The sequence below is a fragment of the Clostridium swellfunianum genome (genome assembly GCF_023656515.1).
Classification (GTDB): Bacteria; Bacillota; Clostridia; order Clostridiales; family Clostridiaceae; genus Clostridium_AT; species Clostridium_AT swellfunianum.
In genome coordinates this window covers 3880172-4110857 of sequence record NZ_JAMOFV010000006.1, presented here as the reverse complement: position 1 = coordinate 4110857, position 230686 = coordinate 3880172, and the positions used below count along the sequence as shown (strand labels likewise).

The window sequence follows — 230686 nt, the reverse complement described above, 5'->3', positions numbered from 1 at the left end:
AATGGGGGAATATAGATGAAGAAGATAATAACTGCACCTAGAGGCACAGAATTAAGCTGTAAGGGATGGCAGCAGGAGGCTATTTTAAGAATGCTTATGAATAATTTAGATCCTGCAAATGCAGAGGATCCAGATAACCTTATAGTTTATGGGGGAACAGGCAGAGCAGCAAGAAATTGGGAATGCTACGAAGCATTGATTAGGACAATTAGAGAACTTGAAGATGATGAAACTATGCTTGTTCAATCCGGTAAGCCAGTAGGAGTGTTTAAGTCTCATAAGGATGCGCCAAGAGCCATTATTGCAAATTCTAATTTAGTTCCTCATTGGGCCAACTGGAAGAACTTTAGAGAGCTTGAGCAAAAAGGTCTTACTATGTATGGACAGATGACTGCAGGAAGCTGGATTTATATAGGAACCCAAGGAATTCTTCAAGGTACCTATGAAACCTTAGCTGCAATTGCACATAAAAAGTACAGCGATAGCTTAAAGGGCACTATAACGTTAACAGGCGGACTTGGAGGTATGAGTGGAGCTCAGCCATTGGCAGTTACCATGAATGAAGGTGTAGCAATTTGTGTAGAAGTAGATAGAAATAGAATACAAAGAAGATTAGAAACTAGGTATGTAGATATAATGGTTGAGGATATTGAAGAGGCAGTAAGACTTGCTGAAGAGGCAAAAAATCAGGGCAAGTCATTATCCATAGCACTTCTTGGAAACTGTTCAGAGGTTTATCCTAAGCTATTAAAAATGGGTTTTATGCCGGATATAGTTACAGATCAAACTTCAGCCCATGATACCTTGGGTGGTTATGTTCCAGGTGGAATGAGCTATGAAGATGCTTTAAAGCTAAGAGAAGAAAATCCTGAGGAGTATATAAAACAAGCTAGAAGAAGCATAGCCATACACGTAGAATGCATGCTTGAGTTTCAAAATGATGGTGCTGAGGTTTTTGACTACGGAAATAATATAAGACAAGTTGCTTTTGAAGAAGGAGTTGAAAATGCCTTTAACTTCAAAGGCTTTGTACCTGCATACATTAGACCTCTTTTCTGTGAAGGAAAGGGACCTTTTAGATGGGCTGCTCTTTCAGGAGATGCGGAAGATATATACTCTACAGATAGAAAGGTGCTTGAACTTTTCCCAGAGGATAAGCATCTAAACAGGTGGATTAACATGGCACAGCAAAAAATAGCATTTCAAGGCTTGCCATCAAGGATTTGCTGGCTAGGGTATGGCGAGAGAGCAAAATTTGGTCTAGCTATAAATGAGATGGTTAGAAACGGTGAAATTAAAGCTCCTATAGTTATAGGAAGAGATCACTTAGATTGCGGCTCAGTAGCTTCACCAAACAGAGAAACAGAAGGCATGAAGGATGGATCAGATGCCATCTCAGATTGGGCTCTTCTTAACTTCGCAATAAATGCTGTTGGTGGGGCAACATGGGTATCCTTCCATCATGGTGGAGGAGTAGGAATAGGTTACTCTCAGCATGCAGGGCAGGTTATAGTTTGCGATGGAAGCTACGAGGCGGATGAAAGAATTAAGAGAGTTCTTACCACTGATCCAGGTATGGGAGTATTAAGGCATGCGGATGCAGGATATGAAGAAGCTATTGAATTTGCAAAGATGCATGATGATATAAAAATTCCTATGACGAAATAAAATTATATAATGTAAAGGTGTGATTTTATGAAAAAAATTATAGAGTGTATCCCTAATTTTAGCGAAGGAAGGAATAAGGAAGTAATAGAAAGTATTTTAGACACTTTAAGAGGTAAAGAGGGTGTCAAGCTTTTAGACTACTCATCTGATTGTAATCATAACAGGACTGTAGTCACTTTCATTGGCGAACCAGAAGCGGTTGAGAATTCTATATTGGAAATGGCTTCAGCTGTATACAAAAGCATAGATATGACTATTCACAAAGGAGAACATCCAAGAATGGGGGCTCTTGATGTAGTTCCATTTGTTCCTGTAAGTGGTGTATCTATGGAGGAATGCATTGAGCTTGCAAACAGAGTTGGAAAGAAAATAGCAGATAATTTTAATGTTCCAGTATATCTGTATGAAGATGCTGCAAAGTGCATAGATAGACAAAATCTTGCTAATGTAAGAAAAGGACAATATGAAGGCTTTTTTGAAAAGATAAAAAAAGAAGAATGGAAACCAGATTATGGTCCTGCAGAAATTAATATAAAGTCAGGATGTACTGCCGTTAGCGCTAGAGTACCTTTAGTTGCCTTTAATGTAAATTTAGGCACCGACAATATAGATACAGCTAACAATATAGCTAAAGCTGTGAGACATATTGGTGGAGGATTAAGGTTTGTTAAAGCAATGGGTGTTAGGCTTGAAGATAGAAATATAGTACAAGTGTCTATGAATCTTGTTAATTACGAAAAAACATCAGTTTATAGGGCCTTCGAAATGGTGAAGATGGAAGCAAGAAGATATGGAGTTTCTGTGGTTGGCAGCGAAGTAATAGGTCTTGTTCCTATGGCAGCTCTTATTCAAAGTGCTGAGTATTACTTGCAAATAGAGAACTTTTCGTTGGATCAAGTACTAGAGAAGAGAATTTGGGAGTAATGAGCTAAACTATAATCAAACAGATATAATTTTATGTAAAAATATAAAAATATAAGAATATAAAATTATAAGAATATATATTTGCTAATAGTTTTGAAAATTATTAGTAAAAGGTGGTGAGAGAGCTGAATACAATAATTAAAAATATAGATTGCCTTGTTACTTGCAGAGGAAGCCATAAAAAAGTAAAAGAGCAAATGATGGATGCAGGTATAATAGAGAATGGTTATATAGTTGTAAAAGAAAATTTAATTAAGCATGTTGGATGCGGTGAAGGTTATAAAAACTTTTTAGAACAAGATAGCTTAATAATAGATGGAAGAGGCAAAACAGTCACTCCGGGACTTATTGACAGCCATACTCATGTTGTTTACAGCGGTTCGAGAGAGAATGAATTGTCTTTAAAGCTTAAGGGCGCAAATTATATAGATATATTAAAAGCTGGTGGAGGAATTTTAAGTACAGTAAAAAAAACTAGAGAAGCTTCTTTTGAGAAGCTACTTTTAGAGACCAGAAGAAGATTGGATTTAATGCTGCTGCATGGAACAACAACAGTAGAAAGTAAATCTGGGTATGGTCTTAATTTTGAGGATGAAATTAAAAGTCTTAAGGTTAACAAGGAACTTAATAAAATTCATCCGATAGATATTGTTTCAACTTATATGGGTGCTCATGCTGTTCCTGAAGAATATAAGGACTGCAGAACAGAATATATAGATTTTATTATTCATAAGGTAATACCATATATAAGCGAAAATTCCATGGCAGAATTTATTGACTGCTTCTGTGAAGAGGGTGTTTTCTCTATTGAGGAAAGCCGACAAATTTTAAGGGCTGGTATAAATAACGGCTTAAAGGTTAAGCTTCATGCTGATGAGATTAAACCCATAGGTGGCGCAGAACTGGCTGCTGAATTAAATGCAGTATCTGCAGAGCATTTGGTAGGAGCTTCAGAACAAGGAATGAAAGCTTTAGCTGAAAAGGGAGTAGTAGCAGTATTGCTTCCGGCAACCTCATTTTATTTAATGCTAAACAAATTTGCAAAAGCAAGATTAATGATAGATAGTGGAGTTCCTGTTGCCTTGGCAACAGATTGTAATCCTGGAACCTCGCCTACAGAGTCTTTACAAACACTTATGACCTTTGCTTGCTTTGGCATGAAGCTGCTGCCTGAGGAAATAATAAATGCTATGACAATTAATGCAGCTTGTGCAATCAATAGAGAAGAAGAAATAGGAAGTATTGAGGTTGGTAAAAAGGCTGATATAGCTATGTTTAACAGCATAAATTTAGACTATCTAGTTTATCATTTTGGAACAAATGCTATACACACCGTTATAAAAAATGGTAGAGTAGTAGTAGGTAATGGAATATTAGCGGAAGGATGTGCATTTTAATGCTTCAAGATTTAACAGTTAAGGCTTTTGCAGAAGAGCTAGCTTCAAATTCACCTGCACCAGGTGGAGGGAGCGCTGCTGCATTAGCTGCGGCTTTAGGAAGTTCACTTGGCTCAATGGTTTTTAATCTTACTGTAGGGAAAAAAGCATATAACGATTATGATGAACAAGTAAAAGTTTCAATACTACAAGCCTTAAACAATACTAATGAAGAAAAAACAAATTTTTTAAATTTAATGGAAAAAGATGCTGAAGAATTTTTAGAGCTTATGGCTGCTTTTAAGCTTCCTAAGAATACTGAGGAAGAAATATCTGTAAGAGCAAATAGAATTGAGCAGGGATATATTAAGGCTCTCCAGGTTCCTTTAAATGTAGCTGTAAAAGCTTTTGAAATGTATAAGCATATAGAACTTGCTGCGAATTATGGAAATAAAAATGCTGTATCCGATGCAGGTGTAGCTGCGTTGTTACTACAAACTGCTATTGAAAGTGCTGTGTTAAATGTTAAGATAAATCTATCAGGTATTAAGGATGAAACTTATAAATGCCAAGTACAGGATAGGTGCAATAAACTAATTGAAGCAGGACTAGAAAAACGAAATTTCATCATGGATATAGTAAATTCAAAACTATAAATATACAAATAAAAAATCTAAGGATCATACCTTAGATTTTTATTTATAGAAAATCCATATTTAAGGAAGTTCATTTAAAGTTCTAAATTCAAAGCCTCTATTCTTCCACTCTTTAATAATAGAGTCCATAATGTCAGTATTAGTTTTCGAAACAGCATGAAGAAGTATAATACCTCCATTGTGCGTTCTCTCCATTATTATTTTTTTAGCCGATTCATGAGAAGGCTGCTGCTCAGGGATCCAATCCTTATAAGCAAAGCTCCAAAATACTGTTTTATAGCCTAAATCCTGAGTGTACTTTAAAGAAAGTTCACTATATTTTCCCATAGGAGGTCTAAAAAACTTAGGCATTTTTTTCCCTATGACTTCTTCATAGGCTTTTTCGGTCAAAGTAAATTCTTCGTTAAATTTTTCTTGTCCTTTTAAGGCTGCTTTAGCCATAGATGGATGGGTATTAGAGTGGTTACAAACTAAATGACCTTCAGCTTCCATTCTCTTTATTAAATCCTTATTAGATTTTATATAATCTGATGTAACAAAAAAAGCAGCTTTAACATTATTAGCTTTTAATACATCTAATATTTTTGAAGAATAACCATTTTCATATCCCTCATCAAAGGTTAGGTATAATACTTTATTATTTGTATCACCTAAATAATATCCAGAATATTTTTTTAGAAGGGCTAATATTTCGGGAGGTTCTCCAGAAGGTGTACCATCTTTCTTAGGCTGAAAAAACCAATTTTTTTCCGCTGTACTGAGATTTGAACCATCTATATTAGTCTTAAACGAAGTGTCCTTTTTAGCTTCAGGCTGTTTAGGTTCAGCTGGCTTATAATTTTCATTGACTTCTGTCTTTTCGCCCATTTTAGTTTCAGGAGGGTCTTCAGGTACAGCTATTTTCTCATCAAATACAGGCTTTTTAATGCTTCCTGTATCTTTAGCTAAAAGAGTTACGTCTCTTGTAAGCACATCCACTGTCCTGCTGCAGCCAGAAAACACAATAGGAGCAATTAAAACAAGAGATAATATTTTTTTATTCATATTTCTCGCCTCCTTTTCTTATGGTATACTTTGTATGTCATTTATACTAATTATACGATGGAGATAAATAAGATGTCTAATATTTTTAAGGAAAAAATTGGAGAAATCTATAATGTAATTTTACAGCCTATAGATATTATGTACAAACTAACGGCAATTAATAATTGCAAGACTGCTTTAAATATTGGAAGACTTGAGAGTTTTGGAGAGCATTACTTTAATTTAGTACAAGATAAAAAACTGAAAGGCATTGTTTATACACCTATTCAAATTGCTGATTATATTGTAAAAAATACAATTTTAAAAGAAGATATAATTGAAAATCCATTTATAAAAATTGCTGATCCTGCTTGTGGAAGCGGAAACTTAATTATTCCTTGTTTTTTGTATTTGAAAAAACTTTACAATGAAAATTTAAAAGAAATTAATGAAAAAAACAGCATATATTTAAGCAATCAAGATATAGACAGGCATATAATTGAAAATAATTTATTTGGATTTGATATCGATGAATTTGCTTTAAAGATTTTAAGTATAGATTTATTTAGTTATAGTCATTACATAAAAAAAGATAATTTTAGAAAACGAGACTTTCTTTTTGAAACTAATGAAGAAAAATTTGATGTGTTTATAGGAAATCCACCCTATATAGGTCAAAAAAACATAGATAAAGATTATTCAAATAATATAAAGAAGCTTTATAAGGAACTTTATAAAGATAAAGGTGATTTATCCTACTGCTTTTTTGGTGCTGCTTTAAATAAGCTTAAATTAGGTGGTAAGCTTACCTTTATAACTTCTAGATATTTTCTTGAATCTCCAAGTGGGGAAATATTAAGAAAAACCTTGAAAGAGTTTTGTGATATTAATAGGATAATTGACTTTTACGGAATTAGGCCTTTTAAAAATATTGGAATAGATCCTGTTATAATTTTTTTAGAGCTGGGATATAAGGAAGCTGAAATTGATGTCATTAAGCCTGTAGTGTGTAAAGAAAAGGAATTTCTAAAAGGTTTGTATGAAAACATAAATTCAAGCATCAATTGCTTTAAAATAAATAAAAGTGTATTGAACGATAAAGGATGGATACTGAGAGATGAAAAAGAAAGAACAATAATAAACAAGATAGAAGAAAAATGCTTTACAAACCTCGCTAATATTTGCTTTAGCTACCAAGGCATAATCACTGGCTGTGATAAGGCTTTTGTTGTGGATGAAGCTGCGATTTCTTCTGAGAAACTGGAGTTAGACATAATAAAACCTTGGATAAAGAGCAGTTTTGTTGAAAAAGGCAGAGTAAAAAGGGAAAATAAATTTATAATATATTCAGATGCAATACAAGATGAAAGAGATTATCCAAACAGTATTATGCATATAAACCCCTATAAAGAGAGGTTAATGGAAAGAAGAGAGTGTAAAAGTGGTGTAAGGAATTGGTATGAACTGCAATGGGGAAGAGTTCAAAGCATTTTTGAAGGTGAAAAATTAGTATTCCCCTTCAAGTCAAATAAGAGTAGATTTGCAATAGATAAGGGAAGCTTCTTCAGTGCAGATGTCTACTGCCTTGTTTTAAAAGAGGCTGTCCCTTTTACTTATGATTACCTTTTAAAAATATTAAACAGCAAGGTATATGAGTACTATTTTAAAACCTTTGCCAAAAAGCTTGGAGAAGACCAATATGAATACTACCCAAACAATCTTATGAAGCTTTGTATACCTACAATGATAAATATATCTTCTGATACTGATAGCTTTCTTTACGACTTTTTTCAGCTTGACGAGCAAGAGAAAGCCATAGTAGAACAGTATATAAGCTGACGCTACATTAGTTTTTCAAAGGTACCAAACCTTACCGCATTACCATGCTGCACCAAGGTTTTTCCTTTACATAAAACATAATCTATAGTTAAGTCCTTGTTCATAATCAAAAGATCAGCCTGCTTAGAAGTTTCAATTGTACCTAAATTTGTTAGTTTCAATATGTAGGCAGGATTTTTTGTTAATGGGCGAAGGGCTTTTTCTATAGGAATATTATAAATTTGAACCATTTTTCTAAATTCTGATAAGTTGCTTTCTATGGAACCTACAGAGATACTTTTAAGTTTACCATTTTCATCAAAAATAGGCATGCTTCCATTACTGTCAGAGCTTATAGTTATATTATCTATACTACAGCCTCTATCAATAAGATACTTGAGGGCATATGATGCATCTACTGGAACAGGGTCAAACTCAGTCTGTGATATCCCAGAGGTTAAGTCCAAGTATCCTCCACTCTTTAGATACTTTACTCCTTGGAAAAGAAGTGGCATATTTCTATTTATATGTGTGGGAAGTAAATTTTGAGCTAGCAGAGGATTTTCCTTTATTATTTTTAAGAGTGGGTATATGCCTTCTTTATCATCTCCTAGGTGAATATGTAAAATACCGCACTTATTTGATAAAAGACCTGCAACCCTGCAGTCTAGTGCAAGTCTTTCCAAGTCATGCGTTAAAGGCTTACTGCCTCTATGATCTGAAACCGCTATTTCACCAACTCCTATAACTTTATCTATAAGAACTATATCATTTCTTGAGTTATCTGTTATAGTCCTTGTAGGAAATTGATAGCAGCCAGTCCAAATCAAAGCGTTAATGCCTTCCTCTTCTAATGCTCTAGCTTTTGCGAGCAGGCTACTTAGAGAACGGGTGGTACCATCAGTGCCAAGAAGGCCAACAACAGTTGTAACGCCAAAGGTAGTGATTTGAGATAACTGAATTTCAGGTGTTCTAGTAGTATAACCGCCTTCGCCGCCTCCTCCTGTAAGGTGTACATGCAGGTCTATAAAGCCTGGAACAACTATTTGATTGGCGGCATCAATAACTTCAACCTCATAAAAGTTTTTAGGAGGTAAAGGGATGTTTTTCTCTATTTTTGCTATTTTATCACCACAAATCAAAATATCTTTTTGCCCTATAAAGTCTGGGGTATAAATCAATGCATCTTTAATAAGCTTAAGCATGCTTTAATAGCCTCCTATAAGTTTTAAATATTAGTCTTATAGGTTTATTATTATACAATATTGAGATTTATAATCGCAAAAACAGCCTCCTTATAAAGGAGGCTGTTTGAAAAAGCTATTTTATTAAGTCCTCAACATGTTTTGGTAGAGTAAAGCAAGCTTTATGCAGCTTCTTAGTGTAGTACTTGGTTTGAAAATCAATTTTACTTGATAAATCTACGGTTTCAGGATCATGCTTCTTTGAACCCACCGTAAAACTCCAGTATCCGCTAGGATAAGTAGGTATAGCCGCCATAAAAAGCTTTGTCACAGGGAAAACCTCTTTTGCATCGTTAAACACCTTTTTAACTACTTCTGGAAGGTAGAAAGGTGTCTCTGTTTGCGCTATGAATATTCCGTCCTCAGTTAAGCATTTTGAAATTTCCTTATAAAAACTTCCGCCGAATAGGCCTTCAGCAGCGCCAAATGGGTCTGTTGAGTCCACAATTATTATATCAAACTCATTTTTATGTTCATGAACATACTTAATTCCATCACCGATAAAGATTTCACAACGAGGATCATCAAGAGCACAGCTTATTTCAGGAAGGTATTTCTTACATTCCTCAATAACACAGCCATCTATTTCGCAAAGTACAGCTTTTTCTACAGAAGGATGCTTAAGTATTTCTCTGATAGCTCCACCGTCTCCTCCACCAACAACAAGAACTTTTTTAGGGTTTGGATGAGTGTATAGTGGAATATGTGATATCATTTCATGATATACAAACTCATCATTTATTGTAGTTTGAACTATTCCATCAAGCACAAGCATTCTGCCAAAGGCTTCTGTATCAAGTATAGCTAGATCCTGAAATTCAGTTTTCTTTCTAACCAAAGTCTCCTTTATCTTATATGTCATAGCAGCATTGCCTATCTGCTCTTCCTTAAGCCACATGTCCATAGGTTAAACCTCCTTATAGTCTTAGTTTTTTATGGTAAACAATGATTATTATAGCAATAGTTTATTAAAGGGGCAAGGGTTTACAAGTTTAAAAATAAAAAGTGATAAAAGTGTTTAAAATAAAATTATATGGACAAAATATAAAAATATGTGTAAAATTTATAAATAAAGAAGGAAAAATATGTAATATATAGAATATAAATCTATATAGAATAACTTATTAGTATTATACATAAGCGTGGGGGGAAAAATGAATGTATTTAAAGTTTCAAAATGAAGATGAGAAACTCATAGTTTACATGATGGGAGAGCTTGACCATCATAGTGCTGAAGAAGTTAGAAGTAAAATTGATGATAGAATCGATAGAGACGATATTAACAAGCTTATTATGGATTTTACCAATGTAACCTTTATGGACAGCTCAGGTATAGGTGTAGTTATTGGAAGATATAAAAAGATATCTATGAAAAAAGGCGATGTTTGCATAGCAAATGTAAATAACTCAGTAAAGAGAGTTTTTGATTTATCTGGAATGTTTAAAATAATTAAGCTTTATGACAATGTAGAACAAGCATTAAAGAGCATTTAATGTGGGGGGATAAAAATGTACGATAACATTATAAAAATAGAATTCGCAAGCAAATCTCAAAACGAAGGCTTTGCAAGAGTAGCTGTAGCAGCCTTTGTTTCTCAACTTGATCCTACAATTGAAGAGATTACTGATGTTAAAACAGCTGTTTCTGAAGCCGTTACAAATTCTATAATTCACGGTTATGGTGGACAGGAAGGTGTTGTATCTATTGAGGCTATGATAAAGGGAAATGAGCTTACTATAATAGTTGGAGATAAAGGTATAGGAATAGACAATATTGAACTCGCAATGCAGCCTTTATACACTTCAAGACCAGATCTTGAAAGATCTGGTATGGGCTTTACAGTAATGGAAACTTTTATGGATAGCTTGGAAGTTAAATCTGAAAGTAATAATGGAACTTATATAATAATGAAAAAAGTTTTTAAGTCATTAAGTTAGGTGAGGATTATGGATGAAGAAATTCTAAAAAGAGATTATAATTACCAAGATAATCTTGAGCTCATAAGACGAGCCAGGGATGGAGATAAATATGCTCTAGATAAATTAATAGAGCTTAATCTTCCTCTCGTTTCCGCTGTCAGTAAAAAATTTTTAAACAGAGGCTATGAATATGAGGATATATTTCAAATTGGATCTATGGGGCTAGTGAAAGCTGTAAATAATTTTGATGCAAGCTTTAATGTGAAGTTTTCTACTTATGCGGTACCTATGATTATGGGAGAAATAAAAAGATTCATAAGAGATGATGGAATAATTAAGGTTAGCAGAAGCGTTAAAAATATTGCTAGAAAGCTTCATTATGATAAGGAAGCTTTAACTAAAAAGTTGGATAGAGACCCAACAATTGAAGAGCTTTCAGCATATTCAGGCATAAGCACTGAAGAAATAGTATTTGCGTTGGAATCAGCAAGTAGTCTTCAGTATTTGTACGATACAATACATCAGGATGATGGATCTCCTGTACTTTTAATAGACAAACTTAGTGAAAATGCTGAAGAAGACAATGAATTGGTAGACAAACTTGCTTTAAAAGAAGCTCTAAGCAATTTAGATAACAAATCAAGGCAGATTATAATGCTCAGATATTTCAAGGATAAAACTCAGGTTCAAGTAGCAAAAATGCTTGGTATTAGCCAGGTACAAGTGTCTAGAATAGAAAAAAAGGTTTTAAAATTAATGAAGGAAAGATTGAGTGGATAGGATGCATGTTAATGTGTCCTATCCTTTTGATTTTCTGGAAACTGAATAACAAATTATAATTTGCATAAAATAATTTTTGAAAATATAGTTTTATAAAATAAGGATGTGGCATAGATGAGCAATAAAGAAGAAAGAGTAAAACAGAAATTTAAGACTATATCCTCAGAAGCCAGACCTAAATCGCATCTTTTAAGAAATTGCATCAGAGCTTTCATAGTCGGAGGAATACTTTGCGATATAGGTCAATTTTTTAACAGTTCTTTAACAAGAATAGGACTTCCTAAAGAAGATGTTTCCAGCTGGGTTTCTATAATTATGGTTTTCTTAGGAGCTTTTCTTACAGGAATAGGATTATATGACAAAATAGCATCTTATGCAGGCGCAGGAAGCTTGGTTCCTATAACTGGTTTTGCAAATTCAATTGTATCCCCAGCTATGGAGTTTAAAAAAGAGGGGTTCATTTTTGGAGTAGGTGCTAAAATGTTTGTTATCGCAGGTCCGGTTTTAGTTTATGGAATTGGATCTTCTGTGGTTGTGGGAATAATATACTATCTATTTAAGTAGGTGATAATAATTGAACAAGAGGGTTGGTAAACAAACTGTTAGAACTGACAGCAGACCTAAAATAATCTCGACAGCTAGTATAGTTGGTCCAAAGGAAGGTCAGGGGCCTTTAAAAGACTATTTTGATATAATACTTGAGGATGATTTAAACGGAAAGGATACCTATGAAAAAGCTGAAAGCAGCATGATGTATCTAGCAATAAACGAGGGGATAAGAAAGGCAAATTTGACAGAAAAGGATATTGATTATCTTTTTGCAGGGGATCTTTTAAACCAGTTAACCTCATCTTGTTTTGCAGCAAAAGATATGGACATTCCATTTGTAGGAATGTATGGAGCTTGTTCCACTATGACAGAATCTTTAGCTATGGCTTCAATAATGATAGATGGAGGTTATGCAAATTATGCAGTAGCTGCAACATCATCACACTTTTCATCTGCAGAGAGGCAATTTAGAACACCACTTGAGTATGGAAACCAGAGAGTACCAACTGCTCAGTGGACAGTTACAGGTTCTGGGGCTATGATACTTGGAAAAGAGGGGAATTATCCATCAGTCACTTATGTTACCATGGGAAAAGTTAAAGACTATGGAGTAAATGATGTAAACAATATGGGAGAAGCTATGGCACCTGCAGCAGTGGATACTATAGCACAGCATTTAAAAGATACAGAAAGATCTGGTGATTATTATGATCTTATAGTCACAGGAGACCTTGGGACTGTTGGTAAAAAAATAACTACCGAGCTTTTAAAGGAATACGGCTATGATATTAGTAAAAACTATATAGACTGCGGCGATGAAATCTTCGATCATGAAAGACAAAAAACAAACGCAGGAGGCAGTGGTTGCGGGTGTTCAGCTGTTGTAGATTGCGGTTATATTTATAAGAATATGCTTAAGGGTAATTTAAAAAGAGTGCTTTTAGTTTCTACTGGTGCTCTTCTAAGTTCCACATCATGTTTTCAGGGGTTAACTATACCAGGAATTGCTCATGCAGTTGCAGTAGAAATGGTATAGAATTAACTTCTATACTTAAAAGAAGGGACAGATAAACTAATGGAATATGTAAATGCATTTATTGTTGGAGGTGCTATATGCGTGATAGCACAGATTTTAATAGATAAGACTAAGCTAACACCTGCTAGAATACTTGTTAGTTTTGTTACCTTAGGAACAGTTCTAGGGGCTTTAAAGGTCTATCAGCCATTAGTAGACTTTGGTAAGGCAGGAGCTACTGTTCCTCTTCCTGGCTTTGGTTATGCCTTGGCAAAGGGTGTCATTAAAGAAGTTGATAAAGTCGGGCTTCTTGGAGCATTTACTGGTGGTATTAAAGGTACAGCTGGAGGTATTACTGCAGCTATAATTTTTGGATACATCATGGCTGTGCTATTTAATCCCAAAACTAAGGAGTGATGCTTTTGAGGAGACGGGTGATTATAGTTACTGATGGAGATGATATAGCTAAAAAAGCTGTTGAAGAGGCGGCAAGAAACATAGGTGGCAGGTGTATATCTATGTCAGCTGGAAATCCTACAGTATTAAGCGGTGAAAAGATAATCGAACTCATTAAGATGGCTAAATATGACCCTGTTGTAGTAATGGTTGATGATAGAGGAGATATAGGGATGGGATGGGGAGAAAAGGCTATGTCTAAAATAATGAAGGACGAAGAGATAGAGGTACTAGGAATTATTGCTGTGGCTTCTAATACCGCAAGAGCTAAAGGAGTGACTGTTGACTGTTCCATTGATAAATATGGAACCAAAGTATATAAAGCTGTAGACAAGTACGGAAATGTTAAAAATAATCGTGTACTTAAAGGTGATACTGTGAATATGCTTTCAAATTCAGATGTTAAGTACATAGTTGGAATTGGGGATCCCGGAAAAATGGATGGTAAAGATAATATCATTATTGGCGCTCCAATTATTACAAAGGCCATGGAGCAAATATTAGAGAATTACAATAAAGAATTAACAGATTTCTCATGATAAATATAAAAGGAAGTGAAAGTCACTTCCTTTTATATTATAGTAAAGAATTTATTATTAAGTTTAATTTGATTTAGGTTTGGTAGTACTATCTGAATTGTTGTTAGCATCAGTTTTGTCGGTACCATTATTCTTGTTATTATCCTTATTGCCGCCACCAGTAGTATCCGGTGAGGAAGGATTAGTTCCTGGTGGAGGTGTAGTGCCAGTATTAGGCACAGTTGGCTGATTTGGGTCAGGTGTAGTATTTACAGGAGGAGGTGCTGCTTTAGTATCATCAACTTCAGTAGGAGCAACCTTGGATTCATCCTGTAGTTTAGCTGATGGCTTATAATCTCTTTTAATAAATACTCTTTTTTCTATTAAATCCTTAGGAGTATTTTCGGTTGCCAGTTTTCCATTTGCCTTATTTATTTCTACTTCCTCATGTACATCACATAAAGTTGTTGGCTGTGTACCTGCTATAAACATTTCAGTATAAACTTGACTTCCTTCAGAATCCTTAGAACAAAGGTCAGTAGGAAGCTTGCCAGATTCTCTGCAAACTGCTACTTGAACAATTCCTGAAGGCTTTTCTATATCCTTAACAGGCAGGTCCTTATGAGCTACTGCCATAATTTTACCCCATAGTGCTGCAGTGGTACCACTGCTTATGCCTCTTAGAACTGCTGGGGTATCAAACCCTATCCAAACTGAAGCTGAAAGATATGGAGTAAGACCGCTAAACCATACGTCCTTATTATCACCTGTAGTACCAGTTTTTCCGGCAGCCATAGGACTAAATCTTGCACGGCTTCCTGTTCCACCGTTAACTGGTTCCTTAAGCATGTCATACATTATATAAGCACTTTGAGGCGTTAATACTTTATTAGTTTCAACCTTGCTTTCAAGTATAGTTAATCCATTTCTATCCACAACTTTTGTATATAATCTTGGCTTGGTATACACTCCACTGTTACCAAAAGCTCCATATGCTGCAGCCATTGTAAGCGGGGAATTATAACCATAACTTTCACCAAGAGCTATAGCTGCTATAGCACTTTTATCATCAGTAGTAAAATTAACTCCAAATTTCTCACCATAGGATATACCGGTTTTTATATTCATATTAAATTCTTGTTTAACTGCAACTACGTTTATTGAGTGTTTAATAGCTTCCCTTAGTGTTACATAACCTCTATACACATTAGGCGAGTTTTTTGGATCATAGTCACCCCAAGACCAAGCCTTTTTTATCTGTGGGGTTATTGGTGAATCTTCAACAACAGTTGCAGCTGTAGCTTGTTTAGAATCAATAGCAGCAGCATATACTGTAAGCGGCTTGATTGTAGAGCCTAGTGGCCTTGGGAAAGCACTGCTTCCATTGCTTGCAGCTCTATTATAGGAACGTGCAGGCTGCTCACCTCTACCGCCAACGATAGCCTTAACTTCTCCTGTGTGATAATCCATTATAACTCCAGAAGCTTGAGCCTCCTTAACACCTATATTTTTGTCATCGTTTATTATTTTTTGAGTTTCATCCTGAAGTACTCTGTCCATTGTAGTATATATTTTAAGCCCACCATACATAAGCAGATTATTTATTTCTGATTCGCTATATTTATATTGAACTTGAAGGTCTTTTTTCACCTGTTGAATAGCAGGCAAAGAAAACCATTCATAATTTAATCTGTTGGTGGTGCTGCTAGCAGGCTTATCAAAGGCCAGCTTTTCAGGGACTACCTCGCTTAAAGCAGTATTATATTCTTCCTCTGTTATAGCTTTATTCTTATACATGGCATTTAATACCATCTTAGTTCTATTTAAGTATGGTGTAGGATTCTTCTTTGCAGACTCAAGATGAGCGTTATATATGCCTGGAGCTTGAGGTACACCAGCTAAATAGGCAGCTTGTGCTATAGTAAGTTCCTTTATAGGCTTGTTGAAATAATAAGTTGCTGCAGCCTGAACCCCATGCACAGTACTTCCAAAGGGAATAGTATTCATGTAGGCTTCAAGTATTTGATCTTTTTTTAGTTGTTTTTCCAACTCAGTAGCTAGATACATTTCTCTTATTTTTCTTGTAGCAGATTCTACAAAGTTTTTCTCTTTAGTTATATCAGTAAGCATAGTATTTCTCACAAGCTGTTGAGTAATGGTAGAAGCCCCCTGCATCCCTCTTTTTCCTTGAAGAACACTTTTTACATCTAGGTAAATCACACCAGCTATTCTTTTGATATCAATTCCATTATGAGATTCGAATCGTTCATCTTCGATGTTTACAAAAGCTTTAGGAAGATACGGTGGTAAATCCTTTATAGAAACTATATCTCTTTTTTCATCTGTGTTAACATCATCCATATATTTTTCATCTTTATCATATATAGTAGAAGGCTCATTTAGCGTCAAGATAGCTTTTACGTCTAGAGGCGGAGCGGTTTTTACAATAGCAAGAGCAACACCAAAGCCAGCTACTCCAGCTAAAACCATCAATCCTAAAATAGAAAGCATTACTATTCTAAATATTTTCCAGCCTTTTTTCTTTTTCTTTTTCTTTTTTTGTTTTTTATTTATACTCTTTTCATCTTCCATAGGTTAATCCTCCTTTAATGCCTCCTATAATATCTATATTATCAACAACCTTTTTAAATAAGTAAATCTTATGGGTTGTACAATAATTAGGTAGAAGGAGGTAGTAGAACTCTTAAGTAGTTTATAAAAACTTGTCCTATTTATAATTTTATCATATATTTATGCTTTAGATTATACAAATATTACTACATTACAAATATTTCCATAAAATAAAAAATTATTCATGCTTCGGTTTTAAAATAGCTGGATATACAATAAATTATACTAATGATTGCATCAGAAGGGAAGAGAAATCATGAAGAAAGGAGATGGATATTATTAAAGGTAAAACTAAATTTAAAATTGTTTTTTTTGTTACAGTACTTTTATTAATGTTTAATGTTTTTATTTACACATTAGATAAAGTAATAACTCCTACTGTAATAGCTGTTGCAAATGCAGAAATGAGAGCAAAATCTATGGAAATAATAAATACTGCTGTACTTAATGAGTATTCAAAGCAATTTAAGTATGAAGATGTGATAAACGTTGAAAAAGATAGAGAAGGAAACATAACTCTTCTTAAGGCAGATACCTTAAAAATGAATAAAATTGCAAATGATGTGGCTTTAAACTCTCAGAAGGAACTTAAAAAATTAGGCTCTCATGGAATAAAGGTTCCAATTGGATATATTCTTCAGAATAATATATTGGCTTCAATTGGGCCAAGCGTAGGGGTAAATATGGAGCCTATAGGGTACATAGAAACAAGATATCAGTCAGAGTTCGAAAGTGCTGGCATAAATCAAACTAGGCATAAGATTTACGTGCAGGTGTATGCCAAGCTGAGAATTATAATACCTATGAAAAACGATGATATAGAAGTAAAAAGCGAAGTTCCAATAGCAGAGACTATAATAATTGGAAAAGTACCAGATACATCTATCAATTTAGATTTGGATAAAGCTGGAACCAAGATAAATACTAGTGGTACTAATTAATAAAAATGGTATAAAATCTTCATATAACGCTAAAATAAATACGAAATAAAAAAATCTGCCTAAGTTTTGGCAGATTTTAATATTATAAGAATTAATCTTCCCAATTGAAAACGTAGGGAATGTTTCTGTAATGGTCTCCATAGTTTAAGCCGTAGCCTACAACGAAAACATCAGGTATTTCAAAGCAGCAGTAATCAGGAGTTATAGGAACTTTTCTTCTTTCAGGCTTATCTAAAAGAACACAAGATTTAACGCTTTTAGCACCCAAGTTTTTTACATGATCCATAACAAACTGCATTGTAATTCCTGTATCCACAATATCATCTACAACTAATACGTCGTAGCCTTCGATATTGTCAGGTATATCATTAACAACTTTAACAGAGCCTGAACTTTGCTCATTATGTCCATAGCTTGATGTTGTCATAAAACCTATTTTAGTTGGAACTTCTATGTGCCTAACTAAATCAGCAGCATATATAAAGCTGCCTCTTAAAAGTGAGAGAACATAAAGGTTTTTTCCTTCATAGTCCTTAGAAATTTGACAACCTAGTTCTATTATTCTATTTTCTATTTGTTCCTTAGTTATGAGTATATTTCTTTTTTTATTTTCCATTGTAAGCCTCCAAGCCGTAGATATTTACAATATTATTTAAATAGTATAAAATAATATGAAAGTTGTCAAGAGTTTTAATTTGAGTGGAAAGCATTACATTTATATAATAAACAAAATGGAGTTGATGTTATGATTTATGGTAATACAGAAGGAATTAGAAATAGCGTCCTTGATAAACTTGAGAGGTTATATGAATTAAATATTCCTAAACAAAGTGTTTTTATTGAGGAACTTTCAGCAGCGCTTTGTGAAGTTACAAATCAGATTGGAAGAGAAGTAAGTATAGCAATTGACAGAAAAGGTAGAGTAGTAAGCGTGGCTATTGGTGACAGTACTACTGTTGAAATACCTTTAATAGATATTAGAGAAAGAAAGCTTTCTGGTGTTAGAGTCATTCATACTCATCCTAATGGAACTTCAGCTCTTTCAGCATTAGACTTGTCAGCGCTTCTTAAGCTAAAGCTAGATTGTATAGTAGCTATTGCAGTGGACAATGGAAATGCAAAAGAGGTGACTTTAGGCTTTTGCACTATAGAAAAAGACTTATTAGTTTCTGAGAGCATCGGCCCCTTAAGCCTTAACAATGCTGTTAATTTTGACTTTTTGGATAGAGTAAATTATATAGAAAGTCATCTTAAGTTTAATGATATAATTGAAGACAATAGTGAAAAAGCCATTATTGTTGGGATAGAAAGCGAAGAAAGCCTTGATGAACTTGAAGAACTAGCAAAGGCTTGTGAAGTTAACGTTATACATAAGGTGCTTCAAAAGCGAAATAGAATAGACTCAGCCTTTTATATCGGTAAAGGAAAAGTTGAAGAACTTGCAATGCTAAGGCAGGCATTAAAAGCAAATGTCATTGTATTCGATGATGAATTGGAAGGCTCTCAGGTTAGAAATCTTGAAGAAGCTACAGGCGCTAAGGTAATCGATAGAACTACTCTGATATTGGAGATATTTGCAAGAAGAGCAAGAAGTAGAGAAGCGAAGATCCAAGTAGAACTTGCGCAATTAAAATATAGGCTTCTACGACTACTAGGTCTTGGAACAGTGCTTTCAAGAACCGGTGGAGGCATTGGTACAAGGGGACCAGGTGAAAAGAAACTGGAAACAGATAGAAGACATATAAAGGAAAGACTATACGACCTTTTAAGTGAACTTGAAAAAATTAAGAAACATAGAGAGACTCAGAGAGAGAAGCGGACAGATATTCCTAAAGTTTCACTTGTGGGATATACAAATGCGGGTAAGTCTACATTAAGAAATAAATTATGCGATATAGCTATGCCAAAGGATTCTGCAGTTAAAGAAAAGGTATTTGAAGCTGATATGCTTTTTGCAACTTTAGATATCACAACAAGAGCAATAGTGCTTCCAGACAACAGACTTATCACTTTAACAGACACAGTAGGTTTTGTTAGAAAACTTCCACATGATCTTGTGGAAGCCTTTAAGTCCACACTTGAGGAAGTGATATATTCAGATCTTCTGCTTCATGTGGTAGATGCCTCCTCAGATATAGTGCAAGAACAAATAGAAGCGGTAAATGCAGTATTAAAGGAGTTAGGTGCATCCGATAAACCTACAATACTTGTATTGAATAAAATAGATGTTGCTACTGAAGAGCAGCTACAGACACTTAAAGAAAACTTAAAGGATATTAAAGTCTTGGAGATATCTGCAAAGAATGCCACTAATTTAGATGGACTTTTAGAAGAAGTTTCTGTATCTTTACCTTATACTTTGAAAAAGGCAGAGTATATAATTCCTTACTCTGATCAGTCAGTTGCAGCTTTTCTTCATAGAAACGCAAAGGTTGAGAAAGAGGAATATAGAGAAGAAGGAACTTATATTGAAGCACAAGTGGATGAAGAAGTATATAATAAGTGTGAGAGATATTTAATTAAGGGCTAAAATAGACTAGGCTTCTAGTCTATTTTTTTTACATAAGGACAAAATAAAATTATCAATCTATCTAAGAAAGAGGCTGATAATATGGAAAAGGTTTGTCCAGCATGTAATAAGCTTACTTTACAAAACATTAAATGTTCAAGCTGTGGATTAAATATGGAGGATAAGGGGAGGGCGCAGGAAGTCTTTCAAGATGACTACACTGCAAATATGCCTATAATTGATGCGCCGACGTATTGTATACATATATTTAAGTGTGAGAGCTGTGGTATTAGTCAAAATATTCATGTTAATAAGATAGTTGTATGATTATGCAGGATTTAATGCAAAATTTCACAATTAAGTATTGAAAATATGTAGACTAGTATTATAATATAATAAATATAAGTTTGTATTGTTGGTGTAAGTTTGTTAGAAAATGCAATTATTGGATGATTGCGCTAAAAATGGAGGGGTGTGTTTTGGAGAGAACTATTTTACAGTATCAAAAGGCTTTTAACAGCATAATAGACAGATTAAAGTCAAATGAGGAAGTTCTTGCAGTTATGGTATTTGGAAGTATGGTTACTGGTGACCTTTGGGATGAATCAGATATTGATTTGTTCGTAATCCTAAATAAAAGGATGCAGGATATAAAAAATATCTATACTGAGGAGAAACATGTTCCAGTCCACATTAAACTTATGAGCAAAAATAAGTTTTTGCAGCTTTATGAAGAGGATTTAAGAGGAGGATTTATGCATCGGATGTTTGCTTCCTCTAGGCTTGTCTTCTCAAAGGACATGGAAATAACTATAAAGTATGATAGTGGAAGATATTATCCAGACCTAGACAGAGAAAGATGGAACATGGTATATCTAGGAAAGGTTTTAAAAAGCCTTGATGTATGTAAAAAATACCTTTCAAATGACGGCTTGTATACTGCTTACAGTGCCGCAGTTAGATCTGTTGAAAATTATTCAAGACTTTATGTTAATCAATCAGGATATATGATAAGCAAAGATACTATGACTATGGCGATGAATTTAAATGACCGTTTTAGGGAATGCGTAGATGCTTTGTTTTTCAACAAGCAGGATGGAGAGAAGGCTGTAATAAGCGCAATAGATTACATAGAGAACTCCATTGACCAGAATATAAGAAATACCGCTTCAATACTAATCAATTATATGAGACAAAAAGACTGCTTCCTAAGTACCGAGGATATAAAAAGCGATAAACTTTTTATTAGTTATGATATTGCTATGGAAGATATTCTAAATAAGCTTTGGGAAAGAAACATAATTAAGAAGGATAGCAGAGATTTTAAAGATGAAGAAGGAAAACTGCTTTTCAAAGAAAATGTATATTTTATCTAGAGCTTAGTAAAAGCTGCCAGTGTAAGCAATGCTGGTAGCTTTAATTATTTATATGCTTTATAATATATATTAATTTAAGTAGCGAGAGTGATGAAATTGGAAAAGTATAATATTAAACTATGCCAAGGGGATATTCCAAAATACATTCAGATAACAAGGTATATTAAAAAATTAATAGATTCAAATGCCATAGAAGATGGTGAAAAGCTTCCGCCTATAAGAGTTTTTTCAGATTTTCTAGGGGTGAATAATGACACTATTATAAATGCTTATAGAAGACTTCAGCATGAGGGATATGCAGTTCAAAAAATAGGAAGCGGTACTTATGCAAAAAAAAGAGAAATAAATAGAACTTTTAAGAAAGATTATTCGGATACCTTTAAAAAACTTTCAGGCGAAGCTATAAAAGATTACATAGACTTTACAGGGGAAAATGCATGCGGTGATTTTTTTCCAGTGACTACCTTTAAAAATGTGCTTAATGAGGTTTTAGACAGAGATGGGGCTGGGGCTTTAGCTTATCAGGAACTGCTTGGATATAAAGGCTTGAGAGAAAGCATAAATAAGTATTTCTGGGGAAATACATTAGATAGTGATAATATTCTCATAGTTTCAGGAGCACAGCAAGGCATTGATATAGCTTCAAAGGCCTTAATTAACATCAATGACAATGTGTTAGTGGAAAAGCCTACATATTCTGGTGCTTTATCTGTATTTAAAGGAAGAAGAGCCAATATTTTTGAAGCAGATATCAAAGAAGACGGCATTGATATAATGGACTTAAAGAATATCTTAAAGAAAAATAAGATTAAATGTTTCTACTTAATGAGCTACTTTCAAAATCCAACCGGCTGCAGCTACAGTATTGAAAAAAAACGGGAGATACTGAGGTTGGCTGAGGAATATGATTTTTACATAATAGAAGATGATTACCTTTCTGAACTTATATATGATCCGAATCTTGAATACAAAAGCTTTAAGGCTTTGGATACTCATGATAGAGTTATATACATTAAAAGTTTTTCAAAGATATTTTTGCCAGGTATAAGAATTGGATATTTAATTTGCCCAGACAGATTTAAGGAGCAGCTCCAAAACTCTAAGCTGGATACGGATATTGCTACCTCAAGTCTTATGCAGAGAGCTCTGCAGCTTTATATAGAGAAAGGTTTCTGGAGAGAATACATAAATCAACTGAATATTATCTACAACGAAAGATACAATCATATGCAAAGGCAATTGGAACAAGTGCTTGGAGAAAAGGTTGAATTTATAAAACCAGGTGGAGGACTTAATTTTTATATTAAACTTAAGGAAGCTGTCAAAACCAGCAGCATAAAATTATTTTATGACTGCAAAGAACAAAATGTATTAATAACCCCAGGAGTATTATTTTATAAAAACAGCAAGGATGGAGAAAGTTTTTTTAGACTTGGTTTCTCTAAGGCTGAGAAACATGAAATAGATAAAGGACTAAATGTTATAAATAATATATTAAAAGCGAGTGATAGGCTTGGATAAGGGACTTGTGAAATTAGATTGGAATGACATAGAAAACATAAGCGACAGTGATATAAGCTACTTTTTGGCATTAGAAGGTAAGTCTGTAGAAGCTATTTGCAAGATAAGAAAGCTTGAAAGAGAGGAAGTGCAAAAGCACATTATAGAAGGAAAGATAAAATATAGGCATTTGGTTAAAAGCAGAAGTGAAGAAGAGCTTTTTAAAACCTTATGTAATACTGCAAAGCAGGATAAGCTTGCAGTACTTTCCTCCTTAAATGAAGAAAGTAGAGAAAGGCTTGTAGGATACATAAAAAAAGGGTACTCCAATATGGAATCTAAAAGCAAGGAAACAGCACTTTGGATAATAGGTGAGCTAAAAAGCAAGGCGTTAATGGATATACTTATGAAATCTATTGTGCATAAGCATGTAAACATAAGAAGGATGGCAGCATCCGCACTTGGAAAGCTTGAAGATAAAGCAGGGGAAACCGCACTTTTAAGAGCTTTGGATGACGATAATGCTCAGGTTGTTCAATATGCAATAAAATCTCTTACTAAAATTAAAAGCCAGCGGGCTTTGGAAAAGGTTAGAAATATATATGTTTCAGCAGATAAGGATTATTTAAGAAAAGCAGCAGAAGAATATATAATTGGTTTCAACGATAAGTAAGTTTTCATGTTTTGGGAGGGCACCATGAGCTATTTAACAATAAAGGATGAAGTGAGTGTAGATTTTGAAGAAAAGAAGTCTATATTCATAGGTCATGTCAAGAGAGTTTATAACGAAGAAGAAGCTAGAGATTTTATAAATAAAATAAGAGGTCAGCATAAAGAAGCAACTCATAATGTATATGCCTATATTATTGGAGAAAACATGGGCATACAAAGATACAGTGACGATGGAGAACCTCAAGGAACTGCAGGAATACCAGTTTTAGAGGTGATTAAAAAAAACGGAGTTACTGATGTAGTTGTGGTAGTTACAAGATATTTTGGTGGTATAATGCTTGGAGCAGGTGGACTTGTTAGAGCTTACTCAAAGGGTGCTGTTCTAGCTGTTAAGGAAGGCGGAGTAGTTGAGAAGACAAAGGGATTAAGACTTGATATTGTAATAGATTACGATATGCTGGGAAAAGTTCAGTATATTTGCGCTCAAAACTCCTGGCACATTGAAAATACTGAGTATACAGACAAGGTAAAAGCTGCAATATATTGTGAATTAAATAAAGTAGATGAAATAAAAAATACAATCATAGAAGCTACCTCTGGAAAGGCAGTTTTTGAAACCAGCGAAAGCGGCTACTACTTTAAACTAGAAAGCAGATTGTTTAAGGAATGCTAGTTAATACTACTGTTGTATGGTTATTATTATTTGTGATATAATACTTGTGTTTTGATAATATATAAATTTATTACATATATAGAGTTTTGTTAGGAGGAGATTTTTTATGTCAGGACATTCCAAGTGGCATAATATACAAGCAAAGAAAGGCAAAGCAGACGCAAAAAGAGGAAAAATATTTACTAAGATAGGTAAAGAACTAATAATGGCTGCAAAAAACGGTGGTTCCAATCCAGACGTAAACGCTAAGCTTCGTGATGTTATAGCAAAGGCAAAGTCAAACAATATGCCTCAAGATACAATAACAAGAGCTATTAAAAAGGGAGCAGGAGAGTTAGCTGGAGTAAACTATGAAGAGATAGTTTATGAGGGATATGCTCCAGGCGGCGTTGCTATTATAGTAAATGTTGTAACAGACAATAAAAACCGTTCAGCGGGAAACGTAAGACACGCTTTCACTAAATACGGTGGAAACATGGGATCATCAGGCTGTGTATCCTTCATGTTCCAACAAAAGGGTGAAATGGTTATAGAAAAGACAGATGAGCTTGACGAAGATGAATTAATGATGATGGCATTAGATGCTGGTGCAGAAGATTTCGCTGCAGAAGATGAAGTTTACATTGTTACGACTGCTCCAGAAGAGTTTGGAACAGTGAGAGAAGCTTTAGAGACAAATGGAATAGAGTTTTTAGAAGCAGACCTAAAAATGATTCCAGATACCTATACTGAAGTTGATATGGAGTCAGCAGTGAAGATTCAAAAGATGCTTGATGCTCTTGAGGAAGACGATGACGTTCAAGACGTGTTCCACAATGCTGAGTTCCCAGAAGGATTTGAGGAATAAAAATATAACCATATAAAAAGTTAACTTTTTATATGGTTATATTTTTTCCATTTTTACGTTTTGCTAGTATATAAACTCCTTAATTGTAAATAATAACTATGTATAATATTTTGAAAGAAGGGTTTATTATGGAGGGAGTTTATACTGCCAAAAGAGAAGAAGTATCCATAATTAGAATTTTTGTTAAGAGCAGAACTCATAATGCCGAGGAAGATAGATACGGCTTCGCCCTTGATGTAGAATGCTATGATGTGTTTTTGACAGATGCTATAAAGGAAGAAGTTGAAAGACTAAGCGCGTTGGTATTAAGCTATGCTCCTGAACTTCAAGTATATAGACATATCAAAGATAAAGAGCCAATTATGGAGTTTAGAGCAAGTCAGGCTGTAGCAGGCTGCTATAAAGTTAGCGTTGCAACTGCTTTTGAAGAATATCTTAAAAAAGTTAAAAACTATAGCGATATCATAAGCCTTATTAGCAAAGGTATAATAGAGAGGATAAGTTTTCTGTTCGGTGCATATTCTCTAGATAGATACTAGTTTATATTTTAAAAATATTGAATTAAAATAAATAAATTGTTATAATGTTACTGGAGTCACGAGGATTCCTATGATTATCCAATTATTTAGTAAGTGTATACCACGAAGGTAGGGTTTTTTGCTCTACCTTTTTTTGTTTTTATTATATTGAAAGGGGGATTATTATGCACATTCCAGAGAATTTCTTAAGCCCATCAACCTGCGCTGTGCTTGGCGCATCAATGATTCCGGTTTGGCGAAATGCTTCACTGAAGGTGAAAAAAGAGCTTAGTAGAAAAAAACTGCCTATGCTTGGTATCTGCGCTGCATTTTCTTTTTTAATTATGATGTTCAACCTTCCTCTTCCGGGGGGAACAACAGGCCATGCTGTTGGGGCAGTTCTTGCGGCTATTCTTATTGGGCCCCATGCTGCTTCAATATCAATTACTATCGCTGTAGTTGTTCAAGCAGTATTTTTTGGAGATGGAGGTATACTTGCTATTGGTGCCAATTCTTTTACCTTAGCTTTTGTTATGCCCTACACCGGTTATTACTTGTACAAATTGATAAAAAGTAAGATTAAAAGTACTAGAGGCGATTATTTTGCTGCTTTTATTGCAGGATATACAGGTGTTGTTTTAGCCGCTTTTGCCACAGCCGTATTATTTGGTATACAACCTTTACTTTTTAAAGATGCTGCAGGTCTTCCAATTTATTGCCCTTATCCACTGAAGGTTGCTATACCGGCAATGGTTATACCGCATGTGCTTGTTGTAGGTATAGTTGAAGGAAGCGTAACAGCAGGGATTTATGCTTACATAAGAAAAGTTTCTCCAGAGGCGTTGTATAAGAACGAAAGTGCATCTTTTAAGCTAATTTACATTTTACTTACTGTACTTGCGGTACTTACTCCCATTGGGCTTATAGCTAGCGGAACAGCTTGGGGAGAGTGGGCAAATGAAGAGTTGAAAGAATTGGTTGGTTATGTACCAAGGGGTATGGAGGAAGGCTTTAATTTTAGTGCGATGATGCCTGACTATACATTTATTCATACATCTGAAATAATATCCTATATACTGTCAGCAGTAGTTGGGGTTGCTGTAATATTTATACTTTTTAAGCTAACAAGTAAAATGTCAAGAAACTGATTCTTGACATTTTTTTATTTCCGCAACTATTTCTTTTAGTATGTCTTTAAGTTCAAGATTAGTAGTTCCTGGAATATAAAATCCATGTTTTTTTAAAGGAATGATATATTTAGTGCATTCCTTATTAACTACAGAATGGGAGATTTTGTAGGTTACCTCGCCATTTATTCCACCAGAGCAAAGTACACCAATAGGTGCAACTATACAGTCTAAATTGGAATTTAATATGTGTTTTACAATAAGGCTTTCTCCATAAAAGCTTTGATTAGCGCCTGCTTTATGCATAGCCTTAGCGGCTCCTGGATTTGTTCCAAGAGCTATTATATTTGTATTTTCCATAAGCTCTGCTCTAAGCCTAGCTATAATAGCTTTTCCAAGCCCACCACCTTGACCATCTATAATTGCTATATTCATCTGTTTTACACCATCCAATAAGCATAATCAGTTTAATTATACCACAATAAAATAAAAATATTGTTGACTTTTGTAGAATTACCTGTTAGTATTTACCCATAATTAATCGAATAACTGATCCATATATTCCCCATAATATGGTTGGGGAGTTTCTACACGAAGGCCGTAAAACTTCGGACTATGGGTAAGTCTTTAGTAGCTTCGTATACTTTTGATGGTATATTTCCGCTGCTGGATTTGCACATAGTCCAGCAGCGGATTTCTTATTTGCTATTAAGGAGGACAAACTATGAACTATGCAAATTCAAAACAAGGAAAAAAATCATTATTAGAAAGTATATTTAAGCTTTCAGAAAATAAAACCAATGTTAAGACTGAAATTTTAGCAGGTATAACTACTTTTATAACAGTAGCATATATAATTTTTGTTAACCCTAATATCTTAAAGTTTGCTGGGATGAATGCTCAAGGAATTAAAGGTGATGGAGCAGCTGCTTTCTCAGCACTTAATGATCCTGTGGTTGCATCAGTTTTTGCTGCAACTTGTTTATCGGCAGCTATAGGAAGCTTAATAATGGCTTTCTACGCAAACTTGCCTTTCGTATTGGCACCTGGAATGGGGCTTAATGCTTTTTTTACTTTCAGCGTGTGTATAAATCTCGGATATAGCTGGCAGCAAGCCTTAGCTGCTGTATTTATATCAGGAATAGTTTTTGTAATAATAACTGTAACTTCCATCAGAGAAAAAATAGTTAGCGCTTTGCCACATAATTTGAAGCTCGCTATATCTGGTGGAATAGGTTTATTTATATCACTTATAGGACTTAAAAGTGGAGGAATAATAGTTTCAAACCCAGAAACATTAGTTTCTTTCGGACGTTTTACTACACCAAAAGTACTTTTAACTGTAATAGGAATAACTATAACAGCTATATTGATGTCTAGAAAAGTAAAAGGTTCAATGCTTATCGGAATAGTTTTAACAACCTTAATTGGAATTCCTTTTGGAGTAACAAATGTTTCCGGTGTCAAGATATTAAGTGCTCCTCCTTCAGTATTACCAACTTTACTGCATATGGATTTTAAAGGATTGCTTGGTTTTGGAGGAAGTGGAATAATTGGAGCTGTGAGCAGTGTGTTCATGGTTATTATCACCTTTAGTTTAGTAGATTTATTTGATACTATAGGCGCTTTAGTAGGTACAGCTCAAAAGGCGAACATGCTTGAACCAGACGGAAAAGTTAAGAATATGAATCAAGCCATGCTTGCAGATGCTTTAGCAACAGTATTTGGTGCAATGCTTGGAACAAGCACACTAGTGACCACAGTGGAGTCTACTGCAGGAATAGCAGAGGGAGGAAGAACAGGGCTTACTTCTTTTACAGTAAGTATACTGTTTATACTTTCATTGTTCTTTGGAGGAATAGTAGGAATTGTTCCAGCAGAAGCAACTGCACCAGCACTTGTATTAGTTGGAGTATTAATGCTTGGAGCTGTAAAAGAAATAGATTTTGATGATTTCACAGAGGCTCTTCCAGCCTTCTTTACAATGGCTGTTATGCCATTTAGCTACAGCATTGCAAACGGGGTTGCAGTAGGTATAATTTTTTATCCAATTGTAAAAGTAGCAACTGGAAAGTATAAGGAAGTACACCCTATAATTTATGTGCTGTCAGCACTATTCATATTTAGATTTATAATGCTTCCTCATTAGAATTTACGGCACAGGCTAAGCCTGTGCCTTATTTATTTGCATAAATAAATATTTAAATATATAATAAACTAAGTTAAATAGAGTATTAACCAGCAGGAGGAAATAAACTTGATTAAAGCAATATTATTTGATTTGGATGGAACACTGATTGATACTAATGACCTTATAATACAATCTTTTAAGCATACCTTTAAAAGACACCTCAATAAAGAGGTGCCTGAAAGTGAAATAGTAATGAACTTTGGGGAGCCACTTCTAGCAACTCTGCAAAAATATGATAATGAGAATGCTGATATATTGATTCAAACCTATAGATCATATAATGAAGCTATACATGATGAACTAACAAAGGAAATTGTGGGAGTTAAGGAAACTCTAAGAGAGTTAAAGACCCTTGGAATAAAGATTGGTGTTGTAACTTCTAAAAGAAGGGCTCTGGCCGAGAGAGGGCTTAAACTGTTCAATCTTTATGAGCTTATGGAAGTGATAATAACTCCAGAGGACACAGAAAAGCATAAACCAGATGCAGAGCCTATGTTAAAGGCTTGTGAGCTTCTGGGAGTTTTACCTGAAGAAGCTCTGATGGTAGGGGACAGTCATTATGATATACTTTGCGGTAAGAACGCAGGTTCAAAAGCTTGCCTTGTTAAGTATACTGCGCTGCCAGTGGATAAAATAATGGAGCACAAGCCACACTATGCAGTAGACGATATTAAAGAGGTATTACAAATAGTTAGAGAAGAAAACTTCAAGAAGGCTTAAAGTCTCCTCTGAAGTTTTCTTTTTAATATTTAAAAAATTCAGAATTATCTTGCAGGAAATTTTATGGAAGTATAGAATATAATTATATAGTTAAGTGCTATAAATTTATGAGAGGTTTTACTTAACAATTTATTTTAGGAGGATGGTTAGGTATGGACAAACTTTATTATTGTGGGAAATGTAAAAGGGTTTTAACAAGTGGTGAGAATTGCAGCTATTGCAGCAGCAGCTTAATTAATGAACTTATTGTTGGAGCACCTGTTAATGTTATTGGAACTAAATTAAAGGGTAAGGTATTAAAAATTAAGGAAAACACAGCTAGACTTCTTATAAGAGATGAAAGCAACAGCAAGTTTATTAGGGAATATGAAGGGGATAAGCTAAGAAAGGTTATATAAATAAAAAGCCTGCTTAATGAGTATAAGCAGGCTTTAAATATTTCTAAAATATCATTTGATAGAGCATTTTAATAGCAACTCCTAAGGACATTGCAATAAATATAGGCTTAATAAGTTTAGCACCTCTTTTAAGAGCCATTACAGTACCGATTCTTGCCCCGAAAATCATGCAAATAGCAACTGGAATTCCAAGCATATAGTTTATTTGGCCATTAAGTGCGAACATAACAAGGGAGGTTATGTTGCTTATAAAATTTAAGACCTTCCCGTTACCACTAGCTTTAACAAAATCAAAACCAAAAATGCTTATAAGGCCAAAAATTAAGAATGAGCCTGTACCAGGTCCGAAAAATCCATCATAAAAGCCTAGAGATAGTGCAAGTATCATTCCAAGAAATATGTTCTTCTTAGTAAGCCCTTTAAATTTATCTTCTAGCCCAATATTTTTAGAAAAAACAGTATACAAACCAACCGCTAGTATTAAAACTAATACTAGAGTAGACAAAAAAGCCTGGCTTATCTTAAGTACTGAAGTTACACCAAGAACTGCCCCTACAAGAGTTAGAGGAGCTATAAATTTCAATAGGTCGGAGCTTACTTTCCCTGAGCGAGCAAATTTTAATGAACTTGTAAAGGAAGCTGCGGTGGAAGAAAATTTATTTGTTCCTAAGGTTAAATGCGGTGGTACACCGGCCATCAAATATGCCGGAACGCTTATAAGACCTCCGCCACCTGCTATTGAGTCAACCATTGCAGCTAAAAATCCTGCAGGACATAATATAAGAAGCTTAATAAAAAAGTCTTGTCCAAGGGATATGCTTTCAAACAATAATAACACCTGCCTATTACGTAGATAAAATTATTGTAGCATATTTTTTAAGCAAACGTCCAATATAAAATAAGTGTGCAATATTTTATTTACATAATAGAAATACTAGGGCATAATAGATAAGGATAAATTACTAAAGGACGGTGCTTGATATACATGAGAAAAGGACAAGAACTTGAGTTAATAGTTGAAAAAACAGAATTTCCAGGCTATGGTGTAAGTACTGTAGGTGATAAAAAAGTATATATAAAGCATGCTCTGCCAGGACAGAAAATTTTAGGGAGAATATCTAAGAAAAAGAAATCTTATGCAGAGGCAAGTGTAATAGAAGTTTTAGAGGATGTAGATTATAAAATTCCAAATAGATGCGAACATTTTAAGGAGTGCGGAGGCTGCTCTCATCAAACAATTTCCTATGAAAAGCAGTTGGAGCTAAAAAGGCAGCAGGTGCTGGATTTACTAGAAGAAGGCGAAATAACAGGCTTTGAATTTTTAGGAATAGAAGGTAGCCCCGAGGAACTTGAATATAGAAATAAAATGGAGTTTACTTTTGGAGATTATGAAAAGGGTGGAGAGCTTTCTCTAGGCATGCACCTTAAAGGCAGAAGTTTTGGAATAGTTACAGTGAACGACTGCCAAATTGTAGACGAAGATTATAGAAAGCTTTTGACAACTGTTTTAGAGTACTTTAGAGGTAAAAAATTCCCTCATTATAGAGTTATGAGCCATGAGGGCTATCTTAGAAATCTAGTTATAAGAAAAGCTAAGAATACAGGAGAGATTCTAGTAAACATAGTAACTACCTCTCAAGTAGATTTTGATTTTACAGAGTTTACAGAACTTTTAAGAAGTTTGCCTTATAAGGGAATTTTAACTGGAATAATACATACAACAAATGACTCCTTATCTGATGTTGTTGTTGCAGACAAGATAGATGTTCTTTATGGTAGAGACTATATAATAGAAAAATTGCTTGGTTTAAAATTTAAGATAACACCATTTTCTTTCTTTCAGACAAATTCAAAGGGAGCAGAAAAGCTGTATACCATAGTTCGGGATTTCATGGGAAGCTCTGAAGACAAGGTAGTTTTCGACCTTTATTGTGGAACAGGTACAATAGGTCAGATTGTTGCACCTAAAGCAAAGCAGGTTATTGGTATTGAATTGATTGAGGAAGCCGTTGAAGCAGCTAATGAGAATGCAAAGCTAAACGGGCTTACCAATTGTACCTTTATAGCTGGTGATGTAGCTAAGGTTATTAAGGAAGTAAAGAATAAGCCAGATATAATAATCTTAGATCCTCCAAGAGCAGGGGTACATCCGGTGGCTTTAAAGTATGTCATGGATTTTAATGCAAAAGATATAATATATGTTTCCTGTAATCCTAAGAGTCTTGTAGTTGACTTAAAGACTTTAATAGATGGCGGATATAAAATAGAAAAGGTCATATGTAAGGATATGTTTCCTATGACTCCTCACATTGAAACTGTTGTTAAATTAAAAAGATAGATATAATTAGGCTATGTTTACTAGAATAAAATAAGCAAAGCTTTGGCATGTAGAACAATAGAAAAAGGTGGACAAATTAAATGGAGCAGGTAAAAGTTAAGTGCTTTGGTATGGATGAAGAAGGAAAGGGACTTATAAAAGTAAGAGGCAGGCTAGTTCATGTATCTAATTTACTAGAAGGTGAGACTGCTGTAGTTGAAGTAATCCAAAGGAAAGATTTTATAAAGGCTAAGGTTATCAAAATTGTGGAAAAATCAAAGGATAGAGTTTCCTCTAAATGTCCGTATTTCATTCAGTGCGGAGGGTGTCAGCTTCAACATATGTCCTATGAAAGTCAGGCAGAATTTAAGCAGCAAAAAATAGAAAAGCTTATGAAGCCTTATGGTAAAGTTAATAAAATTTTGACTATGCAGGAGCCATATTACTATCGAAACAAGATACATTCAACTTTAGCACAAGGCAAAAATGGAAAAGTTATATCAGGAATTTACGAGGAAAATACTCATAATGTAATTCCTATTGAGAGTTGTTTGATTCAAGATAAGCGTGCAGATGAAATAGTTGCCTCGGTTAAGGAAATAATGAAGAGCTTTAAACTGAGACCCTATGATGAAGACTCAGGCCAAGGTTTTCTTAGGCATGTTCTAATTAAAACAGGGTTTGCTAGCAATGAAATAATGGTAGTCCTTATCGTGTCCTCTCAAGTATTTCCTGGAAAGAATAACTTTATAAAATTGCTGCTGCAAAAACATCCTGAAATTACTACAATTGTTATGAATATAAATAATCGTAAAACCAGCGTAGTACTTGGGGAAGTGGAGAAAGTTCTATACGGTAAAGGTTATATTGAAGATACTCTATGTGATTGTGTATTTCAAATATCTCCTAAGTCTTTCTATCAAGTTAATCCTATACAGACTGAAATACTGTATGAAAAAGCAATAAATATGGCTAAGCTCACAGGCAAAGAGACAGTGCTTGATGCCTACTGTGGAATTGGAACTATTTCACTTATAGCAAGCAGAAAAGCCAAAAGCGTTATAGGGGTTGAACTAAATAAGGATGCTGTTAGAGATGCTGTAAAGAATGCAAAGCGAAATAAAATAAGCAACGTTATGTTCTACAACGATGATGCAGGGGACTTTATGGTGAATTTATCAAAGGAAAAGCAGAATATTGATACTGTTTTTATGGACCCGCCTAGAAGTGGAAGCGATGAAAAATTTCTATCGTCAATAGTGAAGCTGAAGCCCAGACAGATCATATATATATCCTGTAATGCAGTTACTCAAGAGAGAGACCTTAATTATTTAACTAAAAATGGATATAAGGTTGAAAAAATTCAGCCTGTAGATATGTTTCCGCATACTAGCCACGTTGAGACGGTTTGTCTGCTGGAGAGAAAATAAGAATAAAAACCCTTGAAAGTCGCCTATATACGGTGATTTCTGGGGTCTTTTTTATTTTAGAGGTTTTGCAATAGGTTGTTTTTGGTGTGTTTTAAGGAAAATGTCGATTACCATGTAGATGAGCAGCAGAAAAATGGAACGAAGCTTAGCTAAAAGGTTTTAATATTTTGCAAAAGAGAGAACCTTATTGCAAAATATTAAATTAAAAAGTAACTGTTAACCTGTAACAATAAAGTGATATAAAATTCGAAAATTGTGTTTATTAAATTTTAATAATTTTCCCATCAATCTTTTATTTATTTATATGCAGCACTTTATTTTTATCATGGATACTGTAATAGAGCTAAAGAAATATCTCAAGAAATTAGAAAGGAAGATAGTTTATGATTTCAAATACGTTACTTCAAACGCACAATCTCACCAAATCGTTTGGCGGAAGAAAAATTATCGATAATTTAAACTTACATGTTATGAAAGGCGATATATATGGTTTTCTTGGACGTAACGGTCAAGGAAAGACAACCACAATACGCCTCATAACCGGTCTTATTTTTCCAGATGCCGGAGATATAATGATTGACGGACATAGTCTTGGAGATGATTTCAAGAAAGCTATTTCAAATGTTGGGGCAATTGTGGAATCACCGTCTTTTTATGGGTATCTTTCTGGTTACGACAACCTCAAACTAATGGCGAAGCTCATACCCGGCATAAGAAAAGATAGGATCGATGAGGTACTAGAAATCGTCAGATTAAGCTCACGGGCAAAAGATAAGGTTAAGACATATTCGTTGGGGATGAAGCAACGTCTGGGAATTGCAAACGCACTCCTGAGCAGTCCGAAGCTGATTATCCTTGATGAGCCTACCAACGGGCTTGACCCTCAGGGCATGAAGGAAGTCGAAGAAATGATCGTTCAACTTGCTTCCGAGAGGAATATAACCTTTTTTATTTCCAGCCATCTGCTGCATGAGGTGGAGCAAATCTGCAACCGGGTAGGGATTATCGAAAATGGTAAGCTACTGAGTGAAGCAAGTGTGGTCGAGTTGACACAAAAAGCACCGGGGAAATCCCTAGAAGATATCTATTTTGAGATTACCGGAAATGGCGGTGAGCTCGCTTGAAGCTTTTGCAAAACGAGCTCTTGAAGCTTTTTAAAGCTAGAAGGCTGTATGTATTTTTCTTGCTTCTTACGGCTACGACAGTTATTACGGTGTATTATTACATCAACTCAGATGCAGGTATGCAAACGGTTATAGAGACAGCAAATGCACAGTCGCTCCCGATTGTACTGAAATATTCGACAGCACAATTTTTCAGCATCTTTATGGCTATCTATATCGCAGATATTATAACGGATGAATATAAGACTGGCTCGCTAAAACTGTCTATGCTTCGGCCAATTAGTCGAGCAACGCTTCTGAAATCCAAGGTTTCTGCGATATTTGCCTTTACAGTTATTTTGACGCTTTTTTTCATTTTATCCACCTATGCCATAGGAATTGTGTCCTTCGGATGGGGAAATAGTACTGTATATAATGGAATAACTTATTCAACAATAGATGGGGTTTTGTTGACTGTAAAAGTATTCGCGGTATCAATTCTTCCTCTTATAGCTTTTGGAATGATAACCGCCTTCATTGCCGTTAGCTCGAATAGTATGACCACCACAATTGCGATTTCCATCGGTATAACGATGCTCGGGCAGTATCTAAATGCTCTGCCATCTATTAAGGTTTTTTCAGTAGTGAATCAAATGCTATTTTTCAGTGACTACTTTGTTAAGATAAATAATCCCGGTGAGATGATGCTTAGTGTAATTGTCAACCTGGTGTATATCGTAGTCTTTTATCTGCTGGCAGTAACTAAATTTAAAAAGAAAGACATTTTATGTTGACGGAGGTGAAACATATGAATAAACTAATAAATAATGAACTTTACAAAGCGTTTCGGCTCAAAAAAATTTATATAATAATGCTCGTTGCATTGGCCGTTGAAATTTCAGTTGTGCTTCAAAGCAAATTTAATGGAGCAACTTCGGGGGTATCCATAAATGGACAGAAATTTCCTTTATTACTTCTTGATAAATTTCCATATTTGTTTGTTATATTTGTTGCCGTGTTTATTGCGGATAGCTGGGTTGACGAATACAGAACCGGTACGCTCAAACTTTCACTGCTTCGTCCTGTGAATCGAATCGCATTTTTAAGCGCAAAGGTAGTGTCCCTTCTTTTCTGTTTAGGAGTTATTATAGGATTTGTGCTCACGTCCGCATATGCTATTGGTACGTTGAGCTTTGGATGGGGTGAAAACGCTGGGATTGACCTTGTATTATTGACTCTGAAGTCTGGTGCAGTGACACTACTTCCCGTATTGGGTTTTGGGCTTCTTATATCGTTTATAGCGATCCTTACTGACAACATGGGCGTGACCATCGGTGGAGCATTGGGAATTATGATTTTTTCGCAGATGCTTGAAGCTTCAGAAGCTCTTCGGGATTACTCCATAATTTACCTGATGAGGTCGTTCTACAAAAATCTCTTTGTCCAATATACTCAGGAAGCGGTTATAATGAATATAGTAGTGATTACCGTCTATATTATGATGTTTTATGTTGGGTGCGTTTTGGCGTTTTATAAAAAGGATGTGATAGCCTAATGCACCTGGAAGGGGTGATATTTCGTGCAAAATATAAAGATCATGGTAGTCGATGATGAATTGGAGCTTGCTGAGCTTATAAAAGACTATCTGGAAGAAGAAAAATACAGCGTTGTCATAAGCACTGATGGCAAGGAGGCAATCGAGCTGTTTCGATTGCATCAACCTCAATTGGTGGTATTGGACATCATGCTGCCCGGACTTGATGGCATGGAAGTCTGTCGGATGCTTCGTTCTGAATCCAATGTACCGATCATTATGCTGAGCGCAAAAAAAGCTGAGGTTGATAAAATTTTAGGATTAGGGCTTGGCGCTGACGATTATGTTGTCAAGCCTTTCAGCCCCAGAGAGGTTGTCGCGAGAGTAAAAGCCCAGCTTCGACGATTTAATATGCTCTCACCTTCGGATCATAAAGAACTTCGAAGATTCGGCGAATTGGAAATCGACATGAAAGGTTACACGGTCAAGATCAATGGAATTCAGATTGAGTTTTCGGCGAAAGAGTTTGAGGTGCTTCGCTTTTTGACCCTTCATGCCGGTCAGGTACTTACAAGAGAGCAGGTCTTTGAAAATGTGTGGGGGTATAACGATTTTGGCTACTTGAACACAGTGACGGTTCACATCAAGAAAATCCGTGAGAAAATTGAAAGCGACCTGTCGAATCCCCAATATATAAAAACAGTTTGGGGTGTCGGTTATCGGTTTGATGGAGGTAAAAATGAAGCTTGGCATTCGTAAAAAACTCATCATCGCCTTTGCTTTTATGATCTCGGTACCTGTACTCGTAGTTTTTGCCGTTGGAAGTAACATGGACACGGGCATAGGGAACGCCATCATCATAATATTCGCACAGAGCATAGCGTTTATTGTTTGTGCTTCTATCATTTCGGGCATTATTGCCCACAGTGTTCTTACACCCTTGAATGAGCTTCATAAAGCCACGAAGAGAATAATGGCTGGTGATTTGGATTTTGAAATCAAGTATAAAAAGGATAATGAGATGGGCAGGTATTGTCTGGCCTTTGACCAATTGCGTATGCAGCTGAAAGAATCACTTGAAAAACAAGATGCCCTCGAAAAGTCACGGAAAGAACTAATCGCAAGTATATCTCACGACCTGCGTACCCCGATTTCATCTATTCGCGGTTATGTCGAAGGCCTAGAGGATGGTATAGTCCACGATCGGGAGAGGTTTAATCGTTATATATCTGTAATTAAAAACAAAACCGAAAGCCTTGATAAACAGATTGAAAGTCTTTTCCAGTATTCCCAACTTGAGCTGAGCGGCGGTGCACAGGATTTGTGCAAACGAAACTCGGAAGAATTGTTCGAAGCAATACTTGAGCCATATGAATTGGAATTTGCCGACTGCAATATTCAACTTGAAATTGTGCGTCCATTCCCAAAGGTTGATATACTTGCAAATGAAAACGGTATATTACATGTGTTTGACAACCTGATTTCAAATGCAAAACGTTATGTTGGGGAAAATGGCATCATTACCATCCAAGCAAACCTCGATGACAGGTGTCTGACAATTTCGGTGTCGGATAACGGTTCTGGCATAGCACCGGAGGACTTGCCACGTGTCTTTGATCATTTTTATCGTGCCGAAAAATCACGCTCACGCAATTATGGCGGTGCGGGACTTGGGCTTGCCATATGCAAAAGAGTTATCGAAGATCATGGAGGCGAGATATGGGTTAGAAGCATTTCCAATACTATAACAACATTCAGTTTTACTATACCGATTGTTCAATAAGAAATACAATGCAAATGTTGTCATTAGGTAGGAGGATGAGAGGCTCTGTTTTGCTTTTAAAGAAGTATAGCCTCTTTTTTATAGCCTAGTACAGCGCAAAGAAAAAGGAGGGAAATGAAATCAATAATTAAAACTGAAAACAAAAAACTTGGATAAGCGTTTTCATTTTGATAACAGTAGGTCCACATTATTTTGTGTGACTAGACTGTCTGATACTTTATCTATGACACCCCGTGGGGTAAGTTTCACCAAATAGTACATAAACCCAGAATGTTTTGTTAAATTGTATAAGAGTAATGTGATACCGCATGTGGAGACGATTGTTAGGATAGTAAAAAAATAGGATGATAGCAAAGGCCTTGAAGGTTTATTAATGTAAATTAAAGTGTATTTTATGCTCCCTCAGACTGATTTAAATGTACCCTTTGCCAAGGACAATTTTGAAAGTCCCTATGAAACTTCAATAAGATGATTTCTGTATTATATATATAGAAGTCATCTTTATTAAGTTTCATTGATATATAAAATTATTACAGCAGATTATATATTGCTTTATTTCATTTCTAAATCTTCTAGAGTGCTACATTGTATGATGTGTGCAGGCCATTGCTTATGGGTAGAATAGGTGTAATCTCTCTTGAAACCCTTCTGAAACTTCTTCTGGCATTTCTCTGACCTTGATATTATCACCCAGGAAAAGTAACCAATTCGTCATTTCGGTCAATTCTTCGTAACTTTTAACATTGATATAAGTCTTTAGAATGGCCGTGGTTTGGTAAGGATTCGTATATGAAATTGAAACTTTTAATGGATGGTATTTTTTGAACTGGGCGATCGCTTTTTGACCAAGTTCAAGAACAAGGTTGATTTCTTCTTTCTGCTTATTTAGTTTTTCTAAAATCTTATTCCTACTTAATCTCTCTTTATCCTCGCAGGGTTTGACATCGCAGAGATGATCCACAGGAAAAATCTGCTTCTTTTCTTCCTTAAAGTCAAAGGCGTCAATTAACCAAAGGCCATTTTCATGGTAAAGGTGCAGGAGATAAATTGAATAAGACTTTACTACCTCTGCTTCTTCGATGGAAATCGATAAATATCTATCCAAAAGAAGAATTTGAATGAGTTTTTCCAATATGGGATGAGGAAGATCAGAAAGATTAAGTATATCAGGATTATAGGGATTGGTCCCTTCAAAAAGCAAGACTTGATTAAGAAGAACCAGGTCATCTTGCTGGTTTTCAGAGATGAGTCCCAATAATTTTTCAGCTAAAGACTGACGACTCTTTAGGTAAGGAAGTTGTTGATTTCTTGTGGCCATAAAGGCAATAAAAAGAGCTTTGACCTCATTATCGGTAAAGCGAACAACGGGCAGGACAGAGTTTTGCATGACAAAATACCCCCCATCTCTTCCAGCTTCAGCCACAAGCGGCATACCCATTGCTTCAATATCTCTGATATCTCTGATAGCCGTTGAACGAGAGATATTAAATTCCTGCATGAGTTCAGAAATTGTAAAGTGGGCTCGATTGTTGATATATCTCATGATTGTATTAATTCGCTCAACTTTTTTCATAGGGCCTCCTAAATAGTATCATTATTTGACATGATTTATGGGTATTATAAACCTATCAAGTGAAAACGACAAGTCATTTGAATAATTTTATAAAAGGAAGGTATTAGATATGACTAATTACACTATAGAAGAAAAAGACAATTTCACCGTTATAGGTTTTGGTACTGAGCTTAAGAGCCATTACACAGACTCTGCTGGCATAAATAAGGAAAAATCAGACTTTTGGCAGGCTGTAAACCAAGATGGAAGACTTGATGCTTTGAAAGCCTTAGCAGCAAATGATTATATTTTTACCGTGAACGAAGCGGTAAATAATAAGATGATGCATTATGCTGGCGTCATATCAGAGGAATCAGCACCAGAAGAAACCAGGGTTATCCAATTTCCTAAGGGAAAATATCTAGTTGTTAGGGGGGAAGGGAAAACTGCTGAGGAATTGAATACTAAGCTTACCCGAATGGCCTTTGGTCAGGCGTTGAATGAAGAAAATAATTATGCCTATGTTGGTGGGCCAAATGCAGCGGTTCAGATGGAGCAGCGAAATGGCTTAGTTTTCGGTGAAATGTGGATTCCTGTTGTTAAGATATAGAGAAACAAGAGAGGGGTGTTCATAAATGATCAATAAAAAAGAGTTGTCACCAGAACAATATGAAGAACTAATTAAAATATTGAAAGACCGTTTTAAGAAAAATACAAGCCGCCATGAAGGACTTGAATGGGAAAAAGTAAATGCAAAACTAGAAGCTAATACTGAAAAACTTTGGTCACTCAATGAAATGGAAGTAACTGGAGGTGAGCCGGATGTCGTTGGTTATGATGAAACGACGGGTGAATACATTTTTTATGATTGTTCAGCAGAAAGCCCTAAAGGCCGCAGAAGTATTTGTTACGACCATGAAGCGCTGGAGTCAAGGAAACAACATAAACCGGAAAATAGCGCCATTAATATGGCAGGGGTCATGGGTATTGAAATTCTAACAGAAGAACAATACCGGGAGCTGCAGAAACTTGGGAAGTTCGATACCAAGACATCGAGCTGGCTGAAAACAACTGCTAATATTAGAAAACTCGGTGGAGCCATCTTTGGGGATTGCCGCTACGACACTGTCTTTGTGTATCACAATGGTGCAGACTCCTACTATTCTGCCAGGGGATTCCGTGGTTCACTAAGGGTCTAAATTTTGCACGAACAACGAAGTGAGGTTCACTAATTTTCCGAAAATTGTTAAAATAGAACTCAAAATGGGGGCTTTCAATAGCCTCCTTCTTTTATGTCCTAGACTGAATATTATTATTAAATTTCAAGGATAAAGAAGTTACATTTTTATTTTACATCAAGGATAAAGAATGAAGTTGACATTTACGTAATGGCATAGGATATACTGATAGTTGATTAATTTTACTAAAGGAGGTTGGTAATATTAATAAATGGAAAGAGCAGATAAGAAATGAACTGAGACTTTTAGAGATAATAAACTGATGAAGAAAGAAGAATATTAGTATTCATGATTATCAGATAAGGAGGAGTATAAGAGATGGATAATGAAAAATGTGACTTGATTCATCCTAACGGTGTTAAAGAAAAGAAATTAGAAGTGGTTGATGGGTACACAATTAAATACCATGCGAATGGAGCAACCATTTGGTCTAAAGGCAAGATGGTAAATGGGCAGCCCGAAGGTTATTGGGAATGGTATCGACCAGATGGCACGATTAAACGTTCAGGATATTTTGAAAAGGGAGAGCCAATAGGTGAGTGGATTACATACGACGACAAAGGAACAAAGCATAAGGCAACTAAACGGGGGAAAAAAGAACTGTAGAGAGAATAAGCTCAAATAAATGACAGAAATAAACAGTAGATATGTTTTAAGATAAAATTGGAAAATTCTCTATCTCCCAATTACTGCGGGGATAGGGGATTTTTATATTTGATAGGATTTCTAATGGAAAGTATATAAAAAACAGTTTAGAAACGAAACAATATATACAGGTGATATGTGTTAAACAAATTTCTAAACAATTATATTTAATAAAAAATCATATTGACACTATCACTACTACGTGTTACTATATAGTGGTAGTAAGTAATACAGAATATCGGTAATACTATATAGCAGAGAGGTAATTAAATTGGAAAACATAACAGAAATGTTAAAGGGTGTACTGGAAGGCTGTGTCCTTGAAATCATCAGCCACGAGGAAATCTACGGTTACGAGATCACAAGACGGCTGAATGCCCTCGGATTTTCGGACGTTGTAGATGGCACAGTTTATACCATTTTGGTGAGACTTGAGAAAAACAAGCTGGTGGAAATTACGAAAAAGCCATCCGACATGGGACCTCCGCGAAAGTTTTTTACGCTCAATGACATGGGGCGTGAGGAGCTCAGGAGGTTCTGGGAAAGATGGGAATTCGTATCATCAAAAATTAGTGAGTTAAAGGAGAAGAAATAATGAATTTTTGGGAAAAAATCACTGGAAGCGACATGACTAAAGAATATAAAACTTTTCAATCGCGCGCCAAAAAGCTGCCGGCTGATTATCAAGAGGCATGGGAAAAAATCAAAGAAAATCTTTGGCCGCACTCAGATTTAACCGGCCGCAACCTAATGCCAATTCTTGACGGTGTGCTTGGCTTACTTGAAGAAACGTCGGCTGACGGTCAGGATATCCAAGAGGTTCTAGGTGATGATATCAAAGGCTTCTGCTTAGCACTGTTGGGTGAAGAAGGCGCAAATTCTTATCGCGACAAGTGGCGCAAACAGCTAAACAATAGTATCGCTAAGAAATTAGGTAAATAGGAACATGAGGATTGCAAGGAGGATAATATGAGAATACAAGATATAATAGAAGGCAAAAAAGAGTGGCGAGCGCACATGGCCCGTGTCAAAGGGCTTCCGAAAGATTATCAGATTGTTTATAAAGAGATTCAAAAATATCTCTATAAGGTTGGCCCTGTTGAGCTAACAGACGGGATAGATCTACTCTCAGGAATTATAGATCTTTTTGAAGAGGGCGCGGCCTTAGGAAAAGGAGTACTAGAAGTGACAGGCGCTGACGTAGCAGATTTTTGCGACGATTTAATCAAAGATTCAAAAACTTACGCTGACATCTATCAAGAATCTGTTAACCAAGAAGTTAACAAGGCTATGAAAAAGGCTACAGATAAAACTAAGTAAAAATGATAGTGGTCAACAAAAACATGAAGTAAGGGGGTGGCAGAGTGTGTAACTACGAATGGATATTATGTCCGGTCTGCAGAGGAAGAACAAAGGTCAAGATAGGTGGTGATACGGTACTTGAAAACTTCCCGCTATTTTGTCCCAGGTGTAAACAGGAAACTATAATCAATGCAAAACAAATGAATATATCAGTTATCAAAGAGCCAGACGCTATGACGCAGAGCCGATAACCGTGAGTGAAATCACAGTTGTCGGCTCTTTTTTTATGAAACTTAATTATAATTATAGGAGGAAAAGAAAATGAAAAGAAATATCATACAAGTAAAAGGGATAAAGAAAGCCTACAGAAATGTAGAAGTGCTCAAAGGAGTAGATTTTGAAGTAGAGCAGGGAGGTATCTTTGCATTACTAGGTTCCAATGGGGCAGGAAAAACAACGATGATTAAAATCATGGTCACTTTACTTAAAGCAGATGCTGGAAATGTTGAGATCAATGGTTTTGATATTGAAAAAAATCCAAGGGACATTAGAGGCTCTATTAGTCTTACTGGTCAATTTGCTGCTATTGATGAAATTTTGACTGGACGTGAAAATCTTCAAATGATTGCAAAACTTAGACATCTTAAAAATCCAAATCAAGTGGCAGATGAATTAATTAATCGTTTTGGCATGTCAGAGGCTGCAAACCGCAGAGTAGGTACTTACTCTGGAGGTATGAAAAGAAGAATTGATATAGCAATGAGTTTAGTTGGAAACCCAAAGATTATCTTCCTGGATGAGCCAACAACAGGTCTAGATCCGGAAGCACGCTTAGAAGTTTGGAAAATAGTAAAAGAGTTATCAGCTTCAGGAACTACAGTATTCTTAACTACACAATATTTAGAAGAAGCAGAACAACTTGCAGATAAAATTGCTATTCTTAATGGTGGAAAAATCATTGCCATTGATACACTGGAAGGATTGAAAAAGTTATTTCCGCCTGCAAAAGTTGAATATGTTGAAAAACAACCTACATTAGAAGAGATATTCCTAACAATCATTGGGAAAAAGGAGGTTAAAGGCCTAAATGACCTTTAACGAGTAATTATCGAGCGGAAGCGAGAGTCTTTAATTGCTCAGTGTTTCCGACTAAAAGGAGGAAAAATTAGATGGAATCTACAAATAAATATTTTTTAAAAGATATGGGTGTTATGTTTGGACGTTCTATGCGTCATATTTCTAGAAGTATGGATACAATTATTACAGTTTGTATTACACCAATTGCCATGATGTTATTATTTGTTTATGTATTTGGCGGTGCAATTGAAACAGGTGCGGGAAGTTATGTTAATTACCTATTGCCAGGTATAATGTTAATGGCTATTGGCAGCGGGATTGCATATGTAGCTTACCGTTTGTTTATAGATAAATCACGTGGTATCTTTGAGCGTTTTCACTCAATGCCTATCGCTCGTTCTTCAGTATTATGGGGACATGTATTAACCTCATTAATTTCAAATGGAATTTCTGTAGTAGTGATTATACTCGTTGCATTGTTAATGGGCTTCCGTTCTTCAGCAGGAATCCTTGAGTGGCTCGCGGTATTTGGAATTCTCGGAATCTTTACACTTGCTTTAACTTGGATTGCGGTAATTGCGGGACTTGCTGCTAAAACACCAGATGGCGCAGGGGCATTCTCTTATCCAATAATCTTTTTACCATTTATAAGTTCTGCCTTTGTACCAACAGCTACTATGCCAAAAGCAGTACGTGCCTTTGCAGAAAATCAGCCTGTAACCCCTATTGTAGAAGCTATTCGAAATTTATTAGCAAATCAACCAGTAGGAAATGAAATATGGGTTGCTATTGTTTGGTGTATAGCAATAACATTTGTTGCTTATATCTTTGCAATGAGGAACTATAAAAAAATATAACTATCCTTACTCAAAGCATAGATACTCAATCATAGGGATAGACTTAATTAAAATGCTACTATATCAATAAAATTAAGTATACTTTTTTGCTAAATGCTGTTATAATATAAATAAGAAGTATTTGGTGCAAGTGCCATCAGATACTTCTTTTGCTTTTTGTCTTTAGAATTAACTTTATTTACCGAAAAAGTGCTAATCTTTACGAGATAGAGCATTTTTTTTTTTACTTTAAATTTGTATTTGATATATTTTAAGACTTAGGAGGAGATAAAAATGTTATTAATCAAAAATGGAACAATTCTTACTATGGCTGGTGAATCAATTGAATATGGACAAGTACTGGTTAATGAAGGAAAAATCATTGCAGTAGGCAGGGATATTTCAATTCCTGATAATTGTGAGATTATTGATGTTAATGGTGGGTTTGTCATGCCTGGTATTATTGATGCTCATTGTCATATAGGCATGTGTGAGGATGGTGTTGGTTTTGAAGGAGATGATATTAATGAAGGCACTGATCCAGCAACTCCCCATCTTAGAGCTATCGATGCAATTAATCCAATGGACAGAGCCTTTATTGAAGCATATGAAAATGGTGTTACATGTGTGTGTACAGGTCCCGGGAGTTCAAATGTTATAGCTGGGCAATTTGCTACTATTAAAACTAAAGGGAAAAGAATAGATAATATGATCATTCAGAAGACTGCTGCTATGAAGGTTGCCTTTGGTGAGAATCCGAAAAAGCGATATAGTGCAAAAAATCAATCGCCTTCAACTAGAATGGCCACCGCTGCTATATTAAGAGAGTATCTTCTTAAAACAAAAGCTTATATGGAGAACAAAGGAAAAAGCTCAAGTTTTGATATGAAGCTTGAAAGCTTGGTACCAGTTGTTAAGGGTGAACTAAATGTAAAAGCTCATGTTCATAGAGCTGATGATATTTTTACTGCTATTCGTATCGCTAAGGAGTTTGGACTTAAGATGACCTTAGAGCACTGTACAGAGGGCCATTTAATTGCAGATGAACTTGTAAAAGAAGGGTTTTATGCAATAGTAGGACCATCTATTGGGCCAAGGGGTAAGGTTGAGCTAAAAGAGCTCAATTTTGAAACTCCAGCTGCATTGCATAAAGCCGGCATAAAAATAGCATTAATGACAGACCACCCGGTAGTACCAGTGCATTATCTTCCAATGTGTGCTGCACTAGCTGTAAGGTCAGGTTTAGATGAAGAAACTGCACTTAAGGCGATAACTATAAATCCTGCAGAAATACTTGGAATTTCTGATAAGGTAGGTTCGCTGCAGGTAGATAAAGATGCAGACATTGTAGTATTTGACAAGCATCCTTTTGATATTCAAGCTAAAACCACTCTTGTACTAATTGATGGAGAAATTGTTTTTGAAAGGTCATAACATTAGCGAATGAAGCTGAAATTATATAGATTCATTAGCTATTAACTTTATTGAATTAAATTTGCAGAAAATATATTATTGAAAATGTTTTATTAAATTTCATTTTTATATTTTCTGAGTCTAGTTGCTTGAGGAAATTGTAGATATAAAATAAGATTAGGGCTTTCAAAGTTATTAAAAAGCTAAGACTACTATACTTAAAATATGTATCCTAGTCTTAGCTTTAAAAACTTACTTCTCAATATAACAAACTTATAACTATTTGAATTAGCTTCAATTGAAATAGTTATTTATAAACCGTTACAGACATCGTTTTAAAAATAACGTATAGTTCAGTCCCTTTTGAGATATCCATTTCTATTAAAGATTTCATAGTTATTAGTGCTTTGATGGTAATTCCAATATCAACTGATACAAGCACTCTAGAGTCCTCATTGATAGTGTCAATAACTTTCCCTTTATGAATATTTCTAGCGCTGCTTATAAATGTTCCCTTGCTCAATATTATATTTTCAGGGCGAATAGAAATTTTCACCTTTCCTTCTAGAGGGGTATCAACATAAATCTTTACTGGTCCAATATTTGCAAAGGTTTCAGCATTTTCTTGAACCAAGGTTGCTTCATAAATATTAGTATACCCTTTTGTCTGTAAAAGATAAATTTCAAACTGAGCTTGAGATATCCGTATATGTCTTCCAATTCGGTGAGCCTCAAGCTCTCCTCTTTTAATCATTTCATATACAGTTCCTTTTGTTATCCTAAGTTTTTGTGCAATCTCTTCTGGTGTAGATAATATATCTTCGGTCAATAGATTCACCTACTTTGGTATTTAATTTCTTATATTATAATATTTTACCACAAAATACTATGTAGCTTAAAGACATGAATTTACATTATAAATTTAAGGTGATATAATATGTTTAATTAGTTTGAGTTGTGTTTAGTTTGGTTTAATTAGTTTTAGAATTTGAATTTATGCTGTATTTATACTGAAAGGGATAAAAAATGAAGAAAGTAATCGCTATGGTAATGACCAGCTTTTGGTTAACATTTTTTTTAATAGGTTGTAGCAATAACAAGGAAACAGAAGAATCTACAATAACTTTTGCTGCAGCAGCAAGCTTGAAAAATTGTATGGATGATAAATTGATTCCAATGTTTAAACAACAATACTCTGATATTAAGATTCAAACAACCTACGATAGTTCAGGAAAATTACAAACACAAATTGAAGAAGGTGCACCTATAGATATTTTTATGTCGGCAGCTATGAAGCAAATGACAGCATTAGATGAGAAAGGCTTAATTGTTAAGGATTCTATAGTTCAGCTTTTAGAAAATAAAATTGTACTTATTGTTTCACAAAAAAACACCAAAGGCATAAGTGCTTTTGAAGATATTTTAAAGGCTGATAAAATTGCTATTGGAGATCCTTCAAGTGTACCAGTTGGACAGTATGCCAAAGAAACATTAACTAATATAAAGATTTGGAACGAAGTAATTGCAAAGGCAAGCCTTGGAACAAATGTTACGGAAGTGCTAAATTGGGTCGCAGAAGGCAGCGCTGATGCGGGTATTGTATATTCAACTGACGCTGTTTCAAATAAAAAGGTGAAAACCGTGGCAGAAGCCCCAGAGGGAAGTGTCTCTAAAGTGATTTATCCATTAGGCATTGTTAAAGCAACTAGGAACGAAGTTGCAGCAAAGAAATTTGTAGAATTTTTGAAAACTGATGAAGCTAATAAGGTGTTTGAATCATATGGATTTAAGAAAAATAAATAGGAGATTATAATATGCAGATGTCGCCAATAATAATATCAATTAAAACAGCATCTGCAGCTATAGCCTTAACATTTTTGTTAGGGCTTTTTGCTGCAAGATGGATTGTGAAAATGAAATCAGAAAAAATAAAGATGATTTTAGATGGAATATTAACTTTACCTTTAGTTTTACCTCCAACAGTTATGGGGTTTCTACTTCTTATTGTCTTTGGAGTAAATAGACCTATTGGCAAGTTATTGCTGAAATTTTTGGGTGTAAAAATAGTTTTTTCCTGGACAGCCACTGTAATAGCTGCTGTAGTAATTTCATTTCCTCTTATGTATCGCTCCGCAAGAAGTGCATTTGAACAAATAGACCAAAATTTAATTATGGCAGCAAGGACACTTGGAATGTCAGAGAGAACAATTTTCTGGAAAGTAATAATGCCGCTTGCTTTGCCAGGTGTTGCTGGAGGGGGTATATTGGCATTTGCCAGGGGACTTGGTGAGTTTGGTGCCACAGCCATGATTGCAGGAAATATAGAAAATAAGACAAGGACACTTCCGTTGGCAATTTATGCAGAAGTTGCTGCAGGTAATATGAAGAGTGCTTCTTACTATGTAATAATTGTTTTGTTAATATCTTTTGTGGTTGTTGTTCTTACAAACTATTTTTCTTTGAAAGAAAGAAAATACTTTAAATAAGGGAGAAATTTATGAGTTTAGTAGTTGATATAAAGAAAAAACTGAAAGGTTTTTCTCTTGAAGTTGCTTTTGAAACAGATGAAGACTATGTTGGTATTTTAGGTGCTTCAGGTAGTGGAAAAAGCATGACGCTAAAATGTATAGCCGGAATTGAGACCCCTGATGAAGGGCGCATAATCCTTAATGGAAAAGTTTTATTTGATTCTGAGAAAAAAATAAATCTTAAACCACAAGACAGGAATGCTGGCTATTTATTTCAAAACTATGCACTGTTCCCACATATGACAGTGCAGGAAAATATTGGAATTGGCTTGAAGCTTTCAAAAAAAGAAAAAGAACAAAAAATTAATAAACTATTAGAAATATTTCATTTACAAGGACTAGAAAAGAAATATCCAAATCAAATTTCAGGTGGTCAGCAGCAGAGAGTAGCATTAGCAAGGTGCATGGTATATAAGCCAGACATATTAATGCTGGATGAACCATTTTCAGCATTGGATTCACATTTAAAAGAGCAACTTCAAAGTGGAGTTCTTGAATTATTGAAATTATATCATGGAGAAGTTTTGATGGTTTCACACAGCATGGATGAGATATACAGGTTCTGCAAAAAAATTATTATTGTTGATAAAGGAAGATCTGTTTTATTTGGGAACACTAAAGAAATTTTTGAACAGCCCCAATTGCATACTGCAGCAAGATTGACCGGATGCAAGAATATTTCAAGATGTAAGGTTTTGTCTTCACATCATGTTCATGCTGTTGACTGGAATATTACTTTAGAAACAGAAAAAACAGTATTAGAAAAGATTAAATATATTGGCATCAGGGAATATGATTTTCAAATTATTAATTCTGCTAAGGCAAAAGAACAAAAAAATGTAATTGAATGCAGAATTAATAAGAAAGTTGAAGATGTGGTTGAATATAATGTTTTCTTTGAGAACAACGAAAGTAAAAAAGAAAATGGAAATGCAAGTATATTGTATAAAATTAATAAAGATAAATGGGATAATAGAGAAGAAAAAGAAATACTGTATTTAAAAGTTCCTCAAGATGCCATTTTATTATTAGAATAATCTTTAGAATCAGCCTTAGTATTGTTTTAATACTAAGGCAATCCTATAGGCATATTAACTTAGCTCTAATAGAGAAGCAGCTTATTTGATATTATGGACATTGCAGTTCTAACTTTCGTCTGAGTCATCAGCATCAGAATTTTGTTTATTGTCGGAATCATCAGCATCAGAATTTTGCTTTTCTTTAGAATCATCAGTATCAGGGTTTTGGTTATCGTCGGAATCATTATCGTCAGAACTCTTGCTATCATCAGAGTCGTCAATATCAGCATTCAAATTATCATCAGAGGCATCATTGTCATCTTGGTTGTAAATTCTATCCCGTTTTTCCTCTAGTACTTCACGTACGTTTTCATCTGTCATCAAATCAGGTCGTTTTTTAAGAAGATCCAGTATCTGTTTCAAGTCCATCTCGTCCAAAACATCTTCAAGCTCATTGTTTAAGATTTCCATACTGGCAAGATAGAGGCCAATGCTCATTTGACGCTGGTTAGACACGATGATATCATTCAGAACTCCTTTAACATAAATGGCCTTTTCATGTGGAAATACATTATCTAAATAATCTTTGATATATTCCTCAGTAACAGAATGGGAATTCTGCTGCAGGGCATAGCCTATAAGTAAAGGCTCGCTGTCTTTTCCAAATAAGGATATAAGCTCAGGCTTAATATCTATCAGCTTTTGTCCAATCATTTTTTTTAGTTCTTTTTCAGGTACAGTGTTACCATAGGAAACTGCGCTAATAACTTTATAATCCTTGTTAAGTTTTAATTGTATATCAGAAGCAGCATCAATAGAAATAGCAGCACAAGCCTTTGTGTTTAATTGCGGAAATGCCAGTATAATTGAAAAACACAGAATAATAGCAACCGCAATACTACTCGCTTTAAGGAAGGTTTTTCGCCTTACCGTTGGAAATGGAATAATAATGCTAGCTTTGTTTTCATTGTGATAAAGGTCTTCATCCAAGATATAGATTCTGTCGCCAACTTTGACATTGTCTTTTTTCATAATCCTAATGATGACACCTTCGTCAGTCATAGCAAGACAATATTTAGATTTAATTTCCAGAACTATTACTTTACTATACATGAAAACACCTCGATCCTTTAATCCAATAGATTAAATTAGTGAATCGTTTTACAAATATAATCATTACGGACAGAATAAACCATTTACTGCGTTTAACTATCTTTTCTGTAAGATTGTTCAGGAGAGCAACTTCTCGAACTGGAAGTCTTCTCTTTTGGTAGGTTCTATCTACGATTAGAGTATTTTCACTGGCCTTTTCTGCTGCTTTAATTGCGGTATTACGTGTATCTTTATGTTTAGGTGCATCGTCAGCAAGGGATTCAAAGGTTAAACCGAATAATTCAAGCTCTTTGCTGAATAAACTTATCTCCTGAGGCAGGTCATCCCACTCATTTTGATGTTCTGAGCATGGATCAGGTATATCGTGTCCAGCTGATATAAGCTCTTCCAGAGAAATTTCATTTTTTATCTTATTTTTATGCTCTAGAAATGTCTTAACTCTACTTTCAATTACAAGTGCTGCAAAAGAAAGGAAATTACCACGTCCTTTGTCGTACCGTTCTACTGACTCTGCAAATGCACATAATGCGATACTGAATTCATCATCATTTTCTATAGACACATATCTTCCTGTTAAATTGGTTACTGTGCGTATAATAAATGCAATATGCTGCTTAATCAATTGTTCTAAATTATCTACATGAATTTTTTCATCTGAAATCAATAATATCACCTTCTTTTTACCTTCATATAGAGAGCCGTCAGATAGATGTTATAATTATATCAGGGGGAATTAAAGGCAACAAGTGGAAGATAATTACCCATTTGCTGCTAATAGATTTACACTATCAATTCCACCTAATTCAAAAAGCTCACCTATCATATTGTTACTTTCTCTCTCGGGCAGATGCATCTCATATACTAGTTCGAAGGAATCGGCTAGAATATTTTTGGCTTTTACAGTATTGTTTCCAGGAACTTGATTCACCACATGTTGAATTTTATTGATATTTGTATTGCTGCCTCTAATAACAAGCATCATAACTGCGGTATTTATACTTTTTTTTCTAGTAACCAGCATGAATATAGCCAAAATGATACTACCAATGGCCCCTATTAAATAACTGTTGGTTCCAGCAGCAATACCAATACACATACTCCAAAAGATAAATCCAATATCACGAGGATCTTTAATGTTGGTACGAAATCGAACAATAGAAAGAGATCCAAGCATTCCAAGGGAAAGTGCCAGGTTCGATTGTATGAGATCCATAAACACTGTGGAGATAAAGGCCAGCATTACAAGAGTAATGGCAAATTTCGGCTGATAAGTATTTTTAGTATTGGCAAAACGATAGGTGCCCCATAATACTGCCGAGAGTAGGAGCGCAGTTGCCAGAGTTATCATGATTGTGGTTATATTCGATTTAGTGGTAGCGAGGTTTAACAGGGTATACATCTTTTCTTCAAATAGATTCATAAATATTTCCTCCATCTTAATTGGAATTTTTATTTATACTAATTTTTGTACCTTCTTAAGCAACTTTAGTTTGGGGTGCCAAAACATTTACACTGTTTATGCCGTGCATGTTGTTCAATGCAAGAAGAAGCTTTTCTCCTTCATGAGGTGGAAGTTTTAATTTATATACTAACTCAAAGGAATCAGTAAACAGGTTTTTTGCTTGAATAGAGCTATTAGGTATTTGGTAGAAAATTTTCTGCACATTTGTAACCTGATCTTTACTTCCACGTACAACCATAGTAAGAACATCTTTTCTTTTAATGCTTTTGCTAAAGATTACCATAAGCATACTAAGAATCAGTGTGCTCATTAATCCTACGGCAAACTCCCCTACAGCAGAGGAAATTCCTATAGAAAGGGACCAGAAAACAAAACCGATATCTCTTGGATCTTTTGTGTTTGCACGTACTCGACAGATAGAAAGTGAGCCAAATACACCTAGAGAAAGTAATGGATAGTTCTGTACAAGTGATAACAGAACAGTGGATATAAATGATAACATCATTAAGGTGATGTTGAATTTTCTGTTATATGATAAGGGGTCTTGGCTAAGTTTATAGGTTATAAGCATAATAGATACTAGAATAATTGTAAATATCAGGCTAATTAGCAGATTAACTTGAGTTTTAATAAATGGTTCTCCGAGATTAATATTATTAAATAGATTGATTAAATTGCTCATATTAATATCCTCACTTATATTAGTAGTAATATTGTTCTAAAATACTGCGAGAGGTTCCAAATTTGCTAGGTGGAGATTGGAACAGGTCACAGTTTGCCAGTACGTCCTGGATTTGCTTAAATAGAAAGCGGTCGTACTTGATTTCAAGAATAGTTTGATCTTTTGGCATAGCAGTTTTAAAATTTAGATTTTTACTAAACAGGTCATAACAAAAATCACAGTATCGTAAATTGTTATCCATAGTTATACGAGTATTAAAATGTGGATGGGTGTAAGCTCTGCGGTCATATTCAACTAATGAAACCGGACGATAGAGACGCGTTGTCATCAGATCATAGGCATACCGAGCAGTGTGATTGTCATAAGCTAAAAGTACGCTATAATTTTTTTTAAGTAGCTGCTGGGCATCGCTCCTAGATATGACTAAGCTTTCTTTTATTTCTCTGCCAAAGCTTTTTAGTTTTAGTTCAAATTTAGCTTTCTCATCGTTTGGGTGATACACGCGTACACGAATCCGTTTCTTTTCATCTGCGTGTTCCTTCTTATCGTGATAGTCGTCATTAGTAATACTGTCAAAGTACACACTGCGAACTGTATAACCGTTATAGCCGCCGTAAGCATCCGGTGTTAAAATTTGATTCAATGCGTCGAGAAGATAAATTCTATCAGGCAAGGAAATTAAGTATTTTAATTCCTTTCTCGCTACAGCTAATTTCGTGATTGTTTTTGTCTGTAATGTCATAGTTTTCCTCCTCCTTCCTTAATATTAATACAAACAAAAATTCATATTTGGGTACCTTTTTACAAATATCTGAAATATTTTTTTCTCAATATCGGAGCATAGTTTAGTAAAAAGAAAAATTTATGAAAGATTGAATTAGCCTCAGGAAATGGTGAGAAACCAAAATATATTCAACTGAGAGTACGTTGCAGACTTTATTCAAAAACGATAGATAGAACTTGTAGTTAAGACCGTATGCCGCATAAACACTACATATTCTTATATTTAATTAATAACTAATAGGGCTTTTGATGAGTACTTTAATGAAATCTGGGAACAAATATCCCCTATTAACAGAGAAAAAAATGATGTTATTACATGGATAGAAAGACAGATAAATATTCTTGAAAATAGGCTGCAATAAAATTAATCAATTAAACATATTTTTCGCACGCATAGTTAACTATTAGTTTTACTTGTGAAAAAATGCTTCTTGTAAACAAAACAGAGTTATGATAATATTATTCGTTGTTTTAGAAAGGGTGAGAAAAATATATGTTGAAGAAAATTTTATCAAATACAGCTCTGTTTGGGATAATTATAATATTTGTAAAAGTGTTTGAAGTTATATTTGGATCAAAAAACAGCTTAGTTGGAGTTACAATAATAATAGCCACATTAGTTTTGATGCAAGAAGATCTAACTGAAAAATTAATTGAAAATTTCATAAAGATAATCTCAATAAATTTAGTTTTAGGAATATTTGCTCATATCTCTAGTTACAACATGTGGGAAGGATTAATACTTAATTTTGTTGCTTTAGCAGCAATTGGGTACTTATTGAGTTTAAACTTGAATAAAGTGATGATAGTACCTTTTGGACTACAATATTTATTTATGCTTTATACTCCGGTTACTGGAGGTGATTTTGCTAAAAGGCTATTAGGTTTAAGCTTTGGTGCATTATTAATTATGGTTGTTCAACTTTTTATTCATAAAAAAAATAATAATATAAGAGTTGAAGAAAGTAATTTGATTGAATGCGATAAAAGACAAGTTATATATAGATGTGCAGAACTGTTTAAAAAAGATATAATTAATACTGTAAGAGGAGCATACGCTTTTAGAATAGGACTGATAACAGCATTAGCAGCCTTTACAGTAGAGTTTTTTCACTTACAGCAAGGAAGATGGATAGTATACACAATCTTCTCATTAACTGAGTTATATTCTGAGAATTGCAAACGAAGGTCTAAACAAAGATTACAGGGAACAATAATTGGTGTATTTATTATAATAGCTTTATTTATGTTTATTAAAAACAATACAATTAGAAGTTTAATAGTTCTAATTGGAGGCTATTTAGATAGCTATACTACTAATTATAGAGATAAAATGATTTGTGTTACAATGTCCGTTGTTGCGTCAGTTTCATTAATCAATGGTACTTTTATAACAGCTTTTGAGAGAGTTGGCTATGTATTTATAGGAATATTATTTGCTGTAATAGCAGATAAATTAATTTTCACGAAGAAATTAGCAGAGTTTGATCTAGCTGCATAGCTTATAAAACAAAATATTATTTTAACAATTTTAATGAAATTGAAAAGCAGCCAGTCAAGGAGTATTTTAAAAAGATTGTTCCTTGGTTGGCTGTTATAATATAAAGAATAAGATTATATTTCTTTTAATAGTACTTCATCAATGCTTAATCTTGGTCTTTGTGCTGGAGCTTGATCGGGATACCCAACAGGTAATAGTGCAACCACATCATATCTTTCGTCTAGATTTATCAGTTCTTTTACCTTGGACTTGTCAAACATCATTACCCAACAGCTTCCAAGTCCCAAATCTACAGCCCTTAAAGTAATATGATCTATGGCTATGGCAGCATTTAAACTTAAGTATGCTTTTAAAGCACCTTCATCCATAGCTTTTTTTCTATTGTTATAGGCTTCTGAGTCAGCAGCATTACTATTATTTAACGGAGTATCAACAAAAGCATTTGCTTCTCGTAATTCTCTTGTTCTGACTTCTGCTGTAGCCACAACACCATTATCTACACAAACTGCAATTACAGCAGGTGCTTGTGCCACGAAAGGCAGTGGTGAACATTCTTTTAATTTTGCTCTTGCTTCTTCAGATTTAATTACTACATAGCGTGTAGGTTGAAGATTAGAGCCAGAAGGCGCTATTCTTCCTGCTTCAATTAGTTTATCAATATAGCTTTCTGGTATTGGCTCTGATTTAAACTTTCTGATACTTCTTCTTGATTTAATTGCTTCTAGTAATTCCATATAAAACATCTCCTTTTATTACAAATAGTTGTTTAGGTAGCTATTTAATAAGCTGCAGCAACTTTATTTATTTTACATACTGATTATAAATCTATATAATTAGATTTAGTAGTATGCACTTTTATGTAAGATACTATACAAAAGGAGAGTAATGTTAAATTGGAGAATATGAATAAGGAAAAGTATAAATGTCCTCTTGAATATACACAAAAAGTTGTAGGCGGCAAGTGGAAACCAGTTATACTTTGGTATTTATCAACTGAAGGAACCAAAAGATATGGGGAACTTAAAAGGTATTTAACGAACATATCACACAAAATGTTATCCCAGCAGCTAAAAGAACTAGAAATGGATAAGTTGATTCATAGGAAGGAATATCAGCAGATTCCGCCGAAGGTAGAGTATTCAATATCTGAGAGGGGGAAAACACTACTTCCAATATTAAAGATGATGCACGATTGGGGAGTAGAAAATACGAATATTTAAAAAATAGCATATGAAAAGGGTGCAGATATTTATCTTAACACCCTTTTTATATGCTTAATTATTACTGTTTTTCTTCCAAGAGTCCTTTAGAGCAACAATTCTGTTAAAGACTAACTTGTCATTAGTAGTATATTTACTGTCCACACAGAAGTAGCCATTTCTTATGAACTGATATTTGCTTTCTACAGGTGCCGCCTTTAAGCTTGGTTCAATATAGCAGTCCTTTAAAATGATAAGAGAATTTGGGTTAAGTTTGTCCTCCCAAGTTTTGGTTTCATTCTTTAAAAGAGCTTCATCACTAATAAGCTTATCGTAAAGATGAACCTCAGCATTAATTGCAGTAGCAGCATTTATCCAGTGAATTGTTCCTTTAACTTTTCTGCCTTCAAAGCCTGAACCACTTTTAGTTTCAGCATCGTAAGTACAGTGAAGTTCAATAATTTCCCCAGTTAAAGAATCTTTAATCACTTCTTCACATTTTACAAAGTAAGCTCCTTTAAATCTAACCTCTTTTCCTGGAGATAATCTGTGAAAGCCTTTAATTGGCTCTTCCATAAAGTCGTCCTTTTCGATGTAAAGTGTTCTCGAGAATTCAACTTTTCTTGTTCCAAGCTCTGGATTTTGAGGATTGTTTTCGATATCAAGCATTTCGCTTTCGTTTTCTGGATAATTTGTTATAACAACCTTAAGCGGATTTAATACAGCCATAACACAAGGAACTTTAGCTTTTAAATCTTCTCTTAAGCTGTGTTCGAGCATGGATATATCAATTGTGGTTTCAACCTTTGCAATTCCTATGGCTTCAACAAAATGGGCTATACTCTCAGGTGTAAAGCCTCTTCTTCTTAGCCCCTTTAGGGTTACCATTCTTGGATCATCCCAGCCATCTACATATTTTCCGAATACAAGCTCTCTTAGATATCTCTTGCTTGTTAGAACTCCTGTTAGATTTAATCTTCCAAATTCCCTTTGCTTTGGTGGTTCTTTAATATCAAGCTCATTAAGTACCCATTCATATAGTGGCCTATGATCCTTGAATTCAATGGAACATAGTGAGTGAGTTACTCCTTCTATATAGTCCTGAAGAGGATGTGCAAAGTCATACATAGGGTATATGCACCACTCATTTCCAGTTCTATAATGCTCAGCATGGATTATTCTATAGATAACAGGGTCTCTCATATTCATGTTTGGAGAAGCCATGTCTATTTTAGCTCTTAAAACTTTAGCTCCATTTGGAAACTCTCCATTTTTCATTTGAGCAAATATAGTGAGATTTTCTTCAATACTTCTGTTCCTATAAGGACTATCTTTGCCTGGCTCTGTTAACGTTCCTCTATATTCCCTTATTTCATCTGCAGAAAGATCATCAACATATGCTTTACCTTTTTTTATAAGCTGTACTGCATAGTCGTATATTTGCCTGGAATAATCTGAGCCGTAAAAAATTCTATCCTTAGGGTCGAAGTCAGCCCATTTCATATCCGCAACAATGGCATTAACAAATTCTATATCTTCCTTAAGCGGATTGGTATCATCAAAACGAAGATTAAATTTTCCACCGTATTTCTTTGCGATTCCATAGCTTATGTTTATTGCATAAGCACTTCCTATATGAAGATATCCATTTGGCTCAGGTGGAAATCTGGTACAAATATCTCTTGAATAGTATTTGTTTTCTAAGTCTACTTCAACTACCTTTTGAAGAAAATTTATATTATTATCTTCAGTATTATTTAATTTATTATTTTCCATTTTTAGCCCTCCTGCCTAAACTTATATTTAAATATCCATTATTTATTAAGCAAAATAAAAAACTCTCACCCCCAAGACTAATTCTAGCCTTGGGGACGAGAGTTATATTCACGTGGTGCCACCCCAGTTCGTCAATATGTTGCCATACTGACCTCTTCGGGTACGGCAACAATAAATGCTTATACCCTAGCTCTATATCAGGAGCTCCTGCTGCAGCCTCACCTAATAGGATTGGTGCAGGGCTCAGAGGCTTGCTTCAATAAACCATTTTTACTCCTTTTCAGCTTACGGAGCTCTCTGTAAAAAACGAACTTATTTACTCTTCTCTTCATAGCCACACTAACTATAGGATTTTAACTATGAAACTAAACTTATATATGTCATAAAACAGGCAGCTTTAAGCCTTTTTAGGACATGTATAAGTTAACAGTTGAATTTAAAAACCTATAACTATATTTTTATTATAATATATGCTATTTAATATATTATGTCAATAGTATATGATTAGCATATATTTTATGTTTTTTGGCAACAAATATTTTATTAAAAGCTTAGAATAACTTTTTCAGAAAATAAATATAATTTAGTAGGACAAAGCTTTGAAGCAAAAGGATATAAGGACTGATAAGCTTTATGTGCTAATAGGGGATGTAGGGAGGCTTAATATGGACAAGTTTGTAACCTTAGACTACCTTGGAACGTTTGCAGGGATGGTAGCTGCAGTTGTGTTAATAACTCAATTTACAAAAGAATTAATAGACAAGTTTGCAAAAAACTTGCCTACAAAGTATGTAGTATTTGTATACTCTCTAATAATTTTAATCGCCTATCAACTTATGACAAATACATTTGAGTTTTCAAGACTGCTGCTGACTATAATTAATGCCATACTTCTAACTATGACAGCTCAAGGCGGCTATGAATGGACTTTCAAACCTATAGAACAGAAGAATAAGTAAATAGAAAACACCTTGAAGTGTGAGGCTTCAAGGTGTTTTTGCTAATAATTATCTTAACATAATTACTCCATGTAGAATATTATGGTAAAAAGTAAGTTTCTTTGAATAACTTATGGTCGGCAAGTTTTCCATGGGGGGATAAGCATGAATACTTTCAGACGTATAACTCAGGTTTTTAATAAAGCAGAGATAATACCTTTTGACGATAACTCAAAATTTGTTCTAATGAGTGATTGCCATAGGGGGAATGGAAGCTCTGCTGATGATTTTGTAAAAAATAAGCTTCTTAATTTAACAGCTTTAAAGCATTACTACAATAATAAATACACTTACATTGAAATTGGTGATGGAGATGAACTTTGGAAGAATAAAAAAATGTCTGATATTGTTGAGGTACACAGAGATGTATTTTGGTTTTTATCCAAGCTTTACAAAGAGGGTAGACTTTACTTTATCTACGGCAACCATGATTTGGCTAAGCAAGATGAAAAATATGTTAAGAATAATTTATATTCATATTATGATCCACGAGAAAAAAGAAGTATACCTCTATTTAAGAATATTAAGATTCATGAGGGACTTGTGCTAGAGCATAAACAATTAGGGTATAAAATACTTCTAGTCCACGGACATCAGGGAGATTTTATTAATGATAGGTTTTGGAAGCTTGGTAGATTTTTAGTAAGATATTTGTGGGGACCTCTGTCTTCCATAGGGATAAATGATCCAACAAGTGTTTCAAAGGATTATTATAAAAAGGAAGCTGTAGAGAGGAAGCTTATTGAATGGGTTCAAAAAAATAAGCACATGCTTATAGCAGGACACACTCACAGGTCTATGTTTCCTGATGCAGGAGAGATACCATATTTCAATGATGGAAGTTCTGTTCACCCACGTTGTATTACAGCCATTGAGATATCAAAAGGCAGTATAGAGCTGGTTAAATGGAATGTTCAAACTAAAGATGATGGTTCAGTATTTGTTGGAAGAGAAGTATTGGCAGGGCCCAAAAGTTTAAAGGATTATTTTGATGAAGCTTATAGAACTTTGAACGAAAAATAGCAAAAGTGTGGAGATTTAAAAGTCTCCACACTTTAATTAGCTTTGAAGTAGCGAAGTTTTAACTTTTGAAAATGCATAGTCTACTGCAGATTCCAAATTATTTATGGATTTTCCTCCTCCTTGAGCAGAGAAGCTGCTTCCGCCGCCTTTTCCATCTATCAAGGTTATTGCATCCTTCAGAAGATTATTCATATTAATTGTCTTTAAATCTTTAGAGCACATGAATATGAGGTTAGCAGATGCATCTGTCTTTAAGCCATAAAGAACTACTACATTTTCTAAAGAAGTAAGCTTGGAAGCTAATAAATTTACATACTTCATGTCTCTATTAGTAAATACATTCTTTACTATACGGACATTTGCAGCTGTTTCTGAGCTGTTAATAATATTTTGAACTTCATAATCTGCCACCTGTGATTTTAATGCTTTATTTTCCGCCGAGATGCAGCTGTATTCTGAAGTCATGTTATTTATTTTTATAAGAACTTCTTCCTCATTACAGTTAAAGCTCCTGCAAAGTTTGCTTGAGAATTTATAGGTTTTTAATGCATCTGCAGCAGCTCGTTTTCCGCAAATATACTGTATTCTTAAATTCCCCTTAGCTTTTTCCTTGCCCTTAATTTTTAAGAGCTGTACTTCTATAGTGGATTTAGGATGAAGACCGCAGCAGGCGGTAGTATCCGTATCCATAACTCGCACAACCCTCAATTCCTCTTCTTTTATATCTGGGACTCTTCTTAAGGAAAGCTTTTTTAGTTCTGATTTACTAGGGGTTAAAAATTCCACTGGCCTCATGTCAAAAATATATCGGTTCACAAGTTCTTCAGCTTTTTCTAATTCCTCATCACTTAAGTGTTTATCTATATCTGTTGTGCATATATCTTTTCCTAGATGAAAACTAACAGTATTAGCACCAAATAATTCTAAGAAGGCGGCGGACAATAGGTGCTGCCCCAAATGCTGCTGCATACCGTCAAATCTAAAATCCCAATCTATTTTACATTTTGCTTTATGAATTTTTATAGGCTTTTTATTTGAAACATGATATATGGTACCGGCTGCTTCGTATACGTAAGATACTTTACTGTCTTCAATAAATCCTATATCGCAAGGTTGACCACCGCCTCCAGGGAAGAAGGCCGTTTTATTTAACTCAATGTGAAATAAGCCCTCCTTTTCAATAACGTTTAATATTTCTGCTGTAAATTCTCTTATATATTGATCTTCATAATAAAGCTTTTGCGTCATGATAAAAGTCTCCTTACGTCCTTTGTTTGCTAAGTTATAATTATAGCACAATATAAAAAAAGTGCCAGCCAAAGAAAGATTAAATTGGCTGGCAGAGTGATATATTTATTATGGGAAAATTAGTGCTAAATTCTAAAAAAGTTAACAATATAAGAAGATATAAATATAAGAACATAAGAATTTAATATCCTTAGCAAGCTTATTAGAGATCTCGACTTGAATAAAATCAGGATCTTCGCTTTTAGAAGCAACTGCTGGTGAGTAACTAGAAATAATACAATGTATACAGTTGTTAGGATAGAAACGGCTTAATGTTAGGAATTAAGGTTATTTTGTTACTTTAATATAATACTACTTTAAATGAGTGGTATATGTCAAAATATTTCATATTTCTAATTACTTTACATTAAAACAAATTTTATTGTTTATTTTATTAATGAGTATACTGATGTCAAATTATAGTTTACATAACACCTAAAATAGCATGGCTGCAATAAAAGTGGCTAAATACAATTTAATGAATATTAAAACTGGGTCAACAAAAAAATATTGGTTACTACAGATAATTGAATGAAAACTATGATAAAATATCAATATCAAATAGAAAATAGAGGAGAAACTTTTGTGAATAAAATAATAGGAAAAATTCAATATAATGCACCTGTAATTCTAAACTTTACCTTACTTTCTTTTATAAGCTATATATTAGGTCAATTTACAAAAAACTTTACCACTACACTAATCTTTTCAAATTATAAAACTTCCTTTGCAGATCCAATGCAGTACGTGAGGTTGTTCAGCCATATACTTGGTCATGCAAATTGGGCACATTTTGCCGGCAACTTTATTATCATACTTATTATTGGTCCAATGCTTGAAGAAAAGTATGGATCAAAAACCTTAGTACAGATGATACTAATTACTGCTTTAGTTACTGGACTGATTCACACCTTGTTTTCTAATACTATTCTCTTAGGTGCTAGTGGAGTAGTGTACATGTTTATTATCTTAAGTTCCTTTGCAAATACGGAAGCAGGAAAGATTCCTCTTACATTAATAATCGTTTTTATTATATTTGTAGGTAGAGAAATATTTAGCGGAGTAACAGCACAAGATAACATATCTCAAGTCTCTCATATTATTGGTGGAATCTGCGGTGTCTTTTTTGCTTTTAGAAAATCACGAAGAGATTCTTAAGTTTAGAATTATAAAACAATTGACAGTCTCTTAACATTTAAATCAGAGGCTTGTCAATTTTTTTTATGCAATTTTATTAAGCAAAAGCTTATATTTCTGTTAAAGTATCAATAAAACAAACAAGAATTTAAATTAAAAAGAATATTATTATATATTGCAATATTTAAAATATTAATATAATATAGTAATGTGACAATAATTTAACAATATTTATGGGGGATAAAAGATGAATAATTCATTTGACTTTAGCAAGCTGGATGAAATTTTAAAAAAACACCAATTTAAAAGCAGCAATATAATTGCAATACTTCAAGATACCCAGGAGGCGTACAGATACCTTCCTAAGGAAGTATTCAGCTACCTTTCTGAAAAATTAGGTATTAGCAGAGCAAAGATATATAGCGTTGCTACTTTTTATGAAAACTTTTCCTTGGAGCCTAAAGGCCAATATGTAATTAAGATTTGTGATGGAACAGCCTGCCATGTTAGAAAGTCCATTCCTATATTAGACAAACTTAGAAAAGAATTAGGGCTTTCAGATTCCAAGCATACAACTGACGATCTAATGTTTACTGTGGAGACAGTTTCTTGTCTTGGAGCCTGTGGATTAGCACCTGTTTTAACAGTTAATGATAAGGTTTACCCAGCCATGACAACAGATAAGGCGGGAGAATTATTAAAAACTCTTAGGAAAGGGGAGAATTAGCATGCTTCTAAATAGAGAAGAATTTAAAAATGCAGTAGACTTGTACAAGGCTAGCTTAAAAAAACAGCACAAAAAAATTCTTATATGCGCTGGTACGGGCTGTGTTGCCGGTGGCGCTTTAAAAATTTATGATGAGTTCATAAGAATTATGGGGGAAAAAGGTATAGATTGCTCCATAAGTCTTGAGAAGGAACCCCATGATAATTCTGTTGGAATTAAGAAAAGCGGCTGTCATGGATTTTGCGAGATGGGACCATTAGTTAGAATTGAGCCTTGGGGCTATTTATATATAAAGGTTAAACCTGAAGACTGTGAAGAAATTATAGAAAAAACTATAGTTAATGATGAGTGTGTTGAAAGACTTGCCTATACTAAGGATGGAAGTATCTATAGGAAGCAGGAAGAAATCCCTTTCTATAAGAAGCAAACTAGGCTTGCACTTGAGCACTGCGGGCATATAGACTCTACTTCGATAGAGGAGTATTTGGCAGTTGGCGGATATGAGGCTTTTGAAAAAACTCTATTTGACATGACCTCTGATGAAATAATAAAGCAGATTGAGGAATCGGCTTTAAGGGGGCGCGGTGGAGGCGGCTTCTCAACTGGTAGAAAGTGGTCTCAGGTTAAGCGCCAGCAGGAGCCTATGAAATATATTGTATGTAATGGTGACGAAGGAGACCCAGGTGCTTTTATGGATAGAAGCGTTATGGAAGGAGATCCTCATAGAGTTCTCGAAGGCATGATGATTGCAGCTGTTGCTTGTGGAGCTCAGGAAGGCTATATATATGTACGTGCGGAGTATCCTTTAGCTGTAAGCAGACTTAACAATGCTATTGAGGAAGCAAGACGTTGGGGGTTATTAGGAAAAAATGTTTTAGGAACAAACTTCAGCTTTGATATAAAAATAAATAAAGGAGCAGGTGCCTTCGTTTGTGGTGAGGGAAGTGCTCTTACAGCATCTATTGAAGGAAAAAGGGGGATGCCTAGGGTTAAGCCTCCTAGAACTGTTGAACAGGGATTGTTTGGAAAACCAACAGTGCTTAATAATGTTGAAACCTTTGCCAATGTTCCATCAATAATAAGTAAGGGATCTGAGTGGTACAAGTCTATTGGACCTGAAAAGAGTCCTGGAACCAAAGCTTTTGCTTTAACAGGGAACATCGAAAATACAGGACTTATTGAGGTTCCTATGGGAACACCTTTAAGAGAGGTAATATTTGATATTGGCGGAGGCATGAGAGATGGAAAAGGCTTTAAGGCTGTCCAGATAGGAGGTCCTTCTGGAGGCTGCTTGACAAAAGAACATCTTGATTTACCTCTAGACTTTGACTCGCTTAAGAAAGCTGGGGCTATGATAGGATCTGGCGGTTTAGTAGTTATGGATGAAGATACCTGTATGGTTGAAGTGGCAAGATTTTTTATGAATTTTACACAAAATGAATCCTGTGGAAAGTGCGTGCCTTGTCGTGAAGGTACCAAGAGAATGCTTGAAATACTTGAAAGAATTGTTGCTGGTAAGGGTGAGCTTGAGGATATAGATATGCTGTTAGAGCTTGCAGACACAATATCTTCAACAGCACTTTGCGGCTTAGGAAAAACTGCAGCATTCCCTGTAGTTAGTACAATAAAGAATTTTAGAGATGAGTATGTAACTCATATAGTAGATAAGAAATGCCCATCAAAAACCTGCAGCAAGCTAAAGACTATTTTTATCGAGGAAGAGACTTGTAAAGGATGCTCCAAGTGCTCGAGGATTTGCCCAGTGGGTGCTATATCAGGTAAAGTTAAGTCGCCTTACAAAATAGATAAAGATAAGTGTATTAAGTGCGGCGCTTGTATTGAGTCTTGTGCTTTCAAGGCTATAAAGGAGGATTAAGGGAATGAGTGGACAGTTTATGCTTATAGATGATATTCCTGTTGAAATAAATGGAGAAAAAAACATACTTGAACTTGTTAGAAAGGCTGGGATTGATCTTCCTACCTTCTGCTATTACTCTGAGTTATCAGTATACGGAGCATGCCGTATGTGCATGGTGGAAAACAAGTGGGGCGAAATTGAAGCTGCTTGCTCAACTCCCCCTAAGGCTGGAATGGAAGTAAAAACAAATACTCCAAGGCTTAGAAAATATAGAAAGATGATACTTGAGCTTCTTTTATCAAATCACTGCAGAGACTGTACTACCTGTGAGAAGAATGGTCATTGCAAGCTGCAGGATTTAGCACAGCGTTTTGGTATTAAGGAAATACGATTTGACAACACCTCAGAAAATAGAATGTTAGACAAATCATCAGTTTCAATAGTAAGAGATAAGAGCAAGTGCATATTATGCGGTGACTGCGTAAGAATGTGTGATGAAGTGCAAAATGTTGGAGCAATCGACTTTGTTAAGAGGGGTTCAAAGATGACTGTAAGTACAGCTTTTGATGAACCTATAGCTGAATCTAATTGCGTAGGCTGCGGGCAATGTGCTGCAGTTTGTCCAACAGGAGCTATTGTTATAAAAAATGATACATCAAAGCTTTGGAAGGAATTAAGCGACAAAGATACTAAGGTTATAGTACAAATTGCGCCTGCTGTCAGAGTTGGAGTAGGGGAGGAACTTGGATTTACGGATGGAGTCAATGTAATGGGGAAGCTTGTAGCTTCATTAAGAAGAATGGGTTTTGACGAAGTTTTTGATACTTCTACAGGAGCAGATCTAACAGTTTTAGAAGAAACAGGAGAGTTTTTAAAGAGGCTGGAAAGTGATGAAAAACTTCCACTATTTACATCCTGCTGTCCTGCTTGGGTTAGCTATGTTGAAAAGAACTACCCTGAACTTATTCAAAATGTTTCTACATGCCGCTCTCCAATGCAGATGTTTTCAGCTGTACTTAAGGAACATTACAAACATTCAAATAGAAGAATAGTAACTGTGGCAGTTATGCCTTGCACAGCAAAGAAATTTGAAGCGCAAAGGGATGAATTCAAAAAGGATGATATTCCTTGTACAGATTATGTTATTACTACTCAAGAACTCATTCAAATGATAAAGGAATCTGGTATTGTCTTTTCAGAAATAGAGCCTGAAGCTGTAGATATGCCTTTTGGAGCTAGTAGTGGAGCAGGGGTTATCTTCGGAGTGACAGGAGGAGTTACAGAAGCTGTTATAAGAAGAGTTTTAGATGATAAATCCACAACTACACTTCGTACAGTAGCTTTTAATGGTGTAAGGGGTATGAAGGGCCTTAAGGAAACTAAGGTTACAGTTGGTGATCGTGAATTAAAAATAGCAATTGTGAGCGGCTTAAAAAATGCAGATGATGTTGTAAAGAAAATAAAAGCTGGTGAAGTGCAGTACGATTTTATAGAAGTAATGGCTTGCCCGGGAGGATGCATAAGCGGTGCTGGTCAGCCTTTTGCAAAAGCCGAAGGAAAAATAAAGAGAGGGGCAGGCTTATACGAAGCTGATAGAATGAGTAGTATAAAGCGTTCAGAAGAGAATCCTGTTATGATGAGCTTGTACTCAGGGCTTTTAAAGGGAAAGGTTCACGAGCTTCTTCATGTTCATTATAAGGGAAGGGAGTAGTTGATATGGTAACTATAAGTGTTTGTGTAGGCAGTGCCTGTCACATTAAAGGCTCCTATAATGTTCTTAACGTTTTTCAGCAGATGATTGAAGAATATAATATATCTGATAGGGTGGAACTGAAAGCAGTATTTTGTTTGGGACACTGCACTGAAAGTGTATCGGTGATGGTAGATGATGATAAGATTTTCAGTGTTTCAGGAACTACGGCTAGAAGTTTTTTTCAGAATGAGATAATTCCTAAAATATAGTAAAAAAGAACAATTAACAGCTTTCAATTAGCTGTTAATTGTTCTTTTTTATATGGAATAAATTATTTAAATAAAATCCTATCTGTAACTTCAGCCACTGAATTACAGCCAGTTAGTATCATAGCAGATCTTAAATCATCAGCTATAGTGTCGATATATATTTTAACCCCCTCGGATTGACCTCCAAAGGAAGCAGAAACAAAAGGTCTTCCAATTAGAACTGCATCAGCCCCAAGAGCAAGCATTTTAAGCACATCAACACCATTTCTTACACCGCCATCGGCAAGTATAGTTATCTTTCCCTTAACTTTAGCTGATATTTCAGGTAGTACATCTGCAACTCCTGGTGTTTGATCCAGAACTCTGCCACCATGATTTGATACAACTATTGCTGCTACACCAGCTTCAACGGCTAATTCAGCTTCGTCAGGAGTCATAATTCCTTTTAATATGAAAGGCAGTTTTGTGCTTTGAACTATTTCCTTTATATCCTGTACAGTTTTTGGTCCCACTGGCTTACCGTGAAGGGCCAGAGTTATAAGACCAGCAGCATCTATATCCATACCAACAGCATAAGCACCTGCTTCTTCAGCAAGGCGTATTTTACTAATGACTTCAGAGTTTTTCCAAGGCTTTATAAATGCAACTCCATCTCCGCCTGCCTTTTTGAGTTCTTCCAGGTTTGTAATTAAGAAAGAATCTACAGCTGTATCGCCAACCATTGGGTAAAGCCCAGCTTTAAGGCAGCCATCGATTACCCAGGATATGTATTCCTGCTCAGTAAACTTTCCGCCCATATTAAGGGTTGTACCAGATACAGGAGCAGCAAACACAGGTATTCTCATTTTCCTTCCAAATAACTCTATTGAAGTGTCAGGATTGCTTGCATTGTGAAGAACTCTCATGTTGAGCTTATGCTTTCTAAGAGCATCAATATTAATAGTAAAGGCTTCTCCAGTTCCTTTCCCACCCATGCCAGGAATTTCTCCAGAGCAAACCTTTCCATTACATACAGGACAAACTCTGCAGCTACCATTTAAATTTGACTTTGCTGTTTTTAATACTTCTTTGTAATTCATAGTCATCCACCCCTAAATAATTTTAAATTTAAAGCTACAAATTGATTTTAGCACAATGAAGTACTTTAAGTCTAATATAAAACCTTTATAATAATTAAAGCTGCGGTTTACATAGAAGCTGTACCGCAGCTTTTAATTACTATGCGCTCACTTTAGATGACTGAGCTTGTGTTTTCTTATTTGCAGCTGTTAAAAATACTGCAAGAGCTCCTATTGCAACTGCTATACCGATTGGGTAAGCTATTGTGCTTGAAAGCTTGAAGCCTTCTGGAGCAACAAGAATGTAAGTTATTGAAACTGCAGTCATAAAGGTTGCAGGTACCGTAGCTATCCAGTGAATTTGCTTTCTTAAAGCTAGATACATAGCGGATGCCCAAAGCACTATCATAGCTAAAGTTTGATTAGACCATGCAAAATATCTCCAAAGAATATTAAAATCTATTCTAGTTAAAATAAAGCCTATAACAAATAGTGGAACAGTTATCATAAGTCTGTTTTTCATTGGTCCTTGCTTGTAATTAAGGAAATCTGCAATTGTAAGTCTAGCACTTCTAAAGGCAGTGTCGCCAGAAGTAACAGGACAGGCAACAACACCTAGTATTGCAAGCGCTCCCCCAAATTTGCCTAAAAGAGTGTTAGATATTGTACTTACTACCCAACCTTGTCCTCCATTGGCATTCATTTGAGCACTAAGTTCACCTGTACTGCCAAAGAAAGCTATAGCAGCTGCTGCCCATATTAAAGCAACAATGCCTTCAGCTATCATAGCTCCGTAGAATATTGCTCTACCTTGCTTTTCAGAAGTTATACATCTAGCCATAAGCGGGGATTGAGTCGAGTGGAAACCTGATATAGCTCCGCAAGCTATTGAAATAAACATAAGAGGCCAAATTGGAAGATTTTTAGGGTGTAAATTGGTTAAGGTAATTTCAGGTATTTTATACCCTCCAAATATTATACCGCCTGATACTCCTAAAGCCATTATCAGAAGACAAACACCAAATATGGGATAAATCTTCCCTATAAGCTTGTCTATTGGAACTAATGTAGCTAGTATATAATAAGCAAATATAACATATACCCAAAACTTTGCATCTAAAGCTGCAGGTGTTAATGAAGCTAAAAGATTTGCAGGAGTGGTTATGAAAACAACACCCACAAGAATTAGAACAACAACAGAGAAGCCTCTCATGAAGTTTTTAAAACCTGGTCCAAGATACTTTCCAACAACCTCAGGAATACTTGCTCCATCGTGCCTTACTGAAAGCATACCCGAAAGATAGTCGTGAACACCACCAGCAAATATTGAACCTAATACAATCCATAGGAAAGCAGCAGGACCCCATAATGCACCTGCTATAGCACCGAAGATTGGGCCAGTACCAGCAATATTTAAGAATTGGATTAAGAAAATTTTCCAAGCGGGCATTTTAACAAAGTCAACACCATCTTCAAGTCTAACAGCTGGAGTTTGGACACTATCGTCTGCACCGAAAGCTTTTTCCACGACTTTGCTGTAAATAAAATAGCCTATAAGCAAGGCAGCAATAGATAAAAAGAATGATACCATAAAAATAACCTCCTACAAAATTTATTTTACAAGTTAATTATAAAATAAATGTATATGTTTACATTGAATATTTCGTTAAATAACAAAATGGGCACATGAAATGCATTCATATGCCCATTAAGTGTTTAAATCGTGTAATATTGTGCCTGCTTACTGGAACTTCGGCTACTATTCCTTGAAGTTTTAGCATGTAGGTATTATTAAACCAAGGTATAATTTCTGTTATTTTATCCAAATTTACTATATAAGATCTATGGCATTTAAAAAAGATTTCTTGTGGCAGTTTTTTATACAGCTCCCCTATGCTTGAAGTGATTTTAAATTCTTCAGACTTTGTATATATGAAAACATCGTGCTCATTAGCTCTGCAATAGTAAATATCAGTTAAATTTAGAACGAAAAGTTTTTCGTTCTTCCATATTGTAAGCTTGTTGTTGCTGCATTTGCCAACAGAGCAGCCTTCAAGCCTTTTTAGAGTATCTGCTATTCTGTTTTCTGAATAAGGTTTAAGTATATAATCGAAGGCGGCTACTTCAAAGGCCTCTACAGCATAATCTCTATAAGCAGTAATAAAAACTAATAGAGGTTTTGACTTTTGAGTATTTATCACTCTGCTGAAAGCAAGACCATCAAGCTTTGGCATATTAATATCAAGAAAAATTATATCAACTAAATTATTTTGAATATATTCAAGTGCTTTTATACTGTCGTCAAACTTCTCGGTAATTTTTATTGAGCTGAAATTAGAAATAAAATAGCTTAGTTCCTGTATAGCAGGAAGTTCGTCATCAACTATAATACAATTCATAAATTTAGTCTCCTTTCTTTAGCTTATGAAGGATAAAACTTATTTTAGTTCCTTTAGAAAGACGTTCTATTTTAAGACTAGAGCCGTATATATGGAGAAGTCTATTATAAACATTTGAAAGTCCAATCTTATTTTCAGGAAGATTGCCTTCATAAATGCTTTCGATTATTTCCTGCGGTATTCCTATGCCATCATCCTCAACAGATATAAGCGTTTCATCTAAGTTGTGTTTTTTTACTTGAATTTTAACATTGCCAGAGCCAGAGCCTTTCAAAATGCCATGCTTTATAGAGTTTTCAACTAACGGCTGAATTATAAGCGAAGGGATCTGCATATGCAGCGTTTCATCTATATCATAAAGTACATGAAGTTTGTCTCCAAAGCGGGCTTTCTCAATCTCAACGTAGGCTTTTACTTGTTCAAGCTCCTTGCTTATGTCAACAAAAGTACTGTTTTCTTCTATATTATGCCTTAAATAGGTTGATAAATTAATTATTAACTCACGAGCTCCATTTGGATTAAATCTCATAAAAGATACTATAGTATTTAAGGCATTAAAGAGAAAATGAGGATTTATTTGTGCCTGAAGAGCTTTTATCTCTGCTTTTGCTGCCATATCTCTTAACTTTCCAACCTTGCTTATCTCAAGTTGAGTAGATATAAGCTGAGAAAGGCCAAGAGCAAGCTTTTCGTTAGTAAAGGAAATACCATTCTCCTTAGCATAATAAAGCTTCAGTGTGCCTATAACTTCATCTCCTTCTTTAAGTGGGGCTACAACGGCAGACTTTAGCGAGCAGTGCCTGCAGAAGCATTGTATTTCTTTTGGAGAATTTAAGATGCGCATAATTCCATCATCAATAACCTTTAAGGTTGCATTAGTTTGAATTGGCTGCCCGCATATATGATGATCCGCGCCAAGCCCTTCATGAGCTAAAATTGTAGTTTTGTCTGTTATAGCAACAGCTGCGGCTCCAGTAGAATCTTTTATTATTGAACATATTTTCTTAAAAGAATCATTGTTTATATCCCTGAAATAAGGTAGGGTTTTATTTGCAATTTCTAGTGCTAGCTGGGCCTGTTTTGCTGCTATCTGTTCTTTTTCCTTAAATAACTTTTCAATAATAATAATAAGTATTGATATTCCAAAGGCGTTTGTAAAACTCATTGGTAAGTATATGCTTTTTACTATAGACAAAGCTGCCGGGAAGGGCTTAGATATTATGAGTATGAGAAACATTTCAATACTCTCCATAACAAATCCGCCTAAAAACCCATAGAACCACTTTCCGTATTTTGTTCCTTTTTTATATATTAATGCAGAAGCAAATCCTGCTAATATGGTACTTATAGCACAAGGTATAGAAGTTATTCCGCCAACATCATAGGTAAATCTATGAAGACCCGCGACTACTCCGGAAACGATGCCTACAAAAGGTCCGCACAATATGCCGCCAGCCATTATTCCTATAATCCTTGTATTAGCTATTGCGCCATATACGTCTGTTCCTGAATAAGTTCCTAGTATTCCAAATACAGAAAAAATTGCAGATAATATAATAAGTTCTACCTTTCCGAATTCGTTCTTTTGTATAATTTTTTTAAATACAGATAAGTTTGAGATTATAAAAGCTATAATTATTATATAGCTTAGATTATTAACAAGGCCTTTTAATAAATTAATCATGTTATACCTCAACAAGTTAGTTATAATAATAGATGAAAATACGAAACGCTTACTACTATTGTAACTATTAGATTTTTGCAGTTCAAGGAAAAAGAATAATGTAAAGTTAAAAAATATGAGTTATAATTATTTATAAGAAATTTTTAAAATAAAATGTAGAAAATAACAATCTTTATGAGCTTCTAACAATTACAGGAGGGGTAGAAATGTTGAAAGATAAGATAGTTTTTATTAGTGGCGCCAGCAGTGGATTAGGAGAAGCTATGGCTAAAAAGTTCGCAAAGGAAGGTGCAGTACTGCTGCTTTGTGCTAGAAATTTTAAAAAGCTTAACTTGTTAAAGGCTGAGCTTGAGAGCAAGTATGGGAATATGGTTTATACATATGAACTGGATATTAGGGACAGAAAAGCAGTAGATAAGGTATTTGATAGCATTCCATCAGAATTGAGAAATATAAACATATTGATAAATAACGCAGGACTTGCTTTGGGACTTGAAAAGGTTCAGGAAGGAAGCCTTGATGATTTTGATGAAATGATTGATACAAACGTAAAAGGACTTTTATATTTAACTAGGAAAGTAGTTCCAAGCATGGTTGAAAACCAGAGAGGGCACGTAATAAACATAGGTTCAATAGCAGGAGTTCAAGCTTATCCTAATGGCGCTGTGTATTGTGCTACTAAAGCTGCAGTTAAATTTATTAGTGATGGCTTGAGAATGGATTTAGTTCATACCCCAATTAAGGTAACAAATATACAACCTGGAATGGTAGAGACTAATTTCAGCGTAGTTAGATTCCATGGGGACGAGGAAAGAGCCACAAAAGTATATGATGGAATCAAGGCTCTTAGTGCTGAAGATATTGCGGATGTAGCGCTTTATGCTGCCACTGTACCAGAACATGTTCAAATCTGTGAAATTACAGTTACTCCAACTCATCAAGCTAGCGGTACGGTGATCTACAAAAAATAAAGAGATATACTGAGTTAATTTAATATTAATAATGATAAAAAAGAGATATGTTTTAGCAAGAAGAACATATCTCTTTTTTAATTTTGATGATTATTAATAGGAAGAATGGTTGGGAAGTTTTTGAAAAATGAATTATACAAAATTAAATAATTCAATACTTAAATAAAATTATTGAAAGTACACCTTTAATATGCTAAAATAATATCACAAAATGCAATTATAAAAATAAAATAATTCATAGGGGGCTGCTTTGAATGAAAAAAATATCTTTGACGCATCAAATTCTTTTTGCACTAATATTCGGTATTATCTTTGGGGTTATTGCTAATGCGTTTTTCCCCTTACCCTTTAATAATGAGGTAAGCAAGTGGGTGTTGGTACCGCTTGGCAAAATGTTTATAAATGGAATAAAAATGCTTGTGGTACCTCTTGTACTTTGTTCTTTAATTTGTGGTGCGGCTAGTATAGGGGACATAAGAAAACTCGGCAGGGTAGGAGGTAAAATATTTGTTTTTTACCTTGCTACAACTGCTGCTGCAGTATCTTTAGCTCTAATTTTAGCTAATCTAATAGATCCAGGAATAGGCACTAGCCTTGCTGCTATGGGCAAGGAGTTTAAAGCTGTGCAAGCTCCATTTGTTATGGATATTTTTACAAACATGATACCAACAAATCCTATTGAATCTCTAGTTAAAGGAGATATGCTGCAAATAATATTTTTTGCCATAATATTTGGAATTGCAATGACTATGCTTGGAGAAAAAACAAAGCCATTATTTAATACTATAAATCAAATTAATGAAGTACTATTAAAAATTATAGGATTAATAATGGTAACAGCTCCAATAGGTGTTTTTGCTCTAATCTCAAATGTTATTATGTTTCAAGGTATAGCAGTACTGCTTCCACTAATAAAATACGCTTTAACTATTGTACTTGGATTGATAGTACAAGTTGTGTTTGTATATGGTATTTTTCTTAGGGTGCTTGGAAAGGTTAATCCTATTTATTTCTTCAAAAAGTTCTGGCCAGTAATGACAGTAGCCTTTTCAACTTCCAGCAGTAATGCAACGATACCAATAAACCTGGAGGTGTGCGAGAAAAAGCTTGGTGTTCCAAAGCCCATTGCAAGTTTTACAATCCCTTTTGGTGCAACTGTTAACATGGACGGTACAGCAATAATGCAGGGAGTTGCAACTATATTTTTAGCTCAACTCTACGGAGTTAATCTTAATTTTCAATCTATGCTTATGATTATCCTTACTGCAACTTTAGCTTCAATAGGTACAGCAGGTGTTCCGGGAGCAGGAATGGTTATGCTTTCAATGGTGCTTCTTCAGGTTGGAATACCAGTTGAAGGTATTCCGATAATATTGAGTATTGATAGAATCCTTGACATGATGAGAACAGTAGTAAATGTAACTGGAGATGCTGTAGGTACTGTGATTGTAGCTAATTCAGAAAAAGAACTTAATTTAATAGCATATAATAATGAAATAGAATCTGAAGCAGCAATGTAGAAAAAAAGACTTGTATCATAATTTTGAGATGCAAGTCTTTTTGTTTTTAATTATTTGCTACCCCCCTATTTTAAAAAATATAGACGTATAAAACTATTAGACGAGTTGTATAAATTCCATATATTATAAAAGTAGAAGTAGGTGTAGCTATGGAGAAAGAAGATTTAGAAAGTGTATATATAAGACTTATAGAAAAAATTCGTATGGATTTAAATGAAATTGAAGTATATTGTGCAGATTACTTTATTAAAGAAAAAATACATAAAATAATAGAATATATTGACCAGGACACTAAAAACAATAGGACTGTTCTAGCGGATCTAATAAAGGAAAAGATGAATGAAACAAAAACCATGAATTCAGATTTAAATACAGATTTTTATTTTCTATATAGAAAATTTCTGGATGGTAAGATAAATATACAGGATGCACAGCAAATGTATGATATGTATTCAAAAGAATTAAAAACACCTTAACTTATAAGGGCAATCAGTGCTAAAGCATTGATTGCCTATTGCTTTATATTATATAATACTATACAATAGAACACATGTTCTTTAGGTTTTGCTTTACATTTTCGTAAAATCATATTAAATTTATAACAGGGAAATAATATGGGATGGTATATGATTATTTTCTTGTACATACAGTTTTAAAGGAGAAAATAGCATGGAAGATAATAGTAAGGTTAAAGGTTCCTATGATGTCACAGACTTAACTTCCTTAGAGAAGCTTGAACCCGTGCGAGTGAGACCGGGAATGTATATAGGCTCTACTGGATCCAAGGGACTTCATCATTGTCTTTGGGAGATTTTAGACAACGCTATTGATGAGATATCAAATGGCTATGGAGATAAAGTAACGATTAAATTAAATAAAGATAAGAGCGCAACGGTTATAGATAATGGAAGAGGGATTCCAACTGGAATACATCCTGTTAAAAAGAAATCAGGAGTGGAAATGGTTTTTACTGAACTTCACACAGGTGGAAAGTTCGATAATAAGAATTATAAGACTTCTGGAGGACTTCACGGAGTTGGTGCAGCAGTTGTAAATGCTTTATCTGAGTGGCTCGAAGTTGAGGTTTATCAGAATGGACAAGTACACAGACAGAGATTTGAGTATGCTTATGATAAGCAATTAAAAAGGAATATGCCTGGAACAGCAGTAACGCAACTTGAGGTGATAGGAAAAACTAAAGAAACAGGTACCAGGGTAACTTTTAAGGCAGAAAAAGATGTCTTTTCTACTATCGAGTTTAAGTTTGAAATTATAGATGAAAGACTTCAAGAGCTTGCTTTTCAAAATAAAGGTATAACTCTTGTTTTAATAGATGATAGAGGCGAAGAACAATTAATTAAAGAATATCATTCAGAAAATGGATTACTGGATTTTATAAAATATATAAATGAGAGTAAAACAGTTATTCACGAAATTCCAATAATATTTGAGGGTGAAAGAGAAATAAATGGACTCAACCTTTATGGGGAAGTGTGCATGCAGTTTACCGATTCAACAAGTGAATATATTTTAAGCTATGTTAATAACATACCTACCCGTGATGCTGGAACTCATGAAAGCGGATTTAAGACAGGCATGACGAGAGCTTTTAAGGAATGGGCTAAAAAGCTTAATCTTCTCAAAGAAAAGGATAAGGAATTTGAAGGTGATGATCTAAGAGAAGGTTTAACTGCTATTATCAGAGTTAAAATAAGCAATCCAATTTTTGAAGGGCAGACAAAAAATAAGCTTGGAAACAATGAAGCTTATACTATGATGAATGACTTAGCCTATACAAAATTTTCAGAGTGGATTGAAGATAATAAAGACACGGCGGCGATGTTTATAAATAATGCCCTGGAAGCTGCTGCAAGAAGAGAAAAAATCAAGAAGATAAATGAGGCTGAAAAGAAAAAAGTAGGGAGAGGAACAGCACCTCTTGCTGGTAAAATAGCAGTATGTACTTTAAGAGATCAATCCCTTTGTGAATTTATAGTAGTTGAGGGAGATTCAGCTGGCGGAAGTGCGAAACAGGCTAGAGACAGACGGTTTCAGACTATAATGCCTTCTAAAGGTAAAATTATGAATACAGAAAAGCAAAAGCTTGAGAATGTTCTAAGCAGCGAAGAACTTAAAATATTCAACACGGCTGTTGGTACTGGAATCTTGGATAACTATAGGGAAGAAGAATTAAAGTACGACAAAATAATAATAATGAGTGATGCAGACGTGGACGGGTACCATATTAGAACTCTGTGGATGACTTATTTATACAGATACATGAGACCACTTATAGAAAAAGGTCATTTATATTTGGCTTCACCTCCACTATATAAGGTATACAAGACTGAAAAAAAAGGTGAAGTTGCTAAGTATGCTTATAGTGATGACGAGCTTGAAGCAGTGAAAAAGCAAATAGGAAAAGGTGCTCTTATACAAAGGTATAAGGGGCTTGGAGAAATGAATGCAGACCAGCTTTGGGATACAACCTTAAATCCCGAAACCAGAACTCTTCAGCAGGTTACTATAGAAGATGCTGCAAAGGCTGAGAAGATGGTGTCACTGTTAATGGGTGATGTAGTTGAGCCTAGGAAAAATTATATGTACAAGTATGCTGAATTTTAAAGGAGGATTAAAGGATGGCTAAAAAGATAGATATCCCAAAGGACGGTAATATAGTCAAGGTTCCGATAGAAGAGGCTATGCCTGAGAATTATCTTCCTTATGCTGTAGAGGTTGCAAAAGACAGAGCCCTTCCAGATGCAAGAGATGGCTTAAAGCCTGTACACAGAAGAATTATATATGGAGCATATATGCTTAAGGCTTTTCCAGATAAGCCTTATTATAAGTCAGCGAGAATTGTTGGAGATATACTAGGTAAATTTCACCCCCATGGGGACTCTTCGGTCTATGAAGCCATGGTCATACTTGCTCAGGACTTCTCTACAAGAAAACCTCTTATAGACGGACATGGAAACTGGGGAAGTCAAGATGGAGACAGTGCTGCTGCAATGCGTTATACCGAGGCAAGGTTAACTAAGTTAGCTATGGAAATGATCAGGGATATGGATAAAGATGTAGTTGATATGATGGAAAACTACTCAGGTACTGAACTTGAACCAAAGGTGCTTCCGAGTAGATATCCAAACCTTTTGGTTAATGGTGCTTTTGGCATAGCTGTTGGACTAGCTACAAACATACCTCCTCATAATTTAAACGAAGTCATAGATGGAGCTTTAGCTTATATTGACAATAATAATATAACAACAAATGATCTGCTTCAATATATAAAGGGTCCGGATCTACCTACAGGCGGAATAATCATAGGGAAAAATTCCTTGCTTTCTGCCTATGAAACTGGAGAAGGAAAGGTTACTTTAAGAGCTAAGGCTTATATAGAAAAGCTGGAAAATGGAAGACTAGGAATAGTAATCACAGAATTCCCTTATAGAAAGTCTAAAGCAAAGCTTTTACAGACTATATCAGAAATGACAGACGATAAAAGGCATGCTAAAGCCTTAGAAGCAATAACAGATATAAGAGACGAATCTGACAGAAATGGTATAAGAGCTGTTATTGAACTAAAAAAAGTAGTAGATATGGAAGGCGCAGAAAAGCTTCTTAAATATCTATACAAAAAGACAGATTTGCAGTCTAATGTAAGCTTTAACATGGTTGCGCTTGCAAATGGAAAGCCTGCAACTATGGGGCTTAAAACAATGCTTATGCATTATGTGAACCACCAAAGAGAGGTAGTAACAAGAAGAACTCAAAGAGAACTTCAAATTGCCGAAAAGAGATTTCATATTGTTGAAGGCTTTATTAAGGCTATTGATATTTTAGATGAAATTATAGCTGTTATCAGGGCTTCAAAGTCTAAGAAGGACTCGGAACTCAATTTGATGAACACTTTTGGATTTACTGAAGTCCAAGCTCAAGCCATAGTAGAACTTATGCTTTATAGACTTACAGGGCTTGAGATAAAGGCCTTTGAAAAGGAGCATAGGGAGCTTGAAAAGGAAATAAAGAGATTAAGAAAAATTCTTGAAAGCGAAAAGGAACTTTTAAAGGTTATAAGAGCTGAGCTTACTGAGGTTAAAGAAAAGTATGGCGATGCTAGACGGACTGAGGTTATTGAAAATGATGAAGAGGCAAAGATTGATATCGAAGAGCTTATAATAGTTGAAGATACTGTAGTGACTCTTTCTAATGAAGGATATATAAAAAGGGTTCCCTTAAAATCCTATAATAGGTCCAACAGCAATGTTGAAGATATAGATTTTAGAGAAGGAGATTTCAACAAATTCTTGTTTGAATCCAACACAAAGCATACTGTCTTATTTTTCACTGATAAGGGAAATATGTATCAGCTTAAGGGAACGGCTATTCCGGAGTTTAGGTGGAAGGAAAAAGGTGAAAGACTGGATGCTATAATAAGAGGACTAGATTTGAGCTTAGAAAAAATAATTTCAGTTTATTCTGTTGAAGATTTATCAATTCCTAAGGATTTTATCTTTATAACCAGCAAAGGAAACATGAAGAAGACTTCCGTTGATAAATTTATTTCTGCATATACAAAGCTTGTTGCTTTGAGAGTGAAGGAAGATGAGACTCTAATCAAGGTCAACTTTGTTGAGAAAGAAAGAGAAGAAAAATTTATAAAGCTTACCACCAAACAAGGGCTTTACTTTACAGTATTGGAGCCAAATATTGAGTCTGCTGACAGAAATATAGCTTCAACATCCTTAGTTCAGCTTCCAACAAAAGAAGAAATTATTGATGCTGAATTTGTATCTTCATATGAATATAAGGAATTTTTCCTGGCAATTAATGAAGATGGTATTGTAAGACAAGTTGCTAGCAGAAGAAATATAACTAAGAAAGAAAAAGGAGTATTTACAAATACTAACGAAAAGCTTTTAATATTCTTAGATAACGGAAGTGTAATAAATATTTCCGCAAATATATTTAGCAGCCTAAAGGAAGAAGGGCTTAATTTAATTGGTCTTCTTAATAATGACTCAAATATTAAGGTGTTGAATGTACTAGGAGTTAAAGATTTTACTAATTCTGTTGAAGTATTGTTTATTTCTAAGAAAGGTCTAGTTAAAAAGACAAAGCTTGAAGAGTTTAGCGGTGATTATTTGAATACACAGGCTTATAAGTTAAAAACTGAAGAGGATGAGCTTATTGCGGTAGATTATACTTTGCAGGAAGATAACAAGGACATAATTATTGTCACTAGAAAAGCACTATGCATCCGCTTTAAATCAAGTGATATTCCAGCTATGGGAAAAGTAGCTTCAGGTGTAATAGGTATAAGTCTTAAAGAAGAAGATGAAGCTGTTTTTGCTGCTTTAGTAACACCTGGTGATGTAAATGCAACTCCTGGATTAGATGAGATAGCTCTAGCTTCTTCTGAGGAAAAGGAACTAGTTCTTGTAACAAGCAAGAAAAATAAGCTTTCTGTTAAGCTTGGACAAATTAAACAACAAAATAGAGCTGGTAAAGGTACTAATCTTACTATACTTGTTTTTGATGAAATTATAAAAGAAGGTAAAATAAATTAAATAGTTTTTTAAAAATTACAATATGAAACGTTAACAATTGCTCCTTTTTAAAAGAAAGGAGCAATTTCTTTATTAGTTGTAAAAACGTAATCGAAGAGGGTACATAAAGCGAGATTTTTAACATAAAACAAACTAAATGTAAACTTTTTATTAATAATTAGACTTTAGAAGCGTTATTTAGGCTAAAAGGATTAAAAACAAACTTTGTCCCAAGACAAGCCGTGATATATAATTGAGAAATATTGCGCGCAGTGAAAATTTTTATCAGGAGTGTAAATTATGTTCTCAAAATTAAGAAGACTATTAATTGGTGAAACGTTAAGTTCAGAACAATTAAGTCATGAAAAGTTCAGTGTACTATGGGGATTGCCTGTACTGTCAAGTGATGCTATTTCGTCAGTAGCCTATGCTGGTGAAGAAATACTATGGGTACTAATTCCTGTACTAGGTCTGGCATCGTATAAGTATATGTTTTACGCTGCACTCTGTATAGTTTTTTTGCTGTTTCTCTTGATTTTCTCTTACAGACAAACTATAGATAATTATCCTCAAGGCGGAGGTTCATATATAGTTTCTAAGGATAATTTAGGTACAATACCATCTTTAACAGCTGCGGCAGCTCTGTCTATAGATTATATACTAACTGTAGCTGTGAGTACCAGTGCAGGAACTGCTGCGATAACTTCGGCTATACCAGCACTTCTTGAACATAAGGTAATCATAACCATATTTATAATTTTAATTTTAACTATAGGTAATTTAAGAGGACTTAAGGATTCCTCAAAAATATTCGGTGTACCAACTTATTTGTTTATATTAGTTGTTGGAATAATGATTATAACTGGAATTATAAAGTATTATTTTCTTGGATATACTCCAAGCCGGCAGGTTATTATTGAAAACCAACAGACTTTAGGAAACATAACAATGTTCTTATTTATAAGAGCCTTTGCATCTGGATGTACTGCACTAACCGGAGTGGAAGCTGTAAGTGATGGAATTCCTAATTTTAAAGCACCAGCGCAAAAGAATGCAAAGATAGTTTTAGGCTTGCTTGCTGGAATAGTGTTGTTCATATTTGGAGGGTTATCCTATTTATCAACCTTGTACCATGCTGTCCCAAGTGAACAAATAACAGTTCTTGCACAAATAGGAACTCAGGTTTTTGGTAGTGGTTTTATGTTTTATGCTTTACAAATTACTACAGCTTTAATATTAATCATGGCAGCGAATACAGCTTTTGCAGATTTTCCACTGCTGCTTTCATTTATTTCTAGAGATGGTTACGCTCCTAGACAGTTTTCCAAAAGAGGAAAGAGATTAAGCTTCTCGAATGGAATAATACTTTTATGTATTGCAGCAAGTGCTTTAATTGTATTGTTTGGAGGAAAAACTCATGCCTTAATGCCATTATACGCTGTAGGTGTATTTATATCCTTTACCTTGTCTCAATCAGGAATGTTTGCAAAATGGATAAAAGAAAAGACTCCTGGTTGGAGACATAAAGCAGTTATTAATGGTTTGGGAGCGCTAGTAACTTTTATCACAGTAATCATCATTGGAGCCACAAAGTTTGTCCATGGTGCATGGGTTGTATGTATAATGATACCTGTATTAGTTACAGTAATGCTTAAAATTAAGGAACACTATAATAGAGTAGCCGAGCAGCTTAAGCTTACTGAAGAATTAAGGCCAAAGTTAGCGGTTGATTTAGAGGACAAATGTAAGGTAATAATTTTGGTTGACAGTTTAAATAAGTCTTTTGTTAAATCCTTAAATTATGCTAGAAGTATATCAGGGAATATAACGGCTTTCCACGTGTCTATTGATAATGAAGAAACTGAGAAACTTAAAAGACGATGGAAAGAATATGATGCTGGTATTCCTCTTGTCATAAAACATTCTCATTATCGAGATATTTATGATCCGCTTATAACATATATTGAGTCAGAGGAATATGAAACAAAACCTGGAGAGACAATTACGGTTGTTCTAACTCAATTTGTAATAACCAGGTGGTGGCATAATGTTCTTCACAATCAGACTGCTCTATTCATAAAGAATATGCTTTATAAGCGAAGAAATATTGCCGTAGTTACAGTACCATATATAATAGAAGAATAACTTTTGTTTACTGATAATATAAACTCCTAGATGGACAATCTAGGAGTTTTTTATTATTATTGTGTTAGAAAAGGTGTTGAAAGGATATTGCTATGATTAAACATATTTTTAATAATAAATTAAAACTAATATATGAATACAGGCCTGGAAATTTAACTTCCTTCTGTATTGGCTTTGAAGCAGGAGCATTGATGGAAAATGGTTATAAGGCAGGAACAGCCCACGCTGTGGAACACATGCTTTTTAAGGGGACAAAAACTAGAAACGAATTTGAAATTAATAAGCTTAGCGATGAATTATTCGGGTTTAACAATGCTATGACTAATTACCCGTACTGTATTTATTATGGAACAACCCTAAGTGAGGATTTTTATAAGGGGGTTGAGCTTTACTCTGATATAATTTTAAATCCAAGTTTTCCATTTGAAGGCTTTAAGGAAGAAATATCTGTTATTAGCGAGGAATTAAAAGAATGGAAAGACGACATAATACAGTATTGTGAAGACGAACTTTTGCATAATTCCTTTAAGAAAAGAAGAATTAAAGATTTAATTATAGGTACCGAGGAAAGTGTAAAAGCTATAACCTTAGAGGAAATTACACAGTTTTATAATGAGTTTTATTCTCCGGAAAACTGTGTAATATCTGTTGTTTCATCATTGAGATTGGAAGAAGTTCTAGAATTGGTTGGTAATAATTTTGGAAGTTGGAACAAAAAGTATACAAAAAAAAATTTGAATTTGTATGAAGAGAATATTAGTGAAACTTTTAAAACATATAGGAAAGGTATCAATGGAGCAAAACTTCAATATATTTATCCTATACATGATTTAAATAGAGAGGAACTTAAAGTTTTAACGTTATTTAATTTAAGTTTTGGAGAAGGCACCAGCAGCTTACTGTATGATGAAGTAAGAACTAAGAGAGGTCTTGTTTATGACATAAGCAGTACAGTAAAATATGAAAAAGGTATAAAACTATTTTCAATAAACCTTGGGACTTCCTACGAAAATATTGATAAGGCAACTGTGCTGATAGACAATATAATAAGTAGAGTAAAAAAGGAGAAAAACTATTTCAATGCAAATAGAATTTCAAATATGTCAAGAATAATAAAACTAAAGAGAGAACTGAAGCTTGAAAGAGCTATAGTTCTTTGTAAGGAGTTAGCTACCTATGAGCTAATGTTTGGAGATGCAAATGTTTTTTACAATGAAATAGAGAATTTGGATAAAATAACTGAGGAACAAATATTAAGTACTGTAAATAAAGTACTCACCAATCCGTCAATTCAAATAATAACACCTGATTTATAAGATGCATAGGTAACAGGAAAGGGGTAAATATGAATAACATTTTGGTTATAGAAGATGAGGTTAATGTATCGGAAGTAATTAAAGCTTATTTAGAGAAGGAAGGATATAGGGTTTATTTAAGTAATAATGGACTTAAAGGTTTAGAATTGTTTAATACAATAGACTTTAAGCTTGTTATTCTTGATTTAATGCTGCCTGGCATTTCTGGAGAAGAAGTATGTAGAGCTATTAGAGAAAAATCACAGGTTCATATATTTATGCTTACGGCAAAAGGTGCTTTAGAGGACAAGATAGAGGGTCTTAATATTGGAGCAGATGAATATTTAGTAAAGCCCTTTAGTCCTAGGGAGTTGACTGCAAGAGTTAATGCTCTTTTTAGAAGGATAAATACAGCTGAAGTTCCGGAACTTATTTTTGATGAAGGTAGGCTTATTATTGACAGTGATAAGAGAGAAGTAAAGCTTGAAGGTGAAGATATTTCTTTAACTCCTAATGAATTTGATATACTTCATGTACTAGCATCCAATAGAGGGAAGGTATTCACAAGAGAACAGCTAATAGAGAAAACTATGGGCTATGACTTTGAGGGTTTTGATAGAACTATAGATGTACATGTTAAAAATTTAAGGAAGAAGCTCAAGGAAGATAGAAAACAGCCTAAGTATATAATTACTGTGTTTGGAATTGGATATAAGTTTGGAACAGATTAATGAGTAACAATATTTCCCAGGAAATTAAACTGAGAAAGTTAATGTTTGTGGAGATGAGGTGGCAGGTTGAAGAAAAAGTGGCTTATAAGAAAGACTAGTGCGCCTGTTTTAGAACTTTCTAAAACTACAGGACTTAGCGATACAATCGTTACTATACTAGCCAACAGAGGAATAAAAGAAGCTTCAGAAATTGATAAATTCGTAAAAGCATCCATAAAGGATTTGTACAATCCTTTGCTGATGAAGGATATGGACAGGGGCACTGAAATTATTAAAGAGGCAATTATTAATAATAAGAATATTGTTATTTATGGAGATTATGATGTTGATGGCGTAACAAGTACAGTCGTATTGTACAAGGCTTTAAAATATTGTAGAGCTAATGTAAAATATTACATACCAGATAGAGAGCACGAGGGTTATGGAATCAACAGTGAAAGAATCAGGATGCTTAAGGCAGAAGGAGCTGAAGTAATATTAACTTGCGATAATGGTATCTCAGCAATAGAACAAACTCAAGTTGCAAAAGATTTGGGACTTACTGTGGTTATAACTGATCATCATGAGGTACCTTTTGTTGAAGATAATAAGGGAATTAGAAGCTATGTAATACCAAATGCAGATGCGGTTATAAATCCAAAGCAACAAGATTGCAGCTACCCATTTAAACTTTTATGCGGAGCGGGCATAGCTTATAAGTTTTCAACTGCTTTGTTTAAAAAGGTTGGAGCGGATTTGAATTATCTAGATGAACTAATAGAGTTTGCTGGAATAGGTACAATATGCGATGTAGTAGATTTAATAGGAGAAAATAGAATTATTGCAAAAAATGCTTTATTTAAGTTAACAAGTACAAAAAATATTGGACTAGATGCTTTAATGGATGTACTCGGTATTAAGGGAAAAAAAATTAGTGCTGGAACAATAGGTTTTCAGATTGGACCATGCATCAATGCTACGGGAAGACTTGAAACTGCTGCACTTTCAGTGGAGCTTTTGCTCTGTGAGGATAAAGAAAGAGCAATGGAATTGGCATTATTACTAAGTGATTTAAATAAGAAAAGGCAGTTTATGACTACTAAAAATGTTGAAGAAATAATCCAACTTATTGAAAACTCGGATCTAAAAAATGACAAGGTTTTAGTTGTATTTAAGGAAGATGTTCATGAAAGTATAGCTGGGATTGTAGCCGGAAAAATCAAGGAGCGCTTCAATGTACCTACTATAGTTATAACTGGCGGTAAAGAAATGCCTAAAGGTTCTGGGAGATCTATCGAAGAGTATAATCTATTTGAAGAACTTTTAAAGTGCAAGAATCTCATTGAAAAGTTTGGAGGACATCCGATGGCTGCAGGGCTTTCTATAAAAAAAGACAATATAGCTCTTTTGAGAAGACAGCTTAATGATAATTGCAGCTTAAACAGCGAAGATTTACTGCCAAAGATAAGAATTGATAGAAGAATACCCTTAAACATAATTTCCTTAAGTTTGATCCAACAGCTTGAGATCCTAGAACCATTTGGAAAAGGAAATGAAACACCAGTCTTTGCTGAAAAAGATGTTTTGATCGATAAATTTTATATTTTTGGCAAAGAAGCAAATGTTCTTAAATTTAATCTCATCATGGAGGGCACAGGAAGAAGAATTGATGCTGTATATTATGATGGAGTAGAGGAATTTAAAGAACTTTTAAGAGAACGATATGGCGAAGAATACATTAATCTGTTAAGTGATTATAATTATTCGAAGGATAAAATAAAGATAGATATTATATTTTACCCTTATATAAATCATTATAATGGCATTGATTATCTTCAGCTTAGAATTTCAACATTTAGATTATCCAAACCTTAGTATTTTACATAAGTTTCTGCACATAATAATACTGAACTAAAGCATAGAAATGGAGGGATCAGTATGAATGAAGAGGCTAGAAAGCATGTTGAGCACGCTATTACAAGCTTAAAGGATGTTCAAAATTGCTTAGGAAAAGCATCAAATAACGCAGAAAATGGAACTATGAGAGAAAGAATAGAAAGTCAGATAAGAAGTATAGAGAATTGCTTAGAAGAATGCGACGGCATTTCTTCAGGTCTTTCAAATTTAGCAAAAGAATAACTATATATTTTACTTGAGGCTGTTTTTCAAACTCAGCCTCTTATTTTGTTTAAAATTCGCTTGTAGATAATTACAAATTTATATAGAATATAATTAACGTAGAGAAATACAATTTTTAAGGTATTTTAATTTTATGTGGAGGTTCTAGAATGCAGCAGGAATATGAACGTATTCCGTTTGGGGTAATAGTTTTAAAGGGAAATCCCCTTACCATAGAATACTTAAATTATAGAGTCAAAACAATGCTCGATTTAAATGATGAGTTCATAAATAGCTATATAGATAAATTCTCTGTCCTGAATCAGTATATATCAACTATTTTAGAATGTTTTAAAAAGGGACAGGAAAAAAAGCTAAGCGAGATTGAGCTTGTTAAAAATCGATATTTTACTATTATTATTTTGGGGAAGACAAGCTGTGTAGAGCTTTATATCTTTGAAACTACCGATGAAGTTCTTCAAAATAGAAAAAAATTTGAGTATAATCAAACAAATCTTGTTGAAGAAAGAGAAAAGTTTTTAAATATATCTACTGAGCTTAAAACAAAATGCGATATAATTGAAATTTTAAGAAACAGAGAAAAAGAGCATCTTATGCACCTTAAGGATGTTATAAACAATATTTCGGAAGGCATTATTGTAATCGATAATAAAGGCAAGTTTAATCTTTGCAATAGAGCAGCTTATAGTATTACTGAACTAAATATAGGTGAACTTTTAAATACTTCCGCATTATTTAAAAAATACAATATAGTGAGTGTAGATAATAACAAGGAAATAATTGATATATATGAATATGTATATAAAAACCATATACCAATAAAAAACTATGTAGTAAAGATGATCGAAAAAAACACTAATGCAGAAAAATACCTAGAGATTAATTCGAATCCAATATTTAACATAAAGAAGGAACTAGTCTATACAATTGTAACTTTAAAGGATGTAACTGAAGCTAAAATTCATGAACTTATAGCAGAAGAAAGAGCTAGATTTATCAAGGATGTGGTGAATAATCTTGATGTACCTATTGCTGTTGTAGATTACCCGGAGCTTACATATAAGCTTATAAATAAAAAACATAAGGATATGTCAAAGCATCTTAGGGAAAGTAATTTAGGTGTAGAGGAGTTTATTGGGCGGACTGCCCATCAGGTTTTAGAAGAACATTTAAGCCAGGATTTTTTTAGTATCATGAAGCGTGTTGGAGAAAAAGGAAAAGAATTTTCTGTTTCTCCTTATACCATTATCGATAGGAATGGAAGTGAAAGATACTATAAATTTAAGTTTTCACCTTACAAAGATGCTCTAGGAAATGTAAATAGAATTCATATTCATGGTTTAGATATAACAGATGAACTAAATCATAGCAGAGAACTTGAGAAAGTTACCAGGCTTAAGGATGAATTCTTTACTGTTATTTCTCATGAACTTAGAACACCGTTAACAATTATATATTCCTCTCTGCAGCTTGCAAATGATATTTATAAAGATGAGATTACTCCTAATGTAGAGAAAACTTTAAATAGAATAAGTCAAAACTGCAGCAGACTTTTAAAATTGATAAACAACATCTTGGATGTGTCCAAGGCTGAAGCAGGATTTTTGACATTGAATAATAGCTGTTTTGATGTGGTAAGTGTAACCGAAAATATAGTAGGGTCGGTAAATTTATACGCTAAGAGCAAGGGAATAGACCTTGTATTTGACACCAATGAAGAAGAGTGTCTAGTATACATGGATAGGGATAAGTATGAGAAGGTGCTTTTAAATCTATTATCAAATTCTATTAAATTTACACCAGAAAATAAGCAGATTATGGTGGTGTTGGATATACAGAAAGAAAGCTTTTCTTTAAGGGTTGCGGACGAAGGCATTGGAATACCTCAAGGCAAGATTAACTATATATTTGACAGATTTGCACAGGTAAACACTTCTCTTTCACGAAGAGCTGAAGGAACGGGTATTGGACTATCTCTTGTTAAAAAATTAGTTGAATACATGGAGGGTAATATATCGGTTTTTAGCACCGAAGGTAAAGGTAGTGAATTTATAGTTACTTATAAAAAAACTAATATGCAATCTGAACCTTATAGAGAGGTTGCGACTATTGATACCACAATAAATTATAAAATTGATATAGAGTTTTCAGATATAAATTAAAGAAAGCACAGGTCAATTGTCCTGTGCTTCCCCTATAATAAGTACTATAGGTTCTTTTCGTAAGCTTCAACCATTCTTTTAACCATTTGGCCGCCTACTGATCCATTTTCTCTTGAAGTAAGGTCTCCATTGTAACCTTCTTTAAGATTAACTCCTACTTCTTGAGCAGCTTCCATCTTAAATCTGTCTAATCCTGCCTTAGCTTGAGGAACTAATACTCTATTGTTTCTGTTTGACATATCATTCACCTCCTTTTTCCTTGTTGATTATAGCTTATCCAATGTGACTTTTTATATAATAGAAGGTTACAGGAAGTGCAGGAAAAAGAATACAACTATTAGTAGCAATATATAAACATAAGAATATAACAATAAAAGAATAAAAGAATATATGAAGCTTATGCTTTTTTATAAACTAAAAATAACTGACCAGCCAGAGCCAGTCAGTCATGCTATATTATTATCTTTCATCTAACTACTTAAGTCCTTGTTCATAAGCCTCAACCATTTTTTTAACCATTTGACCGACTACAGAACCATTTTCTCTTGCTGTTAAATCGCCGTTGTAACCTTCACTTAGGTTAACACCAACTTCTCTTGCAGCTTCCATTTTAAATCTATCTAAACCAGCTCTAGCTTGTGGAACTAATGCTTTGTTTCTTCTTGACATTTTTTTATTCCTCCTTTTAGTCGGAACACAGACCGATTAAATCCATTCGCTCCGCTCATTAATTATCCGCTAAAGTTCATTTAGGACTTTAGCCTTCTTTTTTCTGTTTGTGTTATTATGTTGTCCAAATGCGATAGAATTATATTAGTGTACTATAGTCAAGGAAGATAAATTAATCATTTAAATACTTTATATTTTAATTTTGGTATATTATAAAAAAAATTTGTTCAGGTTATATACAAAAAAGCTATTTTATTAGTATATTAATATTAGCGAATTTATTGTAAAGGAAGATGTTAAATTGGAAAATAAAAAAATAATAATGACCGGAGGCGGTTCAGCAGGTCATGTTACTCCCAATCTTGCGCTTATTCCAAGGCTTAAGGAATTAGGCTATGATATAGAATATATTGGTACAGAAGAAGGTATTGAAAGAAAGATTATCGAAGAAAACAAAATAAAATACCATGCAATAGCAAGCGGTAAGCTTAGAAGATATTTTGATGTTAAAAATTTTACTGATCCTTTTAAGGTTGTAAAAGGAATTTGGCAGGCTTATGACATTATTAAAAAGCAAAAACCAAATGTTGTTTTTTCAAAGGGAGGTTTTGTAGCTGTGCCTGTAGTTATTGGTGCTTATTTTAATAGGGTTCCAGTAATAGCTCATGAGTCAGATATTACTCCTGGACTTGCAAATAAGCTTTCTGTTCCATACTGCACAAAGGTATGTGTAACTTTCCCCGAAGCATTAAAAAAACTAAATAAGAACAAAGCAGTTTTAACAGGCACTCCAATTAGAAAGGAACTTTTAGAAGGCAGCCAGATAAAAGGGTTAAGTATCTGCGGCTTTAATCAGGCTAAGCCAGTACTTTATATTATGGGTGGAAGTTTAGGTTCTAAAGCTATCAATGAAAGTATAAGAAAGAATCTAGATAAGCTTTTGCTAAGCTTTAATATAATTCACATTTGTGGAAAAGGAAACATAGATGATAATTTAAATAGCGAGAAAGGCTACAAGCAGTTTGAGTATGTAAATGAAGAACTCCCTCACTTAATGGCTGCTGCTGATATAATCGTTTCAAGAGCTGGTGCAAATTCTATATTTGAATTTTTAGCCTTAAAAAAACCAAATCTTTTAATACCTTTATCAGCAAAGTCAAGCAGAGGAGATCAGATTCTTAATGCTGCATCCTTTGAAAAGTGTGGCTACAGTATGGTTTTACTAGAAGAGGAAGTAAATGAAACAAGTCTTCTAAATAAAATTAAAGAACTTTACGATAGCAAAGAAATTTTTATAAAAAGGATGGAAAAAAATAATTTAGGTGATGGAGTAGAGGCGATAGTTAAGCTCATAGAGAAAGTAAAGAAAAATAATAGTTAGTTGTTAATTCAAAAGGCAGCACTCTCTTAATATAATGTATTATAAGGCATTAAGCCGAAGCTTTATTAAGGAGGATGTTATGAAGATACAATTCTATGGTGCAGCTGGATGTGTTACAGGCTCCTGTCATCTTTTAAAAGTTAATAATAAGAGAATACTATTAGACTGTGGTCTTTATCAAGGTAAGGATGAAAAGGAAAGAGGAAATGAAGAATTTGACTTTAATCCTAAGGAAATAGATTATGTATTGCTATCGCATGCTCATATTGACCACAGCGGCAGAATACCGCTTTTATATAAGAGAGGCTTTAAAGGAGAAGTAATTTGTACTGATGCTACTAGGGATCTATGCAGTGTTATGCTTCCTGACAGTGGGCATATTATGGAGATGGAAACTGAATGGAAGAATAGGAAGAGAGTAAGACAGGGCTTAGATCCAATAGAACCTTTATATACTGCAAAGCTGGCTGGTGTTGCCATATACCTATTTAGAAGCTGTCAGTATAATAAATGGATAGAATTATTTGAAGGATTTAAAGTAAGGTTTAAAGATGCAGGTCATCTGTTAGGGGCTTCTATTATTGAAATGAAAATTAAAGAAAAGGATAAAGGAGAAGTTAAGCTGGTTTACAGCGGTGATTTAGGAAATAAAAATCTTCCTATAATCAAAGATCCTTCTAAAATTGACAATGCCGATTATGTAATTATGGAAACAACTTATGGTGACAGAGTACATCAAAATATAGATAATGAATTCGAGGAACTTATAAAAATAATTAAAACTACCTTCAAAAGAGGAGGAAATGTAATAATTCCATCCTTTGCAGTAGGAAGAACTCAAGAAGTCCTTTATGCGCTTAATCATTATGTAAATAATGATAAGCTTAAAAATGTAACAGTATACGTGGATAGCCCTTTAGCTTCGCAATCTACTAGAATTTTTGAAAAATACACTGATATTTACGATGAGGAAGCAAAAAAACTTATAGAGTCAGGAGATAACCCATTAGATTTTGATGGCTTGGTTTTTAGCGAAACACCAGAGGATTCTGCAAGAATAAATAAAATTCAAAGCGGTGCTTTGGTTATATCTGCAAGCGGCATGTGTGAAGCGGGAAGAATAAAACATCATTTAAAGCATAATCTTTGGAGAAAAGAGTGTTCTATCGTATTTGTAGGATATCAGGCTGAAGGAACTCTAGGAAGAGCTATTTTAGACGGATCGAAAAAAGTAAAAATATTCGGTGAAGAAATTGCAGTAAACGCAGAAATATATGCACTCCAAGGTCTGTCTGGCCATGCGGACAAAGATGGACTTTTGGATTGGGTGAAAGGCTTTAAGAAACCTCCTAAGGAAATTCTTTTGGTGCATGGAGATGAAGAGGCGCGAAACAGCTTTATGAGAGTTTTAGCTGATGAGGGCTACAAAGCTAGAGTGATGAAAACCGGAGAAAAATTTATAATTAATGATTATAAAACTAAAGTTACTATAGATTACAAAGATAAAATAATTAAACTTTTGAGTTCAATTGATGATATGGATGAAATAGATAAAACTATTCTTTTGGATCACATTAAAAATATATTGGATCAATAAAAATTTAAGGAAGATTCTGCAGGATGTATTCTTGTAGGGTCTTTTTTTGTTTTATTTACCAGAGTTAGAAATTGTTCTCTAAGTAACCATTAGAATTTGAAATAAATTAAAAAAGAATTAACAAAATATATAATGAGGTGATAAACAATGAAGAAATTAGGTGTATTTTTATTTAGTGTGTTTGTTTTAATTTGTGCAAAAACGTCTGTACACGCACAACCTATAACTTACACAGTTAGGTCTGGAGACAGCATGTGGAAGATAGCAGTAAGATATCAGATTGGTGTATCTGAAATCATAAGTGCAAATCGCCAAATAACAAATCCTAATATGATATATCCAGGTCAGAGACTTACAGTTCCTAACATAGATGATGTTAAGGCGTTAGAAAATGAGGTAATTAGATTAGTTAATATTGAAAGAAGCAAACATGGTCTTGCACCTTTAAAAGCAAACTGGGAGCTTTCAAGAGTTGCAAGAATAAAGTCTCAGGATATGAAGAATAAAGGATACTTTTCCCACTATTCTCCAACCTATGGATCTCCATTTGATATGATGAAGAAGTTTGGTTTTAGTTTCTACAGTGCAGGCGAGAATATTGCCATGGGACAAAGAACTCCACAAGAAGTTATGACAGCTTGGATGAATTCTCCAGGACACAGAGCCAATATACTAAAGGCAGATTTTAAAGAAATAGGTGTTGGTCTTGCTAGGGATGGTTCATTGTATTGGACACAAATGTTCATGACTAGATAATATATAAAAAATTCTCTCTGATAAAATAGAGAGAATTTTTTATTCAAAAAAGTTTTTATAATTGTCAAATAATTAACATGCCTAAAGGTTGAATTATTAAAATTATAGTATATAATAGTAATTGGGCCTGTACTATTATTTGGTACTCAAATGATAACAATGGACAAGTAGGTAATTTATATTGCTGGCTTTGTTTGATTTATAATCTATTTGTTGTTTCATTGTTTATTCGTACCTGTATCAATAAATAAAAATTTATTATATAGAAAGAAGGTAGCCAAATGAGAAAGATGAAAACTATGGACGGTAATACCGCTGCCGCTCACGTAGCCTATGCCTTTACAGACGTAGCTGCAATTTTCCCTATAACTCCATCATCACCAATGGCTGAGCATGTTGACGAATGGAGCTCACAAGGAAGAAAAAATATTTTTGGACAAGAAGTTAAAGTTGTTGAAATGCAATCTGAAGCTGGAGCAGCAGGAGCTGTACACGGATCACTTCAAGCAGGAGCTTTTACAACAACATTTACAGCATCACAAGGTCTTCTTTTAATGCTTCCAAATATGTACAAGATAGCTGGAGAACTATTACCAGCAGTATTCCACGTAAGTGCTAGAGCTATAGCTGCTCATGCTCTTTCAATATTCGGAGATCACCAAGACGTAATGGCAGCTAGACAAACTGGATTTGCACTTCTTGCAGCAAGCAGCGTTCAAGAAGTTATGGATTTATCTGCAGTAGCTCACTTATCAACATTGAAGGGAAGAGTACCTTTCTTAAACTTCTTTGATGGTTTTAGAACTTCACACGAAGTACAAAAAATCGAAGTTTTAGAATATGATGAATTAAAGGCTCTTGTAGATGAAGAAGATATTAAGGCTTTCAGAAAGAGATCCTTAAATCCAGAGAGACCAGTTACAAGAGGAACTGCTCAAAATCCAGACATTTACTTCCAAGGAAGAGAAGCATCTAATAGATTCTATCAAGCCATACCTGAATTAGTAGAAAACTACATGGCTGAGATAAACAAGCTAACAGGAAGAGACTATCACTTATTCAACTACTATGGAGCAGCAGATGCTGAAAACATAATAGTTGCCATGGGATCAGTTTGTGAAGTTATTCAAGAAACAGTAGATTATTTAAATGCTAGAGGAGAAAAAGTAGGTCTTTTAAATATTCACTTATTTAGACCATTCTCTATTGAGCACTTTATGAAATACATACCAAAGACAGTTAAGAAGATAGCTGTACTTGATAGAACAAAGGAACCAGGATCAGCTGGTGAACCACTATATCTTGATGTAAAGAACGCTTTCTATGACAGTGAAATAAGACCTTTAATAGTTGGTGGAAGATACGGCTTAGGTTCAAAGGATACTACACCTGGACAAATAGTTGCTGTATTTGACAACTTAAAGCAAGACAAGCCTAAGAACGGCTTTACTGTTGGTATAAATGATGATGTAACTTTTACTTCACTTCCAGAGGGAGAAGAAATAGATGTTGCAGATCCATCAACAAAGGCTTGCAAGTTCTGGGGACTTGGTTCAGACGGAACTGTAGGAGCTAACAAGAGTGCTGTTAAGATTATAGGAGACCATACAGACCTTTATGCACAAGCATACTTTGCTTATGACTCAAAGAAGTCTGGCGGAATTACTATTTCTCACTTAAGATTTGGTAAAAACCAAATTAAGTCTCCATATTTAATAAACAAGGCAGACTTTGTTGCTTGCCATAATCAATCATATGTTAACAAATATGATGTTTTATCAGGACTTAAGAAAAATGGAGTATTCCTACTAAATTCTATTTGGGATTCTGAAGGACTTGAAAAACATCTTCCAGCAACTATGAAGAGATTCATAGCCGAAAACGACATTAAATTCTATACATTAAATGCTGTTAAGATAGCTCAAGAAATCGGTCTTGGCGGAAGAATAAACATGATAATGCAATCTGCCTTCTTTAAGCTTGCTAACATAATTCCAATAGAGGATGCTGTTAAGTATCTTAAGGATGCTGTTGTTGCTTCCTATGGCTTAAAGGGAGAAAAGATTGTTAACATGAACTTCGCTGCTATCGATAAAGCTCTTGAAGCTTTAGTACAAGTTGAAGTTCCAGAAAGCTGGAAAGATGCTTATGAAGAAGCAGCTGCTACTGTAGCGGTACCAGACTTTATAAAGAATGTTCTTGAACCAATGAACAGACAAGAAGGAGATAAACTTCCTGTAAGTACATTCATGGGAATAGAAGATGGTACTTTCCCACAAGGAACAGCAGCTTATGAAAAGAGAGGAATAGCTATCAATGTTCCAGAATGGAATATAGATAAGTGCATACAATGTAATCAATGTTCATATGTATGTCCTCATGCTGCTATAAGACCATTCTTAGCGAATGAAGAAGAAGTTAACAATGCACCAGAAAGCTTCATTACAAAGAAAGCTCAAGGTGGAAAGACTTTTGAAGGCTTAAACTACAGAATTACTGTAGACGTACTAGATTGTACTGGCTGCGGAAACTGTGCGGATATCTGCCCAGCTCCAGGAAAAGCTCTTACAATGATGCCTGTTGAAACTCAATTAAATGAGCAAAACAACTGGGAGTATGCAGTAAGCCTTTCACATAAAGAAAACCCAATGAACAAAGAAACAGTAAAGGGAAGCCAATTTGAGCAGCCATTACTTGAGTTCTCAGGCGCTTGCGCAGGTTGTGGAGAAACTCCATACGCTAGACTTGTTACTCAATTATTTGGTGACAGAATGATGATTTCCAATGCTACTGGATGTTCATCAATTTGGGGTGCAAGTGCTCCTGCTACACCATACACAACTAACCACAATGGACATGGTCCAGCTTGGGCTAACTCATTATTTGAAGACAATGCTGAGTTTGGCTTTGGTATGTTCCAAGGTGTAAGACAAATAAGAGAAAGATTAGCTTTAGTAGCTTCAGAAGCATTAACTCAAGAGATAAGCGAAGAGTTAAAGGGTGCACTTCAAGCTTGGCTTGACAGCTTTAAAGATGGAGAAGGTTCAAAGAAGGCAACTCTTAAGATGCTTTCACTTCTTGAAGCTGAGAAAGATAAGAGTGCAGCTATTGCTGACCTTTATGAAAATAGAGAATACTTAATTAAGAAGTCACAATGGATTTTCGGTGGAGACGGATGGGCTTATGACATCGGATACGGTGGATTAGATCACGTGCTTGCTTCAGGAGAAGATGTAAATGTTCTTGTATTCGATACAGAAATTTATTCAAATACTGGAGGACAATCTTCAAAGGCAACTCCAACTGCTGCAATAGCTAAGTTTGCTGCTTCAGGAAAGAGAACTAAGAAGAAAGACCTTGGTATGATGGCTATGAGCTATGGTTATGTATACGTAGCACAAATAGCTATGGGTGCTGACAAGAATCAAACTATAAAGGCAATATCTGAAGCTGAAAAATATGACGGACCATCCTTAATAATAGCTTATGCTCCATGTATAAGCCAAGGTATTAAGTCTGGAATGGGTAAGAGTCAAGCTGAAGAGAAGAAGGCTGTTGATGCTGGATACTGGCATATGTACAGATTCAACCCAACATTAAAAGATGCTGGAAAGAATCCATTTACACTTGACTCCAAGGAGCCAACTGCTTCCTTCAGAGAGTTCTTATTAGGTGAAGTTAGATATGCTTCCTTATTAAAGGCATTCCCAGAGCATGCAGAGGCATTGTTCGAGAAGACTGAAAAGGACGCTAAAGAAAGACTTGATTCCTATAAGAGACTTGCTGCTAACCTATAATTTTTAAAAGATTGGACTGCGTGAGATACCGCAGTCTGATTTTTTTAAAAGAAAATTTATAAAAACACTTTTAATATTAGTAAATTAAGGGTACAATGTTAACATAACTCGTAATTCAAGGAGGATTTTTTAATGAGCGATGAAAAACTACACAACTGCGGTTGTGACGACAATAGCTGTGGCTGTGGAAATGACCATGACCACGATCACGGACATGAAGGTTGTGGCTGCGGACATGACCATGATCATGACCACGGACCTATGATAGTAGATTTAGAAGATGAAAACGGAAATGTAGTTTCCTGCGAAGCTATAGACGGTTTTACTTACAAGGAAAATGACTATATATTAGTTCAAAATCCTGATGATGGTTCAGTTTACCTATTCAAGATAGTAGGTGAAGAGGGAGAACTTGTAGTTCCTGATGAAGAGGAATTCGAGGAAGTATCCAAATACTATGAGCAAAGTCTAGAAGACGAAGAATAATAATTAAGGCCGCTACGTTGTTAGCGGTCTTTAGTTTTAGTATTGGACAAAATTCTTATATTTATATATTTACATATTGAAAGGAGATAGATGATTATGGAGAAGTTAGCAATTTTTGATGTAGATTTCACACTTACGAAGAGAGAAACTTTGCTTGAGTTTTATAGCTTTATGATTAAAAAGAACCCTAAACACATATTGCATTTGCCAAAAATCTTTGCATATTCAGCACTTTATGTTTTGAAGATTATTCCACTAAGAAAAGCTAAGGAAGCTTTTATAAGCTTTGTTGATGGAATTAAAGAAAAAGAGATGCAGAATCATGTAAAGGACTTTTATGAAAAAAGGTTAAGTAAAATTTTATACAAAGATGCCATAGATATGATGAGAAAGCTTAAGGCAGAAGGGTATAAGGTATATCTTATATCTGCATCAGCTGAGTTTTATTTAAATGAACTATACAATATAAAGGAGGTAGATAAGGTTATAGGAACTAGATTTATATGCGAGAACGGGATTTATAAAGGTGTTATGCATGGGGAGAACTGCAAAGGCAAGGAAAAGGTAAAAAGACTTATGGAAGAACTTAAAAAAGATAATATAGAAGTAGACTTTAAGAATTCTTATATGTTTTCAGATTCCTTAGCAGACTTGCCTTTGTTTAAATTAGTTGGAAAGCCGTATTTGATAAATTACAAAAAAGGACATGAAAGTATTGAAATTTTAAGATGGAAATAATAAAAGCAACTTTAAATTTAAGGAGCTTTTAATTTTAAATAAATAATAGATATGGAGGCAGAAATACCATGAGCGAATGTTATAGACAACTGTTTATCAAGAATTCTGAGGTAACAAGCAGGGAGAATTTTTCAGACAGTATGATTACAGAGGGGACATCACTTTATGAGGTTGTAAGAGTAATTGAAGGAGTTCCTCTGTTTTTAGAAAAGCATTTAGAAAGACTTAAAAATTCTGCGGCTATTGTTAAGCTTGAGCTTTGGATGAACATTGGAGAAATCAAAGGCAAGATGCTTGAGTTAATGAAAATAAACAATGTATATGAGGGTAATATTAAGCTTGTATTTAACTATAGTGAGAAAAAAGAGGAGAATACGTTTCTTACCTATTTTTTAAAACACCATTATCCAAGTAAAGAACAATACAAAGAAGGTGTTCCGACAATAACTTGCTTTATGGAAAGATCAAATCCTAATGCAAAGGTTATAAATTCAAACCTTAAAAGTACAACTGATGAGATGATGAAGAAGACAGGGGCCTATGAAGCCATATTAATAGATAAAAATAATAAGATAACAGAAGGGAGCAGATCTAATATTTTTATGGTGGAAAAAGATACTGTAGTAACCTCACCAGTTGAAGATGTACTTCCTGGTATAACTAGAGAATTTATAATCGAGGCATGCAGAAGAGAAAACATTAGATTCCTGGAGGAGAGAGTAGACCATAGGGATATAGATAAGTTGGATGCTTTGTTTATAACAGGAACTTCACCCAAAGTTCTACCAATAAATAAAGTAAACGACAATGTTTTCTATTCCTCAACAAATATTGTTGTGCAAAATATAATGAGTGCTTATAATAGAATTATTGAAGAATATATAAGAAACAATAAAGAAAATATAAAATTAGACGAAAATTAGATTAAGAGGTTATGTCGTTATTTCTGAGTTTGGGGGGATAACTGTGAAAGAAAACAATGAAAAACCTATCAGGCACCTAAATGTTAAGTATTCTGACAATAAATTAGAGGCTTATATAAGCATAAACTATTTACCGGATTTTGAAGGCACCTATCCTCCTTATTTTACTCCAAGCGAAATTAAAAGTGAACTTTCAAAGTTAAATATTATTTATGGCCTTATGGAGGAAGTTATTGAGGATTGTTCAAATCAGAAAGATGTTTATGAGGTTTTAATTGCTAAGGGGGATTCGCCTGTAAATGGCGAAGACGATATGCTGCTATTAAAATTTGAAGTTGATAAGGATATTAAAAAACTAAATGAAGATAGTAATGGTCGAGTAGATTTCAAAAGTATAGGAGCTATAAACGCGGTGCATCAGGGGGAGGTTATTGCAGTACGTATACCTGGCAAGGAAGGTATTGCTGGAATGGATGTAACTGGCAAGCAGATAAGCCCAAAGTCTAGAAAGGTAATAAAGCTTAAGGCGTCACAGGGCTGTGAGCAAACAGATGAAAACACAATTGTCTCATCTATTAACGGTAAGCCATCCATGAAAAATAATGTATTTTATGTTTATAAATCACATCAAATTGCCAAGGATGTAGATTTAGGAACAGGCAACATCGCTTTTTTAGGTGATGTTATTGTACAAGGCAATGTTAGAGAGGGTATGAAGGTATATTCGGGAAACTGTATTACTATCATGCAGAATGTGGAGAAAGCTGAAATAAAGGGAATAGGGGAAATTATAGTTAAGGGGAATGTTATTAATTCTAACGTTGTTGGTGGGGGCGAAGATGCGACAAAGCTTAAAACAATAGAAAATCTTAGTGAATTTCAAGGATCTCTTAAAGAAATGGTTGAGGCCATCGAGGAAATTAAAAAATTTAATCTTTTAGGTTACGATACAACAGATGGACAAATTATTAAACTACTTCTGGAAAATAAATTTAGAATTATCCCAAAACTGTGCATGCTGGTAATTTCTGAAGACATTAAAGATAAACAAAAGGGTGATCTTGAGCTTTGCGAAATTTCAAGTTTTGTAAAAGCTAAACTTATAGGCTTAGCGCCCCATAACATAAAGCACTATAGTGAACTCTTTTTCCTTATGGATCTAATAAAGGAGAAGATTAAAGTTCTGCAGTCATCATTATCAATACCTGTAAATGTTAAACTAGCTTATTGCCAGGATTCACAAATAAGCAGTTCAGGAGACATTATCGTTTCAGGAAGAGGGGCATATGTATCCCATCTTACCGCCCATCATGATGTGTACTTTACTCAGCCTGGAAGCGTCTGTAGGGGAGGTGCAGTAAAGGCTGGCAATTACATAAAGTGCAAACAAGTTGGGAGTACAGGCGGTGTTGTTACAAGACTTAATGTTTTAGATAAAGGGCAGATTTGGGTTGATGCAGCTTATGAAAACACAATTCTAACTATTGGCTGTAGAGAGTTTGTTGTAGATTATCCTAGTAAAGAGGTACATGCCTACCTAGATGAAGACAGGGAAATTGTAGTTGAAAGACTAAGATTGTAAGGAATACAGGAGGCGTAACAATTGATAATTGCTACGCACAGAATAAGGAATACAGGAGGGTCAATATGGAGAATAAAAATATAAAAGTTTTGATATTCAGCATTAATGGAGAATATTATGCCACTGACATAATGGAAGTGGAAAGGATAATAAGCTATGAAGAAACAACAAAGCTTCCAGATTCACCAAGCTTTGTTGAAGGAGTAATAACCTACGAAGGAAATGTGCTTCCTGTTATTTCACTAGCCAAGAAATTTGGTCTTGGATATGGTGAAAAAAGCAGCGACTCAAAAATAATAGTGGCTAAACAGGATAATACAAAAATAGGTATAATTGTTGATGTAGTTTCTGAAGTTAAAGATGTTAGTACAAATAATATAGAAAATCCACCAGAAATAGTAGCTGGAATCTCAAAACGATATATTAGAGGACTTATAAAGATTGATAAAAAGATAATAATCTTTTTAAACCTTGGGACAATTTTATCGGATGAAGAAAAGACTTTTTTATAATTAGGTGAAGTTATGGAAGTAAGAGAAATCAAAGTCGGAATTGCAGATCTTAATGCTGGTTCAGCTCCAGATAAATTAATTACTGTGGGACTGGGCTCATGTATCGGGATTGCGCTATATGATAAGGTACTTGGCATAGGTGGGTTAGCACACATAATGCTCCCAGACAGCACACTATTCAACACTGTAAATAATCCTATTAAATTTGCGGATTTGGCTATTCCGATGCTGCTCTCAAGAATGGAAAAGCTTGGAGCGACAAAGAAAAACTTAAGAGCTAAGATTGCTGGAGGCGCCTCCATGTTTAATTTTTCTGACAAAAGTATGATTATGGATGTTGGAAATAGGAATAGTCAAGCGGTTAAAGCTGTGCTTGAAAAGCTATCCATACCAATTCTAGGTGAAGATGTTGGAGGGAACAAAGGTAGAACAATGATTTTTGATACCAAAACTGGAATTGTACAAATAAGGACTGTTGGTTTAGGTATAAAAGAACTATAATGGAGTGATGTTTCTTGAGAAAAGTCAAAGTTTTAGTTGTAGATGATTCTGCTTTAATGAGAAAAATAATATCAGATATGATAAATTCGGAAGAGGATATGCAGGCTGTAGATATTGCAAGAAATGGACAAGATATGTTTGATAAGATTTCAAAACATAATCCAGATGTAGTGACTTTAGATGTGGAAATGCCTGTAATGGACGGAATATCTGCGTTAAGAGAAATTAAAAAAAGGAATCTTAACACACAGGTTATCATGTTAAGCAGCGTATCTGTAAAAGGAACAGCACTAACAATGGAATGCCTTGAAGCTGGGGCTTTTGATTTTGTGTCAAAGCCGTCAGGAGCAATATCCTTAGATATAAATAAAGTTAAAGACGAGTTAATTGAGAAAATAAGACTAGCTTATAATAAAGACAATTTGGCGTCGGTTGAAATAGAAAGAGTAAAACCTGTTAGAAAAAGCTTAACTAATAAAATAGAAGCTGTAGTGATAGGTGCATCTACAGGTGGGCCTAAAGCGCTCTATTCAGTTATTACAGCACTTCCAGAAAAGCTAGGAGTTCCTGTATTTATTGTACAGCATATGCCAGTGGGATTTACTAAAGCTTTTGCTGACAGACTGAATTCAAATAGTAAAATAAAAGTAGTTGAGGCTTCTGAGGGTGATTTTGTAGAGAAGGATGTAGTCTACATAGCCCCAGGCGGCTATCATATGGAAGTTCAGAGCGATAAAAAAATACATTTAAATACTGAGCCAGCAATATGGGGAGTTAGACCAGCTGTGGATAAGCTTTTTATATCAGCTTCCAAGGTCTATGGTTCTCACCTTTTAAGTATTGTACTAACTGGTATGGGCAAAGATGGAGCACAGGGTACAGTTGAGATAAAGAAAAATGGTGGAATTACAATTTCAGAGGATAAATCAACTTGTACAATATATGGTATGCCTAAGGCAGCTTACGAAACAGGAATGATAGATTTGATAGTACCAATACATGAGGTCTCTGCACAGATAATAAGATTAGTTGGGGGAAGATAATTTTGCCTATGGATTTAGCATACTTTGAGCAATGGGTATTAAAAGAATTTAATATAAATTTGTCAGCTTATAAATCTAATCAGCTTCATAGAAGAATACTAAGTTTAATGTCAAGAGTTGGAGCCAACACAATAGAAGATTATATTGCCCTTCTTAAAAAAGATCCAGCTCAAAGGCAAAAGTTTTTGGACTTTATAACTATTAATGTAACTGAATTCTTTCGAAATCCTGAAATATTTGAAGAGCTTAAAGATAAGCTGAAGAATGAATTGCTGCCTAAAAGCAACAGCTTGAAGGTATGGAGTGCTGCTTGTTCAATTGGAGCTGAACCATACTCTTTAGCCATGATACTGGATAGTTTAAATTCTTCAGGAAGACATAAGATTGTTGCAACAGATATAGATGCAACAATTCTTAACAAAGCTAGAGCTGGAGAATATGTTTATTCAGAAGTGAAGAATGTGAGGAAGGAACTATTAGATAAATACTTTAAAATATCAGGAGACAAATATATAATAGATTCTAGGATTAGAAGCATGGTAACTTTTAAAAAACATGACCTCATTCTTGAAAATTATGAAAAAGATTTTGATTTAATAGTATGCAGAAATGTTGTAATATATTTTAATCAAGATGTAAAAGATGAAATATACAGGAAATTCAGCGCATCTTTAAAAAAAGGTGGTCTGCTATTTGTAGGGGCTACGGAAAGCATATACAACTATAGGGATTATGGTTTTGATAAAGCATCTACGTTTATATATAGAAAGCTATAGTAAATAGAGGAGGAAGTTTATGGATACATCTCAATATCTCTCAATGTTCCTTGAGGAATCAATGGACAATCTTCAAAGCTTGAACGAGTGTCTACTTAATCTTGAACAAGAGCCAGGTAATGTGGACAAGTTAAATGAAATATTTAGAATAGCACATACTATAAAAGGTATGGCGGCTACAATGGGATTTAGTGTTATGGCGGAACTTACACATAAAATGGAGGACGTTTTAACAAAATTCCGAGAAGGGGAGCTAAAGGTTACTCAAAGAGTAGTGACTGTACTGTTTCAGTGTTTGGATACTCTTGAAGTTATGGTAAATAATATTTCTGAGGGAAACGATGGAATTGTTTCAATTGAAGAAATAATAAATAGCCTTGAAGCTATAGCAACTGGTGTGGAAGAAGATACAGTTCAAAAAACAGAGGTCAAGGAAGCTAATTCGCAGATAAACTTAAACGAATATGATTTAAATATAGTAAAACAAGCAGCTTATAAGGGATTCAGTGCTTATGAAATAAAGATAAGCTTAAGTGAAAATACTTTACTTAAATCAGCTAGAGCATTTTTAATCTTTAAGAGCTTGGAGGAGAATGGAGAAATAATAAAATCTGTTCCTTCTGCTGAGGATATAGAAAGTGAAAACTTTGAATTTGAAATAGGTCTTGTTTATTTAACAAACAAAACCAGTGAAGATATACATGAAAGCCTGATTAACATTTCTGAGGTTGAGAAAGTTTGCATTACTGCTTTAAATTCAGCTGAAATTCAAGATATTGATATTAAGCCAGCTGTTGTTCATAGTGAAGTTGAAGAAAATGCAGCAAAAGCTATAGTGCAGAATGCGAAAGAGGCTCAAAAAGTTAAGGAAACTCCTAAGGAAGCTGTTACGCATAAGAAAACTCACCAATCAGTTAGAGTTGACTTAGAGAGGCTTGATAAGTTCATGAATATGGTATCAGAACTTGTTATTCATAGAACTAGGCTGGAACAGATAAGCAGCAACCACAGACTTGTAGAACTTAATGAAACTCTTGAACAGGTAGCAAGAACTACCTCAGATCTTCAAGACCTTGTAATGAAGATAAGAATGATGCCGTTAGATGTTGTGTTTAACCGTTTCCCTAGAATGGTAAGAGATTTATCGGTAGAGCTTAATAAGGAAATAGAACTTGTAATTCAAGGGCAGGATACAGAACTTGATAGAACAGTTATAGATGAAATAGGCGAACCTCTTATACACTTAATAAGAAATGCAGCAGATCATGGAATTGAAAGCAAGGAAGACAGAATACTAAAAGGAAAAGACCCTGTTGGAAAGATAAAGCTTATTGCTTATCAGGAAGGCACTAAAGCAGTTATAAAAGTAGAAGATGACGGAAAGGGTCTTAGCTTAGATAAGATTAAGGCAAAAGCAGAAAAGCTTGGAATTAATACTGATGGAATGTCAGATGCTGATATTAGAAATCTTATATTTGTTCAAGGCTTCAGTACAAATGAAATTGTTACAGATATATCTGGCAGAGGCGTAGGGATGGATGTAGTTAAAACAAAGATATCAGCCCTTGGCGGAACTGTTGATGTTATTAGTGAAATTGACAAAGGAACCTCTTTTATTATAAGATTACCTTTGACACTTCAAATAATTCAGGCTCTACTAGTTAAGGTAGGTACTGAAACTATGGCTATTTCTCTTGGATATATAGATAGAGTAATAGACTACAAGGATGAGTTAGTAAAAAAGACAAATAATAAAGAGGTTATAATATATAACGGGAATGTTATTCCTTTAATAAGGGTAAATAAGAAGCTTAATATAGAGCCAGGTGAAAACCATAAGAACTACATAGTAATAGTTAAGGTTGGCGAAAAAGTAGTTGGTCTTCTTGTAGACTCATTATTTGGACAGAAGGAAATAGTTATCAAACCTCTTGGAAAAACACTTCAAGGTTTAAAAGAATATATCGGTGCAACAATCCTTGGAGATGGATTAGTAACTCTAATATTGGATGTTGCGGCTCTTATATAGAGGAGGCAGTTATGGGATATTTGAACTTAAGTCCAATTCAGCTGGATGCTCTAAAGGAAGTTGGAAATATTGGAGCAGGGAATGCTGCTACTGCACTTTCTCAACTAATCAATAAAAAGGTTGATATGACAGTACCAGCAGTTAATGTAGTTCCGTTTGAAACAATATTTTCAAGAATAGGCGGAGAAGACATAGTTATAGGTGTTGTGGTAAGAGTTCTTGGGGATACACCAGGTAATATACTCTTTATATTTGAAAGAGAAGGTGCTTTTAACCTTATTGAGACGCTTACAGGACAAAGAGAAGAGAATTTAAGCGAAATGGGTAATTCTGTTATATGCGAAATCGGGAACATTATTTCTAGTTCATTTATGAACGCTATAGCAAAGTTTACTAACCTTTTGATAATGCCTTCAGTACCAGCTGTAGCTTATGACATGCTGGGAGCAATACTATCCACAACATTTATAGAATCCGGGCAGTTTGACGACTCTGTATTAGATATTGAAACAATGTTCGTGGAAACAGACTCTAAGATAAGCGGGCATTTTTACTATATACCAATGCCTGGTTCACTAGAAAAAATATTAAGTGTATTAGGTGTTGAATAAAGATCAAAAGCAATAAATAGTTTAAAAAATAAAAGGCTTTACATGCACAAAAAGAAATATAAGGAGGATTTTCAATAATGGCTTCAAGAGTATTAATAGTTGATGATGCTGCATTTATGAGAATGATGATAAAGGATATATTAGAAAAGAACGGCTTCCAGGTAATTGGTGAAGCTAATAATGGTCTAAAGGCTGTAGAAATATATAAAAAGGAAAAACCAGATGTAGTAACAATGGATATTACTATGCCAGATATGGATGGAATAGAGGCAGTTAAAGCTATAAAAGCCTTTGATCCAGCAGCTAAAATTATAATGTGCAGTGCTATGGGTCAGCAGACAATGGTAATGGATGCTATTAGAGCGGGAGCAAAAGACTTTATCGTTAAGCCATTTCAGCCAGATAGAGTACTAGAAGCTATCAGAAAAGTATTAGGATAGCGGGGAGGATTTATTATGCAAGTAGTAATCTTCAATGTTGGAGACGAACAATTTGCAGTAGAAACTGTAAAGGTTCAAAGTATTAATGACACCATGGGAATTACCAAAGTTCCTAAAGCTCCTCAGCATATAAAAGGACTTATAAATCTTAGAGGAAATATTATTTCGTTATTAGATATCAATTTATTATTGGATATAGAAAAAAAAGAAGATGGACAGAATAACATTATTATTTTAGAGACAGAGGATGAATTGGTAGGTATTACCGTTGATCAGGTTGATGAGGTCTTAGATATCGATGAAGATATGATTGAAAAAGTAGAAAGCGATAGAAGAAAGGCTTTCATAAAAGGTGTAATTAATTTTAGCCATAGAATTGTTACATTAATAGACATAGATAGACTTCTATCAAATTAGAGTAGAAATGAGGGGAAAGTATGGCAGAAGTATTGTCTCAAAACGAAATAGATGCTCTCCTGTCTGCCTTATCCTCTGGTGAATTAAAACCAGAAGAGCTTCCAAAGGATGAAGAAAAGCAAAAGGTTAAGCCATATGACTTTAAGAGCCCTCAAAAGTTTTCTAAAGAGCATATAAGGACTTTAGAGCTTATTCATGATAATTATTCAAGAATAATATCGAATTATTTAACTGCTCAGGTTAGAAGCAATGTTAAAGTTAAAATAGAGTCAGTTGAGCAGATAACTTATGAGGAATTCATTCATTCTATAGCAAACCCTACAGTGCTTACCATTTTTAAAATGCCTCCTTTAAATGGGTCAATACTATTTGAAACTAATCCCCAATTTGTGTTTCAAATAATTGACGTACTGCTTGGAGGAACTGGTACTGGCAAATACAAGATGAGAGAGTTTACTGATATAGATAAGAATATAATAAAGCATGTAAATAAAGGTCTTATAAGCAGTATGAAGCTGGCATGGGAGGATGTACTGGAGGTACAACCTGAGATAGAGGGTCTTGAAACAAATCCTGCCCTTAACCAGACTCTAGCACCTACAGAGCCGGTAGCGCTTATAACTTTCTCTGTAGAAATGAATAAGAGCAATACTTTTATAAATATTTGCATACCTTATCTAAGTATTGAGAAGGTTCTCGACAGGCTTGTTGTTCAATATTGGTTCCAGGAAAATGATGAGGTAGTATTAAAAGAATCCAGAGAAAAGCTAAAAAATCGACTAAATATTGTTAATGTATCTCTTACAGCTGTTTTAGGCAGCACCAACATAACCATAGACGATTTTTTAAAGCTATCAGTTGGAGATGTTGTGACTTTAGATAATAAGAGCACAAGTCCGGTTGAACTTAAGGTTGAAGATAAGGCTTATTATTATGGAAAGCCGGGGGTTATAGGAAAAAACCTTGGAGTTCAAATAATAGATATTATAGACAAGGAGGTGGAAAACTATGAGTAGTGGATTTCTTTCACAAGAAGAAATAGACTCTTTATTAAATGGAGGAAGCTTAAGTACTGAACCACCACAGGAAGAACTTCTTTCAGATATAGAAAAGGATTTGCTAGGAGAGATAGGAAATATCTCTATGGGATCAGCTTCTACAGCTTTATCACAAATTATTGGACAGCAAGTTAATATAACTACTCCAGTAGTTAGTGTTACAACTTTAAATAAGCTAAAGGAAAATTTCGAAGTCCCCAATATAGCTTTAGAAGTAATGTATACTTCTGGAATCACCGGAGAAAATCTTTTAGTAATGAAAATTACAGACGCTGCAATCATAGCTAATCTCATGATGGGTGGAGACGGAAAAATAGAAATGAATGAGTTGTCTGAGATAGAAGAAAGTGCAGTTTCAGAAGCAATGAATCAGATGATAGGCTCTGCAGCTACCTCAATGGCTACTATGTTTGCCAGAGAGGTGAATATATCTCCGCCTCATTCAAAGGTTTGGAGAGATTCCACCAACAACTTTACAGAAGCTATAGATGAGGATGAAAATATTATCCAGGTATCTTTTAAGATTACTATTGGAGAACTTGTAGACAGTACTATTATGCAGCTTCTTCCTATGGAGACAGCTAAAAAGATTGTGTCTATAATGATGGGAACAGAGTCAAACGATACAGCTAAGCCTCAAATTGAGGAAAAGCCGATACAAACTACTTATGAAGCTCCAGCACATACCTATAAGGAGCCTGAACAGGCAAGGCGTTCAGAACCTGCTGTAGAAATTAACAGAGCAGCTTTTCAGCCCTTGAGAGAAAGCAGCGTATCTTCTGCACCTAAAAACATTGACTTGATTTTAGATGTTCCATTAGAAATATCTGTTGTGCTTGGCAGAACTAAAAAGAGTATAAAAGATATTTTAAATCTTGGAACAGGTTCCCTTATTGAACTTGATAAGTTGGCAGAAGAACCGGTAGAAATTTTAGTAAATGGAAAAATTGTTGCCTTTGGAGAGGTTGTTGTAGTAGATGAAAACTTTGGTGTTAGAATCAGCAGCATAGTAAGCGGGGCAGAAAGAGTTAAGTCATTATCTAAATAAAATTTTTGAGGAAATAAAGTATTTGCTTTATTTCTTTTTTTTCCTCTAAATTTTTTTAAATAATGTACGATAATTAATTAGCATAATGTGAAAGAATATTATTTAGGAGTGATATATATGAAAATAAATGGAGCTTCCGTAAATAAGGTTGTTAACTTATATAGTTTTAATAAAAAACTAACGGAGAAAACTACGGTAAATACCAATAAAGACACTATAGAGATTTCAAGTCTTGGTAAAAGCCTGAGCTCCTATTCTGTGGAGGAAGGCTTTGAAAACTCTGCTGAGAAGATTGAAAAACTTAAGAAGGAAGTTTCTCAAGGAACGTACAAGGCTGATTCTAAACTTGTTGCAAAGAAAATGCTTGATAATATTAAAGGGAGAGGGATTTAACCTTGAAAATAGAATTAAATAGCATTATTGTTGATGAAATAGCCTCAGTAAATAAGCTTTTAGAAGCGCTTGAAAATCAACATAGCTGCTTGATAAAGAGCGATGCAATAACTCTTGAAAGCTGTGTAAAAGAAATCGAAGAGTGCAATAGAGGCATAGCAGCTCTGGAAATGAAAAGAAGACAGCTTACAAATGGAAGAGCTATGAGCGAAATAATTGAGGAAATTGGAGATAGAGAATTAGAAGATAATTTTAGAAGTATAAAAAGGCTTCTAGAGGAGACTAAACTTCAAAAGGATACAAATGATCTTTTAATTAAGCAGGGCTTAGGCTATACTAATAGAATTTTAGCCATTTTGAATCCTTCTAGAGCTCCAAAAACTTATAATTCTTACGGGAAAGTATCGAAGTAAACATATAAATATAAGAATATATAAATATAAGAATTTAAGAATATATGAGGTGGATAGATGTCGGGGTTATTTTCAATATTTAATGTGGCAAATAGAGGCATGTCAACCCAACAAAGGGCTATAAATGTAACATCACATAATATAGCCAATGCAAATACAGCTGGTTACTCGAGACAAAGGGCGGCTATAGAAACTACAAGACCATTTGGTATGCCTTCCTTGAACAATACAGCAGAGCCAGGGCAAATGGGAACAGGTTCTCAGGTTTCTGTTATTGAAAGAGTAAGAGACAGCTTTTTAGACTATCAGGTTAGGAACGAGACAAGTACCTACGGAGAATTTGCTGCCAGAGATAAATTTCTAAGCGAAGTTGAAGGTATATTTAATGAGCCAAGCGATACAGGAATTTCAACCTTAATAGGAAAGTTTTTTGACTCTTGGCACGTTCTTGCAGGTAATGCTCAAAGCTCAAATGCAAGAACAATTGTAATTCAGCAAGGGGCAGCGTTGGCTGATACTTTAAACCATACTTCAACCCAGCTCAACAAGCTAAAGGAAAATGTTCAGCAAACAATATCAAATACAGTATTTGAGGTTAATGACATATTAGATCAGATAGGTCAGCTTAATCAGCAGATTATAGGTGTTAAAGTAGCTGGACAAATGCCAAATGATTTAATGGACAGAAGAGACTTGCTATTAGACGAGCTTAGTACGAAATTTAATATAAAAATAGATAAAAAGAATTTTGAGGGAATAGACGTAGAACCGTCCTTTCCCAAAGGTGAAAATGGAATAGACGATGCTTTTATAATAAAGGATTCACCAAATCATAAAGTAAAAAGGTTGTCTTATGTAGACAGCGTAAGTGAGCCGGAGCTTTCAGGCAGCACTGATAAGGATGGAAATGCTTTATATAATGTAAAGATTACCTATTACAAGCTTGGAAGTAAATTAAGCGAATCCAACAAGGTTGAAATGGAGCTTAAGGATTTAAACGCAGAAGACCTTAAAAATCTTCAAGATGGAAGACTTATATGGACAGATTCAAAAGGTGAAAAACTAGATATAGATACAAGCAAAGAAACTTATGGAGGCTTAATATTTAAAGCTCCAGGTGGAGAACTTGAAGGCTATAGAACCGTACAAACAGATATAAACAACTATATAGATCAAATAGACAAAATTGCCAAGGCATTGGCGTTTTCTGTTAACACCATTGTTACTGGTAATACAACCCCAACTGATGGCGAAATAGCTTTCTTTGTAAATAGTGAGAAAGGCAAATCAGAAAGTGAAATAACTGCAGCAAGTATAACTGTTAACAAGAAGCTTATAGATGATGTAATGCTGCTTCAGGCGGGATTTGATAAGGATGCAGGTCCTTCTGATAATACAAGAGCCTTAGCAGTAGGACAGCTTAGAAACTTGAACATGAATATTCAAAAAATCACTACTAACTTAGAGCTTTCTGATGGCGGCAAAAAATATATAACTTCAAGAAGCGAAATGTTTAGCAATTCAGAGCCTTATGAGAATAACTATTTTAAGCAGGATGCTGTAAATAAAACAATAGTTATTAAGCCGGCGGATAAAGGAATGAAAATTGATAATTATTTTAAGGACGTTATAGACAGGCTAGGGGTTCAGGGCGGAGAAGCAAAAAGAATGGTTAAAAATCAGGAAACGCTTCTTCAAAGTTTCACACAAACCAGAGAATCTATTTCAGGAGTTTCGATAGACGAGGAAATGGCTAACCTTATTCAATATCAGCATGCATATCAAGCAAATGCTAAAATCATATCAACAGTAGACGAACTTCTTGATGTAGTAATTAACGGATTAAGGCGATAAAAGGTATAAAGAATACAAGGAGGGAAAATATGCGTGTAACAAATAAAATGCTGTCTAACAGCTTTCTATCAGACATGAGGAACAATCTTGGGAATCTGCAGACACTTCAGCAGCAGATGACTTCTGGAAAGGAAATAAGAAGGCCCTCAGATGATCCTGCAAAGGTTGCCAGGGCTATGCAGCTTCATACAGATATAAATGCAAACAATCAGTACAAGGAAAATATAAGCGATACCTTAAACTGGCTTGATACTACTGATACTGCGTTAGGCCAAACAGGTGAGGTTCTTCAAAGAATAAGAGAGCTATTAGTATCAGGTGGAAATGCAGCTTATGGAAGTGACGAAAGAAGATCCATAAAAGATGAAATAAACCAAAAAATAGATGAGTTTGCTCAAATCTTAAATACAAGCTTTGACGGAAAATATGTATTTGGTGGAAGCAGAGGTACTGCTAAACCTATGGCTGCTTCTAAAAATACCGATAAGAATATGGTGTTGGAGTACAACAGCACTGATGCTACGGAACTTAATCAAATGAGTAAAAAACTGCTAGTAGAAATATCACCAGGGGTTACAATGGAATACAATGTTACTGCTAGCGAGGTAGTGGAATTTAAAAATGAAAAAGGCGACGCTAAGGACATAAAAACTATATTTAGCAATATAGTAAACCATTTAGGAGATGCAGATGGTACTGCAGAGCTTACAGGCGGCGACCTGCAGGATATAACCGATGCTGTAAACAACCTTTTAAAGGTTAGAGCAGAGGTAGGAGCAAAGCAGAACAGAATGGAAAGCGCAGAAGCTAAGAACGAAGATGAGAGCTTTAATATGACAGATATACTATCTCGTACTGAAGATATAGATATAACTCAAAAGACTATGGAATATGCTACTTTGCAAACAGTGTACATGGCTTCGCTGCAAACTAGTGCAAGAGTGCTTCAGCCAACACTTTTGGATTATTTAAGATAGGTTAAAGTCCTAATAGGAGGATTAAACTAACATGAAACTAAATACAAAATATCATGGTGTAAGAGAATATGAGGAAAAGGATATAATAACCTTTAAAAAGGGATTGCCAGGCTTTGAGAGCTTAAAGAAATTTATACTGTTTCCTGTAGAGGAGAATGAGCTTTTCAGCGTAGTGCAGTCAATAGAGGATGAAAGTATAGGACTTGTAGTAATATCTCCTTTCTCAGTTGTTAAGGATTATGAATTCAAGCTTGTAGAGGAAAAGCAAGAACAGCTTGCAATAGAATCACCAGAGGATGTGCTTGTATTAAACACTGTCACATTAAGTACTAAGTTGGAAAGTATTACTGCTAATCTAAAAGCACCAATAATAATTAATATTAAGCAGAGACTAGGGGAACAAATAATACTGGATAACGATAAATACAAAATAAAGCAGCCTATATTTAACTAGCCAGTGTGTGTGCTGGAAGGAGGATTATATGCTTGTCATAACTAGAAAAAAGGGAGAATCTATTCTTATAGGCGACGATGTAGAAATAACTGTTGTTAAGCTAGATGACGGCTCTGTTAAGCTCTCTATAGATGCTCCTAAAAATGTGACTATATTAAGAAAAGAGCTTTATAAGGAAGTAACAGAAGAAAATAAGAACGCTGTGATTTTTGATAGCTTAATGCTTAAAAATATAAAAAAGTAGTGATGGGGTGCATGCTATATGGAGATTAATGGAATAGGCCAAGGGTTACAAATCAACATGGAAGCAAATAAGAGTGTTGATAAATCATCGCAGACTAGCAGTGTAAGGGCTTCAGAAAAAGTAAATGTAGACGATAATAAAAATATTGGAAGCAAGGAAATTAGCGATAAGGAGCTTAGAAATGCAGTTGACAAGCTTAATAAGTTCCTTGAAGACAGTAAGACACACGCTGAGTATCAATATCATGACAAGCTTAAAAATGACTTAATGATTAAGATTGTGGATGATAAAACTGGAGAAGTAATTCATGAGGTGCCTCCAAAGAAAATTTTGGACATGGTTGCTAAAATGCTTGAAATGGTAGGAGTTCTTATAGATAAAAGGGCGTAAAAGCAATATATAGGAGGTTAGTCTATGGAATATAGATTAAACAAAATAGACACCGACCTGCGCCAAAAAATTAATGATGCCACACGTGAAGGCTTGGTTCACGGAACTAAAAATATTGAAGTTAACAAGGACAAGCCTCATGAAAATAAACAAAAGAAAAACTACAAGCTTGAGCATTATAATAAAAGTAAGAAACTTATAGTAGAAGCAATCAAAACACAAAATATCCATGTAGATGCCTTTAAGGAAAAAGTAGAGACCGAGGAAGGTTCCAAGGGTGTTTATCTGGATGTAAAAAAGTAAAGGTGGGTGGGATTTGATGCAAAACAATGCATATAACACATATAAAAATAACAGTGTAAACTATGCTTCAAGAGAGCAGCTTCTGCTTATGCTTTTAGATGGAGCTGTAAAGTTCTCTAAAATAGGCAGACAAGCAATAGTTGATAAGGACGTTAAAAAAGCTCATGAGAATTTGGTTAAAACTCAAAATATTTTCTATGAACTAATGACAACCTTGGATATTGAAAAAGGCGGCGAATGGGCTAAGGGACTTATGAATATATATGATTTTATTGTTAGAAGGCTTACGGATGCAAATATAAAAAAGGATATAGAAATTATGAACGAGGTTATTCCACTTATAGAAGACGTTAGAGATACTTGGAATGAGGCTTATAAGATAGCTAAAGGAACAAAATAATAGAATTGTAAACAGTTGAGAAGTTGAAGGTTAAAAGCTCTTGACTGTTTATTTGTATAAGGGTGGTGTTTTTTATGAGTGATACACTTAGAATTTTAGGTATGGCAAGTGGGTTAGATACAGAAACCATGGTTAAGCAGCTTATGAAAGCTGAAAACATGAAGGTGGATAAGGTAAAGCAAAATAGACAAGTTATACAATGGCAGCAGGATTTATATAGAGAAATTATAGGTGATTTAACCACCTTTAGAAGCACATATTTTGATGTGCTTAAGCCAGAGACAAATGTACTTTCGAAGAATAATTACAGCGCCTTTGATGTGGTTTCTGCAGACGTGCCTGCAGCAGGCGCAGCAGTATCATCAATACCAGGATCTAGTGCTGCGGCTGGAGTTGGAGCTGCTACTGGGGTTTATAGGGTTGAAGTTACAAACTTGGCTTCAGCAGCTACAAAGGTCGGAAGACCATTAGCAGAAAATACAACTAAATCCTCAACAATGTCATCACTAGGGTTAGCAAGCAATACTACTGTTAACATAACTTATAATGGAACAACTAAGCCGGTTAAAATAGAAACAGGAGATACAATTGAAAATGTTATTCAAAAAATAAGCAATGCTACCTCTGGGAATGTTGTTGCAAAATATAGTGAGCTTACTAGACAGTTTACTATACAAACCTCTGCTACAGGCAGCGGTAACAGCTTGAATATAGACAGCAGCATTAGTGCACTTGGGATATATAAGGATTCTATTGATATGAAAACTACGGTAGATACTTTGACTAAGAGCGGTTCTTTTGATATAAGCTATGTGGATTCTAATGGAACTATAGCTACTAAAAACATAAGCCTTAGTGCAGGTGCAACAATTAATGATATTGTAGATAACATTAACAATGATACTGGTAATATGGTAGCAGCTTCATTTGATCCTGCAACTAAAACATTTTCTTTAAGACAAAAGGATGGAAAAGAAGTTAGAATTAACAATGTACCTGATTTTGCTAAATCAGAATTAGGTTTGCCAAGCTATGCAAATGCTGGGGAAGTTAAAGGCGAAGATGCGGTATTAAAAATAACTCCTCCTGGTTCAAGCACAGCGGTAAATGTGACAAAATCAACTAACAATTTTACTTTAGATGGTATAAGCTATTCCTTATCAAGAGCAAATACTACAACAAATATTACTGTAAGTTCTAATACCCAAAAGGCCTTTGATAAAATTAAGGGCTTTATAGATAAGTATAATGAAATTGTAGATAAGGTTAATAAAAAGATAAGTGAAAAGAAGCAGTATGAATACAAACCTTTGACTGATGAGCAGAAAAAAGATATGGAGCCAGAGGATATTAAAAAATGGGAAGAGAGAGCTAAGGAAGGACTTTTAAAGAATGACAGTACACTTCAAAATATGCTTTCTGCCATGAGAAGCGCATTTTTCGAAGGAGTTGAGGGCGCAGGAATATCTCTAAAGGATTTAGGCTTGAACACTTCATCTGATTATACTCAAAAGGGAAAGATAGTTTTTGATATGACTCTGGGTGGAGAACAAAAGCTTAAGGATATGCTTGCTACAAAAGGAGAACAGGTGGCAAAGCTGTTTATGCAGACTTCAACAAAGAAGCCAACCTACAGCCCAGACCTTACTACAGCTGAGAGAGAAGCAAGAAACAGCGACCAAGGTATATTCCAAAGGATTAATGATATCCTGCAGGATAATGCAAGAACTACAAGAAGCAACGCTGGCAAGAAAGGTTTCCTAATTGAAAAGGCTGGTATTAAAGGTGACTTTAGTGAATTTAACAATCTTTTATATAATCAAATAAAAGACAAGGATAAAGTCATTAATGAGTTAACTAAAAAATTAGCAGGCAAAGAAAATAGATATTATTCTCAATTTGCAAAGCTGGAACAGGCTATGAATTCACTGAACTCTCAATCCAATTGGCTGGCTCAACAACTAGGTGGAGGAGCATAGCCTTAAATTAAGAGGAGATTAAAACGACGATGTTTTTGGATAAAGAAGTACTTCAAATATTAAGACAATATCTTGAAAGATTTAAAGATTTAACTATAAATCTTATAGATTGTTTAGAAAAAGAACAATATGAAAGCCTAGAATCGTTGTTTAATGATAGACAAGCGGTTATAGATGATATGAGCAAGCTTAGTTATACAAAAGAAAGCTTTAAGTATATAAGCAGTGAAATGCAGTTAATGCCGCTTCAGCAAAAGCTTACTTTGCTTATGAATAAGCGTAGGGCTGAAGTTAAGCAAGAACTAGATAAGCTGTCAGCATCAAAAACTGCAAGTAAAAGCTATAATACGAAATATAAGGTTGATGCTTTATTTTTTAATAAAAAGATTTAAAGACTGCGAAATTTCGCGGTCTTTTTTATGCATTAAGAAAAGTAGACTAATACTGTAGTATATAAACAAAAAAATCGATATTTTTGTAAAAAAAATTATAAAAAAGTATAAAGTATGTAAAAAGTGAGTCGATATATATAGTACAGTCAGTTTGATATATTAACCGAGTGGCCATGAGGTTAGTATGTTTTACTGGACGGCAGAAGATTTTCTAAGTGTTGAAAGTTAACTTCGTAATGGAAATACTTAATAATGAGATTCACTAGAAAATAGACCGCCTGCCAATAAGGATAAGCTGAAAAGCAATACTTCACAAATCAAGTTAGTAGGCTCAAAGAGCTTAACTATAAATAATGGACAAGGATGTCCTAAAATGAAAATTCAAGGAGGAATTTTATTATGATAATCAATCACAATATGAATGCGTTAAACGCACACAGAAATATGACTGGAAACACTGCAGCAGCAGGTAAGTCAATGGAAAAATTATCTTCAGGTTTAAGAATAAACAAAGCTGGAGATGACGCAGCAGGTCTTGCTATATCAGAAAAAATGAGAGGTCAAATCAGAGGATTAGACCAAGCAAACAGAAACGCTCAAGATGGTATATCAATGATTCAAACTGCTGAAGGTGCTTTAAATGAAACTCACTCAATTCTTCAAAGAATGAGAGAATTAGCAGTTCAATCATCAAACGATACAAACGTTGCTGTTGACCGTAATGAAATCCAAAAGGAAATGGATGAGTTAGCTAAAGAAGTTACTAGAATAGCTAACAATACAGAGTTCAACACTCAAAAACTTATAAACGGTGGAATTCAAGATACAGGAATAAAATCAGCAAAATTCCATGTTGGAGCAAATGCTAATCAAGATATCACTTTATCTATAAATGCAATGGATGCTAAATCTTTAGGAGTTTCTAGAGATGTAACTACAGCTACAGTAACAGCAGGCGCTACTGATGTAACAGGTGTTACACTTGGATCAACAGTTGGAACAGCTATAGTTGATGGTGCAAGCTTAAGCTTAACAGCTAACGATACAGCAGCTAAAACTGCTTGGGCAGCAAACGCAGCAGGAATGACTGGTGTAACTATAGCGTCAACTGCAGATTCATCAACATATAACGGATATACAATTGTAACAACAACTGGAGGTGCTGGTGCTCCTACTGCTTCAATAGATGCAGCAAATAAAACAATTACGCTTGCAGGAAGTAATACATTTGGTGACTGGACTGCTGCTAATATTAATACAGCGTTCACTAATGCAGGTATTGGTTTAACAGCTACTGGAAATGCAACTGCTATTGCAGCAAATGCTGGAGCAGTTTCTACTACAGATGGTCTAGCAGCTGACGAAGTTAAGTTAACAGTAAGCGGTGAAAGTGTAATTGTTAAGGAAACTGCTACATCCGCAACTTTCACAGGAACAGCAACTAACGGACTTACTGTTAAACTTGATGGAAGTTTAAGTGCAAGTACTGCAGCTACAATAACTATAGATGAAACTGCTGCATCAGCAGCTACTTTTGCATCTAATGCTAAAACTGCAGATGCAGTTACAGAAGCTGGAATTGATGTATCAACTCAAACAGCAGCAAGCTCAGCAATAACAACAATCCAAACTGCTATAGAAACAGTTTCAGCTGAAAGATCTAAACTAGGAGCATATGCAAACAGATTAGAGCACACAGCTAATAACTTAGGAACAGCTTCAGAAAACTTAACATCAGCTGAATCAAGAATTAGAGATGTAGATATGGCTAAAGAAATGATGACATTCTCAAAGAATAACATCCTTAGCCAAGCTGCTCAAGCTATGATAAGCCAAGCTAACCAACAACCTCAAGGAGTTCTTCAATTATTAAGATAATTGAAGCTCTAAATATAGAACTTAAAAAGAGTCAGAGTGGATACTCTGACTCTTTTTCAAATAAAAGATACTAGGAGGTAATCATATGGACATAGGAGCACTATCAATAGTGATGAGTCAATCAAAAGTACAAGAAGCAGCTAGCTTAGCAGTAATGAAGATGGCTATGAACACAGGTAAGGAAAGTGCTGCACAAATGGCAGAAATGCTGAAAAATGCTGTGGTTGACCCTAATTTAGGGCAGCACTTGGATGCTAAGGCATAGTCATGGATAAGAAAGATGAACTAAGAAAAGAGTTACAGCAGGAATTGCAATGGGTGAAGTATAGGTTGAAAATGTTAAATGAAGAAAATAGAAGGACTGAATATCAGGAAATAGATGAATAAGCACTAGTAACTAATATAATAGTTGCTGGTGCTCTTTTTCGTTCATGCGAAATTATATAGCCTGAAATACTTGTATCACTGATACAGTAAGTTAAGATGATAATAGTGATGGTAGTTTTGATATCCGTGATAGAAAAGATGATTTGAAGCGAAAAAATATGAAAGTTCATTGTGGAGTTCCAATAATGAAGTGAAATGGTAAAAGTCCAAGAAGTTAACAATTTAAAAGTAAAAGAATATAAAAATAAAAGAATATAAGAAGTTAACAAGTCATGGATGAATTAATCTAAAGGATAATATCAGTAAGACCTCTAGTTGAAATTTTTATCTCAAGTCTTGTTCAATTTCTTCGATAATAAAAATATAATGTAAATCAGAATTTACAAACGGAGTTGATTTGGATGAGATTAAATCACAATATGGCTTCTCTGAATATATACAGAGAACAATCGAAGGTGTTTGAAAAGCAAAGTACTGCACTTGGAAGAATTTCTTCAGGTTTAAAGATAAATAAGACTAAGGATAGTCCGAATGGCTTAGCTCAAAGCGAGAGGCTAAGGATGCAAATTAGGGGAAGCCAAATGGCTGCAAGAAATGCTCAGGATGGCGTGAGCATGCTGCAAACCGCAGACGGAGCGCTGGGAACTATTAATAACATGCTTGCCAGGATAAGAGAACTGGCTGTTCAGGCAGGAAGTGGAACTAACAGCCCAGAGGATAAAGCAATTATGCAGCAGGAAATAAGCCAAATGCTTAAAGGAATAGACGATGCTGCAAACAATATGGAATTCAATGGAGTAAACCTTCTTGCCCCTAAGGTTAGTGAATTAAGTATGCCTATTGGAGCAAACAGAGGTGATACTGTAAAAATAGAATTGTTTGACTTAAGAACTTCTCAAATTGAAGACATAGATGGTAATAAATTAAATCTTGATAAAATTGATGTAACAGCTGAAGGTGGAATAGATAAGACTTTACATACCTTGGATAAGGCAATAGAAAAGGTCTTATCTGTAAGCAGCAAATTTGGAGCCTTAGAAAACAGATTTGAAAGCAGCTACAAAAACTTAACTGAAATCAGTGATAAAATGCAGGGGGCTGAGAGCAGCATAAGGGATGCTGATATCGCTGAAGAAATGATTGATTTTGCAAAGGGAAATATACTTATGGAAGCTGGAAATGCACTTATGGCACAGACAAACAGATTCCCTCAGGATATTCTTAGAATACTGGAAAATATGAGAAAATAATATTTATTGTGCGGTAAAAAAGGACTCAAGGCAGCTTGAGTCTTTTTTATTTTAAAGAGTAGAAGGTTAGTAAGATGATATTTTATTGAGCGTAATTGCGATAAAAAGTGTCAAAGAGGCAATTTTTCTAAGGTTGGAAGTTCATACTATTTTTAGTAGAAAAAAAATTGTCGGATTGGCTGAAAAGCGAAAAAATCCATATACAAACAAATTGATTTCATGTAAAATAAAAACTACATTAATACCGCGAAATGTGCTATAATATTGGAAAATAAATCAAAAAAACACGGAGATGATATCGTGAACATAAATAATGTGTCGAAAAGTTCGCTGGTTTATGGTCTTTTAAAGAAAGGTTTGGATGCTTCTTCTCTGAGAAGTAAGGTTACTTCAAACAATATAGCTAACATTAATACAAAAGGCTACAAGCGTTATTCTGTATCCTTTGAGGAAAGCCTTCAGAACAGTCTTGAATCAATGGATTTAAAAGCAACGAAGGATAAGCATATTAAAACCGGCAGTGAGGCTGGTGAGATAAAGCTTGAACAAGATTTGTCTTCAAGCATGAGAGAAGATGGCAATAATGTAGATATAGACAATGAAATGGCTAATCAGGCAGCCAATAACCTTCTTTATAATTCTTTAATAACTCAGGTTAACAGCAGGCTTGCCTTAGAGAGATATGTCATCAATGAAGGAAGGAGATAATTAGCATGATTAATGCTTTCAGGTCTTTAAGAATTAGTGCCAGTGGTTTGTCAGCTGAAAGGCTTAGAATGGATACTATAGCTTCAAATATTGCTAATGTAACTACTACGAGAGGAGAAAATGGACAACCGTATAAAAGGAAGGTTGCTGTTTTTCAGGAAAATTTAGATAAAGAAATGGATAGGCAAACAGGCAAGCTTAAGGAAAATATGCTTGGTGTAAAAGCTGTAGGAATAGAAGAAGATCAGTCAGAGCTTAGAAGAGTTTATGACCCTTCACATCCAGATGCAGATGCTGAGGGTTACGTTACTATGCCAAACGTAAATATATTAAATGAAATGGCTGATATGATTGCTTCAACCAGAGCATATGAGGCCAATGTTAATGCTATGAATTCTGAAAAGAGCATGTTTTTAAAGGCCTTGGAGATTGGAAGGTAGGGATATAAATAATGAAAATTAATGGTTTTGTTCCAGATTCAAATATTTTTGATAAGCTAAAGCTTGCAGACAAGACTGAAGATAAAAAAGAAGTTAGTTTTATAGATACGCTAAGAGAAAAACTGGATGGAGTTAACGGTAAACAGCTTCAAGCTGAAGATATGACAGAAAAATTAATTAAGGGTGAAGATGTAGATATTCATGAAGTAATGCTTTCTACAGAAGAAGCTAAGATGTCCCTTGAGCTTGCTGTCCAAATCAGAAACAAGATAGTGGAAGCTTATCAGGAAATTAATAGAATGCAGATATAGAGATTATAAAATAAGGAGTGCTTGGAATGGGTAAGCTATCGGAGTTATTTAAAAGCTCATATGGGAAAATTAAGAGTTTAAGCAGGGGGAAAAAGATAGCTTTCGGAGTTAGCTTAGTTGGCGTATTAACAGTGATTATTTATTTATCTGTAACCTTAGGTGCTACAAAGTATGGGATTTTGTTTAAAGATTTAGAGGCAAATGAAGCTAAGCTTGTTATAGATAAGTTAAAGGAAAAGAAGATAACAGATTATAAGGTTTCAGGAAATACTATTTCAGTTCCTGCTTCAATGGTTGAAGAGCTTAGGCTAGATTTGGCACCTGAAATTACTTCCGGTGATAAGGGGTGGGAGCTGTTTGAGAGCGGCAACACCTTTTCGTCTACTGATACGGAATTGAAAATTAAATACCAAAGGGCTCTTCAGGCTGAGCTTGAAAGAACCATAAAGGGGTTCCCACAAATTGAAAAAGCGAGAGTGGCTTTAGTTTTACCTGAAGAAAGTGTTTTTGTTAAGGATTCAACCCCAGCTAGTGCGTCTGTAACTCTTATTATGAAGAGTGGGCAAAATCTTACAGTGGAACAAGTTAAATCCATAGTGGCTTTAGTTTCTGGCAGCGTTAAGAACTTGCCAAAGGAAAATGTGCAAGTTGTTGATGATAAGTTAAAACTTTTAAGTAAGGATCTTTTTAATGAAGACAATGCAACTGTTAGTGCAGATTCTGAAAAGCAGCAGCAGCTTAAAAAAGATTATGAAAAGCTGCTTGAAGGAAAGGTTATGGAACAGCTTTCAAAGCCTTTCAAAAACAAGGTTACTGTTAAGGTAAATGCTGATTTAGATTTTGATGCAGTTCAAAGTGTTAGTACAATAGTTGATCCTAAGGGAGCTGTTGTAAGCGAGCAGTATGAAAGAAACACAAATGGGAATACAACTACTAGACCTTCTCAGAGTCCAGTAGATAATAATATGACCAATAACACACCAGGGCAAGATACAACTGTAAACTCAAATGATGTAACTTATCAAAAGGAAACAAAGAATTACGAGAATGGTAAGAATGAGACTAAAACTGTAAAGGCTCCTGGTTCAGTTAAAAGAGTAACAGCTTCAGTTATTATTGATGGAAATTTAGAGTTAGTTCAAAGAGATCAGGTTAAAAATCTTGTTGCAGGTGCTATAGGTTTTAATGAAACAAGAGGCGATGTTATAACCGTTGAAGGTATTGCTTTTGATAATACAGATATGGAAGCTGCTAAAAAAGCTGTTGAGGATTTAAAGGCATCAGAAGATAAGGCAGCGAGAACAAAGCTTTATACTCAGCTTGCAATTGGTGGAGTAGCTGCATTAGCACTTATAACTTTAATAATAGCCTTTGTTAGAAAAGGTAGAAAGCGATCACCGCAGGAAGAGCAGCTAGATGCTATTGTATCTCCTAAGGGCTTAGATGTACTTTTAGGTGATGACGAGCCAAATTTATCTTTCAAGCCTATTGATTTTGAGAAGCAAGGCAATAATGAACGAGCTCATATTGAAAATGAAATTAAGAGATACGCAACTGAAAAGCCAGATCAGGTTGTTGACATTATAAAATCTTGGCTAGCGGAGGAGGAGAGGTGATAGTTTATGGCTAGAGAGACAAAATTAAGTGGTGTACAAAAGGCGGCCATACTATTTATAACCTTAGGTCCAGATGCCGCATCAGGAATAATTAAGAAGCTTCCGGAATCTGAAATCCAGAAAATAACCTATGAGATTGCTAATATAACTTCTGTTAAATCAGATCAGAAGGATGAAATATTGGATGAATTTATTCAAATAAATAAAGCAAAGGACTTTATTCTTGAAGGTGGTATGGAATACGCAAGAACACTTTTGGGTAAAGCACTTGGTGTACAAAGGGCTAAGGAAATAATGGACAAGGTAAGTGAGGCCACCCAAACCTACAGACCATTTTCAATTGCTAGAAAAGCTGATGCACATCAGCTTTTAAATATAATTACAAATGAACACCCGCAAACTATAGCGCTTGTACTTTGCTATCTACAGCCTGAAAAAGCTGCTCAGATATTATCTTCACTGCCGGAGGATGTTCAATCTGAAGTTGCGTTAAGAGTTGCTTCCATGAGTAATACCTCTCCAGCAGTTGTTAAGGAAATTGAAAAGGTATTAGACAGCAAACTTTCAAGCGTTGTTAAATCAGATATGACAGTATTAGGCGGAGTCCAGACGCTTGTTGATATACTTAATCAGGTTGACAGAACTACTGAAAAGAATATTACTGAAAGCCTTGAAAAAGAGAATGCAGAGCTTGCTGAAAAGATTAAAGAATCTATGTTTGTATTTGAAGATATTATTACTCTTGATGATGTATCTATACAAAGAGTTCTTAGAGAAGTCGAAACAAAGGAACTTGCTCTTGCACTTAAGGGATGCTCGGAAGAGGTTGCAAATGCTATTTATAGAAATCAGTCAAAGAGAGCTGCAGCTGCATTAAAGGAAGATATGGAATTCTTAGGACCAGTAAGGCTTATGGATGTTGAAAAAGCACAGCAGAAGATTGTTGCTATGATAAGAAGACTTGATGAAGCTGGAGAGATAGTAATATCCAGAGGTGGGGAAGATGCAATCATCGTATAACGTTATAAAAAACACTAGTGTTAAAAATACTGGCTTGCGTCAGATAGTTACTAATGCTGAGTCAGAAACTATTAAAGCAGAATGTGAGGAAAATGCTAAAAATCATATAGAGAACTATGAAAATTTAGCTAGAAATATTGTTGAAAATGCCAGAAGACAAGCTGAGCAGATTAAGATTAAAGCTTTTCAGGACGTTAAAAATATAGAGGAAGAAGCTTTTTTAAAAGCTGAACAGCTAAAAAATGAGGCATACCAGAAGGGTTATGAGGAAGGTTTTAATGAGGCTTATCCTCAAGCTATTGAACAAGCCTCGGCTGAAGGTGATGCCATAATAGCTTCAGCTGAAAATCTGCTTCAAAATGCCAAGGTTGAGTATGAGATCTACCTGCAGGATAAGGCTAAAGATATAAATGATTTGATTGCTGCAATTGCTAGAGCAGTGCTTAAAAAAGAAGTTCAAGCAGAGGATGCAATAAATTCTATGATTTCAGAAGCGCTTGAAGCCTCTAAAAAATCAAGTAATTTTATTATAAGATGCAGCACTGTTCATGTTGAGGCTTTAAAGGCATAAGCAAACAACTGGAAGGAACAGCTTGGCTTTTTAGGAGATATATTCATCCTAGGAGACAGCAGCTTAGAGCCTGGAAATGCAGTTATTGACAAGGGCAATGGCAAGGTTATTGTGGGTATTGATTACGCACTTGAAAGGATTGAAGACATCCTTAAGGAAAAGGAGTAATTATGCTATCACTGGATTTTGAAAAGATTAAAAGAAAAGTAGAAACTGCTGACTATGTTTATATCGAAGGCAAGGTTAAAAAAGTAATTGGATTAACAGTTGAAGTTGAAGGTGTTAGAGCCTTTGTTGGCGAGGTATGCACTATATATAATGAAAAGAACTTGCCAATAACCTGTGAGGTGGTGGGGTTTAAGGAAGATAACGTAATTCTAATGCCCCTTGGTGAACTTGTTGGCATTGCGCCTGGCTGTAGAGTTGTTGCTGAGGGAAAGCCAATGAGCATAAACTGCTCGGATAGTTTACTTGGCAAGATATTAGATGGCCTTGGAAATCCCTTAAATGAGGAACAGCTAAAGGGCGGTGTTCCGTATCAGCTTGACAGAGACCCTCCTGACCCTTTAAAGAGAAAAAGGATTAAAGATGTTCTCCCTACAGGTGTAAGAGCGATAGATGGTTTTTTAACCTGTGGAGAGGGACAGAGAGTTGGAATATTTGCAGGTAGTGGTGTCGGTAAAAGTACAACTCTTGGAATGATTGCCAAATATGCGCAAGCTGATGTAAACGTAATTTCACTTATAGGCGAAAGAGGAAGAGAAGTACTTGACTTTATTGAAAGAGACCTTGGAGAAGAAGGTTTAAAAAAGTCAGTAATAGTCTGTGCCACTTCAGATAGACCCGCTTTAGTTAGGCTTAAAGGTGCTTTTACTGCTACTGCAATTGCAGAGTATTTTAGAGACCAAGGCAAGAAGGTTATACTAATGATGGATTCAGTTACCAGATTTGCAATGGCTCAAAGGGAAGTTGGACTTGCTATTGGAGAGCCTCCTGCTACAAAGGGCTATACACCTTCAGTGTTTGCCATGCTGCCTAGGCTTATGGAGCGTTCAGGTATGTCAGACAAGGGTTCTATCACAGCCTTCTACACAGTGCTTGTTGACGGTGATGACTTCAATGAGCCTATAGCTGACGCAGTAAGAGGTATATTAGATGGCCACATAGTGTTATCAAGAGCACTAGCTGCTAAAAATCATTATCCTGCTATAGATGTTTTAAACAGTGTTAGCAGACTTATGCCTGAAATAGCAGAGGAAGAGCATAGAAAGACCGCTTCCTTAGCTAGAGACCTAATGGCAACCTATAAGGATTCTGAGGATTTAATAAATATTGGTGCTTATGTTAAGGGAAGCAACAAAAAAATTGATATGGCTATAACATATAACGATTCAATAGAAAAATATTTAAAACAAGGAATTAGGGAACATACAAGCTTTAAAGATAGTTTGCTAGCTTTAAATAGTATTTTTAAATAGAAGGTGTATAGGTATTGGAAGGATTTAACTTTAAACTTCAAAAGCTGCTAGATATTAGAGAGGACAAAGAGGAAGAGAGTAAAAGGTACTTTAAAAAAGCTCAGATGGAAAAAGATGAAGCTGAGGCAAGGCTTAAGACTTTAAGGGATAATTACAATAAATACAGATTCACATCTTCAGGGGTAAGCTTGGCGGAACAAAAAATGAAGCATATTTATCTAAATGCTTTAAACAGCTCAATTATGGAAGCTGCATCGGAACTTCAGAAGAAGATTAAAGCCCTAGAGGCAAGAAGAGAAGAGTTAAAGCAAAAACAAATTGAAAGAAAAACAGTTGAAATTTTAAAGGATAAGCAGCTTCAGTGTTTTATAAAAGAGCAGGCATTAGTAGAACAGAAGTCTAATGATGAGTTTGCTCTCTATGGGTTTATAAGAGCTAATGAAAGGAGGTGAAAGGAATGGATAGTGTAAATATTAAAGCTTTGTCAGGGAAGACAACTCCTGCAGAGATGATACCAAAAGCAAACGCAAAGCTGGATGATAAGAGCTTTGCAAAGATTATTGATAAAAAGCTTGGTGAAGATATTAAGAAGCCAGAAAACAAAGAAGTAGAGGCTAAACCTTCTAATATAAATAAGACAACTGATATGGCAAAGCACGAGGAAGAGCAAGTTGAAGGAAATGATACGCTTGATAAGGCTGAGCCTTCAGAAACAGTTGATAAAAAGCTGATGGAGCTTTTGCAGCTGCTTGCAAGCTTAGGAGGTACTACAAAGCCTAAGGATATTTTAAAACTAAAGCAAATAGTGTCTGAGTTTTTCCAAGGAAATAAAATTGAAGAAACTAATCCTATTAAGACTAATGCAGATGTTTTAGGATTAGAGCTGGGTACAATAATCGACGACAAACCTACAAAGCTTAGCGAGCTAGCTTCAAAGATAGTGGATAAACTAGCAAGTGATTCGAATTTTAAGGATAAACTAACAGCTGTAATAAGCAAAATAAATCAAGATTTTGGGCTTATTACTGCGGATGATGACAAAGCGTTGAGACAAGCTATAATTAAGGAATTAGATAGCTTGGTTAATAGTGATGTCAAATCAACAAGCAAAACAGAGTTTAGCATAAAAGATCAAGAGACCGTCAACAGCTTACAACACTCTGAACAGGTAAAAATAGAATCAGTTGATAGCACTATTATTGAAACAAATAAAGCTTCAACTGAAAGCAGCAACTACAAGCGAATCCAATTGGATATTAAACCTGGAGAAAGTGAAGATAAACTTTTAAAGGGATTATTAGAAAAGGTTGATAAAAAGGATCCGATAAGCAATTTAACAGATAGAATAGCAAATGTGGTTACAAGGTTTGAGGTTATAAGAACAGACAAACCGCTATCTGCAGAAGCACCTGTAGTAATTAACAAAGATAGCTTTAATATGGATTTCATTAAAGCTGTAAAATTTATGGATACTAACAACCTTAAGGAGCTTTCAGTTAAAATACTTCCTAAGGATTTAGGCGAAATCATAATAAGATTATCAATGGACAATGGAGTTATGAAGGCTAATATCACAGCTTCAAGTAAGGAAACCTATAATCTTTTAAATTCTCAGTTGCCAGTTATTAGTAATCAGCTTGCTGAGCAAAATATGAACATTCAAAGCTTTAATCTAAGTCTTTATAATGGCGAGAACTTTTTGTTTAATGGCAATGGAGATTCTAAGAGGGATGGAAGACAGCAGGGGAGAAAAGACAGTGAAATTGCTTCTATAGACAATGATGATGCTGTGGTACAGAATTACGATATACAGGATGGCAATATTAATGCGTTAGCATAGAGAGGTGATAACAATGGAAGTAAATACAACAAGCTTTTTATCTGAAATAACTTCAAAGGATACCAAGGCAGCAAAAACAGGCATTAACTTAAAAGCTTCGGATTCTGCAGTTGGGGCTACATCAAAAGGTACGAAGATAGTTAAACCAGGAAATGAAATGGATAAAAATGCTTTCTTAAAGATATTAACAGCGGAGCTATCAAACCAAAATCCTGATAATGCTAAGGATTCTACTCAATATGTTGCACAGATGGCCCAATTTGCATCTCTTGAGCAAATGTCAAACTTAAATAGTACTATGCGAATGAGTTCAGCCAACTCGTTAATTGGTAAGTTTGTTGCTTTAAGGCAGACGGATTTTAAAGGAATACCGTATACAGGTACAGTTCAAAGTGTTAGTAAATCAGGCAGCAATGTAATCCTTAGTGTACAAGTTATAAAAGACGGTAAGAGTGAGGTAATGGAAGTTGATTATAGCGATGTTACAGATGTGGCAGATATGCCGGATTATAACCAACAAGCTTTAAATGAAAATTTATTGTTATTGACTTCATCTTCATTGATAGGTAAGAAGGCAGAATTTGCGGATAAAGACGCTGCAGGAAACATATATAAAGGAACTATAAACGGAGTTTTCATTGATGGAAATACAGTAAAGTTAAAGGTACAAGTTGAAAATTCTGAGGAAATTGTTGAACTGCCATATACCAGCCTCAGAAGAGTTGAGAAGTAGAGGCTTACACTATGGGATACAGAGTGATAAACGGTACACTATACCAGGTTAATGGAATTCAGCCCGTCGATATAAATAGCAGCAGCAAGCCAGCTAATAAAAGTAAAGAAAGCTTTAGCGAAATTTTAAAGAATACTGTAGATAAACGAGACAGCTTTCTAATATCAAATCATGCGGCTGAGAGACTTAAAGATAGAAATATCTCGCTGAATGAAAGTGACATGAATAGGATAAACGAAGGCATTAATAAAGCAGATGAAAAAGGTGCAAAGGAATCCTTGATATTATATAAGGATGTAGTATTTGTAGCAAGCATTAAAAATAGGACTATAATTACTGCTGTTGATAAAGAAGGCAGTAAGGATAATGTATTCACAAATATAGACAGTGTGGTGCTTTTATAATAGGGGCAGGACCTTAATAAGGAAGCTCAGCTTTGTGGAAGGATAGAAGCAAAGTAAGAAGTATCATACTGAACTGGCAAAAATAAAAGCCTAAAAGGTTTTATGGAGGGAAAGTATGTTAAGATCATTATATTCAGGAATATCTGGTATGAGAGTTAATCAGACTAAGTTAGACGTTATAGGTAATAACATAGCTAATGTAGGTACAACAGGTTTTAAAAATGCAAGAGTTAGATTTCAGGATATGTTAAGCCAAAATGTATCACAAGCTCTAGCACCAGGAGTTAATCAAGGTGGAGTTAATCCAAGGCAGGTAGGTCTTGGAGTTCAAATGGCCGGTATAGATACTATAGTTTCTCAAGGTATGATGCAGCCAACTGGAAGAAATCTTGATGTTGCTGTTGATGGTGATGGATATTTCATGGTTGGGAGTGGTCAACTTCCATTTGATAATGATAGAGCTATTACTTTAAACGGAAGTGAAGTCTTAGATACAAATGGTATGTCTATAAGCTTTACTAGAGATGGTTCATTTACATTAGATAAGTCAGGTAATTTATTAACTTCAGATGGATACAGAGTTTTAGGTTATGCAATGGGAGTTAACGGTGGGGAAAGCAGCGTTAAATATAAGGATGGAAGACTTGAAAGTGTTAACTTTGTAAATACTAACGATTTATCTGTTAAATCTGAAGGTACCTTAGTTCCTCTAGTTATACCAGATAGCATTTCAAGACCAGCGAGTAACTTTGCAACTGGAACAAAAATGCCAGCCTCAAGCGGTAATCCTGAAAGCTCGCCAACAATAAGTGGTTTATATACAGGTGAGACTGCTGTAGTTGAAGTTAAATATACTGCTGCATCAGGTGAGTGGAGCTGGTTTTTAAATGGAAAGGAGCAAGACAACTCTATAAAGCCTTTCGTTTATAATGGTGTGACTATAGCTCCTGCTGATCCTGCTCCTACAACAGATTCGATGTGGAGGCAAAACTTATATGCTAAATCTGATGAGCCAGTTAAAGTAACAACTTTTAACATTGGTAAGGATGGGGTTATTTCAGCAGTCTTAGATGATGGTTCTGTATCTGCACTTGGACAGATAGCAATGTCTTCATTTAAAAACCCAGCTGGATTAACTAAGCTCGGAAGAAATCTTTATGAGAAGTCAGCAAACTCTGGTGATGCTATAGTTAGAAGCGGAATGAATGTGCCTGCAGATCAAGACAATAGTGGCGGATATGGAGATATGCTTCAAGGAATGCTTGAAATGTCAAACGTAGATCTTGCAGAACAGTTTACAGATATGATTGTTACAAGCAGAGCCTTCCAGGCAAATTCAAAGACAATAACTACTGGAGATGAAATTCTTCAAGATATATTAAATTTAAAAAGATAATAATTAATTATTAAGGCTGACGGAGCTTGCTCCGTTAGCTAAAATATTCTTGCAAAGGGGATAGGTAAATGATAAAGCTTACAGGGCTTAATAATAGGGAACTAATTTTAAATGCTGACCATATAGAAAAAGTTGAAGCTGTGCCAGATAGCCTTATAACCTTGACAAATGGTAATAAGTATATTGTTCTTGAAAGCACAGAAGAAATAATCAATAAAGTTATAGAATACAAAAACAGAATTTTTAGGATAGGACTGTAAAAGGAGACCAAGACATGGCTGAAAAGAAAGAGAAAGTAAAAGAAAAGGGAAAAGGTAATGCTTTAAGGATTATTATTATAGTTTTGTTAGTAATTCTTATTTTTGGTGGAAGCTTTGGCGGATATCTTCTCTATACTAAAATCTCAGGCAGCAATAGTATCGCCGAAAATAAAACCCCTAATCCTACTGTGCAAAACTCAGCAAACGATCTTTCACCTTATACATACAATATGGATGAATTTTTAGTAAATCTTTCAGATGAAGGTGGAAAAAGATTCTTTAAGGCAAAGTTGTATCTAGGTTATGAAGCTAAAAAGCAAAAGGATATGGAGAAGGAACTCGAAGAAAAGAAGCCTATAATCAGAGATGCTATAAATGGTGTTTTGAGAAGTAAAAAAGCTTCAGACTTTGCATCGCAAAAGAATGTTGAGGACTTGAAAAAAGAAATCTTAACTAGAATAAGTGCTTATTTTGAAAAGGGAAAAGTAACTAATATATATTTTTATGAAATTTTAATTCAGTAGGGGGAAGACTTATTAGCTATTCTTACCTTATTCCCCTAAGCAATCATAATGATAGTATTTATAAAATTTAGTATTATGTATTTGTCGAATATTGTTTGAATTAGATTGGTTTAATATTAGGAAAAGTTAAAAAGGAGGAACGTATGGATTTTAATTTTTGGATAATGCTGCTTAAAATTATTGTGTTTCTTCCTTTGATTTTATTTTTGTTCTATATGTCTGTTAAGTTTGGAGGAAACAAACTTCAGAGCATGCAAAATGGGAAATTCATTAAAGTACTTGAGAGGGTTTCTCTTTCAAAGGAGAACAGCCTCATTGTAGTAAAAATAGGAGATAAGGGCTATGTACTCACTTCCTCGGCTGGCAAGGTAGATACTCTTTTAGAGCTTAGTGATGAAGAACTTATGAGATTAGAGGCAACAAAAGAAATTCCACAGTACGAAAGCTTGAAGGATTTTTACCAAAAAGTAATGAAAAAAAAGGAAGGATAGAGATGAAAAAAAGATATGCAGTAGTAACACTTCTAGTTATGGCCTTTATAGTTTTTTTTGGATATAATGTACAAGCTGCGCCAGCAACATTGCCCTTGCCAAAGGTTAATATATCTGTAGATGGAGCTAATACGCCAAAGGAATATGTTGATAATATAAAACTACTTATAATATTAACAGTTCTTACGTTGCTCCCTTCTATAATCATTATGACAACAAGCTTTATAAGAACTATAATTGTATTTTCATTTCTTAGAAGTGCAATTGGTACACAGCAGTCACCCCCTAATCAAGTTATGATAGGACTTGCGATTTTTCTTACCATTTTTATAATGGCACCAACCTTTAATGCTGTAAATACTAATGCGATAAAACCATATTTGGAAAATAAGATAACCCAAGAGCAAGCTATAGCTGAAGGATCAAAGCCGCTAAGAGAATTTATGCTTAAACAAACAAGACAAAACGATCTCAAACTCTTTGTTGATGTTGCTAAGGTTAAGGGAGAAATAAACAAGGAAAATGTTCCGCTATATGTAGTTATACCTGCTTTTATAATAAGCGAATTGAAAACAGCATTTACTATAGGATTTCTGCTTTTTATACCGTTCTTAATTATAGATTTAGTTGTTGCCAGCGTGCTTTTATCTATGGGTATGATGATGCTTCCGCCTGTAATGGTATCGCTTCCCTTTAAGCTTCTTTTATTTGTAATGGTAGATGGATGGCATTTGCTTGTTAAGTCTATAATAACGAGTTTTTCATAGGGAGTTGAAGTCTAAATGAGCGAAAATATGATTATTTCAATAATAAAGGATGCTGTGCAAACAGGTCTTATGGTGGCAGCGCCCATTCTTATTGTTTCTTTGGTAGTAGGCTTGATAATTAGTATCTTTCAAGCAACTACACAGATACAGGAGCAGACACTAACCTTCGTGCCAAAGCTTATTGCAGCTGCTGTAGTAGGACTCATCGCTGGTCCTTGGATGCTTCACACTGTAGTAAACTTTACTCAAAGGATTTTTTCACTTATTTCAAATATCGTACAGTAATACAAAAGCTTTATAGTTTGCTGTAAAAAGTTGAAATATATAGAGGAGGGATAAGCGTTGGTTAATATTGCCTACTTTACAGCAATAATTTTAGTTTTTTTAAGAATGCTTGGATATTTTGTAGTAGTTCCAATATTTTTTCCAAAGGGCTTTCCCAACATAGCTAAGGTTGCCTTTACCTTAGTTATAGCGTATATCCTAATACCAGGAATTAATTATTCACATGTAAACATAACAAATAATTATGAATTAATCTCTTTAGCTATTAATGAAATCGTCACAGGGTTGACATTAGGTTTTATTACAAACTTGATATTTTTTTCTATCAGGATGGCTGGTCAATTAATAGACTTTCAAATTGGTTTTTCTATGATAAATATGTTTGATCCATCAACTAATAGTAATGCTACCCTTTTAGAGCACGTTTTATATTGGTCCAGTCTAGTACTATTTTTCACAATAGATGCCCACCATATGCTTATTAGTGCTTTAATAGAAAGCTTCAATGCAATTAGTCTAGGTAAATTTATTTTGGGTGGAGAAAGCGTCGGCCTAATTATAGATGCATTTATACAATTCTTTGCTCTAGGTTTGAAAATAGCGATACCATTGGTATTGATAATTCTTATAACAGATATAGTTTTAGGACTTATAGGAAGAACAGTTCCTAACCTTAATCTTATGATATTAGGTATGCCTATAAAGGTATTAGTGGGGTTATCTGCATTCGTTCTTGCTCTTCCTTTGTTATTTAAACTCATGATAAATGGCTTTGGAGATATAGGTGATGTTTTAAAGGGAATTTTTAAGTTGGCTCCAGTTATTATTGTATTTGCCTCTGAAGATAAGACGGAAGAAGCTACTCCAAAGAAAAAAAGCGATGCAAGAAAAAAAGGACAGGTAGCAAGAAGTAAAGAGGTTAATTTGGCTTTTACACTTTTAGCTTCAACCTTAGTACTTATGGCGCTTGGAACCTATGTGGGGACAAGTCTTAAAGAAACGCTAAACATATTCTTTTCAGACTACTTGATGAAAGATATCAGTTATACTGATGTAAAAAGCTTAACGCTTGTAGTAATTTGGAGACTAGCTATAGTCATACTTCCTATAGTTGCACCAATAATGATATTCGGTATATTAGGAAACTTTGCACAGGTTGGATTTATGTTAACTGGAGAACCTGTAAAGCCTCAGCTTTCAAAACTAAATCCTCTTAGCGGCTTTAAAAGAATTTTTTCCTCTAGAACTGCTGTGGAAACTATAAAGGATTTAATAATAGTGGCTTTACTTGGCTATATAGGTTATAGCTTTATAAGAGATAATTATACAATCCTTCTTCAAATAAGCAGTTTGAGAATAGGAGCCATACCTGCTGCCTTTGGAAAGCTTGTTATAGGTGTGTTTACAAAAATTACAATAGTCATGGTAGCAATAGCACTTGCTGATTATCTTTATCAAAGATTTCAGTATAATAAAGAATTAAAGATGACTAAACAGGAGATAAAAGAAGAATTCAAACAACAGGAAGGTAACCCAGAAATTAAATCTAAGATAAAGCAAAAACAAAGGGAGATAGCTTCAAGAAGAATGATGCAGGCTGTACCTGATGCTACAGTGGTTGTAACAAACCCAACTCATATAGCCTGTGCACTTAGGTATGAAGATGGGAAAGATAGCGCTCCAGTGCTATTAGCTAAAGGTGCTGATAATGTGGCAATAAAGATTAAGGATATAGCTAAGGAAAGTAATATTCCAATTATAGAGAATAAACTCTTAGCTAGAATGATATATGCACAAGTAGATATAGATGCCGAAGTTCCTTCAGAAATGTATCAAGCAATTGCAGAGATTTTAGCAATAGTTTATAAAATGAAAAAGAAGAAGTAGGTGGTTAAATGGCTGGAGATACTAAAACAAAATTTGAAATAAAAAGCAATCTAGATGTGCTTGTAGCTTTTTTAGTTATTGGAATAGTGCTTATGATTATTATTCCGCTGCCTTCTATGATGCTGGATATTTTGCTTGCGCTTAATATAAGCATTTCAGTAGTTATTATCCTTCTTACAATGTTTACTACAGAAGTGCTTCAATTCTCAGTGTTTCCTACTTTACTATTAATTACGACACTGTTTAGACTTGCGCTAAATATTTCTTCAACAAGACTTATTTTAAAGGATGGCTATGCAGGGAAAATAATTGAAGCTTTTGGAAGCTTCGTTGTTGGTGGAAACTATGTAGTTGGAATTATAATTTTCTTAATAATAATGGTTATTCAGTTTATGGTTATTACTAACGGTTCTGGAAGAGTTGCGGAGGTGTCAGCAAGATTTACTCTTGATGCTATGCCTGGTAAACAGATGAGCATAGATGCAGACTTGAATTCAGGACTAATAAATGAGACTCAGGCAAAGGAAAGAAGAAAGAAAATTCAAATGGAGGCAGAATTCTATGGTTCTATGGATGGTGCTTCTAAGTTTGTTAAGGGTGATGCTATAGCTGGAATTATAGTAACGCTTATTAATGCTGTAGGTGGTATTATAATTGGAGTTGTAATGTTAAAGATGGATATTGGTACTGCGGCACAAACCTTTATAAGACTTACCATAGGCGATGGGCTAGTAAGCCAAATTCCTGCACTTTTAATATCTACTGCCGCAGGAATTTTGGTTACGCGTTCCGGAAGTGATAGGAACCTTGGTACAGAGGTAATTTCACAGCTTACTGGTTTTCCTAAAGTTGTAGCTATATCGTCAGTGGTGCTTTTATTTTTAACTTTTATACCAGGACTTCCTCATTTCATATTTTTCATTCTATCAATCACTACAGGGGTTAGCGCATACTTCTTGTATAAAGATCAGAGGACTCAAACAATAGCTCAAATTGAGGAAGAGCAGCAGCAAATTATAGAAACTGAAAAAAGAGAGCCTGAAAATGTAATGTCTTTAATAACTGTAGAGCCTATGGAAATAGAAATTGGTTATGGTCTTATACCTTTAGCAGATGAAAGTTCAGGCGGAGATTTACTCGAGAGAATTTCTTCTGTTAGAAGACAATGTGCTATAGAAATGGGAATAGTAGTGCAGCCTATTAGAATCAGAGATAATCTCCAATTAAAAACTAATGAATATGTTGTTAAAATCAGAGGCACAGTAACGGCAAAGGGTGAATTAATGCCTAACATGCTTCTTTGTATGGATCCAAGTAGTGGTGATTTTGAAATACAAGGAATTAAAACTGTAGAACCTGCCTTCGGCCTTCCTGCTGTTTGGATGAATAGGGATCAAAGAGAAGATGCAGAAATAAAGGGCCTTACAGTAGTTGATCCTACAACGGTTATGGTTACTCACTTAACAGAAACTATAAAGAGCCATTCTCATGAGCTTTTGGGAAGACAAGAGGTCAAGTTAATCATAGATGCGGTTAAAGAAAAATACAGCGCTGTGGTTGAGGAACTTATTCCTGATCTTATGACGATAGGAGAAGTGCAAAAGGTATTGCAGAATTTATTAAAGGAAAAAGTGTCTATAAAGGATATGGTTACAATACTAGAATCGTTAGCTGATAACTCTAGAGCAACAAAGGATATTGAGCTCTTAACTGAGTATGTAAGATTTGCTCTTGGAAGAAACATATGCAATCCTTTAATTAATGAAAATGGTGCAATAACAGTTGTTACCCTATCTCCAGATGTTGAGGATAGAGTTGCAAACAATATTCAAAAATCCATGCAGGGATCTTTTCCTGCAATAGATCCAGATACAACAGGAAGAATTTTAAATTCTATTAAGGATGTTTTGGATAGTGTATATTTCTATGACAATCAGCCTGTAATACTTGTATCACCAAAAATTAGGCCAGCTTTTAGAAGACTGATCGAAATGGTATTTCCAAATATAGTTGTATTATCTCTTAATGAAATACCAAATGATATTGAGATAAGAACTGAAGGAGTTGTGACCATCTAAATGATTATAAAGAGATATATAGTCAATAGCATGAATGAAGCCATGACTCGTATTAGATACGAGCTTGGCAAGGATGCAGTTATAATAAGTCAAAGAAAAATAAGAAAGCCGGGTTTCATGGGCTTATTTTCTAAAAAAATATTAGAGGTAACCGCTGCTGTTGAAAATGTGAAAAAGGGTGACGAACAAGTTGTAGACAGTATTGAAGCAATTAAAAAAGCAGTTGAAAGTGTTAAAGTAGAAGAGAAAAAGGTAGAGGAGCAGAAGGACGAGGCTAAAGCCGTTCAAAATAGTGAAGAATTGCTCAGAGAAATGCAGGATATGAAGTCTCTTATTTCTGAAATGATGAGTAAGCCTCAGGATAAAACACCAAGAAGAACAAAGCTGCAGGTAAAGCTTGAAGAAAGTGATATAAATGAAAAGCTCGTTAAAAAGCTTCTTACTAAGGTAAAAGCAGTGGAGGGTGAGGAAGATGAACTTCAAAAGGCTAAAGCAGCCATTGAAAAGTTAATCTCTGTTTCAAAGGCTAAGATGCAAGGAGCTGTAGTTTTAGTGGGACCCACTGGAGTTGGAAAAACTACTACTATCGCTAAACTAGCAGGCAGACTTTCTTTGTTAGAGAAGAAAACTGTTGGCTTAATAACTATAGATACTTATAGAATAGGTGCTGTTGAGCAATTAAAAACTTACGCAGATATAATGAATATCCCCTTTAGAGTTGTGTTCTCAATGAAAGAGATGGAGACTGCCATGGAAGCTATGAAAGACTGTGATGTTGTTTTGATAGATACAACAGGGAGAAGCTGCAAAAATACAATGCAAATTTCTGAACTTAGAGCTTTCGTTGATAAGGTGAATACAGATAATATACATTTAGTAATTAGCTCCACTACAAAAAATAGAGATGTTACTTCAATTATTGAAGGGTATAGACCATTAAATTATAATAATGTAATAATAACTAAACTAGATGAGACCTCAACCTATGGTTCAGTTTTAAATATACTGGATGCTGCAAAAAAACCATTGAGCTTTATCACTACAGGTCAAAATGTACCTGACGATATAAAAGCAATTTCAGCAGCTGAAGTTTCTAGTCTTATATTGGGAGAGGATAATATATGTTAGATCAAGCTCAAAGATTAAGACAATTAGCAGCAAATAATGAGAATAAAGATAGAGCAAGAATAATTACAGTTACTTCAGGAAAAGGTGGAGTAGGAAAGAGTAATTTCGTAGTTAATCTTGCAATTTCGCTGCAGCAAATGGGAAAGAAAGTACTTATATTTGATGCAGATGTAGGAATGGGAAATGATGATGTTTTAATGGGCTTCCTGCCTAAATATAATGTGTTTGATGTAATATTTAATAATAAGAAGATAGATGATGTAATTATAACTGGCCCAAGTGGTGTTAAACTGCTTCCAGGAGGATCAGGGCTATCAAAAGTTGAGGAACTAACGAATAAGCAAAGAGAAAGCTTTATAAAGCAACTGGAAGACTTAAAAGGATTTGACTATATTTTAATGGACACGGGAGCAGGAATAAATAGAAGTGTACTAGGGTTTGTGGCTTGCTGCGAAGAATTAATTGTGTTAACTACACCAGAGCCAACATCCCTGACGGATGCTTATAGTCTTGTAAAAGCTATAAGCCATTTTAAGATAAAGAGTAGTGCAAAAGTAGTTATAAATAGAGCCATAGATGAAAAAGAGGCTACTTTAACCTATAATAAATTTAATAATGCCGTATCGAACTTCTTAAAATTAAAGCTTGATTACTTAGGAAGTATAGCAGAGGATAGAAAATTAGTTCAGGCGGTTAGAAATCAGCAGCCATTTATGGTGAGCTTTCCAAACTGTGATGCAGCACGAGATGTAAATAAAATTGCAAGTAAATTAATAGGCAGCGAGAATGCTGAACAAAAGTCAGGAGTACAAGGACTTTTTAAAAAGATTTTTAGTATTTTTTCATAAGGAGTAATGGTTATGCTAGATAATTTAACCTTTGAAATAAACAGCAGAATAGAAATAGCATGGAATGATGAATATTACAAGAGTACAATTGAAAATGTTGAAGAGGGATTTATTTGTATTAGCATTCCTATAAAAGAAGGACAGTATATTCCATTGAGACCAGGAGAACAAGTTGAAGTCTTATACTATAGTGATAAAGACATTTATAAATTTTATACTTACGCAATAGGGAGAAGAGTTGATAAGATTCCAATAATTTTATTAGCTTATCCAAAGGAAATATATAAAGTACAAAGAAGAAGGTTTGTAAGAGTCCCTATAGTTTGCTCAATTGAGTACTTAAAAATAGGAAAAAATGATGAAGTAAAGGCACTTAAAGCTACTATGGTTGATTTGAGCGGCGGCGGTATGAGAATTAAGCTAAGAGAAGAATTAAATTTGGGTGATAAAATTATTGCAAAAATCCCTATAGACAATGAGTTCCTAGAAGTAAAAGGAGAGATTGTTAGAATTGAACCAGAGGAAGATTCGAAGAGGATTATATGCGGTGTAAGCTTTACTGAACTGGAAGAAAGAAAAAGGGAAAAAGTAATTAGATTTATATTTCAAGTAATGCGGGATCAGATGAAAAAAGGATATTAGAGCTAATGTAGAGTTAGGGGGAAGTAAATTGTGGCTATACCTAAGGCTGTTGAAGTAAAAGAACAGATTGTTATGAAATATATACCACTTGTGAAATATATTGCATCTAGAGTGATAGTTGGAAAAAGCAGATATATAGAGTATGAAGATTTAGTAAGCTATGGAATGATTGGCCTCATGGATGCTATTAACAAGTTTGATGAAAGTAGGGGTATGAAATTCTCTACTTATGCATCTATCCGAATTAAGGGTGCAATGATAGATGAGCTTAGAAGAAACAGCCCTATATCAAAAGGAGCTATGGACAAATTAAATAAATATAATGAGGCTATGGAAAGCTTGCAGAAGAGTTTATTGAGAGAGCCAACTACAGGAGAGATAGCTAAAAGTTTAGGTATGACCATAGAAGAAGTTAACGAAATTGAAGGCTATATTAATTACATTTCTGTTGTCTCACTAGAGGATTTAATCTTTTCTGAGGATGATGATATGCCTCTGATTGGAACTATTCAAGATGATAAAAGCCCAAGTCCTGAAAAGAGTTTAGAGGAAAAGGAAGAAATTGAATTTTTAGCTAAAGCTTTAGATAATTTAAATGAAAAGGATAGAACAGTGCTTTCCTTATATTATTATGAAGGCTTAACTCTAAAAGAAATAGGAAAAGTCTTAGAAGTTTCTGAATCTAGAGTTTGTCAGCTCCACAGCAGAGCTATAATGCATTTAAAGAAGGAATTGAGCAGGTTAAAATATATGCCTTAATTTAAAATATATACTTATGGAGTTGGTAAAATGGGGTTTCTGTTGATAATTATAGGAACAACTTTAATAATTTTTAATATTAAAGCTATTAAAAGAGAAAAGAATTCCTTTAAAAATGTATTTCATAATAAGGAAGAGGAATTAGCAGAATTTGAGGTAAGATTAGGGGTATTGAGACGTGAGTTCTCAGAAACGATTTTAGAATTACAGAAGCAAATTATAGAATTAAAGAAAGAAAATATTGAGGATGTCATAACTTATACTAAAGAAAATGAAAAATCAGACGAAGAATTAACTGAGGTAATCGAAGACAAGAAAAATGATATACCTTCAGAAGATAGTGAAGTTAAGAAAGAAAATAACACAAAAGGCAATAGTGTAAAAATAGAAGAGATAAATAAACTCCTAGAAGAAGGGTTCTCTGTTGAGGATGTTTCCGTAAAACTTGGAGTAGGCAAGGGGGAAGTGCTATTAATAAAGGAATTATATCTAAAATAAAAGAGTTAATAGACTTTCTTAGTGATAGAAAGATTCTGCTTGGAATTGGAATTGGAATTATAATTGCTACTATTATTATGAGCGGTGTTAAAGTAAGTACAAATATTAGTGATTCTGAAATAGAAAGAAGAGCTAGAGGTTTGGGTATGGATTACCCAGGTGAATTTAAAGTTATTGATAAGGATGTGAGTAAATGATTAGATCCCTTTATACTTCTGTATCTGGTCTAATTACGCAGGAAGCTAAGCAAAATGTAATAACTAATAACTTGGCTAATGTTAACACAGTTGGTTTCAAAGGAGATAATCTTTCTGTTAAAAAATTTGATGATGTGTTAATACAAAATTATGACAAGCTTATTAATGGGAAGAATGTGCAAAATGTTATTGGATCCATAAGTCAGGGGAGCAGAATAGATGAAGTTAACACAAGCTTCACTGGAGGAATGCTTGAGACAACAGATAAATGGAGCGACTTTGCAATTGATGGAAAAGGTTTCTTTTCTGTTTTAAGAGATAATAATGGGTTAGTTAACACCTTTTATTCTAGAGATGGTCATTTACATGTAAATGGACAGGGATTCTTAGTTAATAATAGCGGAGATAAAATACTTGCCTCAGCTATTAATGACAATGGAATGCCTATTTCTGCTCCATCACCGATTCAAGTCGGAAACAGAGAAATAAAACTTCAGGGTAATGGCAGGTTTTCATTAGATGGACAAAACTATAAGTTTGCCACAGTGGATTTTGAAAACTATAGTAGTCTTAGAAAGATTGGTGATAATCTGTACCAAGGAGAGAATCCAATTCAGGGTGATGATATTTATGTTAAGCAAGGTTATTTGGAAAAATCTAATGTTAATGTAATAAATGAAATGGTAAATATGATGACAACTATGAGAACATTCGAGTCTAACCAAAAGATTTTACAGTCTATTGATGAGACTTTGGGGAAGGCTGTAAATGAAGTGGGTACAGTTAGATAGGATATAGATATGGAGAGGAGATGAGAGCTTGCTTAGAATATTATGGGGCAGTAGAAGCTCCATGACAGCACAGCAGGAAAAGCTTGATAGTATATCAAATAATATAGCAAACGTAAACACCGAAGGCTATAAAAAAGTGGATGTAAGTTTTAAAGACTTAGTATACGAAACTCTTAATCGAAATGGGTATCCTACAAATGTAAAGGATGGAGCTTCTTCTATAAATGGTACTGGAGTAAGAACTGCAGATTGGACAAGAGATGCAAGTCAGGGAAATTTAAGTGAAACTACTCAAAAAACTGATTTAGCAATTGATGGTCAAGGGTATTTTGCAGTAGAACTCCCAGAGAAAAATGCCGATGGAAGTAGTAAGCTTGCATACACTAGGAGTGGAAGCTTTAACTTAGATGCTGACGGAAGTCTAGTTGATAAAAATGGGAATAGGCTCTTTATAAATTTTTATGAAGGTACTCAACAAGAGGATAAACAATTTACTAAAGACAACTTTACCGTAGATGAACAGGGAAGAGTAATAAAAACTGATGGAAATGTTAATAAGGAAGTTGGAAAAATAAACTTGTATAACGTAGTTGGACAAGACTCCCTTAGATCTATAGGAAATAGTTTATATGTAATTGACACCCAAAATATAAATGGTGTTGAAGTCCCAGTGGAAAGACCTTATTTAGAAGAGGACTCAAGTATAAGACAAGGCTTGCTAGAGCTTTCAAATGTTGACTTGACAAAAGAAATGACAGAAATGATAGTAACTCAGAGGGCCTTTGAGTTAAGCTCTAAGGCTATGAGAACAGCTGATGAGATGTGGGGAATGGCTAACAACTTAAGAGGAAGATAGATAACAGCAGTATTTGGCTTAAGCCTAATACTGCTTTATTTTTTTTGCTTTCATAAAATTTAAGGTAAGCTTCATATAATGTATTGATAAAACATTTTAAGGAGGATTACTAATGGTAGATATGTATAATATGAAAGACACAATGTATAGGCAACCGTGTTGTCCTATGATGACATGTCCTATGATAGCTGTTCAGCCTGTGCAAAGCATTATGAATAGAATGAATCCTATGTATGGAGTTCAACCTGTATATGGATATATGACTAATCCATATTTTTATCAAGTAGAAATGAAGCCTGTGCCAATCGAGGAAATAGAAGACTAGTATTTTAAAACGCGGGGGATTATTATGGGTATAGGATACGTGCTCGGATGTCTAGTGAGTATAATTGCTTGGAAACTGGACAGGCAATATTTGTTTTATTTATTAAATAGAACTATAAACAAATTTATAAAGAATAAAGTTATGCTTCATATATTTTATGGTCTAATATTTATTTTAATTTGCTTTGTATTTAATCAACTAAAGATAAAAGAATTAAGCAATTTTATTACTGCTTTTTTAGTAATTGATATTAGCAATACAGAAAAGAAAAATTTGAGGCAAAGAGAAAAAGTTCGTTTCTATGATTCAATCTCTGTTATTTCAAGGGCAATAGTATGCGGCTTTATAGCTCCTTTAATGTTTGTATTATTTCTAGGGAATACTTATGGAATTGCCTACATGCTAATATATAACATAAGTTTAGTAGCTTATGAACTTGAGTTATTTAAAATTGTATATGTAACTTCAACTGTAATTCCAGCAATGATAGCTGAAGCATTTTTGTACTTCGTATATTTCTGCAGGAATAAAAAATCTCAAATCGACTTTAAAGGTGACTACTTTATAAACTTATTTATTCGACCTCTACTAAATGTAGATATCTTAGGAGCATATGTAGAATCAGTTAATTTTTATTACCTTTATAGTACTAAAAAAACAGACTATCTTAAAAGCTATGGAGAGTATTCTAAAAAAATTGATGAGGTATGTATAAAGGATTATTTAAGCATTGGATATGGAATATGTTTAATTACTTTTATAATGTTTTATATGGCATTAAAATAAGAAGTGGTTTCCCACTTCTTATTTTAATGAGGTAATTGCTGCTGTTATAGGAGGTATAACTTGCTTTTTCCTTGATAAAATATCTGGCAAGTAAACGCTTGGTCCAGTCAATTTTACATTGAAAGCTCGAGCAACAAGTTCTTTTTCTTTTCCAGCAACAAAAAGCTCTGAGCCGCCCTTTAATATGTCAGTTAACATAAATACAATCAGGTTAAAGCCATTCTCAACAGCTTTTTTATCCATTAAAGAAAGCATATCACTTTTCATATCATGGAAGCCTTCTAAGTCCATAGTGCTTATCTGAGATATTCCTATTTTAAGATTATTAAGAGTAAACACCTTAAAATCTTGATGGAATATTTCATCTACAGTTCTATTGCTTAATGATGTGCCCGCCTTAAACATTTCCTTAGCAAAGCTGTCTACATCTATGTTTGCTATTTCAGAAAGTCTTTTAAGCATTAGCTTATCAACATTTGTTGAAGTAGGAGATTTAAACAGCAAGGTATCCGATATTATAGCAGCACATAATAAACCTGCAACCTTTTTTGAAGGCCTAATGCCATTTTCAAAGAAAATTGAGGCTACAATAGTTGAAGTACTTCCTACGGGTTCATTTCTAAAATATATAGGATTTCCAGTTTGAATATCTGCAATTCTATGATGATCAATTATTTCAAGAACTTCTGCATCTTCAAGACCGTGAACAGATTGAGTTTTCTCGTTATGGTCAACTAGAATAACCTTTTTCCTGTTCTGACTTATCAAATGGTAACGGGAAATTGTTCCTAAAACTTTTCCGTACGTATCTATTACAGGGTAACTTCTATATCTTGTCTCAAGCATAATATCCCTAATTTCTTCTACAAAGTCATCTGTATCGAAGCTTAGAATATTATCTCTTGCCATAACAAAGCTGATTGGAATACTTTGGGTTATTAGCCTTGAGGTGGTGAAAGAATCATATGGGGTTGATAATATGGAACAACCAGATTTTTTAGCCAACTCTATTATCTCACTGCTTGCTATGTGATTGCCCGTAATAATCATTAAGGATGCGCACTTTTCAACCACTACCTTTTGGGTATCCTCTCTGTCACCACAGATGACAATATCTCCAGGCTCTAAAATGCTTTCTGTGCTTTCAGGTCCCATAGCAGCAGTAACTATCTTTCCTCTGAGCTTAAGATTTTCGTCATGTATATATACATGCTTAGCTGAAAGAGTATCTACTATATTTTCAAGAGTAGTACCGCTTTTTGCAAGTATATTGTTATCCCATACATCCATAAAACTTGAAAATAAGTTTGATATCGTAGCTATCCCCATCAATAAATCATTTTCATCTACTACAGGCAAGGTTTTTGAATTGTTCTTTTTCATAATATTCCATGCCATCTTTAAGGAAATATCAGGGGAGACTGGAGCTACGTTGTCAATATGAAGATCAGAAACTTGAACCTTAACTGTTTCGATAAGTTTTGGAACCTCAACTCCAAAATAATTTAGAATGAATTGAGTTTCTCTATTTACGTCTCCAAGTCTAACTGGAATTGCATCAAGATGCCCAGTTTTATTTTTGAATTCAGCATAAGCAATTGCAGCACAGATAGAATCTGTATCTGGATTCTTATGACCCGTTATGTAAATCGTATCTTTCATTTGCTTCATCCTTTCTAGTGAATATTTTCATTTTAAGGTTATTTGCTAGTATTGTAAATAGTTTGTTTCTTATTTGCGGAAATAAAACCGTTCATATCTTTGGACATACCCTCATATATTGTTAATGTGTAAATTTTACTTGCTAAAAGGAGGGATAACATGTTAAATAGCGAGGCCTCATTAAGAGGTTTAACTAAAAGTGAAGCGGAAAAAAGACTTAGTGTATATGGTCTAAATCAACTAGAGAATAAAAAGAGAATTTCACCAATACAGATATTTCTCTCACAGTTTAATGATTTTATAGTTTGGGTGCTAATAGCAGCAACAGTTATATCAGGTATTATGGGAGAAAAAGCAGATGCTATTACAATACTTATAATTGTCATTATGAATTCTGTCCTAGGCTTTATTCAAGAGTTCAAAACTGAAAGGTCTTTGGAAGCTTTGAAAAAACTTGCTGCACCAACATGTAAAGTTATAAGAGATGGAAAGCTTCAGGTTGTTAATGCAGAATTATTAGTTCCAGGGGATTTAATTGTACTTGAAAGTGGAGACAGAATACCTGCTGACTGTATTATAGTTCAAGACAGCGCTGTAATGGTGGACGAGTCACTTCTTACAGGAGAGTCAGTTGGAGTTAATAAAAGCAGCAAAGATAAGGAAAATAATCTTTATATGGGTACCGTAGTTCTTAAAGGAAAAACTATGGCTAAGGTATCTGAAACCGGCATGAAAACAGAAATGGGTAAAATCGCAAATATGCTTCAGGATATTGAAAATGAGAGATCACCATTAAAGGAGAAGCTTAATTCTTTAGGAAAAGTTTTAGTTGTTCTATGCCTTGTAATCTGTGCTATTGTTACTGTTATGGGTATTTGGAGAGGGAAGAATGCCTATGAGATGTTCCTTCTTGGAGTAAGTCTTGCTGTTGCAGCCATACCTGAGGGATTAGCTGCTATCGTTACAGTTGCATTAGCTTTAGGAGTTTCAAGAATGCTAAAGAGAAATGCTTTGGTAAGAAAGCTTCCTGCAGTTGAAACTTTAGGATGTACTTCGATAATCTGCAGCGATAAGACTGGTACGCTTACCCAAAACAATATGACAGTAAAAGCTTTATATTATAATGATAAGATGTACAATGTTGACAAAGATGGAACTCCAGAAAACAACCTGCTTAAAAAGTGTTTTACTTATTGTAATGATTGCAGCTGTGATGAAAAGGAAAGCAATCTTCAAAAAAGCTTATTTGGAGACCCAACAGAGACTGCATTAGTAAAGGTGTTTTTTAAAGACACTAAGTCATATATGAATTTTCTTTATAGGGGAACTAGAACGTATGACATACCATTCGATTCTGACAGAAAAATGATGTCTGTAATAATAAGAGAAGGCGGCAGAGATTGTTGCTATGTAAAGGGAGCACCTGAGAGGCTTCTTGAAAAGTGCAAGTACATATTTATTGACGGAGAAGTTAAGCTTTTAACTTCATTTTATAAAAGCAAGATACTATCAGCTGTGGAATCCATGTCACTAAATGCTTTAAGATGCATAGGGGCTGCTTATAAGGATTCTGGAGTAATAAAGGGAACTGATCTTGAAAAAGATTTAATATTTCTTGGCATAGCAGGTATAATTGATCCCCCTAGAAGAGAGGTAAAAGATGCGGTTTTAAAATGTAAAATTGCTGGAATAAGACCTGTTATGATAACTGGCGATCACAAAAACACTGCTTTTGCCATAGGAAAGGAACTTGATATATGTAAAGATTCCTCTGAAGTTATAACAGGAGATGAAATTGATAAACTAAGTGACAGGGAGCTTGAATCAAAAATAGGTAAATTAAGTGTTTTTGCTAGAGTTAGTCCAAATCATAAGCTTAGGATTGTAAAGTTGTTTAAGAAGAAAAACTATATAGTAGCTATGACAGGCGATGGCGTAAATGATGCTCCTGCTGTAAAGGAAGCTGATATAGGAGTATCTATGGGAATATCAGGTACAGATGTTACAAAGGAAGCTTCTTCCATGATACTATTAGATGATAACTTTGCAACAATAGTAGCAGCTGTTGAAGAGGGAAGAGTTATATATGACAATATAAGAAAGTTTATAAGATATCTTCTGTCCTGCAATCTTGGTGAAGTATTGACAATGTTTTTGGCATCACTATTATATTTAGATACTCCGCTGTTGCCAATACAAATATTACTTGTAAACTTGGCAACAGATGGACTTCCTGCTATTGCTCTTGGTGTAGACCCACCAGATAAGGACATTATGTTCCAAAGACCAAGACCTAAAAATGAGCATATATTTGCAAGAGGCTTAAAAGAAAAGATTTTAATTAGAGGAAGCTTAATTGGGATATGTACGGTTTTAGCATTCCTGGCAGGAAAATATTATGGTATGAGCCTAAATGCCTGCAGAACCTTGGCATTAGGCACACTTATAATGTCTCAGCTTATTCACGTATTTGAGTGCAGATCAGAGAAGCATTCGATATTTGAAATAAATATATTCACAAACGCTTATCTTGTTGGTGCTGTGTTGGTGTCTATAGCAATGCTTCTATGTGTACTATATGTTCCATTCCTACAAGGAATATTTAAGACTGTTCCTCTAAATTTCGGACAATGGATGATAGTTGTATTCCTTTCAGGTGTAATAGCATTTATAAACAGTTTATACTTGTTTATACGCAGATAATAAAATGAGTAGGCTAAATACCTACTCATTTTATTATTTTATTCTTTGAACCTTTTGAACTCTTTGAACTTTTCCTTCAACAGGAACTAAATCTTTCTTTGTACTTAAATTTCTAATATTCATTATGCTAAGGCCTTCCTTGTCATCCTTGCCTTTCTTAGCTTTTAAGCCTTGAACAACAACAAGGTTACCTTGATTTACAGTCATGAAGGTTGGCTTTTTAAACCATCTGTTCTTTTTATATACGCATCTTATTACAGATTTGCTTCTGTCTGGCTTTACTATAAGAACAGCTTTAAGCTTATGGAATATCCAAAGAATTGTTTTCTCCTCAATTTTAACAGAAACTATATTGCCCTGAATCTGTGTTAGTCTATCGCCATATCTTTTTAAATAGGTTTCAGTATAGTACTTTGCAAACTTTTCTTTAATGCTCATATGTATGACTCCTTTTTTAATATAATTATTTATGTTAGAAATAATAACAAGCTAGGTATTATTATGATTGAACGTTTTTAGGTTCATTATAACATAGAATTCAACTATTTAAAATATACAAACAGTATTTATATTTTAGTTTTCCTAATACCATAATAACTATGACAAAGTTTTTTAAAATCTACTTGTTACTTTTAAACTGTTGGGATAAAATACAAGTAATTAATTATCTTTATAATATCATTATAGGAGTGAAGCATATGAAAAAAGAAGATATTGCAAAAATGATAGACCATACTATATTAAAACCTGAGGCCACTGAAGAACAGGTTAGAAGAGTTTGCGAGGAAGCCTTGAAATACAACTTTGCATCTGTTTGCATTAACCCAGGCAGGGTAGCTTTTACAGCAAGTATGCTTAAAGGAAGTGAAGTTAAGGTATGTACTGTTATAGGTTTTCCTTTAGGAGCTAATACAAGTGCTGTTAAAGCTTTCGAGACCTCAGAAGCAATTAAGGAAGGTGCTCAAGAGGTTGATATGGTAATAAATATTGGAAAGCTAAAAGATAAGGATTATGATTACGTTAGAGAAGATATAAAAGCTGTGGTTGAAGCAGCGAAGGGAAAAGCTTTAACTAAAGTTATTATTGAAACTTGTCTTTTAACTGACGAGGAAAAGGTTATTGCTTGCAGGCTTGCTAAAGAAGCTGGAGCTGGTTATGTTAAAACCTCAACTGGATTCTCAACAGGCGGGGCAACATATGAAGATATTAAGCTTATGAGAGAAACAGTAGGACCTGAGATGGGTGTTAAGGCTTCTGGAGGAGTAAGAAATAATACAGATGCACTGAGCATGATTGAAGCAGGTGCAACAAGAATAGGCGCTTCAGCTTCAATAGCTATTTGCGAAGGTGGAGAGGGAAGTTCAAATTATTAATATAAAATTTTTAGACTGCGTTTTAATGGACGCAGTTTTTATATTTTTTGTAAACTGTTCCTAAAATAAAAATTTTAGAATATCTATATAGTAATAGGCACATAGTGAAGGGAGGAATTACAGCGTGAGATCAGAATTGACTTCAAAGGACATAATATATGAGTATGATTTGGATGATAATATATCGAGGGAAGATGTTCAATATATACCGGAATACACAGAGGTTTATAAAAAAATAAGAAGCGCTCTTGAAATAAATGATAGCGGTTATAATGTTTATTTAATAGATGATTTTTCAAAGGAAAAGCTAAAGAATATAGTTAGCTTTGTAGAAAAGACACTTAGCGGAAGACCAAAGCCGCAGGATATATGCTATGTAGTAGAGGAGGACCCAAAGAGTCCTAAAGCTTTATTCTTACCTAATGGAAAAGGAAAAGAATTTAAGAGACAGCTTGAGGATATTCAAAATGCATATGCAGAATGCACCTTCAATTTTTATAACAGCAGTGCTAATAAGGAAAAAGAAGCTTTAATAGATAATATGCAGAAAAAAAGAAATGAGCTTATTAGCAAGCTTGAGGATATGGCTGAGGAGTATGGATTTGAAATTAAGATAACTCAAGGTGGCTTCGTATTTATTCCTTTAAAGGAAGGTGAGGCCATGACTGAAAAAGATTATGATGATTTAGAGAAGGATAAAAAAGATGATATATTAGATAAAGTTGGAACTTTAAAGGAAAATGCAGAAGTGATACTTGAAGAACTTAAACAGGTAGAACTAGACGAGCTTGAAAAAATAAAGAAGCTTATGGAAGAGCATTTTCTGGAAAGCTTAAAAGATGAAAAAGAAGAGTATACTAAGCAGTTTGAAGAGAATGAAGAAGCGCTTGGATTCTTTGATAGTATAAGCAGGAAAATAGAAAAGAATTTAATAGACAACTATTCAATAAACTATGATGAAGATGAAGAAAAGATAAATGAAATAATATATAAATATGAAATAAACGTTATAGTTGATAATAGTGAAAATGATAAGCCGCAAGTTATTTTTGAAGAAGATCCTAGTGTAAATAATCTTCTTGGAAACATAGAATATGAAAATCATAATAATGTTTATACTACTGATGTTAGTTTAATTAAAGCTGGGTCCATGCTTAAGGCAAACGAGGGCTGCTTAATTATTAGGGCAAATAGCCTTTTTAATAACACGCATGCATATTACTATCTTAAGAAAACACTAATTTCTGAAAAGGTAAATTTAGATTATAACAGAGGATATCTAGAGTTACTATCCTTGGGAAGCATTAAACCAGATATGATTAATATTAAAGAAAAAGTTATATTGATAGGTGATTATGAAACCTATGATGTGCTTTATAATTATGATGAAGATTTTAAGAAGATTTTTAAAATTAGAGCTGAATATGAGCCTATAGTGGAGATTAATGAAAACAGTAAAAGGGCCTTAGGTAGCTGCATAAACAAAATTATTAAGGAAAACAAACTTAAGCCAATTGACAATGACGCAGTTCTAGAAACAGCTAAATTTCTCTCTAGAAAAGCAGAGAGCAGAACTAAACTTTATTTTGATGATACTGAGATAAGTAGGATTTTAACGCTATCAAACAATAAGGTAATAAACGAAAATAGAGAAAAAATAACCTCAGAAGATATTAGAGAAGTTGCTTATTCTCAAGAAACAATTCAAAGAGAGATTTTAGACAGCTATAGAGATAAAAGAGTGCTGATAAATGTGAAGGACTCTTTAGTGGGGCAAATAAATGGTCTTTCAGTTATAGATTCAGGCTATTTTAGATTTGGAAAGCCAATAAGAATAACCTGCACTTGCTATAAAGGCGATGGAAACATTGTTGACGTTCAGAAAGAAAGCAATATGAGCGGAAATATTCATACAAAAGCTATCAATATACTTAAAGGGTATATAAACAGGCTTGCAAATTCTTACTCCAGACTGCCTGTAGATTTCCATTTGAGTTTTGAGCAGCTTTATGGAAAAATTGATGGAGATAGTGCTTCTGTAGCTGAAATAATAAGTATGATTTCAGCACTTAGCAAAATACCTATTAAACAAAGTATAGCGGTTACTGGGTCTATAAATCAATTTGGCGAGGTGCAGCCTATTGGGGGAGTAAACGAAAAAATAGAAGGCTTCTTTAATATCTGCAAGGTTTTAGATACTACTGATAATAAAGGTGTTCTAATACCATACTCCAATAGAAATGATTTGGTTTTAAGCCATGAGGTAGAAGAGGAAATAAAAAAAGGCAAGTTCCATATTTACACTATGGATTCTGTTGATGACGCTATTGAAATTTTAATGGGGACTGGAGAAATGAAAGTAGCTGAGGTAATGGATACTGTAGCTAAAGAAATAAAAAAGTACTCGAAAAGGTAAAACAATAACTAGATATCTAGATAAGAAGATAACTAGATAAGAAGATATCTTCTTATCTAGTTAAAAATTTATTATTTATACGTTAAATCTAAAATTAACTACATCGCCATCCTGCATTACATATTCCTTGCCTTCAAGTCTGTAGAAGCCTTTTTCTTTGGCTGCAGCTTCTGAGCCGCACTCTACAAGCTTGTCATAAGATATTGTTTCAGCTCTTATAAATCCTCTTTCAATATCTGAGTGAATTTTGCCAGCTGCTTGAGGAGCCTTTGTGCCTTGAGCAATTGTCCATGCTCTTACTTCTTGAACACCAGCAGTTAGGTAGCTCATCAACCCGAGCAGCTTGTAGCTTGAATGTATTAGTTTATCTAGTCCTGTTTCTTCAAGTCCATATTCCCTAAGCAGTTCAATCTTTTCGTCTTCTTCAAGCGAAGAAACCTCTTCTTCAAGCTTTGCACATATTACTACAACTTCTGAAGATTCTGAAACAGCATGCTCTTTAACTTTTAGAACAAAGTCATTTTCAAGATTTCCTGAAACTAAATCATCTTCAGATATATTCGCAGCATATAAAACTGGCTTTGAAGTTAATAGAAAGAAGCCTTTTACTAGTTCAATTTCTTCATCAGTCATTTCTAGAGTTCTTACAGGTTTACCGCTTTCAAGATGAGACTTTATTCTTTCCATTAAAGCTAATTCTTCCTTAGCTTTTTTATCTCCTGAACGTGCAAGCTTAATAGACTTTTCTATCCTTCTGTCTATCATTTCTATATCAGAAAAAATCAGTTCCAAATTTATAGTTTCAATGTCTCTTAATGGGTCAACTGAACCATCCACATGAACTACGTTAGGATCATCAAAGCAGCGAACTACGTGAACTATAGCGGCAACTTCTCTTATATGGGATAAAAATTTATTTCCAAGACCTTCCCCTTGGCTGGCTCCTTTAACAAGCCCTGCAATATCATAAAATTCTATATTTGCATAAACTTTTTTTCTTGAAGAATAAATTTTTTCAAGTACATCAAGTCTCTTGTCAGGAACATTAACAACTCCTATATTTGGTTCTATAGTACAAAACGGATAATTAGCAGATTCTGCACCAGCTTTTGTTATAGCGTTAAATAAAGTGCTTTTACCTACGTTTGGCAATCCAACAATTCCAAGCTTCATCTATCTATACATTCCTTTCCTTCTTTTGTAGGTCCTTAATTCCTAATAAATTATACCTTACAGCAATAGGTATTTCAAGGACATTAGTTAGTTTAAGCAATTTGAGTACATTCTATTAGAAGGGAAAAGTTTAAAAAATTTAATATTTAATGTAAAAATCCTAAATTATTAGAAGGAGTTTTCAAATTTATATAGAATATGTTGTAATAGTGGTTAAAAGTGGTGTAAAGTGGAGTAAAATAGTTATTGAGGTGGAGTAATGTTTATAGGCGAGTATCAACATGCCGTAGATAGTAAAAATAGAATGATTATCCCCTCTAAGTTTAGAGAAGCACTTGGGGAAAGCTTTGTGCTTACTAAAGGACTTGACGGCTGTCTTTATGCCTACACTATGGAGGAGTGGAAAATACTTGAGGAAAAGCTTAAGAAACTTCCACTTACAAGCAAGGATGCAAGAGCTTTTGTTAGATTTTTCTTTTCCGGAGCAAATGAGATAGATGTTGATAAACAAGGAAGAGCACTTATACCACAAAATCTATTAGAATACGCAGGCGTTTCTAAGGAGATAGTAAGTATAGGTGTATCAACTAGGATAGAAATTTGGGGCAAGGAAAAGTGGGAAGAATATAATAGCCAAAATATAGATTTTGATGGTATTGCAGAAAAAATGAGCGAGCTTGGAATATAGCCTTCATTAAAGGAGGATGACAATGGAGTTTAAACACGTATCAGTATTGTTGAATGAAGTAATTGAAGGTCTTAACATAAGTGAAAATGGAACATATGTGGATTGCACCTTAGGAGGTGCTGGACATTCTAGCGAGATAATAAAAAGACTTAGTGCACAAGGCAGATTAATTGGCATCGATCAGGATAGGGATGCCCTAAAAGCTGCTGGAGAAAGACTTAAGCAATATGAGAATGTAATTTTTGTCCACAACAACTTTACCAATGTAGAGCAAATACTTGAAGAGCTCAATATAGAAGGAGTAGATGGCATACTGATGGACCTCGGGGTCTCGTCCTATCAGCTTGATACTGGAGAAAGGGGCTTTAGCTATATGCAGGATGCACCTTTAGATATGAGAATGAATAGAGAGTCGGACTTTTCTGCCTATGATTTAGTAAATGAGTATAGCGTCGAGGAGCTTTATAGAGTTATCAGAGATTTTGGAGAAGAAAAGTTCGCAAAGAGGGTTGCTCAATTTATTGTAGACAGAAGAAAGAATAAACCAATAGAAACTACTCTTGAGCTTGTAGATATAATCAAGGCTGCAATCCCTGCAAAGGCAAGAAGGGAAGGACCTCATCCAGCAAAAAGAACCTTTCAAGCTATAAGGATAGAGGTTAACAAAGAATTAGATATTTTAGATAAAGCAATTGAGGGAGCTGTAAATAAGCTTAATATTGGTGGGAGAGTTGCAGTTATTACTTTCCACTCTTTAGAGGATAGAATAATTAAAAATAAATTTAAGGAACTTGAAAATCCATGTAAATGCCCTAAGGAGTTTCCTGTGTGTATATGTGGAAAGAAGTCAAAAGTGAAAATAATTACAAGAAAACCAATTGAGCCTTCTCTAGAGGAAGTTACTGAGAATCCTAGAAGCAGAAGTGCCAAATTGAGAATAGCAGAGCGAATTTAGTTCTAATTTTGGGATGGGGTGAATAAAGTGATAGTAATGGACAACAAAAACCTAATAAACGGCAGCTCGGCTTTAGCACCTAAGCAAAAGCCTCAGACAAGAAACCTAGAGGAAGAGCTTAAGAGACAAAAGAAGGAAAGAATTGCAAGACAAAGGGCGCAGGCACAGATTAGACTTAAAAAACAAGCCAAGGTAATAAAAGGTATAGGTATTTCGTTTTTAGTTGGGGTTTTATTAATTGGACGGTATGCGGCAGTATATAACATGCAGAAGGACATAGTTAAGGTAAAAAGCCAAATACATAATTTAAATATGGAAAATGAAGACCTCGTAAGCCAGTTATTAAAATCTAATAGTATTCAACAGATTGAAGAAACTGCAAAAACAAAACTACATATGATCACTCCCGATAAAAAGAATATAATTCACCTGGAAACCACTAAAGATTACTTTGCAAAAAATACTGAAGATAATAAAAAGAATAAGCAGGAGGATTTTATAGCAAAGCTTAGAAATATATTGTTTTAGTGGGGGTAGATAGGTTGGCTACACGCGATTTTAGGGACAAGGTGATAATTAAAAAAAGGATGCTGATTTCATTTGGCATACTTTTTCTTTTATTTTTTTTGCTAATCATAAGGCTGTTTTATGTTATGGTTGGACAATCGGAACATCTGACAAAAATTGCGAAAGAACAGTGGACAAGTGAAGTAAAGATAGATGCAAAAAGAGGAAGAATTCTAGATAGGAATGGTCTTGAGTTAGCGGTTAGTGCTAATGTTTACAGAGTTGATTTAGATATGAACTCTCTAAGACAACATCTAGATGAAAAAGGTATCACTAGAGAAGAAATCGCACCAAAGCTGGCCGAAGCGTTAAACATGGAAAGGGATGAGGTTTTAAAGATTCTATACAAAACTCTTCCTAATGGTCTTCCTATGGCATCCGCTTCTTTAGCTAGAAGGATTGAGAAGGCGCAGGCAGACAAGATTATTGATTTAAATATAAGAGGGATTCAAGTTTCCTCGGATACAAAGAGATATTACCCAGGTGATAATTTACTGTCTCATGTTTTAGGGCATGTAAGAAAAGATGGTGTTGGACTTAATGGAGTAGAGCTTAGCTATGATAAGATTCTATCAGGCACACCGGGCATAATAATGTCTGAAACAGATAATAAGAGTAAAGGACAACCTTACATAATTTCTGAATTCACTAAGCCTGTAGATGGCAAAGACCTGGTACTGACTATAGACAAGATGATACAGCAATTTGCAGAAAAGGCAGCACAGCAAGCTTTAAATGACAATAAGGCGAAAAATGTGAGCATAACAGTTATGCAGCCAGAAACAGGTGAAATTTTAGCTATGGCCAATAAGCCGGATTATAATCCCAATAACCCATGGGTTGAAGGGAAAACTCAGGATGAACTTCAGAAAATGTGGAGAAATAGGCTTGTAAGCGATACTTTTGAACCAGGCTCAATATTTAAGGTAATTACAGCCTATGCTGCTATGGAAGAAAATGTTGTGCATGAAGATGATCATTTTGTCTGTGGAGGAAGTACCAGAGTATTGAATAGAGTTATTCGATGCTGGAAAAGAACTGGGCACGGTGATGAAAACTTTGTAGATATATTAAAAAATTCATGCAACGTTGGTTTCATGGAACTTGGAAAGAGGCTTGGAAAAGATAATTTAAATAAATATATAAATAAATTTGGATTTGGTCAAAAGACTGGTGTTGATTTACCAGGTGAAGCTAAGGGAATTATAAGAAAAACTTCCAGCATCACTGATGTGGACTTAGCAACAATATCTTTCGGACAAAGCAATACAGTTTCAGGTATTCAATATTTGACAGCTCTAAATGCAATTGCAAATGGTGGAAAGTTAGTAACTCCGCATGTAATGAAAGAAATTGTACAGTTTGATAGCAATAACAAAAAAATATATGAACAGAACTATGACAAGTACAATGAAAGAAGTATATTAAAAGAGGATGTTGCCAATAATTTAAGAGAGTATTTGGAAAAAGTTGTATCAGAAGGTGGAGGTAAGAATGCTCATATTCCTGGTTATCACATAGCTGGTAAAACTGGAACTGCCCAAAAGGTTGACAGTGTTACAAAAAGTTATGCGTCAGGAAAATATATATCCTCTTTTGGAGGTATGGCACCAGCTGACAATCCCAAGATTTCTGTATTTATTTCTATTGATGAGCCAGATCCATCAAATTATTATGCTGGTCAGATAGCTGCTCCAGTAGCTAAGCAGCTATTCAATGATATATTTAATTATTTGGCAATAGAAGTAGATGCATCAAGTGAAGAAATTGCTAAAAGCATGCGTAGTGATGTAGTGGTACCTGAGGTTAGAGGTATGAAAAAGGATGCTGCTGCTAAGCTTTTAAAAGAATTAAAGCTAACTTATGACGCTGATACAAAAGGTGATTATGTAGTAGACATGAATCCTAAGCCGGGATATACCGTTAAGGAGGGCGACAAATTGTTGCTTTACACTGGAACAGCTACCAACTATAATAAAGTGGTGATTGTACCAGAACTTTTAGGACTAAGTAAGGAAAAAGCTATAACTGTTTTGAAAAATTTAGGATTAAAGGCTGAGTTTACTGGAGAAGGGCTTGTATCAAATCAAAATATAAAAGCTGGTGATCAAGTCACTAAGGGTGCAACTCTTGAGTTAGAATTGGACGTTATTGAAGATTAATTATAAAAAGTTTTTTTTGAGGCATGCAAATATTTCTTTATTTTAAGTAATATTGCATGCCAATATTGTGTATATGCCTAGGAGGGCAGAGTCTATAATCAAGATTTTAAGGGTGTACCAGATTGATGTAACCCAGCTTGGAAAACCAGTGAATAAACTATTCTGGGTTTGTACAGAAAGGAGAAGAGCTATGAAATTAAAAGAATTGCTAAAAGGTTTGAATTACTGCATATTAAGCGGTAGTGACGACATAAATATTAATAAGATAGAATATGATTCCAGAAAAATTGAGAAAGGAGACGTATTCTTTTGTATAGAAGGACTTAAGATGGATGGTCATGACTATGCTGCAAAGGCTTTAGAAAAAGGAGCAGCAGCAGTAATTTGTCAAAAGGAAATATCTTTGGAAGGTTCTGCTTCAGTGCTAAAGATTGAAGATACAAGAAAAGGGCTAGCCTCTGCTGCATCTATATTTAATGGTGAACCTTGGAGAAAGCTTAAAATGATTGGCATAACTGGAACCAATGGGAAAACCACTTCTACATATATGATAAAGTCAATATTAGAGGAAGCAGGAAATAAGGTAGGGTTGATTGGAACTATTGCCAATTATATTGGAGATGAAAAAATACCATCTCATCGAACAACTCCTGAATCTCTAGAGCTTCATGAACTATTAAAAAAAATGGTTGATAGTGGAGTTACTTATTGCGTTATGGAAGTATCCTCGCATTCACTAGCTTTAGATAGAGTTTATGGAATAGAATTTTCTGAGGCTATATTTTCTAATTTAACTCAGGATCATTTAGATTTTCATATTACTTTTGAGAACTACTATGATGCTAAGCTTATGTTGTTTAAAAACAGCAGAAATTCTATTATTAATATGGATGATGAATATGGCAGGCGTGTTTATGATGATGTAGTTGCTAATAAAGTCACATATGGAATCAATAGAACAACTGATATAAAAGCTGAAAATATAGTTATGCATTCCAGAGGAATAGAATTTGATCTAATAAATGGTGGCCAATATGAACACATTAATTTGAATATACCTGGAAGGTACAACATATATAATGCTCTCGGAAGTGCGGGTGCTTGTCTGAATGAAGGAATCAGCCTTGAGATTGTTAAAAAAGGTCTTGAAAAAGTTTTTGTTCCAGGCAGATGTGAAATTGTTACTAAGAAATATAACTTGGATTATGAAGTAATAGTTGATTATGCTCATACTCCCGACGGTCTTGAAAATATATTAAGTACTGCTAGGGAATTTACAAAAGGAAGACTAATCTCAGTGTTTGGCTGTGGAGGAGATAGAGACAAAACAAAGAGACCTATAATGGGGGAAATAGCTAGCAGATTAAGTGATATAACGGTTATAACTTCTGACAATCCAAGATCAGAAGAGCCAATAGCTATAATAAATGATATTTTAAACGGCGTTCCAAATGATAATTATATTACAATTGAAAATAGAAGAGATGCTATTAAGAAGGCTATGAGTATTGCTGAAAAAGGCGATATTATCGTTGTTGCTGGTAAAGGCCACGAGGACTATCAAGAACTAAAGGATAAAGTAATACACTTTGATGAAAGAGAAGTTATTGCTGATATAATAAAGGAGCTGTTATAGATGTTGAATTTGTCCCTAAATGAAATTGTAGAGGCAGTAAATGGAGAAATAATTAAAGAAGGAAATGAAATAGAACTTGAAGCTCTTGGAATAGATACAAGAACTATACAAAAAAACAGCATTTTTGTTGCTATTAAAGGTGAAAATTTTAATGGAAATGCCTTTGCGGCAGAGGCAAGCAATAAAGGAGCTGTCATATGCATAGTTGATGAGATTTTATGTGAGGCTGACAAATTTCATAAGGATACAGCGATTATAAAGGTAGCTGATACAAAGATAGCTCTTCTACAGCTTGCTAAGCACTATAGAAGCAAGCTGAGAATAAAAGTTGTTGGCATAACCGGTTCAACTGGAAAAACTTCAACAAAAGACTTAGTTGCTTCTATGCTTAGCTCAAAATACAAAGTGTTTAAAACTAATGGGAATTTCAATAATGAAATAGGACTTCCTCTTATGATATTTAAATTAACAGATGAATATGATGTTGCTGTTCTTGAAATGGGCATGAGTAATCTTGGTGAGATTCACAGACTTGCTGATGTTGCAAGGCCTAATATAGCTATAATTACAAATATAGGTGTATCGCATATTGAGTATTTAAAAACAAGAGAAAATATACTAAAGGCTAAATTGGAGATAACAGATTTCTTTAATGAAAAGAGTATATTGATAGTAAATCACGATAATGATTTATTAAGAACGATTGATTCTGAAAACTACCATATTTTTAGAATAAGTACTGAAGAAAAAACTGCTGATTATATAGCTGAAAATATAGTTTTAAATGAAGACAGCATAAGCTTTGAAGTTAAAGAAAAAAGTAACACTATTAGCCCTGAGTTCAGTATTTCTATACCAGGAAAGCATAATGTGCAAAATTCACTTCTTGCTATAGCTTGCGGAAAAGCACTTAATGTGAGTTATGAAGAAATGATAGAAGGAAGTTCTTTACTCGAATTTACTTCTATGAGGCTTGATGTAGTAAAAGGTAGTAAATTTACAATAATTGACGACTGCTATAATGCTAGTCCTGACTCTATGAAGGCTGCATTAGAAGTTTTAGAAAATGCTTCGGGACATAGAAAGATTGCAATCTTAGGGACTATGAAAGAACTTGGAGAAGAAGGGTATATGCTTCATAAAGAGGTTGGAACGTATGTCGCAGCTAGGAATATTGACCTGCTGATAACTATAGGAGAATTTAGCGAAGCTTTTAAAGAAGGCTTTAATGAGGACAGAAAATTTATGCAATTTGATAGTAATGAAAAAGCAGCTGAATATCTGCAAAGTATTATAAAGGAAAAGGATGTAGTTTTAGTAAAGGCATCCAGGTCTATGAAGTTTGAAAGTATAGTTAATAAGCTTAAGCTGTTAAATTGCTAAAGAGGGGATAGAATTATGTATAAAATTGTTTATGCTGTTTTAATAGCATTTTTTATTTCATCCATACTAGGACCGATTTTAATACCGCTTCTTCACAGGTTAAAGTTTGGCCAAAATATAAGAGAAGAGGGGCCTAAAAGCCACCAGAAAAAAGCTGGAACTCCTACTATGGGAGGTATTATATTCATAATTTCTTCCTTTATCACTATGGCTATTCTAATAAATAAGCCTAGTGATGAAGCAATGATAGCTCTTTATTCTTTTATAGCCTTTGGAATAATAGGTGCATTAGATGATGGTTTAAAGATAATACATAAAAAGAATCTTGGATTAAGAGCAGCAGAAAAAATGATACTACTCATTATAGTATCTGGTGTTCTAGGCTATTATGCTGCTACTAGTCCAAAAATAGGAACTAAAATTTTTATACCTTTTACTCAAATAAACTTTGATTTAGGAATATGGTATATACCATTTGTAGTACTATACTATGCTGCTACTACTAATGCAGTAAACTTAACGGACGGTTTGGATGGTTTAGCTACTTCTGTAACGCTATTAGTTATGACTTTCTTTGCCTTAGTAAGTTTTGGACTTGGTCATTACAACTTAGCAATATTCTGCGGCGTAATCGCTGGATCTTTGCTTGGTTTCCTAAGATATAATGCGTTCCCGGCTCAAGTGTTTATGGGAGATACTGGTTCGTTGGCATTAGGGGGAGCAATTGCTTCTATAGCTTTGATACTAAAACTCCCATTATTGGTTATAATAGTAGGTGGAGTATATGCTGTGGAAACTTTGTCAGTAATAATACAGGTTGCGTCATTTAAACTTACAGGTAAAAGAGTATTTAAAATGAGCCCGCTCCATCATCATTTTGAATTATCAGGTTGGCATGAAACAAAGATAGTTTCATTGTTTTCAATAATTACCGTTATTTTATGTTTAGTAGCATTTTTATCCTTACCAGCAATTATCTAGGAGGATACGTCCAATATGAAAAAATCCAATGTAAAAATGGGGAATATCGACTTTATTTTGTTTTCATCAATAATGATACTGGTAGCAATTGGTGTGGTTATGGTTTTTAGCGCCAGCTCCTACAGTTCTTTCTTTAGGAAAAATGACAGTATGTATTATTTAAAGAGGCAGGGCGCCTTTGCTATAGCTGGTATTTTTGCAATGGCTTTAGTTATAAGAACTGATTATCATAAACTAAAAAAATTAACAAATATTTTCATGATTGTTACTATAGGACTTTTAATCGTAGTATTATTTACTCCTGCAGTTAATGGAGCTAGTAGGTGGATTCCATTAGGTCCGTTCGCTCTTCAGCCATCTGAGATTGCAAAATATGTTGTAGTTCTTTATATGGCAAAGAGCATTGAGTATAAAGGGGAAAAGATTAAAAGCTTTATTTATGGCATACTGCCATACCTTATAGTATCTGGTTTTTATGCTGCTTTAATTCTTATGGAGCCTAACTTAAGTATTGCTACGGTTATAATGATTGTTACAATGATAGTGTTGTTTGTTGCAGGAGCAAGATGGCTGCACTTCTTTGAAATACTTGGAATGGTTGGAGCTTTAGGTGTACTCGGTATTCTATTAGCTCCATATAGATTGGCTAGATTTACAAGTTTCCTTGATCCCTGGGCAGACCCAAGAGGAGATGGATATCAGCTTATTCAATCTCTGCTAGCCTTTGGTGCAGGTGGTATAACTGGTGTTACTTTAGGAAAATCGAGACAGAAGGCTTACTACATACCTGAGCCTCATACTGATTTCATTTTTTCCATTGTAGGAGAAGAGCTTGGCTTGATTGGATGTACTTTAATAATAATATTATTTCTAGTTGTTATTTGGAGAGGCATCAGGACAGCAATGAGAGCAAAGGATACATACGGAACTTTACTTGCCATTGGGATTACTTCTGTAATAGCTGTTCAGGCTGTTATTAACATAGCAGTTGTAACTGGTTCAATGCCTGTAACAGGGGTACCACTTCCTTTCATTAGTTACGGAGGATCAGCTTTAGTTTTTAATCTCATGGGAGTGGGAATTGTTCTAAACATATCACGACAATGTAATAATTGATGAAGCATTGCTTAACCGCAATGCTTTTTTAACTTGATTTTCGAATGAGAAAAATTTAACAAATTTCTCTCATTATTAATAAAAATTCTTCCTAAACATAATGAATTTAGTTTCATTAAGTGGTATTATATATAGTAGAATTCTAATTACTAAAGTATAAGGTGTGATAATAAATTGAGACAAACTCAAATTAGCACAAATAATGAATTAATAATAAAGAGAAGACAAAAAAGGGCTATAAAGAGAACGGTCATATTTTCTGTGCTTCTTATTTCTGTTTTAGTTACTTTATGCTTGAAGCTTACTTATTTCAATGTATCCAATATAAAAATAATCAATAACAGCATAGTTAACAGTGATGAAATAGAAAATATGGTTAAAGATATTATCGGAACGAATATTTTTTATTTAAATCTTAAAAATATAAGAACTAATGTATTGAAAAATCCGTATATATTAAAGGCAGATATTAAAAGAAAGCTGCCTAATACAATAGTTGTATCAGTGAGTGAAAGACAGGCTGTCTTTTATGGAAAACGCGATAACAATTTTTTAATAATTGATAAAAATGGAATTGTTTTGGAAGAAAAAGATGATATTTCCGGCATGAAGCTAACAAGTCTTGAAGGTTTTGATTTAGTTGAAACGAAACTTGGTGAACCTGTTATAAAAGAAGATAAAAGAAAAATTAATGACATAGGGACTATAACAGAGTTGATAACCCTGAATACCAGCAGCATTGAAATTACATCTGTGAATTTGTCTGATTCGTTAAATACTATTGTTAAATGTAATGATATTTCAATTAAATTAGGAACTGGCAATATTAAGGAAAAGTTGAATTTAGCTTTTAATATTATTGAAAATAATGATTTAAAAGACCAAAAGGGCTATATTGATGTAAGCTTCGAAGGGAATCCTGTAGTATACATTGAAAAATAGCTTTAGATTTATAGGAGGAAAACAATGAAGAAGTACACTTCACAAATTTCTGTTGCTTTAGTTTGCTGTATTCTTGGATTTATGCTTGCTTATCAGTTTAAAATACTAAATAATCAAGCAAAAGTATTTAAGGCTCCAGAAACTAATAGTGATATAACTATTGAAATAGAGCAATATAAAAAGCAAAAAGAACAAATGCAAAAGAACATCGATGATTTGCAAGGAAAGCTGAAAAGCTATGAAGAGGCTGCAGCAAATAAAAACGATGAGTCAAAGGCGCTCCTTGAAGAACTTGAGACTACAAGACTTCTCACAGGAACTAAGGACGTTCAAGGACCTGGTGTTGTTGTATATTTAACTCCTAACAAAAGCATCTTAGGAAGCGATTTACAGGCAGAAAGAATAACAGACAAACATTTGGTTTATATTGTTAATGATCTTATAGCAGGAGGAGCAGAAGCTGTTTCTATAAATGATATTAGGATAACTCCAAGAACTGGTATAGTAGTATCAGGGAGTGATATTAGGATAAATGGAGAAAAAGTTTCACCAATGGATAGAATAACTATAAAAGCTATAGGTGATAAAGATGTGCTATATAGTGTATTTACTTTTCCAGGTGCTCTTAATGAATTTAAAACCGTCAGCAAGATTACTTACGAAAAGTCAGATAATATAACAATAAAAAAATACAACAAAAGTTTTAAATTTGAATATGCAAAACCAGTAAAGCAAAAATGAGGTGATTAAATGATAGCATTTATAGGATTATTGTTAGGTATTATTGCAGGAGTATTTTGGGATATAAATATACCTGATAAATTTTCACCATACATGTCTGTTGCAATATTGGCATGCTTGGATTCTGTTTTTGGGGCACTAAGGGCAGCTCTTTCAAAGAATTTTAGGGCAGATGTGTTTATTTCAGGTTTCTTCGGTAATGCTGTTTTGGCTGCTGCGCTTGCTTATTTAGGTGATAAACTTAATGTTCCAATTTATCTGGCTGCAGTAATAGTGTTTGGAGGAAGAATATTTGATAACTTTGCAATTATTAGGAGGCTAATGCTTGAAAAAGCTAAATCACACAATGAGGTGGTTAAATGAAAAATAATGAGGCATCATTATTTGTTTTCATTGCTTCAATAATAGTTGGAATACTAATATCATTAAATATTAACTTTAATAGGACTTATAATAGAGTATTTTTAACAACAAAACAATATCAAGATGCATACAATCAAAGAAACAAACTTAGAACTGATATTAGCAACATGCAGGATATTTATGAAGAGTTGTATGATAAACTGAGAAAAATCAACTATAATAAGGAAGGTTCAAATAACGTTGTAGGCGAGATACAAAATGAGCTTGATAGAAATAAGATGCTTCTTGGGCAAATGGATGTAGAAGGGCAAGGAATAGTGATAACTCTTAAAGATCTTAGCAATGATTTATTCTACAATGAGGATGATCCAGACATCTTGTTTAAAATAGTTCACAACTATGATATTACTTATATAATAAACGATCTTAGAAATGCAGGTGCTGAAGCTATAGCTGTTAATGGTCAAAGAATTGTTGAAAGCAGTGAAGTAATCTGCGACGGACCTCTGCTAAATATAAATGGAGTAAAGATTGCATCCCCTTTTTATATTAGCGCTATTGGAAACAAGGATGGGCTTAGGCAGTTTATGCTAGCTGATGAACACTATTTAAAAGAGATGATAAATAGAGGGATAAATGTTGAAGTTAAAGAATCTGAGAATATTAAAATTCAAGGATACTATCATGAATTAAATAGGAATTTTATTAAGTCAGTAAAATAGGGATAATAAGATTTAACCTGTCATAATTATAAAATTTTAATGACAGGTTAAATTTTATTAAAAAATATAGTTGAATTGAAGGAGTTTTCGAATTTTTGAAGAATAATAATAATATAATTTAATTTATTGTGTATTAATAAGTTTTTATTTCTACAATAAATTTAAAGGAGACGGTAATATTGTCTATAGCTGATAAAATAAAAACCATAAAGGATGGCTTAACTGATGATATAACCTTAATAGCAGTTTCAAAGTATAAAAGCGTTCAAGAGATTAATGAAGCTTATGATTGTGGCATAAGAAATTTCGGAGAAAATAGAGTTCAGGAACTGCTTGATAAAAATGACAAACTGCCTAAGGATATTAGATGGCATTTAATTGGACACCTGCAAAGAAATAAAGTAAAGTATATAGTAGGCAAGGTTGAGCTAATACACTCACTTGATAGTATTAAGCTTTTAGAGGAAATTGAGAGACAGTATGGTACTAGAAATATGTCTGCAAAGGTTCTTATACAAATAAATATTGGAGAGGAAGAAAGCAAGACAGGAATAAAACCTCAAGAGCTTGAACATTTATTAGAAGTTTGTGAAAGCTGCAAGCATGTAGAGGTAGAAGGGCTTATGGCTATTATTCCAATAGGTGATGAGGAAAGCTGCCGCAACTATTTTAAACAAGTGAAGCAAATATTTGATAGTATAAAGTTAAAGAAATATAATAATATTCATATGAAATATCTTTCTATGGGTATGACAAATGATTATAAAATAGCAGTCTTAGAAGGTTCAAATATGATAAGAGTCGGTACCGGTATATTTGGAAGAAGATAAATTAATAATAAACGTAGGGGGAGTAAGAAAATGTCTGCAAAAATGATAAATAAAATGATGGGATTTTTAGGACTTGAAGAGGATATAGAATTAGAAGAAAATGAAGAAAAAGACGATATAATTAGAGAAGAAGAAGTAGCTCAAGTTGAGTCCATATTTACTTCAAGTAAAAAACCAAAAAGCAATGTTGTAAACATACATACTGCAGCTTCGGCTAAAGTAGTTATTATAAAGCCAAATGATTATGATGAGGCTGCAAATATATGCGATAATCTAAGAAACAGAAAGATTGTAGTTGTCAATACCACATCACTAGAACCAAAGCTGGCTCAAAGACTTTTAGATTTCATTGGTGGTGCTTGCTACGCCTTAAGTGGAGAATTGCAGCAGGTAGAAAAAGGCGTTTTCATTTTGTCACCTTCAAATGTTGAAGTATCCAATGACTTAAAAAATGAACTTAGCAGCAATGGTATTTTGAATTGGAATAAATAATTTTGGAGGCAAATATGATTTTAACTTTAAGGTATGCATTGAATTTGCTCTTTAGATTTTTAGAGTACGCCATTTTGATAGATGTAATATTGTCTTGGGTTTATAGAGGCAGGGGGAATATGTTCATAGATATACTTCATATTTTCACTGAGCCTTTTATGGCACCCGCAAGAAAACTTCAGCAAAGATTAATGCCAATGTCCATGCTTGATTTTTCACCTATCATTGCTTATTTTATTATTAGCTTGCTAAGAAGATTAGTATTTGTAATCTTGTAATAAAACTATGGATAAGAAAAGTTTTATAAGTACTATAAAGTTTGAAGATGATAATTTATTATCAAATTTATATGATAAGATTAAGCTGGCAGAGAAAATTTCAAGACCCGTATTTACATCAGAATTTTACCCTCCAAATGTTTGGAAAATAGTAAAAGATATGAACAAGAGCTTCAATATCAATATATACACCTGTGGCATTTTCGAAGAGAGCGAGAGAAAAATGCTTTGCATGGCTCAAGAGGAACCTGAAAAGTATCCTGCTAAGCTTATAAAAATACAAAACAAGTCTAAATTTGAAAGTTTAGATCACAGAGATTATCTTGGAGCGATAATGGCTTTAGGGATAAAAAGAGAAAAATATGGTGATTTGATCTTAGATGGAAACAACTGTTATGCAGCTGTTAGCGAAGAGATTAGCGATTATATTTTATATAATTTAACCTCTATAGGTCGATGTCCATGTAAAGTTGATATAATTGATGACTATAGTGATTTGAATATAAGTGCCAGGTATGAGGATTTTATGCTTCATAGTACTTCTTTAAGGCTTGATTGTATTGTTAGTTCAATATGCAGCTTGTCAAGGGCTAAGGCTGTTGAGCTCATTCAGGCATCAAAGGTATTAATTGATTATGTTGATATAAACGAAAAAGATAAGGTTATTGAAGCTGGTACTGTTATAACAGTAAGAGGATATGGTAAATTTAAGTTTATTGAGCAGATAGGTTCTACTCAAAGAGGAAGACTGAAGCTATCTATGAAAAAATACATATGATGAGGTGGTAATTTTGAAAATAACAGCTATGGACATAACTAATAAAGAATTTAAAAGAGCAATAAGAGGATATTCTGCTGAGGAAGTAGATGAATTTTTAGATAAAATTGCAGAAGATTACGAAACATTGTATAAAGAAAATTCGTCTATGAAAGAGAAAATTAGTGCACTAAATGAAAAAGTAGAGCACTATGCAAAGATGGAAACAACAATACAAAACACTCTACTTTTAGCGCAAAATGCTGCAGAGCAGTCAAAACAAGTTGCACAAAAAGAATCAGATTTAATAGTTAAGACTGCTAATGAATCAGCACAGAGGATTTTAGATAAGGCTCATAACGACGTTATGAAAATCAATGATGACTATGAGCAATTAAAACAAGAGTTTATAAAGTTTAGAGCTAAATTTAAAAACTTTATGAATACACAAGTAGAAATGTTTAATACCTTGGAAAAGGATGTAATAAAAAATTATAATATCGGTTCAAGCTTTGAAGATTCTCTTAAAGAAAAGGATATTGATTCTGAAGAAGAATTTAAAGTTAAAAATATTAAATCTGATGATTTAAAACAAGATAATTTAAGTGAAATTAAAAGCTTTTTTGTAAAAGAAGACTAGCAATATCTCACTCTTAGGAGTGGGATTTTTCTATTTGTATTCCTTGGAAGCACAGTAAAAATCAACAACTGTTATGGCTTAAAGGAAAGACAGGAGGAAGGAAAATGGAAGAACTTAAAATAGATAGCCTTCAAGCTGAATATAAGGTTTATATAGACAATAGTTTTGAAGAATTTAAAACTTACATATATGAATGCTATGGAAGGTATTCAAAAAAAATATTTATAGTCACAGATGATAGGGTAGCTAGCTTTCATAAAAATATAATTGATTATTTTCGTAAGGATTTAACGGCAAAAGTGTTTACTATAAAGAACGGTGAAGAAAGCAAGAATTACGATACAATAAGCGATGTGTATAAGTTTTTAACTGATAATGGTGCTGATAGAGACAGTTTATTAATTGCTTTTGGTGGCGGTGTTGTAGGAGACTTAACCGGTTTCGCAGCAGCAACCTACATGAGAGGTATTGGATTTATAAATATACCAACTACCTTAATGTCTCAGGTAGATAGCTCTATAGGTGGGAAGGTTGGTTACAATCATAATGGCATTAAGAATATAATTGGAGCTTTTTATAATCCTGAAGCAGTTTATATATCAACTCATTTTTTAAAGACTTTGGAGAAACAGGAACTGTTAGATGGTTTGGGAGAAATTTTAAAGTATGGTTTGATAAGAAATGAAGCATTGCTTGATTTCATTGAAAGTAATTATTCAAGCATATTAAGTCTGGAAGAGGATAGTTTAATTTATGTGGTAAAAGAATGCCTTAGTATTAAAGCTGAAACTATTGCTGAGGATTATAAAGATATTGGGTTTAGAAATATACTTAATTTTGGACACACAATTGGACATGGCATAGAAATTGATTCAAACTACACAATAACTCATGGCATATCTGTAGCGTTAGGTATGCTTGCAGCTTTAAAGCTGTCTGAAGAAAAACTTCAACTTCCTCCCCAAATATATAGCAGAATAGAAAATTTATATATAAAATTGGGTATACCAATTAGGTATAAAGTTGACAATTTTGCATCCTTTTTGTATGCTATAAAGCATGACAAGAAAAACTCGGACGGTATAAGATTTGTATTGCTGGAAGATATAGGGCTGTGCAGGATTAAGGTGGTAGTATCTGAGAAAGACATATTATCAGCTTTGCAAAGAAGTATTTGCAATGTTAAATAAATATTAGTAGGAGGAATTAATATGATTATTGGAATAATAGGTGCAATGGATGAAGAAGTAGAACAACTGCTCAAGGATATTGAAATTGAAAGAAAAGAAACAAAGGCAAGGATGAACTTTTACTTTGGAAGGCTTTGGGGACAAAATGCAGTTGTAGTAAGAAGCGGGATAGGAAAGGTTAATGCAGCAGTTTGTGCTCAAATTTTAATTGATGATTTTAAAGTCGACTATATAATAAATGTTGGTATAGCAGGTGGAATTGGCGAGAATATCAAGCCGGGAGACGTAGTTGTAGCTGATAATTTAATTCAGCATGATATGGATACCACGGCTTTCGGAGATAGAATAGGACAGATTCCAAGACTTGATACATATGACTTTAAATGTTCTGAAACATTAGTTACGAAGGCTAAAGAAGCCTGCAGCTATCTTAAGGAAGGCAAATCTTTTGTAGGAAGAATTGCAACAGGAGATCAATTTATTGCAGATTGCGATAAAATAAAATGGCTTAACAGTGAGTTTGATGCCGTTGCCTGTGAGATGGAAGGTGGAAGCATTGCTCAGGTCAGTTATTTAAATAAGACACCTTTTGTTGTAATCAGATCAATATCAGATAATGCAAGCACAGGTGCTCATATGGATTATGAAAAATTCAAAAATATAGCAGTTGATAATTCGATAATAATACTTAAAAATATGCTAAAAAATATGTAGGTGATGATTGGGTGAAACAATTATTGGTAGACAAGAGCAGTGGTGACAGTATAAAGGTAAAGATAAGCAATATAGTCTTTGGCTCAGAAGATAAAATTATAATATCTGGGCCATGCTCTGTTGAAGATTATGAAAATATGATAAAAATAGCAAGGAAACTAAAAAGGCTGGGAGTGCACATGATAAGAGGAGGTGCATTTAAGCCTAGAACTTCTCCTTATGACTTTCAAGGGCTGCAGGAAGAAGGACTAAAAATACTTAAGCAAGTAGGCTGTGAAGTTCAACTTCCTGTAGTAACTGAGATTATGGATACTAGAGATATAGAAATGGTGTCGGGATATTCTGATATGCTTCAGGTTGGTTCCAGAAATATGTATAATTATTCTCTTCTAAAAGAGTTAGGAAGAAGCAAGGTGCCAGTACTTTTGAAAAGAGGAATGAGTGCCACATTATCTGAATGGCTGTATGCTGCAGAGTATATACTATCTTTTGGAAATCCAAATGTTGTACTTTGTGAAAGAGGCATAAGAACCTTTGAAACTTATACTAGAAATACCCTAGACTTAAACAGCGTAGCAGTTCTAAAACAAAAGTATAGGCTGCCTGTGATAGTTGATCCAAGCCACGGCACAGGCATGAAAGAACTTGTTCCTAATATGTGTTTAGCATCAATAGCAGCAGGCGCCGACGGCCTTATTATTGAAAGTCATATAAATCCTGATAATGCTGTATCTGATGCTAGACAAACGATATCTATAAGCTCTTTAGAAAAAATAATTTCCAAGGTTAATAAACTAAAAGAGATATATTAAAATATATTTATTTTAGAAGAATTACTAAGTACCTAGGAAGAATATAGAAGTCATAACAATTAATAATTGTTATGTACTTGCAAGGAATACAGGAGGCGTAACAATTAATAATTATTACGTACCTGAAAGGAATACAGGAGGGTTAGTTTAAATGAAAATTGAGCTTCAAAGAAAAAATGAGGCGGTTAAAAGAACATTTAGGCTTCCTGGAGATAAATCCATCGCACACAGATCTTTAATTATTGGGGCTTTAGGAAAAGGAAGCTATAAGATATATAACTTTCCCAGGAGTTTGGATTGTTTGTCAACCCTGCATTGTATGAAAAACATAGGTATAGAAGCAGAAAATAATGAAGATGGAATATACGTTTATTCTCCTGGATATGAGAATTTCAGTAAAGTTTCAGTAAGCTTAAATGCAAATAACTCAGGAACTACAGCTAGACTGTTAAGCGGATTAATTTGCGGCTGCGGAATAGAGGCTTCAATCGATGGAGATGATTCATTAAGAAAACGCCCAATGGATAGAGTAGTGGTGCCTCTAAAAGCTATGGGAGCTAGTATAGAAAGCAGCTCAAACTTACTTCCTTTGAAGTTCATGGCATCGGAGAAGCTTAAGGGCATTAAATATAAAATGCCTGTTGATTCGGCGCAGGTAAAGTCCTGTGTTCTAATAGCTGGATTTATGGCTGAGGGAGAGACTATAGTAATTGAAAATAAAAGCACTAGAGATCATACTGAAAGAATGTTTAAAGCTTTAGGTGCAGATATAGCAGTTAATGAAAATAGTATAACTATAAAAAATTCAGATATTACTGTAAAAGATATATATATCCCAGGCGACATATCTTCTGCAGCATTTATACTTGCTTGCTTTTTATTGAGCATAGACTCAGAGGTACGAATTGAAAAGGTACTGCTTAACGAGAGAAGGAGAAAGTATTTAGATATACTTAAAAGAATGGGAGCGAGTTTAAGCTATGAAATTTCTAAAAACATTAATGGCGAATTAGTGGGAAATATTGCTGCAAGCAGCAGCAGATTGAATGGAGTTAAAATAGCAGCGGAAGAAGTGCCAAATATAATTGATGAAATTCCAATGCTTTCTGTACTTGCTGCTTTCAGCAGCGGCACTACAGTCATTGAAGGAATAAAAGAGCTTAAATATAAGGAAAGTAATAGAATAAAGGCAATAGCTAATAATCTAAATTCTATAGGTATTAAAGTAATATATTCAGATGAATCATTAGAGATAATAGGAAAAGATTGCTTAGTTAATAAAGAAGTTCATATAAACCCATATAGCGATCATAGAATTGCGTTGGCTTTTACAGCATTTGCTATGAGAAATGAAGGAATAACAGTTATAGATAATTGGGATTGTACAAACATATCTTTTCCAGATTCATTGAAGTATTTTAAAGAAATTTTTGATATTCACATCCACCAGTAATAAAATCTACTTATTTTGAGAAAATAAGTAGAAGACATAATTAACTTGAATAGGTGGGTGGAAATATGAATAGTCAAAAGCTTGAATATTATAAGAAAAAACTTCTTGCCGAGAAAAACGATGTAATAGCTTTATTAAAACAAATGGAAGAAAATGAAGCGTTTAATTCAAAGGTAGAATTCGCAACTGAACTTTCAGAACTATCTATGTACGACAATCACCCTTCAGATATTGCTACAGAAACTTTTGATCAAGAGAGGGGTTTAGCATTAAAAGAACATGAGATAACCATAATAAAGAAAATTGAAGATAGCTTGGCGAATATTGAAGAAGGAAGTTATGGAACTTGCAAATCATGCGGAAAAAAAATTCCGGAAGAAAGATTGGAATTTATACCTTATGCAGAGTTTTGTGTTACCTGTCAGGATGCAGCTAATAATATGAGACCTAGAGAAAAAAATAACAGACCTGTTGAAGAAAGTGTATTAGGAGAGCCGTTTGGGTATGGTGTAAAGGATTTTGATGAACAAAATTATGAAGTTGGATACGATGCTGAGGATGCTTATCAAGATGTTCAGAGGTTTGATTGGCGGGAAAATACAGACTACGATTTTCTAGATGAGGATCCTTTATATGTTGAACCTATAGAGCAAATAAGCAATCAGCAATATAAAAATCAGCTTCCCGATTAATTAGTAATAGTAATGAAAGGTTGAGATGGGGATGGAACTTTTAATAGTTTTAATTGGTATTATTTTAGACAGAATAACTAAGATTTGGGCTTTAAGAAGTCTTGCTACAGGAAATGATATAATTGTAATTAAAGACTTATTTGCATTTTCCTATTTAGAAAATAGAGGAGCTGCCTTTGGGATATTTCAAAATAGAGTACTGCCTTTAGCTGTCATGACTTCCTTAGTAATAGTTGGTATGGTATATTATCTTGTAAAATATAAGCCTGTTTCAAAACTACTTAGATACAGCCTGGCTTTGATTATAGCTGGTGCATTAGGAAATCTTATTGATAGGCTAGCATACAGATTTGTTGTGGATTTTATTTTGCTTCACTACAAGGATGTTTATTATTTTCCAACTTTTAACGTAGCAGATATGTTTGTTGTGGTTGGAACAATACTTCTGGCTATATGCATATTGAAGGATGAAAAATAATGGAATTAATAAAGTTTGTAGTTAATGAAAATACAAAAGATGTGAGATTGGATGTTTATCTATCCAAAGAAATGCAGGATAAATCGAGGGCTTATATCCAAAACTTGATAGAAGAAGGTAAAGTTACAGTAAATAGTTCTGTTAAAAAAAGTAATTATAAACTTAAAATAAGTGATAAAATTCAAATAATTGTTCCTGAGCCAGCTGTGCTTAATATAAAACCGGAAAACATTCCACTTGATATTTTATATGAGGATAAGGATGTTATAGTAATAAATAAACCTCAAGGTATGGTTGTACATCCAGCTTCCGGAGTGTATGAAGGAACCTTGGTTAATGCTCTGCTTTATCACTGCAAGGACTTATCGGGTATAAATGGCATTGCAAGACCAGGAATAGTTCACAGAATAGATAAGGATACCTCAGGAGTTTTGGTTGTTGCAAAAAATGATTTTGCCCATAATCATTTGGCTCTCCAGTTTAAAGAACACAGTATAAATAGAATTTATATAGCATTAGCTGAGGGAGTCTTAAAGCAAGAGGAGGGTACGATTGATGCTCCATTGGATAGACATCCGGTAGATCGAATTAAAATTGCAGTAGTAAAGGATGGCAGAAGAGCAGTTACTCATTATAGAGTTTTAGAAAGATATAAAAGCAATACGCTTGTTGAGTGCAAGCTTGAAACAGGAAGAACACATCAGATTAGAGTGCATATGTCCCATATTAATCATCCTTTAGTTGGAGATCCAGTTTACGGATATAAAAAACAAAGATTTAAGCTTGAAGGTCAAATGCTTCACGCAAAGCTCCTTGGCTTTATTCATCCAACTACAAAAGAATACATGCATTTTGAAGCCAGCAGACCTGATTATTTTGAAAAAATATTAAATATACTTCAAAAAGAATTGCTTTAGTATATTAAGTGTGCTATTATTATAACAAGAAATTTAATATACCTTTAAGTGATTCCGTGAGATCATAAGGCTGCGAAATAGTGTTTAATTGTTATATGTATAAACTTTTGTTTATTGCGCCTTTATCTCAGGATAAGGCGTTTTTATTTTGCATTTTATTACAGAGGAGGTGGAAGAAGATGAATTTGAAGACACAGTTAATCGATGATAAAGCTATTGCAAGAACCTTGACTAGAGTTGCTCATGAAATAATTGAGAGAAATAAAGGTATAGAAGATGTAGTACTTATAGGCATTAAGAGAAGAGGGTATCCCTTGGCCCATAGAATTGCAGAGGCCATTGAAAAAATTGAAGGTACAAATATTCCAGTTGGAAGCGTAGATATAACACTTTATAGAGATGACCTGTCTACCATAGGAGAATATCCAGTTGTAAATGAGGATGCTTTAGGTATAGAAATTAAAAATAAAATTGTGGTTTTAGTTGATGATGTTCTTTATACAGGAAGAACAGCCAGAGCTGCTATTGATGCTGTAATACATCACGGAAGACCAAAGATAATTCAACTAGCCGTATTAATTGATAGAGGTCATAGAGAGCTTCCCATTAGAGCTGATTATGTAGGAAAAAATATCCCAACCTCAAAAAATGAGTTGGTTTCAGTAGAATTAAACGAAATAGATAACATTGACTCAGTTAAACTATATGAACTATAAATCTTTTAATTTAGCTCTGAGAGGCTAAGAAGGAGGAACTTTTATGAAAAATTATATTGATATTGATGAAAAACTGCCTATTTTAAAAACTATCCCTTTAAGTTTTCAGCATTTAACTGCTATGTTTGGTGCAACAATTTTGGTACCTATTCTTTTACAGGTGAATCCAGCTATTGCTCTGCTTATGAATGGAATTGGAACCCTGCTGTATACTTTCGTAACAAAAGGCAAAATCCCAGCCTATCTTGGCTCAAGCTTTGCGTTTATTGCACCAACTCTTGCAATTTTAACTTCCAGCGGGGGATTTGGACATGCGCAATCCGGATTTATATTCTTTGGAATATTCTTTGTAATTATGTCTTTCATAATAAAACAGGTTGGAATTAAGTGGATTGATGTAGTAATGCCACCTGCAGTTATGGGATCGGTAGTTGCTGTTATCGGATTAGAACTTGCACCTCTTGCTGCGCAACAGGCTGGACTAGCACCTGCTGCCGCTAAAGTAGGAGAGACAGTGCAGGCTTATGTTCCGGATGCAAGAGTATTAACTGTAGCTTTGACTACATTATTTATTGGAATTATCGGTTCTGTAGTTTTTAGAAAGTTTTTTAAGATTATACCAATATTGATTGCTGTTGTGTGTGGATATGTGCTATCACTATCTATGGGGATGGTAGATAAGAATATTATAGCTCAGGCTCCTTGGTTCAAACTGCCTCAGTTTCATGCGCCAGTTTTTGATTTGAAAGCAATCCTCATCATAGCTCCAGCATGTTTAGTGGTATTTGCAGAACATATAAGCCATTTAATTGTAACAGGGAATATTACTGAAAAGGACTTAATGAAGGAGCCAGGATTGCACCGTTCACTGCTTGGAGATGGATTGAGCAATATACTATCAGGTTTCGCAGGTTCTCCTCCCAATACAACCTATGGTGAAAATATAGGTGTTATGGCATTAACAAAGGTTTATTCAGTTTGGGTAATCAGGGGAGCTGCCATATTAGCAATAATTTTCTCCTGTATAGGAAAAGTAGCAGCTGCAATACAGTCTATACCTTCACCAGTTATGGGCGGAATAACTATTCTATTATATGGGGTTATTGCATCCTCAGGACTTAGAATGTTTGTGGAGCAAAAGGTTGACTTAAGCAAGAGCTATAACATGATACTAGCTGCAGTAACGTTTATAATTGGAGTTAGTGGTGCCAGCATCACTTTACCAGGAGATGTAGAATTAAAGGGGATGGCTTTAGCTGCAGTTATCGGAATGCTTCTTTCTATAATGTTTTATCTATTAAATAAATTTGGATTGATGAACGAAGAATATATTATCTAGACCAGTGATGAAGACAAACATATAACTGGAAGCAAATTCTAAGCTCTAACTGTAACAGTAACAGTTAGAGCTTTTCTGCACCTATTAAACTTTAGATATGAAAAGATATGAGGTATAGCTTGTTGTTATTTGAGAGATTATATTGTATAGTATTTGTAGCATAAAAGAAGGAGAGAAACAAATGAACTATAATTTAATTGCTACTTCAACCTTTGGGTTAGAGTCTATTGTTGCTAAAGAACTTAAGCAGTTAGGCTATGAAGATTTAGTAGTGGATAACGGAAAAGTAACTTTTTCAGGAGATGAATACGATATAGCTATATGCAACACTTGGCTTAGAACTGCAGATAGAGTATTCATTAAGATGGCTGAGTTCAAGGCTACAACCTTTGAGGAATTGTTTCAAGGCACACTAGCTGTAAATTGGGGAGAGCTTATACCTGAAAATGGTAAGATGCACGTAGTTGGAAAATCTGTAAAGTCTACATTGTTTAGTGTTCCAGATTGCCAGTCGATAGTTAAAAAGGGCGTAGTAGAGTCGATGAAGAAAACCTATAAAACTGATTGGTTTGAGGAGGATGGACCAGTATATAAAATAGAGATATCACTATTAAAGGATATAGCTGTTTTAAGCGTTGATACCTCTGGCGCAGGGTTGCATAAAAGAGGCTATAGGGAATATGCTGGTGAAGCGCCTATGAAGGAAACGCTTGCAGCAGCATTAGTGCTTTTGAGTAATTGGGAGCCTTCAAGGTCTTTTGCAGATTTATTCTGTGGATCAGGAACTATTGCGATCGAAGCAGCTTTAATTGGAAAGAATATAGCACCGGGCTTAAATAGAAGCTTTGTGTGTGAGCAATGGCCAAACATGGATAAGAGCATATGGGAAGAAATAAGAAGCTATGCAAGAAGTAAGATAAATAGCGAAGAATTTAGAATATTAGCTTCAGATATTGATGGAAGAGTTTTGGGTACTGCTAGGGCAAATGCTGATAAGGCTGGAGTAAGTGAGTATATAAGCTTTCAGAGACAAGCTGCTCAGGATTTTACGTCAAGAAAGAAATATGGCTGCATTATTAGCAACCCTCCTTACGGTGAAAGAATAGGAGAAATTAAGCAGGTTGAAGAGTTATATAAAAGCTTAGGGAATATCTATAATAATCTTGAGACATGGTCCTTATTTATTATCACGTCTCATACCGATTTTCAAAAACTATTTGGTAAAAAAGCAGATAAAAATAGAAAGCTTTATAACGGAAGACTGCTTTGCTACTATTATCAATACATAAATAATCCTCCTAAAATAAAAAGTAAACAGGAATAAGTTCCTGTTTACTCTATTTTTTGAAGTTCCAGCTTTTTAGGGTCTATATAAATTGTTTTGTTTGTATAATAAATAACCATGCCTGGTTTTGAACCCGAAGGCTTTTTAACATTTCTTACTTCAGTATAATCAACTGGAACCTTAGTTGAGTCTTTACCCTTACTGTAAAAGGCTGCAAGAGTTGCTGCTTCTTCCAGGGTTTTATCTGAAATCTTGCCTGCATTTTTTATTATAACGTGAGAACCAGGTATATTCTTTGTGTGCATCCAAATATCCTGCTTATCAGCAAACTTCAAGGTTAAAGAATCATTTTGTATATTGTTTTTTCCAACATATATGTGAGCACCATCGCTTGATAAGAAATGATGAGGCTTGGAAGTTTTGCTCTTCTTTTTATCTTCCTTTTTAAATCTTATATAACCAGTCTCGGTTAGTTCTCTTCTTATGTCATCAATTTCATCGTAACTTTCAACATTTTTTATGTTTGTAAGTACAGACTGAAGGTAATCAAGCTCCTGTTCTGTAGTGTTAATTTGTATTTCGGCCATTTCTGCAGATTTTTTAAGCTTGTTATATTTTTTGAAGTAGGCTTGAATATTTTCTGAAGGTGATTTGTTTTCATCTAGTTTTATTTCTATATACTCTTCATTTACTTCATAGTAATTTAGAGTTTTAACAGATTTATCACCTTTTTTTATATTATATATATTTGCAGTAAGAAGCTCGCCGAATATTCTATAATGGTCCTTCTCTTCACATTCTTTCAAGGTCTTTTTTAGTATCTCCAGCTTTTTATTGCAGCGATCAATGTTGTTATTTACTATTTTTTGAAGATCATAGCTTTTGGCATTTAACCTGTCAGTCTTATCTTTCTCATGATAGAATTCTTCAATTAAAGCTGAGGGTGAATCGTAGGATCTTTTATTTAAATTTTCAAGCTGATAAAGCTCTTTGCAGTAAAAGTCTTTTACTGATGAAGCATCATAATAGGCATTAAAATGGAATTCACCTTTTTTTAAGCTTTCAAACAACATAAGAATATAAGAATATATATTTTTAAGATTAAATGAATTTAATTCTATATTATTTATAGTTAATGCCTCAGAGATTGATTTTGAAAATTGTGTGCTTACTCCTGTAAACATTTTAGAAAAAATGCTATAGTCAAACTTTATATTGTTAGAATCTACATAGCTGTTAAAGTCCTCGAAAGAGAAATCAAAAGGATTAAGTTTAATGGATTCTGGTGGGTAAACATAGTTTATTCCAGGATACAAGCTTCTGTAGCTATTTATCTCTGGGGTCATATGCTTTATGCTATCTATAACAATATTGTCTCTTTTTCTCACAAGAGTTATATTGCTGTGTCTACCCATTATTTCAACTATAAGTGAATAGATGCTGTAAAAGCCTAGCTCATCTGCGCTTTCAAAATCTATAGCAATAATTCTGTCGGTAGAAATCTGAGAAATTTCTGTAACCCTAGCATTTCCTAAATATTTTCTAAGGACCATGCAAAACATTGGAGCTTTGACTGGATTAGGCTTATTAATATTTGTTAAGTGTATTTTAGGGTAAGTTGAACTAGCACTTATAAGAAGCTTAAGATTTGTTCTATCACCTCTTAGACTTAAGATAAGTTCATCTTTTTCTGGCTGTGAAATCTTATCCACTCTGCAGCCAACAAGCTTATTTTTAAATTCTTCTGCTAAACTATATATGTATATACCATCTAAAGGCATGAAATCACCCTTTCATATATGCTCATACTATTTTATTATAAGCTAGTATAACATTTTAAATAATTAAAATCAAAAATTTCTATATTAGTCTTAATATGTGTCAAACACATTTGTTTTTATGATACAATATTATAAATTATAACTTATTTTTGATGAAGGGAAGGATAGCATGAAGTTTACTAAGATGCACGGCAATGGAAATGATTTTATCGTTATAGAAGATTTGAATGATAATATAAAAGACGAGGAGACTTTAGCTAAGACACTATGTGACAGGCATTTTGGAATAGGTGCTGATGGTATCTTAATAGTTAAAAAAAGCCAAAAGGCTCACATTCAAATGGTCATAATAAATTCTGATGGTTCATATGCGGCTATGTGTGGAAATGGAATACGATGCTTTGCAAAGTATGTATATGATATGGGGCTGGTTAAACAGGAAATAATTCTTATTGAAACAGGCGATGGTGTAAAAAATGCCTTTTTAACCATAGTAAATGGGAAAGCTGAAGGTATAAGAATTAAAATGGGAAGCCCGTCTTTTGATGCTAAGCATATTCCAGCCTTAAGTGAAGAGGAAATAATAAATGAGAAGCTTAAAGCTGGAGATAAAGAGTATTATATAACTTCAATGCTTATGGGCGTGCCTCACACAGTTATATTAGGAAGGCTTGATGATTTTGACGTGCAGGAAGGCCGGATAATTGAAAAACATAATATGTTTCCGAAAGGTACAAATGTAAACTTTTGCGAGGTCTTAAATTCTGAAGAGATTAAAGTAAAGACCTGGGAAAGAGGAGCAGGGCCTACCTTGGCTTGTGGAACGGGAAGTTGTGCTGCAGTTATTGCTGCTAATAAGCTAGGCTTTGTTTGTGAAAAAGTAAAGGTGTGGATACCTGGTGGAAGTCTGTTAATTGAGTTAGATAAAGATGGCGTATACATGACTGGTCCAGCAGCAGTTGTTTTTTCAGGTGAATATAATCTATAAAGCTATTTTTAAAAGTATGCTAAAAACTGCATACTTTTTATTTTTTTACACAAAATAAATGGTTTAAAAATTGTGTGTAAGGATATACTCTTAGATATGCATGATTCAATAAAGTTCTTACATTGCTAGTGTATTAGAACCTTTGAATTATATAGTTAAAAAATTATAAGGTGCTGAAGACATGGAGATAAACAATAAGCTCTTTAATGCAGAAAAAAGCTTTATAGATTTAAACAGCATAAGTGTAAAAGTTTCTGAGTTTAGATTTCTTACAGTGGATATTATGAGAAAGCATTCTTTTATACCACTTGAATCAGATAAAAATTATGTTTATATTGCCATGAAAAATCCTGAGGACTTAATATCTGTTGAAAAAATTAGTGTTTTAATAGGGCGACAGGTATACGCTGTACCTGCAGCTGAAGAACAAATATACTCTTTAATAAATATCTTTGAGGATATGCAAAGTACAACACTTATATTAGAACAGCTTAAGAAACAGGAAGAGGATGAAATCCACAAAAGGATGTCAAGTGAAAGCGTCAATATGGTTGTTGAAACTTCACCAGCTGTAAGAGTATCCAATTCTATGATAGTTCAGGCTGTAAATAAGAGAGCAAGTGATATACACATTGAACCCTTTGAAACCTTGGCAGTAATTAGATATAGAATAGATGGTGTTCTTCAGGATATTTTTGAAATGCCTATAAGTCTTTATCAGTCAGTATGTGGAAGAATTAAACTAGAAGCTAAAATGGATATAGCAGAGAAGAGAATACCTCAAGATGGTAAATACAAATTTAATAATAAAAACATTAAAGTGGATTTGAGGATTTCAACACTGCCAACAATCTATGGAGAAAAAATAGTAATTAGAATACTTTATAGAAATGAAAAATTATTAAGTTTAAATTCACTTGGTTTTTCAGATGAAAGTGTTGATGTTATAAAGTCAAGCTTAAACAGCGGTTATGGAATAATAATTGTAACAGGTCCAACTGGAAGCGGTAAGACAACGACTCTATATTCAATGTTAAATGAGCTGGACAGATACAATAAAAATATTGTGTCTATAGAAGATCCTGTTGAAATATTCTTTGATAGAGTAAATCAAATAAATGTCAACTATAAGTCTGGCTTAACCTTTGCTAACGGCCTAAGGAGCATTCTTAGGCAGGATCCAGATGTCATCATGATAGGAGAAATCAGAGATGCTGATACTGCTCATATTGCAATACAGGCAGCCATTACAGGACATTTGGTATTGACAACCTTGCATACAAACGATGCGGCATCTTCAATTACAAGGCTAATGGATATGGGGGTGCCACCATATCTTTTAGCGGATTCTTTAATAGCATGCATAGCTCAAAGACTTGTAAGGAAAATATGCAGCTTTTGCAAGACTTCATATGCAGCTTCTGAAAATGAAAATACCAGGTTAAATATAAATTCAAGTGCTCATTTATATAAGGGAAAAGGATGTATTTTTTGCGGCCATACAGGTTATAAACAAAGGACTGCAGTATATGAAGTAATGAGTGTTAATTCTGAGCTAAGAGGGTTAATAAATAAGGGGAAGAGTGCTATGGATATACGAAGTTTTAATAAAAAAGCAGGCATGAAGACCATACAGCAAAATGGATATGAGCTTGTTAGGCAGGGTGTAACTACACATGAGGAATTTATAAGACTAACCAATGATAACTGGTAGTTTATTTAGGGGATTATTAATAATGATATTTTGCAAATACAAAGCAATTGATATAGAAGGTAAGGTTTTTCTGGGTAATTGCTGGTGTTCTAGCAAGGAGGAACTTGTTAGAATCTTTAGAGATAAAGGTTTATATATTATATACTTTAAAAAATTGCATGCAGATAAGGGGAAATTATTGGAGAAGAGGCTATCTTTAAGAGAGCTTTCATTATTTTGTCATCAATTTGCTTCAATGCTCTCAGCAGGTATTAATATTGGAGAGGCAATTAATATACTAGGTCAAGAAGCATCAAATAAGGTGATAAAGAAAGCCTTAAATGACATTGAAGAAATGATACAACGAGGAACACAACTATCTGTAAGCATGACGCAGTACCCAACAATTTTTCCAAAGTTTATGGTTAACATGACAAGCATCGGAGAAATGAGTGGGACTTTAGAAAATATTATGGAAAGGCTATCAGATTACTATAGTCGAGAAAATGTAATAAAAAATAAGGTGATAAAAGCTTTATCATATCCTTGCTTACTACTGCTGGTATGTTCTGCAGTTATACAGATTTTATTTATTTATGTAATCCCAACATTTGTTGCAACTATAGGAGATATTGGAGGAAGTTTACCTAAAAGCACTAAAACTATTCTAGCCTTAAGCAGTTTTTTAAAAGAAAATTCTATTATGCTACTAGTTATGTTGATGCTTTTTGTTGCTACATTGTTCTATATAGTTAGGGTTGAAAGTATTAGTATTTTTCTTCAAAAGAAAATTTTTACTATAAGCATATCAAAAGGCTTAGCTCAAAAGTTTACTGCTGTAACATTTTCTAGAAGCATTGGGATTTTGTTGTGTAGCGGAATATCAATAGTAAAAGCATTAGATATGGCACAAAGCAATATGAACTACAGTTTCTTGAAAATACAACTTGGGAAATGCATAGAAAACGTCAACATAGGAATTGCTTTTTCAAGAAGCTTAGATGACCTTGTTGTTTTTCCACCGATGCTATGCTCTTTGGTGAGAATTGGTGAAGAAAGCGGTACGTTAGCAGATATGCTTATTAAGGCTTCAAAAATTTTGGAGGAAGAATTATTTAATACTGTTGAAAAGATAACTCTGCTTATTGAACCTATAATTATTATTTTTATGTCGATTTTTATTGGCGGAATTTTAATAAGCATAGTTAGTCCTATGTTTAATCTTATGGATGCTATTTAGAAAGGAGGAAATTAAATTGAGTTTGAGAAAAGCTTATTCACGTAGTTCAAAAGGATTTACACTGATTGAAGTAATTGTTGCTGTATCTATAGTTGTTATACTAGCTAGTTTTGCTATGCCAAAGGTTACTGGGTATATAGGAAAAGCTAAACAAGTGAAGCTTAATAACATTGCTAAGCAAATACATACGGCAGTTATGTGGAGCTATGGAGAGCAAGGAAATACCATTAACACTACTAATATTTCTTCTATAATTACTGATACATTATCTGGAATAACAGTAAATTTGGTTACTAGTTCCAATAATGTAGTAACTGTTCTTTTTACAAACGACAGTATACAACATACCGCAACAATCAATGTTAGCGATAACAGTTATACGGTTACATAGCAACTATGGCAATAAAAGATTTTAAAGGTGATAAAATGAAGAAAGGCTTTTCCTTAATTGAAGTAGTAGCAGTTATCTCAATAATTTTGATCTTTTTAGCAGCTAATTTTATTAACATGTCCAATTATATAAAGTTTTATTCAGAAACAGATCTGATGTACAGTGAAGACAGAACCATCGCTCTCATAAACTATGGAAAGCAATACTGCAGAGAGAAGGAAAAGCCTGGCTATATTTTATTCGATATGGTAAGAAATGAAATAAATTTTTATAGTTCTATGAGAAGAATCGATGGAGTTAAACTTCCTAAAGGGGTAACTATTGACTTTGTAAATATAGCTGGTTCAAAAATTGATATAAACAAATACGGGGTTACCGGGAGTGCAGGAAAGGTAATTTTCAAAAATCAAATAGGTAATCAGGAAAAAATAACTATTAGCGTAGGCACCGGATATGCGGAAATTAAATAAAACATCAGGAATCTCACTGATTGAAGTAATATGTTCAATAAGCATCATGTGCATTCTAGGCGCATATATTTTGACTCTTCAACTAAACAATATAAGGTTGAGCAATCAAAACAAAGATAGGATTAGGTATCTATTTGCTTTAGAGGCAATCAAAGAAGAAATTGTTAATAATTCTACCTATAGTGATGTAATGAATTTAATAAACAATAATAAAAAGTATATTAATAAAGAACAGTTAAAGTTAGATATGATAAAGTCTAAAAATATAACTCAAATATTTAATGCTAATATTAACGAAAACGATACATACATAGTTTTAAATGTTATTCCAGGAGAGGTACTAAAGATCAATCTTGAACTGCACTTGAATTTAAAAAGCAAGGAAGAAATCATAAATTGTACATTTTATAAAGGTAATTACTTATGAAAAAAGGGTTTACAATAATTGAGCTTATAATATCCATAGGAGCTGCAGGTATTATAGCAGTTGTTATGACATCTATGCTTTTAACTAGTAATTCTTTGTATGTAAAAAAAACAAAAGAATCCAGAGACTTTTTTTATTCTATGGAAGCAATCTTGTTTATCGAGAATAAGATAAAGGAAGCAAAGTCCGTTAACATAGAAAATAATACTATTGAACTTTACTATGAAGACTCTTCTATTAAAAAGCTAGTAAAGCTCAAGGATAGCACCAAGGTAGTTATCATTGATTTTGATAATAATGTGGCTCACGTACCTAACAATATATTGACAGAGGTCAGCAATTTTCAGGTATACCACAAAGACAATTTAATTTATGTATCAATCAGTAGAATAAATGGTGAAAGTTATGAAAAATGTATAAGTATAAAAACAAAAGCATAGCTAAAGGTTATATCGCATTATATGTTATTTTTGTATGCTCTTTGTGCATAATTTTGGCTGCATATTCCTTTACCTTAGAAATAAGAAGGGCAAGGACTACTAACAGTCTTAAAAATTCTATTCTAAAAATCAATAAGGTTGATGAATATAAGGAATGCGGATTCACCTATCTTACTAATGGCATAAACTCATCAATAAGCAGCTTGAGTTTGGATAGTGTCAGACAGTATTTGAAAGCAAGTGGCTTTAAAATAGTATACGGTGAGGGTAAGGCTTGTATAAAATATGACCTTATTCTAGATAAGATTGTCCTACAAACCTATTATGATTCAGAATTTATCAGACAGGACTTATACGATTATAAGATTATTTCTGATAAACTGATATATGAATACATCAGTACTAAGTATATAGAAGGCAGGGTACAATAAATGTTCAGAGACAGTACGATAATCGAGATACATGATGATTTCGTCATAAAGCATGTTTCAGGATTAAAAGGGCGGTTAACAAATTCTGAAGGTACAAATTATTATGTAGAACTGCTTGATGATGCGAAAGCTAGTTTAAAAATCAAAAGAGCAGTATTTGTTTTAGACGGAGTGGATATAAATATCAAGACTATAACTCTTCCAAAGGTAAAAAAGAAAGTTCTTAATGACTTAATAAAAAATGAGCTTCTTTATTATTTTAAGGACCTAGATAGTATAGTATTTAGATATTCTGTTTTTAAGGAATACAACAACAAGCAGGATATATTAGTATTCTGTATTGATAAGAGAAGAATTAACTTAGCGCTAAGATATATGAACAATAATGTTAAACTCAGAGGAGTTTATCTAATACAATTTTGCTTTTTAAATTGCTTTAAAGCTAAGCTTAAAGATAAAAACTATATATTTATGTTTGTACATAGAGAAAAGCTGTATCTTTTATATGTTGTTGAGAATAAATTATTCAATTGTGTTATTCATAAATGTGCACCAATTGATAACAATGCAAAAAATCACCTAAATAACTTTATGGAAAGTTGCCATATGCTTTATGAAACGGAAATTAATACAGTATATATGGCTAACTTTAGTGAAGAAGAGGTCTATAAATGTAAATTAGAGAAAATTAATATGATTAATCTTGGCAGAATAAATGCTAGAAAACTAGTGAAAGATTTAGCTTGAAGAGGAGCTGGAATTTGTGGGAAACTTAAACTTCTTACCACAAAGCTTTGAAGATAGGCGTAGAAGTGAGAAAATAAAGTTCTATAAAACTATTGTGCTGCTGCTTTGGATATGCTGTTTGGTTTTATTTATTTTATACACATTTTTCTCTAACAAGAATAAAGCTTATAACTCAAAAAATGGGAGTATTCATATTGGAGGTAAGTTACCGAGCCTTAATGCAGGAAAAATAAAAGATTTAAAAGCTATAGAGACTTTAAATACCTTCCTATCTGTTATAGAAAAAAGTATACCCTACAAAAAACTATCAATCACTGAAGACAGGCTTGAACTTGAAATTAAGATAGAAGATAAGAATCAGTATTATGAAATCATAGATTTAATTGAAAGTAAATATAAGTATAAAATCTTATATCTATCTACACTCACAGATAACAACGGAAGTTTAGAGTTTAAAATTTCTTTTGAGGTAATGTAAAACATGAAAGAGAGCATTAATTTATATAGGTTGCTACTTGTACTATTTTTAGTATTATGTACGTTTCTATCACATATTGATTTTAATTTATATAAGAGTATGAAAGCACTGGACACTGTGAGCAGCAATGTTATTTATAACGTTAAAAATGCAGAAAATAAAAAATATGGCTACAGCGATATACTAAAGCTTTTGAGTCTAGATCAAAATATTGAGCTTTTAGAGTTTAAAAGTTCATTAGATAGGAGTGGTCTTGTAAGTATAGATATGAAATATCATGGCTCGTTAGAAAGTCTTTACAGTACCTTGGATAGAATGAAAAGAGAAAATTTCTTTGTAACTATAGAAAAAATTGAAGTTCAAAATGCTTCAGAAAGCGATAAAGATATTAATTTAACAGCACTATTTATGAAAAATATATAATGCTGAAAGATTTCAAAGAAATAAATAATAATGTTTGCAAATAATCACAAGTTTTGATAAAATATCATTGGTCACGACGTTAAAAAGTTGTTTAAGTTCATGAATTTTATTTTAATATTCTATGTATACATATTATAATTTCTCATGTTAGGGTGTTGGTATTAATTTACCTGAAAGGGTTATAATATAAATGAATTAAAAGTTTTTGGAGGGATATTTAATGATATCAGCAGGAGATATAAGAAAAGGAACTACTTTTGAATTAGATGGACAAGTTTTCACAGTAATCGAATTTTTACATGTTAAGCCAGGAAAAGGAGCAGCTTTCGTTAGAACTAAGCTAAGAAACGTTATACAAGGCGGAGTTACTGACAGAACTTTCAACCCAACTGACAAACTTCAAGAAGCTGTTATTGAAAGAAAGGAAATGCAATATCTTTATTCTGATGGAGAACTTTACTACTTCATGGATCCAGAAACTTTCGATCAAATTCCTTTAAACTACGATAAGGTTGAAGATGCAATAAAGTTTTTAAAGGAGAACATGTTTGCTGTAATTAAATTTTACAAGGGAGAAGCTTTTTCTGTTGAAGCTCCTAACTTTGTTGAGCTTCTTATAACATACACTGAGCCAGGAGCAAAAGGAAACACAGCAACTAATACAGGAAAGCCAGCTACAGTTGAAACTGGTGCAACAGTTATGGTTCCACTTTTCGTTAATGAAGGTGAAATGATAAGAATAGATACCAGAACTGGTGAATATATGGAGAGAGTTTAGTCTATAATATAAAATAGCTTATCAAGATAAGGATGCAGTATAAAATAAATAGTTTTATACTGCTTATTTATTATTTTAAATATAGAAGGGTGTGGTTTTATGGATTCAATATTCTCAAGAGTTTCCTATTTAAATGGTTTAATTGAAGGACTTGGCATTGATAACAGCACAAAAGAAGGTAAAGTGATTTTAGAAATGACAAGCATACTTAAGGAAATGGCTCAGGAAATTCAGCTTCTAAAAGACAATCAAGAGGAAATGGAAGATTACGTAGATGCCATTGACGAAGATTTAAGCAGCTTAGAAGAAGACTTATATTATGATGAGGATGAAGATTGTGATTGTGATGAAGACGATTATGGCAACTATATAAATATTGAATGTCCACATTGTAAAGAAACAGTTTATATAGATACTGATATTTGCGATTCTAATGAGGAAATAGCTTGCCCAAGTTGTCATCAGGAAATACCACTTGAAGATTGCTGCGAGTAATTTGATAAAGGCTTATGAGGTTTTAAACTTCATAGGCCTTTTATTTTTTTATTTAGATTTTAAATTTTCATGGAATATTTTTGCCTAAAGTAAAATAGGAATTATATATGAGAGGAGGATAAAATATGGAAAACACTAAAGAAATCTTAGAAATACTACCACAGCACATTAGAAATGAAGTTATTAGTTTAAAAGGCGTTGAAAAACTTCAAGAGCTCAGGCTAAAAGTGAACAAGCCTTTGATGTTTCAAGTAGGAAATGAAGAAGTAGTATCAAACTATAAGGCATCTATTCAGGACATCAAGCTTATTCTACAGCATATAAGCAATTACTCTATTTATGCCTATGAGGAAGAGATTAAACAGGGCTACCTTACTATTAAAGGTGGACATAGAGTAGGCTTATGCGGAAGCTGCGTTATAGAAGATAATAAAATTAAGACTATTAAAAGCTTCGGTTCATTAAATATAAGAATAAGCAAAGAGATTGAAGGATGCTCAAACAAGATTATTCCATTTATCTTAAGAGAGAGCGATACGTTAAACACAATTGTCATATCTCCTCCAAGATGTGGGAAAACAACTTTACTCAGGGATATAGCTCGAAACCTTTCCGATGGAATGCCACAATTGAAGCTTAAGGGTAAGAAGTTATGCATTATTGATGAGAGAAGCGAAATAAGTGCTTGTTTTAATGCAATTCCTCAGATGAATGTAGGTATAAGAACTGATGTTTTGGATAATTGTCCTAAGGCTGAAGGCATTATGATGGCTATCAGAAGTATGTCTCCGGAGATAATTGTATGTGATGAAATTGGTACTCATAAGGATATGGAAAGCATATTAATGGCGCTTAATTCTGGTGTAAGTCTCATTACTACCATTCATGGATATGGAATAGAGGATTTATACAATAGGGCGGTATTTAAAGAAATAGTTGAGAATCAAGTTTTTAAGAGAGCCATTGTACTTAGTTCTAGAAATGGAGCTGGAACAATAGAATATATTTACGATTTCGATAAAAAAGACAAGCTTTGGAGGAACTAGAATGATTAAAACATTAGGGTGCTTATTAATATTAGCAGCTTCAACCTTTGGAGGCTTTGCCTATGCAGAAAATTTTAAGAAAAGAGTAAGACAGTTAAATGAGCTTGAGAGAGCTGTAAATCAACTTCAAAATGAGATTGAGTATACCTATACTCCTCTTCCGGAGGCTCTCCGCAATGTTTCACAAAAGTGTGATGCACCTATGAGCTTGATTTTTAAAAAGGCTTCAGAGTTTCTTTACAACAATGAGGTTGAAAGTGTTTATGAGGCGTTTAAAAAATGTATTGATTTGTGTGAGACAAATATTAGCAAAGAAGACATGAATATTCTAATGGATTTATCAAAATCTTTAGGAGAATCTGATGTAGAAGGGCATAAAAAAATGTTTTCTCTTGCTAAAAACAACCTTAAAAAAAGAATAAGCCTTGCAGAAGAAGCAGTAAATAAAAACGTAAAAATGTATCGTTACTTAGGCTTTAGCTTAGGTGCAATGATAGTCATTGTTTTGATATAGGGGGTGACAAAATGTTAGACATAGGATTGCTGTTTAAAATAGGAGCATTTGGAATTGTACTAATGATACTTGATAAAATTCTTAAGGCCTCAGGTAAAGATGAAATTGCAATGATAACAAATTTAGCAGGGATAGTTATAGTTCTTATAACAGTTATAGGCTTGATAAGCAAGCTGTTTGGAAGCGTAAGAACCATGTTTACGTTGTAGGAGGTTTCTATGGAGATAGTTAAAATAGTTGCATTTGCTTTCATAGCCTTATCCATAGTTTTTCTTCTGCATAATAGCGGAAAAAGTGTACTAGCTGTGCAGGTAAGCACTGTAGTAGGTATGTTAATATTCTTGTTTATGATAAGTAAGATTACAGCAGTTTTGCAGCTTTTGCAGCAGTTGGCTCTTAAGGCAAATATAGACTTCGTTTATTTAAATACTATTTTTAAAATACTAGGAATTGCCTATTTGGCTACCTTTTGTGCTGAAATCTGCAGGGATGCAGGGGAAGGAAGTATAGCCAAGCATGTTGAATTTGCAGGCAAGATTTTGATATTGGTTTTATCTATACCAATACTGATGGCTGTGCTGCAATCTATTCTAAAGATAATGTAGAGGTATGATATGAAAAAAATAATATTAGTTCTTTTGCTTATAATCATGCTGCCTTTCAGTGCACAAGCTGCTGGAGCGGCAGAGAATAACTTAAATGCAGAAGAAAACACTAAAATTGAAAGGCTTTATGAATACATAGTGAATATGAAAACAGACTACGAAGTGTTAAAAGATTTGGATGCTAGGAAATTTGTATCTGAATTTTTAAAGACGGGCGATGGTAAGTTTTCGGTTTCAAAGATTACAAGGGCTTTTGCTGCCTATGCCTTTAAGGAGGCGGCTGCAATACTAAAGTCCATGTCGATACTTATAATAATAGCGATAATCTGTGCACTTCTAAATAACCTGCAGCAGGCTTTCAGCAATGACAATTTGTCTAATATAGCTTACTTTGCCTGTTATGCTTTGATGATAATAATTCTTTCTAAAAGCTTTTATGGAGCAGTGCAAGTTGCAAGGGATACCATATACAGGATATCAGATTTCATGGCTGCGCTTATTCCTGTACTCATGATGCTATTAGCAAGCGTGGGAGGTTTTACAGAGGCTGCTGTTATGGATCCTATAATACTAGTAGCAATAAATGTAAGTGTTAAAATCTATGCTAATTTGATTATTCCACTTATTTTTATGAGCTTTGTACTTCAGTTTGCTAATAATATTTCAAGCGGTTTTAAAATCGACAAGTTAACAAAGCTTATAAGTCAAGTAGCAATATGGACCCAGGGCATAATGGTAACAATATTCATAGGAATAGTTTCTGTTAGAGGAATGGCTTCAAAAACAATTGATCAGGTAACAGTAAAGACTGCCAAGTATGCAGTGGATAATTTTATACCTGTAATTGGTAAGGCTCTATCAGATGCGATAGCAAGTGTAGCAGGTTACTCTCTGCTTCTGAAGAATGCCTTAAGTGGATTGGGACTTGTCATAATACTAATAATAGCAATATTCCCAATTATTAAGCTTCTTATTATGTCTTTTATGTACAGACTTACAGCAGCTTTAATCGAGCCAATAAGCGATTCGAAAATAGTAACCTGTTTGTCTTCTGTAGGGAATTCTATAACCCTTGTAATGTCTTGTGTAATAAGTATATCAATCATGTTTTTCATCATGGTTTCAATCATTGCTTCTGCTGGGAAAATGGCTGTAGGAGGATGATGACTTAGGAAAAAAGTGTATGACTGAATAAGAAGATAAATATAAACTATATAGCTAGATAACTAGTTAGGGAGAGGATGCCATGATTGGAGAGCTAAGGAGCTTTATAATAACCATATGTACAGCAGTTATTTTTATCACAGCAGTTGAAATGATTTTGCCAAGCAACAGCTTTAAGAAATATGCCAAGTTTGTTTTGGGTTTGATACTAATTACTGTGCTCATTAATCCAATTATAAAAATTTTTGACAAGGGTTTCGATTTTAACGAGTATGTGAATCAGGCAACAAAGTATGTAGATTCTAAAGAATATGATAACACTTACAGTAAGTATAAGAATGACAGTATGACTAAAACCCTGGATACCTTTAAGCTAAACTTGGAAAGTGCTGTTCAAGCAAAATTAAAAGATAGATTTCCTAAAAACAATTACGCAATTGAAGCTCAAGTAGCTTATGATGATCAGAATGACAGCGTATATGTTAAAAGCCTTAAGGTTGGAGTAAAGGATGGAACTATTAATCCAGTTAAGAAGGTTGTTATAACAACAAAGGGTAACGTAGAAAATTTAACCCAATCCTTAAATGATGAAAGAAGTAGGCTTATAAAGGAATACTTAAGCGGCGAGCTAAAGTTAGCTGCAAATTCTATAGAAGTTTATAAAAACTAAAACTATAAGTTTATAAGGAGGTACACTATGGATATTCACAAGTTTCTGGAAGGTATTTACAAAGAATTAAAGAAACTTTTTAACAGCGAGGAAACGAAAGAAATTAAAGAGGTTAGGCTAGAGAAAGGAAAGAATAGCAAGTTCCCTAATTTTCTCATAATCTGTTTATCTGCAATTTTACTGGGCATATTGGCTATGATTGGAAGCGACTATTTTAAAAGCGCAAGCACTGCTAAGATAACAAATGAAGATAAACCAATAGTGAGTAGTGTGAGATCGAATATGAGTGAAAGTGAAATAGCTGCTGAAAACAAGCTGAAGTCTGTTCTACAGGATATCGATGGAGTAGGCAGAGTTAATGTTATGCTTACCTTTGATGGAAGCGAAGAGCAGATACCAGCTGTAAATATTAATAATTCCACAAACAATACCAAGGAAAAAGATAACGCCGGAGGAACTAGAGAGACAACTCAAAAAAACGATGGAAGTACTATTGTAATAACTAATGATGGAATGAAAAATCAGCCTTTAATTGTAAAAACTGCAAACCCTAAGGTCATAGGTGTTGTTGTTGTAGCTGAAGGAGCAAAGGAAAGAGCCATTGAGCTTAAAATAATCAAAGCTGTTACAGGACTCTATAATGTAGCAACAGATAAAGTTAGTGTTTTTCCAATGAAAAAGTAGCATAAAGTATTAAAAAATATCATATAATTCAGTAAAAAGAATGATGGGGGGAATTCATAAATGAATAAGAAACAAGCCTTTATTATCGCCACTTTATTAGTATTAATCGTGTGTGCAGGAATACTTGCCACAAAGGTAAACAGTCCTTTATATGTGGACGGAAGAGAAATCGGTGAACAAGCTGCCAGCACAACAAAGAGCGATGTCATTGCTGATTTAAGACTTAAGCGTGATACTGAAAACGCAAGGACACTTCCTACATATCAAACTTTAATAAATGATCCTAACATAGCTAAAGAGCAAAAGGAAGCTACACTTAAAAAGTTCAACACTCTTTCAGCTAATATTGAAAATGAGAAGAAAATAGAAGCTCAGCTTCAAGGTAAGGGTTATGAAGATTCCTTCTGCCAAATAGCAGAAGATAAGGTTACTGTTTATGTTAAGGCAAAGGAAAACCTAACAGACAAGCAAACAAAGGATATAAAAAATATAGTAGTTAATTTTACAAAAGTTAAGGATGTTGAAATAGCTAGAAAACAATAATGTTTGTAAAAGCAAATTACATTTGATATAATATACCTAAGATAAGAGCAGTTGCTTATTCAGGCAAGGAGGTACTGTTATGGAAGAAAATTTAAGAGAAGAAATTGATATGGGTATTGTTAAAATATCTGATGAGGTTGTTGGTGTTATAGCTGGTCTTGCAGCTACTGAAATTAAGGGCGTTATAGGAATGAGCGCAAATTTGGTTGGAGGCATAACACAAATTCTTACAGGTAAGAAGAACTTGTCTAAGGGAGTTAAGGTTAACGTTGGAGAAAATAGTGCTACAATTGATTTGTTTGTAGTTATAGAATATGGAGTTAAAATACCTGAAGTTGCAAAAATGGTTCAAGACAGTGTGAAGAGAACTGTTGAGACTATGACTGGACTTGTGGTATCAGCTGTAAATGTTCATGTGCAAAACGTAGCAATACCTAAGCTCGATGAGATTAGAGTAGAAAACGAAGAATAATTAATGCCCTCTGCTTGTCAGAGGGTTTTTACTTTGGAGAAGTGGTTAAAAAACTTTTGTGCTGTATAAATATATATAACTTGATAATAATTGAAATATGGAATAATATTAATAATTGGTATAAGTATCGTAGTTTATAGGAGATTAATGGCTTAAGTGAGCTTTAACGGGAAGCTTGATTTGTGCAAACAGTTTATTAAGCTGCTCGTGCGCAGTAAAAATTAGGAGGAATTTTGATGAACAGAAGAAAATCAAGAGAAGTTGCGATGACGCTGCTTTTTGAAATGTCTATAAATAAGGAAGATTACAGTGAAATACTAGAGAACTTTAAAGAGCATACAGACAATGACTTGTCAGATGTGGATATGGAGTATGTGACGAGAATCCTTAAAGGTGTTCAGGAAAACATAGAAACTATAGATAAGACAATTGAACAGCATTTAATAAACTGGAAGCTATATAGACTAGCTAAAATAGATTTGGCAATCTTAAGAACAAGTACATATGAAATACTTTTTGAAGAGGATATACCAAACAAGGTAGCTGTTAATGAAGGTATCGAACTTTCAAAGAAGTACTCGGATCCTAAATCCTTTCAATTTATAAACGGTGTTTTAGGAAGCATGATTAAAGCAAATAATGATTAATTTATAAAAGGGGGCTTTAAGAAATGGGGTCAATAATTGATGGCAGAGTTGCTGCGTCAGCTATTAAGGAAGAGATAAAGACTTTTGTAGAAAAAGCTAAATTAGAAAAAGGCAGGATTCCATGTCTTGCTACTGTTTTGGTTGGCAATGACGGTGGATCCATTTACTATGTGAATAATCAAAAAAAACTTTGCGACGAGCTTGGTGTTGAGAACAGACACGTAATTCTAGATGAGACTATAGCAGAGGAAGAACTTTTAGAGGTTGTTCACAGCTTAAATAATGATGAAACAGTTGATGGAGTAATAATCCAGCTCCCTCTTCCAAAGCATATAGACGAAAAGAAAATTACCTCAAGCTTAAACTATAAGAAAGATGTAGATGGATTAACGGATATAAATTTAGGAAAGTTCTACAAGGGAGAAGATTGTTTTGTGCCCTGCACTCCTCAAAGTATTCTCCATCTTATAAAAACAACTGGAGTGAAGCTTCAAGGAAAGCATGCTGTTGTTGTTGGTAGAAGCAATATAGTGGGAAAGCCTGCGGCGCAGCTTTTACTAAATGAAAATTGCACTGTTACGATTTGCCACTCAAAAACAGAGGAGCTTAAGAAAGTTTGCAGCAGTGCTGACATTTTAATTTGTGCTCTTGGAAAGCCTGAATTTATCACTGAAGAGTACATAAAGGAAGCTGCTGTTGTTATAGACGTTGGAACCTCAAGATTGAATGGTAAGATGAAGGGTGATGTGCTATTTGAAGAAGCAATAAAAAAGGCTTCCTTTATCACACCTGTTCCAGGAGGCGTGGGAGCCGTAACTACAGTTATGCTTATAAAAAATACCTGTGAGGCAATGAAGAAGAATGTATATTAAAACTTTGTCAGTTTCAGCATTAAATAATTATGTTAAAAAGATGATAGATGCTGATTTTATATTAAATAACTTAAATATTAAAGGTGAAATATCAAATTTTAAAATGCACTCCAGCGGACACTTGTATTTTTCTTTAAAAGATGAAAACAGCAAAATAAACTGTATAATGTTTAAGACCTACGCTAGCAATTTAAAATTCAGACCCAAAGATGGAGAGTCCGTTGTAGTTAAAGGCAAGGTTTCCGTATATGAAAAGGACGGAGCATATCAGCTGTACTGCTATGAAATGAAGCAGGAAGGCATAGGAGAATTATATATAAAGTTTCAGGAAATGAAGAACAAGCTTGAAAGGGAAGGCTTGTTTAATTTAGAACATAAAAGAGCTATTCCAAAGTATCCTGCAAGGATTGGGATAATAACGTCTCCAACAGGTGCTGCTGTTAGAGATATAATAAATGTAGCAACCAGGAGAAACAAAGCTGTAGATCTTTTATTATACCCTGCTTTGGTTCAGGGTGAAAATGCCAGCGAGGATATAATTAGAGGCTTAAAAATATTAAATAACACTGAAAAAGTAGATGTTATAATACTAGCTAGAGGCGGAGGATCCATTGAAGAATTATGGGCCTTTAACAATGAAAAGCTTGCCTATGAAGTTTTTAACTCTAAAAAACCTATAATTACTGGCGTTGGACATGAAACGGATTTTACAATTGTTGATTTTGTAAGCGATATGAGAGCACCTACTCCTTCTGCAGCGGCAGAACTTGCGGTTCCAGGCTTAGAGGAGATACAGGTTAAGATAGAGGGATATAGTGGATACTTTGAAGGTGCCTTAAAGGATACTCTCAGAAGAAACCATAACAAGGTAGAGCTTCTAAAGAAAACTCTTGAGATACACAGCCCTATGAATAAGATAATAAACCAGTATAACTACATTGATAATTTGCAAAGCAGACTTGCTATGAGGGTTGAGTCAAAACTAAGAATTAAAAGGGAAGAATTAAGCAGGCTGCATGCTGTTATAGACGCTCATAATCCTCTTAAGGTTTTAAACAAAGGCTATGCAGTAATAGAGGATGCTAATGGAAAACTTGTAAGCAGCAAACAAACCCTTTTGAGCATCACCGATATTTTGATAACTGTAAAGGATGGCAGAGTTAAAGCAGCACTTGAATATGTTGAGGAAAAGTAACAGGAGAGTAATGTATATGGCAAAGAAAACTGAGAACTTTGAAAGCATGATGAATAAACTTGAAGAGATAGCAGCTTTAATGGATAGTGAACAGCTTTCCTTAGAGCAGTCTATGAAGTATTACGAAGAAGGTGTAAAGCTGTGCAATAAGCTTTATAAAGCCTTAAACGAGGCGGAAGGAAAAATAAAAATTTTAACAGACAATAAAGAAGAAAACTTTATACTTAATGAGGAATAACAATGGATAGCAAGATTTTAAAAACAGAAGTTGAAAAGTTTTTAAGGGACTATTTTAAAGATAAAGAAGGCAGCTATAATAAGAGGATATATGAAGCAATGTCCTACAGCATCAATATTGGGGGGAAGAGAATAAGACCAGTTTTGATGCTTTTAGTCTACAATATGTACAACGGGGATTATAAGGATATTATGCCTATAGCAGCTGCCATGGAAATGATACATACTTATTCATTAATCCATGATGACCTGCCTTGCATGGATGATGATGACCTAAGAAGAGGAAAGCCTACAAATCATAAGGTTTATGGGGAGGCAATAGCTGTTTTAGCTGGAGATGCGCTTTTAAATGAAGCTATGAACATTATGTTCAAGTTTAGTCTTTATAAAGGCATAGATACCTTAAGAGCGTGTAGTTGTATCTCGGATGCTGCTGGTGCCGAAGGAATGATCGGAGGGCAGGTAGTAGATATCTTAAGTGAGGGCAAGAACATATCAACTGAGGAGCTTCTTTACATGCATAGGAATAAGACAGGTGCACTTATAAAAGCTGCAATAGTAACAGGTGCCATGCTTGGAAATGCTTCTGAAGAAGAGCTTGAAATTTTGTCAAAGTACGGAGAGAAGCTTGGACTTGCGTTTCAGGTTAAAGATGACATTCTCGACGTAACCGGCAATCCAGAACTACTCGGAAAGAATACAAATGCTGATACTGAGCACAGCAAAACGAATTTCATATCAACTTACGGGCTTGAAGGCTGTAAGAAAATATGCACAGATTTAACTAACGAGTGCATGAGTCTATTAGATGAGATATCTAAGGATACCAGCAGTTTGAAAGAATTATCCTTATTCCTCTTACAGAGAGAATTTTAATTTTTTATTACATATTAATGACATTAAAAGCGGCTAATAAACAAAATTAGCCGCTTTTTCTTTTCTAATGCATAAAAATCTTTACATCCTCTTGTTGAAAATGATAGTATATTGTTTAGATTATAGGTTTAATATTATTGGGAATAATCTAATATAGACTAGTTGAATATTAAAATTTGTATAAAATAAAGGAAAGATAATTATGCAAGAAATAGTAGAGAATTATAAAATTCTAGATTTATATAAAGATGCAAACGTGATAAAAAAGATGTCTTTTGCAGATTTAGATAAATTTGCTCAGGATATTCGAAGTTTTTTAATAGATAAAGTTTCTAAAACAGGAGGTCATCTGGCTTCAAATCTTGGAGTTGTAGAGCTTACATTAAGCCTTTACAATGTTTTTGATTTTGATAACGACAGGCTTGTTTGGGATGTTGGTCACCAAGCCTATATTCATAAAATACTTACTGGAAGAAAAGATAAATTTGATACTTTAAGAAAATACCAAGGTTTGAGCGGTTTTCCTAAAAGAGACGAAAGTATATATGACAGATTTGAGACTGGACACAGCAGTACTTCCATATCAGCAGCGCTTGGTATGGCTAGAGCAAGAGACTTAAGCGGGAAAAAGCATGAAGTAGTTGCAGTGATTGGCGATGGAGCTTTAACAGGTGGAATGGCCTTAGAGGCTCTAAACGATGTTGGATATAAGAAAACAAAAATAATTATAATTTTAAATGATAATGAAATGTCTATTGGTAAAAATGTAGGAGGACTTTCTACCTACCTAAGCAAGCTTAGAGTTGATCCTAAGTATAATAAACTTAAACAAGAGGTGGATACAACTTTAAGAAAAATTCCTAGTATAGGAAAGGGAATGGCGGATTCAATCGAAAAAATTAAGGATGGAATTAAGCAGGTAATTGTACCCAGCATGCTTTTTGAAGACATGGGCTTAAGATATTTTGGTCCCATAGATGGACATAATATTAAGGATCTTTCAAAGGTAATGTCTATGGCTAAAGGTATTAATGAGCCTGTTATTATACATGTAGTAACTCAAAAAGGAAAAGGCTATAAGTATGCAGAGAAAAATCCTGGAAAGTTTCACGGCGTAGGACCCTTTAACTGTGACAGCGGAGAAATGTGTACCTCAGGAGGCAGTTCTTATTCCGGAGCCTTTGGCAGCGAGATTGTAGAGATAGCTTCAGAGCATAAGAATGTAGTAGCTATTACAGCTGCCATGAGAGATGGTACAGGGCTTAACAAGTTTGCTGAAAAGTTTCCTAATAGATTTTTCGATGTAGGCATTGCAGAGCAGCATGCAGTTACGCTTGCTGCAGGGATGGCAAGCGAGGGATTAAAGCCTGTGTTTGCAGTATATTCAACATTTCTACAGAGAGCATATGATCAAGTGCTTCATGATGTTTGCATTCAAAAGCTTCCTGTGGTTTTTGCTATAGATAGAGCTGGTATTGTTGGTGAGGATGGTGAAACTCATCAAGGAGTATTTGACCTGTCTTTCTTATCACATATGCCTAATATGACTATTATGACACCTAAATGCATACCTGAGCTAAAAACAATGCTTAGATGGGCAGTAAAACAAAATCACCCAATTGCTATAAGATATCCTAGAGGCGGGGATTATACTGATCTGGAACTAATACCAGTAGAAAACTTTATAAAAGGAAAGTGGGAAGTAGTTTATAAATCTGAGTTTGTTGAAAAGCCAAGAAAGAAGATTGCTGTTATAGCCGCAGGAAAAATGGTACAGCATGCTCTTCTAGCAAAAGATAGGCTTGAACCTAGCTCTGTGGATTTAACGATAGTAAATTCCTGCTTTATAAAGCCTATTGATAAAGAGTTCATTAAGAAGTTACTTAATGAAGGCTTCAGCATTATTACTGTTGAAGATAATGTAATACACGGTGGGTTAGGTTCTGCTGTGCTACAATATGCAGCTTCCATAGGAAGCAAGATGGAAATTATAAATTTAGGTTTTAAAGATGAATTTATCACTCATGGTAGTGTTGACGTATTATATAAGCTTTATGGATTGGATGCGAGTGGAATAGCTTCCAGCATCAGAAAGCTGTTGTAGGAGGAAGTAAATGGCAGAAGCTAAAGAAAGATTAGATGTGCTTTTGGTTAAAAAAGGCATATTTGAATCAAGAGAAAGGGCCAGAGCCAGTATAATGGCTGGTCAAATTTTTATAGATGGTCAAAGAGTTGACAAGTGTGGAGACAAGGTGCTTGAAAGCTCAGAGATTGAGTTTAGGGGTGAGTCTCTTCCTTATGTAAGCAGAGGAGGCTTAAAGCTTGAAAAAGCTATCAAAAAATTTAATATAGAATTAAAGGATAAGGTGTGCTTTGATATAGGAGCATCTACTGGAGGCTTTACGGACTGTATGCTTCAAAATGGAGCCAGAAAAGTTTTCTCAATTGATGTGGGCTATGGACAGTTTGCATGGAAACTTAGAACAGATCCTAGAGTTGTATGTATGGAAAGAACAAATGTTAGATATGTTACTCCAGAGCAGATAGGGGAGCTTGGTAATTTTGCAAGTATTGATGTTTCCTTTATTTCGTTGAAAAAGGTTATTGAGCCAGTAATTAATTTGCTTGCAGCCGATGGAGAAGTTGCTGCGCTCATAAAGCCTCAGTTTGAAGCAGGAAGAGAAAAGGTTGGCAAACGTGGTGTTGTTAAAGAGGCTTCAACACATAAAGAGGTTATTTATGGTATAATAGATTTTATCAAAGGATTGAATTTAAAAATAATAGGCTTGGATTACTCGCCAATAAGGGGACCTGAAGGAAATATAGAGTATCTTGTTTATTTTACAAAAGATGAAAATTATGATGAAGCTTTTGAACTTAATTACATCGACAGGATTGTAGAAGAGGCACATGGAAATTTAAACTAAGGCTGTCCATGGGAGGATATATGAGAAATATCGGTATTAATTTAAATACGGGGAAAGACAAAAATGGTGAAATTTTAAGGTTTATACAAAATACTATCAAAGATATTATGTCAGATGCGGCAATTAAGGTGTTTAAAGATACTATTGGACTTGATGAAAAGTCTACCAGCAATTTAGATATGATAATATCTTTAGGCGGAGATGGAACACTGTTAGGTACAGCAAGAGAAATATTTAAGTTTAATATACCATTATTAGGTGTTAACATAGGAAATCTTGGATTTTTAACAGAAGTAGAAAGCTCTGAATTTTGCTATGCTATGGAAAGTATAAAAAACAATGATTATAGAATAGAAGAAAGAGCAATGCTTGACTGCAATGTGGAAGGTGCTGGCCGCGAAAAAAAATATGTATGCTTAAATGATATTGTTCTTGCTAAAGGGACTCTTGCAAGAATGGCAAAGTATGATATATACATTGATGACAGGTTTTATTCCTCCTTTACTGCAGATGGTGTTATTGTCTCAACGCCAACTGGCTCAACAGCATATTCTTTGTCTGCTGGAGGACCAATTATGTATCCTAATTTAAAGCTTATGTCTATTACACCAATATGTCCTCACTCTCTTGGAGTAAGGACAATAGTTATAGATGGCAGCAGCAAGGTAAGACTAACTGTTAAGAAGAAGCATGAAAGCGTTTTTTTAACTGTAGACGGACAGCAGTCTCTAGAACTTGTTGAAGAAGACAAGATAACAGTAAGTATGTCTCAATACAGGTGCAAGCTAATAAAGCTTTCAAGCTACGATTACTTCAGCATACTGAGACAAAAGATAACCTCAAGAACGAAAGAGTGTGAAGGTGATAAATAATGAAAGTTGCAAGACATGCAAAAATATTAGAAATTATTAATTCAAAGGATATCGAGACTCAAGAGGAATTGGCAGAAGAACTGAAAAATATTGGAATGGATGTTACTCAAGCTACAGTTTCAAGAGATATAAAAGAACTCAAGCTCATAAAGGTATTGTCAAACAACGGAAAGTATAAATACGCTTCAATAGCTCCTGTTGAAAAATTTTTATCAGATAAGCTGGTAAGTGTATTTAGTCAAACAGTCTTATCAGTAGAAAACGTTGATAAATTCATAGTTGTTAAAACAATTTCTGGCTCTGCATCTGTTGCTGCGGAGGCAGTTGATTCACTTCACTTTGAGGGAATAGTTGGAACTATAGCTGGAGATAATACCATATTTATTTTAGTTAGGACATTACAGCAAGCTACTCAGTTAGTACAAAGAATTAAGAAAATGATAAGCGAACAGGAGGCTTAAAATGCTTCTACAGATAAATATAACAAATTTTGCTCTTATTGAAAGGCTTAGTATAACCTTTGATAGAGGCTTTAATGTTCTAACCGGAGAAACAGGAGCAGGTAAATCTATACTGATAGATGCTATAAATTATGTGCTAGGAGGCAAATTCAGTAAGGATTTGATTAGAACTGGCGAAGATAAAACTTATGTTGAAGCTGTATTTTCATTAGAAAGCGACAGGACTTCAGAAGTTTTAAAGGATCTTGAAGTTGATTTTGAAGATTTGGTTATAATAAGTAGAGAAACTTTTCAATCAGGAAAAAGTGTTGCAAAAATAAATGGAAAGTCACTGTTATTGTCAAATATAAAGGCTGTAAGCTCGACTCTTCTAGATATCCATGGACAACATGAAAATCAAAATCTGTTAGAGTCTTCCAACCATATAGATTATTTGGATTCCTTTGGAGACAAGGAGTTAATGAAGGAGCTTGAAGAATACAAAAACGTATATAGAAGATATCTTGAAATAGAAAGTGAAATCAACAAGCTTCAAGGCAAGGATGGAGAAAAAGAAAAACTGATAGATTTCTATAGGTATCAGCTTGATGAAATAAATAAAGCTAAGTTAAAAAATGGCGAAGATGTGGAGCTTGAAAGCGAGTATTCAATGCTTGCAAATGCTGAAAAAATAAATAAAGCCTTAGGTAGTTCCTATGAAATATTAAACAGCGGCAGTGAAAATACTGTATCTATTTATGATGGACTAGGTGTAGCTATAAAGGAATTAAGAAGCATACAAAAGCATATGGAAAAAATAAAGCCTATTGCTGACAATTTGGAAGAAGTCTATTATATTGTAGAAGAGAATTCAGAGCATATTAGAAAGTTAAAGGATACTATTCAATATGATGAAGGAAGACTGGAGTTTATAAACAGCAGAGTTTATCAGATTGGATTATATAAAAAAAAGTATGGAAATACTATAGAAGATATCCTAGAGTATAGAGATAAGATTGAAAAGCAGTATAATGACCTTATAAACAGCAGTGAAATTATTGAAAAATTAAAGCTTGAAAGAAAAGCTAAAGAAGATAAGCTGAAGGATAAAGCCAACATACTGCATGCTATAAGAACTAAAATTGCTGACAAGTTAGAAAAATCCGTAAAGAGTGAGCTAAGCTATATTGGACTTGAAAAAAGTACTTTTAAAATCGAGGTTCAATTAATAGAGAGCTTTAATGAACTTGGAGGAGACAAAGTACAATTTTTAATTTCAACAAATCCGGGCGAACCTCTAAAACCACTAGAAAGAATAGTGTCAGGTGGAGAGCTTTCAAGAATAATGCTGGCACTAAAAACTGTGTTTGTAGATAAGGATCATATACCTTCCGTTATTTTTGATGAAATAGATGTTGGTATAAGCGGAAGAGTGGCTCAAAGCGTTGCCGAAAAAATGTACTCCATTTCTAATGGACATCAAGTGTTTTGTGTAACTCATCTGCCTCAAATAGCTTGCATTTCTGATGTACACTATCTTATAGCAAAAGATGTCAAAGAAGGAAAAACCTTTACCTCAGTTAAAAAAATGAATCAACAGGAAAAGCAGTATGAAATTGCTAGAATGGTTGGTGGTGCAGAGGTTACAAAGCTTACTTNGATTGTGACATGCTGAAGTGGCGGAACTGGCAGACGCACAGGACTTAAAATCCTGCGGTGGTTAAACACCGTACCGGTTCGATTCCGGTCTTCAGCACCNTTAATGTTGTCTTTCCGTGGTCTACGTGTCCTATTGTTCCAATGTTTACGTGTGGCTTATTTCTTTCAAATTTTGCCTTTGACATTTCTTTGTTCCTCCTTCGAATAAAAAAATTCAATATTATGTACTTTCAAATACACACATCCAGGTGTGTTGTAAAAGTTTAAAAAATAATTGGAGCCCATAACCAGGATTGAACTGGTGACCTCCACCTTACCAAGGTGACGCTCTACCGACTGAGCTATATGGGCAATTTGCTCTTCTGGAGCGGGTGAAGGGAATCGAACCCTCGTGACTAGCTTGGGAAGCTAGGGCTCTGCCATTGAGCTACACCCGCCAACATGCAACTTTATGTCACATACCAATTACTAATTTTAATGTAAAAACGTTTATATGTCAATATATATTTATTACTTTCCATATAAACTTTTTTCCAATTTTCTTTTAACTCTTTGAAGAGCATTATCTATAGATTTAGCATGTCGATTCAAATCGCACGCAATCTCCTGATATGACTTACCATCAAGATAGGAAGCTAATACTTCTAATTCCAAATCAGACAATACATCTCCTATTTCTTTGTGTATATGTTTTAATTCTTCTTGGCTAATAATCATTTCTTCAGGGTCTGTTACTTTAGCTGCAGATAATATATCCAGTAGTGTTCTGTCTGACTCCTCATCATATATAGGTTTATTAATAGATATATATGTATTAAGTGGAATATGCTTTTGGCGAGTAGCTGTTTTTATAGCTGTAATTATTTGCCTTGTAACACAAAGCTCCGCAAAAGCCTTGAATGAGGATAGCTTATCAGGCTTGAAATCTCTAATAGCCTTATAAAGTCCTATCATACCTTCTTGGTAAATATCTTCCTTGTCTGCTCCAATTAAAAAATATGATTTCGCCTTAGACTTTACAAAGTTTTGATATTTATTTATTAAGTATTCTTGTGCCCTAACATTTCCCTTTTTTGCATCGATTACAATTTCTTCGTCAAGTTTATCCTCAAACCAGCAAGAACTTCTAACAGAACCTACCCTTTTATCCATTGTATCCCCCCTAAAGCAACACTTTGCCTTATTTTGATTATACATTAGAATTATTTTTTTCGTCAAGGAATTTTATTTGCTTCTACGTAATTTTTCAAGTTTTTCCAGAATTTCTTTCTCAATCCTATCCTCCAATAGATGTCTCTTTTCAGAATGCTGTTTTTCGATCCTTCTCTTTATCCTTTCTTCGGCATCCTTTACTTCAAAGTAGAATTCTATTGAAGACACTCTGATAGCGCCTCTTTGAAAAGCCAATTGCTGTTCTAAGGAATCTGAAGTCACAATAAAAACTTCCTTTCTACGTCCTATATTGTCAATTGCTTTTTCAATATAGCTATCTGCTGTCTCCCCTTCTTTGGTATAAACGACTACTAAATTATCGCTAATCTTATCTTTTTTTTGAAGACTTCCCACCACCATATGAGCATCAAAAACTATGAATATCTTATAGCCTTTAAAAGCTGCATAGTTTTCCAAAAGATCTATCAGTTTTTGTCTAGCAGCTTCAAGACTATAATCTTTAACAGCGCGAAGTTCCGGCCAGCTACTTATTACATTGTATCCATCTATAAAAACGCTTCTCAATTTTATTCCCTTTTAAATCTTTGTTTTAGTACTTCATACATTAAAATGCCGCCAGCAACAGAAGCATTTAAGGAAGTAATATTTCCAACCATAGGTATTTTAGTGAGCACGTCGCATTTACTCTTTGTTAGCTTTGAAATTCCTCTTCCCTCGCTACCAATAACTAATGCCAACGCACCCTTAAAATCAACCTCAAAACAATAACTTTCGCCATCCATATCAGCACCATATATCCATATGCCTTTTTCTTTGAGTTCATCTATTAATGCATTGATGTTTGTAACCTTGGCAATTTTCATATGTTCTACTGCACCTGCAGAAGATTTATATACTATTGGAGTTACCCCTACATTTCTTCTCTTAGGTATAATTATTCCATGCGCTCCACAAACTTCGGCGCTTCTAATTATTGCTCCAAAATTATGAGGATCTTCAATCTCATCAAGAATAATCAAAAACGGCTTTTCATTTTTTTCATCAGCGTAATTTAAAATATCTTCTACCTGGAAATACTTATAAGGGGTAACTATAGCTATAACTCCTTGGTGCGCCTTAGATATAGACATATTATCTAGTTTTTTTCTATCTACTTCCTTAATAACAATCTTTTTTTCTTTTGCAAGACCTAATATTAAGTTTACAGAACCTTCAATATCACCTTTTGCAATAAGTATTTGTTCAATCGTTCTGTCTGACTTTAATGCTTCTATAACAGCATTTCTTCCCTCAATTAGGTCTTCTCTAACTGGTAATTCCTCATTATTTTTTAATGGTACCATTTCTTCTCTCGATGGTCTAGTTTCTCTGGTTTCTCTAAACGGTCTAGCTGTCCTCGAACCTCTATTGCTATCATTGTCTCTAAATCTACTCTTTTGTGATTCTCTTTTCATCTTATCCCTTCCTCTGCCACTCGCTATGTATTACTTATTCTGCTTCGATTCAATAATAAAACCAAAAAAATAATTAAGTCGTTCCGTTTGTTCAGTCACGTATAAATATCCTAACAAGGCCTCAAAGCCTGTAGCAGCCTTGTATTCCTGGAGGTCTGCATTTTTAGGTATAGTACCTGATTTAGAATTTCTCCCTCTTTTAAATATGCTTAATTCCTCTTCTGTAAGCTTTTCTTCAAGTATCTTTATGAATTCACTTTGAGCATGGGCCTTAACAAAAGATATAGCCTTAACATGCAGCTTATGAACAGACATATCTCTATTTTGATCCACAAGGTAAGTTCTTATAAAAACCTCATAAATCGCATCTCCTATAAAGGCTAGCACAAGAGGATTAAGTTGTCTTGCCTCTTGTGCTGTAAATCTATCTTTTAGCATATCAAATTCCATATTATATTAAGCCTTCTTCCATCTTACTCCCTGTGGTGTATCTTCAAGAATAATTCCGCGGCTCTTTAAATCATCCCTTATCTTATCAGATAACGCCCAGTTCTTATCCTTTCTAGCTTGCTGTCTTTGCGCAATTAATGCCTCTATTTCTTCTTCGAGACTTCCCTTTGTTGATTTTTGAAGTATTCCTAATGGTTTTCCAAGTTCTCTAATAAGGTTTAAAACAAGATTAATTAATTCCTTTGAGGAGTTTACATTAATATTTGTATTCACATCTCTTATCAAATCAAATATTACTGAAATTCCATCAGCCGTATTAAAATCATCATCCATCTTTTCAATATATTTATCTTTGTAACTATTTATTGCAGCCGCATAAATCTTTTCTTCCTCACTAATTTCTTCCTTCTTTACTTCCCCTAGTAGACTTTCAAGGTTTCCAATAGCATTGTAAAGCCTATCAAGAGCTGCCTTTGATGATTCTAGAAGCTCTTCATTGAAGTTAAGCTGAGTTCTATAATGACCAGAAAGCATAAATAACCTTATAACATCTGGGTTATACTTTTTTAGAACCTCTCTTGCAGTAAAGAAATTGTTTAATGACTTTGACATCTTTTGATTGTTAACATTTATGAAGGCTGAGTGCATCCAATAGTTTGCAAAAGGCTTTCCAGTCCTAGCTTCACTTTGAGCTATTTCATTTTCATGGTGTGGAAATACTAAATCCTCTCCACCTGCATGAATGTCTATAGTCTCTCCTAAAAGTTTATGTGCCATGCATGAGCACTCAATATGCCATCCTGGTCTACCCATACCCCATGGACTTTCCCATGCAGGTTCACATGGTTTTTGTTTTTTCCAAACAGCAAAATCCATTGGGTCTCTTTTTCTTTCATCTACGCTAATTCTTGCGCCAGCTTGGAGTTCCTCTAAATCCTGACCAGAAAGCTTTCCATATTCCTTAAAACTTTTTGTACTGAAGTATACATCACCATCAACCTCATATGCAAAACCTCTATCGATTAAATCTTTAACAAAATCAACTATTTCGCTCATAAATTCAGTTGCTCTTGGGTTAATTGTTGCTCTTTCTATGTTAAGTCCGTCTGCATCTTTATAATACTCACTAATATACTTATCACCAAGTTCCTTAACGGTTGAGTTTTCCTCATTAGCTTTCTTTATCATCTTATCATCTATATCAGTAAAGTTTTGAACAAATTTAACCTTATAGCCTCTGTATTCCAAATATCTTCTCACAGCATCAAACACTATAAATGTCCTTCCATTGCCTATATGAAAAAAGTTGTATACTGTAGGCCCACAGACATACATCCTAACTTCTCCTGGTACAATTGGAATGAATTCTTCTTTTCTTTTAGTCAAGGTATTATATATTTTCATGCCCTGTGCCTCCCTTAAAACTTCGTAGAATACTTTTTTTATAATATAATATTCTACCATATAATAACTTTCTATACGACATATAAATTTAAATTAAAAACCCACCCTAATAGGGTGAGTTATAATGAATTGTAACAATTTAAATTATATATATTGTCTTAAATCAAGTCAATTGATAATTTATCTAACATCTTTTCACCAATAACAAGATCTTCTGGGGTTGTTATCTTTATGTTATTATAACTACCTTCATAAAGAAAAACTTTGTGTCCACAATACTCAGCAATACTGGTGTCATCTGTAACTTTTATGTTATCTTTAAAAGCCTCTTTATGACTCTCTAAAATAAGTTGATATTTGAAGCACTGAGGAGTTTGAACAATAAACAAAGATTCCCTAGTTAAAGTAGTACTTGAAAAGCCATTTTCTGCTTTAATTTTGATTGTATCCTTAGGTGCTACTCCGCAAGTACATGCACCATGCTCATTAGCAAGTTTTATACCTTCTTCAATAATCCTATCGTCTACAAAAGGCCTTGCACCATCGTGTATAAGTACAACATCACAGTCAGTGCAAGCATTAAGTCCATTATATACCGAATGCTGTCTTTCTTTTCCACCTTCAACTATAGCCGAAATTTTACTAATTTTATATTTATCAACAATCTCTGCTTTACAGTATTCAATTTCAGTTTTAGCAGTAACCAGAATTATCTCATCTATTGAGGAACTGTTTTCAAAAGCCTTCAAGGTATAATAAAGTATTGGTTTATCTTTTATGTTGAGAAACTGCTTATTTATGTCCGCTCTCATTCTTGTTCCTCTACCTGCAGCTACTATAACTGCACAAACTTTACCCATAGCTTAACTCCTTATGTTGTCTTAGGACTCCATATCTTCCTTTCGTTTAGCAAAAATCATTCTTCCAGCTGCGGTTTGAAGTACAGAGGTAACTATAACGTCCATTGTTTCACCAATATGTCTTTTACCACCTTCAACAACTATCATTGTTCCATCATCAAGGTACGCTATACCTTGTCCTGACTCTTTTCCGTCCTTGATTATTTGAATTCTCATCTCTTCACCTGGCAAGACCACTGGCTTAACTGCATTTGCAAGCTCATTTATATTAAGAACTGGTACACCTTGGAATTCAGCAACCTTGTTAAGGTTATAATCATTAGTTATTACTTTTCCATTCAATACTTGCGCAAGCTTTAGAAGTTTACTATCTACTTCAGCAATATCAGGAAAGTCTTTCTCATAAATCTGCACATCAATGTTTAGTTCTTTTTGAATTTTGTTTAGTATATCCAAACCTCTTCTTCCTCTATTTCTCTTTAAGGAATCTGAAGAATCCGCAATATGTCTTAATTCTTCTAATACAAAATTGGGTATTATCAAAGATCCCTCTACAAAACCTGTTTGGCATATGTCAAAAATTCTTCCATCTATTATCACAGATGTATCTAAAACCTTGGCCTCACCTTTTAATGCATTCTTTCCTTTTTTATCTTTTAATCCACTTGGTTTTTTAATATTTACAAATAAGGCCATCAACTCTTCTCTTTTCCTAACAGCTATATCAGCCCCTATCGTAGACATAATTACAGCAATAACAACGGCAATAACTGTCCAAAAAAATGAAACATGTGCAAATAAGGCTCCAAGTAGTGAAGCAATAATTAGTCCTGCTATAGCTCCTGCAGTACCAAAAAGTATTTCATTAGCCGGTACTTTCTGGATGCTCTTCTCCATATAATCAACAGCTGTTAATATCAGTCGAGTTATAACTGGAGATATTAAAAAAAGAATAAATCCAAAAACTAAGGTACTTATGGTTAAAAATAATCCCTTAAGAATAATGCTGCTATTTATATAGCTTAATCTTGGAAAATAATTCGGGTTTATAACGATCTTACCTATAATAAATCCTAATATAAGTCCTGTTATAGTGAAAAGACCCCTTAGAATCTTTTTCAGCAAAGAAATCACCTCCTCCTAAAAGTATTAACAAATTTTGCATATTTAAATCCTTTAATATTTAATATAACTTAATAAAGAATTAATTTCAACAATTGAAGGCCTTATTTAATAATTTATTTAATTATCTGTTACAAGTTTCCTTTATAATTTTATAGGCTTCCTGAAGATTTATATCAAGTATTAGCATAATTTCACTAGCCACTAAACTTTCTGACTTATCCAGTATCTTTTGTTCACCAGGCGGCATTATTCCTTTTTTCTTGAGGTAATATAAATCTCTTACTACTTCACACTCTTTACTTAAATCTCCTGTATATATTTTATCATTATTTTCCCTATATCTTTTAGTCCATTTCTTTTCTATCTTCGCAGGTTTTGCACTTAAAACTAATAAACACTTCTCCAAAGTCTCTTTAGTTACAACTTCTCTCATTCTATATGCTTCAATCCTGCTCACAGGGATTAGTAAAGACATATTATCTATAGTTAATGTAATATCAACACACTTATATACGGTATCATAAACTTTCCTGAATTCAACACTTTTTATAACACCTGCTCCATAGTTTGGTACAAACACCTTATTTCCAACACTTAACATAATTATCCCCCTATCTATAAAATTGCTCTTGATTTATTATATAGGTGTAGATGAAATTTTGTCCTATGGTTTGTTGACAAAATTATCTAACAACTTTTATAATTACAATATAAGTAGTTTTATAAACTTTTTTAAGGAGTTGAGACCCGAATGAAAGACGTTATATTCGATGATTTTCAAAACTCTGTAAGCGAATCCCTTTTAAGGCATAGAAGTGTTTTAGATATAATGACAAAACTTCAAGAGTCAGAAGCGAGAATTAACAGAGCAGTTGCCAAAACTGTTACAAACTGTGGGTGCATGAGCATAGAAGCAAAAAAGCAAGGTAAGGATATACATAATGATGACATAGATTTAGAAGAACTAACGCATCAACTTAAAACACATATTGGAGGAAATGCTTGCGATAACTGCAGGGATGTACTTGAGAGAGAAATAGGAAACCATATGTTTTATTTAGCATCATTATGCAATGTTTTGGATTTAAACATGTATGATATTTTGCTAAAGGAATACGATAGGATAAATACTCTTGGAAAATTCTCATTAAGATAAAATAAGCAGCACCTAACAAGTCGGTGCTGCTTATTTTATATAGGTTTATCTATCATTATCTGCTCTCTTAGCCTTCTAAGACCATTTTTTATAGCTTTTGCTCTGGCTTCACCAATACCTTCAACTTTATCAAGCTGTTCATAAGAAGCCTCCATCACACCTTTGAGTTCTCTAAATCTTTTTATAAGGTTTTCTATAACTCCTGATGGAATTCTAGGTATCTTATTGAGCATTCTAAACCCTCTTGGTGAAATTAGAGTATCCACCAAAGGAACTCCGACATATCCAAGGAACCTCGCAATTAAGTCCAAATCGAGAAGTTCTTCAGAAGATAATCCTTGCAGTTGCCTATAAATTTCATTGTGATCAAGACTGCTCTGGCAGTAATCCCTTATTAAAAAGATTTCATCCTGCTCCACAAACTTAACAAGCTCATTTAACTGCATGGAAATAAGCCTTCCTTCGTTTCCAAGTTCACATATATATCTTTCAATTTCAGCAACTATTCTCATAACCATCTCAGTTCTTTGGATTGCAGTAATAACATCAAACAGTGTCGATAAATCCTGAAACTCCAAAAGATTTAAATTATTAATGACTCTATCAAGGACAGAAACATACTTTTCAAGAGTCTGTATAGCTTGATTTGCTTTTCCAAGGATAACGCTGCTATCTTTTAAAATATACTTTACATTACCTTTATAAACAGATATTATATTTCTTCTTTGAGAAATAGCAATAACAACTGCATCTGTTTTTTTAGCTACCCTGTCAGCGGTTCTGTGTCTGGTACCAGTTTCAAAGGTTGTTATGCTTGAATCAGGTACAAGTTGAGTATTAGCATATAAAATCTTTTTAATATCGCTGCTTAGAACAATAGCGCCATCCATTTTTGCAAGCTCATATATATAGGTAGGTGTATACTCAGAGTTAATAGCAAACCCTCCATCAACTAAATCTAAAACTTGCTCACTGTCTCCTATTACTATAAGTCCACCTGTCTTGGCTCTAAGCACATTTTCTAAACCCTCTCTAAGTTGTGTGCCAGGCGCCATCATTTTTAGTATATTTAAAATTTCTCTGTCCTTCTCAACTCTCACTACAATCACCCTAAACTAAAATACTTTACTTATAGCTTCTTTTAAAGAAGAAACTAAAATAATGTTTGATCCCTTTGATTGAACTTTATCTTTGTTTCTAAAAGGTATAATTACATTCTTAAATCCCATTTTAACCCCCTCATTAACAAGCCTGTCACAAAAAGATATAGGTCTAACCTCTGCAGTAAGACCAACCTCACCAATAATTAAAGACTTCTCAAGCTTAAGTTCTTTTCCCTTAATACTTGATACAAGGGCCAATGCAAGCCCTAAGTCTGCAAAAGTTCCATCTATATTCAGTCCTCCAACAACATTTACGTAAACATCACAGTTGTAAAATGGTATTCTCATCTTTTTTTCTAATACTGCCAAAATAAGATTTAACCTTGAGCCTTCAATTCCAACAGCAGTTCTTCTAGGCATAGGTGCTTTTGTTTCGCTCACAAGAGCCTGAATTTCAACTAGAATAGGTCTTGTTCCTTCCATAACACCTACAACAACTGCTCCCTCCTGAGTAAAGCTGCTTTCTTCCAAGAACACTTTTGAAGGATCTGTTATTTCCACAAGTCCTACTTCGGCCATCTCAAAAACTCCTATCTCGCTTGTGGTTCCAAACCGATTTTTAATAGTTCTCAGAATTCTATAGTCCTCTGTTCTTTCACCTTCAAAAGAAAGCACCGTATCAACCATATGCTCTAAAACCCTTGGTCCTGCAAGTTCTCCCTGCTTTGTTACATGTGCAACGATAAAAAATGGTATATTCTTTGTTTTTCCAAGTCTCATTAAATCACTGGAACATTCTCTTACTTGCGATACACTTCCTGGGGCAGAGGTAAGCGAAGGTTTATAGAGTGTTTGAATAGAGTCAACTATAACAAATATAGGTTCAACCTCACTTACATGCTGTTCAATAACATCTATATTTGTTTCAGATAAAATATACAGCTCCGGATGAACTACTCCAAGCCTATCCCCCCTCATTTTAATCTGTTCCTCTGATTCCTCTCCAGATATATATAAAACTCTTCCATGCTGCTTTGAAATATTATTAGCAGTTTGAAGTAGAAGAGTTGACTTCCCTATACCAGGAGAACCTGAAATCAAAGTTAGCGAGCCTCTAACAAGACCACCACCTAAAACCCTATTAAGCTCTGAAATTCCTGTATTATATCTTTCATGTTCTCCAGATTTTATATTAGTAATGCTTCTAGGCTTATTACCACTGCTAATAGTTACTGCTCTTCCGAAGTCTGAAGCTGCCGCCTTAGCTTCCTCAGCCATGCTGTTCCAAGCTCCGCAACCAGGACACTTTCCAAGCCACTTTGGACTTTCGTAGCCGCAATCTTGGCACACAAATACATTTTTTATTTTTGCCATAAAACTATCTCCCTTATGCTTTTGTACTAAAATAATACTATCTAATATATTTTCCTATTTATGTATCGCTTAATCAAGCAAAAAATTAGCTTGTAAGATCCTTATTAGGATTTTACAAGCTATTAATTACTTTAAATATTCTATTCCGTCGTTTGAAGTGTTTTTTAAAAGGGCTGCTGCCTCTTGATCCACAATTACAAGTACATTTGGATGCACTTGCAGCATTGAAGCAGGTATTCTTGTGCTTATCTTTTCTTCAACGAGCTTTGCAATAATCTCAGCCTTAGATTCACCACTTGCAAGAAGAATTATCTTCTTGGCCTTCATTATGCTGCCAAGCCCCATAGTTATAGCTTGAGTTGGAACTTCATCGATATTATCGAAGAATCGTGAATTAACTTTAATAGTATCCTCAGTAAGATCAGTAACGTGAGTATTTAAGTTTAAAAAATCTGAAGGTTCATTAAAACCTATATGACCGTTTCTACCTATTCCTAAAAGCTGAAGGTCTATTCCTCCTGCATTTTCTATTGCCGCATCATACTCGTCACATTCTTTTTCAAAGTCATCTGCCACTCCATTTGGTACATGACTTCTATTCTTATCAATATTTACATGGTTAAACAGTCTTGTATTCATAAAATATCTGTAACTTTGAGCATGATCTCCAGTTAAACCCTTATACTCATCTAAGTTATAAGTAGTAACTCTAGAAAAATCTACTCTATTCTCTTTGTTTAACTCAATTAATTCTTTATATACACCTTCAGGTGTGCTTCCAGTAGCAAGTCCTAGTATCGCTTCTGGTTTAACATATAAAAGCTTTGCTATTTCCATCGCTGCTATTCTGCTCATTTCTTCATAATTTTTTGCAACTATTACTCTCATCTTATTTTTCCCTCTCTTCTAAATATGTTGACCTCAAAAATATATTTATCTGACCTATAGATTGATTCCTCTATAAATAAAAGTCTGCCCTCATTAGTAATATTTTTGCTGAATACCTTTATAAGAGGAAGCTTTTTATTTGTATTAAATAATTTTTTATACTCCTCATCCATCAATACTGCTTGAATTGAAGCTTCTGAGTGATCTACCACGTAACCGTAGTCCTTTAATATATCGTAAAAGGAGTGTTTTAGCTTATCTGCATTAATGTAACCACAATAATCGCATGGTATATAAATTATTTCATTTGCTATAACATCTTCTCCAACAATTCTCAATCTGTCTATCTTATAGACCTCTTCAAAAGGAATTAAATCAGCTATATGTTCAGGTGTTAGAACTTTCTCAAAGTCCCTAACCTCAGTTCGTGGTGTTAACCCCATCTTTCTAACCATTTCAGAAAAGCTCATTATGTCTGTCTGCTTCACTTTAGGCTCACAAACAAAGGTACCTTTCCCTTTTTCTCTATGGAGCACACCTTCCTGAACGAGCTCCCCTAACGCCTGTCTAACAGTCATTCTGCTAACTCCATACTGTTCAGAAAGCTCTCTTTCGCTGTCGATACATTGACCAGCCTTCCAAAATCCTTTACTTATCTTACCCTTAATGTCTTCCTTTAACTGATAATAAACGGGAATTGGACTATTTTTATCTATGCTCAACATTAACCACTCCTTAAACTTATTATAACCTATATACCTATAGATGTCTAGACCAGTGTAAATAATTCAATAATTAAAGTAAAATAAAAGAGTGAACATCTAACGTCAGAAGGCTCCCCAGGAGTATTTTACAACTCATGCTACCTTACATCTATTATCTCACTCTTCACTCACTGTTACTTCCCGTATTTACTTAAAATATTCTTAACCTTCGGCAGCAAATAGTGACTCCCGCCTCTGCCCTTAACATCTTCAATCATCATTACTATGGCAACCTTAGGATTGTTTACATTCACTGCAGCATACCACCCATTTTCTGTACCAGTTGTATCATCTTGACTCTTCTTTATTTCTGCTGTACCAGTCTTTCCTGCATAAGAAAGGCCTGGTATTTGAGCCTCATGTGCTGTTCCCTTTTGATTTTCAACTACTTGAACTAAATCATTAACTATGGTATCAGCAATTTCCTTAGAAATCACCTTTTCTTTCCATACCTTAAGAGAATCTGTTTTATCCTTCATCTCCAGAATAGGCGCCATAATATTTCCTTCATTAACAAAAGAGCTGTATATCAATGCTAGATGAAGTGGATTCATAAGTATCTTATCTTGCCCATAACCACTATCAGCAAGCTCTACATCTTTCTCAAGCTTTCCAACCTGAGATTGAGAAAGGCCTAATGAAAATGGAATCTTATCACCTATCCCGAATTCCTTAACCCCACTTAAGAATGCATCTTTTGTAATGGCTAAAGCAGTTTGAGCAAAATAGATATTATCTGATCGAACGAAAGCATCTAAAAGATTTACCGATTCATCTTCTGAACTTACTCTAGTTATGCTGTACTTTCCCCAAGATGCATCCCTTTGCCAGGAATTCCCTTGAATTTTAATCTCAGCAGCAGGATTTAACTTTCCTGTCTTTAAACCAATTGCTGCAGTAATTGGTTTGAAAACTGAGCCTGGAACAATAGCATTTTCATATCTTCTTAAAAAAGGCTTCTTTGGATTACTTTCTAAATCCTTATATTCCTTACTGCTAATTCCTGATACAAACTTATTTGGATCATATGAAGGACTACTTACCATTGCAAGTACCTCTCCTGTCTTAGGATGAACTGCAACAGAGGTACCGCTGTCTTCACCAAACTGAGAATATATATCCTTCTGCATGTTAATATCTATAGTTAAAGCAATATTCTCCCCGTTTTTGGGTTCCTTTTTAAGAACTGTGCTCTTCTTCTTTCCTTTACTATCAGCAGTATAGATTGTCCCACCAATTTCTCCCTTTAACCTGCTTTCAAAAACTTTCTCCAATCCATCTCTTCCAATATAGTCATTTTCATCATATCCCTGCGCCTGCAAGGTCTTTAATTCCTCTGCATTAATTTTACCTATATATCCTATGAGGTGAGCTGCTGCAGTTCCTGCCGGGTATCTCCTTAAAAGTTTAGAAGCTGCTTGCCCTTTAACACCTTTTGGCTCCTGTGCCTTAATTATTTTTGGCATTTCATCTCTAGCTACATCCATAATAGGAACACCTTGTGCTGGATTATTTTTCACCCACTGCTGATTTAAAATAGCATTAATTTGTTCTACGGTCATTCCTAAGGTTTCAGCTAAATGAGCGATGGTCTTATCTCTTTCCGGCGCAATCTCTTGTGGAACAACATAGATTGTTACTGCTTCTGTATTAGCAGCAAGGGAAACTCCGTTTCTGTCCTTAATTTCACCACGTTTTCCTATCTGCTTTTCATATACAACCTTATCGCCCTTTTCAAGCTCAGGAAACACCATTTTTTCATCCCAAACTATAAACCATTCCTTTGTTTTTCCTACTTTTTCTTTAACTAGATTAACTTCATATGTAAACTGTTTTGTACCAGCAGGAGTATCTATTGTAATATTTGCAGGGAAGCGAAGCATACCGTTGCCATCATCTTTAAGTTTTTCTGGATACTGAGGAGACACGGAAACTTTGCTCACCTTAGCATTACCATAAATATTTTTATATGTATCTACAAAATACTTTTCATCAATAGATTTCTTTGTCTCACTAGAAAGTTGGCTATACATGGAAGAATATCCGCCTTCCTCTAGAGCTTTCACAAAAGCATCAAAGCTCTCCTTAGGATTTTTATCTTTAGAGCAGCCAACAAAAGAAAATATAAAAACAAATAAACTTAAACATAAAAACAAATATTTCTTTTTCACTTGATACATCACTCCTTGTAGATCTCTGGAGTCACGTAATGATTATTAATCATTATGCCCCTAAAATTTAATAAAAAGGACACAAAACCGAGGTCTTATGCCCTTTCTTTAATGTTGCTTTTATTTTATCCTAAACCCTTTCAAACTTCAACTGATTATTTTCTGCAGTAACCTTAACTATATCGCCTCTCTTAATGTTTCCTCTTAATATTTCCTCCGAAAGCCTATCTTCTACAGCCTTAGTTATTGCCCTTCTAAGCGGTCTTGCACCATAGGTTATATCATAGCCTTCCTTTGAAAGGTATTCTTCAGCACCTTCTGCAAATTGAAGGGTGATATCCTGCTCTTTAATTCTGTCAGCAACAGTCTTAAGCATAAGCTTAACTATATGCTTCAAGTCCCCTTCTGCTAGCTGATGGAATACAATGATGTCATCAATTCTATTAAGGAATTCTGGTCTAAAGGAACGCTTAAGTTCATCCATAACATTTTCCTTCATCTTTTCGTATTCATTCTCAGCTTCCTTATCGCTGTAAGTTGCAAAGCCTAGAGTCTTCTGCTTCCTGATTGTACTTGCACCTACGTTTGAAGTCATTATAACAATAGTGTTCTTAAAATCTACAGTCTTTCCTTTTCCATCTGTAAGTCTTCCATCTTCAAGGATTTGGAGAAGAATATTAAATACGTCTGGATGTGCTTTTTCAATTTCATCAAATAAAACTACAGAGTAAGGATTTCTTCTAACTTTTTCAGTTAATTGTCCTCCCTCATCATAGCCAACATATCCTGGAGGAGAACCTATAAGTCTGGATACTGCGTGCTTCTCCATATACTCTGACATATCAACTCTTATCATATTATTTTCATCACCAAACATAGCCTCGGCAAGAGCCTTTGAAAGCTCAGTTTTGCCTACACCTGTTGGTCCAAGAAATATGAAGGAGCCTATTGGTCTCTTAGGATCCTTAAGCCCTACTCTTGAACGTCTCACTGCTCTAGAAATAGACTTAACAGCTTCCTCCTGACCTATTACTCTATTATGAAGAATTTCTTCCAGCTTTAGTAATCTTTCTGATTCTTTTTCAGTAAGTTTTTCGACAGGAACATTAGTCCATCTTGAGACTACTGCCGCAATTTCTGGCTCACTAACCGTATGATGAGTTGAGCCTTCGCTTTGAGCCTTCCAATTTCCCTTTTGGCTTTCAAGCTTATCTTTTAATTCTTTTTCTGTGTCTCTAAGTCTTGCAGCCTTTTCAAAGTCTTGAACTCTTATTGCATCTTCTTTTTCCTTAGTAGCTTTTTCTATTTCCTCTTCAAGCTCCTTTAAATCAGGAGGTGCAGTAAGGTTTGCTATTCTTACCTTTGCAGCTGCCTCATCGATAAGGTCTATAGCCTTGTCTGGAAGATATCTGTCTGTAATATATCGATCTGACAAATTAACAGCAGCTTGTAATGCCTCGTCAGTAATGTTAACTCTGTGGTGAGCTTCATATTTATCTCTTAATCCCATAAGAATTTGAAGAGCTTCCTCCTTTGTTGGCTCTCCAACTGTTATAGGCTGAAATCTTCTTTCCAAAGCAGAATCCTTTTCTATATGCTTTCTATATTCGTCAATTGTTGTAGCACCTATGCACTGGATTTCTCCTCTTGCAAGTGCTGGCTTTAATATATTGGAAGCATCTATTGCACCTTCTGCTCCACCTGCTCCGATAATTGTATGAATTTCATCAATGAATAAAATTACATTGCCAGCCTTTCTTATTTCCTCCATTACCTTCTTAAGCCTATCTTCAAACTCCCCTCTGTACTTTGAACCTGCTACCATAGATGAAAGATCTAGTGTTACTACTCTCTTACCCTTTAATATTTCAGGAATATTTCCTGATACAATCCTTTGTGCTAAACCTTCAACAACTGCTGTCTTGCCAACACCAGGATCACCGATTAGACAAGGATTATTCTTAATTCTTCTGCTTAATATTTCTAATAGTCTCTGTGTTTCTTTATCTCTTCCTATAACAGGATCAAGCTTACCCTCTGCAGCCATACCTGTTAAATCTCTTCCAAACTGGTCAAGGTTAGGTGTCGCACCTCCACCATTAGCCTTATGAGGAACCGCATTAGCAGCACTTGGCTGATCTCCTGGAGCACCGCCTGCCATGTTATTTACTATTTCTTTTCTAAGCTTATCAAAATCAGCCCCTAAATTGCTAAGTATTGTGTAAGCAACTCCTTCTGATTCCCTAATTAATGCTAGTAAAATATGCTCTGGGCTTATATAGTTGTGTCCAAGATTTCTGGATTCAAGCAAACTTAATTCTAAAAGCCTCTTTGTCCTAGGAGTTAAAGGAATTTCGCTTTTAAACAAGTCAGCATCGCCTTTGCCTTCATACTCCTCAACTAAATTCCTAACGCTTTCTATAGCTATTCCAGAATTGTTTAAAAGTTTTTTAGCTATTCCATCTTCTTCTCTTAGGATACCAAGAAGTATGTGTTCAGTTCCAACGTAGCCATGCTGAAAGCTTTGCGCTTCCTGCTGAGCATACATAATAACCTTTTGTGCCCTCTCTGTAAATCTTGAGAACATCATAAAAATCACCACCTGTAAAATATTTTTTATTCTATATTATTGCCTCCAAGCTTTTGTCTAACCAGCCTAGCTCTGTTTATATCTCTATCCTTTTCAGATAGGCCTGAATTCGCTATAAGCTGAAGTGTTGCCGGCTGTGTCCCAACCAATAAATAGTTAAGTGTATCAAGGCTTACATCCTTGATTATTCCCATTTCTACTCCCATTCTTACATCAGAAATGAGATTTAAGCATTCTTTTGAAGTTAAAAGCATAGCATACCTTAAAGTTCCCAGGGATCTGTAAATTCTATCTTCTAATTCATATCTATGGCTCTTTAATAGCTGTTCTCTTGACCATTGTTCCCTATCAATAATCTGATTAACTACAGCTTTTAAATTGCTCATTATTTCTTCTTCACTTAAGCCAAGGGTTATTTGATTTGATATTTGATATAAATCGCCTTCTGCCTTTGAGCCTTCTCCAAATAGACCTCTTATAGTCATACCTACCTGAGTAACAGCATTTAACACTCTATTCATATCACTGTTCATAGAAAGAGCAGGGAGATGAAGCATAACTGAAGCTCTCATTCCTGTACCTAAATTTGTCGGGCATGCTGTTAGATATCCTAAATTTTCATCAAATGCATAGTCAAGCTTCTCCTCTAAAAGATTATCAAGTTTATTAGCCATGTCATAGGTTTCCTCTAAATTATAGCCGGAAGTAATACATTGAAGCCTAATGTGATCTTCTTCATTAATCATTAAACTTACCACTTCGTCTTTATCAACTATAAAAGCTGATTTCCTTTGATTTATTAAAAGCTTATGACTTATTAAATGCTTCTCGAAGTAAGAGCGATTTGTCCACTGGTCATTTAACCAAAGATATTTGCTTTTATAAGCTTCTTCAGTATGAGATGACGTATAAAAAGCATCCTCTACCTGTTTAACAATCTCTTTCCCCTTTTCTTCAACTAACTTATCTGGAAAAGGAATACTCTTTAAATTTCTAGCAAGGCGTATTCTACTGCTCAAAACTATATCATTATTGATTCCTTGAGCCTTCATCCAATTCTTCATAATTTCCTCCTTTCGCCGTTTAGATTCCTTATATTAGCCGTTAAAGCACATTTAGTGCATTAATAATTCATTATTCATTTTGAGTTGACTTTATTTCATCTCTAATTTGAGCAGCTTTTTCATACTCTTCATTAGCAATAGCTTTTTGCAGTTCTTCCTTAAGCTTTGCCAATCTTCTTTTTTCAATAATATCTTTTCCTAGCTTCTTAGGAAGTTTTCCCGTATGCTCTAGATTTCCCTGAACTCGCTTAATAACAGGAGCTAAAACAGAGCAAAAGCTACTATAACACTCACTGCAGCCTACAAGACCATTTTTTTTGAACTCATCGTAGGTTGTACCGCAGTTTTTACAGGTTAACACTTGAGCCTTGCTTATATGCTGGGCAGGACTCATATAATCCATTATTCCACTTAAAATATTTTGGAAAGAAAAAGTGGTATTAAACCCATCTATTTCTTTTGCACAGCTTTCGCATATATTAAGCTCTTGTTTCTTTCCGTTTATAATTTGGGTAAAGTGAACACTAGCTTCATTTTTATTGCAATTTTCACACAGCATACATATCACCTCAATTAATAAAATATTTATCTATAGATATATCTAAACTCCATGGTAAATTATACCATAAATATTTCTTCTAATAAATAATAGCTGTAATCATCGCCTTTAAAAGATCAGCTCTTAACTTATTTTTGTTCTCTAAGGCTCCAAGAATTCTATCATTAATCGCTATCTTCATTATATCTGATTCTCTTTGTGTTAAAATATTGTGTTCAAGAAGACCATTTATTATTTGCAGCCCCGAGTCATAAGTAAGACTTGAACCTATTTTTTCACTTACAGCTTCATGTAAAGCCTTATCTTCTCTAAACTCCAGCTTTCTGATTACAATATATCCTCCTCCCCCTCTTCTGCTCTCTATATAATAACCCTTATCTATGCTGAAGCGAGTAGTAAGTACATAATTTATTTGGGATGGAGCACAACTAAAATAATTTGCTAACTCATTTCTTTGTATTTGAAGCTCACTTTCATTATTGCTCTCAATTAACTGTTTTATAAAACTCTCAATTATATCTGATAATCTAGCCATATATGTGTCTCCTTTCAGCAAGGCTGACTTTGACCTTCTTTGACCTTAATTTAATATTAATATTATCTTTGCTTGATTTCAACAACTAAATTTCCCCAAAAATAAATAAAAAATGCTATTACTACAAATTATTTTATTATTTTTTTGTTTTACTTTAAATTTCATTAGTTTTAATACTCAGCTTTTTAATTTAATTTCCATGTTATTCTATACTATGTTATAATTGTAACAAACTATGTACGTTATAGGGGGAAAATACATATGCTTACAGTAAAAAATCTTCGCAAAAAATACAGTAAAGAAGAAGTGGTAAAAGGTATAAGCTTTCAAGTAAATAATGGTGAAATTGCTGTGCTTCTTGGTCCTAATGGTGCCGGAAAAAGCACTACTATTAAATGTATAGCTGGACTATTAAAATATATAGGCAGTATAGAGCTAAATGGTTATGAAAACAAAAGCATTGAAGCTAAAAAATTTCTTGGTTATGTTCCAGAAGTCCCTTCCATGTTTGACCTACTCACTGTATATGAACATATTGAGTATATGGCTGCAGCTTATGGAATATCCAACTATAGAGAATTAGCTGAGGAGCTTTTAGAACGCTTTGATTTAAGTGATAAAAGAAATAAACTTGGAAAAGAGCTATCCAAAGGTATGATGCAGAAAGTAAGCATCTGTTGTGCTCTTATAGTAAAGCCTAAAGTAATACTATTTGATGAGCCTCTTGTTGGACTTGATCCAAAAGCTATCAAAGAATTAAAGAAGGCCTTCTTAGAACTTCGAGATAGCGGCTGTTCTATTCTTATAAGCACTCATATTATAGACAGTATTGATGAATTCTGGGACAAGGTTCTTATTATGAAGGAAGGAAATATAATTCTCTCCGGAACAAGGCAAGAGCTTGAAGATAGAAAAGAATCTCTAGAGCAAATCTTCTTTGATGTAACGGAGGAAAATGTATGAGAGCATTATTCTACATAATTAGAAAATCATTCAAAAACGGTATAAAACAGCTAATAAAGAAACCCGGAAAGCTTATAGGATATCTTATTTTTACAGCACTCATTATATTCCCGCTAGTTATGTCATCGAAAACTGGGCTTGCAACTTCTGAAATAAATCCTGATTTGTATTCTAGCATAGCTACTGCTATTATTTTACTTTTCTCTATACCTGACTTACTGAGTTCTGTTAACAATGGAGCAAACTTCTTTAGAGGTGCTGACATAAACTTAGTATTTACTGCTCCCTTTAGTCCTCAGAAGGTTTTAATTTATGGATTTATAAAGCAGATATATAATTCATTCATTGCAGTAATCTTTGTTTTATTTCAAGCCCCACAATTGACTAGATTTAAAAATATAAAACCTTATGCAATCTTTGTTATCTTTGGCGGATTATTTCTTATGCTGCTTGTAAACTCAATTATAAAAATGCTTTTATACTCTATCAGCAGCAAAAGTGAAAATAGCAAAGTAATAATTAAAACGATATTTAAAGTACTTTTACTAGCAGTAGTTGTGTTTTATTTTTACAGCCTATATATCTTAAGGGCACCTGGAAAAGCACTAATGTTCCTTTTAAGTCACAGTTTGTTTGGATATATCCCTGTCTATGGTTGGACAAGAGAAATAATAATGGCTGGGATTACAGGTATAAGTTCAATAACTATAGTTTACTTAATTATATTGATTCTGTTTGCTGCCCTTTGTATTTACATACTTTACTCCTTGAAGCTTGACTTCTACGAGGATGTATTAGCCTCAACCGAACTAAAGGAAGCAACACTTACCGCCGCTAGAAAAGGTGAAAAGGTATATTTAAAGAATTCTAAGAAAACAAGAGTAAGAAAAGTTCAATATAAGCAAAAAGGCAAAGGAGCATCCGCAATCTTTTGGAGGCATATCCTTGAATATAAAAAGACAGGTTTTGGATTTATAAATTTTGCTTCTCTATTATATGCGATTGTAGCAATTACTGCTGGCTTGTTCTTCCCATTTAAAGATTTGAGAGTTATCCTAGGCTTTACTATGTATCTCCATATGATATTTACCTTTGCAAGCAAGTGGCAACAGGAACTATCAAATCCTTATATATTTTTAATACCTGACAATTCTTTCAAAAAAGTTGTTTACTCTACTGTTGTAGATAATATCAAAAATCTTATTGATGGGTGTATTATATTTATTATAAGTGGAATTTTATTTAAAGCTAATTTGCTGCTTATAATCCTCAATATAATTGCATTTGCCTCTATAGGTTCTCTGTTTGTATATGGTGGTGTACTTGCAAGAAGAGTTTTTGGAAATACTAACAGTTTAGTATTGACTTCCCTTATAAGATTTGCTCTCTTACTTCTTATAGTTGCCCCTGGGGTTGCTGTTTGGGGTATATTAAATGGGATAAATAATACTCTTACTGGACAAATAACAGCCAACGCAGTATTTATTCTTTATAATGTAATATTTAGCAGCTTAATAATACTTCTTGGTAAAGGTATATTCGAAAATATTGAACTTGGCTAATAGATACCACAGGATAGGTTTTTGCCTATCCTTTTATATTACCTAAACCAACTTTATATCCACAGCTTGTGAAAATTGTTTGGGGATGTTAAAGTTAATATTAGATTTTTTAGTATTACGGAGGAATCAGATTTGGACAAAAGGAATAATTATTTACTTTTACTAATAGTATTTGGAGGCTTCTTGGTATTCGGTTTTTCGGAGAATATTAAAGGCCCTGCCATACCTCGAATGCAGGCTGATTTTTCATTAAACGAACTTCAAGTAGGTCTGCTTTTGGCTTTTAATTCTTTAGGTTATCTTCTAGCATGTAGCTTTACTGGATTCTTAACTAGGAAATATGGAATAAAGTTTTCAAGCATCTTAGCCTTTGGAACTATGGCATCTGCTGGAGTACTGATATTCTTATCTGTAAATTACCCTATGCTTTCTATTTCCTATTTTTTAATGTATATAGGGAATGGAATTCTTGAAATCGCTCTTGGTGTACTTGCTGCAAGAGTTTTTACTAAAAACACCGGAACAATGATGAATTTATCTCACTTTTTCTATGGACTTAGCTCTACAGTCGCCCCCATTTTTGCAACTGTACTTATGTCCACGAAAGTTTCAGGAAAACCTCTTGGCTGGCATGGTATGTACCTTGTAATGCTTTCACTTTCACTGCTTCCTCTCATGTTTGCCTTGTTTACAAAACTTCCTGGGGATGAGATAAAAGAAGATGAGCGAACACCTTTCAAGGATTTTCTTAAAGATCCTGCTGCTTGGCTTATAGTAGCTATTTTATCCTTTGGTGTAATTTCTGAGCTTTCAGTTGGAGGTTGGCTTGTTAACTTTCTTGAAAAAGCTTACAACTGGGATATAGCAGCTGCTTCGAAGCTTCTATCAGCCTTCTTCTTAACCTTTACCTTATCTAGATTATTTCTCGGTCCACTTACAGACAAGATTGGCTTTACTAAATCAGTTATTATTTTTTCTGCTGCATCTGGTATCTTAACCTTACTAGGAATATTAATTGGTGAAAGCGGGGCACTTTTGTTTGCTCTTGCTGGAGCAGGAATTGCGCCAATATACCCTACTGTAATGGCACTTTTAGCCAAGCGTTACCCAAAGGATAGTGATACAGCGGTAAGTTTTACTGTAACAATGATGGGTATAGGCAGCGTAATAGGTAACTTTTTAGTTGGAGCTATAATCGATTTATTCAAAAATATTTATACTGGTTGGTATGGTATAGAAAGCGGACTTGTAATGGGCATGAAAGCTGGATATTCTTTTGTTGGTGTCTGTGCTCTACTTTGCTCAATAACAGCTATAGCACTTTATGGCGTTCTTAAGAGAAGAAATGAGTTAATATAGAATAAAGCTAAAGCGGAGGTATACCCTCCGCTTTAGCTTTATTCTATATGTTTTATTTAAGTTACAAATATAAAAATATCAATATATTTTTCAGCTTAGTCCAATTCTGTATTCATAAGAATATCAAGCATCTTATCCGTATTGTTAACAAAGGTCTTCATCACCTGATAATTCTCTGTGTCTTTATAGTTTACTTTTCTAATATAATCCTTTATCTCGTAAATAGTAGAATCAGGATATGACATTATAATTGGAGAATGTGTAGCTATAATAAACTGACATCTCTTCTGAACTAGGTAATGAATTCTAGAAACCATTGCCATCTGCCTTGCCGGGGAAAGTGCTGCTTCAGGTTCATCTAAGATATATAAGCCATCAGAGCCAAATCTATTCATAATTAATGAAAAGAAAGACTCTCCATGGGACTGATTATGAAGCGATATGCCTCCATAGGATGAATAAAGCTGCCGTCCTCCTCTGTTCATATCTTCTTTATTAAGTTCATCTACATTAGTAGCAACGTTATAAAAGCTTTCTGCTCTTAAGAAAAACCCGTCCTTAGGTCTTACAACTCCTCTTATAAGCTTTATATAGTTATAAAGCTCTGAATGTGTAGCCTTAGAAGAAAAATTAAAGTTTATAGTCCCACCCTCAGGATTAAAACCGTAGGAAGCTGCTATTGCTTCTAAAATTGTAGACTTACCTGTTCCATTTTCACCTACTATAAAGGTTACTTTAGGATGAAGCTCTAAGTTTGAAAGGGTTTTAACTGCTGGTAAACAGAATGGATATGTATTAAAGCTTCTTATGCTATTTTTGTTGAGTTCAATACTTCGTAAAAATTGATATCCTTTAAGCATAATTAATACCTATCCTCCGAATTTCCTCGATCAAATTATTCTATTATAATGTTTTACTACATTATCTATACATATCCTTTGCTTTAGGATACTTTTCCATAAATATTTTATTTGCAGACTCAAGCCTTTTGCAATACTCTCTATAAGAGTCGCTTAGTATCTTCAGGTTTGCAATAAAAGTCTCATAGTATCCATTGCTTTTTTGAAATTGCAGCAATAACTGCTGCAGCTTATAAGCTGCAGAATTTTTAAACTCCTCAGAATTTCTAAAACTTAAATACTTGTCGATAACCTCTTTATTTTCTTCCAAGTATGAATCCATATTGTTTACCACATCTACTAATGAAGAATTAATTTTCTCCATATCGGCTTGCTTTGTAATTACCAAATTATCAACAAGATACTTTTCTAATTCGCCTGGAAATTCTATTTTTTTAATACTATCTAAGTAAGCTACAATCTTATTATATGCCTCCTGCTTTTCTTCCGTATCTGCCGTTTCATCAAGAAAACGTCCAAAATGCACGCATAAATACATTCCATAACTTCCTGGAAAGGCATAAAGCAGCTTTTCTTTTATAGTGAACTGCTTATGTATTTTTTTATCTATATATTCTTCTGCTTTTCTAATATCGTAGCCCTTACCTAATTGTTCTAGACACTGCATTCTTACCCTAGATCTTTCAAGTTCAAGTTCCATTTTATACTTATATTTATCTATGGCAGCTTCTTTATTGGTACTTTCTATAATTTTTTTAATATCAGTAACACTAATATTTAGTTTTCTTAATACTGATATCTCTTTTAGCTTATTAACATCCTCTTCACTATAAGACCTATAAGCATTTTCCATAATTCTTGGAGAAATTAAACCTTGCTGCTCATAGTATTCAACTGCTTTTTTAGTTACCTTGCATTGTTCGCATATATCCTTAATAAGCATTTTAATCACCTCATACCTATGGTAGTCTATCCCCTAAGGTGATAGTCAATAGTTATCTAGGTTTATTTTATTTTTTATTTATCACAGCCCCGATTTGCTCGCAAACTTTATCGTGCAAACCCTTAACCTCTTCCTTTGACAGATTGCTCGTTTCTATAGGTTTCAATATTGTCACCTTCACATCTGCAGGCTTAATTATCAAGCTTTTCTTTCCCATGATATTGTAAGATCCATTTATAGCAACAGGAACAATAGGTACATTACCTTTTGTAGCAAGCTTAAAGCTGCCAGCCTTGAATTCCCCCATTTCTTTGCTGCCACTTCTAGTACCCTCAGGAAAAATAACCATTGAATAGCCTTGCTTTAAATACTCTGCACCTTGATTTATTGCGGTTATAGACTGCCTAATATCTTTTCTATCCATAAAAACGCACCTCATCTGTCGCATCCAGGATGCTACAAACGGAAGCCTTGAGGTTTCTATTTTGGCTATGAAAGCTTTAGGCTTGTCAATAAAGGATATAAGAATCGGTATATCAAAATTCCCTTGATGATTACCTATAAAAACAACAGGTCCCTCAGGCAAATTTTCTGCACCTTCTACAGTAACCTTTGCTCCACTTAAATTTATAACTAACCTTGCCCAAAGACTTGTTACCTTATGTACAATTTTAATTCTTTCTTGTTCCTTACCTTGCTTTTCCAATATCTTTACCCATAAAAGGAAAGGTATGGTGAAAATTAACGACACCCAAAACCATATAAACCATATCATTGTTCGAATCATTTTTAGCTCATCTCCATATTGTTAAAATAATAATGCCATAGCATATCCGTTTCTGTAGCTTCCATCAGATTTCTACCAATTTCCATTCCCCAGTACTTTTCACTTAAAGCAATATCATACTCTAATAGTTCAGTTCTGGCCATTATTTATCCCCCCATCTTCTAATTTATATAAGGAGTATTATACCATAGTTTAGCAACATTAATGGAAATTTTTCTTTTTTTATTCTCTGAAAGGATATTCTACAATGTCCTTTTTTCCATAGTGCTGCTGCAAATCTTTAATAGCCTTATAATATTCCCTAGGTGACAATCCAAAGTTTTTCTTAAAAGCTCTTACAAAACCTGAATAATCCTTAAATCCACACTGTTCTGAAACACTTGATGCTTGAACGCCTTTTTTTATAAGTTCTGCTGCCTTGGCAAGTCTCTTTTGAAGTATATAATTATGTAGAGTATAGCCCGTTTCGCTTTTAAAGTTGTGCATTAAGTAGTATCTATTTATATAAAATTTTGAGGCAATCCACTCAACAGATAAATCTCCACTTAAATTCTCGTTAACATATGCTAGTATGTTAACTATTCTTTCGTCGTACTGAACATCCTTTTCTTCTCTATTTAATTTAGTTTTAAGCATGAACCTATTAAGATAGACTATCAACTGAATAAAGTATGCATTTTGAAGCACCTTACTTCCAAACTCATTGTCTCTTATTGCTTTTTCCAGAGAATATAAAGTTTCTTTAACTATATTTAAATTTTCAGCAGTTAAACGAAACAAATTGGATTTCTCTTTAACTTCTAAATAAAAGCAGGAACGCAAGTCACTTTCATCAGTGCTCTGATGTTCTAGAAAGCTAGAATCCACCCAAATTATA

General features: G+C 34.2%; 240 protein-coding genes, 3 tRNA genes, 2 pseudogenes, 1 riboswitch and 1 other annotated feature (1 of these 247 only partly in view). Of the genes and pseudogenes, 192 read left to right on the top strand and 53 right to left on the bottom strand.

Features of this window, described 5'->3' with window-relative positions; translation table 11 throughout:
* Positions 1–15: 15 nt before the first annotated feature.
* From hutU to NBE98_RS19545, 4 genes are all read left to right on the top strand, one after another.
* Positions 16–1668: a urocanate hydratase gene (hutU, locus tag NBE98_RS19560; RefSeq protein ID WP_250816691.1), complete on the top strand. Its 1653-nt coding sequence runs from the start codon at positions 16–18 to the stop codon at positions 1666–1668.
* Positions 1669–1695: 27 nt separating this feature from the next.
* Positions 1696–2592: a glutamate formimidoyltransferase gene (gene ftcD, locus NBE98_RS19555; RefSeq protein WP_250816690.1), complete on the top strand. Its 897-nt coding sequence runs from the start codon at positions 1696–1698 to the stop codon at positions 2590–2592.
* A 125-nt stretch (positions 2593–2717) separates the two neighbouring features.
* Positions 2718–3989 carry an imidazolonepropionase gene (gene hutI / locus NBE98_RS19550; protein ID WP_250817637.1) on the top strand — a complete coding sequence of 424 codons (1272 nt, stop codon included), beginning with the start codon at positions 2718–2720 and terminating at the stop codon, positions 3987–3989.
* Positions 3989–4624 carry a cyclodeaminase/cyclohydrolase family protein gene (locus tag NBE98_RS19545; RefSeq protein WP_250816689.1) on the top strand — a complete coding sequence of 212 codons (636 nt, stop codon included), beginning with the start codon at positions 3989–3991 and terminating at the stop codon, positions 4622–4624. Before hutI ends, NBE98_RS19545 begins: the two co-directional genes overlap by 1 nt.
* Positions 4625–4684: 60 nt before the next feature.
* Here the strand turns inward: NBE98_RS19545 and pdaA are convergent, their stop codons facing one another.
* A complete protein-coding gene (pdaA, locus tag NBE98_RS19540) occupies positions 4685–5668 on the bottom strand; it encodes a delta-lactam-biosynthetic de-N-acetylase (protein ID WP_250816688.1) in 984 nt (327 codons plus the stop codon).
* 72 nt (positions 5669–5740) lie between these two features.
* Here pdaA and NBE98_RS19535 point away from each other — a divergent pair, with 72 nt between their 5' ends.
* Positions 5741–7486 (top strand): Eco57I restriction-modification methylase domain-containing protein, encoded by a 1746-nt coding sequence (locus NBE98_RS19535; protein ID WP_250816687.1) that lies wholly within the window; start codon positions 5741–5743, stop codon positions 7484–7486.
* Between the two features lie 2 nt (positions 7487–7488).
* On the opposite strand, the gene iadA is transcribed toward NBE98_RS19535, so the two are convergent.
* Both iadA and speE read right to left on the bottom strand, forming a co-directional pair.
* A complete protein-coding gene (gene iadA / locus NBE98_RS19530) occupies positions 7489–8670 on the bottom strand; it encodes a beta-aspartyl-peptidase (protein ID WP_250816686.1) in 1182 nt (393 codons plus the stop codon).
* 115 nt (positions 8671–8785) lie between these two features.
* Positions 8786–9613, bottom strand: coding sequence for a polyamine aminopropyltransferase (gene speE, locus NBE98_RS19525; RefSeq protein WP_250816685.1), 828 nt, complete (start codon positions 9611–9613; stop codon positions 8786–8788).
* 254 nt (positions 9614–9867) lie between these two features.
* Between speE and spoIIAA the strand changes: the two genes are divergently transcribed.
* From spoIIAA to spoVAEA, 7 genes are all read left to right on the top strand, one after another.
* Positions 9868–10203: an anti-sigma F factor antagonist gene (gene spoIIAA, locus NBE98_RS19520; RefSeq protein ID WP_250816684.1), complete on the top strand. Its 336-nt coding sequence runs from the start codon at positions 9868–9870 to the stop codon at positions 10201–10203.
* A gap of 15 nt (positions 10204–10218) precedes the next feature.
* Positions 10219–10647: an anti-sigma F factor gene (gene spoIIAB, locus NBE98_RS19515; protein WP_250816683.1), complete on the top strand. Its 429-nt coding sequence runs from the start codon at positions 10219–10221 to the stop codon at positions 10645–10647.
* A 9-nt stretch (positions 10648–10656) separates the two neighbouring features.
* Positions 10657–11409, top strand: coding sequence for an RNA polymerase sporulation sigma factor SigF (gene sigF / locus NBE98_RS19510; RefSeq protein ID WP_250816682.1), 753 nt, complete (start codon positions 10657–10659; stop codon positions 11407–11409).
* A 114-nt stretch (positions 11410–11523) separates the two neighbouring features.
* The gene (spoVAC, locus tag NBE98_RS19505) at positions 11524–11973 is read left to right on the top strand and encodes a stage V sporulation protein AC (RefSeq protein WP_250816681.1); all 450 of its coding nucleotides are present in this window, start codon (positions 11524–11526) and stop codon (positions 11971–11973) included.
* Between the two features lie 10 nt (positions 11974–11983).
* On the top strand, positions 11984–12994 hold the full coding sequence (spoVAD, locus tag NBE98_RS19500; protein WP_250816680.1) for a stage V sporulation protein AD: 1011 nt from the start codon (positions 11984–11986) through the stop codon (positions 12992–12994).
* Between the two features lie 39 nt (positions 12995–13033).
* The gene (gene spoVAE / locus NBE98_RS19495; protein WP_250816679.1) at positions 13034–13390 is read left to right on the top strand and encodes a stage V sporulation protein AE; all 357 of its coding nucleotides are present in this window, start codon (positions 13034–13036) and stop codon (positions 13388–13390) included.
* Positions 13390–13968 (top strand): stage V sporulation protein SpoVABEA, encoded by a 579-nt coding sequence (spoVAEA, locus tag NBE98_RS19490; RefSeq protein ID WP_250816678.1) that lies wholly within the window; start codon positions 13390–13392, stop codon positions 13966–13968. The genes spoVAE and spoVAEA overlap by 1 nt, the downstream gene beginning before the upstream one ends.
* 63 nt (positions 13969–14031) lie before the next feature.
* On the opposite strand, the gene NBE98_RS19485 is transcribed toward spoVAEA, so the two are convergent.
* Positions 14032–16539, bottom strand: coding sequence for a transglycosylase domain-containing protein (locus tag NBE98_RS19485; RefSeq protein ID WP_250816677.1), 2508 nt, complete (start codon positions 16537–16539; stop codon positions 14032–14034).
* Between the two features lie 308 nt (positions 16540–16847).
* Here NBE98_RS19485 and yunB point away from each other — a divergent pair, with 308 nt between their 5' ends.
* Positions 16848–17519: a sporulation protein YunB gene (gene yunB / locus NBE98_RS19480; RefSeq protein WP_284703665.1), complete on the top strand. Its 672-nt coding sequence runs from the start codon at positions 16848–16850 to the stop codon at positions 17517–17519.
* A 91-nt stretch (positions 17520–17610) separates the two neighbouring features.
* Here the strand turns inward: yunB and hpt are convergent, their stop codons facing one another.
* Positions 17611–18135, bottom strand: a complete 525-nt coding sequence (hpt, locus tag NBE98_RS19475; RefSeq protein ID WP_250816676.1) for a hypoxanthine phosphoribosyltransferase — start codon at positions 18133–18135, stop codon at positions 17611–17613.
* A gap of 129 nt (positions 18136–18264) precedes the next feature.
* Between hpt and hflX the strand changes: the two genes are divergently transcribed.
* From hflX to cbiM, 9 genes are all read left to right on the top strand, one after another.
* A complete protein-coding gene (gene hflX, locus NBE98_RS19470; protein ID WP_250816675.1) occupies positions 18265–20049 on the top strand; it encodes a GTPase HflX in 1785 nt (594 codons plus the stop codon).
* 81 nt (positions 20050–20130) lie between these two features.
* Entirely contained in the window at positions 20131–20355 is a 225-nt protein-coding gene (locus tag NBE98_RS19465; RefSeq protein ID WP_250816674.1) for a hypothetical protein, read from the top strand.
* 152 nt (positions 20356–20507) lie between these two features.
* Complete coding sequence (locus NBE98_RS19460) at positions 20508–21404, top strand: nucleotidyltransferase domain-containing protein (protein ID WP_250816673.1); 897 nt, start codon at positions 20508–20510, stop codon at positions 21402–21404.
* A 96-nt stretch (positions 21405–21500) separates the two neighbouring features.
* The gene (gene pdxR / locus NBE98_RS19455) at positions 21501–22925 is read left to right on the top strand and encodes a MocR-like pyridoxine biosynthesis transcription factor PdxR (protein WP_250816672.1); all 1425 of its coding nucleotides are present in this window, start codon (positions 21501–21503) and stop codon (positions 22923–22925) included.
* Complete coding sequence (locus tag NBE98_RS19450) at positions 22909–23577, top strand: HEAT repeat domain-containing protein (protein ID WP_349305963.1); 669 nt, start codon at positions 22909–22911, stop codon at positions 23575–23577. The genes pdxR and NBE98_RS19450 overlap by 17 nt, the downstream gene beginning before the upstream one ends.
* A 24-nt stretch (positions 23578–23601) precedes the next feature.
* Positions 23602–24249, top strand: a complete 648-nt coding sequence (locus NBE98_RS19445; protein WP_250816670.1) for a YigZ family protein — start codon at positions 23602–23604, stop codon at positions 24247–24249.
* A gap of 106 nt (positions 24250–24355) precedes the next feature.
* On the top strand, positions 24356–25096 hold the full coding sequence (locus tag NBE98_RS19440; RefSeq protein WP_250816669.1) for a YebC/PmpR family DNA-binding transcriptional regulator: 741 nt from the start codon (positions 24356–24358) through the stop codon (positions 25094–25096).
* Between the two features lie 128 nt (positions 25097–25224).
* Positions 25225–25635, top strand: a complete 411-nt coding sequence (locus tag NBE98_RS19435; RefSeq protein WP_250816668.1) for a hypothetical protein — start codon at positions 25225–25227, stop codon at positions 25633–25635.
* 164 nt (positions 25636–25799) lie between these two features.
* Positions 25800–26762, top strand: coding sequence for a cobalt transporter CbiM (gene cbiM, locus NBE98_RS19430; RefSeq protein ID WP_250816667.1), 963 nt, complete (start codon positions 25800–25802; stop codon positions 26760–26762).
* Here cbiM and NBE98_RS19425 read toward each other — a convergent pair.
* Positions 26751–27176 (bottom strand): DUF3842 family protein, encoded by a 426-nt coding sequence (locus NBE98_RS19425; RefSeq protein ID WP_250816666.1) that lies wholly within the window; start codon positions 27174–27176, stop codon positions 26751–26753. The two genes, cbiM and NBE98_RS19425, sit on opposite strands and share 12 nt — an antisense overlap.
* A gap of 99 nt (positions 27177–27275) precedes the next feature.
* Positions 27276–27377: riboswitch (purine riboswitch) on the top strand.
* A gap of 88 nt (positions 27378–27465) precedes the next feature.
* On the opposite strand from NBE98_RS19425, the gene NBE98_RS19420 reads away from it, so the two are divergent.
* From NBE98_RS19420 to NBE98_RS19410, 3 genes are all read left to right on the top strand, one after another.
* Positions 27466–28890 (top strand): NCS2 family permease, encoded by a 1425-nt coding sequence (locus NBE98_RS19420; RefSeq protein ID WP_250816665.1) that lies wholly within the window; start codon positions 27466–27468, stop codon positions 28888–28890.
* A gap of 108 nt (positions 28891–28998) precedes the next feature.
* A complete protein-coding gene (ppaX, locus tag NBE98_RS19415) occupies positions 28999–29652 on the top strand; it encodes a pyrophosphatase PpaX (protein ID WP_250816664.1) in 654 nt (217 codons plus the stop codon).
* A 152-nt stretch (positions 29653–29804) separates the two neighbouring features.
* On the top strand, positions 29805–30050 hold the full coding sequence (locus NBE98_RS19410) for a hypothetical protein (protein ID WP_250816663.1): 246 nt from the start codon (positions 29805–29807) through the stop codon (positions 30048–30050).
* A gap of 43 nt (positions 30051–30093) precedes the next feature.
* Here the strand turns inward: NBE98_RS19410 and NBE98_RS19405 are convergent, their stop codons facing one another.
* Complete coding sequence (locus NBE98_RS19405) at positions 30094–30879, bottom strand: TSUP family transporter (protein WP_284703664.1); 786 nt, start codon at positions 30877–30879, stop codon at positions 30094–30096.
* A gap of 156 nt (positions 30880–31035) precedes the next feature.
* Between NBE98_RS19405 and rlmD (NBE98_RS19400) the strand changes: the two genes are divergently transcribed.
* From rlmD (NBE98_RS19400) to NBE98_RS19370, 7 genes are all read left to right on the top strand, one after another.
* The gene (gene rlmD, locus NBE98_RS19400) at positions 31036–32388 is read left to right on the top strand and encodes a 23S rRNA (uracil(1939)-C(5))-methyltransferase RlmD (protein WP_250816662.1); all 1353 of its coding nucleotides are present in this window, start codon (positions 31036–31038) and stop codon (positions 32386–32388) included.
* An 80-nt stretch (positions 32389–32468) separates the two neighbouring features.
* The gene (rlmD, locus tag NBE98_RS19395; RefSeq protein ID WP_250816661.1) at positions 32469–33797 is read left to right on the top strand and encodes a 23S rRNA (uracil(1939)-C(5))-methyltransferase RlmD; all 1329 of its coding nucleotides are present in this window, start codon (positions 32469–32471) and stop codon (positions 33795–33797) included.
* A 383-nt stretch (positions 33798–34180) separates the two neighbouring features.
* Positions 34181–34921 carry an ABC transporter ATP-binding protein gene (locus tag NBE98_RS19390; protein ID WP_250816660.1) on the top strand — a complete coding sequence of 247 codons (741 nt, stop codon included), beginning with the start codon at positions 34181–34183 and terminating at the stop codon, positions 34919–34921.
* Positions 34918–35694, top strand: a complete 777-nt coding sequence (locus NBE98_RS19385) for an ABC transporter permease (RefSeq protein WP_250816659.1) — start codon at positions 34918–34920, stop codon at positions 35692–35694. Before NBE98_RS19390 ends, NBE98_RS19385 begins: the two co-directional genes overlap by 4 nt.
* Positions 35695–35708: 14 nt before the next feature.
* The gene (locus NBE98_RS19380; protein WP_250816658.1) at positions 35709–36455 is read left to right on the top strand and encodes an ABC transporter permease; all 747 of its coding nucleotides are present in this window, start codon (positions 35709–35711) and stop codon (positions 36453–36455) included.
* A 42-nt stretch (positions 36456–36497) separates the two neighbouring features.
* Entirely contained in the window at positions 36498–37193 is a 696-nt protein-coding gene (locus tag NBE98_RS19375; protein WP_284703766.1) for a response regulator, read from the top strand.
* Positions 37174–38217, top strand: coding sequence for a sensor histidine kinase (locus tag NBE98_RS19370; RefSeq protein ID WP_250816656.1), 1044 nt, complete (start codon positions 37174–37176; stop codon positions 38215–38217). The genes NBE98_RS19375 and NBE98_RS19370 overlap by 20 nt, the downstream gene beginning before the upstream one ends.
* Positions 38218–38827: 610 nt before the next feature.
* Here the strand turns inward: NBE98_RS19370 and NBE98_RS19365 are convergent.
* Positions 38828–39790, bottom strand: coding sequence for a helix-turn-helix transcriptional regulator (locus NBE98_RS19365; RefSeq protein WP_250816655.1), 963 nt, complete (start codon positions 39788–39790; stop codon positions 38828–38830).
* A gap of 109 nt (positions 39791–39899) precedes the next feature.
* On the opposite strand from NBE98_RS19365, the gene NBE98_RS19360 reads away from it, so the two are divergent.
* From NBE98_RS19360 to NBE98_RS19315, 10 genes are all read left to right on the top strand, one after another.
* Complete coding sequence (locus NBE98_RS19360) at positions 39900–40379, top strand: GyrI-like domain-containing protein (protein ID WP_250816654.1); 480 nt, start codon at positions 39900–39902, stop codon at positions 40377–40379.
* A 25-nt stretch (positions 40380–40404) separates the two neighbouring features.
* On the top strand, positions 40405–40968 hold the full coding sequence (locus NBE98_RS19355) for a DUF4256 domain-containing protein (protein ID WP_250816653.1): 564 nt from the start codon (positions 40405–40407) through the stop codon (positions 40966–40968).
* A gap of 357 nt (positions 40969–41325) precedes the next feature.
* Complete coding sequence (locus NBE98_RS19350; protein ID WP_250816652.1) at positions 41326–41613, top strand: toxin-antitoxin system YwqK family antitoxin; 288 nt, start codon at positions 41326–41328, stop codon at positions 41611–41613.
* A 310-nt stretch (positions 41614–41923) separates the two neighbouring features.
* A complete protein-coding gene (locus NBE98_RS19345) occupies positions 41924–42247 on the top strand; it encodes a PadR family transcriptional regulator (RefSeq protein WP_250816651.1) in 324 nt (107 codons plus the stop codon).
* Positions 42247–42594: a DUF1048 domain-containing protein gene (locus NBE98_RS19340; RefSeq protein ID WP_250816650.1), complete on the top strand. Its 348-nt coding sequence runs from the start codon at positions 42247–42249 to the stop codon at positions 42592–42594. The genes NBE98_RS19345 and NBE98_RS19340 overlap by 1 nt, the downstream gene beginning before the upstream one ends.
* Before the next feature lie 27 nt (positions 42595–42621).
* Positions 42622–42972 (top strand): DUF1048 domain-containing protein, encoded by a 351-nt coding sequence (locus tag NBE98_RS19335; RefSeq protein WP_250816649.1) that lies wholly within the window; start codon positions 42622–42624, stop codon positions 42970–42972.
* A gap of 44 nt (positions 42973–43016) precedes the next feature.
* Positions 43017–43205 carry a cysteine-rich KTR domain-containing protein gene (locus NBE98_RS19330; RefSeq protein ID WP_250816648.1) on the top strand — a complete coding sequence of 63 codons (189 nt, stop codon included), beginning with the start codon at positions 43017–43019 and terminating at the stop codon, positions 43203–43205.
* Positions 43206–43275: 70 nt separating this feature from the next.
* Positions 43276–44052 (top strand): ABC transporter ATP-binding protein, encoded by a 777-nt coding sequence (locus NBE98_RS19325; RefSeq protein ID WP_250816647.1) that lies wholly within the window; start codon positions 43276–43278, stop codon positions 44050–44052.
* Positions 44053–44123: 71 nt separating this feature from the next.
* The gene (locus NBE98_RS19320) at positions 44124–44888 is read left to right on the top strand and encodes an ABC transporter permease (protein WP_250816646.1); all 765 of its coding nucleotides are present in this window, start codon (positions 44124–44126) and stop codon (positions 44886–44888) included.
* 273 nt (positions 44889–45161) lie between these two features.
* Positions 45162–46301: an amidohydrolase gene (locus NBE98_RS19315; RefSeq protein WP_250816645.1), complete on the top strand. Its 1140-nt coding sequence runs from the start codon at positions 45162–45164 to the stop codon at positions 46299–46301.
* 286 nt (positions 46302–46587) lie between these two features.
* Here the strand turns inward: NBE98_RS19315 and NBE98_RS19310 are convergent, their stop codons facing one another.
* Entirely contained in the window at positions 46588–47118 is a 531-nt protein-coding gene (locus NBE98_RS19310; protein WP_250816644.1) for an excisionase family DNA-binding protein, read from the bottom strand.
* A 188-nt stretch (positions 47119–47306) separates the two neighbouring features.
* Here NBE98_RS19310 and modA point away from each other — a divergent pair, with 188 nt between their 5' ends.
* Genes modA through NBE98_RS19295 form a run of 3 tightly spaced genes read left to right on the top strand, consistent with a single transcriptional unit; the run spans position 47307 to position 49845 of the window.
* The gene (gene modA, locus NBE98_RS19305) at positions 47307–48083 is read left to right on the top strand and encodes a molybdate ABC transporter substrate-binding protein (protein WP_250816643.1); all 777 of its coding nucleotides are present in this window, start codon (positions 47307–47309) and stop codon (positions 48081–48083) included.
* Positions 48084–48094: 11 nt separating this feature from the next.
* Positions 48095–48766 carry a molybdate ABC transporter permease subunit gene (gene modB, locus NBE98_RS19300; RefSeq protein ID WP_250816642.1) on the top strand — a complete coding sequence of 224 codons (672 nt, stop codon included), beginning with the start codon at positions 48095–48097 and terminating at the stop codon, positions 48764–48766.
* Positions 48767–48777: 11 nt separating this feature from the next.
* On the top strand, positions 48778–49845 hold the full coding sequence (locus NBE98_RS19295; protein WP_250816641.1) for a sulfate/molybdate ABC transporter ATP-binding protein: 1068 nt from the start codon (positions 48778–48780) through the stop codon (positions 49843–49845).
* Positions 49846–49953: 108 nt separating this feature from the next.
* On the opposite strand, the gene NBE98_RS19290 is transcribed toward NBE98_RS19295, so the two are convergent.
* The 6 genes and pseudogenes from NBE98_RS19290 to NBE98_RS19270 form a co-directional block, all read right to left on the bottom strand.
* A complete protein-coding gene (locus tag NBE98_RS19290; RefSeq protein WP_250816640.1) occupies positions 49954–50817 on the bottom strand; it encodes a hypothetical protein in 864 nt (287 codons plus the stop codon).
* A gap of 12 nt (positions 50818–50829) precedes the next feature.
* Positions 50830–50940: pseudogene (locus NBE98_RS22625) on the bottom strand (anti-sigma factor domain-containing protein); the annotation flags it as partial.
* On the bottom strand, positions 50933–51604 hold the full coding sequence (locus tag NBE98_RS19285; RefSeq protein ID WP_250816639.1) for a sigma factor: 672 nt from the start codon (positions 51602–51604) through the stop codon (positions 50933–50935). The gene NBE98_RS19285 and the pseudogene NBE98_RS22625, both read right to left, overlap by 8 nt.
* A gap of 93 nt (positions 51605–51697) precedes the next feature.
* Entirely contained in the window at positions 51698–52360 is a 663-nt protein-coding gene (locus NBE98_RS19280; protein ID WP_250816638.1) for a DUF4956 domain-containing protein, read from the bottom strand.
* Positions 52361–52415: 55 nt separating this feature from the next.
* Positions 52416–53084 (bottom strand): DUF4956 domain-containing protein, encoded by a 669-nt coding sequence (locus NBE98_RS19275; RefSeq protein ID WP_250816637.1) that lies wholly within the window; start codon positions 53082–53084, stop codon positions 52416–52418.
* Positions 53085–53103: 19 nt separating this feature from the next.
* Positions 53104–53826, bottom strand: coding sequence for a polyphosphate polymerase domain-containing protein (locus NBE98_RS19270; protein ID WP_250816636.1), 723 nt, complete (start codon positions 53824–53826; stop codon positions 53104–53106).
* 534 nt (positions 53827–54360) lie between these two features.
* Between NBE98_RS19270 and NBE98_RS19265 the strand changes: the two genes are divergently transcribed.
* Positions 54361–55368, top strand: a complete 1008-nt coding sequence (locus NBE98_RS19265) for an FUSC family protein (protein WP_250816635.1) — start codon at positions 54361–54363, stop codon at positions 55366–55368.
* A gap of 113 nt (positions 55369–55481) precedes the next feature.
* Here the strand turns inward: NBE98_RS19265 and NBE98_RS19260 are convergent, their stop codons facing one another.
* A complete protein-coding gene (locus tag NBE98_RS19260; RefSeq protein WP_250816634.1) occupies positions 55482–56102 on the bottom strand; it encodes a nitroreductase family protein in 621 nt (206 codons plus the stop codon).
* Between the two features lie 168 nt (positions 56103–56270).
* Here NBE98_RS19260 and NBE98_RS19255 point away from each other — a divergent pair, with 168 nt between their 5' ends.
* Entirely contained in the window at positions 56271–56588 is a 318-nt protein-coding gene (locus NBE98_RS19255) for a winged helix-turn-helix transcriptional regulator (protein ID WP_250817631.1), read from the top strand.
* A 54-nt stretch (positions 56589–56642) separates the two neighbouring features.
* Here the strand turns inward: NBE98_RS19255 and NBE98_RS19250 are convergent, their stop codons facing one another.
* Positions 56643–58343 (bottom strand): glutamine--tRNA ligase/YqeY domain fusion protein, encoded by a 1701-nt coding sequence (locus NBE98_RS19250; protein WP_250816633.1) that lies wholly within the window; start codon positions 58341–58343, stop codon positions 56643–56645.
* Positions 58344–58431: 88 nt separating this feature from the next.
* Positions 58432–58684: a binding site (T-box leader), on the bottom strand.
* 324 nt (positions 58685–59008) lie between these two features.
* Between NBE98_RS19250 and NBE98_RS19245 the strand changes: the two genes are divergently transcribed.
* Both NBE98_RS19245 and NBE98_RS19240 read left to right on the top strand, forming a co-directional pair.
* Positions 59009–59302, top strand: coding sequence for a hypothetical protein (locus NBE98_RS19245; protein WP_250816632.1), 294 nt, complete (start codon positions 59009–59011; stop codon positions 59300–59302).
* A 144-nt stretch (positions 59303–59446) separates the two neighbouring features.
* On the top strand, positions 59447–60364 hold the full coding sequence (locus tag NBE98_RS19240) for a metallophosphoesterase (protein ID WP_250816631.1): 918 nt from the start codon (positions 59447–59449) through the stop codon (positions 60362–60364).
* Positions 60365–60400: 36 nt separating this feature from the next.
* On the opposite strand, the gene NBE98_RS19235 is transcribed toward NBE98_RS19240, so the two are convergent.
* Complete coding sequence (locus NBE98_RS19235; RefSeq protein ID WP_250816630.1) at positions 60401–61612, bottom strand: alanyl-tRNA editing protein; 1212 nt, start codon at positions 61610–61612, stop codon at positions 60401–60403.
* A 624-nt stretch (positions 61613–62236) separates the two neighbouring features.
* Here NBE98_RS19235 and NBE98_RS19230 point away from each other — a divergent pair.
* The 5 genes from NBE98_RS19230 to NBE98_RS19210 all read left to right on the top strand — a co-directional run bounded on the left by NBE98_RS19230 (position 62237) and on the right by NBE98_RS19210 (position 67335).
* A complete protein-coding gene (locus NBE98_RS19230) occupies positions 62237–62809 on the top strand; it encodes a rhomboid family intramembrane serine protease (protein ID WP_250816629.1) in 573 nt (190 codons plus the stop codon).
* Positions 62810–63035: 226 nt separating this feature from the next.
* Positions 63036–63515, top strand: a complete 480-nt coding sequence (locus NBE98_RS19225; protein ID WP_250816628.1) for a complex I 24 kDa subunit family protein — start codon at positions 63036–63038, stop codon at positions 63513–63515.
* A 1-nt stretch (position 63516) separates the two neighbouring features.
* Positions 63517–65391 carry an NADH-quinone oxidoreductase subunit NuoF gene (gene nuoF / locus NBE98_RS19220; protein ID WP_250816627.1) on the top strand — a complete coding sequence of 625 codons (1875 nt, stop codon included), beginning with the start codon at positions 63517–63519 and terminating at the stop codon, positions 65389–65391.
* A gap of 4 nt (positions 65392–65395) precedes the next feature.
* Entirely contained in the window at positions 65396–67084 is a 1689-nt protein-coding gene (locus NBE98_RS19215; RefSeq protein WP_250816626.1) for a [FeFe] hydrogenase, group A, read from the top strand.
* Positions 67085–67089: 5 nt separating this feature from the next.
* On the top strand, positions 67090–67335 hold the full coding sequence (locus NBE98_RS19210; RefSeq protein WP_250816625.1) for a (2Fe-2S) ferredoxin domain-containing protein: 246 nt from the start codon (positions 67090–67092) through the stop codon (positions 67333–67335).
* A 62-nt stretch (positions 67336–67397) separates the two neighbouring features.
* Here the strand turns inward: NBE98_RS19210 and NBE98_RS19205 are convergent, their stop codons facing one another.
* The 4 genes from NBE98_RS19205 to NBE98_RS19190 form a co-directional block, all read right to left on the bottom strand.
* Positions 67398–68414, bottom strand: a complete 1017-nt coding sequence (locus NBE98_RS19205; RefSeq protein ID WP_250816624.1) for an alpha-hydroxy-acid oxidizing protein — start codon at positions 68412–68414, stop codon at positions 67398–67400.
* Positions 68415–68553: 139 nt separating this feature from the next.
* Positions 68554–69984 carry a carbon starvation CstA family protein gene (locus NBE98_RS19200; protein ID WP_250816623.1) on the bottom strand — a complete coding sequence of 477 codons (1431 nt, stop codon included), beginning with the start codon at positions 69982–69984 and terminating at the stop codon, positions 68554–68556.
* Positions 69985–70090: 106 nt separating this feature from the next.
* Positions 70091–70792, bottom strand: a complete 702-nt coding sequence (locus NBE98_RS19195; RefSeq protein WP_250816622.1) for a LytR/AlgR family response regulator transcription factor — start codon at positions 70790–70792, stop codon at positions 70091–70093.
* A 4-nt stretch (positions 70793–70796) separates the two neighbouring features.
* The gene (locus tag NBE98_RS19190; protein ID WP_250816621.1) at positions 70797–72476 is read right to left on the bottom strand and encodes a sensor histidine kinase; all 1680 of its coding nucleotides are present in this window, start codon (positions 72474–72476) and stop codon (positions 70797–70799) included.
* 206 nt (positions 72477–72682) lie between these two features.
* On the opposite strand from NBE98_RS19190, the gene NBE98_RS19185 reads away from it, so the two are divergent.
* The 11 genes from NBE98_RS19185 (at position 72683) to NBE98_RS19135 (ending at position 88967) form a co-directional block, all read left to right on the top strand.
* A complete protein-coding gene (locus tag NBE98_RS19185) occupies positions 72683–73447 on the top strand; it encodes an SDR family NAD(P)-dependent oxidoreductase (protein ID WP_250816620.1) in 765 nt (254 codons plus the stop codon).
* Between the two features lie 254 nt (positions 73448–73701).
* Positions 73702–74967, top strand: coding sequence for a dicarboxylate/amino acid:cation symporter (locus tag NBE98_RS19180; RefSeq protein ID WP_250816619.1), 1266 nt, complete (start codon positions 73702–73704; stop codon positions 74965–74967).
* 149 nt (positions 74968–75116) lie between these two features.
* Positions 75117–75443 carry a hypothetical protein gene (locus NBE98_RS19175; protein WP_250816618.1) on the top strand — a complete coding sequence of 109 codons (327 nt, stop codon included), beginning with the start codon at positions 75117–75119 and terminating at the stop codon, positions 75441–75443.
* Between the two features lie 193 nt (positions 75444–75636).
* Positions 75637–77592 carry a DNA gyrase/topoisomerase IV subunit B gene (locus NBE98_RS19170; protein ID WP_250816617.1) on the top strand — a complete coding sequence of 652 codons (1956 nt, stop codon included), beginning with the start codon at positions 75637–75639 and terminating at the stop codon, positions 77590–77592.
* 14 nt (positions 77593–77606) lie between these two features.
* Positions 77607–80537, top strand: a complete 2931-nt coding sequence (locus NBE98_RS19165) for a DNA topoisomerase IV subunit A (protein WP_250816616.1) — start codon at positions 77607–77609, stop codon at positions 80535–80537.
* Positions 80538–80816: 279 nt separating this feature from the next.
* Positions 80817–82661: an APC family permease gene (locus tag NBE98_RS19160; RefSeq protein WP_250816615.1), complete on the top strand. Its 1845-nt coding sequence runs from the start codon at positions 80817–80819 to the stop codon at positions 82659–82661.
* Positions 82662–82753: 92 nt separating this feature from the next.
* Entirely contained in the window at positions 82754–83977 is a 1224-nt protein-coding gene (locus NBE98_RS19155; protein WP_250816614.1) for a M16 family metallopeptidase, read from the top strand.
* 29 nt (positions 83978–84006) lie between these two features.
* On the top strand, positions 84007–84687 hold the full coding sequence (locus tag NBE98_RS19150) for a response regulator transcription factor (RefSeq protein ID WP_250816613.1): 681 nt from the start codon (positions 84007–84009) through the stop codon (positions 84685–84687).
* Between the two features lie 66 nt (positions 84688–84753).
* Positions 84754–86541: a single-stranded-DNA-specific exonuclease RecJ gene (gene recJ, locus NBE98_RS19145; RefSeq protein ID WP_250816612.1), complete on the top strand. Its 1788-nt coding sequence runs from the start codon at positions 84754–84756 to the stop codon at positions 86539–86541.
* A gap of 63 nt (positions 86542–86604) precedes the next feature.
* The gene (locus NBE98_RS19140) at positions 86605–86805 is read left to right on the top strand and encodes a hypothetical protein (protein ID WP_250816611.1); all 201 of its coding nucleotides are present in this window, start codon (positions 86605–86607) and stop codon (positions 86803–86805) included.
* A gap of 149 nt (positions 86806–86954) precedes the next feature.
* On the top strand, positions 86955–88967 hold the full coding sequence (locus tag NBE98_RS19135) for a sensor histidine kinase (protein ID WP_250816610.1): 2013 nt from the start codon (positions 86955–86957) through the stop codon (positions 88965–88967).
* A gap of 44 nt (positions 88968–89011) precedes the next feature.
* Here NBE98_RS19135 and NBE98_RS19130 read toward each other — a convergent pair whose 3' ends face one another.
* Positions 89012–89206: an alpha/beta-type small acid-soluble spore protein gene (locus tag NBE98_RS19130; protein WP_250816609.1), complete on the bottom strand. Its 195-nt coding sequence runs from the start codon at positions 89204–89206 to the stop codon at positions 89012–89014.
* A 235-nt stretch (positions 89207–89441) separates the two neighbouring features.
* Positions 89442–89636, bottom strand: a complete 195-nt coding sequence (locus tag NBE98_RS19125) for an alpha/beta-type small acid-soluble spore protein (protein WP_250816608.1) — start codon at positions 89634–89636, stop codon at positions 89442–89444.
* A 301-nt stretch (positions 89637–89937) separates the two neighbouring features.
* Here NBE98_RS19125 and murG point away from each other — a divergent pair, with 301 nt between their 5' ends.
* The 60 genes from murG to NBE98_RS18825 all read left to right on the top strand — a co-directional run bounded on the left by murG (position 89938) and on the right by NBE98_RS18825 (position 144284).
* Positions 89938–91017: an undecaprenyldiphospho-muramoylpentapeptide beta-N-acetylglucosaminyltransferase gene (gene murG / locus NBE98_RS19120; RefSeq protein ID WP_284703661.1), complete on the top strand. Its 1080-nt coding sequence runs from the start codon at positions 89938–89940 to the stop codon at positions 91015–91017.
* 79 nt (positions 91018–91096) lie between these two features.
* Positions 91097–92614: an MBL fold metallo-hydrolase RNA specificity domain-containing protein gene (locus NBE98_RS19115; protein ID WP_250816607.1), complete on the top strand. Its 1518-nt coding sequence runs from the start codon at positions 91097–91099 to the stop codon at positions 92612–92614.
* A 147-nt stretch (positions 92615–92761) separates the two neighbouring features.
* Positions 92762–93370, top strand: coding sequence for a SafA/ExsA family spore coat assembly protein (safA, locus tag NBE98_RS19110; protein WP_250816606.1), 609 nt, complete (start codon positions 92762–92764; stop codon positions 93368–93370).
* 281 nt (positions 93371–93651) lie between these two features.
* Complete coding sequence (gene nifJ, locus NBE98_RS19105) at positions 93652–97167, top strand: pyruvate:ferredoxin (flavodoxin) oxidoreductase (RefSeq protein ID WP_250816605.1); 3516 nt, start codon at positions 93652–93654, stop codon at positions 97165–97167.
* A gap of 132 nt (positions 97168–97299) precedes the next feature.
* Positions 97300–97653 (top strand): DUF1292 domain-containing protein, encoded by a 354-nt coding sequence (locus NBE98_RS19100; RefSeq protein ID WP_250816604.1) that lies wholly within the window; start codon positions 97300–97302, stop codon positions 97651–97653.
* A 96-nt stretch (positions 97654–97749) separates the two neighbouring features.
* Positions 97750–98391 (top strand): HAD-IB family hydrolase, encoded by a 642-nt coding sequence (locus NBE98_RS19095; RefSeq protein WP_250816603.1) that lies wholly within the window; start codon positions 97750–97752, stop codon positions 98389–98391.
* Between the two features lie 68 nt (positions 98392–98459).
* Complete coding sequence (locus tag NBE98_RS19090) at positions 98460–99314, top strand: aminotransferase class IV (protein ID WP_250816602.1); 855 nt, start codon at positions 98460–98462, stop codon at positions 99312–99314.
* Positions 99315–99357: 43 nt separating this feature from the next.
* Complete coding sequence (locus tag NBE98_RS19085) at positions 99358–100896, top strand: flagellar assembly protein A (protein WP_250816601.1); 1539 nt, start codon at positions 99358–99360, stop codon at positions 100894–100896.
* Positions 100897–100961: 65 nt separating this feature from the next.
* Complete coding sequence (locus tag NBE98_RS19080; protein WP_250816600.1) at positions 100962–101408, top strand: chemotaxis protein CheW; 447 nt, start codon at positions 100962–100964, stop codon at positions 101406–101408.
* 12 nt (positions 101409–101420) lie between these two features.
* A complete protein-coding gene (locus NBE98_RS19075; RefSeq protein WP_250816599.1) occupies positions 101421–101909 on the top strand; it encodes a chemotaxis protein CheD in 489 nt (162 codons plus the stop codon).
* Between the two features lie 14 nt (positions 101910–101923).
* A complete protein-coding gene (locus tag NBE98_RS19070) occupies positions 101924–102952 on the top strand; it encodes a protein-glutamate methylesterase/protein-glutamine glutaminase (protein WP_250816598.1) in 1029 nt (342 codons plus the stop codon).
* Positions 102953–102960: 8 nt separating this feature from the next.
* Entirely contained in the window at positions 102961–103728 is a 768-nt protein-coding gene (locus tag NBE98_RS19065) for a CheR family methyltransferase (RefSeq protein WP_250817627.1), read from the top strand.
* Positions 103729–103747: 19 nt separating this feature from the next.
* The gene (locus NBE98_RS19060; protein WP_250816597.1) at positions 103748–105757 is read left to right on the top strand and encodes a chemotaxis protein CheA; all 2010 of its coding nucleotides are present in this window, start codon (positions 103748–103750) and stop codon (positions 105755–105757) included.
* Positions 105758–105768: 11 nt separating this feature from the next.
* On the top strand, positions 105769–106368 hold the full coding sequence (locus NBE98_RS19055) for a chemotaxis protein CheC (RefSeq protein WP_250816596.1): 600 nt from the start codon (positions 105769–105771) through the stop codon (positions 106366–106368).
* A 77-nt stretch (positions 106369–106445) separates the two neighbouring features.
* A complete protein-coding gene (locus tag NBE98_RS19050) occupies positions 106446–106808 on the top strand; it encodes a response regulator (protein ID WP_250816595.1) in 363 nt (120 codons plus the stop codon).
* A gap of 15 nt (positions 106809–106823) precedes the next feature.
* Positions 106824–107225, top strand: a complete 402-nt coding sequence (locus NBE98_RS19045) for a chemotaxis protein CheW (RefSeq protein WP_250816594.1) — start codon at positions 106824–106826, stop codon at positions 107223–107225.
* Positions 107226–107245: 20 nt separating this feature from the next.
* On the top strand, positions 107246–108241 hold the full coding sequence (gene fliM / locus NBE98_RS19040; RefSeq protein WP_250816593.1) for a flagellar motor switch protein FliM: 996 nt from the start codon (positions 107246–107248) through the stop codon (positions 108239–108241).
* On the top strand, positions 108234–109331 hold the full coding sequence (fliY, locus tag NBE98_RS19035) for a flagellar motor switch phosphatase FliY (protein WP_250816592.1): 1098 nt from the start codon (positions 108234–108236) through the stop codon (positions 109329–109331). The genes fliM and fliY overlap by 8 nt, the downstream gene beginning before the upstream one ends.
* A gap of 117 nt (positions 109332–109448) precedes the next feature.
* Positions 109449–109724, top strand: a complete 276-nt coding sequence (gene flgM / locus NBE98_RS19030; RefSeq protein WP_250816591.1) for a flagellar biosynthesis anti-sigma factor FlgM — start codon at positions 109449–109451, stop codon at positions 109722–109724.
* A 2-nt stretch (positions 109725–109726) separates the two neighbouring features.
* On the top strand, positions 109727–110137 hold the full coding sequence (locus NBE98_RS19025; RefSeq protein ID WP_250816590.1) for a flagellar protein FlgN: 411 nt from the start codon (positions 109727–109729) through the stop codon (positions 110135–110137).
* A 57-nt stretch (positions 110138–110194) separates the two neighbouring features.
* On the top strand, positions 110195–111991 hold the full coding sequence (gene flgK, locus NBE98_RS19020) for a flagellar hook-associated protein FlgK (RefSeq protein ID WP_250816589.1): 1797 nt from the start codon (positions 110195–110197) through the stop codon (positions 111989–111991).
* Between the two features lie 29 nt (positions 111992–112020).
* Complete coding sequence (gene flgL, locus NBE98_RS19015) at positions 112021–112968, top strand: flagellar hook-associated protein FlgL (protein WP_250816588.1); 948 nt, start codon at positions 112021–112023, stop codon at positions 112966–112968.
* Between the two features lie 31 nt (positions 112969–112999).
* Positions 113000–113422, top strand: coding sequence for a flagellar assembly protein FliW (gene fliW, locus NBE98_RS19010; RefSeq protein ID WP_250816587.1), 423 nt, complete (start codon positions 113000–113002; stop codon positions 113420–113422).
* Between the two features lie 28 nt (positions 113423–113450).
* A complete protein-coding gene (csrA, locus tag NBE98_RS19005; RefSeq protein ID WP_250816586.1) occupies positions 113451–113666 on the top strand; it encodes a carbon storage regulator CsrA in 216 nt (71 codons plus the stop codon).
* Positions 113667–113684: 18 nt separating this feature from the next.
* Positions 113685–114056, top strand: coding sequence for a flagellar protein FlaG (locus tag NBE98_RS19000; RefSeq protein WP_250816585.1), 372 nt, complete (start codon positions 113685–113687; stop codon positions 114054–114056).
* 24 nt (positions 114057–114080) lie between these two features.
* On the top strand, positions 114081–114359 hold the full coding sequence (locus NBE98_RS18995; RefSeq protein ID WP_250816584.1) for a hypothetical protein: 279 nt from the start codon (positions 114081–114083) through the stop codon (positions 114357–114359).
* 13 nt (positions 114360–114372) lie between these two features.
* Positions 114373–114759, top strand: a complete 387-nt coding sequence (gene fliS / locus NBE98_RS18990) for a flagellar export chaperone FliS (RefSeq protein WP_250816583.1) — start codon at positions 114373–114375, stop codon at positions 114757–114759.
* Positions 114760–114833: 74 nt separating this feature from the next.
* Positions 114834–116738, top strand: coding sequence for a flagellar filament capping protein FliD (gene fliD / locus NBE98_RS18985; protein ID WP_250816582.1), 1905 nt, complete (start codon positions 114834–114836; stop codon positions 116736–116738).
* A 29-nt stretch (positions 116739–116767) separates the two neighbouring features.
* Positions 116768–117130 (top strand): flagellar protein FliT, encoded by a 363-nt coding sequence (fliT, locus tag NBE98_RS18980; RefSeq protein ID WP_250816581.1) that lies wholly within the window; start codon positions 116768–116770, stop codon positions 117128–117130.
* A gap of 399 nt (positions 117131–117529) precedes the next feature.
* Positions 117530–119008, top strand: a complete 1479-nt coding sequence (locus tag NBE98_RS18975) for a flagellin N-terminal helical domain-containing protein (protein ID WP_250816580.1) — start codon at positions 117530–117532, stop codon at positions 119006–119008.
* 85 nt (positions 119009–119093) lie between these two features.
* Positions 119094–119273, top strand: a complete 180-nt coding sequence (locus NBE98_RS18970; protein ID WP_250816579.1) for a YjfB family protein — start codon at positions 119094–119096, stop codon at positions 119271–119273.
* 523 nt (positions 119274–119796) lie between these two features.
* Complete coding sequence (locus tag NBE98_RS18965) at positions 119797–120645, top strand: flagellin (protein WP_250816578.1); 849 nt, start codon at positions 119797–119799, stop codon at positions 120643–120645.
* A gap of 300 nt (positions 120646–120945) precedes the next feature.
* Complete coding sequence (gene flgB, locus NBE98_RS18960) at positions 120946–121353, top strand: flagellar basal body rod protein FlgB (protein ID WP_250816577.1); 408 nt, start codon at positions 120946–120948, stop codon at positions 121351–121353.
* Positions 121354–121358: 5 nt separating this feature from the next.
* Positions 121359–121793, top strand: coding sequence for a flagellar basal body rod protein FlgC (flgC, locus tag NBE98_RS18955; RefSeq protein WP_250816576.1), 435 nt, complete (start codon positions 121359–121361; stop codon positions 121791–121793).
* Positions 121794–121804: 11 nt separating this feature from the next.
* Entirely contained in the window at positions 121805–122104 is a 300-nt protein-coding gene (fliE, locus tag NBE98_RS18950) for a flagellar hook-basal body complex protein FliE (RefSeq protein WP_250816575.1), read from the top strand.
* Positions 122105–122130: 26 nt separating this feature from the next.
* Positions 122131–123720 carry a flagellar basal-body MS-ring/collar protein FliF gene (gene fliF, locus NBE98_RS18945; RefSeq protein WP_250816574.1) on the top strand — a complete coding sequence of 530 codons (1590 nt, stop codon included), beginning with the start codon at positions 122131–122133 and terminating at the stop codon, positions 123718–123720.
* A 6-nt stretch (positions 123721–123726) separates the two neighbouring features.
* A complete protein-coding gene (gene fliG / locus NBE98_RS18940; protein ID WP_250816573.1) occupies positions 123727–124740 on the top strand; it encodes a flagellar motor switch protein FliG in 1014 nt (337 codons plus the stop codon).
* Entirely contained in the window at positions 124724–125311 is a 588-nt protein-coding gene (locus NBE98_RS18935) for a FliH/SctL family protein (RefSeq protein ID WP_250816572.1), read from the top strand. Before fliG ends, NBE98_RS18935 begins: the two co-directional genes overlap by 17 nt.
* A 170-nt stretch (positions 125312–125481) precedes the next feature.
* Complete coding sequence (gene fliI, locus NBE98_RS18930; RefSeq protein WP_250816571.1) at positions 125482–126789, top strand: flagellar protein export ATPase FliI; 1308 nt, start codon at positions 125482–125484, stop codon at positions 126787–126789.
* 14 nt (positions 126790–126803) lie between these two features.
* Positions 126804–127241: a flagellar export protein FliJ gene (fliJ, locus tag NBE98_RS18925; RefSeq protein WP_250816570.1), complete on the top strand. Its 438-nt coding sequence runs from the start codon at positions 126804–126806 to the stop codon at positions 127239–127241.
* 5 nt (positions 127242–127246) lie between these two features.
* Positions 127247–128629, top strand: a complete 1383-nt coding sequence (locus NBE98_RS18920) for a flagellar hook-length control protein FliK (RefSeq protein ID WP_250816569.1) — start codon at positions 127247–127249, stop codon at positions 128627–128629.
* A gap of 13 nt (positions 128630–128642) precedes the next feature.
* Entirely contained in the window at positions 128643–129362 is a 720-nt protein-coding gene (locus NBE98_RS18915; protein WP_250816568.1) for a flagellar hook capping FlgD N-terminal domain-containing protein, read from the top strand.
* A gap of 11 nt (positions 129363–129373) precedes the next feature.
* Entirely contained in the window at positions 129374–129766 is a 393-nt protein-coding gene (locus tag NBE98_RS18910) for a TIGR02530 family flagellar biosynthesis protein (RefSeq protein ID WP_250816567.1), read from the top strand.
* A gap of 115 nt (positions 129767–129881) precedes the next feature.
* A complete protein-coding gene (locus NBE98_RS18905) occupies positions 129882–131162 on the top strand; it encodes a flagellar hook protein FlgE (RefSeq protein WP_250816566.1) in 1281 nt (426 codons plus the stop codon).
* Positions 131163–131230: 68 nt separating this feature from the next.
* On the top strand, positions 131231–131422 hold the full coding sequence (locus tag NBE98_RS18900; protein ID WP_250816565.1) for a flagellar FlbD family protein: 192 nt from the start codon (positions 131231–131233) through the stop codon (positions 131420–131422).
* 14 nt (positions 131423–131436) lie between these two features.
* On the top strand, positions 131437–131946 hold the full coding sequence (locus NBE98_RS18895) for a flagellar basal body-associated FliL family protein (RefSeq protein ID WP_250816564.1): 510 nt from the start codon (positions 131437–131439) through the stop codon (positions 131944–131946).
* 143 nt (positions 131947–132089) lie between these two features.
* Entirely contained in the window at positions 132090–132437 is a 348-nt protein-coding gene (gene fliO / locus NBE98_RS18890; protein WP_250816563.1) for a flagellar biosynthetic protein FliO, read from the top strand.
* Between the two features lie 2 nt (positions 132438–132439).
* On the top strand, positions 132440–133204 hold the full coding sequence (gene fliP, locus NBE98_RS18885; protein WP_432432673.1) for a flagellar type III secretion system pore protein FliP: 765 nt from the start codon (positions 132440–132442) through the stop codon (positions 133202–133204).
* Between the two features lie 15 nt (positions 133205–133219).
* Positions 133220–133489: a flagellar biosynthesis protein FliQ gene (gene fliQ, locus NBE98_RS18880; protein WP_250816562.1), complete on the top strand. Its 270-nt coding sequence runs from the start codon at positions 133220–133222 to the stop codon at positions 133487–133489.
* A gap of 57 nt (positions 133490–133546) precedes the next feature.
* Positions 133547–135376, top strand: coding sequence for a fused FliR family export protein/FlhB family type III secretion system protein (locus tag NBE98_RS18875; RefSeq protein ID WP_250816561.1), 1830 nt, complete (start codon positions 133547–133549; stop codon positions 135374–135376).
* 8 nt (positions 135377–135384) lie between these two features.
* The gene (gene flhA, locus NBE98_RS18870) at positions 135385–137454 is read left to right on the top strand and encodes a flagellar biosynthesis protein FlhA (RefSeq protein WP_250816560.1); all 2070 of its coding nucleotides are present in this window, start codon (positions 135385–135387) and stop codon (positions 137452–137454) included.
* Positions 137455–138582 (top strand): flagellar biosynthesis GTPase FlhF, encoded by a 1128-nt coding sequence (gene flhF / locus NBE98_RS18865; protein ID WP_250816559.1) that lies wholly within the window; start codon positions 137455–137457, stop codon positions 138580–138582.
* Positions 138576–139430 (top strand): MinD/ParA family protein, encoded by an 855-nt coding sequence (locus NBE98_RS18860; RefSeq protein WP_250816558.1) that lies wholly within the window; start codon positions 138576–138578, stop codon positions 139428–139430. Before flhF ends, NBE98_RS18860 begins: the two co-directional genes overlap by 7 nt.
* 12 nt (positions 139431–139442) lie before the next feature.
* Positions 139443–140072: a flagellar brake protein gene (locus tag NBE98_RS18855; protein ID WP_250816557.1), complete on the top strand. Its 630-nt coding sequence runs from the start codon at positions 139443–139445 to the stop codon at positions 140070–140072.
* Between the two features lie 30 nt (positions 140073–140102).
* On the top strand, positions 140103–140831 hold the full coding sequence (locus tag NBE98_RS18850; RefSeq protein ID WP_250816556.1) for a FliA/WhiG family RNA polymerase sigma factor: 729 nt from the start codon (positions 140103–140105) through the stop codon (positions 140829–140831).
* A 30-nt stretch (positions 140832–140861) separates the two neighbouring features.
* Positions 140862–141329, top strand: coding sequence for a DUF6115 domain-containing protein (locus NBE98_RS18845; RefSeq protein ID WP_250816555.1), 468 nt, complete (start codon positions 140862–140864; stop codon positions 141327–141329).
* Positions 141330–141522: 193 nt separating this feature from the next.
* Positions 141523–142317 (top strand): flagellar hook-basal body complex protein, encoded by a 795-nt coding sequence (locus tag NBE98_RS18840; protein ID WP_250816554.1) that lies wholly within the window; start codon positions 141523–141525, stop codon positions 142315–142317.
* Positions 142318–142345: 28 nt separating this feature from the next.
* Positions 142346–143173, top strand: coding sequence for a flagellar hook-basal body complex protein (locus tag NBE98_RS18835; protein WP_250816553.1), 828 nt, complete (start codon positions 142346–142348; stop codon positions 143171–143173).
* Between the two features lie 112 nt (positions 143174–143285).
* Positions 143286–143498, top strand: coding sequence for a hypothetical protein (locus NBE98_RS18830; RefSeq protein ID WP_250816552.1), 213 nt, complete (start codon positions 143286–143288; stop codon positions 143496–143498).
* A gap of 24 nt (positions 143499–143522) precedes the next feature.
* Positions 143523–144284, top strand: a complete 762-nt coding sequence (locus NBE98_RS18825; RefSeq protein WP_250816551.1) for a hypothetical protein — start codon at positions 143523–143525, stop codon at positions 144282–144284.
* 18 nt (positions 144285–144302) lie between these two features.
* On the opposite strand, the gene NBE98_RS18820 is transcribed toward NBE98_RS18825, so the two are convergent.
* A complete protein-coding gene (locus NBE98_RS18820; protein WP_250816550.1) occupies positions 144303–145946 on the bottom strand; it encodes a putative manganese-dependent inorganic diphosphatase in 1644 nt (547 codons plus the stop codon).
* 159 nt (positions 145947–146105) lie between these two features.
* Here NBE98_RS18820 and NBE98_RS18815 point away from each other — a divergent pair, with 159 nt between their 5' ends.
* The gene (locus NBE98_RS18815; protein ID WP_250816549.1) at positions 146106–148649 is read left to right on the top strand and encodes a calcium-translocating P-type ATPase, SERCA-type; all 2544 of its coding nucleotides are present in this window, start codon (positions 146106–146108) and stop codon (positions 148647–148649) included.
* A 33-nt stretch (positions 148650–148682) separates the two neighbouring features.
* Here the strand turns inward: NBE98_RS18815 and NBE98_RS18810 are convergent, their stop codons facing one another.
* Positions 148683–149087: a hypothetical protein gene (locus NBE98_RS18810; protein WP_250816548.1), complete on the bottom strand. Its 405-nt coding sequence runs from the start codon at positions 149085–149087 to the stop codon at positions 148683–148685.
* A 260-nt stretch (positions 149088–149347) separates the two neighbouring features.
* On the opposite strand from NBE98_RS18810, the gene deoC reads away from it, so the two are divergent.
* Together deoC and NBE98_RS18800 are read left to right on the top strand one after the other, a co-directional pair.
* Complete coding sequence (gene deoC, locus NBE98_RS18805; protein WP_250816547.1) at positions 149348–150022, top strand: deoxyribose-phosphate aldolase; 675 nt, start codon at positions 149348–149350, stop codon at positions 150020–150022.
* Positions 150023–150146: 124 nt separating this feature from the next.
* Positions 150147–152438: an AAA family ATPase gene (locus tag NBE98_RS18800; RefSeq protein WP_250816546.1), complete on the top strand. Its 2292-nt coding sequence runs from the start codon at positions 150147–150149 to the stop codon at positions 152436–152438.
* Positions 152439–152513: 75 nt separating this feature from the next.
* Here the strand turns inward: NBE98_RS18800 and ychF are convergent, their stop codons facing one another.
* Positions 152514–153611, bottom strand: a complete 1098-nt coding sequence (gene ychF, locus NBE98_RS18795) for a redox-regulated ATPase YchF (RefSeq protein ID WP_250816545.1) — start codon at positions 153609–153611, stop codon at positions 152514–152516.
* A gap of 259 nt (positions 153612–153870) precedes the next feature.
* On the opposite strand from ychF, the gene mraZ reads away from it, so the two are divergent.
* From mraZ to NBE98_RS18660, 27 genes are all read left to right on the top strand, one after another.
* On the top strand, positions 153871–154299 hold the full coding sequence (gene mraZ, locus NBE98_RS18790) for a division/cell wall cluster transcriptional repressor MraZ (protein WP_250816544.1): 429 nt from the start codon (positions 153871–153873) through the stop codon (positions 154297–154299).
* A 22-nt stretch (positions 154300–154321) separates the two neighbouring features.
* A complete protein-coding gene (rsmH, locus tag NBE98_RS18785) occupies positions 154322–155254 on the top strand; it encodes a 16S rRNA (cytosine(1402)-N(4))-methyltransferase RsmH (protein WP_250816543.1) in 933 nt (310 codons plus the stop codon).
* A 27-nt stretch (positions 155255–155281) separates the two neighbouring features.
* Positions 155282–155782, top strand: a complete 501-nt coding sequence (locus NBE98_RS18780; RefSeq protein ID WP_250816542.1) for a hypothetical protein — start codon at positions 155282–155284, stop codon at positions 155780–155782.
* A 14-nt stretch (positions 155783–155796) separates the two neighbouring features.
* The gene (locus NBE98_RS18775; RefSeq protein WP_250816541.1) at positions 155797–157983 is read left to right on the top strand and encodes a stage V sporulation protein D; all 2187 of its coding nucleotides are present in this window, start codon (positions 155797–155799) and stop codon (positions 157981–157983) included.
* Between the two features lie 190 nt (positions 157984–158173).
* On the top strand, positions 158174–159619 hold the full coding sequence (locus NBE98_RS18770; protein ID WP_250816540.1) for a UDP-N-acetylmuramoyl-L-alanyl-D-glutamate--2,6-diaminopimelate ligase: 1446 nt from the start codon (positions 158174–158176) through the stop codon (positions 159617–159619).
* Positions 159620–161002: a UDP-N-acetylmuramoyl-tripeptide--D-alanyl-D-alanine ligase gene (locus NBE98_RS18765; protein ID WP_250816539.1), complete on the top strand. Its 1383-nt coding sequence runs from the start codon at positions 159620–159622 to the stop codon at positions 161000–161002.
* A 15-nt stretch (positions 161003–161017) separates the two neighbouring features.
* On the top strand, positions 161018–161983 hold the full coding sequence (gene mraY / locus NBE98_RS18760) for a phospho-N-acetylmuramoyl-pentapeptide-transferase (protein WP_250816538.1): 966 nt from the start codon (positions 161018–161020) through the stop codon (positions 161981–161983).
* Between the two features lie 15 nt (positions 161984–161998).
* Positions 161999–163099, top strand: coding sequence for a stage V sporulation protein E (gene spoVE, locus NBE98_RS18755; protein WP_250816537.1), 1101 nt, complete (start codon positions 161999–162001; stop codon positions 163097–163099).
* A gap of 174 nt (positions 163100–163273) precedes the next feature.
* Positions 163274–164041 carry a cell division protein FtsQ/DivIB gene (locus tag NBE98_RS18750; RefSeq protein ID WP_250816536.1) on the top strand — a complete coding sequence of 256 codons (768 nt, stop codon included), beginning with the start codon at positions 163274–163276 and terminating at the stop codon, positions 164039–164041.
* A gap of 24 nt (positions 164042–164065) precedes the next feature.
* A complete protein-coding gene (locus NBE98_RS18745; RefSeq protein ID WP_250816535.1) occupies positions 164066–164782 on the top strand; it encodes a DUF881 domain-containing protein in 717 nt (238 codons plus the stop codon).
* Positions 164783–164791: 9 nt separating this feature from the next.
* Entirely contained in the window at positions 164792–165145 is a 354-nt protein-coding gene (locus tag NBE98_RS18740) for a small basic family protein (protein WP_250816534.1), read from the top strand.
* Entirely contained in the window at positions 165142–165867 is a 726-nt protein-coding gene (locus NBE98_RS18735; protein ID WP_250816533.1) for a DUF881 domain-containing protein, read from the top strand. Before NBE98_RS18740 ends, NBE98_RS18735 begins: the two co-directional genes overlap by 4 nt.
* Before the next feature lie 179 nt (positions 165868–166046).
* The gene (locus tag NBE98_RS18730) at positions 166047–166697 is read left to right on the top strand and encodes a YggS family pyridoxal phosphate-dependent enzyme (protein ID WP_250816532.1); all 651 of its coding nucleotides are present in this window, start codon (positions 166047–166049) and stop codon (positions 166695–166697) included.
* A gap of 30 nt (positions 166698–166727) precedes the next feature.
* Complete coding sequence (locus NBE98_RS18725) at positions 166728–167189, top strand: cell division protein SepF (RefSeq protein WP_250816531.1); 462 nt, start codon at positions 166728–166730, stop codon at positions 167187–167189.
* Between the two features lie 14 nt (positions 167190–167203).
* Complete coding sequence (locus NBE98_RS18720; RefSeq protein ID WP_250816530.1) at positions 167204–167467, top strand: YggT family protein; 264 nt, start codon at positions 167204–167206, stop codon at positions 167465–167467.
* A gap of 7 nt (positions 167468–167474) precedes the next feature.
* A complete protein-coding gene (locus NBE98_RS18715) occupies positions 167475–168245 on the top strand; it encodes a YlmH family RNA-binding protein (RefSeq protein WP_250816529.1) in 771 nt (256 codons plus the stop codon).
* Positions 168246–168258: 13 nt separating this feature from the next.
* Positions 168259–168864, top strand: a complete 606-nt coding sequence (locus NBE98_RS18710) for a DivIVA domain-containing protein (protein ID WP_250816528.1) — start codon at positions 168259–168261, stop codon at positions 168862–168864.
* A gap of 104 nt (positions 168865–168968) precedes the next feature.
* Complete coding sequence (gene aroB / locus NBE98_RS18705) at positions 168969–170054, top strand: 3-dehydroquinate synthase (RefSeq protein ID WP_250816527.1); 1086 nt, start codon at positions 168969–168971, stop codon at positions 170052–170054.
* Between the two features lie 21 nt (positions 170055–170075).
* Complete coding sequence (locus tag NBE98_RS18700; protein WP_250816526.1) at positions 170076–170768, top strand: 5'-methylthioadenosine/adenosylhomocysteine nucleosidase; 693 nt, start codon at positions 170076–170078, stop codon at positions 170766–170768.
* 11 nt (positions 170769–170779) lie between these two features.
* Positions 170780–171580: a 3-deoxy-7-phosphoheptulonate synthase gene (gene aroF / locus NBE98_RS18695; RefSeq protein WP_250816525.1), complete on the top strand. Its 801-nt coding sequence runs from the start codon at positions 170780–170782 to the stop codon at positions 171578–171580.
* A gap of 151 nt (positions 171581–171731) precedes the next feature.
* Positions 171732–173033 carry a 3-phosphoshikimate 1-carboxyvinyltransferase gene (aroA, locus tag NBE98_RS18690; RefSeq protein WP_250816524.1) on the top strand — a complete coding sequence of 434 codons (1302 nt, stop codon included), beginning with the start codon at positions 171732–171734 and terminating at the stop codon, positions 173031–173033.
* 65 nt (positions 173034–173098) lie between these two features.
* Positions 173099–173725, top strand: a complete 627-nt coding sequence (locus tag NBE98_RS18685) for a TraR/DksA C4-type zinc finger protein (protein ID WP_250816523.1) — start codon at positions 173099–173101, stop codon at positions 173723–173725.
* A 31-nt stretch (positions 173726–173756) separates the two neighbouring features.
* Positions 173757–174203, top strand: a complete 447-nt coding sequence (gene lspA / locus NBE98_RS18680; RefSeq protein WP_250816522.1) for a signal peptidase II — start codon at positions 173757–173759, stop codon at positions 174201–174203.
* Positions 174203–175120, top strand: a complete 918-nt coding sequence (locus NBE98_RS18675) for an RluA family pseudouridine synthase (RefSeq protein ID WP_250816521.1) — start codon at positions 174203–174205, stop codon at positions 175118–175120. The genes lspA and NBE98_RS18675 overlap by 1 nt, the downstream gene beginning before the upstream one ends.
* 179 nt (positions 175121–175299) lie before the next feature.
* A complete protein-coding gene (gene pyrR, locus NBE98_RS18670) occupies positions 175300–175836 on the top strand; it encodes a bifunctional pyr operon transcriptional regulator/uracil phosphoribosyltransferase PyrR (RefSeq protein ID WP_250816520.1) in 537 nt (178 codons plus the stop codon).
* A gap of 43 nt (positions 175837–175879) precedes the next feature.
* On the top strand, positions 175880–177175 hold the full coding sequence (gene uraA, locus NBE98_RS18665; protein ID WP_250816519.1) for a uracil permease: 1296 nt from the start codon (positions 175880–175882) through the stop codon (positions 177173–177175).
* Positions 177176–177356: 181 nt separating this feature from the next.
* Complete coding sequence (locus NBE98_RS18660) at positions 177357–178499, top strand: THUMP domain-containing class I SAM-dependent RNA methyltransferase (protein WP_250816518.1); 1143 nt, start codon at positions 177357–177359, stop codon at positions 178497–178499.
* A gap of 8 nt (positions 178500–178507) precedes the next feature.
* Here NBE98_RS18660 and NBE98_RS18655 read toward each other — a convergent pair whose 3' ends face one another.
* Positions 178508–180241: an Rqc2 family fibronectin-binding protein gene (locus NBE98_RS18655; RefSeq protein WP_250816517.1), complete on the bottom strand. Its 1734-nt coding sequence runs from the start codon at positions 180239–180241 to the stop codon at positions 178508–178510.
* Between the two features lie 169 nt (positions 180242–180410).
* Here NBE98_RS18655 and dapF point away from each other — a divergent pair, with 169 nt between their 5' ends.
* From dapF to NBE98_RS18490, 33 genes are all read left to right on the top strand, one after another.
* Positions 180411–181229: a diaminopimelate epimerase gene (gene dapF, locus NBE98_RS18650; protein WP_250816516.1), complete on the top strand. Its 819-nt coding sequence runs from the start codon at positions 180411–180413 to the stop codon at positions 181227–181229.
* Positions 181230–181410: 181 nt separating this feature from the next.
* Entirely contained in the window at positions 181411–182943 is a 1533-nt protein-coding gene (locus NBE98_RS18645; RefSeq protein ID WP_250816515.1) for a GspE/PulE family protein, read from the top strand.
* A gap of 22 nt (positions 182944–182965) precedes the next feature.
* Positions 182966–184162 carry a type II secretion system F family protein gene (locus tag NBE98_RS18640; RefSeq protein ID WP_250816514.1) on the top strand — a complete coding sequence of 399 codons (1197 nt, stop codon included), beginning with the start codon at positions 182966–182968 and terminating at the stop codon, positions 184160–184162.
* Positions 184163–184178: 16 nt separating this feature from the next.
* Positions 184179–184553: a prepilin-type N-terminal cleavage/methylation domain-containing protein gene (locus NBE98_RS18635; protein ID WP_250816513.1), complete on the top strand. Its 375-nt coding sequence runs from the start codon at positions 184179–184181 to the stop codon at positions 184551–184553.
* 35 nt (positions 184554–184588) lie between these two features.
* A complete protein-coding gene (locus NBE98_RS18630) occupies positions 184589–185023 on the top strand; it encodes a type II secretion system protein (protein ID WP_250816512.1) in 435 nt (144 codons plus the stop codon).
* Positions 185007–185450 carry a type IV pilus modification PilV family protein gene (locus NBE98_RS18625; RefSeq protein WP_250816511.1) on the top strand — a complete coding sequence of 148 codons (444 nt, stop codon included), beginning with the start codon at positions 185007–185009 and terminating at the stop codon, positions 185448–185450. Before NBE98_RS18630 ends, NBE98_RS18625 begins: the two co-directional genes overlap by 17 nt.
* A complete protein-coding gene (locus NBE98_RS18620; protein WP_250816510.1) occupies positions 185447–185890 on the top strand; it encodes a prepilin-type N-terminal cleavage/methylation domain-containing protein in 444 nt (147 codons plus the stop codon). Before NBE98_RS18625 ends, NBE98_RS18620 begins: the two co-directional genes overlap by 4 nt.
* The gene (locus NBE98_RS18615; RefSeq protein ID WP_250816509.1) at positions 185863–186321 is read left to right on the top strand and encodes a hypothetical protein; all 459 of its coding nucleotides are present in this window, start codon (positions 185863–185865) and stop codon (positions 186319–186321) included. The genes NBE98_RS18620 and NBE98_RS18615 overlap by 28 nt, the downstream gene beginning before the upstream one ends.
* The gene (locus tag NBE98_RS18610; RefSeq protein ID WP_250816508.1) at positions 186322–187068 is read left to right on the top strand and encodes a hypothetical protein; all 747 of its coding nucleotides are present in this window, start codon (positions 186322–186324) and stop codon (positions 187066–187068) included.
* 16 nt (positions 187069–187084) lie between these two features.
* On the top strand, positions 187085–187546 hold the full coding sequence (locus NBE98_RS18605) for a hypothetical protein (RefSeq protein ID WP_250816507.1): 462 nt from the start codon (positions 187085–187087) through the stop codon (positions 187544–187546).
* Positions 187547–187645: 99 nt separating this feature from the next.
* Positions 187646–187969 carry a hypothetical protein gene (locus tag NBE98_RS18600; protein WP_250816506.1) on the top strand — a complete coding sequence of 108 codons (324 nt, stop codon included), beginning with the start codon at positions 187646–187648 and terminating at the stop codon, positions 187967–187969.
* A gap of 220 nt (positions 187970–188189) precedes the next feature.
* Complete coding sequence (efp, locus tag NBE98_RS18595) at positions 188190–188747, top strand: elongation factor P (protein ID WP_250816505.1); 558 nt, start codon at positions 188190–188192, stop codon at positions 188745–188747.
* Between the two features lie 99 nt (positions 188748–188846).
* On the top strand, positions 188847–189242 hold the full coding sequence (locus NBE98_RS18590) for a CD1247 N-terminal domain-containing protein (RefSeq protein WP_250816504.1): 396 nt from the start codon (positions 188847–188849) through the stop codon (positions 189240–189242).
* A gap of 125 nt (positions 189243–189367) precedes the next feature.
* Positions 189368–190288: a stage III sporulation protein AA gene (gene spoIIIAA / locus NBE98_RS18585; protein ID WP_250816503.1), complete on the top strand. Its 921-nt coding sequence runs from the start codon at positions 189368–189370 to the stop codon at positions 190286–190288.
* Between the two features lies 1 nt (position 190289).
* Positions 190290–190802 carry a stage III sporulation protein SpoIIIAB gene (gene spoIIIAB, locus NBE98_RS18580; RefSeq protein WP_250816502.1) on the top strand — a complete coding sequence of 171 codons (513 nt, stop codon included), beginning with the start codon at positions 190290–190292 and terminating at the stop codon, positions 190800–190802.
* Positions 190803–190813: 11 nt separating this feature from the next.
* Positions 190814–191011, top strand: a complete 198-nt coding sequence (gene spoIIIAC, locus NBE98_RS18575; protein WP_250816501.1) for a stage III sporulation protein AC — start codon at positions 190814–190816, stop codon at positions 191009–191011.
* 9 nt (positions 191012–191020) lie between these two features.
* Positions 191021–191407 (top strand): stage III sporulation protein AD, encoded by a 387-nt coding sequence (gene spoIIIAD / locus NBE98_RS18570; protein WP_250816500.1) that lies wholly within the window; start codon positions 191021–191023, stop codon positions 191405–191407.
* Positions 191408–191416: 9 nt separating this feature from the next.
* Entirely contained in the window at positions 191417–192571 is a 1155-nt protein-coding gene (spoIIIAE, locus tag NBE98_RS18565) for a stage III sporulation protein AE (protein WP_250816499.1), read from the top strand.
* An 82-nt stretch (positions 192572–192653) separates the two neighbouring features.
* Positions 192654–193241: a stage III sporulation protein AF gene (spoIIIAF, locus tag NBE98_RS18560; RefSeq protein ID WP_250816498.1), complete on the top strand. Its 588-nt coding sequence runs from the start codon at positions 192654–192656 to the stop codon at positions 193239–193241.
* Between the two features lie 27 nt (positions 193242–193268).
* On the top strand, positions 193269–193925 hold the full coding sequence (gene spoIIIAG / locus NBE98_RS18555; RefSeq protein ID WP_250816497.1) for a stage III sporulation protein AG: 657 nt from the start codon (positions 193269–193271) through the stop codon (positions 193923–193925).
* A gap of 60 nt (positions 193926–193985) precedes the next feature.
* Entirely contained in the window at positions 193986–194468 is a 483-nt protein-coding gene (locus tag NBE98_RS18550) for a SpoIIIAH-like family protein (protein WP_250816496.1), read from the top strand.
* Positions 194469–194547: 79 nt separating this feature from the next.
* Positions 194548–194940: an Asp23/Gls24 family envelope stress response protein gene (locus NBE98_RS18545; protein WP_250816495.1), complete on the top strand. Its 393-nt coding sequence runs from the start codon at positions 194548–194550 to the stop codon at positions 194938–194940.
* A gap of 236 nt (positions 194941–195176) precedes the next feature.
* Positions 195177–195587, top strand: a complete 411-nt coding sequence (nusB, locus tag NBE98_RS18540; RefSeq protein ID WP_250816494.1) for a transcription antitermination factor NusB — start codon at positions 195177–195179, stop codon at positions 195585–195587.
* A 23-nt stretch (positions 195588–195610) separates the two neighbouring features.
* Complete coding sequence (locus NBE98_RS18535) at positions 195611–196459, top strand: bifunctional 5,10-methylenetetrahydrofolate dehydrogenase/5,10-methenyltetrahydrofolate cyclohydrolase (protein WP_250816493.1); 849 nt, start codon at positions 195611–195613, stop codon at positions 196457–196459.
* The gene (gene xseA, locus NBE98_RS18530) at positions 196449–197654 is read left to right on the top strand and encodes an exodeoxyribonuclease VII large subunit (RefSeq protein ID WP_250816492.1); all 1206 of its coding nucleotides are present in this window, start codon (positions 196449–196451) and stop codon (positions 197652–197654) included. Before NBE98_RS18535 ends, xseA begins: the two co-directional genes overlap by 11 nt.
* 16 nt (positions 197655–197670) lie before the next feature.
* Positions 197671–197892, top strand: a complete 222-nt coding sequence (locus tag NBE98_RS18525; protein WP_250816491.1) for an exodeoxyribonuclease VII small subunit — start codon at positions 197671–197673, stop codon at positions 197890–197892.
* Between the two features lie 2 nt (positions 197893–197894).
* Positions 197895–198767: a polyprenyl synthetase family protein gene (locus NBE98_RS18520; RefSeq protein ID WP_250816490.1), complete on the top strand. Its 873-nt coding sequence runs from the start codon at positions 197895–197897 to the stop codon at positions 198765–198767.
* Positions 198768–198969: 202 nt separating this feature from the next.
* Positions 198970–200871 carry a 1-deoxy-D-xylulose-5-phosphate synthase gene (dxs, locus tag NBE98_RS18515; RefSeq protein WP_250816489.1) on the top strand — a complete coding sequence of 634 codons (1902 nt, stop codon included), beginning with the start codon at positions 198970–198972 and terminating at the stop codon, positions 200869–200871.
* A 10-nt stretch (positions 200872–200881) separates the two neighbouring features.
* On the top strand, positions 200882–201694 hold the full coding sequence (locus NBE98_RS18510; protein WP_250816488.1) for a TlyA family RNA methyltransferase: 813 nt from the start codon (positions 200882–200884) through the stop codon (positions 201692–201694).
* Between the two features lie 20 nt (positions 201695–201714).
* Positions 201715–202566 carry an NAD(+)/NADH kinase gene (locus tag NBE98_RS18505; RefSeq protein WP_250816487.1) on the top strand — a complete coding sequence of 284 codons (852 nt, stop codon included), beginning with the start codon at positions 201715–201717 and terminating at the stop codon, positions 202564–202566.
* On the top strand, positions 202566–203027 hold the full coding sequence (locus NBE98_RS18500) for an arginine repressor (RefSeq protein ID WP_250816486.1): 462 nt from the start codon (positions 202566–202568) through the stop codon (positions 203025–203027). Before NBE98_RS18505 ends, NBE98_RS18500 begins: the two co-directional genes overlap by 1 nt.
* Before the next feature lies 1 nt (position 203028).
* Positions 203029–204681: a DNA repair protein RecN gene (gene recN, locus NBE98_RS18495; protein ID WP_250816485.1), complete on the top strand. Its 1653-nt coding sequence runs from the start codon at positions 203029–203031 to the stop codon at positions 204679–204681.
* Positions 204677–204762: transfer RNA gene (locus NBE98_RS18490), tRNA-Leu, on the top strand. The genes recN and NBE98_RS18490 overlap by 5 nt, the downstream gene beginning before the upstream one ends.
* Here the strand turns inward: NBE98_RS18490 and NBE98_RS18485 are convergent.
* The 11 genes and pseudogenes from NBE98_RS18485 to NBE98_RS18435 all read right to left on the bottom strand — a co-directional run.
* Positions 204746–204850: pseudogene (locus NBE98_RS18485) on the bottom strand (GTP-binding protein); the annotation flags it as partial. The gene NBE98_RS18490 and the pseudogene NBE98_RS18485 overlap by 17 nt on opposite strands.
* 90 nt (positions 204851–204940) lie before the next feature.
* Positions 204941–205016: transfer RNA gene (locus tag NBE98_RS18480), tRNA-Thr, on the bottom strand.
* A gap of 12 nt (positions 205017–205028) precedes the next feature.
* Positions 205029–205102, bottom strand: a tRNA-Gly gene (locus tag NBE98_RS18475).
* A gap of 73 nt (positions 205103–205175) precedes the next feature.
* Positions 205176–205817 (bottom strand): RNA polymerase sporulation sigma factor SigH, encoded by a 642-nt coding sequence (sigH, locus tag NBE98_RS18470; protein WP_250816484.1) that lies wholly within the window; start codon positions 205815–205817, stop codon positions 205176–205178.
* A 72-nt stretch (positions 205818–205889) separates the two neighbouring features.
* Positions 205890–206402 carry an NYN domain-containing protein gene (locus NBE98_RS18465; protein ID WP_250816483.1) on the bottom strand — a complete coding sequence of 171 codons (513 nt, stop codon included), beginning with the start codon at positions 206400–206402 and terminating at the stop codon, positions 205890–205892.
* Between the two features lie 2 nt (positions 206403–206404).
* The gene (gene rlmB / locus NBE98_RS18460) at positions 206405–207181 is read right to left on the bottom strand and encodes a 23S rRNA (guanosine(2251)-2'-O)-methyltransferase RlmB (RefSeq protein WP_250817624.1); all 777 of its coding nucleotides are present in this window, start codon (positions 207179–207181) and stop codon (positions 206405–206407) included.
* A gap of 141 nt (positions 207182–207322) precedes the next feature.
* Positions 207323–207742 carry a Mini-ribonuclease 3 gene (locus NBE98_RS18455; RefSeq protein WP_250816482.1) on the bottom strand — a complete coding sequence of 140 codons (420 nt, stop codon included), beginning with the start codon at positions 207740–207742 and terminating at the stop codon, positions 207323–207325.
* Positions 207743–207748: 6 nt separating this feature from the next.
* Entirely contained in the window at positions 207749–209146 is a 1398-nt protein-coding gene (gene cysS, locus NBE98_RS18450; protein WP_250816481.1) for a cysteine--tRNA ligase, read from the bottom strand.
* Positions 209147–209304: 158 nt separating this feature from the next.
* Positions 209305–210006: a 2-C-methyl-D-erythritol 4-phosphate cytidylyltransferase gene (gene ispD, locus NBE98_RS18445; protein ID WP_250816480.1), complete on the bottom strand. Its 702-nt coding sequence runs from the start codon at positions 210004–210006 to the stop codon at positions 209305–209307.
* A 21-nt stretch (positions 210007–210027) separates the two neighbouring features.
* Positions 210028–211131 (bottom strand): PIN/TRAM domain-containing protein, encoded by a 1104-nt coding sequence (locus NBE98_RS18440; protein WP_250816479.1) that lies wholly within the window; start codon positions 211129–211131, stop codon positions 210028–210030.
* A 121-nt stretch (positions 211132–211252) separates the two neighbouring features.
* Positions 211253–211732 (bottom strand): CarD family transcriptional regulator, encoded by a 480-nt coding sequence (locus tag NBE98_RS18435; protein ID WP_250816478.1) that lies wholly within the window; start codon positions 211730–211732, stop codon positions 211253–211255.
* A 150-nt stretch (positions 211733–211882) separates the two neighbouring features.
* Between NBE98_RS18435 and NBE98_RS18430 the strand changes: the two genes are divergently transcribed.
* Positions 211883–212287 (top strand): nucleoside triphosphate pyrophosphohydrolase family protein, encoded by a 405-nt coding sequence (locus NBE98_RS18430; protein ID WP_250816477.1) that lies wholly within the window; start codon positions 211883–211885, stop codon positions 212285–212287.
* A gap of 35 nt (positions 212288–212322) precedes the next feature.
* On the opposite strand, the gene disA is transcribed toward NBE98_RS18430, so the two are convergent.
* The 9 genes from disA to NBE98_RS18385 form a co-directional block, all read right to left on the bottom strand.
* Positions 212323–213387, bottom strand: a complete 1065-nt coding sequence (disA, locus tag NBE98_RS18425; protein ID WP_250816476.1) for a DNA integrity scanning diadenylate cyclase DisA — start codon at positions 213385–213387, stop codon at positions 212323–212325.
* A gap of 15 nt (positions 213388–213402) precedes the next feature.
* Positions 213403–214764: a DNA repair protein RadA gene (gene radA, locus NBE98_RS18420; RefSeq protein WP_250816475.1), complete on the bottom strand. Its 1362-nt coding sequence runs from the start codon at positions 214762–214764 to the stop codon at positions 213403–213405.
* A 126-nt stretch (positions 214765–214890) separates the two neighbouring features.
* Positions 214891–215652: a glucosamine-6-phosphate deaminase gene (gene nagB, locus NBE98_RS18415; protein ID WP_250816474.1), complete on the bottom strand. Its 762-nt coding sequence runs from the start codon at positions 215650–215652 to the stop codon at positions 214891–214893.
* Complete coding sequence (locus tag NBE98_RS18410) at positions 215649–216377, bottom strand: GntR family transcriptional regulator (protein ID WP_250816473.1); 729 nt, start codon at positions 216375–216377, stop codon at positions 215649–215651. Before NBE98_RS18410 ends, nagB begins: the two co-directional genes overlap by 4 nt.
* A 173-nt stretch (positions 216378–216550) precedes the next feature.
* Entirely contained in the window at positions 216551–218587 is a 2037-nt protein-coding gene (locus NBE98_RS18405; RefSeq protein WP_250816472.1) for a penicillin-binding transpeptidase domain-containing protein, read from the bottom strand.
* 130 nt (positions 218588–218717) lie between these two features.
* Positions 218718–221177, bottom strand: a complete 2460-nt coding sequence (locus NBE98_RS18400) for an ATP-dependent Clp protease ATP-binding subunit (protein WP_250816471.1) — start codon at positions 221175–221177, stop codon at positions 218718–218720.
* Positions 221178–221203: 26 nt separating this feature from the next.
* On the bottom strand, positions 221204–222241 hold the full coding sequence (locus NBE98_RS18395; protein WP_250816470.1) for a protein arginine kinase: 1038 nt from the start codon (positions 222239–222241) through the stop codon (positions 221204–221206).
* A gap of 70 nt (positions 222242–222311) precedes the next feature.
* Positions 222312–222800 (bottom strand): UvrB/UvrC motif-containing protein, encoded by a 489-nt coding sequence (locus NBE98_RS18390; RefSeq protein ID WP_250816469.1) that lies wholly within the window; start codon positions 222798–222800, stop codon positions 222312–222314.
* Between the two features lie 79 nt (positions 222801–222879).
* Positions 222880–223335, bottom strand: coding sequence for a CtsR family transcriptional regulator (locus NBE98_RS18385; RefSeq protein WP_250816468.1), 456 nt, complete (start codon positions 223333–223335; stop codon positions 222880–222882).
* Positions 223336–223596: 261 nt separating this feature from the next.
* Between NBE98_RS18385 and NBE98_RS18380 the strand changes: the two genes are divergently transcribed.
* From NBE98_RS18380 to NBE98_RS18370, 3 genes are all read left to right on the top strand, one after another.
* The gene (locus NBE98_RS18380; RefSeq protein ID WP_250816467.1) at positions 223597–224298 is read left to right on the top strand and encodes an ABC transporter ATP-binding protein; all 702 of its coding nucleotides are present in this window, start codon (positions 223597–223599) and stop codon (positions 224296–224298) included.
* Positions 224295–225860, top strand: a complete 1566-nt coding sequence (locus tag NBE98_RS18375; protein ID WP_250816466.1) for a putative ABC exporter domain-containing protein — start codon at positions 224295–224297, stop codon at positions 225858–225860. Before NBE98_RS18380 ends, NBE98_RS18375 begins: the two co-directional genes overlap by 4 nt.
* Before the next feature lie 132 nt (positions 225861–225992).
* The gene (locus tag NBE98_RS18370) at positions 225993–227219 is read left to right on the top strand and encodes an MFS transporter (RefSeq protein ID WP_250816465.1); all 1227 of its coding nucleotides are present in this window, start codon (positions 225993–225995) and stop codon (positions 227217–227219) included.
* Between the two features lie 95 nt (positions 227220–227314).
* Here NBE98_RS18370 and NBE98_RS18365 read toward each other — a convergent pair whose 3' ends face one another.
* The 5 genes from NBE98_RS18365 to NBE98_RS18345 all read right to left on the bottom strand — a co-directional run.
* Positions 227315–228079: an AAA family ATPase gene (locus NBE98_RS18365; protein ID WP_250816464.1), complete on the bottom strand. Its 765-nt coding sequence runs from the start codon at positions 228077–228079 to the stop codon at positions 227315–227317.
* Positions 228080–228140: 61 nt separating this feature from the next.
* The gene (locus NBE98_RS18360; RefSeq protein ID WP_250816463.1) at positions 228141–229022 is read right to left on the bottom strand and encodes a MerR family transcriptional regulator; all 882 of its coding nucleotides are present in this window, start codon (positions 229020–229022) and stop codon (positions 228141–228143) included.
* 67 nt (positions 229023–229089) lie between these two features.
* Positions 229090–229809: a lysophospholipid acyltransferase family protein gene (locus NBE98_RS18355; protein ID WP_250816462.1), complete on the bottom strand. Its 720-nt coding sequence runs from the start codon at positions 229807–229809 to the stop codon at positions 229090–229092.
* Between the two features lie 2 nt (positions 229810–229811).
* Positions 229812–229952: a hypothetical protein gene (locus tag NBE98_RS18350; RefSeq protein WP_250816461.1), complete on the bottom strand. Its 141-nt coding sequence runs from the start codon at positions 229950–229952 to the stop codon at positions 229812–229814.
* A gap of 79 nt (positions 229953–230031) precedes the next feature.
* Positions 230032–230686, bottom strand: partial view of an AraC family transcriptional regulator gene (locus tag NBE98_RS18345; protein ID WP_250816460.1) — the 3' portion only. It continues 260 nt past the right edge of the window; only the last 655 of its 915 coding nucleotides appear in the window; the start codon falls outside the window, past its right edge; its stop codon occupies positions 230032–230034.

Coding starts and splice junctions, on each gene's coding strand:
- hutU (WP_250816691.1), top strand. CDS start 16: ATGAAGAAGATAATAACTGCACCTAGAGGCACAGAATTAAGCTGTAAG.
- ftcD (WP_250816690.1), top strand. CDS start 1,696: ATGAAAAAAATTATAGAGTGTATCCCTAATTTTAGCGAAGGAAGGAAT.
- NBE98_RS19545 (WP_250816689.1), top strand. CDS start 3,989: ATGCTTCAAGATTTAACAGTTAAGGCTTTTGCAGAAGAGCTAGCTTCA.
- pdaA (WP_250816688.1), bottom strand. CDS start 5,668: ATGAATAAAAAAATATTATCTCTTGTTTTAATTGCTCCTATTGTGTTT.
- NBE98_RS19535 (WP_250816687.1), top strand. CDS start 5,741: ATGTCTAATATTTTTAAGGAAAAAATTGGAGAAATCTATAATGTAATT.
- iadA (WP_250816686.1), bottom strand. CDS start 8,670: ATGCTTAAGCTTATTAAAGATGCATTGATTTATACCCCAGACTTTATA.
- speE (WP_250816685.1), bottom strand. CDS start 9,613: ATGGACATGTGGCTTAAGGAAGAGCAGATAGGCAATGCTGCTATGACA.
- spoIIAA (WP_250816684.1), top strand. CDS start 9,868: ATGTATTTAAAGTTTCAAAATGAAGATGAGAAACTCATAGTTTACATG.
- spoIIAB (WP_250816683.1), top strand. CDS start 10,219: ATGTACGATAACATTATAAAAATAGAATTCGCAAGCAAATCTCAAAAC.
- sigF (WP_250816682.1), top strand. CDS start 10,657: ATGGATGAAGAAATTCTAAAAAGAGATTATAATTACCAAGATAATCTT.
- spoVAC (WP_250816681.1), top strand. CDS start 11,524: ATGAGCAATAAAGAAGAAAGAGTAAAACAGAAATTTAAGACTATATCC.
- spoVAE (WP_250816679.1), top strand. CDS start 13,034: ATGGAATATGTAAATGCATTTATTGTTGGAGGTGCTATATGCGTGATA.
- spoVAEA (WP_250816678.1), top strand. CDS start 13,390: ATGCTTTTGAGGAGACGGGTGATTATAGTTACTGATGGAGATGATATA.
- NBE98_RS19485 (WP_250816677.1), bottom strand. CDS start 16,539: ATGGAAGATGAAAAGAGTATAAATAAAAAACAAAAAAAGAAAAAGAAA.
- yunB (WP_284703665.1), top strand. CDS start 16,848: ATGGATATTATTAAAGGTAAAACTAAATTTAAAATTGTTTTTTTTGTT.
- hpt (WP_250816676.1), bottom strand. CDS start 18,135: ATGGAAAATAAAAAAAGAAATATACTCATAACTAAGGAACAAATAGAA.
- hflX (WP_250816675.1), top strand. CDS start 18,265: ATGATTTATGGTAATACAGAAGGAATTAGAAATAGCGTCCTTGATAAA.
- NBE98_RS19465 (WP_250816674.1), top strand. CDS start 20,131: ATGGAAAAGGTTTGTCCAGCATGTAATAAGCTTACTTTACAAAACATT.
- NBE98_RS19445 (WP_250816670.1), top strand. CDS start 23,602: ATGAGCTATTTAACAATAAAGGATGAAGTGAGTGTAGATTTTGAAGAA.
- NBE98_RS19440 (WP_250816669.1), top strand. CDS start 24,356: ATGTCAGGACATTCCAAGTGGCATAATATACAAGCAAAGAAAGGCAAA.
- NBE98_RS19435 (WP_250816668.1), top strand. CDS start 25,225: ATGGAGGGAGTTTATACTGCCAAAAGAGAAGAAGTATCCATAATTAGA.
- cbiM (WP_250816667.1), top strand. CDS start 25,800: ATGCACATTCCAGAGAATTTCTTAAGCCCATCAACCTGCGCTGTGCTT.
- NBE98_RS19425 (WP_250816666.1), bottom strand. CDS start 27,176: ATGAATATAGCAATTATAGATGGTCAAGGTGGTGGGCTTGGAAAAGCT.
- NBE98_RS19420 (WP_250816665.1), top strand. CDS start 27,466: ATGAACTATGCAAATTCAAAACAAGGAAAAAAATCATTATTAGAAAGT.
- NBE98_RS19410 (WP_250816663.1), top strand. CDS start 29,805: ATGGACAAACTTTATTATTGTGGGAAATGTAAAAGGGTTTTAACAAGT.
- rlmD (WP_250816662.1), top strand. CDS start 31,036: ATGAGAAAAGGACAAGAACTTGAGTTAATAGTTGAAAAAACAGAATTT.
- rlmD (WP_250816661.1), top strand. CDS start 32,469: ATGGAGCAGGTAAAAGTTAAGTGCTTTGGTATGGATGAAGAAGGAAAG.
- NBE98_RS19390 (WP_250816660.1), top strand. CDS start 34,181: ATGATTTCAAATACGTTACTTCAAACGCACAATCTCACCAAATCGTTT.
- NBE98_RS19380 (WP_250816658.1), top strand. CDS start 35,709: ATGAATAAACTAATAAATAATGAACTTTACAAAGCGTTTCGGCTCAAA.
- NBE98_RS19375 (WP_284703766.1), top strand. CDS start 36,498: ATGGTAGTCGATGATGAATTGGAGCTTGCTGAGCTTATAAAAGACTAT.
- NBE98_RS19370 (WP_250816656.1), top strand. CDS start 37,174: ATGAAGCTTGGCATTCGTAAAAAACTCATCATCGCCTTTGCTTTTATG.
- NBE98_RS19365 (WP_250816655.1), bottom strand. CDS start 39,790: ATGAAAAAAGTTGAGCGAATTAATACAATCATGAGATATATCAACAAT.
- NBE98_RS19360 (WP_250816654.1), top strand. CDS start 39,900: ATGACTAATTACACTATAGAAGAAAAAGACAATTTCACCGTTATAGGT.
- NBE98_RS19355 (WP_250816653.1), top strand. CDS start 40,405: ATGATCAATAAAAAAGAGTTGTCACCAGAACAATATGAAGAACTAATT.
- NBE98_RS19350 (WP_250816652.1), top strand. CDS start 41,326: ATGGATAATGAAAAATGTGACTTGATTCATCCTAACGGTGTTAAAGAA.
- NBE98_RS19340 (WP_250816650.1), top strand. CDS start 42,247: ATGAATTTTTGGGAAAAAATCACTGGAAGCGACATGACTAAAGAATAT.
- NBE98_RS19335 (WP_250816649.1), top strand. CDS start 42,622: ATGAGAATACAAGATATAATAGAAGGCAAAAAAGAGTGGCGAGCGCAC.
- NBE98_RS19325 (WP_250816647.1), top strand. CDS start 43,276: ATGAAAAGAAATATCATACAAGTAAAAGGGATAAAGAAAGCCTACAGA.
- NBE98_RS19320 (WP_250816646.1), top strand. CDS start 44,124: ATGGAATCTACAAATAAATATTTTTTAAAAGATATGGGTGTTATGTTT.
- NBE98_RS19315 (WP_250816645.1), top strand. CDS start 45,162: ATGTTATTAATCAAAAATGGAACAATTCTTACTATGGCTGGTGAATCA.
- modA (WP_250816643.1), top strand. CDS start 47,307: ATGAAGAAAGTAATCGCTATGGTAATGACCAGCTTTTGGTTAACATTT.
- modB (WP_250816642.1), top strand. CDS start 48,095: ATGCAGATGTCGCCAATAATAATATCAATTAAAACAGCATCTGCAGCT.
- NBE98_RS19295 (WP_250816641.1), top strand. CDS start 48,778: ATGAGTTTAGTAGTTGATATAAAGAAAAAACTGAAAGGTTTTTCTCTT.
- NBE98_RS19280 (WP_250816638.1), bottom strand. CDS start 52,360: ATGAATCTATTTGAAGAAAAGATGTATACCCTGTTAAACCTCGCTACC.
- NBE98_RS19275 (WP_250816637.1), bottom strand. CDS start 53,084: ATGAGCAATTTAATCAATCTATTTAATAATATTAATCTCGGAGAACCA.
- NBE98_RS19270 (WP_250816636.1), bottom strand. CDS start 53,826: ATGACATTACAGACAAAAACAATCACGAAATTAGCTGTAGCGAGAAAG.
- NBE98_RS19265 (WP_250816635.1), top strand. CDS start 54,361: ATGTTGAAGAAAATTTTATCAAATACAGCTCTGTTTGGGATAATTATA.
- NBE98_RS19260 (WP_250816634.1), bottom strand. CDS start 56,102: ATGGAATTACTAGAAGCAATTAAATCAAGAAGAAGTATCAGAAAGTTT.
- NBE98_RS19255 (WP_250817631.1), top strand. CDS start 56,271: ATGAATAAGGAAAAGTATAAATGTCCTCTTGAATATACACAAAAAGTT.
- NBE98_RS19250 (WP_250816633.1), bottom strand. CDS start 58,343: ATGGAAAATAATAAATTAAATAATACTGAAGATAATAATATAAATTTT.
- NBE98_RS19245 (WP_250816632.1), top strand. CDS start 59,009: ATGGACAAGTTTGTAACCTTAGACTACCTTGGAACGTTTGCAGGGATG.
- NBE98_RS19240 (WP_250816631.1), top strand. CDS start 59,447: ATGAATACTTTCAGACGTATAACTCAGGTTTTTAATAAAGCAGAGATA.
- NBE98_RS19235 (WP_250816630.1), bottom strand. CDS start 61,612: ATGACGCAAAAGCTTTATTATGAAGATCAATATATAAGAGAATTTACA.
- NBE98_RS19225 (WP_250816628.1), top strand. CDS start 63,036: ATGAATAATTCATTTGACTTTAGCAAGCTGGATGAAATTTTAAAAAAA.
- nuoF (WP_250816627.1), top strand. CDS start 63,517: ATGCTTCTAAATAGAGAAGAATTTAAAAATGCAGTAGACTTGTACAAG.
- NBE98_RS19215 (WP_250816626.1), top strand. CDS start 65,396: ATGAGTGGACAGTTTATGCTTATAGATGATATTCCTGTTGAAATAAAT.
- NBE98_RS19210 (WP_250816625.1), top strand. CDS start 67,090: ATGGTAACTATAAGTGTTTGTGTAGGCAGTGCCTGTCACATTAAAGGC.
- NBE98_RS19205 (WP_250816624.1), bottom strand. CDS start 68,414: ATGAATTACAAAGAAGTATTAAAAACAGCAAAGTCAAATTTAAATGGT.
- NBE98_RS19200 (WP_250816623.1), bottom strand. CDS start 69,984: ATGGTATCATTCTTTTTATCTATTGCTGCCTTGCTTATAGGCTATTTT.
- NBE98_RS19195 (WP_250816622.1), bottom strand. CDS start 70,792: ATGAATTGTATTATAGTTGATGACGAACTTCCTGCTATACAGGAACTA.
- NBE98_RS19190 (WP_250816621.1), bottom strand. CDS start 72,476: ATGATTAATTTATTAAAAGGCCTTGTTAATAATCTAAGCTATATAATA.
- NBE98_RS19185 (WP_250816620.1), top strand. CDS start 72,683: ATGTTGAAAGATAAGATAGTTTTTATTAGTGGCGCCAGCAGTGGATTA.
- NBE98_RS19180 (WP_250816619.1), top strand. CDS start 73,702: ATGAAAAAAATATCTTTGACGCATCAAATTCTTTTTGCACTAATATTC.
- NBE98_RS19175 (WP_250816618.1), top strand. CDS start 75,117: ATGGAGAAAGAAGATTTAGAAAGTGTATATATAAGACTTATAGAAAAA.
- NBE98_RS19170 (WP_250816617.1), top strand. CDS start 75,637: ATGGAAGATAATAGTAAGGTTAAAGGTTCCTATGATGTCACAGACTTA.
- NBE98_RS19165 (WP_250816616.1), top strand. CDS start 77,607: ATGGCTAAAAAGATAGATATCCCAAAGGACGGTAATATAGTCAAGGTT.
- NBE98_RS19160 (WP_250816615.1), top strand. CDS start 80,817: ATGTTCTCAAAATTAAGAAGACTATTAATTGGTGAAACGTTAAGTTCA.
- NBE98_RS19155 (WP_250816614.1), top strand. CDS start 82,754: ATGATTAAACATATTTTTAATAATAAATTAAAACTAATATATGAATAC.
- NBE98_RS19150 (WP_250816613.1), top strand. CDS start 84,007: ATGAATAACATTTTGGTTATAGAAGATGAGGTTAATGTATCGGAAGTA.
- NBE98_RS19140 (WP_250816611.1), top strand. CDS start 86,605: ATGAATGAAGAGGCTAGAAAGCATGTTGAGCACGCTATTACAAGCTTA.
- NBE98_RS19135 (WP_250816610.1), top strand. CDS start 86,955: ATGCAGCAGGAATATGAACGTATTCCGTTTGGGGTAATAGTTTTAAAG.
- NBE98_RS19130 (WP_250816609.1), bottom strand. CDS start 89,206: ATGTCAAACAGAAACAATAGAGTATTAGTTCCTCAAGCTAAGGCAGGA.
- NBE98_RS19125 (WP_250816608.1), bottom strand. CDS start 89,636: ATGTCAAGAAGAAACAAAGCATTAGTTCCACAAGCTAGAGCTGGTTTA.
- NBE98_RS19115 (WP_250816607.1), top strand. CDS start 91,097: ATGAAGATACAATTCTATGGTGCAGCTGGATGTGTTACAGGCTCCTGT.
- safA (WP_250816606.1), top strand. CDS start 92,762: ATGAAGAAATTAGGTGTATTTTTATTTAGTGTGTTTGTTTTAATTTGT.
- nifJ (WP_250816605.1), top strand. CDS start 93,652: ATGAGAAAGATGAAAACTATGGACGGTAATACCGCTGCCGCTCACGTA.
- NBE98_RS19100 (WP_250816604.1), top strand. CDS start 97,300: ATGAGCGATGAAAAACTACACAACTGCGGTTGTGACGACAATAGCTGT.
- NBE98_RS19095 (WP_250816603.1), top strand. CDS start 97,750: ATGGAGAAGTTAGCAATTTTTGATGTAGATTTCACACTTACGAAGAGA.
- NBE98_RS19090 (WP_250816602.1), top strand. CDS start 98,460: ATGAGCGAATGTTATAGACAACTGTTTATCAAGAATTCTGAGGTAACA.
- NBE98_RS19080 (WP_250816600.1), top strand. CDS start 100,962: ATGGAGAATAAAAATATAAAAGTTTTGATATTCAGCATTAATGGAGAA.
- NBE98_RS19075 (WP_250816599.1), top strand. CDS start 101,421: ATGGAAGTAAGAGAAATCAAAGTCGGAATTGCAGATCTTAATGCTGGT.
- NBE98_RS19065 (WP_250817627.1), top strand. CDS start 102,961: ATGGATTTAGCATACTTTGAGCAATGGGTATTAAAAGAATTTAATATA.
- NBE98_RS19060 (WP_250816597.1), top strand. CDS start 103,748: ATGGATACATCTCAATATCTCTCAATGTTCCTTGAGGAATCAATGGAC.
- NBE98_RS19055 (WP_250816596.1), top strand. CDS start 105,769: ATGGGATATTTGAACTTAAGTCCAATTCAGCTGGATGCTCTAAAGGAA.
- NBE98_RS19050 (WP_250816595.1), top strand. CDS start 106,446: ATGGCTTCAAGAGTATTAATAGTTGATGATGCTGCATTTATGAGAATG.
- NBE98_RS19045 (WP_250816594.1), top strand. CDS start 106,824: ATGCAAGTAGTAATCTTCAATGTTGGAGACGAACAATTTGCAGTAGAA.
- fliM (WP_250816593.1), top strand. CDS start 107,246: ATGGCAGAAGTATTGTCTCAAAACGAAATAGATGCTCTCCTGTCTGCC.
- fliY (WP_250816592.1), top strand. CDS start 108,234: ATGAGTAGTGGATTTCTTTCACAAGAAGAAATAGACTCTTTATTAAAT.
- flgM (WP_250816591.1), top strand. CDS start 109,449: ATGAAAATAAATGGAGCTTCCGTAAATAAGGTTGTTAACTTATATAGT.
- flgK (WP_250816589.1), top strand. CDS start 110,195: ATGTCGGGGTTATTTTCAATATTTAATGTGGCAAATAGAGGCATGTCA.
- flgL (WP_250816588.1), top strand. CDS start 112,021: ATGCGTGTAACAAATAAAATGCTGTCTAACAGCTTTCTATCAGACATG.
- fliW (WP_250816587.1), top strand. CDS start 113,000: ATGAAACTAAATACAAAATATCATGGTGTAAGAGAATATGAGGAAAAG.
- csrA (WP_250816586.1), top strand. CDS start 113,451: ATGCTTGTCATAACTAGAAAAAAGGGAGAATCTATTCTTATAGGCGAC.
- NBE98_RS19000 (WP_250816585.1), top strand. CDS start 113,685: ATGGAGATTAATGGAATAGGCCAAGGGTTACAAATCAACATGGAAGCA.
- NBE98_RS18995 (WP_250816584.1), top strand. CDS start 114,081: ATGGAATATAGATTAAACAAAATAGACACCGACCTGCGCCAAAAAATT.
- fliD (WP_250816582.1), top strand. CDS start 114,834: ATGAGTGATACACTTAGAATTTTAGGTATGGCAAGTGGGTTAGATACA.
- fliT (WP_250816581.1), top strand. CDS start 116,768: ATGTTTTTGGATAAAGAAGTACTTCAAATATTAAGACAATATCTTGAA.
- NBE98_RS18975 (WP_250816580.1), top strand. CDS start 117,530: ATGATAATCAATCACAATATGAATGCGTTAAACGCACACAGAAATATG.
- NBE98_RS18970 (WP_250816579.1), top strand. CDS start 119,094: ATGGACATAGGAGCACTATCAATAGTGATGAGTCAATCAAAAGTACAA.
- NBE98_RS18965 (WP_250816578.1), top strand. CDS start 119,797: ATGAGATTAAATCACAATATGGCTTCTCTGAATATATACAGAGAACAA.
- flgC (WP_250816576.1), top strand. CDS start 121,359: ATGATTAATGCTTTCAGGTCTTTAAGAATTAGTGCCAGTGGTTTGTCA.
- fliE (WP_250816575.1), top strand. CDS start 121,805: ATGAAAATTAATGGTTTTGTTCCAGATTCAAATATTTTTGATAAGCTA.
- fliF (WP_250816574.1), top strand. CDS start 122,131: ATGGGTAAGCTATCGGAGTTATTTAAAAGCTCATATGGGAAAATTAAG.
- fliG (WP_250816573.1), top strand. CDS start 123,727: ATGGCTAGAGAGACAAAATTAAGTGGTGTACAAAAGGCGGCCATACTA.
- NBE98_RS18935 (WP_250816572.1), top strand. CDS start 124,724: ATGCAATCATCGTATAACGTTATAAAAAACACTAGTGTTAAAAATACT.
- fliI (WP_250816571.1), top strand. CDS start 125,482: ATGCTATCACTGGATTTTGAAAAGATTAAAAGAAAAGTAGAAACTGCT.
- NBE98_RS18920 (WP_250816569.1), top strand. CDS start 127,247: ATGGATAGTGTAAATATTAAAGCTTTGTCAGGGAAGACAACTCCTGCA.
- NBE98_RS18915 (WP_250816568.1), top strand. CDS start 128,643: ATGGAAGTAAATACAACAAGCTTTTTATCTGAAATAACTTCAAAGGAT.
- NBE98_RS18910 (WP_250816567.1), top strand. CDS start 129,374: ATGGGATACAGAGTGATAAACGGTACACTATACCAGGTTAATGGAATT.
- NBE98_RS18905 (WP_250816566.1), top strand. CDS start 129,882: ATGTTAAGATCATTATATTCAGGAATATCTGGTATGAGAGTTAATCAG.
- NBE98_RS18900 (WP_250816565.1), top strand. CDS start 131,231: ATGATAAAGCTTACAGGGCTTAATAATAGGGAACTAATTTTAAATGCT.
- NBE98_RS18895 (WP_250816564.1), top strand. CDS start 131,437: ATGGCTGAAAAGAAAGAGAAAGTAAAAGAAAAGGGAAAAGGTAATGCT.
- fliO (WP_250816563.1), top strand. CDS start 132,090: ATGGATTTTAATTTTTGGATAATGCTGCTTAAAATTATTGTGTTTCTT.
- fliP (WP_432432673.1), top strand. CDS start 132,440: ATGAAAAAAAGATATGCAGTAGTAACACTTCTAGTTATGGCCTTTATA.
- fliQ (WP_250816562.1), top strand. CDS start 133,220: ATGAGCGAAAATATGATTATTTCAATAATAAAGGATGCTGTGCAAACA.
- flhA (WP_250816560.1), top strand. CDS start 135,385: ATGGCTGGAGATACTAAAACAAAATTTGAAATAAAAAGCAATCTAGAT.
- flhF (WP_250816559.1), top strand. CDS start 137,455: ATGATTATAAAGAGATATATAGTCAATAGCATGAATGAAGCCATGACT.
- NBE98_RS18860 (WP_250816558.1), top strand. CDS start 138,576: ATGTTAGATCAAGCTCAAAGATTAAGACAATTAGCAGCAAATAATGAG.
- NBE98_RS18855 (WP_250816557.1), top strand. CDS start 139,443: ATGCTAGATAATTTAACCTTTGAAATAAACAGCAGAATAGAAATAGCA.
- NBE98_RS18845 (WP_250816555.1), top strand. CDS start 140,862: ATGGGGTTTCTGTTGATAATTATAGGAACAACTTTAATAATTTTTAAT.
- NBE98_RS18840 (WP_250816554.1), top strand. CDS start 141,523: ATGATTAGATCCCTTTATACTTCTGTATCTGGTCTAATTACGCAGGAA.
- NBE98_RS18830 (WP_250816552.1), top strand. CDS start 143,286: ATGGTAGATATGTATAATATGAAAGACACAATGTATAGGCAACCGTGT.
- NBE98_RS18825 (WP_250816551.1), top strand. CDS start 143,523: ATGGGTATAGGATACGTGCTCGGATGTCTAGTGAGTATAATTGCTTGG.
- NBE98_RS18820 (WP_250816550.1), bottom strand. CDS start 145,946: ATGAAAGATACGATTTACATAACGGGTCATAAGAATCCAGATACAGAT.
- NBE98_RS18815 (WP_250816549.1), top strand. CDS start 146,106: ATGTTAAATAGCGAGGCCTCATTAAGAGGTTTAACTAAAAGTGAAGCG.
- NBE98_RS18810 (WP_250816548.1), bottom strand. CDS start 149,087: ATGAGCATTAAAGAAAAGTTTGCAAAGTACTATACTGAAACCTATTTA.
- deoC (WP_250816547.1), top strand. CDS start 149,348: ATGAAAAAAGAAGATATTGCAAAAATGATAGACCATACTATATTAAAA.
- ychF (WP_250816545.1), bottom strand. CDS start 153,611: ATGAAGCTTGGAATTGTTGGATTGCCAAACGTAGGTAAAAGCACTTTA.
- mraZ (WP_250816544.1), top strand. CDS start 153,871: ATGTTTATAGGCGAGTATCAACATGCCGTAGATAGTAAAAATAGAATG.
- rsmH (WP_250816543.1), top strand. CDS start 154,322: ATGGAGTTTAAACACGTATCAGTATTGTTGAATGAAGTAATTGAAGGT.
- NBE98_RS18770 (WP_250816540.1), top strand. CDS start 158,174: ATGAAATTAAAAGAATTGCTAAAAGGTTTGAATTACTGCATATTAAGC.
- NBE98_RS18765 (WP_250816539.1), top strand. CDS start 159,620: ATGTTGAATTTGTCCCTAAATGAAATTGTAGAGGCAGTAAATGGAGAA.
- mraY (WP_250816538.1), top strand. CDS start 161,018: ATGTATAAAATTGTTTATGCTGTTTTAATAGCATTTTTTATTTCATCC.
- spoVE (WP_250816537.1), top strand. CDS start 161,999: ATGAAAAAATCCAATGTAAAAATGGGGAATATCGACTTTATTTTGTTT.
- NBE98_RS18745 (WP_250816535.1), top strand. CDS start 164,066: ATGAAGAAGTACACTTCACAAATTTCTGTTGCTTTAGTTTGCTGTATT.
- NBE98_RS18740 (WP_250816534.1), top strand. CDS start 164,792: ATGATAGCATTTATAGGATTATTGTTAGGTATTATTGCAGGAGTATTT.
- NBE98_RS18735 (WP_250816533.1), top strand. CDS start 165,142: ATGAAAAATAATGAGGCATCATTATTTGTTTTCATTGCTTCAATAATA.
- NBE98_RS18725 (WP_250816531.1), top strand. CDS start 166,728: ATGTCTGCAAAAATGATAAATAAAATGATGGGATTTTTAGGACTTGAA.
- NBE98_RS18720 (WP_250816530.1), top strand. CDS start 167,204: ATGATTTTAACTTTAAGGTATGCATTGAATTTGCTCTTTAGATTTTTA.
- NBE98_RS18715 (WP_250816529.1), top strand. CDS start 167,475: ATGGATAAGAAAAGTTTTATAAGTACTATAAAGTTTGAAGATGATAAT.
- aroB (WP_250816527.1), top strand. CDS start 168,969: ATGGAAGAACTTAAAATAGATAGCCTTCAAGCTGAATATAAGGTTTAT.
- NBE98_RS18700 (WP_250816526.1), top strand. CDS start 170,076: ATGATTATTGGAATAATAGGTGCAATGGATGAAGAAGTAGAACAACTG.
- aroA (WP_250816524.1), top strand. CDS start 171,732: ATGAAAATTGAGCTTCAAAGAAAAAATGAGGCGGTTAAAAGAACATTT.
- NBE98_RS18685 (WP_250816523.1), top strand. CDS start 173,099: ATGAATAGTCAAAAGCTTGAATATTATAAGAAAAAACTTCTTGCCGAG.
- lspA (WP_250816522.1), top strand. CDS start 173,757: ATGGAACTTTTAATAGTTTTAATTGGTATTATTTTAGACAGAATAACT.
- NBE98_RS18675 (WP_250816521.1), top strand. CDS start 174,203: ATGGAATTAATAAAGTTTGTAGTTAATGAAAATACAAAAGATGTGAGA.
- pyrR (WP_250816520.1), top strand. CDS start 175,300: ATGAATTTGAAGACACAGTTAATCGATGATAAAGCTATTGCAAGAACC.
- uraA (WP_250816519.1), top strand. CDS start 175,880: ATGAAAAATTATATTGATATTGATGAAAAACTGCCTATTTTAAAAACT.
- NBE98_RS18660 (WP_250816518.1), top strand. CDS start 177,357: ATGAACTATAATTTAATTGCTACTTCAACCTTTGGGTTAGAGTCTATT.
- NBE98_RS18655 (WP_250816517.1), bottom strand. CDS start 180,241: ATGCCTTTAGATGGTATATACATATATAGTTTAGCAGAAGAATTTAAA.
- dapF (WP_250816516.1), top strand. CDS start 180,411: ATGAAGTTTACTAAGATGCACGGCAATGGAAATGATTTTATCGTTATA.
- NBE98_RS18645 (WP_250816515.1), top strand. CDS start 181,411: ATGGAGATAAACAATAAGCTCTTTAATGCAGAAAAAAGCTTTATAGAT.
- NBE98_RS18640 (WP_250816514.1), top strand. CDS start 182,966: ATGATATTTTGCAAATACAAAGCAATTGATATAGAAGGTAAGGTTTTT.
- NBE98_RS18630 (WP_250816512.1), top strand. CDS start 184,589: ATGAAGAAAGGCTTTTCCTTAATTGAAGTAGTAGCAGTTATCTCAATA.
- NBE98_RS18625 (WP_250816511.1), top strand. CDS start 185,007: ATGCGGAAATTAAATAAAACATCAGGAATCTCACTGATTGAAGTAATA.
- NBE98_RS18620 (WP_250816510.1), top strand. CDS start 185,447: ATGAAAAAAGGGTTTACAATAATTGAGCTTATAATATCCATAGGAGCT.
- NBE98_RS18615 (WP_250816509.1), top strand. CDS start 185,863: ATGTATAAGTATAAAAACAAAAGCATAGCTAAAGGTTATATCGCATTA.
- NBE98_RS18610 (WP_250816508.1), top strand. CDS start 186,322: ATGTTCAGAGACAGTACGATAATCGAGATACATGATGATTTCGTCATA.
- NBE98_RS18600 (WP_250816506.1), top strand. CDS start 187,646: ATGAAAGCACTGGACACTGTGAGCAGCAATGTTATTTATAACGTTAAA.
- efp (WP_250816505.1), top strand. CDS start 188,190: ATGATATCAGCAGGAGATATAAGAAAAGGAACTACTTTTGAATTAGAT.
- NBE98_RS18590 (WP_250816504.1), top strand. CDS start 188,847: ATGGATTCAATATTCTCAAGAGTTTCCTATTTAAATGGTTTAATTGAA.
- spoIIIAA (WP_250816503.1), top strand. CDS start 189,368: ATGGAAAACACTAAAGAAATCTTAGAAATACTACCACAGCACATTAGA.
- spoIIIAB (WP_250816502.1), top strand. CDS start 190,290: ATGATTAAAACATTAGGGTGCTTATTAATATTAGCAGCTTCAACCTTT.
- spoIIIAC (WP_250816501.1), top strand. CDS start 190,814: ATGTTAGACATAGGATTGCTGTTTAAAATAGGAGCATTTGGAATTGTA.
- spoIIIAD (WP_250816500.1), top strand. CDS start 191,021: ATGGAGATAGTTAAAATAGTTGCATTTGCTTTCATAGCCTTATCCATA.
- spoIIIAE (WP_250816499.1), top strand. CDS start 191,417: ATGAAAAAAATAATATTAGTTCTTTTGCTTATAATCATGCTGCCTTTC.
- spoIIIAF (WP_250816498.1), top strand. CDS start 192,654: ATGATTGGAGAGCTAAGGAGCTTTATAATAACCATATGTACAGCAGTT.
- spoIIIAG (WP_250816497.1), top strand. CDS start 193,269: ATGGATATTCACAAGTTTCTGGAAGGTATTTACAAAGAATTAAAGAAA.
- NBE98_RS18550 (WP_250816496.1), top strand. CDS start 193,986: ATGAATAAGAAACAAGCCTTTATTATCGCCACTTTATTAGTATTAATC.
- NBE98_RS18545 (WP_250816495.1), top strand. CDS start 194,548: ATGGAAGAAAATTTAAGAGAAGAAATTGATATGGGTATTGTTAAAATA.
- nusB (WP_250816494.1), top strand. CDS start 195,177: ATGAACAGAAGAAAATCAAGAGAAGTTGCGATGACGCTGCTTTTTGAA.
- NBE98_RS18535 (WP_250816493.1), top strand. CDS start 195,611: ATGGGGTCAATAATTGATGGCAGAGTTGCTGCGTCAGCTATTAAGGAA.
- xseA (WP_250816492.1), top strand. CDS start 196,449: ATGTATATTAAAACTTTGTCAGTTTCAGCATTAAATAATTATGTTAAA.
- NBE98_RS18525 (WP_250816491.1), top strand. CDS start 197,671: ATGGCAAAGAAAACTGAGAACTTTGAAAGCATGATGAATAAACTTGAA.
- NBE98_RS18520 (WP_250816490.1), top strand. CDS start 197,895: ATGGATAGCAAGATTTTAAAAACAGAAGTTGAAAAGTTTTTAAGGGAC.
- dxs (WP_250816489.1), top strand. CDS start 198,970: ATGCAAGAAATAGTAGAGAATTATAAAATTCTAGATTTATATAAAGAT.
- NBE98_RS18510 (WP_250816488.1), top strand. CDS start 200,882: ATGGCAGAAGCTAAAGAAAGATTAGATGTGCTTTTGGTTAAAAAAGGC.
- NBE98_RS18505 (WP_250816487.1), top strand. CDS start 201,715: ATGAGAAATATCGGTATTAATTTAAATACGGGGAAAGACAAAAATGGT.
- NBE98_RS18500 (WP_250816486.1), top strand. CDS start 202,566: ATGAAAGTTGCAAGACATGCAAAAATATTAGAAATTATTAATTCAAAG.
- sigH (WP_250816484.1), bottom strand. CDS start 205,817: ATGGATAAAAGGGTAGGTTCTGTTAGAAGTTCTTGCTGGTTTGAGGAT.
- rlmB (WP_250817624.1), bottom strand. CDS start 207,181: ATGGTACCATTAAAAAATAATGAGGAATTACCAGTTAGAGAAGACCTA.
- NBE98_RS18455 (WP_250816482.1), bottom strand. CDS start 207,742: ATGGAATTTGATATGCTAAAAGATAGATTTACAGCACAAGAGGCAAGA.
- cysS (WP_250816481.1), bottom strand. CDS start 209,146: ATGAAAATATATAATACCTTGACTAAAAGAAAAGAAGAATTCATTCCA.
- ispD (WP_250816480.1), bottom strand. CDS start 210,006: ATGGGTAAAGTTTGTGCAGTTATAGTAGCTGCAGGTAGAGGAACAAGA.
- NBE98_RS18435 (WP_250816478.1), bottom strand. CDS start 211,732: ATGTTAAGTGTTGGAAATAAGGTGTTTGTACCAAACTATGGAGCAGGT.
- NBE98_RS18430 (WP_250816477.1), top strand. CDS start 211,883: ATGAAAGACGTTATATTCGATGATTTTCAAAACTCTGTAAGCGAATCC.
- radA (WP_250816475.1), bottom strand. CDS start 214,764: ATGGCAAAAATAAAAAATGTATTTGTGTGCCAAGATTGCGGCTACGAA.
- nagB (WP_250816474.1), bottom strand. CDS start 215,652: ATGAGAGTAATAGTTGCAAAAAATTATGAAGAAATGAGCAGAATAGCA.
- NBE98_RS18410 (WP_250816473.1), bottom strand. CDS start 216,377: ATGTTGAGCATAGATAAAAATAGTCCAATTCCCGTTTATTATCAGTTA.
- NBE98_RS18400 (WP_250816471.1), bottom strand. CDS start 221,177: ATGATGTTCTCAAGATTTACAGAGAGGGCACAAAAGGTTATTATGTAT.
- NBE98_RS18395 (WP_250816470.1), bottom strand. CDS start 222,241: ATGAAGAATTGGATGAAGGCTCAAGGAATCAATAATGATATAGTTTTG.
- NBE98_RS18390 (WP_250816469.1), bottom strand. CDS start 222,800: ATGCTGTGTGAAAATTGCAATAAAAATGAAGCTAGTGTTCACTTTACC.
- NBE98_RS18385 (WP_250816468.1), bottom strand. CDS start 223,335: ATGGCTAGATTATCAGATATAATTGAGAGTTTTATAAAACAGTTAATT.
- NBE98_RS18380 (WP_250816467.1), top strand. CDS start 223,597: ATGCTTACAGTAAAAAATCTTCGCAAAAAATACAGTAAAGAAGAAGTG.
- NBE98_RS18375 (WP_250816466.1), top strand. CDS start 224,295: ATGAGAGCATTATTCTACATAATTAGAAAATCATTCAAAAACGGTATA.
- NBE98_RS18365 (WP_250816464.1), bottom strand. CDS start 228,079: ATGCTTAAAGGATATCAATTTTTACGAAGTATTGAACTCAACAAAAAT.
- NBE98_RS18360 (WP_250816463.1), bottom strand. CDS start 229,022: ATGCTTATTAAGGATATATGCGAACAATGCAAGGTAACTAAAAAAGCA.
- NBE98_RS18355 (WP_250816462.1), bottom strand. CDS start 229,809: ATGATTCGAACAATGATATGGTTTATATGGTTTTGGGTGTCGTTAATT.
- NBE98_RS18350 (WP_250816461.1), bottom strand. CDS start 229,952: ATGGCCAGAACTGAACTATTAGAGTATGATATTGCTTTAAGTGAAAAG.